This is a genomic window from Micromonospora sp. DT53 (assembly GCF_049841535.1).
Lineage (GTDB): Bacteria > Actinomycetota > Actinomycetes > Mycobacteriales > Micromonosporaceae > Micromonospora.
In genome coordinates this window covers 671,837-872,250 of sequence record NZ_JBNCKM010000002.1, presented here as the reverse complement: position 1 = coordinate 872,250, position 200,414 = coordinate 671,837, and the positions used below count along the sequence as shown (strand labels likewise).

Sequence of the window (200,414 nt, the reverse complement as noted above, 5' to 3'; positions counted from 1 at the left end):
CCGTAATCGAGTGCGTGCCGTGCCTTAGCCGAGGCGGCGGTTTTCGCGGACCAGGCCGCCCTCGCACCAGTCCCGGTAGACGAAAAGATCCGGTCGGGCCAACAGCACTCGGCCGTTGTGCGCCCAGACCTTCATCAGCTCGTCGCCGTCCCGCTCGGCCTGTTCGACGAGTTTGCGGAAGCGACGCTTGGGGTGGGCGCGGAAGTTCGTCCGGATGCCGTCGGCCGCGTAGATGTAGAGGCAGTGCAGCGCGAAACGCCGGGCCGGGCAGGTCGGGTCCATCGCCAACTCGAAGAGCGTCAACACCAGTCGGTCACCGGAGACCAACAGGTCCCAGTCGGGTGGCATCGAGGCCAACGGCACCGAATCAGGCTGGTACGCCCAGGCTCGTAACTCCGCCGGAGTCGGATCGACGGGGTTGGCGAAGCCGTGGAAAGTCGACTCCTGCACGCTCACCGGCCAACCTTCCGCTCTCGCCCGCGTTTGGCAACGCTGCCTGCGGACCGTGGCTGCTGGGGCGAAACGGTAACCCGCCCACGGTTGCTGCGGTAGTCCCCATGAGGAGCAATTCCGCAACCATTGGCATGGGCGGGTCAACTGCATCGACGTCGCGGCCGATGATGCTCCTATGACAATCCATGTTCGACGGTTCCAGCGGGGTGCCGAGGCCCAGTTCGTCATGGGGCTGGAGTGGCTTTTCGCCCCTCCCGGTCGTCGTCCCGTGGATTGGGACCGCGACCGCGCGGTCGAGCGGACCGCGCAATTGCTCGTCCACGAAGACGTCGCACTCTTCGAGGCGCGATCGGATGACGATCAGTTGGTCGGCGTGGCCAGCGTCTACGTGGACATCCTCTCGGTGCGATTCGGCCGTCGGGCTTCGATCGAGGATCTCGCCGTGCACCCCGACTGGCGTTCCCGGGGTGTCGGCTCCAGTCTCCTGGCGGCGGCCAGGGCGTGGGCGGACGAACGGGGTGCCGACTACGTCTTCCTGGAGTCCGGACTGGCCCGAACCGAGGCGCACCGCTTCTACCTTCGCGAGGGTGCGACCCACGCGGCCGCAGCTTTCAGGTGGAGCTCAGTGCAGTGAGTCGGCGACCGGGGTCCGCTCCCGCCGCTGGGCCGCCGCGCGGGTGCGCAGCCACCGCTTGAACCACGGGAAGTCGGGCAGCCGGGCCAGGATCGGCCCGGTCACCACGGTGATCAGGACGTACGTCGCGGCCAGCGCCGCCAGCCGCGGCTCGACGCTCCCGGCGGCCACCGCGAGCCCGGCGATGACGATGGAGAACTCACCTCGGGGTACGAGTGCCAGGCCGGCGCGCCATCGGCCGGGTTCCGCGATGCCGACCCGGCGGGCGGCGAGGTAGCCGGTGAGCGTCTTCGTCGCCATGGTGACCACTGCCAACGCGAGCGCCGGCAGCAGCACCGGCGGAATGTCCTGCGGGTCGGTGGTCAGGCCGAAGAAGACGAAGAACACCGCGGCGAACAGGTCTCGCAGGGGTGAGAGCAACTCGGTCGCGTGGTGCGCCACCGGGCCGGAGAGGGCGATGCCGACCAGGAACGCGCCGACCGCCGCCGACACCTGGAGCGACGCGGCGATGCCCGCGATCAGCAACGTCAGACCGAGTACGCCGAGAAGCAGCGCCTCCGGGTCCTTCGCCGACAGGGCGGACGAGATCAGGTGGCCGTACCGGATGGCGACCACAAGCACGATCAGCACCGTGCCCACCGCGACGGTGAGCGCGATCCCGCCGCCGAGCAGGCCGGTGCCGGCCAGGACGGCGGTGACGAGCGGCAGGTAGAGCGCCATCGCCAGGTCCTCGATGACCAGCACCGAGAGGATCACCGGGGTTTCCCGGTTGCCGAGCCGGCCCAGGTCGGCGAGGACCTTGGCGATCACCCCGGAGGAGGAGACCCAGGTGATGCCGCCGAGCACCAGGGCGGCGACCCAGTCCCAGCCGAGCAGCAGGGCGAACCCCGCGCCGGGCAGCGCGTTGAGGACGCCGTCGATCAGCCCTGCCGGTGCCGCCGAGCGCAGGTTGCCGACGAGTTCGTTGGCCGAGTACTCCAGGCCGAGCATGACCAGCAGCAGGATGACGCCGATCTCGGCGCCGACCGCGAAGAACTCCTCGCTGGCGTCCAGCGGCAGCAGCCCGCCGTGCCCGAACGCGAGCCCGGCGAGCAGGTAGAGGGGAATGGGAGAGAGGCCGAAGCGGCGGCTGAGCCGGCTGAGGAGCCCGAGCAGCAGCAGCAGCGCACCGACTTCGATGAGCAGCGTGGTGAAATCGTGCATCCGCCTCAGCCGTCCGGGTCACTGTCGGCGAGGATGGCGGACACGCCGTCGAGACCTCTACGGGTCCCGACAACGACCACCACGTCGCCGGCCGCGAAGCGGAAGGAGGGGAGTGGCGAAACGATCACTTCGCCTTCGCGCAGCACTGCCACGATGGAGGCGCTGGTGCGGGTACGCGCCTTGGTGTCGCCGAGCTTCCGGTTGACGTACGGGGACCCGGCCGTGATGGCGATCTGCTCGGTGAGCAGACCGGCGGCCTGCTCACGGAGCCCGGAGAGCTGACCGAGCATCAGCGACGCGCCGAGGATGTCGGCCAGGGCCTCGGCCTCGTCATCGGTCAGCGGAATGTCCGCCTGGCAGGCGTCGGGGTCGTCGGGATCGTAGAGAACGAGATCACGGCGGCCATTGCGGTGGGAGACGACGCCCAGGCGGCGTCCGGATTCCGTCACCAGATCGTGACGTACCCCGATCCCGGGTAGGGCGGTCTGCTCGACACGTACTCGCACCCTCCAAGGCTACCGCTTCGTGAACGGAGCGCAGATCTTGGACAGACGGCGCCCCTCCCCTGAGCCCGCCGGAAGAGATCTTGGAAGAAATGCGCCCCTCCCGGGGCAGTTTCTTTCCACGGTGTCCGACACGCCGTACATGACCATGATCGACTCGGTTTTCAGGATGTCGCGGTGTCCTGGCGGTCCGGATGCCCCGACTTCCTGAAAGTCGAGTGGATCAACCGCGCGCCGCGCGCCGGGGCCGGGCGTCGGGGCTGGACGCGCCGGTGCCCGCCCCCGCAGAGCGGGCGCGGGCACCTGGGCACGCCGTGGTCAGCGGAGGCTGGCGAAGAACTCGCGGATGTCGCCGACCAGCACGTCGGTGGCCTGGTGGGCCGCGTAGTGGCCGCCGACGTCGCCACGGCCCTCGACATCCGTCTCGTACGCCGTCCACCGGACGATGTTCGCGTGGTCCCGTTCCGCGAAGCGGCGGATGGACTGGAAGTCGCCGGGGAACATGGCCAGCGCGGTCGGAGCGGTGGTCGGCTCGGTCGGCGGTTCGCCGGCGTGTGCGTCCTCCCAGTAGAACCGGATCGCCGAGGCGGCCGTGCCGGTGAACCAGTAGAGCGCCACGTTGGCCAGGATGAAGTCGGCGTCCAGGCTCTCGTCGAAGAGTTGGGCGTTCCAGGCCAGCAGCCCCACCGGCGAGTCGGCCAGCGCGAACGCCAGGGTCTGCGGTTGCTGACTGTGCACCTGGTTGAAGGAGAACTTGTTCTCGTAGAACCACTGGAGGTGCCCGAGCGCCGCCTGGTCCGCCTCGGAGAGCCCGGCGAACTCGGCCGGGTCGCCCGAGGGGAACGAGAAGAGCTGGGTGACGTGCACGCCGAGCACCCGCTCGGGAACGATCCGGCCCAGCTCCGGCGCGATCATCGAGCCGGCGTCGTTGCCGACCGCGCCGTAGCTGTCGTACCCCAGGCGGTTCATCAGCTCGGCCCAGGCGCGGGCGGTGCGGAACCGGTTCCAGCCGGCGCTGCGGGTCGGGCCGGAGAGGCCGAAGCCGGGCAGCGACGGGATGACCACGTGGAAGGCCGGCGCGTCCGGGTCGGTCGGTTCGGTGAGCGGGGCGATCACGTCGAGGTATTCCAGCACCGAGCCGGGCCAGCCGTGGGTGAGCACCAGCGCGGTGGCGTCCGGCCGGGACGACCGGACGTGCAGGAAGTGGATCCGCTCGCCGTCGATCTCGGTGACGAACTGCGGGTGGGCGTTCAGGCGGGCCTCGACGGCACGCCAGTCGAACTCGCCCCGCCACCTGTCGACGAGGGCGCGCACCCGGTCGGTGCCCATCCCGTACGAGTCGCCCGTGCCGGGCAGGTCGGCGGGCCAGCTGGTGCGGCCGAGCCGGGTGGCCAGGTCGTCGAGGGCGGTCTGCGGGATCTCGACGCGGAACGGGCGGATCGCGGTGTCGCTCATGCCGGAACTCCTTCGGAACGGAATGTTTCGTTCTGCAATCACCATAGCAGAGCGGAACGATCCGTTCCACTGCTAGGCTGGAGGCATGTCACCGACTTCCGGCAAGACGCTTGGCGGTCGCCGCGCCCAGGCCGCCCGCAACGACGAGGTCATCCTCGAAGCCGCCCGCGCCGTCTTCCTCGACGACCCGAAGGCGCCGATCGCCGCTGTCGCCGACCGGGCGGGCGTCGGCATCAGCGCGCTCTATCGGCGGTACGCGGGCAAGGAGGACCTGCTGCGCCAGCTCTGCCACGACGGGCTGCGCCGGTACGTCGCGGAGGCGGAGACCGCCCTCGCCGAGCCGGACGACTGGGCCGCTTTCACCGGCTTCCTGGCCCGGGTGGTCGACGCCGACGTGCACTCGCTCACCGTCCACCTGGCCGGCACCTTCACCCCGACCGAGGAGATGGGTCGGGACGCGATGCGGGCCGGCGAGTTGGCCACCGCCCTGGTCGACCGGGCCCACGCCAGCGGGCGGCTGCGCGCCGACGCGGTCGTACACGATCTGGGGTTGTTGTTGGAGGCGTGTGCCGCGGTCCGCGTACCCGATCCGGAGCGGACCCGCCAACTGCGCCGCCGGCAGCTCGCGGTCCTGCTGGCGGGCCTGTCGTCGGTGCCGGACGCGGACCCGCTGCCCGGCCCGCCCCCGGCGGCCGGCGAGTTCGACTGGCGGTGGCGGCGCCGGGAGTGATGGGCGTCACGCGCTAAGGTTGAGTGGAATACGCTCAACTCTGGTTGCGTCCAACTCAATGGACAACGCCGATCCGGGGGAGCCCATGAACACCGAAAGACTCACCACCAAGAGCCGCGAGACCATCACGGGAGCTGTCGCGCTGGCCAACCAGCGTGGCCACGCCACCGTGGAGCCCTGGCACCTGCTGCTGTCACTCCTGGACACCGACGGCTCGACAGCCACCGGTCTGCTGCGCGCCGTCGGAGCCGACCCGACCGAGCTGCGCAAGGCCGCCCAGCGCGCGGTCGACAACCTGCCTGCCGCCCGCGGCTCCAGCATCGCCGAGCCGACGCTGGCTCGGGAGTTCGTCAACGCCATCGGCGCCGGCGAGCAGATCGCCCGGCCGTTGGGCGACGAGTACACCTCCACCGAGCACCTGCTCGCCGGTCTGGCCCGGGTGGGCGGGGCGGTGTCCGGCGCGCTGAAGACCGCCGGCGCGACCGAGGAGGCCCTGGTCGCCGCCTTCCCGACCGTTCGTGGCGGGGACCGTCGGGTCACCACCGCCGACCCCGAGCAGACCTACCAGGCCCTCACCAAGTACGGCGTCGACCTCACCGCCAGCGCCCGGGACGGCAAGATCGACCCGGTCATCGGCCGGGACTCCGAGATCCGTCGGGTGATCCAGGTGCTCTCCCGGCGTACCAAGAACAACCCGGTGCTGATCGGCGAGCCCGGCGTCGGCAAGACCGCGATCGTCGAAGGGCTGGCCCAGCGGATCGTCGCCGGCGACGTGCCCGAGTCGCTGCGCGACAAGAAGCTCATCTCGCTGGACCTCGGCGCGATGGTCGCTGGCGCGCAGTACCGAGGCCAGTTCGAGGAGCGGCTGAAGTCCGTCCTGGAGGAGATCAAGAACTCCAACGGGCAGGTCATCACGTTCCTCGACGAGCTGCACACAGTCGTCGGGGCCGGCAAGGGCGAGGGCTCGATGGACGCCGGCAACATGCTCAAGCCGATGCTGGCCCGTGGTGAGCTGCGGATGGTGGGCGCCACCACGCTGGACGAGTACCGCGAGCACATCGAGAAGGACCCGGCGCTGGAGCGCCGTTTCCAGCCGGTGCTGGTCGGCGAGCCGACCATCGAGGACACCATCGGCATCCTGCGTGGGCTCAAGGAGCGCTACGAGGTGCACCACGGCGTACGGATCACCGACGCCGCGCTTGTCGCCGCCGCGACCCTGTCCGACCGTTACATCACCGACCGGTTCCTGCCGGACAAGGCGATCGACCTGGTCGACGAGTCCGCGTCCCGACTCCGGATGGAGATCGACTCCCGGCCGGTCGAGGTGGACGAGATCGAGCGGGCGGTCCGCCGGCTGGAGATCGAGGAGATGGCGCTGGCCAAGGAGCCGGACGCCGCCTCGGCCGAGCGGTTGGAGCGACTCCGTAAGGAGCTGGCCGACAAGCGCGAACAGCTCACCGTGCTCTCCGAGCGCTGGCAGACGGAGAAGAGCCACATCACCAAGCTCTCCACCGCCAAGGAGGAGCTGGAGCGCCTCGGCGGCGAGGCCGAGCGGGCCGAGCGGGACGGCGAGCTGGAACGCGCCGCCGAGCTGCGCTACGGCCGGATCCCCGCCCTGAAGGTCGAGCTGAAGCAGGCCGCGGAGGAGCTGGCCCAGCTCCAGGCCGACGGCGCGATGCTCAAGGAGGAGGTCGGCGCGGACGACATCGCCGCGGTGGTCGCCTCCTGGACCGGCATCCCCGCCGGTCGCCTGCTGGAGGGCGAGACGGCCAAGCTGCTGCGGATGGAGGAGTCGCTTGGCGGCCGCGTGGTCGGCCAGGCCGAAGCGGTCGGCGCGGTCTCCGACGCGGTACGCCGTGCCCGGGCCGGTATCGCCGACCCCGATCGCCCGACCGGCAGCTTCCTCTTCCTCGGCCCCACCGGGGTCGGCAAGACGGAATTGGCCAAGGCCCTCGCCGAGTTCCTCTTCGACGACGAGCGGGCCATGGTCCGCATCGACATGAGCGAGTACGGCGAGAAGCACTCCGTCGCTCGCCTGGTGGGTGCGCCGCCCGGCTACGTCGGCTACAACGAGGGTGGTCAGCTCACCGAGGCGGTGCGCCGCCGGCCGTACTCGGTGGTGCTGCTGGACGAGGTGGAGAAGGCCCACCCGGACGTCTTCGACGTGCTGCTCCAGGTGCTCGACGACGGCCGGCTCACCGACGGCCAGGGCCGCACGGTGGACTTCCGCAACGCGATCCTGATCCTCACGTCCAACCTCGGGTCGTCGGTGATCAGCGACCTGACGCTCGCCGACGAGCAGCGCCGGGAGGGTGTGCTGGCCGTGGTCCGGTCGCACTTCAAGCCGGAGTTCCTCAACCGGCTGGACGACATGGTGGTCTTCGCCTCGCTGCGCGGGGACGACCTGCGCTCGATCGTCGACATCCAGTTGGACCGGATGCGAAAGCGTCTTGCGGACCGCCGGTTGGCACTGGACATCACCGAGTCCGCCCGGGAGTGGCTGGCCGAGCACGGCTACGACCCGATCTTCGGCGCGCGCCCGCTCCGTCGCCTGGTCCAGACCGCGATCGGAGACCAACTGGCCAGGGCACTGCTCTCCGGGACGATCCGCGACGGCGACACCGTCACCGTCGACCTGGCCGACGCGAAGGAAGGGCTGGCCGTCGCCGCCGCCTGATCCGTCGCACCCGGGCCGATCCCGCCTCGCCGGCGGGGTCGGCCCGACCCGTTTCTCCGCCCGCGACGGCACCCCGCCGGGACGCTCCGTAGCTGCCGCATCACCAGACAATGATGAGTTTCTCCAGGTGCGCAGGGTTGTTACCGTTCCCGCCGACGCACTTGGGGAGGTGGTCGACATGAACGGTCCCGTGGCGTACCTGGTGACGACGCTGGGGTGTCTGATCGGAGCCGCCGGGGTCGTGGTGGCGGTGGTGGCCGTCCGCAAGGGCCGCAAGGCCGCCCGACCGGCCGCACCCGCAGACCCGTTCCAGGACACCGACAGCGACGCGCTCCGCGGCGACCCGCGCACGCTCAAGCCCGGCGACATCGTCGAGATCCGCCGGGTGTCGTACGCGGTCCGGGGCTCGGTGCATCTGAACGAGGGCAGCTGGAGCTGGGCCGAGCACCTGCTGGACACCGTCGAGGGCGACAAGCGCTGGCTCTCCGTGGAGGAGGACCCGGACCTGGAGCTGGTGCTCTGGACCGCCGAGCCGGCCGCCACGATCACCCCGGGCGCGTCCACCCTCGACTTCGCCGGCCGCCGCTACGCCCTGGAGGAGTCCGGTCAGGCCCGCTTCACTGCCACCGGCAGCACCGGCCTCGACCCCAGTGGCACCCTTCGATACCACGACTACCGGGCCCAGGGCGGCGAACGGCTCTCCTTCGAGGCGTACGGCCAGGCCGGCTGGGAGGTCGCCCGGGGCGAGCAGTTGCACCGCGCCGACGTGATGGTCTACCCGCAGGCCGGGCCGGAGGCCAGCTGACGTGCTGGTGAGCCTCCGCACCCCGTACATCGACACCTGCGCCGCCGACCTGAGCCTGGCACTCGGCGGCCCGGAGCGGCCCGCGCTGCACGTCCGCGACCTCACGCTGCCCGGGGACGTCCGGCTACGGCTGCGCCTGCTGGGCGCGTCCCACCAGGTAGTGCTGGCCGAACCCGGCGGTGCGGCCGAACTCACCGAGACGGTTGCCTGCCTTCCCGGCCGGCCGCCGCACCTGCCCGACGCCCTGCACGACGAGGCAGGCCGATACCGCTTCACCGCCAGCGTGCTGCGCCCCGCCGACGGCGAGTTGCGCACGCGGATCGCCGGCCTCCGCGCCGACCTGGCCGACGACCCGTACGCCCTGGTCGGAGTCTTTCCCGGTGACCCGGACGCGGTCACCGCGCTGGCCGTGCGCACCGACCTGCCGCACCTGTCGGTCGGCTGGCGTACCTGGCACGCGTACCCGCAGACCAACGAGCTGGTCCTGACCGAGACGGTGGTGGCACTGCGATGACGTACCGACGCTGGTTCGTGGTGGGCGCGGCGGCGGCCGTGGTGGGCGTGCTGGTAGCGACCTTCGGGCTCGTCAACGGCACCTTCTCCCCGCGCGGCTACGTGCAGGACAGGTACTCGCGAGCGGCCAGCCGGGACATCGGCCGGGAAGCGACCGCGTACACCTCGTCCAAGTCGCCGACCGCCGTCGCGAAGGAACTGACCGACGCGTGGAAGCCGTCCGACCGGTACGCCGACGGCAGCGGCGTCTACCTGCGCTACGACGACGACTCGGTGGTGATCCTGCCGATCGCCGCCGGCTCGGTGATCCTGCTCGAAGACATGGACACCGCTCACCCCCGCTACCACTCGACCGTCGGGTCGTACTGGGGCTGGGGACGCGGCAGCAGCGTGCGGGGCGGCGGCCCCGGCGCCGGCAAGTAGCCCGACGCCCGACCCCTTCCCCCTGGAGCCCTCCGTGCAGAACCTCGTCACCGATCTGCTGGCCACCCTCGCCTTCGGCGCGGTCGGCGTCGTCCTCATGGGCGTCGGCTACGGGCTGGTCGATCTGACCACTCCCGGCAAGCTGCACGAACTGATCTGGACCGAGCGCAACCGCAACGCGGCGCTGCTGCTCGCGTCCAACCTGCTCGGCGTCGGCACCATAGTGGTCGCGGCGATCGTCGCCAGCGACGACGACCTCGCCCTGGGGCTGGTCGGTGCGGCGGCGTACGGGATCGTCGGCCTGGTCATCATGGCCGCGGCGTTCCTGCTGCTCGACGCGGTGACCCCGGGCCGGCTCGGGGAGCTGCTGGTCGACCCGGAGCCGCACCCCGCCGTGTGGGTGTCGGCGGTGGTGCACCTGGCCACCGGCGCGATCATCGCCGCCGCGATCCTCTGATGACCGGGGGACCGCGACCAGCAGGCGCCGGTCGGCCGTACCCGGGGCGGTCATGAGCACCGGGGCGCCGCCGGTGGCCGACGGCGGCACCGAGACTCGGCCGCACTGGCGGCTGGCCCGCGCGGCGGTGCTGGTAGCGGTCTTCGTCTGCGCCGCCTGCGGGCTGGTCTACGAGCTGGCCCTTGTGGCGCTCGGCAGCTACCTGATCGGCGACACCGTCGGGCAGGCGTCGATCGTGCTCGGTGTGATGGTCTTCGCGATGGGGGTCGGCGCGCTGGTCGCGAAGCCGTTGCAGCCCCGGGCCGCCGCCGCGTTCGCGGTGATCGAACTGACCCTGGCCCTGCTCGGTGGTCTGTCCGTGCTCGGCCTCTACGCCGCCTTCGCCTGGCTCGACCTGTACGGCCCGGCGCTGGTCGGCACCGCCTTCGTGCTGGGTCTGCTGATCGGCGCGGAGATTCCGCTGCTGATGGTGATGCTGCAGCGCATCCGCGAGCAGGCCGCCGGCAGTGCGGTGGCGGACCTGTTCGCCGCCGACTACGTCGGCGCGCTGCTCGGCGGGCTCGCGTTCCCGTTCCTGTTGATCCCCGTCTTCGGCCAGCTCAAGGGTGCCCTGGTGGTCGGTGCGGTGAACGCGGTGGCCGGTCTCGCCCTGGTCTGCACGGTGTTCCGGAGGGAGCTGAGCCGCCGGGCCCGGCTCGTCCTCGGCGCCGGCTCTGTAGTGGTCGCGCTCTGCCTGGGGTACGCCTGGGTGACCGCCGCCGACTTCGAGGTGACCGCCCGGCAGCAGCTCTACCGGGACCCCGTCGTGCACGCCGAACGCTCCCGTTACCAGGAGATCGTGCTGACCCGGTCGGTGCGGGAGGTCGGCCACGCCGACACCGACCTGCGGTTGTACCTCAACGGTGATCTCCAGTTCAGCTCGGTCGACGAGTACCGCTACCACGAGGCGCTGGTGCATCCGGCGATGCGCGGTCCACGCGGCGACGTCCTGGTCCTCGGTGCCGGCGACGGCCTCGCCGTCCGGGAGATCCTGCGGTACCCGGACGTCCGCCGGGTGACGGTGGTCGACCTCGACCCGGCGGTGGTGGCGCTGGCCAGCACCGTGCCGCAGCTGCGGGAACTCAACGGCGGCTCGCTCGACGACCCCCGGGTACGGGTGCTGAACACCGACGCGTTCGGCTGGCTGCGTACCGCCGCCGAGCGCTTCGACGTGGTGGTCGCCGACCTGCCCGACCCGGACGAGACGGCCACCGCCAAGCTCTACACGGTCGAGTTCTACACGCTGATCAGGTCGGTGCTCGGCGAGCGGGGACGGCTGGTGGTGCAGTCCGGCTCGCCGTACTTCGCGCCCCGCTCCTACTGGTCGATCGACGCGTCGGTGCGGGAGGCCGGCTTCGCCACGGTGCCGTACCACGTCGACGTGCCGTCCTTCGGCGACTGGGGGTTCCTGCTCGCCACGGCGGGAACCGTCCCGCCGGTGCTGGAACTGCCGGCCGACGCGCCCCACCTGCGTTTCCTCGACCCGGGCGTGCTGCGGGCGGCGGCGGCCTTTCCCCCCGACCGCGCCCGCCTGAACGTGCCCCCCAGCACCCTCCTGCAACCGAGGGTCCTCGACTACGCCCGCGCCGAGTGGCGCGGCTACTGACCCTCACCATCTGGCGCCTGAACGAGGCGGCTGTGCGGGGAAGTGTCAGCTCATGGCGCAAACCTCGTGATTAACGGGGTGGAGTGGGGGCGGACGGGGAAAGGGTGGAGGCATGTTTGGGATGCGGAAGGCTTGGGAGCGCGAACTGGGCGCGGCCGTCGACGAGTTGGTGGCGGCTGACACGCTCGCCTTCGGTGGGGTGGGGATCGCGGGCACGCTGCTGCCGGTGACCGAGGCGTACCACCGGGTCGAGGCCGCCCTCACCGACCACCCCGAGGAGGTACGCCGCCAGCTCGACCGGGTGCTGGCCGACGGCACACCCGCCGGCCGGGCGTACGCGGCCACGCTGCTGGAGCGGGTCGACCCGGAGGCGGCCCGGACGGCCTGGACGTCGCTGCGGGACGACCCGACCGAGTTCACCACCTTCGTCGGCTGCGTGATGGACCGGGAGACCCTGGGCACCTACGCCAGTCGTCGGCTCGCCGCAGCCTGAGCCGTGCACACCTGGCGACGTCGCCGGTGCCATCGGTAGTTGAGCTGTCGGTCACGGTACGGGTCCTGAGGGTGCCGAAGGTTGTTACCGTCTGCGCCGACGAACCTGGGGAGGTAGTCGGGTGGACGTGCTGGTGACGTGCCTGGTGGCGGCGCTTGCCGTACTCGTGGTGGTCGTGGTCCTGCTCGTCGCGCGGGCCCGCCGCCGGGCGACGGCCCGGCCCGGCGGCCTGCCACCGACCGAACGGTCCGCGCGCGGCGGCGCGGTGGCGTCGCCGCGCGGCGGCCCGCTCCGCCTGACCCCGGGCGACCGCGTGCGGATCCGCGATCGGGAGTACGCGGTGAGCGCCACGATCCGCCTGGTCGAGGGCGACTGGAGCTGGGTGCAGCACCTGCTCGACGACGACTCCGGCACCCGCCACCGGCTCTCCGTCGAGGACGGCCCCGAACTCGAGCTGGTGCTCTGGACCGCCGAACCGGGTGCCACCGTCACTCCGGGCGCACCGACCATCGAGCTGGGCGGCCGGCGCTACACCTGGGCCGAGACCGGGCAGGCGCGTTACACCGCCACCGGAGAGACCGACCTGGCGTCGACCGGCACCATGCGCTACCACGACTACCAGTCCGGTGGCGCCGCACGACTCTCCTTCGAGGCGTACGGCGAAGAGGGCTGGAGAGTGGCCCGCGGTGATCTGCTCGACCCCGCCGACCTGACGATCCGCCCCACGCCTGAGGGCCGCTGAGCCCGGACCGCGAGGGCGCGCCGGGCTCGTCACGGCATGCCGAACCGGCCGGTTGTCGATACGGTGTGGGCGCGATCTTAGGGAAGGAGAATCGTGGTCGATTCCCAGAGCACGCCGGCCCGTCAGCGGCCATCCATTGTGTCGATTTCCAGCTATCTGCTCTTCCTGTTCCTGGCACTCCAGGTGATCAGTCTGATCATCACGCTCAGCACCTTCGGCAAGACGCGGGACGCGCTCCGTGACGCTTACGCGGGCAGCACCACCGATGGCGACCAGGTGGCCGACGTCTTCGTCGCCATCGGCATCGGCGGCAGCGTCCTGCTGCTGCTGCTCGCGGTCGTGCTGGGCGTGCTGGCCCTGTTCAACAACCAGGGCCGCAACGGCGCCCGGATCACCACCTGGATCGTCGGCGGCATCATGGTCTGCTGCGTCGGCGGTAGCCTGCTCAGCAACGCGGCCGGCGGTTTCAACGCCGGGAGCGGGTCTGGCGGCGACGGGCCGAGCCCCGACGAGATCCAGCGCCGCATGGAGGAGGCCCTGCCCTCCTGGGTCGCCCCGGTCAGCACCGTGCTCAACGTGCTCAGCCTGATCGCGCTGCTCACGGCGCTGGTCCTGCTGGCGCTGCCGAAGGCGAACCCGTTCTTCCGCAAGCAGACCGCGGGCTGGGAGCCGCCGACGCCGGGCGCCAGCTACCCGGGCTACCCGCAGGCGCCCGGTCAGCCCGGCTACCCGCAGGCATCCGGTGAGCCGGGCTATCCGTCGAGCGGGGAGCCGAGCTACCCGCCGCCGGCCGGGGACCGCCCGGACGACACGCCGCCCACGGACCGGCCCGGGTCAACCCCGCCGTCGACGAGCTGACGGCTCGATAAGCACGACGCTGACGATCCCTCCGAGTAGGTTGCAACCCGACGCCTACCGGAGGGATTCGTCGTGTCGTACCCCGAATCGGCACCGGCCCGCCGGCCCGCCGCCGTCCTGTCGGCCGCGACCGTGCTGTTGGTGATGGCGGTCGCCGCGCTCGCGTACGCGGTGGTCGACCTGGTGGTGCTTGGCGGAACGGTCGACGCGTTCCGCTCCGCCGCCCGTGACACCTCGGCGAGCCCGGAGCAGATCGACGACGTGGTGACTCTGCTCCGCGCGTCCGCGGTGCTGTCGGCGGTGGTGGCGGCGCTCTCCGCGCCACTGCTCGCCGGCCTGGCCCTCGGGCTGCTGGCCTGTCGCAACGGCGTCCGGGTGGCGACCTGGGTGGTCAGCGGGTTCGGCCTGCTCACCGGCTGTTGCAGCGTGGCGGTCGTCGTCGGCCAACGGGCCGCGCCACTGCAACTGGGCTCCGGCGACCAGGCTCTCGCCGAGTTGCTGGGCCTGATCGGCGACGCGTACCCGTCCTGGTGGATCCCGCTCAACGCCGGGCTTTCCGTCGCACAGGGGCTCGGTTACCTTGTAGTAGCCACGCTGCTGGCGCTGCCGGCGGCGAACAGCTGGTTCGGCCGCCACCGCCCGACGCCAACCGCACCGCAGATATTCACGCCCGCACCGCACCAGCCCCCGTCGGCGCCGCCCGCGCCCCCGTACCCGCACAGGTGAGGACCGCCAAGTGACGCTCGACCCCACGACTGCCGAGCGCCGAGCCCTGATCACCGGGGCCACCGCCGGCATCGGCGCGGCGTTCACCCGGCGGCTGGCCGCCGACGGCTGGGACCTGGTGCTGGTTGCCCGCGACGCGGCGCGGCTGACCGAGCTGGCCACCGAGCTGGGTTCCACGTACGGCCGCGAGGTGGAGACGATCCCGGCGGATCTGTCCACCGACGACGGCTGCGCCACCGTGGAGCAGCGACTCGCCGATGGCAGCCCGGTGCACCTCCTGGTCAACAATGCGGGCATCAGCCTGAACAAACCGTTCCTGCACTCCACGGCAGAGGACGAGGCGCGACTGTTGCGGCTCAACGTGCACGCAGTCATGCGGCTCACCTTGGCGGCCCTACGACCGATGACTGAACGGCGAAATGGGGCAGTGATAAATGTCTCTTCGGTCGCCGGTTTCGGTACGGCGATGCCCGGATCGACGTACTCGGCCAGCAAGGCGTGGGTCACCAACTTCAGTGAGTCGGTCGGCCAGTCGGCGCGGCCGTTCGGTGTTCAGGTGATGGCGCTCTGCCCCGGTTACACCCGCACGGAATTCCACCAGCGAGCCGGCATCAACATGTCCAAGACGCCGGAGTGGCTGTGGCTGCGGGCCGAGGACGTGGTGGACGAAGCCCTGCGTGACCTGCGCAAAGGCAAGATGGTCAGCATCCCGGCGTGGAAGTACAAGGTCGTCGTCGCCGGCATGCGACACGCACCGCGACGGCTGCTCCAGGCGGTCGCCCGGGACACCCGCGGCCGGATCGGTCGCGACGAGCGCTGAGCTTCGACCGGCCTGTCGACCCCGAGCGGGCGGTGGGACGGCGCTGGCGCGCCGCTGTCGGCCCAGTTGCTGAGCGTAGTCGAACATCGCCAGTCATCGGTTCCCCCCGGGGCTGATCAGGGTGGACCCCGCACACGGCGTTCAGACTTGCGCAGTAACCTCTATCGCCATGGGGGACCACGACGACCTGCGTAAATTCATTACCGACCTGGCTGTGGTCCACGGACGGGTCGTGCTCTCGTCGGGGCGCGAGGCAGACTGGTACGTGGATCTGCGGCGCGTCACGCTCCATCACCGGGCCGCTCCTCTGGTCGGCCGGGTGTTGCTCGACCTCACCGCCGACTGGGAGTTCGACGCCGTCGGGGGCCTCACCCTGGGCGCGGACCCTGTCGCGCTCTCGATGCTGCACGCCGCCGCTCCGACCGGCCGGGCCCTGGACGCCTTTGTGGTGCGCAAGGCGGGCAAGGCCCACGGTCTTCAGCGACGGATCGAGGGACCGGAGGTGGCCGGCCGCCGGGTGTTGGCGGTGGAGGACACATCGACGACGGGCGGAAGTGTCTTGACTGCTGTCGAGGCGCTTCGCGAGGCCGGGGCGGAAGTCGTGGGCGTGGTGGTTATTGTTGATCGAGGCGCCGGCGACGCGGTGCGAGCCGCCGGATTGCCGTACCGGGCGGCCTATACGTTGGCTGACCTCGGCCTTGTGGCGTAAAAGTCTGCCGATTCGGATCTGCTGATATGCAGGCGGATCGATGCTGCTGGTGGAAGGATGGAATACGTGGGAACTGCGTTGGCCGAAATGACTATGCCTCAGATCTCGCCGCTAAACGGCGAGCCGATCGAACGTGCCGATGCCGAGCGTCTCGCCGGGGTCCTCAAGGCCCTTGCTGATCCTGCTCGGTTGCGGCTGCTCAGCCTGATCCAGTCGGCCCCCGAGGGCGAGGCGTGCGTCTGTGACCTGACGGCGCCGCTCGGCCTCTCTCAGCCGACGGTCAGTCATCACCTGCGTATCCTCACCGAGGCCGGCTTGTTGCAGCGGGAGAAGCGCGGTGTCTGGGCGTACTACAGCCTGGTCCCGAGTGCGATCGCGACGATCGCCGACCTGCTGACCCCGCCGCGTAAGCGGGCCACCAAGAAGGCCCGCTGACGTAGGCACTACACGCCGTCCCGAGCCGGGGCGGCGTCCGGTGGCGAGCCAGGGGTGGCGCCACCGGTGGTTGACACCTGCTCGTCCCCGGTCGCACCACCGGAGGCCGGGTTCGACATGCCGACGGCCGACCCCCGCACCAGGGGGCCGGCCGTCGTCGTACCCTCAACGGTCCTGACCGTGCTCCGGGCGCCGACGCTCGTCCTGGTGCCGGTCGTGGTCGAACGCCTCGCGGGCCGCCTCCACCGCACCAGCGGCACTGGCCGCCGCGACCACCGCGACCGCCTCGCCGCGCTTACGAGCCCGCCGGTCGCGCAGGAACTCGAAGAAGATCGGCAGCACCGAGATCAGCACGATCAGGGCCACCACCGGCAGGATGTAGCGGTCGATCTTGTCGCCGATGGCCTGGTAGATCTGCTCGGCCAGCAGGTAGCCGATCAGCAGGATGCCGTCCACCCAGAGCACCGCGCCGACGATGTTCCAGAGCAGGAACTGCCTGGCCGGCATGCCGAGCGCGCCCGCTACCGGGTTGAGAAACGTCCGGACGATCGGAATGAAGCGCGCCAGCACGACGGCCTTCGCCGGGCCGAACTTCTGGAAGTAGTACTCGGCCTTCTCCACGTACTCCTTCTTGAAGAGTCGGGAGTTCGGCCGCTCGAACATCGGCCGGCCGTACCGCGAGCCGAGCCAGTGCCCCAGCTGTGCGCCGAGAACCGCGCAGATCGGCCCACCGATCAACAGGCCGGCGAGGGAGAGGCGGGTGCCGTCGCCGAAGATCGCGTCCGCGACCGGTGACGAGGCGACCCCGGCGAGGAACAGCAGCGAGTCCCCCGGGAAGAAGAAGCCCACCAGCAGGCCGGTCTCGGCGAAGAGGATCACCCACACGCCGATCAGCCCGAAGGTCTGCAACAGATCCTTGGGATCGAGCGGGTTCAGGGCGACGCTCTCCACGAGAGCGCGGGTCTTCTCAGCTGTGTCCACGGCCACAAAGGGTACCGAAGCCCGGGGCCCCGGCCGCGCCGGACCGGCCCGTCACCACCCGCCCGCGCCGTGGGGCTCACCGACGGCGCCCCGCCGACCGTGGTGGTCGACGGGGCGCCGGTGGTGCGGGTGGATCAGGCGACGAAGCGCGTGCGGCGGCGCTTGGCCACCAGGTAGCCGCCGACGCCCGCGGCGAGCAGCAGCGCGCCGAGGCCGGCGATCAGGCCGGTGGACTGACCGGTGATCGGCAGCGAGCCACCGTCACCGCCGCCCGTGCCACCGTCGCCACCGTTGGCGGCACCCTTGATCACGAAGGCCGCCGTGTCGTTCTTCGCGTCGAGGTCGGCCACGGTCGAGCCACTGCCGTCCAGGTTGAAGTGCTGCAGGCGAACAGCACCCGGTGCACCGGCCAGGTTGTCGATGCGCAATCCGAACTCGAACACCGCGCGGTCACCCTTGTGCAGCGCGCCGAACCACTCGCAGAAGTAGATGCGAGCGCCGGGCTCGCCGTACCCGCCGATCTCTTCGCCATCCTTGACCGGCAGGCACTCGTCCGGCGCCGTCACGGCGGTGGCACCGGCCGGGATCGTGATCTCCGCTGCGGTGACCAGCTCATCCGGAGCGTACGAGTTGATCATTGCCGGCCCGTTGTTGACGAACCCGACCTTGGCGTTCACCGTCTTGCCGACGGCGCCGCTCACCTCGGCCCCGGTGGCGGCCGCGTCGGCACGCTGGCTGCCGGTCACGTTTGCCAGGATCAACGTGGCGTTGTTGCTGGAGTCCTTGTCGGTCTGCCGGAGCCGCTGGGCCTGTGCTTTCGGTGCCGACACCAGGGTCAGCTCGGAGCCGGTCCCCTTCTCCCACTTGTCGGTCGGGATCGGGAAGTCCGCGAGGAACTCGGCCCAGTCTCCGTCGGCGAACCACTGACCCAAGCCGTACTGCTTGCCCGGCGCCCAGGCGTCCGAGGCGATCTTCAGCGTGGACGACGAGTCCAACTGCAGCACCGCGTTCGGCTCGATCTTCTGGTCGTACGAGCACTGCGCGAAGTTCGTCCCGAACGCCTGCAGGTAGGAGCAGTTCGAGTGCCGAGAGGTCGCCATGCCGGGAGTGGTCGTGATGAGGAGGACGGCACCGTTGGCGGGCTTGTCACCCACGTTCGCGACCCGCAGCGGCGCCTTCAGCGACGACCCCGGCGCGCCCGAGACCTCGAGCTCCTCGTCAGCCTTCAGGTCCACACCCTCGCCGACCTCGATGGTGGACGTGGTGGTGACGTTCGCCCTGCCCTCCGCCGCCAGGGTGAGGGTCAGGTCGCCCTTCTTCCCTACCGACGCGGAGTCCTTGGCCTCGACGGTCAGATCGAGGACGTAGTCGATGGTGTCGGGACCCTTGAGGGAGCAGGTGATGACCGATCCGGCCTCCGAGCAGCCGGGCAGCGAGTCGGTCAGGGTGACCTTGGCGAAGTCCGTCACGGCGGCGCGGTCAACCGTGATGGTGAAGTTCTCGGGCAGCGCCTCGGTGAAGGCCAGCAAGGTGACCGCTTTGGCCTCACCGCCGGATGCGACGAGCACGTTGTTGGCGTACAGGAAGACCTCGTTCGAGGGCTCCTCGGCGGCGGCGACGGCCGGGCTGGCGGAGGCGGCGACGAACGCGCCTGCTACGCCCAGACCGGCGAGCCAACGCCGGGTGGAGTGGGTGAGCATGAGGGGGTTCCTCCAGTTGGGGGATCAGGTGGAGCGTGCGGATCTTAAGGAACCACTAAGGCTGACTGCAGCCCCCAGAACGGGCCCTCCAGGAAGACGAACCGAAAGGTTGATCAGCGTCACCGCAATGTTCGGTCGGTCCGCTCCCGTCATCTGTGGCAGGAGCCCCCGGGAGGTGCAGTGACGTACGAGAAGTTCGCGGACGCGCGGTTGGCCCCGCTGCTGCGGGGCGTTCACGACGGCGCCCCGCCGCCCGGGTACGGGACGGCGGGGCGCCGGCGGGCGAGGTGGGTCAGGCGACGAAGCGGGAGGTTCGGCGTCGGGCGAGCAGGTAACCGCCCACGCCGGTGACGAGGAGCAGGGCACCGATGCCGGCGATCTGGGTGGTGGGGGTGCCGGTGATGGGCAGCGAACCACCGCCACCGCCACCGTCGCCATCACCGTGGCCGCCACCGCCCTGGGTCGCGTTGACCACGATGGTGGCCCTGTCGTTGGCCGGTTTGATGTCGTCCTTGAAGCCCTCGTTGCCGGCGCACTCGCACCGCGCGTTGACCTGCACCGCGCCCCGGGCGTTGGGGATGACCTTGTCGATGCGCAGCCGGAACTTCAGGCTGTAGGTCTGCCCGGCCACCAGGAGCATCTCCGAGGCGCACAGGTACGTGCGGGTGGTGTCCAGCCGCAACCAGCAGCTGTCGGGGATTTCGACAGCTGTGGTGCCCGGCGGTAGCTCGACGTCGGTGTGGGTGGCGGCCTCGAAGTCCCCGTTCGTTCCGTCGAGCGTCGCCGGGCCGTTGTTCCGGAAGCCGACGGTCGCCGTGACGACCGCTCCGGCCGTGCCCTTGAGCGAGGCGCCGATGGCCGCGAGGTCGGTGCCGTTCTTGCCGGTCGCCCTGATGATCCACCCGGTGTAGTCGTAGCCCGGGCCGACATCGGTCTGGTCCGCCTGTCGCGCCCGGGCGGGCGCCTTGGCCAGAGTCAGTTCCGGGCCGCTGCCGGGGGTGGCCGCTCTTTCGCCGGCGGCCGCCCGCACCCGGGTCAGGTCCTCGAAGTCGGCAGTGGTCATGAACTGGGCATAGCCGGAGTGGCTGGCCGGCGCGTAGGTGTCCTTGACGAAGTCGAGGTTCAGCGTGGTGGCGAGCCCGGTGCCCACCGGGATGTCCTCGTCGAACTGGCAGGACATCAGGTGGTCGTCGGAATAGCGGCAGTTGCTGAACCGGTCCTTGGTCCGGATCGAGTAGGGCAGGTCGAAGACCGCGACGAATCCGTTGACGGTCTTGTCGCCGGCGTTGGCCACGACCAGCGGCACCGTGAACTTCCCGCCCGGCTTGGCGGAGAGTTCGGTGAACGGCCCGCCGGCCAGGTCGACCCCCTCGCCGACCCGGACCCGGGAGGTGTAGCTGCCGTGCCGTCCGCCGGCGGCTCGGAAGCTGACCGCGACGTCGCCGGAGTCACCGAGCCGCGCATCTTCGGTGAGGCCGAGGTGCACCCGCTTGGCCCCGTTGCGGTAGATCCCGCCGCCAAGCGGCGGCAGCTCGTACAGGGTGACGTCGAAGGGCTCCGCGCAGACGAGAACGCCCGGCTCCGGTGCGGTGCACTCCTGACCGTCGGCAGGTGCCACGGTGAGCTTGCCGGCCAGGGAGCGGTAGTCGTACCGCACGGACACGTCGGTGAGGACCGTCGGCTCGTCGGCGTAGAGCAACAGGCCGCGGATGGTCGGTTCCGCCCCGATGGCCAGGGTGGAGTCCTGGAAGTAGGGCTCGACCGTGGGCGCGGCGACGGCGGGGGTGGCGGAGGCGGCGATCAACGCGCCGGCGGCGCCGAGCCCGGTCAGCCAGCGGAGCAAGTGCTTGAGCATGGGAGTCCTCCCGTGGGGGTCCAGGTGGCGCTCGTCCAACCTAGGGAGGCCCCGACTCCGCCGGTAACCCCTCCGGATCGATATTCGTCGAATGACCCGAACGGCTGGACACCTCTGTCGCAACGGGCAACCGGCCCCGCGGCGGGCTCAGCGGTAGTCGTCCTCGTCCCCGGTGACCACCCGGGCCTGCTCCATCGCGTCCCAGTCGTCGACCTCCAGGCCGCGGTGCGGCTCACTGTCGACGTCGGCCGGGCCGGCGACCGTGGCCTGCTCGACCGCGTCGGCCGGGTCCGCCTCCGGGTCGCGTTCGTCGGGCGCGAGGTGGTCGCCGGGGGTGAAGTCCTCATCGGGCTGACCCATCGTTCCTCCCGGGGGTCTCGGGGCACGGTTCCACCCACCGTACGGGCTGGCCGGGTGTACCGCCCGGAAGCGGAGTAGGCGGAATCAGCCCTCGGCGACGCGGCCCGGTGCCAGGATGGTGCCGTGGGCTTCCTCATCAGACTGGCGATCACCGCGGTCGCGTTGTGGATAACCACGCTGATCGTGCCCGGGGTGGACGTGCACGGCCGCTCGGGTGGCAACACCGTCCTCACCCTGATCGTGGTGGCGCTGATCTTCGGCGTGATCAACGCGGTGCTCAAACCGGTGATCCGGGTTGTCGGCTGCGTGTTCTACCTACTGACGCTGGGGCTGTTCGCGCTGGTGGTCAACGCTCTGCTGTTCCTGCTCACCGACCGGATCGCCCGCGGGCTCGACCTGCCGTTCCAGGTGGACGGATTCTGGCCGGCGTTCTGGGGAGCCATCGTGATGACCGTGGTGACCTGGTTGATCAGCGTCATCGTGCCGGACAACCTGGACCGCCGGTGAACGACTAGCACCCGGGTCGGTTGTTCCGGCGCACCTCACCTACGGGATACTTCCGGGTGGAGGACAGCGCGGTCCGGCGCACAAATGAAGAACAGCGGCCAGCACGGCCGAGAGTGGTAAGTAAGGAGCACATCACATGCCCATCGCTTCCCCCGAGGCTTACGCGGAGATGCTGGACCGCGCCAAGGCCGGCCGGTACGCGTACCCCGCGATCAACGTGACCTCCTCCCAGACGCTGAACGCGGCGCTCAAGGGCTTCGCCGACGCGGAGAGCGACGGCATCATCCAGGTCTCCACCGGTGGCGCCGAATACCTCTCCGGCCCCTCGATCAAGGACATGGTCACCGGCGCGGTGGCGTTCGCCGCGTACGCGCACGAGGTGGCCAAGAAGTACTCGGTCAACGTCGCCCTGCACACCGACCACTGCCCGAAGGACAAGCTGGACAAGTTCGTCCGTCCGCTGATGGGCATCTCGCAGGAGCGGGTGAAGCGCGGCGAGGAGCCGCTGTACCAGTCGCACATGTGGGACGGCTCGGCCGTGCCGGTCGCGGAGAACCTGCAGATCGCCGCACAGCTGCTCGACGAGGCCGCCAAGGCCAAGATCGTCCTTGAGATCGAGGTCGGCGTCGTCGGTGGCGAGGAGGACGGCGTCGAGAACGCCATCAACGACAAGCTCTACACCACCACCGATGACGGCCTGGCCATGGTCGAGGCGCTCGGCCTCGGCGAGAAGGGCCGCTACATGGCGGCGCTGACCTTCGGCAACGTGCACGGCGTCTACAAGCCGGGCAACGTCAAGCTGCGCCCGGAGATCCTCAAGCAGATCCAGGACGCCGTCGGCGCCAAGTACAGCAAGGACAAGCCGCTCAGCCTGGTCTTCCACGGCGGCTCCGGCTCCCTGCTGAGCGAGATCCGCGAGGCCCTGGACTACGGCGTGGTGAAGATGAACATCGACACCGACACCCAGTACGCCTTCACCCGGCCCGTCGCGGACCACATGCTGCGCAACTACGACGGCGTGCTGAAGATCGACGGCGAGGTCGGCAACAAGAAGCAGTACGACCCGCGCGCGTGGGGCAAGGCCGCCGAGGCCGGCCTGGCCGCCCGGGTCGTCCAGGCGTGCGAGGACCTGCGCTCGACCGGCACCACGATGACCAAGTAACGACGTCCCACCGACGGCCGGCCCCCCGCACGGGGAGCCGGCCGTCGTCGTCAGGTCGTCAGCAGGCGTACGGCCTCGCGAACGTCGTCGGTGAGGTGGATCGTCGAGGACAGGTCACCGAACGGGGACGCGGCCAGCAGCGGGCGCAACAGCGCCTCCACCGGCAGCTCCGTGGTCCAGTAGGCGCGGTCCAGGAAGATGTACGCCCCGCTGGCGCCGTCCGTGCCGTAGTAGGTCTTGGTGGCCGCCTGGAACACCTCCTGCACCGTGCCCGCCCGCCCCGGCGCGAAGACGATGCCACCCCGGGCCAGGCGCAGGATGGTGTCCTCCCGGATCGCGTTCGAGAAGTACTTCGCAATCCGCCCGGCGAACAGGTTCGCCGGCTCGTGCCCGTACAGCCAGGTCGGAATGGCCAGACCACCCGCACGCGCCCAGCCCAGGTCGTCGCCACGTTGCCGGGGCACCCCCGCGTACCGCTGCCGGACCGTCAGCGCCACGGCCGTGTACCGGTGATGGTCGGTGAAGTCGGGGGCGGTGGCCAGCAGGTCGATCGCGGCCGTCACGTCGGTCGCCGGCCGGTCCGCCAGGTAGGCGCCGAGGTTCGCGGCCTCCATCACCCCGGGGCCGCCGCCGGTCACCACCAGCCGGTCGGCCCGCGCCAGCTCCCAACCCAACACGGCCGCCATCCGGTACGCGGGACTGCCGCGTCGCACCGCGTGACCGCCCATGATGCCCACCACCGACTGCGGCCCGTACGCGGCCAGCCAGACCCGGGTGGCGTCGGCCAACGCGTTGTCCACGCCGTGGTCGTGCAGCCGCTGACCCAGCGCCTCCCTGACGTCCGGCAGCGCGCCGCCGTGCGCCCGGTAGTGGTCGTACACCAGGGTGTCGTACATCCCGGTGAACCCGCCCTCGGCGAACCCGGCGGCCAGGTCGTCCGGGCTGTGGAGGTGCGTCGGCTGGGTCGGGTACGGCAACCCGGAGAACGGCGGCACCACGTTCGCGCCACGCCGGACCAGGTCGGCGCCCACGTCCCGGGACGCGAACCGGCAACCGACGAAGAGGGTGCCGGCGACGTCGATGCCGGTCAGGTCGGGCACCGGCGCGAGGTCGAGCCGCAGGCCCTGCACGGTCAGCCCGGTCAGTCGACCGGTGGCCAGCTGCTGGTCGAACTCGGCCCGGGTCTGGATCTCACCGGCGTGCAGGTGCGGCTCGATGACGTCCGCGGGAGGTGGGGTCGGCACCCGGCCATCCTGCCCCTCCGCCGGGGCCGGCCAAACCTCGGGCCGGCTGTGGAACCGACAGGAGCCCGGTGGTCGTGGCCACCGGGCTCCTGCATAACCGGTTCCTGGGGAGGCTCCGGACCATTAGTTGTAGTGGAAAACACCAGGCAGCGGCATAGGCCGCAGGCGTGACCAACTCCTCAGCCGTTCAGCGGAACACGTCGGCCGACCCGCTCGCGTGTCGCCCTGTCCAGCGGGTTGAATGGGGCGATGCAGAACCTTTTGCCAGAGCCACCGGCCACCCGCCTGCCCGTGAACGACGAGGCCGACGCCGCCCTGGCCGCCGCCGACGAGGCCGGCACCGACGAGGCGTACGCCAACGTGGCGGCCGGCTTCCCGACCTACAGCGCTGCCTGGGCGGAGCTCGCGGCGCGGGCCTTCGCGCAGGGCCAGGTGGTGGCGGCGTACGCGTACGCCCGCACCGGTTACCACCGGGGCCTCGACCAGTTGCGCCGCAGTGGGTGGAAGGGGCACGGCCCGGTGCCGTGGTCACACGAGCCCAACCAGGGCTTCCTCCGCTGCCTGTACGTGCTGTCCCGCGCCGCCGACGAGATCGGTGAGGCCGACGAGGCGGCCCGCTGTGCCCAGTTCCTACGCGACTGCGACCCGGAAGCGGCGGACGCGCTGGCGAGCAACTGACCCCGCCCCGGCGGCCGGCCCGACACCGGGCCGGCCGTCGGCGGGTTACAGCCCTTCGGCGACCGCTGCGGCGATCTTCAGCCAGGCGTCCCGGGTGGCCGAGGAGAGCCCGCCGTACCGGATCGGCTCGCCACTGTCGATGAGCCGCTCGTACGGGGCCAGCAGCACCGCCCGGGTGCGGGCCGCGAAGTGCTCCTGGATGGCCGGCAGGTCGATCTCCTTGCGCGACGGCGGCATCGACACCACAGTCACGGCCTGACGGACCAGCCGTTGCCGGCCGCTCTGCTCCAGGTGGTCGAGCATCCGGGCGGCGGTCTCGGCGGAGTCGTTACGGGCCGACATGGTGACCACCAACTGGTCGGTGGCGTCCATCGACGCCTGCCAGTTCTGCGCCCGGACGTTGTTCCCGGTGTCCACGAAGATCAACTTGTAGAACCGGCTGACCACCTCGCGGATCTCGGCGAACGCGGCGGCTGTCAACATCTCGCCACCGGTGGCCGACTCGTCCGAGGCCAGAACGTCGAACATCCCCTCGCCCTGCGAACGGACGTACTGCGACAGGTCACCGACCCGCCCGTGCGCGCCCTGGAACTGCCCGAGGTCACGCAGCATGTCCCGCACCGTGCGGGAGTGGAAGTCCTGTTGGGCGCGCATCCCCAGGGTGCCCTGGGTCTCGTTGTTGTCCCAGGCCAGCACGTAACCGCCGCGCTTCTGACCGAACGTCATCGCGAGCAGCAGGATGGCCACCGTCTTACCGGCACCGCCCTTCGGGTTGACCACGGTCACCTGCCGCAGACCGCCGAAGTTGCGGCGCACCATCTCGATGTCCCGTTTGAGCTCCTGCTCGTGCCGCCCCGGCGAGAGCCGAAGCAGGCCCATCTTGTTGACCACCGCGCGTACACCCATTGTCGCCACCGGGTCGGCGGGTCGAACCTGGCGGCGTCGGGCGAAGTCCTCGGCGGTCGGCGCGGCGGTGTCCTCCGGTGTCCAACTCGCGTCCGGGTACGCGGTCGCATCCGGGTACGCCGGGGCCGGCACCCGGGTCACCCCGTCGGCCTCCTGGTACGGCTGCCCAGGCGTACCGCCGGGCGAGCCCTGCTGCCAGGGCGGTGGGTACCAACCCGGCGAGGGCGGAAACGGCCCGGGCGGTGGGGTCGTCGGCCCGGCCTGCGGCGGCGCCTGCTGCGGCACGGGAGGGCCGGGCGGCGGGTTGCTGAACTGCGTCAGATCGGGCGGCGGCGGAATCTGCGCCGGGCCCGCCTGACCGGGAATGGTCGGAGTGAACGACTGCCCGGGGTGGGCCTGCGCGGGACCGACGTGCGGGACGACGGGCGGCGGCGGAATCGGAGGCGTCGCGTTGACCTCGTCCGGAGCGGGCGGGGCTCCAGCGGGGCGTTGCGGCGGATACGCCCACGGCGACTCGGCAATCGGCCGCGCCGGCCCGTCGGCGGACCCGTCCTCACCGGGCCCGCCGGGGTGGGGTGTGGGCCCGCCGGCCTGCGGCACCGGCCCGCCGGCCTGTGGCGCCGGTCCACCAGCCTGCGGCGCCGGTCCACCTGGGTGGGGTGTGGGCCCGGCAGCCTGTAGTGCCGGTCCACCGACCGGCGGCACGGGTCCGCCGGGCTGTGGTGCTGGGCCGGCCGCCGCAGGGCCTGCGGCCGAGGAGTCTGCCGGCGCGGAGCCGGCGGCCGCCGGGCTGTCGGTGGCGTTCGGGCTGTCGGTGGCGTTCGGGCTGTCGGTGGCGTTCGGGCCGGCGGTGGCGTTCGGGCCGGCGGTGGCGTTCGGGCTGGCGGCGGCGTTCGGGCCGGCGGTGGCGTTCGGGCTGGCGGCGGACGCGGTGGCGGACGCGGTGGCGGCTGGGGTGGGCCGGTCGGTGGCTGCGGGCGTGGTGGGGTGACCGGCAGTTGCCGCTGCGGTGGGGCGATCCAGGGTGAACGGCAGGTCCAGGTCGACGCCGCCCGGGGTGATCGGCGCGGCGGTCGGACCCCGGTCGCCGGGCTGCACCTGCGTCGCTTCGCCAGCCCTGCCGGCCGCGTCGGCTGCGGTACCGGGCGCGTCGCTCGCGGCGGGTCGGCCGTCCCTCGGCGCGGAGGTGATGTTCGGTGTGGCAGCGGCAGTGGGAATGCCGGCCCCACCTGGCCCGCCGTTGCTCCCGGGGCCGGTCGCCGGGAGCATCGGTTGGGCACCCGTCACCGGCGGCGATGACGCAGCGGCCGGGTCGGTAGGCGGTGGCCAACTCGGCTGCGCCGGCGCCCAACCCGACCCGGTGCCGGACGGGCCACCAGGCCCCCACCCGCCGGGAGCCGGGACCGCGCCGCTGAGCGACGGGTAGTCCGACGGCGAGGGCGGCGACAGGGCCGCAGCGCCGGGCTGGCCGGGCACCGGCGGTCGCCCGATCGGAGGCGCGGCCACCGGTGGTGTGACCGGTGGCGCGACCGACGACGGCCCACCCCGCTGCTCGGCGACCGCAGCCCAGGGCGGCACCGCGCCCCGGTCGCCCGGATCTGGCGGCCAGAGTGGTTCGATGTCCCGCTCCGGCACCGGCTGCTGGCCGGGCACCTGCGCCCGGTCGGCGTTCTCGTCCATTACGGCCCTCCCCAGTCCTCCTGCGAGGATAGGCCCATTCGCCCAGCAGGGCGGATCGGCGCAGGCAGGTCGGCCGGTCGCGCGGTCGAGCTCAGATCGACCAGACCGCCCAGGCCCCCGGCTCGATCCACCAGGAACGCTTGCGGGTCAGCTCGCCCTCGACACCATCGTCGAGGTACGGCACCTTGCCCTCCCTGGGCAGCACCGACACCGCCCGCCCACGGGCCCGCCGAACTTCGAGGCGTACCCGCTTGCGCCCCCACGCCGAGCGGACGACCACCGGCACGGCCACCGCGACCTCGACCTGGCCGTCGGCCGGGTCCGGCGCGGTCAGCAACGTCACGTCGTCGAGCGTCGCGTACCCGCCGGCGTTGCCGACCGCGCAGGCCAGCAGCGGTTCCGCACCGTCGGTGAGAATGGTGTCGTCGACCTCCACCCGGGCGCGCCAGTGCAGCGGCCGGCCGGCGTCGTCGGCGGCGCCGAGGAGCGCGCCGTCCAGGGTCACCGAGCCGCCGTCGTTGCGCAGCAGGTCCAGCCGGCGTGGCGTGCCGTCCAGCACCGCGGCGGCCACCGCCGCCGGGTCACGGGGCAGCCCGAGTTGCGCGACCAGGTCCCGGTGGGTGCCGCCACGGGCCGGATCAAGCGGGAGTACGGCCACCGGAGGCAGGTCGGGCAGGGTGCGGTTGCCGGGCAGGTCCGCCGGGCGCTTGCTCGGCGCCGGGGCGTACCGCTTGACCAGCCGGCGCAGCACGGCGCGCAACTGCCCGTCACTGGCCGTGGCGATGACAAGCCTGGTCTTGCTGTCCGGGTCCGGCCAGGTGAGGCCGTCCGGGCGGGCCGGGCCGTCGAGCCGGGCCAACACCGCGTCGATCTCCGCGTCGGAGCGGGCGGTGACCGTCTCCACCCGGGCGCCCCGGGCGTTCAGCGCATCGGCGCAGGCCAGCACCGGCACCCGGGGCCGCTCCGTCGCGCACTGCTCGGTGTCGGTCTGGCCGGTGCTGGCCTGGTCGGCGTTGCTCTGGCCGGTGCTGGTCTGGCCGGTGCTGGTCTGGCCGGTATCGGTCTGGCTCGTCGGGGCGGTGTCGGCCCCGGACGCACCACCGCAGCAGGCCCCGCCGCTGCCACAGCCCCCGGGAGCGTCCCGCTCCGAACCGAGGGTGAGCAGCACCACGTCGTACACCGAAGGAGCCTCCTGCCTCTCGACGCGACCCCTGCCGGCCACGCCGTCACTACTTGTTAACCTGACACCCCGGGCTCGCCGAGCGGTCGCCACCTGGCACCCGAGCCTTCTGGAGGCGGAAAAGATGCCAGCGATCGTGCTCATCGGCGCTCAGTGGGGCGACGAGGGCAAGGGCAAGGTTACCGACCTGCTGGGTGAGCGGGTCGACTACGTCGTGCGCTACTCCGGCGGCAACAACGCCGGGCACACGGTGATCACCCCAGACGGCCAGAAGTATGCGCTGCACCTGATGCCGTCCGGCGCGCTCTCACCGGACGCGATGATCGTCATCGGCAACGGTGTGGTGGTCGACCCGAAGGTGCTGCTCGCCGAGATCGACGGCCTGGCCGAGCGCGGCGTGGACGTGTCCCGGCTGCGGATCTCCGGTGACGCGCACCTGATCATGCCGCACCACAGGGCGCTGGACCGGGTCATCGAGCGCTACCTCGGCTCGTCCCGGATCGGCACCACCGGCCGCGGCATCGGCCCGGCGTACGGCGACAAGGTCGCCCGGATCGGCATCCGCCTCCAGGACCTGCTCGACCCGGGCATCCTGCGTAAGAAGCTGGAACTCGCGCTGCGCGAGAAGAACCAGATCCTCTTCAAGGTCTACAACCGCAAGGCGATCGACCTTGAGGCGACCGTCGAGGAGTACCTGGAGTACGCGGAGCGGCTCAAGCCGTACATCGCGGAGACCCGGGCGATGCTCTGGGACGCCCTGGACCGGGGCGAGACGGTGCTGCTGGAGGGCGCCCAGGCCACCATGCTCGACATGGACCACGGCACCTACCCCTTCGTGACCTCGTCCAACCCGACCGCCGGTGGAGCCTGCGTGGGCGCGGGCATCCCGCCGACCGCGATCAACAAGGTCATCGCGGTGAGCAAGGCGTACACCACCCGGGTCGGCGCCGGACCGTTCCCGACCGAGCTGTTCGACGCCAACGGCGACCACCTACGCAAGATCGGCGCGGAGTACGGCACCACCACCGGGCGGGAGCGTCGGTGCGGGTGGTTCGACGCGGTCGTCGCCCGGTACGCCTGCCGCCTCAACGGCGTCACCGACCTGGTCATCACCAAGCTGGACGTGCTCACCGGCCTGCCCAAGGTGCCGATCTGCGTCGGCTACGAGATCAACGGCGTCCGGGTCGACGACATGCCGATGAGCCAGACGGACTTCCACCACGCCAAGCCCGTCTTCGAGGAACTCGACGGCTGGTGGGAGGACATCACCAAGGCCCGCAGCATCGACGACCTCCCGGAGAACGCCCGCCGCTACATCGCGAGGGTCGAAGAACTCTGCAACACGAGGGTGAGCGTCGTAGGCGTAGGCCCAGGCCGAGAAGAAAACGTCCACCTACACCCCCTCCTCCCCTAACCCCACCCCCACCCCCCCGGCCCCACCCCCACCCCCCCCGGCCCCACCCCACCGCCTCGGTGATCAAGAAGTTTGCGTCAGATTTCCTCGCGTGGTTGACGTAAAGCTCTTGATCACCGAGGCGGTGGGGCGGGGGCGGAGTGTTGGGGGTTATCCACAGGGGGTTGGGGTTATCCACAGGGGCTTCGGTTGGGTGGGGCGGGTGGGCAGGGTGTGGGTGTGGGCGCACACCGACTTCTTCGCCACATCGCGGCCGGGCAGGACGGCATCGTCACCCTGGGTCAGGCATTGCGTGCCGGCCTGACCAGGGATCAGATCCGGCAGTTGCACCGGTCCGGCCGGTGGCAGCGGCTTCTTCGCGGCTGCTTCGTTCCAGAAGCGGAGCTGAGTGATTCGACGCGTCGGCGGGGGCGAATCCGCGCGGCGGTGATGAGCCTTGGCCCAGGAGCCTTCGCTGCCCTGGACTCTGCGTTGGAGTTGCACGGCATCGCGGGTCTTCGCCGGACGTCACGGGTCCACGTCTCGGTCCCAGTCGATCGCCCCCGGCCTCAGCGCTCCCTGGTGCCGTGGTTGACGGTGCATCAGGTGACCGTCGGCCCCGGTGACGTCGTCGAGGTTGCGGGCATTCCGGCGACCTCCCCGCTCCGTACCGTCTCGGACGTCATCCTTCGGGCTGATCGTTATTCGGCGGTGTCGGTCCTCGACTCAGCGCTGAACCAGGGCCGCATGGATCCGGCGGACCTGGCGGCCATTCCCACCCTGATCCGCGGGCGGCGGGGTGCGGTCGTGGCACGCGCCTGTCTGGCCGAGGCGGACGGGCGGGCGCAGTCGCCGTTGGAGACGCGGGCCCGGCTGCGCTGCGTGGACGGCAGGGTGCCGCCGGACACGCTGCAGTTGGAGGTGCGCGACGACGACGGCTATCTGCTCGGCATCGGTGACCTGGGTTGGCGCGGCCCAAGGCTGATCGCCGAAGCGGACGGCCGAGACGCGCACGGCAGCCTGGAGGCCGCCTACGCCGACCGCCGCCGGCAGAATCGCCTGGTCAACGCCGGCTGGACCATCCTCCGCTTCACCTGGCAGGACACCCTCCGCCCCGACTACATCCCCTGGACGGTCCGCCAAGCGATCACGGCCGCCGGTCACCGCTGATCATGAAGTTGTTGCCACGACACGCCGCGGCGGAGGGCAATAACTTCATGATCACCGAGGCGTCGGTGGTGGGGTTGGGGGGGACAGTAGGATCTCGGGCGTGCGGGTTCTTTTGGTGGGTGGCGGTGGGCGGGAGCATGCGCTTGCGCTCGGGCTGGTGGCGGATTCGGGCGTTTCCTCGCTGATTGCCGCGCCGGGCAACCCGGGGATTGCTGGCGTGGCTGAGCTGCGGACGGTGACTCCGACAGATCCGGCCGCGGTGGCGGCGTTGGCCGTGGAGACGGCGGCTGACCTGGTGGTGGTCGGGCCGGAGGCGCCGTTGGTCGCCGGGGTCGCCGATGCCGTACGCGCCAAGGGCATCGCCGTGTTCGGCCCATCCGGCGCGGCCGCTCAGTTGGAGGGCTCCAAGGCGTTCGCCAAGGACGTGATGACCGCCGCCGGCGTGCCTACCGCCCGGGCGTACGTCTGCACGGACGAGCAGAGCACCGCTCGCGCGCTGGACGAGTTCGGCGCGCCGTACGTGGTGAAGGACGACGGGCTGGCCGCCGGCAAGGGCGTGGTGGTGACCGACGACCGGGCCGCCGCGTTGGCGCACGCCGCCGAGTGTGGACGTGTCGTGGTCGAGGAGTTCCTCGACGGCCCGGAGGTCAGCCTCTTCGTGGTCACCGACGGCGAGGCGGCGCTGCCGTTGTTGCCGGCACAGGACTTCAAGCGGCTCGGCGACGGCGACACCGGGCCGAACACCGGTGGCATGGGGGCGTACGCGCCGCTGGCCTGGGCCCCGCCCGGCCTGGTCGACGACGTCATGCGCGATGTGGTCCACCCGACGCTCGCGGAGATGCGTCGTCGGGGCACCCCGTTCGCCGGGCTGCTCTACGTCGGGCTCGCGATCACCTCCGCCGGCCCGCGGGTGATCGAGTTCAACGCGCGCTTCGGTGACCCGGAGACCCAGGTGGTGCTCGCGTTGCTGGAGACCCCGCTGGGTGGGTTGTTGCACGCGGCGGCCACCGGCACGTTGGCCGAGCACCCGCCGCTGCGGTGGCGGGACGGCAGCGCGGTGACCGTGGTGCTCGCCTCGCCGGGTTATCCGGCCGCGCCGCGCACCGGTGACGTGATCACCGGCGCGGACGGTCCGGGCATCATCCACGCGGGCACCGCCCGCCGGGCCGACGACGGCGCGTTGCTCTCCGCCGGCGGCCGGGTCCTCTGCGGTACGGCCACCGGCTCCGACCTGGCCGCCGCGCGGGATGCCGCGTACGCGCTGGTGGACGGGGTGGAGCTGGCCGGCTCGCAGCACCGCACCGACATCGCCGCCGCCGCGATCAACTGTCGGATCACGATTCCCCGCTGAACTCAGGCAACCCCCGGCCGTCCCGCCGCCGTTTGACCGGTGAGACGAGGGGGTGGCCGGAATGCCGGTCGATGTCGAGAGTTATCGCGACTACGTCGGTGCGCGGCTGGAGCCGTTGCGCCGCACGGCGTACCTGCTCTGCGGTGACTGGCACACGGCCGACGATCTGGTGTCGGCGGCGCTTGTCAAGTTGCTCCGGCACTGGTCGCGGGTGTCCGTCATGGACAACCCGGACGCGTACGCCAGGCGGATCCTGCTGCGGGTCTGGCTGGACGAGCGGCGTCGGCCCTGGCGGCGGGAGGCCGCCTGGGCCGAGGTGCCGGATCGCGCGGTCTCGGCCACCGGCACCGACGGCGCGGCTGACCGGCTGACCCTTCTCGCGCTGCTGGCCGAGCTGCCGCCGCGCCGCCGCGCGGTCCTCGTGCTGCGCTACTTCTGTGACCTGTCCGTCGAGGAGACCGCGCGGGAGCTCGGCTGCACTCCAGGCACCGTCAAGAGCCAGTCGGCGCGTGGCATCGAGGCGATGAGGGCTCGCCTCGCCCCGATGTCCTGTCGAGTCGAGGAGGTACGCAACGATGGATGAGTTCTACGACCAACTGCGTGCGGCGGTTGCCCAGGCGCCGCCGACCCGGATCGACGTTAACGAACTGATCATGGCCGACCGGCGCCGCCGCCAGCACCGGGCGTGGGCGTTGACCGGCTCCGGGGTGGCGGTGGCGGTGATCGCACTGACGTCGACCCTGGTCACCGGGCCGTACCGGGACGCGCGGGAGCCGACGGCGAACACCGGCCCGTCGCTCTGCGCCCCGCTGAACGCGTCTCCCAGCGGGTCCGCGTCACCGTTCGAGCGGTACGGCACGGCGCCTCCGTTCCCCACGGAGCAGCCGGCTACAGCGGCGGTCCGGCTGACAGTGGCGCTGCGCAGCGCCCTGAGTGTCAACCTGCCTCGGGAGCTGACTGTCGATTCGGGGGTGCCCGGGTGTCCGCTGCGGCAACTGTCGTACGAGCGCACCATGAGTGGGTACGTCTACAGCACGACGATCCAGCTGTCCCGGGGTGGTGATCACGCCGATCTGCTCATCAGGATTTATCCGACCCTCGGGGCGGTTCTTGGATGTCGGGCCGGCCCGTCGGACAACGACTGCTCGGTCGATCATTTTCCGGACGGCAGCGAGTCGGTGTCGGGTACCGGTGGCGGCCCGGCGGGTACCAGCTCGCGCGCGGCGACGGTGCTGCGTCCCGACCGAACCACGGTGGTGGTCAAGCTGGATCAACCTGGCGCGTCCGTCGACGAGCTGTTGCTGACCGAGGACCAGTTGGTGACCATTGGCCGGTGGCCGGGCTTCAACCTGTACCCGTGAGCGACCGTCAGCCGTAGTAGCGGCGCAGTTCCCGGGTGAGCACCTTGCCGGTGGCGTTGCGGGGCAGGTACTTCACGAGGATCACGTCCCGGGGGACGCTGAACCGGGCCAGGAAGTGCCGGACGTACTCGCGTACCGCCTCGGGGTCGAGCGTCTCGCCGGGGTGCAGGGCGAGGAACGCGGACAGCCGCTGGCCGTACTCCGGGTCGGGCACGCCGATCACGGCCGCCTCGCGGACCTGCGGCAGTTGCGCGAGGAGGTCCTCCACCTCGGACGGGAAGACGTTCTCGCCGCCGGAGACGATCATGTCGTCGGCTCGGCCGTCGACGAAGAGCAGCCCGTCGGCGTTGAGCCGGCCGAGGTCGCCGGTGTCGAGCAGCCCGTCGCGGGTTTCCCGGCTGGCACCGGAGGTGTAGCCCTCGAAGAGCATCTCGTTGCCGACGAAGATCCGCCCGACCCGTCCGTCCGGCACGGGCTGGCCGTCGTCGTCGAGCATCTCCAGGCGGGTGCCGTGTGGTGGACGACCGGCGGTGGTGGGTGCCTGACGTAGGTCCTGCGGGCCGGCGATGGAGGCCCAGGAGACCTCGGTGGATCCGTAGAGGTTGTAGAGGACGTCTCCGTAGATGTCCATGAATTTCGGGGCCAGCCCGCCGGGCAGGGCGGAGCCGCTGACCGCGACGACAGTGAGCGAGGGGCGCGGGTCCGGCGGCGGCACCTCCAGCAGCCGCTGCACCATCACCGGTACGGCGAACAGCGCGTCGCACCGGTGCGCGGTCAGGGCGGCGAGGGTGGCGGCCGGGTCGAAGCGGCGGTGCAACACGATTGTGGCCCGTAGGGCCAGGCAGACCTGGAGGGCGGCGAATCCCCAGGTGTGGAAGATCGGTGCGGCGATCATCACCCGGTCCCGGGCGTGCAGGGGGATGCGGTCGATGATGGACACCAGTGGGCCGAAGCCGCTGGGGGTGGGCCGGCGAGCGCCCTTGGGCGTACCTGTGGTGCCGGAGGTGAGCACGATGATCCGGCCGTCGCGCTCGGGTGGGTGCAGGTCGCCCGGCAGTGCCCCGGCCACCAACTCCTCGCGGGCGCGTTCGTCGAGCCGGGACAGTTCGGCGGGGAGGCCGAGGACCCGATCGGCGAACTCGTCGTCGTGTACGAGGAGTCGCAGCCGCTGCTCCTCGGCGACGGTGCCCAGTTGGGCGGCGCTGAGCCCGGTGTTGACCAGCACCGCGTCGACGCCGAGCAGGGTGGCGGCGACGATCGTCTCGATCAGCCCGTGGTGGTTGCGGCAGAGCACGCCGATCCGGTCGCCGGCCTGTACGCCGAGCCCGGCCCGCATCGAGCGGGCCATCCGTTCGGCCCGGTCGAGCAGGTCGTGGTAGGTCAGCTCGATGCCGTTCTCGTCGATGACGGCTGGGCGGCCGGGGTCCCGGGCGGCTGCCTGGCGTAGCTCGCCTGCCAGGCTCCACCCCCACGTCCGCAGCGCGTTGAGCTGCGAGGCGACCCGCATCGGGCTGCCGGGGGTGAGCAGCCCGCGACGGGTCAGCGTGGCAACGATGAACGGCAGGTCCATGCCGCAGACCTCCTCGGGGTGGTGCGCGGACGGGGCAGCGGTCTGCCCGTCCATCAGGCCTTCTTTCCTTGATCATGCACTGGGCGCGGCTGAAGGCCCAGTTGGCGTCGGCGTGGGGTGACGAAGACGGCACAGATCGTGGAATCCGGGCCGCCGTCGGCCCGACCCGTGGAGGAGGGGCCGGGCCGACGGCGGTCAGCGGATCTGCATCCCGGAGATCGCCCGGGAGATGACAAGTCGTTGGATCTCCGAGGTGCCCTCGAAGATGGTGTAGATCTTGGCGTCCCGGTACCAGCGTTCGACCGGGTGGTCGCGCAGGAAGCCGGCCCCGCCGAGCAGCTGCACCGCCTTCTCGGTGACCGACACGGCCACCTCGCCGGCCTTGAGCTTGGACATCGACCCCTCGCCGGCGGTGAACGGGCGGTTGTTGCGGCCCATCCACGACGCACGCCAGACGAGCAACCGCGCCGCGTCGATCTCCATCCGCATGTCGGCCAGCGCGAACGCGACGGCCTGGTTCTGGATGATCGGGCGTCCGAACTGGACCCGGTCCTTCGCGTAGTCGAGCGCGTACTCGTAGGCGGCCCGGGCCACGCCGAGCGCCTGGGCGCCGACAGTGGGTCGGGTCAGCTCGAAGGTGCGCATCGCGGCCTGTCCGGTGGCCCGCTGACCGGAGCGGGCCCGGTCGAGGCGTTCCAGCAGGGCGTCCCGTCCGCCGAGCAGGCAGCGGCCGGGTACGCGAACCTCGTCGAGGAACACGTCGGCGGTGTGCGACGCACGGAGGCCGAGTTTGCGCAGCTTGCGGGTGGCGGCCAGGCCGGGGGTGCCCGGCGGTACGACGAACGCCGCCTGGCCGCGGGAGCCGAGCGCGGGGTCGACGGAGGCGGTGACGACGTGCACTCCGGCGATTCCGCCGTTCGTGGCGTACGCCTTCTGGCCGGTGAGCACCCATTCGTCGGTGGCCTCGTCGTAGACGGCCCGGGTGCGCATCGCGCCGACGTCGGAGCCGGCTTCCGGCTCGCTGGTGCAGAAGGCGGCGACGGCCGGCGAGTCGACGTGGCCGAAGCACTGCGGCACCCACTCGACCATCTGGTCGGGGGTGCCGGCGCCGTAGATGGCGGCGACGGCGAGCGAGGTGCCGAAGATGCTCATGCCGATGCCGGCGTCACCCCAGAAGAGTTCCTCGCTGGCGATGGGCAGGGAGAGCCCGGTCGGGTCGGCCCAGCAGGTGGCGAGGAACTCGAAGCCGTAGAGGCCGACCTTGGCGGCTTCCTGGATCACCGGCCACGGGGTGTCCTCGCGCTCGTCCCACTCGGCGGCGGCCGGGCGCACGACCTCGGCGGCGAAGCCGTGCACCCAGTCGCGTAGATCCCGCTGTTCCTCGTTCAGGTCGAGCGAGAACTCAGCCATGTCAGGCCTTGGGGATGTCGAACAGGTTGGCGATGTTGGCGGCGAGGCCGAGGTCGCCCTTCGCCTTCAACTTGCCGGTCATGAACATCATCACCGGGTTGGCGCCACCGGAGACGATCTTCAGGAACTCGACAGGGCCCATGGTGAGGCTCAGCTTCGGGTCGTGCTGCGGGGTCTCGTTCACGACGCAGGTGCCGTCGGCGATGACCACCTCGTAGGTGTCGCTGCCGCCGTCGGGGCGACCGGTGATGATCCAGTGGATGACCGCGTTCGTGGAACCGGCCCGGTCCGCGCGGAACAGCGACGGCATCCGGCCGAACACCTCACCCAGGACCTTGCCGCGCAGGTCGCCGGACATCACCTGGGCGATCTTGTCGTCCGGGGTGGACTTGACCAGCTGGGCGAACTCCTTGGGGCCCACGTTGGCGAAGGTGGCCGGGTCGAAGTCAGTCATCAGGTGCGCCTTCCGGAAGATTTGGCTACTCGTGCGTAACCCTACGCACGAGTAGGTATGCTCGCAAGGTGTCCAGCGTCCCCGCCTTCAAGCGCCTGCCGCGCGCCGTCCGCGAGCAGCAGATGCTCGACGCGGCCGTCAAGGTCTTCTCCCGCCGCGGCTTCCACGCCGCCAGCATGGACGAGATCGCCGAGGACGCCGGCATCTCCAAACCCATGGTGTACGCGTACCTCGGCACCAAGGAGGAACTCTTCGTCGCCTGCCTGCATCGGGAGGGCACCCGGATGATGCAGGCCATCGCCGGGGCGGCGGCCCCCGACCTGCCGGCCGACGAGCGGCTCTGGCGTGGGCTGAGGGCGTTCTTCGGCTTCGTGGGCGCCCACCGGGACGGCTGGGCGGTGCTCTACCGGCAGGCCCGGGGCGAGCAGCCGTTCGCCGGCGAGCTGGCCACCATGCGCGCTCGGCTGGTCGAGGTGGTCGCCGGGATGCTCGACCACGCGCTGCGTGCCGAGGGCCGCGAGATCGCCGCCATCGACCTGGAGGTCGTCGCGTACGCCCTGGTCGGCGCGACCGAGTCGCTGGCCGACTGGCTCGCGGACCACCCGGAGGCCGATCCGGAGAAGACGGCCACCCGGATGATGAACGTGGCCTGGCTCGGTGCCGCCCAACTCCTGCACGGCATCACCTGGCGTCCACCTGGCGACTGACGGCCCCGGCGGAGACAGCGTCGCTGCCCGGCTCGGCGGACCGGCGACGGTTGCGGAGCCAACGGACCAGCTCGACGACCACCGTCACGGTCAGGGCGAGGCCCAGACCCAGCAGGAGACCGCGCAGCGGGTCCTGCTCGAAGGCCAGCCCGCCGACGTAGCCGACAAGCGCCGAGTAGAGCCCCCACGAGCTGGCGGCCAGCGCGTCGAAGGCCAGGAACCGTCGCCGGGGATAGCGCACCGCGCCCATGGTGAGGGTGACCGCGGTCCGGCCGCCCGGGATGTAGCGGGCCACGGTGAGGATCAGACCGCCCCGGGTGGCGATGCCCCGGCGAGCCCGGTCGATGGCGGCTCGGCGTCGACCGTCGGGCGGCAGCCGGTCGAGCAGCCGTGTGCCCATACCCCGCCCGATGGCGTACGAGATGTGGTCGCCGACCAGCGCCCCCGCGGCGGCCACCAGGATCACCGCCGGCAGGTACGGCGCTCCGGAGGCCGCGAACACCCCCGCGGTGATCACCGCGGTCTCGCTCGGCACCACCGGGAAGAAGCCGTCGAGTACCGCGATCGTGAAGATCGCCAGGTACACCCAGGGCGAGGACATCGTGTCGTGCAACAGGTCGAGCAGATCCATGAATTCGATGCTGGTCGGGCCGGCGACGCTCGACATCGGCCAGTGGTCAGGTGGCCGCCACTACTTAGGTAGCGGCCGTCCCCGAGGGCGGGTAGGGGTCTTCCCCCACCGAGCCCCGGTCCGGCGGCGCACGGCCGCCCGTTCCGGGTGGGAAGCCCTACGCTCGTTGCGTGGCCTCCAGCGCCGTCGCCCTCCGGCGGGTCGTCCAGCGGTACGGCCCGATGCTGCTCGCCGTCGTCGTGGCCACGGCCGTCTGGGCCAGCGCGACAGGTGACCTCGGGGTCCGCTCGCCGCTGCCCGGCCCGGTCGTGCTGCTGATCGCGCTGGGCTCGGCGTGGGCCGCCGGCACGGTTCGCACCCGTCGCTGGCCGTTGTTCCTGGCCGCGGCGGTCGGCTGGTTGGTGCTCGCCGCGGCGGCCGCCGGGGTGCTGGCCTCGTACCAGGCGGGCCTGCGGCTGCGCGGTCGCCAGCTCGCCGGCTACCTCGGCGGGGCGGCGTTGGTGCTGGGCGGCGGGGTGGTGGTCGGGCTGGCGGTGGGTGGCGTACGCCGGATCACCACCGCCGCCACCGGCAACGTGCTGCTGCTCGCCGCCTGCCTGGTCGGGCTGCCGTTGCTCTTCGGCCTCTGGGTGCGCGCCCGTCAGGACACGCTCGCCGCTCTGCGGGACCGGGCCGAGCGGCTGGAACGCGAACAGGAGGCCCGCGCCGACCAGGTCCGCGCGGAGGAACGGACCCGGATCGCCCGGGAGATGCACGACGTGGTGGCGCACCGGGTCTCGCTGATGGTGGTGCATGCCGGGGCGCTGGAGGTGACCGCCGTGGCCCCGGCGACCGTGGAGGCCGCCGCGCTGATCCGGACGACCGGCCGGCAGGCGCTCACCGACCTGCGTGAGGTGCTGGGTGTACTGCGCCAGGCCGGCCCGGCCGGGACACCGGAGCGAGGGCTCGACATGTTGGACGAGTTGATCGGGGAGTCCCGTGCCGCCGGGCTGCGGGTGTCCCGCCACGACGAGGGTGTGCCGACGGCACTGCCCGCGACGCTGGGGCGTACCGCGTACCGGGTGGTCCGTGAGGCGCTGACAAACGTGCGCAAGCACGCGGCCGACGCCGAGACGACAGTCTGCCTGCGCTACCTGCCGGACGGTCTGGAGGTGCTGGTCCGCAACGGCCCGTCCGAGGGCGGGTCGACGCTGCCCGGTGCCGGGCAGGGGCTGCTCGGGCTGCGTGAGCGGGTGGAGTTGCTCGGCGGCCGGTTGGAGGCGACTCCGGTGGACGGCGGCTTCCTGGTCCGGGCCCTGATCCCGCTGGCGGGTGCGGCGTGATCCGGGTGGTGGTGGTCGACGACGAGCAGCTGGTCCGGGCCGGGTTGCGCCTGATCCTCGAGGCGGCAGAGGACATCACCGTCGTCGGTGAGGCGGCGAACGGCGTCGGCGCGCTGGAGCAGGCCCAGCGGTTACGCCCCGACGTGGTGTTGCTCGACGTGCGGATGCCTGGCGTCGACGGGCTGACCATCGCGCCCGAGGTCGTCGCCGCCGGCCCGAAGGTGATCATGTTGACCACCTTCGACCTCGACGAGTACGTGCACCGGGCGCTGCGGGCCGGCGCGGTCGGCTTCCTGCTCAAGGACACCCCGCCCCGCGAGTTGGCCGCCGCCGTTCGTACGGTGGCCGCCGGAAACGCGATGCTCGCCCCGACGGTGACCCGGCGCCTGATCAGCTCGTTCGCCGAGCGTGGTCCGGCCCGCCGGGACGCGGCCCGTGCGCGGCTCGCGCCGCTGACCGAGCGGGAGCTGGCGATCGTCCGGGAGGTGGCGGGCGGGCACGGCAACGCGGAGATCGCCCGGCGGCTGGCGATGAGCGAGGCCACCGTCAAGGCACACGTCAGCCGGGCGCTGGCGAAACTCCACGCGGGCAACCGGGTGCAGTTGGCCATCCTGGTGTACGACGCCGACCTGCTGTGACGGCTGTCAGGTCGATCCGCCCGGTCGGTCGCGGGCGGCGGCGCGGCGGTGCACCAGGCGGCGCAGCCAGCGGACGCCCTCGATGCCCAGCGTGACGAGCACCGAGAGGCCGAGCCCGGCGAGGACGCCCTTGACGGGGTGGCGCTCGAAGGCCAGCCCACCGAAGTAGCCGAGCAGTCCGCAGTACAGGGCCCAGGTGACTGCCGCGATCGCGTCGTAGAACAGGAACGGCCGGCGGGGATACCGCACCGCGCCCATGGTGAGGGTGACAGCGGTCCGGCCGCCCGGCAGATAGCGGGAGGTGGTCAGGATCAGCCCGCCACGCTCGTCCAGGGCACGGCGGGCCCACTCGGAGCTGGCCCGCCGTCGGCTGCCGTCGGGAAATCCGGCGAGCCGGTTCGCGCCGCCACCGCGCCCGATGGCGTACGAGACGTGGTCGCCGGCGCAGGCGCCCACAGCGGCGGCGACGATCACCGCCGCCAGATTGGGATTTCCGCTGGTGGAGAGCACGGCGGCGGTGATGACGGCCGCCTCGCCGGGTACGGCCGGAAAGAACGCGTCGACCGCCGTGAGCCCGAAGATCAGCAGGTACACCCACGGTGAGGTGACCAGCTGTCGGAGCAGGTCGAGCGCGGAATCCATGCTTCCATGCTCGGCGGCTTGACGACTGTCGGTGGCGCTTCGCCGACATTGCGCCGACCGGTCGGCCAGGCGCCGCCTCTGGTGGTCAGCGCCTGTGAGGTCGCCGTCGTCGTGGTGATCCGGCGGGTGTTTCGGGGAGCATCGCGTTGCTCATCGTTTCTCGCCAATAGCCGCAGGGTAGTTGGCGCCGTTGAAGGTGACTCGGAGCGCGTACACCGAGGTGCCGGCGGTGATGAACAGGTGGTTGCGTTTCGGGCCACCGAACGTGAGGTTGGCGACCGGTTCGGGCAGCAGCAGCTTGCCGATGAGGGTGCCGTCGGGGTCGAAGCAGTGCACACCGTCCCAGGCCGCGGCCCACACTCGCCCGGCGCTGTCGAGGCGGATGCCGTCGAAACGGCCGAAGTCGCACTCAGCGAAGATCCTCCCGTTGTCGAGGGTGCCGTCGGCCAGGACGTCGAAGACGCGGATGTGACTGGGGTTCTGCCGGGTGTCCACGATGTAAAGCTGCTGCTCGTCGGCGGAGAACGCCAGGCCGTTGGGGCGGCAGAAGTCGGTCGCCACGATGCGCAGATCGCCAGTGGCGGGGTCGAGGCGAAACACGTAACAGGCGTCGCCGAACTCGCTGTCACCCTTGTTGCCCTCGTAGTCACCCTGGATGCCGTAGGTCGGGTCGGTGAACCAGATCGTCCCATCGGCGCGGACGACCACGTCGTTGGGACTGTTGAGCCGTTTGCCATCGAAGCGGTCGGCGAGCACGGTGATGGTGCCGTCGTGCTCGGTACGGGTGACCCGCCGGTTGCCCTGCTCGCACGTGACCAGTCGGCCCTGGCGGTCCACCGTGTTGCCATTGGCGTAGCCCGAGCCGTGGCGGTAGACGCCGACGGCGCCGGTGGTCTCGTCCCAGCGCAGCAGCCTGTCGTTGGGGATGTCGCTCCACACCAGGTAGCGGCCAGCCGGGAAATACGCCGGCCCTTCGGTCTTACGTGCGCCGGTGTGCAGTCGTTCGACCACGAAGTCCCCGTCGCAGGTGCGAAACCGTTCGTCCAGCAGGTGGAACTCGGCGGGAACAGTGTCGATCATCGCGTGCCTCCCGATCGGATCAACGTTCGGCAGAGAGAGGGGTTCGCCGAACCTGGTATGGTCAACACGCTAATAGTTAAATCACGTTCAAGGATGCGCGAGTGGTGGACGACATAGACCGGGCGTTGTTGACGCACCTGCAACACGACGCCACCCAGTCCTACGCGACGCTGGGCAAGGCGGTGGGCCTGTCCGCCGGCTCGGCCCATGACCGGGTGCGCAAGCTGCGCGAACGCCGTGTGATCCGCCGGACCACCGTCGAGGTCGATCCGGCCGCCGTGGACCGAGGCGTCTCGGCCTTCGTGATGGTCAACGCCAACTCGTGGATGGGGGACGCCCCTACCCGCGACATGCTCGCGGCCATACCTGAGATCCAGGAAGCGCACGTCATCGCTGGCGCGGCAGCACTGCTGGTGAAGATCCGTACCGCGACCACCGAAGACCTGCAGGCGGCGCTGCGCCGCATCTTCGGCATTGACGGGGTGACCGGCACCCAGGCCATCGTCGTGCTGGAGACGTTCTTCGAACGCCCGGTGAGCGTGCTCGACCAGGGCAGCGAACCGCGTCAGCCGGATGTCGACGCGCCACCACGGTAGGACGCCACGAGTCAGGCCGAGCGCGCCAGAGCCGGTGGGGCGAGCAGCGGACCGCACGGGGTCTTGTCGTCGGCGGTGGGGCCGTGCGAGGTCAGCACCACGGGTGTGCCCAGCTCCGCGCGTACCGCCTCGGCCCAGTCCGTCGGCGGTTCGTCGTCGTACACCGGGCGGGAGCGCAGCAGGCGGGCGGTGAGCGCGGCCTGCCGGTCCAGGTCCCCGGGCGGGCCCGGGGTGAGCCGGTCGGTGGTGTCGTAGCGGCGGCAGATCCGCAGGTCGGGGCCGGCCAGGTCGAGGTGGGTCAGGGCCAGGCCGTCGACGCCGCCGGCCGCGGCGAGGGCGTACCGGTGGGCCACCGCGTCGAAGTGGCCGAAGCGGAACCGGCCCTGCCACGGGTTCGTCGGGTTGTGCGGGTCGGCCAGCGGCAGGCCCGGGTCCTCGGTCACCAACGGGCCGGGTCCGTGCCGGGTGGTGACCAGCCGGAGCACCCCGATCCGGGTGACGTCGCCGGACCGGCCCGCCTCGGCGAGCAGGCCGTCGACGTTGGCGAAGGTGGTGGTGCTCCAGGTGGTGTACGGGTGGAAGCCGTGCCACTCGTCGAGCAGCACCCCCTGCGCGCCCTCGAAGACGCAGGTCCCGGTGCGCAGCGCCCGGGCGAGCCAACTGCCGTCGACGATGGCGACCCGCCCGGCGAACCCGGTGAACGCGGGCAGGCAGTCCTCGATCGGTGGCGCGTCCAGCGGGCCGAGCTCGGCGGTCAGCCGGTCCCGCAGGGTGGTCAGCCTCCGGCGCAGCAACGCCGGCCGGTGGCAGTCGGCGACCCGGGGCGCGTCGTCGGGGTGGGCGAGACCGTACGCGACGGCCTCGCCCACCCCCAGCCCGCAGGAGCCGTGCCGGTCGGCTCCCCGGGCGATCTCGCGGGCCCGGTTCGCGGCCCGGTGGTACGGGGTGGCGAGCAGCGCGTCCCCGTCGACGGTCAGCCGGTCGAGCGCGTCGGGCACCCCGACCGTGGCGAGGTGGTCGGCCTCGGCGGCCAGCGCCAACGGGTCCACCACCACGTGCCGGGACAGGTGCGTACCGACACCGGGATGGAACGTGCCGGCGCCGAACTGCGCGAAGGTGTGGTGCCGCCCGTCGCGCAGCACGACGTTGTGCGCCGCCTGCGCGCCCCCGTTGAAGCGGACCACCGTGTGCACGGGACGGGTGGCGCAGAGCCAGTCCACCACAGTGCCCTTGCCGGCGTCGCCGTAGCCGAGGTCGACCACCGCCACGTGGTTCACAGCCGGGTCACCCCACCGACGGTGTCGGTGAAGGCGGGCAGCGTCGACACCTCGGCCCGCCGTTCCCGGCCGAGGCGGGCCAGCGCCTTCGACACCGTCCCGGTGGCGCCGGAGCCGGCGCGGTCCAGGTCGCGCAGGCCCTCGTCCAGGTCGATGGCCTGTTCGCCGAGGCCGATGGTGAGCGCGATGGTCTCGCAGACCGCGTCGAGGTCGTCGAGCACGACCGTGTTCTGCCCGAGCAGGTCCCGCCAGAAGTCGAGCACCTTCGCGTTGCCGGCGTAGTGGCTGCCGGCGGGGAGCAGGTAGTAGGTGTCCCAGCGGCTGGTCACCTCGTCGACGACCTGCCGCAGCGGCACGTCCTCGGCGAGGCCGTCCCCGATCAGGCCGGCCACCTCCCGGGCCTTCACCCGCTGGTACGCCAGCTCGTCGCCGATGATGAACAGGTAGCCGCGCCGGCCGCGCTTCTCCCAGTTGTCGGTGACTGTGTGCCGGGCCATGAAGTACATGGCCAGCTCGTACGACTCGCTCATCTGCCCGCCGCCACCACCCTCCAGCACGATCCGGCCGAGGTCGTCGTCCATCCGGTTGTCCGACTCGAACTGACCCACCTGCAACGGCACCCGGTCGCAGGTGGCGTCGCCGATGGCGCCGAACATGATCTGCGGGTCGCTGGCGTAGCCCTGCCGTTGCAGCAGCCCGAGCAGTTGCGGCAGCTTGGTCTGCAGGACCCGCGGCACCGTACGCATCGAGCCGGTCACGTCGAAGAGCACCGCGACGGGCGTCGACCGGGGGTGCTCGTCGGAGTCGCGGCTCTCCCGGGTCGCGTCCCTGGGGTCGAGCGCGGGGTGCACGGTGCGCGCACCGCTGTCGCTGTAGGAGAAGGCGCTCCTGCCGGTGGACCGGCGGTAGCGGTCGGCGGCGTCGTACACGTCGGTGGACCAGATTCCACTGCCCATGACAGCTCTCCTTAGGGGGTGAGGGTGAAGGGTCGGAAGGTGCGTGGCCCGTAGAGGCGGTCCAGCACCTGGTCGAGTTCGCGCAGTAGGCGCCAGGCGTCGTCGGGCCGGGCGTCCAGGGGCCGTTGCCGGCAGCCCAGCGCGAAGGCGTGCAGCTCGCGGGGCGCGCGCGGCCCCATCAGCCAGCTCATGCAGTGGCTGGCCATCGCGATGTCGGTGCCCGGCCCGCAGGGCTGCTTGGTCAACACTTCCGGCGGGTACCAGTCCTGATGGCCGGGCACGACCGCCGGGATCGTGCTCCCCACGGCCGCGGAGAAACACCAGTCGATCAGCACCACACCGTGGGCGTCCGGCTCGATCAGCACGTGCCCGGGCAGGACCGCGCCGTGCACCACGCCCGCCCGGTGGGCCAGGCCGAGCACCACAAGCAGCCGCCGCCACATCCAGGCCACATCCCGGGCGTCCAGCCCGTCGGGGTACGCACGCCGTACCTCGTCGAGGTCGTGCAGGCCGGGCGCGGTGGCGAGCACGTTGATCCGCCGTTCCGCGCCGGTCGTGGTGTCGCGGTGCCGGAGTTCGTCGACGAGCCGGGGCACGTACGGCAGGTAACGCGGGTCGCCGCGTTCGGCGATGGTGCGCAGGGCGTGCGCCTCGCGGGCCATCAGGTCGTTGTCGGTGGACCGTCGGGGGAGCTTGAGCAGCCGGTCGTCGCCGACGTCGTAGAGGTCCGCCAGGTCACCCGAGTGGGTCGGCGCGCCGAGCCGGTAGTCGCCGAGGACGGTGCTCTGCCGTGCCTGCCACCGGGTGGTGACGCGGATGAACGCGTCGAGGGCTTCGGCGCGTACCGCCGGGTCGGTCGGCAGGCGGTCGGGGTGCAGGGCCGCGACCAGCTCGCGGTAGCGGCGGGCCGGTTGGTCGGCGCCGAACAGGTCGGCGTCGGTGCGGGCGGCCGCGACCAGGCGGATGGCCTCCGCGGCCCTCACCGCACCGTCTCCTCGCGGGCGGGGCGCAGCAGCGCCGGGTGCAGCAGCCGGGCGTCGCCGGCCCGGTAGAGCCGGGCGCGCGGGCCGCCTCGGGCACCACCGCGCTCGGTGCTGGCGCCCGTGCTCTCCACGAAGCCCGGCACGGAGAGCACCTTGCGGTGGAAGTTGCCGGCGTGCAGCGGATGCCCCCAGACCGTCTCGTAGACGGCGCGCAGCTCGCCGATGGTGAACTCGGCGGCGAGGAAGCGGGTGGCGAGTGGGGTGTACTCCAGCTTGGACCGGGCGCGCTCCAGCGCGTCGTCGATGATCCGGCCGTGGTCGAAGGCGAGCTGTCGGCTGGTCAACGCGGTCACCGGCAGCCAGATCGCCTCGTCGGCGTCGCTGCCGGCGGCCGGATCCGGCAGGTCGGGGGCGAACGCGAGGTGGGCGATCGAGACGACGCGCATGCGCGGGTCACGGTCGGGAGCGCCGTAGCTGGCCAACTGCTCCAGGTGTACGCGCCGCAGCGTCTCGCCGCCGAGCCCGGTCTCCTCGGCCAGCTCCCGTCGGGCGCCTGCGGTCAGGTCCTCGTCGGGGCGGACGAAGCCCCCGGGCAGCGCCCAGTGCCCGGCGAAGGGCGCCTCGCCGCGCCGGATCAGCAGCAGGTGCAGCGCGCCGTCGCGGATGGTCAGCGCCACCACGTCGACGGTCACGGCGACCGACGGGTAGGCCCGGGGGTCGTACGCGGCCAGGAACTCCTGCTCGTTCATCACGTCTCTCTCACTCTGAGAACATCTCGCTCTGAGAACAACTTAGCGCACGAAGCGGCTCCTGCCAAGCTCGGAATCGTCAGCTCAGGTGACCCGCCAGGTGCGGTCGGCCCCGCGAGTCGTGCAGGGCGAACCCGCCATCCGGCAGGAGCGCGAAGTTCACAGTGCTCGGCAGCGGTACGGGCAGCTTGAAGGCGACCTCGACGGTGTACGCGTCCGGCAGCCGGGCGTCCAACGCGGCCAGGCAGCGCGCCTTGCTCCACATGCCGTGCGCGATCGGCCGGCGGAAACCGAACAGTCGCGCCCCGAGTCGGGAGGTGTGGATCGGGTTGTGGTCACCGGACACCCGCGCGTACTCCGAGCCGACGCGCGGTTCCACGGGCCAGCGGGCGGTGGCCGGCGGCACGGCGGGACGGTCGCCCGGGTCGCGCCCGCCCGGCTTGCGCTCCCGACCGAGGTAGGTCGAGACGCCGCGCCACACCTCCTCGCCGTCGACCGAGCCGACCAGCACCACGTCCACCTGCCGCCCCCGGTGGTGCGGGCGCAGGTTCTCCGCGTACGTCATGAAGTCGATTGTCTCGTCGGCGGTGATCGGGCGGTGCGTGGTGATCCGGTTGCCGACGTGCACCAGGCCGAGCAGCGGGATGGGGAAGTCCGCCGCGGTCATCAGGCGCAGGGCCAGTGGGAAGCCCATGACGTGCGGAAACGTCGCGGGCAGCCGATCGTTGAGTCGGAACCCGCAGACCCGGTCGTAGTCGGCCAACTGCGCCCGGTCGACGGTCACCCCGCCCACTGTCAACTCGACCGCCGGCAGGTCCGGCCCGCGCCGCCCACCGCCGAGGCCGGGTAGCGCGCCGAGCAGCGCCCGTCGGTGCAGCGCCCCGGCCACCGGCATCCGGCGCAGTTCGACGCGGGTGCGGCTGCTCGACTCCGGCTGCGCGTCCATCACGCACCCAGCAGGCTCTGGCCGCAGACCCGGACGACGTTTCCGCTGACCGCGCCGCTGGCCGGCCAGGCCAACCAGCCGATCGTCTCGGCCACGTCCACCGGCAACCCGCCCTGGGCCAGGCTGTTCATCCGCCGGCCCGCCTCGCGGACCACAAGCGGGATGCGCGCGGTCAGCCGGGTCTCGATGAAGCCGGGGGCCACCGCGTTGACGCTGATCCCCCGTTCCCGCAGGGCCGGCGCCAGTGAGTCGACCAACCCGATCACGCCGGCCTTGCTGGTGGCGTAGTTGGTCTGACCCCGGTTGCCGGCGATCCCGGCGATCGAGGAGACCGAGATGATCCGCCCCCCGGCCGGAATCAGCTCCCGTTCCAGCAGCACGTCGTTGATCCGCTCCTGGCTGGACAGGTTGACGTCGATGACCTGGTCCCACCGGTCGGCGTCCATCCGGCCGAGCGTCTTGTCCCGGGTGATGCCGGCGTTGTGCACCACCACGTCGACCCGGCCGTGCCGGCTGGCCAGGTGCTCGGCGAGTCGGGTCGGCGCGTCCGGCGCGGTCAGGTCGAGTTGGACGGCGGTGCCGCCGATGTCGTTCGCCACCGCGGCGAGCGCGTCGCCGGCGGCCGGGATGTCCAGGGCCACCACCTTCGCGCCGTCGCGGGCGAGCACCTTGGCAAGTGCCGCGCCGATGCCCCGCGCGGCGCCGGTGACCAGCACGACCTGGCCGTCCAACGGGAGGTCCCAGTCGGCCGGGACGCTCGCCGCGCCGCCGCCGACCCGGATGACCTGCCCCGACACGTACGCGGACCGGCCGGACAGCAGGAACCGGATCGTCGATTCGAGGCTCGTGATGGTGCCGGCCGAGTGGGCCGGGTCGTCCGCCGCGTCACCGCTCACGTAGACGAGTTGCGCGGTGGTGCCCCGACCGAACTCCTTGCCGATGCTGCGGACCAGCCCTTCGAGGGCGCGCTGGGCGGTCGCCTCGCGGGGCGTCGCGCACTCCCGCGGCGGGGTGCCCAGCACGATCACCCGGCCGCTGGGCAGCACGGCCCGGGCCTGCGGGTGGAAGAAGTCGTAGAGCTGGCGCAGCTCGGTCGAGTCGGTGATGCCGGTGGCGTCGTACACCAGGGCGCCGAAGCGGTCCTGTGGTCCGGCCGTGCCGGTGTCCCGCAGCTCGACCCCGGCGGCGGTCAGGATCTTGACGATCGGTTCGGTGAGCCGACCGCCGGTGGCCGCGCCGAGCAGGGCCGGCCCGCGCAGCAGCGGATCGCCGGGCTGGTGCCGGCGCAGCCGGGGCGGGTCGGGCAGCCCGAGGCGCTTGACCAGCGCGCGGCCGGCGGCCGATTGGACGAAGCTCGCGTACCTGTCGGTCATGGGCGTAGCCTACTGGCGAGTAGGGTTCGAGCAACACATGTCGAGGAGGCGGATCGTGCAGAGCATCCGGCGGGTCGCGGTCATCGGGGGCAACCGCATCCCCTTCGCCCGTTCCAACTCCCGCTACGCGGACGCGTCCAACGCGGACCTGCTCGGCGCGGCGCTCGACGGCCTGATCGCCCGCTACGGGCTGGCCGGGCAACGGATCGGCGAGGTGGTGACCGGTGCGGTGCTCAAGCACTCCCGCGACTTCAACCTCACCCGCGAGGTGGTCCTCGGCTCCCGGCTCGACCCACACACCCCGGCGTACGACATCCAACAGGCCTGCGGCACCGGCCTGGAGGCGACGATCCTGGTCGCCAACAAGATCGCCCTCGGGCAGCTCGACGTGGGCATCGCCGGCGGTGTCGACACCACCTCCGACGCCCCGCTCGCCGTCAACGAGGAGATGCGCCGCACGCTGCTCAAGCTCAACTCGGCCCGCACGCTTGGCGAACGGCTCAAGATCGCGGCGAAGCTGCGCCCACTCCAGCCGTTCAAGCCGGAGATCCCACGCAACGCCGAGCCGCGTACCGGCCTGTCCATGGGCGACCACGCCGCCCGCACCGCCAGGCGCTGGCAGATCGACAGGCAATCCCAGGACGAGCTGGCGTTGCGCTCGCACCAGCGACTCGCCGCCGCGTACGACAAGGGTTTCTTCGACGACCTGATGACGCCGTACCTGGGGCTCACCCGGGACCAGAACCTCCGCCCGCACAGCAGCCTGGAGAAGCTCGCCGCGCTGAAGCCGGTCTTCGGCACCCGTGGCCCGGACGCCGAGCAGGCCACCATGACCGCCGGCAACTCGTCGCCCCTCACCGACGGCGCGTCCACCGTGCTGCTGGCCAGCGAGGAGTGGGCGGCGGCGCACCACCTGCCCGTGCTGGCCTGGTTCAGCTGGTCGGAGACCGCGGCGGTGGACTTCGTGCACGGCGACGAGGGTCTGCTGATGGCACCCGCGTACGCGGTGCCCCGGATGCTGGCCCGCGCCGGGCTGACGTTGCAGGACTTCGACTACTACGAGATCCACGAGGCGTTCGCGTCGCAGGTGCTGGCCACCCTCGCCGCCTGGGAGTCGCCGGAGTTCGGCAAGGACCGGCTCGGTCTGGACGCCCCGCTGGGCGCGATCGACACCGACCGGCTCAACGTCAACGGTTCGTCGCTGGCCGCCGGGCATCCGTTCGCCGCCACCGGCGGCCGGATCGTGGCGACCCTGGCCAAGTTGCTGGCCGAGCGGGGCAGCGGGCGCGGGCTGATCTCCATCTGCGCCGCCGGCGGCCAAGGCGTGACCGCCATCCTGGAGCGCTGAACGCGAGATCGTCCCTTACCGGGGTGACCGCCGGCAGGCGTTAACGGACCGTTCAGAAGTTGGTCCGCTGGTGGAGGGTTTACCACGCGACGGTGATCGTTGCCGCGCCCTTGGCGCGAATCGATCACTCCTGCGTGCGGAACGGGGCCGGATCACCATGGAGTCCGTCGTTACCCGGACGACCACCCTCTCGGTGGTCATCCCGATGTTCAATGAGAGCGCGGTCATTCCGGCGCTTGTCGCCCGGCTGCGGCCGGTGCTCGACGCGCTCGGCGTCGACTACGAGGTGGTCGCCGTCGACGACGGCAGCCGCGACGACACCGTTTCGGTGCTCTTCGACCACGGCCGGGACTGGCCGCAGTTGCGGGTGCTCCGGCTGCGGCGCAACAGTGGCCACCAGGCGGCGTTGACCGCCGGCCTGCACCGGGCCGTCGGCCAGTGGGTGGTCAGCCTCGACGCCGATCTCCAGGATCCGCCGGAGACCATCGCCGAGATGCTCCGCGTGGCCCGCGAGGACGGGGTGGATGTCGTCTACGGCGTCCGCGCCGACCGCAGCACCGACACGGTCTTCAAGCGCAACAGCGCCCGTGGTTACTACTGGGCGATGCGTCGGCTCGTCGGCGTCGACCTGCCCGCGCAGGCCGGCGACTTCCGGTTGCTCAGCCGGGACGTGATCGAGGCCCTGCGCCGGTTGCCCGAACGTGCCCCGGTCTACCGGCTGCTGGTGCCGTCGCTCGGCTTCCCCAGCGCCGAGGTGCGCTACGACCGCGAGGCCCGCGCAGCCGGCGAGACGAAGTACCCGCTGCGCCGGATGGTGGCCCTGGCCTGGGAGAGCACGGCGAACTTCTCCGCCGCGCCACTGCGCCTGGCCACCTGGTTGGGGATGTCGAGCTTCCTGCTCTGCCTCGCGCTGATCGTGTTCGGCATGGTCGTGCACGTCTCCGGCACCACCATCCCCGGCTGGACCTCGATGTTCGTCGCGGTGCTGCTGCTCAGTGGGGTGCAGTTGGTCTGCCTCGGCCTGCTGGGTGAGTACGTCGGCCGGATCTACGCCACCGTGCAGAACCGGCCCGCGTTCCACATCGGGTTCGACTCCCTCGACGACTTGCCGGGCGCCGGGACGGCAGCTCGGGGCCGGGTCGAGGGCGACTCGCGTACGTCGGACTTCGGATCGGTGGTAGGCATCCGTGGCTGACATCCTGTTGGCCGAGCGGATCGACACGCCGGCCCCGGCCCCGGCCTCCCGTCGGAACGCGCTCGTGCCGGTGCTCAGCACGCTCCCGTGGCTGCTCGTGATCGCCGCGCTGCTCGTGGTCTGGTCCCGGGGCAGCGTGCCCACCCCGGATCTCGCGCGGTTCTCCGCGTACTGGGTCCTCGCCCTGGTGCTCCCCGGGACCCTGGTGCACCGTGCACTGCGCGGCAGCCGGGGCAACCTTCCCGAGGACCTCGGCTACGGCGCGGCCACCGGTCTGCTGCTGGAGATCGTCGCCTGGGCGTTGGCCGCGGCGACCGGTCAACAGTCACTGCTGCGGTGGTGGCCGCTGCCCGTCCTCGTCGCGTTCGCCGCCGTCCCCGGGCTGCGCCGGCACTGGCGGGTCGGCGAACGTCGTCCGCTGCCGCTCGCCTGGCACTGGGCGATGGGCGCGGCACTGCTGGTTGCGCTGGCCTGGGGTTACATCCAGTGGCGGATGGTCCCGCTGCCTCCCGTGTACGGCGGCTACTACCAGGACGTGCTCTACCACCTCGGTCTGGTGCAGGAGCTGACCCGGGCGATGCCGTTCGAGTTGCCGCACGTCGCCGGGGAGGCGTTGCGCTACCACTACCTGTCCGACGCGCACATCGCCAGCGGCAGCATGATCACCGGGATCTCGCCGGCAGTGGTGCTGCTGCGACTCTGGCTGGTGCCCGTGATCGGTACCGCGGTGCTGCTCGCGGCCGGGCTCGCCCGGGACCTGAGCGGGGCCGTCTGGGCCGGTCCGGTGGCCGCCCTCGCCGCCTTCACCGGGGCCACGGTCACGCTCGGCTCGCCGGTGGGCGCGTCCGGCGAGATGCCGCTGTCGTACGCCAGCCCCTCCCAGACGTACGCGCTGGTGCCGTTGCTGCTGCTCACCGGGCTCATCGTCGACGTGACCCGGGGGCGTTCCCTCGGCCCGGCCTGGTTGCTGATTCCGGTGCTGGGGTTGGTCTGCGCGGGGGCCAAGTCCAGCGCGTTGCCGCCGGTGATCGCCGGCCTGGGTCTCACCGTCGTCGTGTTCTGGTGGCGGAAGCGGCAGGTTCCGCGACCCGCCCTGGTGGCGCTGGCCTGCCTCGTGGCGGCGATGGCGCTCGGGTTCCGGCTGTTCGCCGGTGGCGGGGCCGGCACGCTGCGCGTGCAGGCGTTGGCGATGCTGCACTTCATCGCCCCGTACGCCGAGACCCTCGGAACGGGTGACGGAATCTGGCCGAGCGCCCCGCTGCCGCCGGGCATCAACGACGGTGGCGTTCTCGGGTGGCTGCTGGCGTTCGCCGTGGTCGCCTGGTGGGTGCTGGCACAGGCGCCCCGGTGGGTGGGCATGAGCCTGCTCGTCCACAGTGGGCACCGGACCGACCCGGCCGTCTGGCTGCTCGCCGGCACGGTCCTGGCCGGGGCGGCCACCACCTGGGTGTTCCAGCACCCGTCGATCAGCCAGATCTACTTCTGGATGGGTGTCATCCCGGTCGGCGTCGTGCTGACCACCTGGTCCCTCGCCCAGGCCCGAGCGCCCTGGCCGGTGCTGGTGGTGCCCGCCGTGGCCGGCGCGCTGGCGGGGCTGGCCACGGTCGGCACCTTCGTCGGCTTCGCCGTGCCGAGGATCAGCCGTCCCGGCACCCCCACCACCTCGACGATCGAGGGGTGGCTGCGGGTGCTGGGTCTCTCGGCAGCCCGGTACGTGCTGTTCGTGGCGGTGGCCGCCGCGCTCGCCGTCGGGGTGGCCGCCCTGTGGCGGCGTCGCGTCCCGGTGCCGGCCGCTTCGGTGCCGGCCGCTTCGGTGTCGGCCGCTTCGGTGTCGGCCGCTTCGGTGTCGGCCGCGTCGGTGTCGGCCGCGTCGGTGTCGGCCGCGTCGGCGGCGGGCTCGGCAGGTCGTCGACGGGCGGCGACGATCGCCCTGGCCGGGATCACCGCGGCGATGCTCGGCGCCAGCGCCGCGGTCGTCGTGGGCGGAACCGTCCGCTCGGTGCTGACCGAGCCGGTGCCGGCGACCGGACCGCAGCCGTACGCGCTGACCGTCGACGAGATGCGCGCGGCGCTGTGGCTGGACGACAACGCCGCCGACGACGACGTGGTCGCCACAAACGTGCACTGCCGGCCGGTGCGGACCACCCCGCACTGCGACGCCCGTGCGTACTGGGTCACCGGTCTGGGCGGGCACCGCACGGTGGTGGAGAGCTGGGCCTACACCGACGCGGTCGTGGCCGCGCACGGCGTCGAGAACCTCGGGTACGCCCGGCAGAACTTCCCCGACCAGGCGCTGCTCGCGCTCAACGACAGGGTGTTCAGCACGCCAACCCAGGCCGATCTGGACCGGCTCCGCACGGAGCACGGGGTCCGGTGGTTGTTCGCCGACACCAGGGCCGGCGCGGTGTCGGCGGAGCTGGCCCGGCTGGCCCAGGTTCGCCTGGTCGCCGGCCCGGTCACCGTCTACGAGCTGAACCGCCCCTGACGGACTGAGCGACCCGGCCCGGTCCGGGTGTCGGCCTCGGCCCGGGCCGGGTGTCGGCCTCGGCCCGGGCCGGGTGTCGGCCTCGGCCCGGTCGGACTGAGCGACCCGGCCCGGTCCGGGCGACGTCCCGGCCCGGTCCGGGTGTCGGCCGGCGGGTGCGGGACAATGAGGTACGTGACGACGATCCCCAACGTGCTGGCCAACCGGTACGCCTCGCCCGAACTGGCAGCCCTCTGGTCCCCGGAGGAGAAGGTCCGGATGGAACGGCGACTCTGGCTCGCCGTGCTCCGCGCCCAGCGCGACCTGGGCGTGCCGGTGCCGGATGGCGTGGTCGAGGCGTACGAGCGGGTGCTCGACCACGTCGACCTCGCCTCGATCGCCGAGCGGGAGCGGGTCACCCGGCACGACGTGAAGGCCCGGATCGAGGAGTTCAGCGCGCTCGCCGGCCACGAGCACGTGCACAAGGGGATGACCTCCCGGGACCTCACCGAGAACGTCGAGCAGCTCCAGGTGCGCGCCTCGCTGGAGCTGATCCGCGACCGGGTGGTGGCCACCCTCGCCCGGCTGGCCTGGCTGGCCCACGAGCACTCCGAGCTGGTCATGACCGGCCGTTCGCACAACGTGGCGGCGCAGGCCACCACGCTGGGCAAGCGCTTCGCGTCGGCGGCGGAGGAGCTGCTGATCGCGTACGAGCGACTTGAGGAGCTGATCGCCCGCTACCCGCTGCGGGGGATCAAGGGGCCGGTCGGCACGGCCGCCGACCAGCTCGACCTCTTCGACGGCGACGCCGACAAGGTGGCCGAGCTGGAGCGGCGGGTCGCCGAGCACCTGGGCTTCTCCCGGGTGCTGGACAGCGTCGGGCAGGTCTACCCGCGTTCGCTCGACTTCGACGTGCTGGCCGCGCTGGCCCAGACCGCCGCCGCGCCGTCGTCGCTGGCCACCACGATCCGGTTGATGGTCGGCCAGGAGTTGGCGACCGAGGGCTTCAAGCCGGGCCAGGTCGGTTCCAGCGCGATGCCGCACAAGATGAACACCCGCTCGTCGGAGCGGGTGAACGGCTTCGCCGTGATCATCCGGGGTTACCTGTCGATGGTCGGCGAGCTGGCCGGTGACCAGTGGAACGAGGGGGACGTGTCCTGCTCGGTGGTCCGCCGGGTGGCACTGCCGGACGCGTTCTTCGCCGCCGACGGGCTGTTCCAGACGTTCCTCACCGTGCTCGACGAGTTCGGCTCGTACCCGGCGGTGATCAACCGGGAGTTGGAGCGCTTCCTGCCGTTCCTGGCCACCACGAAGATCCTGGTCGCGGCGGTCCGCCGAGGCGTCGGTCGGGAGGTCGCCCACGAGGTGATCAAGGAGCACGCGGTGGCGGTGGCGCTGGCGATGCGCGAGAAGGGCTCACCGGAGAACGACCTCTTCGACCGCCTGGCGGCGGACGGCCGACTCGGCCTGTCCCGCGCCGACATCGACACCCTGGTCGCCGACCGCAACGCCTTCGTAGGCGCCGCCCAAGCCCAGGTGGCAGCGGTAACCCGCCGAATCACGGCCGTGGTGGAAGCCCACCCGAACGCGGCCACCTACTCCCCACCCCCCATCCTCTAACCCCCACCCACCCCCTTCCCTCCCGGTGATCAAGAGGTTTGCGTCATCTTCGATCTCCCTGATGACCGAAACCTCTTGATCAACAGGGGGGAGGGGTGGGGTGGGTGGGTTGTTATTCGCCGGTTGGGGTTTCGGCGGCGGTTCTGAGGTTGGGGGCGCTGGCCGGTTCGGCTATGCCGCCGGGGGACTCCGTGATGCCCGCGACCTCGGCGGTTCCCGCGGCGACCGCCGGCTGGTCGGCTGGCATGACCTCGGGTGCCTTGAGTACGGCGACCACGGCCGTCCCGTACGCGCAGATCTCCATCCACATCTCGCCGCAGTCCCGGCTGTCGAACCGCATGCCGATCACCGCGTTCGCGCCGAGCCGCAGGGCCTCCTCGCCGAGGCGGGCCACCGAGTCGGTGCGCCATCGGGTCAGGTTGTCCGGGGCCAACGGGTCGTACGCCCCACCACGCAGGTTCTTGACGCCCTCGCGGTACGGGTTGCGCGTTCTGGCCATCGATGAGACCACCTCACCGAGAATCTGGCGGATCTCGTAGCCGGGCAGTTGCTCTGTCGTCACGACCAGCACGGTTCCGATGCTGTCAGGAGTGGCGCGACCCGATCGTGTGCATTGTTCACCTGATCGGATGCTGCAAAACCACGCGGCGCGGACGGCCGGCACGGGGCCGGCCATCCGCGCCGAGCGGGGCGCTAACCGTCAGACACCGGCCACCGAGGTGATCCAGGCCCGGTTGTACGCAACGCTGCCGTAGTTCTGGATGCTCGACCCGTCGGCGGTGGAGGCGACGCCGACCTGCTGGCCGTTGTAGAACTGCGGGCCACCGGAGTCACCGCGCCAGGCGTTGCCGTTGATCCGGGTGGTGCGGATCGCCTGGCCGCCGTACGCGTCGGTGGCGCTGTTGCTGGTCACCCGGACGGTGGCGGTCTTCAGCACGGTCGACGCGGAGCAGCCGCTGTAGCAGGTCATGCCCCAGCCGTAGATCGAGTTCGTCGAGTTGATCGGCGGGTTGCTGCTGGCCAGGCTCACCGCAGAGGTGCTGACGGTGCTGGAGAGCCGCATGAGCGCGAGATCGTTGCGGGTGTAGGTGGCGCTGACCGTGCGGGTGACCCCGCCGGAGGTGCGGTTCACGCTTCCGACGCGCACCGACATGGTGCCGCTGATGCAGTGCCGGGCGGTGAGCACCCACTGTGCGGCGATGACGCTGCCGGAGCAGGTGAACGAGCCGTTGCTGAGCACCGCGGCGGCCCAGGGCGCGGACGAGACGGTGCCGCCACCGATGATGGGTTGCGGGCCGGCCGGGGCGGCGGACGCGGCGGACGTGACGCCGAGGGCGCCGACCAGCGCGGTGCTGAGTACGGCGAGCAGGGGGCGGATGCGCATCGGGTGGACTCCTTGGGCGGTGCGGGCCCGGGGTCGCCGGGCGCGGATGCGGCGGTAGCGAGGATTCCCGCGACCGCTTGAATCGACTTACGTCGATGTACAGTAGGGCCCGTCGTTGTCGTTATCAAGGATTTGATCGAGGTTCGCCAATGTAACGATTCGGCCACCCGCTGCGCCGTATATGTCCTGCTGAGGCCGCCTGTAGCGCCTGACAGGTCACCCTGAGCGCCGGTAATGTCGATCACTGCCTGAACTGCACCCGGCCGGTGCGTCCGCAGCGATATCTGCCAGGTACGCTGGCTGCGCTCGCCCGTTGTGGGTCGGCACCCAACTGCGTACACAGTCAGGAGTGCCCAGTGCCTCGCGTCGTCGTCGACGTCATGCTCAAGCCCGAGATCCTCGATCCGCAGGGCCAGGCCGTCGCAAACGCGCTGCCCCGGCTCGGCGTCGGTGACGTCGCCTCGGTTCGGATCGGCAGGCGGATCGAGATCGAGTTCACAGGTGAACCGGACCTGGACCGCGCTCGGGAGATTGCCGACAAGCTGCTCGCCAACCCGGTCATCGAGGACTTCACCGTCCGCCTGGTCGAGGCCGACGAGACCGCGGACGCCCGCTCGTGACCGCCCGGGTCGGTGTGGTCACCTTCCCCGGCTCGCTCGACGACGGGGATGCGGCCCGAGCCGTCCGGATCGCCGGCGCCGAGCCGGTCCGGCTCTGGCACGGCGACCCGGAGCTGCACGGGGTCGACGCGGTCGTCCTGCCCGGCGGGTTCTCCTACGGTGACTACCTGCGGTGCGGTGCCATCGCCCGGTTCGCCCCGGTGATGGAGACGATCGTGGACGCCGCCCAGGGTGGCCTGCCGGTGCTCGGCATCTGCAACGGCTTCCAGATCCTGTGCGAGGCGCACCTGCTGCCCGGCGCGCTCACCCGCAACCAGCACCTGCACTTCCGCAACCGCGACCAGGTCCTGCGCATCGAGTCGGCCGGGACGGCGTGGACCAACGCGTTCCAGCCCGGCCAGGAGGTGCTCATCCCGGTCAAGAACGGTGAGGGCTGCTACGTCGCGGACACCGCGACGCTGGACCAGCTCGAAGCCGAGGGCCGGGTGGTCGCCCGCTACGTCGGCGGCAACCCCAACGGGTCCCAGCGCGACATCGCCGCGATCACCAACGCCGCCGGCAACGTGGTCGGCATCATGCCGCACCCCGAGCACGCGGTGGAGGCGCTCACCGGCCCTTCGCTGGACGGTCTCGGCTTCTTCACGTCGGTCCTCAAGCACCTGGTCGGGGCACCAGCGTGAGCGCGAGGAGTGAGCCGGGTCTGCGAGCCCCGCAGTCGCGAACAAAGACGGGGGCGGTGACCGGCGGCACGATCATCGGTCAGCTCAACCGCCGGTCTGGCGGGCACGAGCGCAGCGAGGAGAGGTCATGACCACCCATCCGGACCCGGTACGCGACACACCGGAGGCGTACTCCGCCCCGGCGCAGCCGGCCGAGCCGAGCCAGGCGCAGCCGGTCGCGTCGGCGACCGCTCCCGCCCAGCCGAGCACCGCCGTCTGGACCGAGGGCGTGGACACCGTGCCGCGCGCCGGTGGCACCCCGGGCGAGCTTCAGCCGTACACCGAGCTGGGCCTGCGCGACGACGAGTACGACCGGATCCGGCAGATCCTCGGCCGCCGACCCACGCAGTCCGAGCTGGCCATGTATTCGATCATGTGGAGCGAGCACTGCTCCTACAAGTCGAGCAAGGTGCACCTGCGTCAGTTCGGTGAGAAGGCCCCGCACAGCGACCGGATGCTCGCCGGCATCGGTGAGAACGCCGGTGTGGTGCAGGTCTCCGACGAGCTGGCGGTGACCTTCAAGGTCGAGTCGCACAACCACCCGAGCTTCGTCGAGCCGTACCAGGGCGCGGCGACCGGCGTCGGTGGCATCGTCCGGGACATCCTCGCCATGGGCGCCCGCCCGGTCGCGGTGATGGACCCGCTGCGCTTCGGTGCCGCAGACCACCCGGACACCGCCCGGGTGCTCACTGGCGTGGTCGCCGGCGTCGGCGGCTACGGCAACTGCCTGGGCCTGCCCAACATCGGTGGCGAGCTGGTCTTCGACCCCTCCTACCAGGGCAACCCGCTGCTCAACGCGCTCTGCCTGGGCGTGCTGCCGGTCAGCCGGCTGCAGAACAAGGCCGCCGCCGGCCCAGGCAACGTTGTCGTGCTGATGGGCGCCAAGACCGGCCGCGACGGCATCGGCGGCGTCTCGGTGCTGGCCAGCGCCACCTTCGACGAGGGCAGCGAAGCGCGCCGCCCCGCCGTGCAGGTCGGTGACCCGTTCACCGAGAAGCTGCTGATCGAGGCGTGCCTCGAGCTGTACGACGGCCAACTCGTCGTCGGCATCCAGGACCTCGGCGGTGCCGGTCTGACCTGCGCGCTCACCGAGACCGCCGCCGCTGCCGGCACCGGCATGCGGGTCTGGCTGGAGCGGGTGCCGCTGCGCGAGCCCTCGATGGACCCGCACGAGATCCTGGCCAGCGAGTCCCAGGAGCGGATGCTGCTGGTCGTCGAGCCGGACAAGCTCGACGCGGTGCTCAAGACCTGCGAGAAGTGGGGCGTCCTCGCCACCGCGATCGGTGAGGTCACCGCACCGGAGCCGGACGGCCGCCCCGGTCGACTGGCGATCACCTGGCAGGACCACCTGGTTGTCGACGTGCCGCCGGGTTCGCTCGTCGACGACGGCCCGGTCTACGCCCGGCCGATGCGCGAGCCGGCCGACCTGATCCTGCTCCAGGCGGACCGGGCCGAGACGCTGCCCCGCCCGGCCGACCCGGAGGCGCTGCGGGAGACCGTGCTGCGCATGATCGCGTCGCCGAACCTGGCCGACAAGACCTGGGTCACCGAGCAGTACGACCGCTACGTGCTGGGCAACACAGTGCTCGCCCAGCCGGAGGACGGCGGCGTGATCCGGATCGACGAGCGGACCGGTCTCGGCGTGGCGCTGTCGTTGGACGGCAACGGCCGGTACGCCCGACTGGACCCGTACAACGGCACCAAGCTGGCCCTGGCCGAGGCGTACCGGAACGTGGCGGTGACCGGCGCGAAGCCGATCGCCGTCACCAACTGCCTCAACTTCGGCTCGCCGGAGGACCCGGGCGTGATGTGGCAGTTCGCCGAGGCCGTGCGCGGCCTGGCGGACGGCTGCCTGGAGCTGGGCATTCCGGTGACCGGCGGCAACGTCAGCTTCTACAACCAGACCGGCGCGGCGGCCATCCACCCGACCCCGGTGGTCGGCGTGCTGGGCGTGCTGGACAACGTCGCCGACCGGGTGCCGATGGGCTTCGTGCCGCGCGCCGGCGGCGACCACGACCAGCTCTACCTGCTCGGCGAGACGAACGTGGAGCTGTCCGGCTCGGAGTGGGCCTGGGTGACGCACGAGCACCTCGGCGGCATCCCGCCGCAGGTCGACCTGCTCCGCGAGAAGGCGCTCGCCGAGCTGCTGGCCGAGGCGGCCCGAGTCGGTCACCTGGCCTCCGCGCACGACCTCTCCGACGGTGGCCTCGCCCAGAGCCTGATCGAGTCCTGCCTGCGTCGCGGGGTCGGTGCCCGGGTCGCGGTGCCGGAGCAGTTCGCCGAGGGCTCGATGCCGTTCGTCTACCTGTTCAGCGAGTCCGCCACGCGGGCGCTGGTCTCGGTGCCGCGCGGTCACGACAAGGCGTTCGCGGCACTCTGCGCGGAGCGGGGCGTGCCGTTCGAGCTGATCGGTGTCACCGACCCGTCCGGTGGTGCGCTCGAGGTGCACGGCCAGTTCCGGATCGGTCTGGACGAGCTGCGTACCGCGCACACCGAGACGTTGCCGCGCCTCTTCGGCGGCTCGGCGGCCGTCGAGGTGCCCGCACCGGTCGCCGGTGTGGCGGGTGCGGTCGAGGCCGTTCCGCTGCCGGTCGCGCCGGCCGAGCCGGTCGACGCGGCGGCGGTGGTCTCCGAGCCGATCGCCTCTTCGGGCCCTTCGCCGGAGACCGGCGCGGTCGAGCCGATCGGGTCGGAGCAGCCCGACGGGGCGTCCGAGTCTGACCCCGGTGTCACCGAGCCGTCGCCCGACGAGCGCTGAGGCGTTGACGGCCGCTGTCTACGGCCAACCCGGTTCCGGCGCCCGGTTCGACTGGGGGTTGACCGGGGCGGCCGAGCTCGGTCGGGTCTGCGCGGCGCTGGTGGTGGTGGACGTCCTCTCGTTCACCACCGCCGTGGAGGTGGCTGTCGCCCGGGGCATGCGGGTGCACCCGTTCCCCTGGGGTGAGCAGGCCGCCGAGTACGCCGTCCGGGTCGGCGCGATCGCTGCCGTCGGGCGGCGGCAGACGACAGCGGAACATCCGTGGTCGCTCTCGCCCGCCGCGCTGAGCAGCGCACCCGTGGTGGCGGACCTCGTGCTGCCCTCCCCGAACGGCTCCGCCATCAGCGCCGCCGCCAGTGCCACCGGCCTGCCGGTGGTCGCCGGGTGTCTGCGCAACGCACGCGCCGTCGGGCGTTGGCTGCGCCGCCAGGGGTACGGCACGGTGAACGCCCCGATCGGCGTGATCGCCTCGGGGGAGCGGTGGCCGGACGGGTCGCTGCGCCCGTCGGTGGAGGACCAACTCGGCGCCGCCTCGGTGCTGGACGCCCTCTCCGGCGTGCCGGGTGGGCTCTCGGTGGAGGCGGCCATGGCGCTCGCCGCGCTGGCGAGCACCCCTGATGTGCCCGCCGCCGTGCGCGGCAGCGTCTCCGGGCGGGAGTTGACCGAGAGCGGCTTCGCCGCAGACGTGGACGTCGCCGTCCGGATCGGCGTGTCGGACGTCGTGCCGGTGCTCCGTCAGGGCGTCTTCTCCGCCGCCTGACCGCGTCTGCCCGCGCCTGACCGCGTCTGCCCGCGCCTGACCGCGCCGGCCCGCGCCGGTGATCAACTCGGCTTTCCGGAATTCGGGGTGTCCGGGCCTGCGGGATGGCCCGACTTCATTGATCCCGAGTGGGTCTTGCAACGAAACGGCCACCCGGATCTCCGGGTGGCCGTTTCCATGTGCTGTGGTGGGGGTCAGTCGTCCAGCCAGTCGAGGCGGCGACCGCCGCGCTCGGTCGGCGGCGGCGGCGGGGTGTCCGGTCGGTTCCGCCCGGCGGGCTGACCGTAGCCGCCCTGCTCGTAGCCCCGGTCGTCGTAGCCACCGCCGCGCTGCTGCGGAGGCTCCTGGCCGCCGTAGTTGCCGCCCTGGTCGTACCCGCCGGCGGGCTGACCGTAGCCGCCCTGGTCGTAACCCCGGTCGTCGTAGCCACCGCCGCGCTGTGGCGCGGGCTCCTGGCCGCCGTAGTTGCCGCCCTGGTCGTACCCGCCGGCCGGTTGACCGTAGCCGCCCTGGTCGTACCCGCCAGCCTCCGGAGCGCCGTACCCTGCGGTCGGCTCGGCAGCGCGACCGCCGTACGGGGCGGGATCGGGCTGGCCGTACCCCTGCCCCTGCTCCGGCTGGTAGACGCCTGTGGCGTACGGGTCGGCCGGGGCCGGGTACTGGGTGTCGCCGGTGTACCGGCCGGTCGGCTCGTCGAACCGCTCGCCGTACGCCGCTCCGCCAGCGGGAGCCGGCGGGTAGGCGGCGGTGCCGCCCGGGGCGTCGTAGTCACGACTGCCGTAGCCGCCGCCGGAGGCCGGAGCGTTGCCGTAGCCGCCACCGGAGGCTGGCGCGCCGCCGTAGCCGGCACTGGGCGCGGCACCGTAACCGTCGCCGGCCGCACCGGCGCCGTAGCCGCCCTCCGGGCCGGCCGGAGCGCCGTAGCCGCCACCCGAAGCGGGCGCGTTGCCGTAGCCGCCGGCGCCGTACCCAGCGGGCGCCGGCTCTTCGCCGTAACCGGCGCCGCCCCAGCCCTGCTGACCCGCGCCGCCGTATGCCTGCGCAGGCGCGCCGTACGGGTCCGGCGGAACGTCGTCGACCACCGGGCGGTGCATCATCGTCGGTGCTTCGCTCAGCGCCGCGCCACCGACCATTGTCGGGTCCGGTCCAGCGCCGGGACGACCGCCGACCACCCGGGTCTGGTCGTCCGCACCGCGGAACGCGCCCCGCGAGGGCGGCACCACACCGCCGCCACCGGCACCGGCCGGAGCGTCGTCGTCGTCGCCGTTCTCCCTGCGCTTCATCCAGAGCAGCACGATCGTGCCGACACCGGCGGCGACCAGAAGACCACCGAGCAAAATGATCAGGTACGAGCCGATGCCGCCGCCGTCGTCGGTGTTCGCGGCGTTCGCCGGAGCGCCCTGGCTGGCCTCCTCGGTGGGCTCCTCCTCGGTGCCCTCCTCGGTGGTCGCCTCCTCGGTGGGAGTGGCGTCGGGGGTGGCGGACGGGGTGGCGCTGGGCGTCACCTCGGTCTTGATCGCGAGGCTGATCCGTTGCCCGGTGATGGCCTGCCCGGCGTTGGCGTTCACGGACTTGAACGCCTGGATGTTGTCGAACGACGCGCCGAGGTCGATCCGGCCGGGCGCGATCGGCTTCTGGGTGGTGCCGGTGAACCGGAACTCGCCGTTGCCGTTGCTGGTGGCGTCGTAGCGGTGACCGGCGGTGTCCTGGAGGACCACGAAGGCGTTCGGCACGGCCTTGCCGTCCGCCTGCGCGACCACCTTGCCGGCGACCGACCGCACGGTCTGGTTCTGCGGCGGCGGCGGAGCGGCCTTGCCCTTCACGGTCAGCGAGACGTTGGCGGTGTCCGCACCCGATTGGGCCTCGACGGCCACGGTGAGGGTCGCGGTCGCGTCGCCAGCGTTGGCGCTGGCCGCGATCCGGACCAGCACCGTCTTTGCCGGGTTGCCCAGGCCACCGTTGAAGGTGACATCGCCGCAACCGCTGGCGCAGCTGACGCCGGACGGCAGGCCGGAGACACTGATCTTCCCCGTCTCGTCGCCGTTATCCGGAGTAACGCGCACAGTGAGTGTGGCGTCGCTGCCGGCGTTCACTGTGATCGAGCCGGGGGAGACATCCACATCCGCGGCTATGGCTGGTGTGGCGGGGACGGCGAGCAGAGCGCCGGCAACCAGCGCTACGACCACACCGGCCCGCTGCTTCCAGGCACGTCGGTGTGTTGACACGTCCACCGCCTTCCGGGCTGACTTCCCTCTGACCGGCGGGGCGCCGGGCCGGGGATCATCACGGTACGAATACGCCGTCGGCAACTATGCCTTGTCCGACTGCATGAGCGCGACCCAGGGCCAGCGTCGCGTGTCTGGCCTTGGGGTCGTATCGTCCCGTCGTGTCCTCTCCGCACAGTAAGTCCGCTGCCGTTACGGCCGCGTTGTCGGCGCTCGACGAGGGGCGTACACCCGAACGGCCGGTGTTCCGAGAGGCGGTCCGGTCGTTGTTGGCCGTCCTCGCGGAGCGCGCCCCCGGCCGATCGGTGGAGGTGCGCGTCCCACCATACGGGGCGATCCAGTGCGTATCGGGGCCTCGACACACCAGAGGAAACCCACCAAACGTGGTCGAGATGGCTCCGAATACCTGGTTGGAGCTGGCAACCGGCAGGGTTGGCTGGGCGGAGGCGGTCACCGACGGTCGCGTCCAGACGAGTGGCAATCGCGCGGACCTCTCGGCGCATCTGCCCCTCTAGTCGTCCCGATGTCCGACTCACCGTGACAGTGAGCAGGGGAATCGTGACTTTCTGTATTGACGTCGATTCGCGTACACTGTCAGGCGACGACAGTGGTCCCGGCAGAGGAGTGTGGATCCGCCCGTGATCCCCGCCCGGCCGGTCCAGACCAGCATGAGGGAGCGGTAGGTGCCCCGAGGCGACGGCCGGCTGAGCCACGACCTTGACCCCCAACGACCTGGCCCCCAGGATGCCTGTGGCGTCTTCGGCGTCTGGGCCCCCGGCGAAGAGGTTGCCAATCTGACCTACTTCGGCCTCTACGCCCTACAGCACCGCGGCCAGGAGGCGGCGGGCATCGCGGTGAGCGATGGCTCCGGCGTGGTGGTCTACAAGGACCTCGGCCTGGTGGCGCAGGTCTTCGACGAGCCCACCCTGGCGAGCCTGCGCGGTCACCTGGCGATCGGGCACGCCCGATACTCCACCACCGGCGCGTCGAACTGGGAGAACGCCCAGCCGACGATCCGGTCGACCACCTCCGGGACGACCATCGCGCTGGCCCACAACGGCAACCTGGTCAACACCGCCGAGCTGGAGAAGGAGGTCGCCGAGCGCGGCCTCGTCGCGGACGGTTCGACAAACGACACCTCCCTGGTGACGATGCTGCTCGCCAGCCGACCGGATCTGTCGGTCGAGGCGGCCGCACTTGAGGTGCTGCCGCAGTTGCGCGGCGCGTTCAGCTTCGTCTTCATGGACGAGTCGACCCTCTACGCGGCCCGCGATGCGCACGGCGTCCGCCCGTTGGTGCTCGGCCGCCTGGAGCGCGGCTGGGTCATCGCCAGCGAGACGGCCGCACTGGACATCGTCGGCGCCAGCGTGGTGCGCGAGGTCGAGCCGGGCGAGCTGATCGCGATCGACGAGAACGGGCTGCGTTCCACCCGGTTCGCCGCGCCGGAGCCGAAGGGCTGCCTCTTCGAGTACGTCTACATCGCCCGCCCGGACGCCACGATCGCCGGGCGCAACATCCACTCGGCGCGGGTGCAGATCGGTAGGCAGTTGGCCAAGGAGCACCCGGTCGAGGCCGACCTGGTGATCCCGGTGCCCGAGTCGGGCACTCCGGCCGCGATCGGGTACGCGGAGGCGTCCGGCATCACCTACGGCGCCGGCCTCATGAAGAACCCGTACGTGGGTCGTACCTTCATCCAGCCGTCGCAGACCCTGCGTCAGCTCGGCATCCGGCTCAAGCTCAACCCGTTGCGGGAGAACGTCCGCGGCAAGCGGTTGGTGGTCGTGGACGATTCGATCGTGCGCGGCAACACCCAGCGCGCCATCGTGCGGATGCTGCGTGAGGCGGGGGCGCTGGAGGTGCACGTCCGGATCTCCTCCCCGCCGGTCAGTTGGCCGTGCTTCTACGGCATCGACTTCGCCACCCGGGCGGAGTTGCTGGCCAACGGGTTGGACAACGAGGGCATCCGGCGTTCCATCGGCGCCGACACGCTGGGCTTCGTTTCCCTTCCTGGCCTGATCGCCGCGACCGAGCAGCCGAAGACCCGGTTGTGTCGGGCGTGTTTCGATGGGGAGTACCCGATCGAGTTGCCGGCCGGCAACCTGATCGGCAAGCACGTGCTCGAAGGGGTGGGCCGACGCGTCGCCAACTCGGCGCCGGAGGCCTTGCCCACCAACGGCTCGTCCGTCGCCACTCCGGGTGGCGTTACCGCAAACCGCCCGTAGCACCAACCGGCGCGGCCCGGCTACCGCCGGCGGCACCGAGAACCAAAGGGGAGAACCGTGACGCACGTGTCCGAGCGCAGCGGCGCAGGAAGCAGCCCGACCGGCGCCGGTGGCGACCGCCAGCCGTGGACGGGCGGTGCTGGCCGCCAGGCGCGCAAACGCTCGGTCTCGTACGCCGACGCCGGCGTCTCCATCGACGCGGGCGACCGCGCGGTGGAGCTGCTCAAGTCGAAGGTGCGGCAGACCCGCCGCCCCGAGGTGATGGGTGACCTCGGTGGCTTCGCCGGCCTGTTCCGGCTCGACACGAAGAAGTACAAGAGCCCGATCCTGGCGTCCTCCACCGACGGGGTGGGCACCAAGCTGGTGATCGCCCAGCAGATGGACATTCACGACACGGTCGGCATCGACCTGGTCGCGATGGTCGTCGACGACCTGGTGGCCTGCGGCGCCGAGCCGCTGTTCCTGCTCGACTACATCGCCACCGGCGAGGTCGTTCCGGACAAGGTCGCCGAGATCGGCGCCGGCATCGCCGACGGCTGCCGGTACGCCGGTTGCGCGTTGCTGGGCGGGGAGACCGCCGAGCACCCCGGCGTCCTGCGCCCGGACGAGTACGACATCTCCGCGACCGGTGTGGGCGTGGTCGAGGAAGCCGACATCCTCAGCCCTGAGCGGGTCGAGGTGGGCGACGTGGTGATCGCCATGCGCTCCTCCGGCCTGCACTCCAACGGCTACTCGCTGGTCCGGCACGTGCTGCTCGGGGCGGCCCGGATGCGGCTGGACATCGTGATCGACGACTTCGGTCGGCAGCGGACCCTCGGTGAGGAGCTGCTCACCCCGACCAAGATCTACGCCAAGGACTGCCTCAAGCTGATCGCCGAGGCCGAGGTGCGGGCGCTGTCCCACATCACAGGTGGTGGCATCCCCGGCAACCTGGTCCGGGTGCTGCCCGAGCACGTCGACGCGGTGGTCAACCGGTCCACCTGGAAGCCGCAGCCGATCTTCGATCTGATCCAGACGAAGGGTCGGATCGACGACCACGACATGGAGTCGACCTTCAACATGGGAGTCGGCATGTTCGCGATCGTGTCGGCCGAGGACGCCGACCGCGCGCTGGCCACCCTGACCGGCCGTGGGGTCGAGGCGTGGCAGGCCGGCGAGATCATCGAGGGCACCGGCAACGTGCAGATGGTCGGTCAGCACACCCGAGGATGATCACCCTCCGGTGATCGTACGGGCACCTGATCAGGGCTTCACCCGGGTGGCCAATGCCGCCTAGCCTGAAGGGCACCCTCAGGCTAGGCGGAGGAGGGCGATGGCTGCTCGGGGACAGTCGTTCAGCGGGATGCGCGGTCTGGCCGCCGTCCCGTCGTATGTCGTCATGCAGCCCACCACCCTCTGCAATCTCGACTGCGCGTACTGCTACCTGCCGTTCCGGGCCGCCGATCGCCGGATGCCGGTGGCGGTGGCCGAGGCGGTCGCGGCCGCGGTCAACCCCTGGGCGGCGAACGGCCGCTTCTCCGTGGTCTGGCATGGCGGCGAGCCATTGGCTGCCGGTCGTGAGCACCTGGCCGATCTGATCGCGCCATTCGGGCCCGAGGTCGAGCAACACGTGCAGACAAACGCCACCCTCATCGACGACGACTGGTGCGATTTCTTTGTCCGGCACCAGATGCGGGTGAGCGTGAGTGTCGACGGGCCTCGGGCGCGCAACGGCGACCGGGTCAACCGGGGCGGTCAGCCGGCGTACGACCGGATCTTGCACGGCATCTCGGTGCTGCGCCGGCGCGGTCTGCCCTTCTCCGCGCTGGCAGTGGTGTCCCGCCCGGAGCCGGGGCTCGCCACCGAGCTGTACGACTACTTCCTTGAGCTGGGCTGCGACGTGCTGGGCATCAACATCGAGGAAACCGAGGGCGTCAACACCCGTGACAACCGCCACGACCCGTCGGCGGTGTCCGCGTTCTGGGCGGAGTTGGTCGGTGCGTGGCGCCGGGAGCCCCGGATTCACCTCCGCGAGATCGAGTGGTCGTTGCGCTACGCCGCGGCGGTGCTCGACAACTCGGCGGACGGGCTGCTGCCCCGCCAACTGGACCCGATCCCGACGATCGGTCACGACGGCTCGGTGGTCGTGCTCTCCCCCGAGTTGGCCGGTTTCACCGATCCCCACTACGGCGACTTCAGCAGCGGCAACGTGCTGACGACCCCGTTGGCGCAGATCCTCGGCGACGCGGCGGCGACGCCGTGGGTGGGGGAGTTCCTGGCCGGGGTGGAGGCGTGTCGGGCGTCCTGCCCGTACTTCGGCTTCTGCGGCGGTGGCCATGCCGCCAACCGTTACTTCGAGCTGGGGCGTTTTGACGGTACGGAGACCGAGCACTGCCGCAACAGCAAGATCCGCCTATTGGAGGGAGTGTTGGAGCATGCCCGAGACCACAAGTCACCGGCGGCCTGAGCGCGAAGCGGACGACGGCGTCACCGAACGGGTGCGAGACGCGGCTCCCGCGCTCGTCGCGCTGCTCCAGGAGGCCGAGGACGCGCGGCGGCTGCGTTCGGAGGTGTCGGGCGGAGACGGCTCCAGCGCGGTCTGCGCCTGGAACCACTTCGAGAACATCCCGACCTTCTACAACTGGAACAATCGCCCGCGCTGAGGTGAGCCGCGATCAGGGGCCTGTCGAGCGGCCGGATTGGCTCCGGTCGGGGCAGGCCCCTGATCGTCGCTCAGCTGCACCTGCACGAGACGCGCGTGAGCACGCGGGGGTCACCGCGTGCTCAGCTGCGTCGAACGGATCAGCGGGTCGGACGGACCCAGGGATCTGGATCGTCGTCCGCGTGATCCTCATCATCATCGCCGACGGACTCTTTAGAGTCGTCGTCGAAGTGGTGCTCAGACTTACCAGCACCCGCCAGTTCGCGCTGCAAGGCGGTGAGGTCGGTGTTCGGGGAGTGGTACTTCAACTCCCGCGCCACCTTAGTCTGCTTGGCCTTAGCACGGCCGCGCCCCATGGCTCGACCCCCTCGCACAGAATGCGGGGCAGCCCGAAGGCGGGCCCCGATGACGTCAGGCATCTCTCGTGGCTCTTACGGTACATGGGGATGCCACCGTTCGGCACCTCGGGTTACCGTCAGCCGGCTCTGCGCGTCGCGTCGATCCGGCCGTCACCCAGTGTACCGGGTAAGGAGCGGAACGGTTAGCACCCGTGACACCGGACAAACCGCATCAAATTGACCCCGGGCTCAGCTTACCTAGCTGCGCCGCCACCGGGGGCCCGGAGGCGGATCTCGTCGATCCGCCCCCGGGAAGGAACGCTCAGCGCAGGTGGATCGCGCGCAGCCGGCCGACATCCGACATCCGCCGCTCTGCCAGCCGGTCGGCGGCCACGGCCGGCGGCACGCCCTCCGCGTCGGCCAGGTGCAGGATCTCGCGGGTGGTGTCGTAGATCCGGGTCGCCCGCAGCTTCGCCCGGTCGAAGTTGAAGCCCTCGATCTCGTCGGCCACCTGGATGACGCCGCCCGCGTTGACCACGTAGTCCGGGGTGTAGAGGATGCCCCGGTCGGCCAGCAGCTTCTCGATGCCCGGGTGGGCGAGCTGGTTGTTCGCCGCCCCGGTCACCACCTTGGCGCGCAACGCCGGCACGGTGTCGTCGTTCAGGGCGCCGCCCAGCGCGCACGGCGCGTACACGTCGAGGTCCGCGGCGACCAGCGCGCTGGAGTCGTCGACAAGGGTGACCTGCGGGTGGTTGGTGCGCACCCAGGTCAACGCCTTCGGGTTGACGTCGGTGGCGACCACCTCGGCGCCGTCCTCCAGCAGGTGCCCGGTGAGGTACTTGCCGACCTTGCCCAGGCCGGCCACGCCGACCCGCCGGCCCCGCAGGCTCGGGGTGCCCCACACGTGCTCGGCCGCGGCCCGCATCCCCTGGAAGACACCCCAGGCGGTGAGGATCGACGAGTCACCGGCGCCGCCGTGCTCGACGCTGCGCCCGGTCACGTAGCGGGTCTCCCGGGCCACGACGTCCATGTCCGCCACGTACGTGCCGACGTCGCAGGCGGTGTAGTAGCGGCCACCCAGCGACTCGACGAAGCGACCGTACGCGCGCAGCAGCGCCTCGCTCTTGATCTGCTCCGGGTCGCCCCAGATCACGGCCTTGCCACCGCCAAGGTCCAGCCCGGCGAGCGCGTTCTTGTAGGCCATCCCGCGGGACAGGTCCAGTACGTCGGCGAGGGCGTCGTCCTCGCTGGCGTACGGGTAGAAGCGGGTGCCGCCGAGCGCCGGGCCCAGCGCGGTGGAGTAGATCCCGATGATCGCCTTCAGGCCGCTCTGCTTGTCCTGGCAGAACACGACCTGTTCGTGACCGGTCGATACCGGGTCGTCGGTGCTCGCGAATACGCCCATGGTTGGCTCCTACGGTGGTGTGCGTCCTTGTGGGACGCGGACCTGGTAAACCCCGGCGGGGATGCTGCCGGTGTGATCGAGCCTAGTATCGGCCGTCGTGCGGGCGCTCGACACGCCGCCGCCGTCCCACGGTGCGGCGCGCGTGCTCCGGCCGCTGACCGCGTACCGGCGTGGTTCGTGGGAGGATCGCGCGGTGCCGTCGCTCTTCGCTTCTTACCTGCGCGTGTACGAACCGTTGGCCGCCTTCGACCGAGACCGGCAGAGCTACTGGCGCCGCTACGTCTCGGAGGGGCGCGCGGTCGCCCCTGTCGAGGGGCCTGGTCGGCAGCGGTCGGCGGTGATCGAGGCGCTGGGCGCCGGCTGGACCCGGCTGCCGGACCTGCCGGAGGAGGCGTACGTCCTGGAGACGGACGACGGCCTGCTGGTCTGCCCATGGAACCTGCGCATCCGGGTCGCCGAGGCGGCGCTCAGCGCCCGGGACGGGGTGCCCTCGGTGCTCGCCGACGCGTTCGTGCCGCCGGTGCTCGCCGGGCAGGCCAGGGCGGTGGTGGACGACTGGCGCAGTGGCGCCCGGGTGTTGGAGCACGGGGTGCCCCGGGTGCACGAGCAGATCGCCACCTGGGGCGTACCGCTGCGGTGGTTCGTGCTCTTCGACCCGGCGGAGCGGGATCTGGTCACCCAGCCGGGCCGGCGGGCGCTGCGCTACCGCACCGAGATCTCCAAGGCTCGACGTCGCTCGTCGCGGGCGCTGTCGGTGTTGCGCAAGTCGGTGGGCGAGGCGCCGATCACCGAGGCGGTGGAGGAGGCGGCCCGCTGGCTGGAGGAGTTCCATCCGCGGTCCGTGGTCGAGCTGGACTACGGCGGTCTGGTGGACCTGCTCTCCGACGAGACTCTCGCCGCGGACGACTCGCCCGAGCTGGTCGCCGCCGGCCTCGCGGGGCTGTCGCGGGGCGAGGCCGAAGAGGCGTCCGCCGCGTACGACAAGTTGGTGGCGCGGTGGCGCGCGGTGCAGCTGTTGGAGCGGTGCAATTAGGGGCATATCGCCGTAGGAGCGCTCCCAAAGCGAGGCTAGCTCGTAGTTGACGCATCACGAACCGTGATCATGAGTCCGAATAAGGTACTTTCTGCCGTGTAAAAGTCGTAAAAATCGGGCATGGTTCATCCGTCCGTCTAGGGACCTTCATCCGTTCGGCCCATGTCGGACATCGGGGACTAGCCGGACCATGGGAGACGCGTCGGCCGGCGGGACCCCGGCCGATGTCTATACATGTGGAGGAGTGACCGATGGCATCGCGAACGCACGAACCAGAGCCGCTACTCACGCCGGCCGAGGTGGCGTCGATGTTCCGTGTCGACCCGAAGACGGTGACCCGGTGGGCCAAGGCTGGCAAGCTCAGCGCCATCCGCACCCTGGGTGGGCACCGCCGCTACCGCGAGTCGGAGGTCAGGGCGCTCTTGCAGGGCCAGATCCCGCAGCAGCGGCAGGGCGACTGAGCGGCACGATAGTTTCCGGGCAGGGGCGGTGGATCTCGATCTGCCGCCCCTTTCCATGCCCCGGCCACGGGTCAGCGCTGCGCCTCGGCCAACGTCACCCGGATGCCGACCGTGCCCCCCTCGCCTCGCCGCAACCGGCTGCCCAGCAGGCTCAGCCGACCGATCAGGCGGTACTTGTGCTTCAGCAGGTCGCGGACCCGCCCGGTGTCACCGCCGCCGTAGATCGTCGCGTGAGCTGACACCTCCGCCCCGTGGGGCCGACCCCGCACGTCGCATGGCGCCACGGTCACCTCACCGTTGTGGCGGATCCGCTTCACCTTGCCCGAATCGGCCCGGGTCCAGACCGCCAACGCCTCACCGTCGCGTACCGCCCAGACCGGGGTCGGCACCGCCCGACCGTCCTTGCGGAAGGTCGTGAGCAGGAGGTACTTCTCAGCCGACAGCCGGTCCAGCGTGGTCACGCCGCCAGGATACGGCCGGCGCGGCCAGTGAGTGCCCGGATAGCGTGAACGCCGTGACGGTTGAACCTCTAATCGGTGACGTGGTCGGTGAACTGCTGCGGGACACGCTCGCCGTGGCCACCGGGGTCGGCCCCCGCCCCCTGGTCGGTGGTCGACTGCCGCGACCGGTCATCGAGATCATCGAACGGGACGACGGTCTGATCAACGGCGCCCCGGCCGCGCACTACCTGGACGGGCCGGCGGAGTGGCAGCCGTACGACCACCGCGCGGTGGACCGGGCGCACGGCGAGACCCTGGACATCGGCACCGGAGCCGGCCGGATCGCGCTGCTGCTCCAGGAGCGGGGCGTACCGGTCACCGGGCTGGACACCTCCGCGGGCGCGCTGGGGGTGAGCAGGCGTCGCGGTGTCCGGCGGCTGGTGCACGGCACCGTCGACACGCACGTCGCCGACGGTCCGCGGTACGACACGTTCCTGCTGCTCGGCAACAACCTCGGGCTGTTCGAGGGGCGGGAGCGGGCCCCCGAGTTCCTGGCCGCGCTCGCCGCGCTGGCCCGACCGGGCGCGCAGATCATCGCTCAGGGCACCGACCCGTACGGCACCCGCGACCCGGTGCACACCGGCTACCACGAGCGCAACCGTCGGCGCGGCCGGCTCGGTGGCCAGCTGCGGCTGCGGCTGCGTTACCGCGAGCTGAGCACCGAATGGTTCGACTATCTGGTCTGCTCGGCGGACGAGTTCGCCAGCCTGGTGCACGGCACCGGCTGGCGGCTCACCGATGTGGACGACCGCGACGCGCCCTACTACCTGGCCACCCTGCGCCTCGCCGACTGAGCGACGGCCCCCGCGTTCCGCTTGGGCGGAGGCAGGGGCCGCCGTACGTCTCAGACCTGGACGGTCGGGGGGAGCTGCTCGGGCGGAAGGCCGCCGTCGCCGTCGACCACCTCGTCCGGCTGGCCGTCCTCATCGATGTCGACCATGGTGATGTCCACCTTGCCGTCACCGTCGGTGTCGAACTGGAACAGGTCCGCCTTGCCGTCGCCGTCGGTGTCCACCACCCACACGTCGGTCTTGCCGTCGTTGTTGGTGTCGGCGCGCAGCAGTTCGACCCGCTCGTCGCCTCGGGTCTCCACGATCTCCCCGTCGGTGACGCTCTCCGGTGCCTGGCTCATCTCGATGCGGTCCTTCCCTCGGTTGACGGGCCGTCATTACCCGATCCGGCGCTCCCCCACGCATGGGCCGGGTCGTCGCGCTGTCTAGGGTCGCACCATGAGCGAGCGGAGCGGGCGGGACACCCGGGCCGGCGTGGTGGGGACCCCACGCGTCGGCGGGCGGGACAGGGAGGCGTGATGAGCGATCGTTTCGTGGTCGTCGGTGCCGGCACGATGGGGCTCGGCATCGCGTACGTGGCGGCCGGCGCCGGGCACGCCGTCGAGTTGGTAGAGGTGGACCCCGGGCGGCGTGCGGCCGCGCTGAACCGGCTCGCCGAGCTGTGGGAGCGGGCGGTGCAGCGCGGCAAGCTGAGTGCCGACGAGGCCGCCGCGAACCGGCAGCGGGTGACGCTGCGCCCAACCCTCGCCGAGGTCGCGCCCGAACCCCAGGTGATCGTGGAGGCGGTTCCGGAGCGCCTCGACCTGAAGCGGGCGGTGCTCCGGGACGCCGCCGCGCTGCGCCCGACGCTGCTGGGCAGCAACACCTCCAGCATCGCCATCGGTGACTTGGCCACGGAGCTGGACGCGCCCGAGCGCTTCCTCGGCCTGCACTTCTTCAACCCGGTCTGGGCGATGGCGTTGCTGGAGATCGTGGTCGGCCCGACCACCGCCGAGGAGACCACCGCCGCGGCCGTCGCGCTCGCCGGCCGGCTGGGCAAGGACCCCGTCGTCGTACGCGACATGCCCGGCTTCGCCACCTCCCGGCTCGGAGTCACCCTCGGGCTGGAGGCGATCCGGATGGTCGCCGACGGAGTGGCCAGCCCGGCGGACATCGACAAGGCCATGGTGCTCGGCTATCGGCATCCGATCGGGCCGCTGGAGCTGACCGACCTGGTCGGCCTCGATGTGCGGTTGGACATCGCCCGCACCCTCCAGGCCGCGTACGGGGACCGCTTCGCGCCGCCGCCGCTGCTGGAGGAGATGGTGGCCGCGGGGCGGCTGGGTAAGAAGTCCGGGCAGGGCTTCTACCGCTGGGAAGCCGGTGTGAAGCAATGAGTGGGTTGCGGATCGAGGAGCGGCCGGACCGGCTGGTGGTCACCCTGGACCGGCCGGAGAAACGCAACGCCATCGACGCCGACCTGATCGCCGAGCTGCACCAGGTCTGCGCCGAGTTGGAGGCGCGTCCGCGCCTGCTGCTGCTCACCGGTGGCGCGGCGGGCATCTTCGCCGGCGGCGCCGACATCGGCCAGCTCCGCGAACGGGGTCGCACGGACGCTCTCGCCGCGATCAACTCGGCCGCCTTCGCACGCGTCCGGGCGCTGCCGATGCCGACCGTGGCGGCCGTCGACGGCCCGGCGTTGGGCGGTGGCGCGGAGCTGGCGTACGCCTGCGATCTGCGGGTGTGCACGGCGCGGGCGGTCTTCGGCCAGCCGGAGGTGCGGTTGGGCATCCTGGCCGGCGCCGGCGCGACCCACCGGCTGCCCGCGTTGATCGGCGAGGGCCGGGCCAAGGAGCTGCTCTTCACCGGCCGGCGGGTGGACGCCGCCGAGGCGCTGCGGATCGGCTTGGTGAACCGGGTGGTGGACGAGCCCGACGAGCTGCTGACGGTGGCGCACGCGTTGCTGGACGAGATCGCCCTGGGCTCACCGTTGGCGGTCCGGCTGACCAAGCTGGCGGTGGACGCGCCCGCCGCCGCGCACCCGCATCTCGACCTGGTCAGCCAGGCGGTGCTCTTCGAGGACGACGAGAAGCACCGCCGGATGACCGAGTTCCTGGAGCGCCGCCGGCCGCGCTGATTCCGTACCAGAAACGGCCGCACCGGCGGGAAGCCGGTGCGGCCGTCGTGGGTTTCGGGTGTTGCTTACTGCCGGATCTGCACCCCGGCGTCGGCCAGGCCGCGGATCACCTGGGCGGACTCACCGAAGCCGATGATCAGCACAGCGTCCGCGCCGAATGCCTTGATCTCCTTCGCGCCGCCGCTGAAGTCGACAGGCGGGGCCTTCGCGTCGGCCGGCGGCTCGTACGTCAACAGCTTGAGCCGGTCGTCGGCGATGCCGGCCTTCTCCAGCTCGTCGCGGACGGTGCCCTGCAGGCCCTCACCGTAGGAGTCCTTACGGGCCACGATGACGATCTTCTGTGATCCGTCGCGGAGGATCACGTCGGCCAGTGCCCGGCCCTGGAGGCTGTCCGGCGGGGCGGTACGGAAGTAGAGGCCCTCGTCGTCCACGTCGGTCAGGCTGCTGTCGGTGTTGGACGGGGAGAAGAGGATCTTCCCGGCCCGCACCACGTCCGGGAGCACGGCCCGGGAGATGCCCGAACCACCCGCGCCGATGATCACGCTGACGCCGTCCGCCACGTGCTTGGCCACCGTCGCCTTGGCCACCGTCGGGCTGGTGCCGTCGTCGCCGTCCAGCCACGTCACCGGCTTGCCCAGAGCGCCGCCACCCGCGTTGATCTCCTTGATCGCCAGCGCGGCGCCGGCCGCCATCGGCGGGTAGGCGATCGAGAGGTCACCGGTCTTCGGCAACAGGCCGCCCAGGACCAGCGGCTGCTGGTCGGCGTCGCCACCCGCGCGCTGCTTCTTCGGCTTCGGCGGCGTCTTGGTGCTCGCCGCCGACTCGATGCCCGCGCCGACGAACTCGGTCTTACCGTCGTTGATCTGCTGCCCGTCGAACGTGAGCGTGGCGTAGCTCGCGGTGGCCGGCTCACCCTTGTCGGTGAAGCCCGCCCGGGTCAGCGACACGCTGCGGTACTCGATGTCCTGACCGTTGCGGGCCAGCGCGAGACAGCTGGCGGGGTCCTCGCAGCGCTGCCCGTCGTTGGTGACGGCGACGATCTGCTTGGTGATGGCGGCTGGGTCGGTGCTCCCGGCCAACTGGGCGGCGAGCACGGCGATCACCACCGCGTCGTACGTCTCGGCGGAGTACACGAAGTCCGTCAGCGCCGGATTGACGGCCCGTAGCCGGCCCTTGAAGTCGTCCGGCAGCGGAACGAGGGGCGTGGTGCCCTTCATCCCGTCGACGAGACTCGCCCGTTCCTTCAACTCCGCGGGATAGGAGTTGAGCATGGTGCCGTCAGTGCCGTAAAGGCGCACCTGTTGGGTGCTTGCCTCCTCGGGCTTGTCATCCCCGCAAGCGCTTGTGGCGAGCAGGATCGTCGCGCAGGCGGCCAGTGTGGCTACCCGCGAGCGGCGTGATACGAACATGGTCGTCCTTCCTCCGGCGAAGGTCCGCTGCGCACATTAGCGTGCCGAAGCCGGTGGCGGGACCATGGAGGTGGCGTAATGCGCAGGTAGCTCGCGTTGAACACGGACAGTGACGGTTGCTGGGAGGGCTTGACCACCAGTCCTACTGTGCGCTGAGTGACGGACCTACCACAGCAGACGTTCGATGACGCGGCCGCCGTGCTCCGCTCGGCGCTGACCGGCGATGGAGACGCGGTGGTGGGAGCGTTCGACGCGGTCGTCGACCGGGCCGGCCTGAGCGGTGCGTACGGGGTCGCCTGGTGCCTGGCCGCGACCATGCTCGGTGACGCGCCGGCGGCCAGCGGGGCGGCGCTCGATTTTCCAGGGATCGACCAGGCTGGGTACGACACGCGTTGGGTGGCCCGCTTCGTCAGCGCGTACGCGAATCGGGACGAACCGACCGGTGAGGCACTGTTCGGCGCGGCGGCGGCCGACGGGCTGCTCCCCGACTGCCTGCTCACCCTCGCCGGTTCGACGATCGCCACCCTGCGCAGCCGCGCCGAGTGACGTGTCGGCGGGGTCGCGGCTGTGTGGCGGGTCGCGGCGCCCGTCGGGGGGCGGACGCCGCGACCGCGCGGGCCGGTCAGAACGCGTGGTACGCGATCAGCGGCTCGTACTCGTACCGCAGGTTCTCGAAGCGGACCCGGAAGTTGACGCCGTCCCGGACGTTTGTCGCGACCGTGATCCAGCCCGAGTTGGCCGGCAGGTAGGTCCAGTAGTTACAGGCGCTCGTCTTGTCGACGAAGATCACGCACGCCTCGGTGGCGTACACGCTCGCGTTGCGGACGTTGATGTCGCGACAGCGCGACGTGGTGCGGTACTGGCCGGCCGAGCCGCCGTAGCGGCCGGTCTCGAAGTACGACCGGACCGCCCCGCCGTAACAGGTGGCGAGCGGGGCGAACGCGTTCGGCCCGGAGCTGACCGGCGTGGTCGGTGTCGTCGGCTCCGCGAGCGCGGGTGTGCCGGTGAAGAGTAGTGCGGTGGCCGTGGCGACGGCGAGCAGGCGAGCGGTCGGGGATGGCATTCGTTCGATCCTCCGGAACGTAACTGACCGTCCGTATTGGACTGATCATCTGACCGTGACGATGATACGTATCGATCGATCCCGGCGGGACCCCGATGATGTCCGGCACGTGTGGTAGCTCTGTAGGCATGTCCGAGGCCATGCTCAGCAAGGTGCGCAAGCTGCTGGCCCAGGCCGAGGACCCGGCCTGCACACCGGCCGAGTCGGCCGCGTTCACCGCCAAGGCGACCGAGTTGATCGCCCGCTACGGCGTCGACCGGGCGCTGCTCGCCGCCCGGGACCCGACCACCGACCCGGTCGGCGATCGGGTGCTGGACGTCGTCGCCCCCTACGCCCGCGACAAGGTCGGCCTGCTCGCCGCGGTGGCCGAGCCCCTGCGCTGCCGCTGCGTACGCCGTCGGCGGGGCAACGGCTTCGCCCTGCACCTCTTCGGCTTCGCCAGCGACCTGGAACGGGTCGACCTGCTCTTCACCTCACTGCTCGTGCAGGCGGCGCACGGCCTGGCCGCCACCGAGGTGCCGGCGGACGACCATCCCGCCGCCTTCCGACGCTCCTGGCTGGCCGGTTTCGCCGAGGTGGTCGGAGGTCGGCTCTGGGCGGCCGAGTCGGCGGCGGCCACCGAGTCGGGCGCGCCGTCGATGGCGCTGGTGCTGGCCGACCGATCCGACCGGGTGCAGCGCCGGCTCACCGAGGAGTACCCGCGGCTGCGCACCGCGCCGCCACGCCGGTTGGGCGGCACCGGCTTCGGCTCGGGAGCGGAGGCCGGCCAACGCGCGAACCTCGGTGGACGGAACCTCGGCGGCGCCGCCGTCGACCGGCGGCTCGGTCGGTGATCAGGCGGGTCGTCAGGCCGTCGTGGTGGGGCGGTGTCGCGACACCGTGGCGACGTAGCGGGTGAGCAACTCGTGCCAGCCGGCGGTGAGCGCCTTGCGGTAACCCTCGGCAGCCTCGCCGTGCCTGTCGAAGTGCCGGTGCTCCAGCTCGACCCGGGTGCGTTCCGGCCCCTCGGAATGGAACAGCACCTCGACCTCGCTGGCGCGGGCCGGGTCCGGCACCGGCGCCCGGTCGGGGCCGATCTGCCAGACGAAGACCAGCCGGCGAGGCGGATCCCAGGTGAGCACACGGCCCCAGTCGGCGCGGAAACCGTACGGGCCCAACTCGTAGAGCATGCCACCGGTCCGTGGCTCCATGCCCAGCTCGGCCAGCGCGTCCGGACCGGACCAGGTGTATTCGGTGACCCACCAGTCGGTCAGCTCGTCGGTGAAGACCGCGAACGCGTGCTCGGCGGAGCCCGGGACGACAAGGCTGCACCGGAGAGAGAACTGGCCGACGTCCTGCCGGATGTCGGCCGGATCAGTCAATTCCTGTCCCATAGGCCCGGACCATACCGGCTGATGCCCGGGTGTGCAGCTTCACACGGTGCCCGGTTCCAGACAGAGGGTCGTCGAGCCGTCACGGACGGGATGCCCCGCCGGAAAGCGGGTAACCGCGCCGAACGGCCCGGACCACCGGGCCGGTGTGCAGGCGGGGCGGGAGACCATGAGCGAGAGCGGGCAGCAGCGGGAGCCGGACCGGAACGTCGACAGCGGGAACCCGGACGTCCTGCTCGACATTCCGAAGGTCTCCGTCGACTCCATCCACCTGGCGGTCGACGGTCTGGAAGCCGACCTGTCGCTGCGGGCCCGGGTGGCCAACCTGCTCCAGGTCGACGCCGGCGTACGGGTGCACCTCAACAGCGGCGAGTTGAACGTCAACGGGGTGAACGCCGAAGCGCAGCTGCGGGTGCGGTTGGAGCAGCTGACCAGAATCCTGGGACGGGCGCTCGACACGCTCGACAACAACCCACACATCATCGAGGCGCTCGCGCGCACGGCCGGTACCGCCCTCGACGACGTGAACCGCGGCACCCAGCAGTTGGCGGCGGGCGCAGCGGAGGTCAAGGCGTCGAGTCGGCACCCGGACGGCGTACGCGACGAGCCGGGCCGACAGGTCGGCGCGGCCAGCCCGGTGGCCGACCGCGACCGGCTGGGTTCCGATCGACCCGGTCCAGGCCGGCCGAGCCTGGACCGGCCCGGCCTGGACCGACCTGGCCTGGGTCGGCCGGGTTCTGGTCGGCCGGGTTCTGGTCGGCCGGAGGTAAGTCGGTCCGGGGCGGGTCTGGTCGGCTCGGCGCCGGAGGCCGGAGGACCGGGGCCGCGAGCTGGCGGCCCGGGGTCGGTTGACCAGGCGCACCCAGAGGGCCCGCGTCCGCACGGCCCGCAGCCGGAGGGGCGGCGTCCGCACGGCCCGCAGCCGGAGGGCCAGCAGCAGCAGGGCCCGCACCCAGAGGGCCCGCATCCGCACGGCCCGCAGCCGGAGGGGCGGCGTCCGCAGGGCCCGCAGCCGCAGGGGCAGCAGCCGGAAGGACGGCAACGGCAGGGCCCGCAGTCTGAGGGCCAGCATTCGCAGGGCGGTGAGCCGGAGACTGGCGCGCCGGGTGGCCGCCGTCCGGAAGGCCAGCGGCACGAGGGGCCGCGTCACGCCGAGGAAGTACGGCACGAGGGCTCGGGTGGCGGAGAGCGCCCGGCAGGGGCGGGCCGGGACCAGCAGCGCCCTGACGGTTCGGCGGCCGGGCAGACCCGCAACCAGCCAGGGGGGTCGACTGCGTCCGGTCCGCGCCCGTCCGGGGATGGGGATGGCGGTCTACCGGGCGCCGCGCAGGCCGCAGCCCAGAGCGCGGCGCAGTTGGCCGAGCAGGCGGGGGAGGCGCTGCGACAGGCCGGACGCAGCGTGTGGGAGGCGATCCAGGGCAGCGTGACGCCGCACCGCCCGCAGGATCGCCGCGACCACTGACGCCGTCCCGCAGCCGCAGCCGGCCAGCCGGCCCGCCAGCGCTTGATCGACTCGGTTTCCTGAATGTCGCGGTGTCGCGAGCGCTGCAATACCCCGACTTCATGAAAACCGAGTCGATCATGAAGGTGTGGTGCTGCTGATTCGTGGAGGCGGGCGGGGTTCAGACGCCTGGTCCGCGCCAGTGGGCTCCCAGCACCGCTGCCTCGACGCCGAGCAGCAGGCCCGCGATCACCAGCAGCGCTCCGGCCACGAGAAAGTCGCCGCGAGAATTGACGCCAGTCAGGCCCATGACGAGGAGGGCGCCGCCGACAACAGCGCCGAGCGTTCCGATGGTCTCCACGGTCCCGCCGGGCCTTTGCCCACGGGCGGGAGCGTAGGTGCGGACGATGAACGCGGGACGGCGAGGAGCGGTCAACCAGGGGTGTCGGCGGAAGCGCCGGAAAAAGCAAGATCCCCACCTGCGTTTCCGCTGGTGGGGACCTCTGTAGCCCGGCGAAAGGCTATGTGGCCAGGGGCGGGGTCGAACCGCCGACCTTCCGATTTTCAGTCGGACGCTCGTACCAACTGAGCTACCTGGCCGTAACGCTCGGCTCATGCTACCCGGCAACCGGACGAACCGGTGGCAGGGCGACCTGCTCCGATACGCAGAACGCCGCGCGGGGCGCGGCGTCGGCGCTGCGGTCCTGACGGGACTTGAACCCGCGACCTCCGCCTTGACAGGGCGGCGAGCACTCCAACTGCTCCACAGGACCTAGCTTGTGTTGCTCCGGCTTGCGCCGGTCTTGCCTTGCTCCGGCTTGCGCCGGTCGTGCCCCCAACGGGATTCGAACCCGTGCTACCGCCTTGAAAGGGCGGCGTCCTGGGCCGCTAGACGATGAGGGCGGCCCCGCCATCATTGCACATTCGCAACTTCAAGCGGACTTGCTCCCATCCGGCCCCGCCGGAGGCTTGGAAAGCATACGTGATGTCCCGTCGGTCGACAAAATCGGTGTCGGCAAGGGCTTGGGGCGGGACATAACCGCAGGTCAGAGCGGTTTTAGGGGAGCCGGGTGATGCCGAAGCGCCGCTTCAGGTCGGCGATCAACTTCGGGCACGCGGCCAGCGTCGCGGCCCGATCACCGCCTCCGTCGTGCAGGAGGACGATGGCGCCGGGGCGGGTGGCGGCGTGGACTCGCTTGCCGATCGTGGCCGCGCTCGGCTTGTCCCAGTCCTGTGGGTCGACCGACCAGTGCAGTGGACGCATGCCGAGGTCCTTGGCAACACCGAGCACCTCCGACGTCCACCGGCCGCCCGGCTGCCGGTAGAACGACACCTTCGTGCCGGGGGCGGCCTTCTGGATGGCCCTGTTGGTGCGGTCCAGGTCGGCCCGGATCTCGGCGACAGGTCGCCGGGCAAGATCGAGGTCGTGTCGCCAGCTGTGGTTGCAGAGCTGGTGTCCCTCCCGGACGATCCGCCGAACCAACTCCGGGTGGCGCTGCGCCTCGCGACCGACGACGCAGAAGGTCGCGGTCACCTTGGCGGCCTTCAGTTGGTCGAGCACCTTGGGCGTCCAGGCGGGGTTGGGCCCGTCGTCGAACGTCAGGGCCACCGGGCGTACCCCGGTGTTGCGACCCAGGCCGGCGGGGAGCTTGGCCGGCAGGGGCCGCAGTGGCGGCTTGGCCGGCTTGGTGGCGCTGGGGTGCGGTTTCGGGGTGGGCGGCGCGGTGGATTCCACAGGCTTTGGGGGGCCGGCGGAGACGATGGTGCGGTCCGGCTGGGCACAGCCGGACAAGACCAGCGCCAAGGCGAGGACGGACGCCAGGGCGGCGCGGGCTTGCATCTGCTCGCTCCCGGAGGGTCGGGGTAGGCGGACCCGCCCGACGGTAGTTCACGCCGCCACTTGGCGACAGTGCGATCAATCACGCCTCGACTGGTCAAGGGAATCACGGACGGCGGCGGAGAGCGAGACCGCCTCGGCCAGGTCGGCCGGCCGCACCACCCCGGCGGGCAGCGTGTCGGCGCGCCAGCCGGGGCCGGCGGCGAGCACCAGCAACGGGCGCCGGGGTGCGGCGAGCAGCGCGCTGAGTTGGACCGGGTCGGCGGTGGCCCGGGTGTGCGACCAGAGCACCACGGCTGCCGGTCCGGTCCGGTTGACCGCCTCGACGAGGGCGGCGACCGGCACCCGGGCGCCGAGCATCCGGTAGCTGACACCGGCCTCCGCGAGAGCTGCGGCCAACGCCTCCAGCGGCAGGGTGTGCTGCTCCTCGTCGGCGCAGGAGAGCAGGATCCGGGCCGGCCCGGTGGGGACCTTGGCCCGGCTGGCCGCTGCGAGCGCCTCCGAGACGCAGCGCGACACCAGGTGTTCCACCTCGATCAGGCCGGCGGTGGCGGCGTGTCGTTCGCCGAGGCCGGCGAGCACCGGGCGCAGCAGTCCCTCCCAGGTGGTGATGACCCCGCCGGCGGCCAGGGCGTGCGCGATCGTCTCGCTGATCGCCTCCGCGTCCAGACGCATGGCGGCCCGGGCCAGCCCGCGCGCCGCGGGGCCGGCACGGCCGACCGGGATGGTGCCGCCGCCGTCCCGGCTGGGCGGGTGGATCCGGGCGGGGGCGACGGTGCCGTTGGGTGTCGGGTCCGGAGACTGGCGGGCCCAACGGGCCGCTTCGGCGGGGCTCACCCCCTCGGCGGTGAGCCGTCGCATGATCTCGAGACGGGCCAGATCGGTGGGTGTGTACCGGCGGTGGTGACCGGGGATGTGTTCGCTGGGCCCGAGCCCGTAGCGCTGGTGCCAGGTACGGAGGGTCGTGACCGCGACCCCCAGCCGGCGTGCGACCGCGCCCGCGCTCAGCGCCTCATCGACCACCCGACCGCTCCGCCGTGTCATCCGCCGACGATCCGGGCGGGGTCATCGCCGGGCCGGTCGCGCCCGACCGGGACCCCGAGGGGCGTAGCAGCCGGTTCACCACCCCGCCCAGCCAGGGCGCGTACGACCGGGGGTCGATCGTCAACTCGGCCTCCAGCGCGGTGGGATCGGCCCACCGCAGCTCGGCCACCTCGTCCGGGTCCGGCAGGAGCGGAGCGCCGGGCAGGAACTCGCCTCGCAGTACGTGGTCGTACTCGAACTCGACCCGGCCGGTCGCCGGGTCCTCGGCGTAGTAGACGTAGATGCCGACCTCGGTCAGCTCGACCGGGCCCGCGCCCAACTCCTCGCTGAGCCGTCGGTTGGCGGCCTCGGCGAGCGACTCCCCGGGCTGGGGGTGGCCGCAGCAGGAGTTGGCCCAGCGCAGCGGGAACCGGGTCTTGGCGGCGGCTCGGCGCTGGAGCAGCACCTGGCCGTCCGGGTCCACCAGCAACACCGAGAAGGCCCGGTGCAGCTGCCCGGGGGGTTGGTGCGCGGCCGCGACGGTCGTCTCCCCGTGGGCCTTGCCGGTTTCGTCGACGAGTTCGACGAGGTGCTTCTCACGGCTGCTCATCGGCCTTCTCCGGTGATCCGGCCGGCGGCGAGCTTGCCGGAGATGAGCACCATCGGTACGCCCACGCCGGGTTGGGTGCCGGAGCCGACGAACACCACGTTCGACAGGTTGCGGTGCAGGTTGGACGGGCGGAACGGGCCGGTCTGGAAGAGGGTGTGCGCGGCGGCGAACGGGGTGCCGGCGGCCATTCCCTGCTCCTCCCACTCGGCGGGGGTGATCGCGCGGAGCACCTCGACCCCGGCGCCGAAGCCGACGTAGCCGCGCTCCTCCAGGGTGCCGATCAGCTGGTCGGTGTAGCGCTGGGTCAGGTCGCCGCGCCACTCGAACGGCGCCCGGTGCAGGTTGGGCACCGGGGCGAGCACGTAGTAGGTGTGCCGGTCCGGCGGGGCCACCGCGGGATCGGTCCGGCTCGGGTTGGTCACCAGGAGCGACGGATCCGTCATCAGCTCACCCCGTCGGATGACCTCATCGAAGGTGCCCTTCCACGCGCGTCCGAAATGGATGTTGTGATGGGCGATCTTCGCATAGCCCTGGCGGGAGCCGACGTGCAGAACGACGCAGGACGGCGAGTAGGTGAGTCGGCGCTGCGGCGCGGCGGGGAGCAGGTCCCGGTAGGCGACCGGCAGATCGGGGTTGAGCACCACCACGTCCGCCGGCACCAGGTCGCCGTCGGCGGTGAGCACGCCTGTGGCGCGGCCGTTCGCGGTCTCCACCCGGGTCACCGTGGTGTCGTACCGGATCTGCACGCCGTGCTTCTCGGCCGCGCCGGCCATCGCCCGGGAGACGGCGTGGATGCCGCCGCGCGGGAAGTAGACCCCGGCCACCGAGTCGAGGTACGCGATGACCGCGTAGATGGCCAGCGCGTCGTGCGGCGCGAGGCCGGCGTACATCGCCTGGAAGGAGAAGATCCGTTGGGTACGCGGGTCCCGGAAGAACTGGTTGATCTTCGTCTGGAGGCGCCGGAAGGCCCCGCCGCTGAGCAGCTTGAGCAGGTTGCCGGTGAGCAGGTCGGTCGGCGCGTCCAGGTTGCGTTCGATGAAGTCGGTGCGCTCCAGCCGCCACAGCTCCCGCGCGTACTCGACGAAACGCAGGTAGCCGTCGGCCTCCCGGGGCCCGCAGACCCGGGAGATCTCGGCCGCCATCCGGGTGGTGTCGGTCAGCACGTCGAGGGTCGAGCCGTCCGGGTAGTACGCCCGGTAGGCGGGGTCGAGCGGGGTCAGGTCCAGCCAGTCGTGCAGCTCCTCGCCGACCGCGCCGAGCGCCTCGGCGATCAGGTCGGGCATGGTGAGCACCGTCGGGCCGGTGTCGAACTCGTAGCCGTCCACGCCGAGTCGTCCGGCCCGCCCGCCGGGCACCGGCTCGCGCTCCAGCACTGTCACCTGTCGACCGCTGCCGGCCAGGTGCAGCGCGCAGGCGAGGCCACCCAGCCCGGCGCCGACGACCACCACCCGGTCCGTCCGTCCTGTCACCGTCCGCACGTGACCACCTCCTCGCTCAAGTCGCTCATCAGGCCTGCCGGTTGGCAGCGGCGGTGGCCAGCCCGGTCAGTGCGGTCCGCGCCGTCTGGTCCACGGGTGCGGCGTCGAGCGCGGCCAGCGCGTCGCTCACCCGTTCGGCGATCATCTGCTCCACCCGGGTCACCGCGCCGGTCTCGGCGACCAGCCCGGCGAGCGTGTCGACAGGTCCGTCGGCGGCCCGCTCCAGCGCCGTGAGCTGGGCCGGTGTGGCCAGCTCACGGGCCAGCATGAGCAGCGCGGTCGGCTTGCCGGTGCGGAGGTCGTCGCCGGCCGGCTTGCCGGTGGCCGCCGGGTCGCCGTAGACGCCGAGCAGGTCGTCGCGGAGCTGGAACGCTTCGCCGACAGCCAGGCCATAGCGGGTGTACGCGGAGACCAGCGGGTCGTCGGCGGGCACCCCGGCCAGGCAGGCGCCGAAGAGCAGTGGTCGCTGGACGGTGTAGCTGGCGGTCTTGTAGCGGGCCACCCGCAGCGCCCGGTCGACCGACCAACTGGCCGGGTCGTTCTCGCCGAGCACGTCGAGATATTGCCCGGCGACCGTCTCCACCCGCATCTGGTCGTAGCAGCGGCGCACCTCGAGGAGTCGGGTCGAGGGCACCGAGGCGTGGGCCAGCAGCTGGTCGGCCCAGACCATGCAGAGGTCGCCGACGAGCACGGCGACGGCCTCACCGAACCGGCCGGGATCACCTCGGTGGCCGGCGGCGACGTGTTGCTCGGCGAGCGCGACGTGTGCGGTGGGCCGGCCGCGGCGGATGGTGGACGCGTCCATCACGTCGTCGTGCACCAAGGCGAAGGTGTGCAGCAGCTCCAGCGCGGCCAGCGCGGGCAACACGGGCGCCAGCGCCGCGGTGCCGCCGACCGACCCGCGCCAACCCCAGTAGGCGAACGTGGACCGGATTCGTTTGCCGCCGGTCAGGACGGCCTCCCGTGCGGTGGCGGCGAAGCCGCCCATCGATGCGTCGATGTCGTTGAGGGTGTCGACCTCGGCGGTGAGGAAGGTGCTCAGGGTCTCGTCGACCGCCGTGACCAGATCGTGGGTGTAAGCAGCCAGAACGGCGCGGACCGGATCGTCCCCGTCCCCCGGCCCCGTCGGCGCCACGCGGGTCACGTTGCCCGCAACTGCGTCGTTGGCCATGCGACCGAGCGTACCCTAGGCTACGAGTTGCGTCGATTGGTGCGTCGATAAATGGAGGAGGGCCGGTGGAAACAGATCTCACCGCTGCCTATGGCCGGTGCCGTGAGCTGCACAAACGCCATGGCCGCACCTACTATCTCGCCACCCGCCTGCTCCCCGCTTGGAAACGACGACATGTGCACGCCCTCTACGGGTTCACCCGGTACGCGGACGAGATCGTCGACCGCACCGAGGACCTGCCGCCGGCCGAGCGGGCCGCCCTGCTGGACCACTGGGCCGGCCAGTTCGTGGCCGGTCTGCACGGTGCGCCGGTCGACGACCCACTGTTGCCGGCAGTCCTGCACACGATCGCCGTCTTCGATCTCGACCGGGACGACTTTGCGTCGTTTCTGAAGAGCATGGCGATGGACCTGACCGTCACCGCGTACCCGACCTATGACCACCTGCTCGACTACATGGAGGGTTCGGCGGCGGTCATCGGCACCATGATGCTGCCGATCCTGGGCAGCTCCGACCCGGTGACGGCCCGGGAGCCGGCCCGGCAGCTCGGCTTCGCCTTCCAACTCACCAACTTCATCCGCGACGTCGCCGAGGACCTCGACCGGGGCCGCACCTACCTGCCGGACGAGGACATGGCGAAGTTCGGGGTCACCCGTGAGGAGTTGGCCGAGGCCCGCACCCGAGGCCGCGTCACCCCACGGATCCGCGAGCTGATCGAGTACGAGGTGACCCGCGCCCAGGCGCACTACGCCGCCGCCGCACCGGGCATCACCATGCTGGCGCCCGCCTCGCAGGCCTGCATGCGCACCGCGTACGCCCTCTACGGCGGCATCCTCGACGAGGTGGCCGCGCAGGACTACGACGTCTTCGTCCGGCGGGCCCTGGTCCCGCAGCGGCGACGGATGGCGGTGGCCGCACGCGCCCTGCTCAGCTCGACAGGTACGCCTGTCGTCATCCCCGGGCCGACGATCCACCCGGAGAGCCGGTGACCGCGAGCACGGCGATCGTGCTCCTCACCCGCGACCTGCGGGTGCACGACCACCCGGCGCTGGCCACCACCTGTGCGGCCTTCGACCGGGTGGTGCCGCTGTACGTGCTCGACCCGGCGCTGGCCGACCGCTCCGCCAACCGCACCCGCTTCCTGCACCAGGCCCTCGCCGACCTGCGCGACCAACTCCGTGAGCGTGGTGGCGACCTGGTGGTCCGGCATGGCGACCCGGTGGCCGAGACGATCCGGCTGGCCGCCGAGGTCGGTGCCACCGCCGTAGCGCTCTCGGCCGACGTCAGCCACTACGCCAGCCGCCGGGAGCGGCGGTTACGCGCCGAGTGCGAGCGGCACCGGCTGCACCTGCGACTGTTCCCCGGGTTGACAGTTGTCGAGCCGGGCGCGCTGCGGCCCGGCGGTGGCGGTGACCACTACCGGGTGTTCAGCCCGTACCACAGGGCCTGGGCGGCCAACCGGTGGCGCGAGGAGTTGGCCGCGCCGCGCCGGATCGCGCTCCCCGACGGGGTGCGGGTGGGCCGGCTGCCGGCGCTGCCGGCCGGCGACTCGCCCGCCACGGCCGTCGGCGGCGAGCGGGTCGCCCGGCAGCGGCTCACCGACTGGCTGCCCGACCTGACCCGGTACGGCGATCAGCACGACGACATGGCCGGCGACGACACCTCCCGGCTCAGCCCGTACCTGCGCTTCGGCTGTGTGTCGCCGCTGGCGGTGGCGACCCGCGCCGGGGACCGGTCCGGCCCGTTCGTCCGGCAGCTCTGCTGGCGGGACTTCTACTACCAGGTCACCGCCGCCTTCCCGGAGATCTCGACCGCGGCGTACCGGCGGGGTGCCACCGAGCAGTGGCGCTACGACGACGACGCGTTGGCGGCCTGGGCCGAGGGGCGCACCGGGATGCCGATCGTCGACGCCGGCATGCGGCAGCTGCGCACACAGGGCTGGATGCACAACCGGGCCCGGCTGATCACCGCCGGCTACCTGACCAAACACCTCGGGCAGGACTGGCGGGCCGGGGTGGCGGTGTTCTTCCGCTGGCTGCTCGACGGGGACGTGGCGAACAACTCCGGCAACTGGCAGTGGGTCGCCGGCACCGGCAACGACACCAAGCCGTACCGGGGGTTCAATCCGGTCCGGCAGGCCGAGCGGTACGACCCGGCCGGCGACTACGTGCGCCGGTGGGTGCCGGAGCTGGCGACCGTGCAGGGCAAGGCCATCCACCAACCGTGGCGGCTGCCCGAGGCCCTCCGGCAGACGCTGGACTACCCACCGCCCCTGTCGGTACCGGGCACCGACCCCGTCTGGCTGCGCTGATCAGAGCACCGAGTGCAACGCCTCGACCAGCTCGTCCACCCGGTCGTGCTCGGCGAGGTGCGCGGTCGCGTACCCGAGGGTGTAGCCGCGATCGGGGTCGGCCCACGCGCTGCTGCCGCCGATGCCGCCCATGCCCCAACTGCCGTCCGGCTCCCACTGCATGCCCAGCGTCCAGTGGGCCTGGCGGTCCAGCACCAGGTCCGGCCCGTCGTACTGGACCCGAGTCGCCTCCGCGATCAGGTCCGGGCTGAACAGTCGGACGCCATCCAGGACACCACCGGCCAGCAGACCGGCGTAGAGCCGGGCCAGGCTGGACGCGGTGGCGTGCAGATTGACCGCGGGTACCTCGGCCTGCCGCCACAACGGGCTGTTCAGCACGGCCAGGTCCAGCCCGCCGGCCGGGTTGCCCAGTGCCCGTGCCCGCGGCGAGCCCGGCTCACCGAGCGCCCGGGACGGCCACCCCGGGTCGCCGTACCGCAGGTCCGCGCAGCGCAGCTGGTCCGCCTCGGTCAGCCCGAAGCCGAGGTCGAGCTGCCACGGACCGGCGATCTCCTCGGCCAGGAACCGGCCCACCGACCGTCCGTCGACGCGCCGGACCAGCTCACCCACCAGATGCCCGTACGTCCAGGCGTGTTCCCCGGCGACCGAGCCCGGCGACCACTCGGGGTCGGCGGCGGCCAGGTCGCCGGTGAGCAGCGCCCAGTCGGCGATCGCGGTGGCCGGTCGGGCCACCGGAAAGGCCGGCAACCCGGCGGTGTGCGACAACACCTGACGCACGGTGGCGGGAGTGCGGAACTCAGGCCAGTGCCGGTCCACGGGCGCGTCGAGATCGACGATTCCCCGGTCCACCAGCAGCAACAGGCAGAGCGCGGCCACCGGCTTGCCCACCGAGTAGACGTTCACAAGCGTGTCCGGCAGCCACGGCTCGCCGCCCGGCTCGTGGCCGCCGCGGGAGCCGCCGAACAGGTCCACGACCGGCTGCCCGTCGTACCAGACGGTCAGGCCGGCCCCGGTCTCCCGGCCGGAGGCGAGCAGGTCGTGGAAGCAGTCCCGGACCGGAGCGAAGCGTGCGTGCATCGGGCCACGGTAAGCGTCCGGGCCGGTGCGCGTGCCGACTTTTCCGCCGACCCCGGTGGTCGGGCCGGTGTCGCTGGGGGATGCTGTTCGGTGTGGCGGAGCCGGAGCTGGTGGACGTGGTAGTTGTCGGGCTCGGAGTCGGCGGCGAGGAGGTGGCCGAACGGCTCGCCGAGGCCGGCCTGAGCGTCGTCGGCGTCGAACGGGGTCTCGTCGGCGGGGAATGCCCGTACTGGGGCTGCATCCCCAGCAAGATGATGATCAGAGCGGCCAACGCGCTCGCCGAGGCTCGCCGGGTCGACGGGCTCGCCGGGACGGCGCAGGTCCAGCCGGACTGGGCGCCGGTGGCGAAGCGGATCCGCGAGGAAGCCACCGACACCTGGGACGACACGGTCGCGGCGGAGCGGTTCGTCGGCAAGGGGGGCCGGCTCGTGCGGGGCAGCGGCCGGCTCGACGGCCCGCGCCGGGTCCGCGTCGGTGACCAGGTGTTCGAGGCCCGACACGGGGTGGTGCTGGGCACCGGCACCCGTCCGTCGGTGCCGCCGATCGACGGCCTGGCCGACACGCCGTACTGGACCAACCACCAGGCGATCGAGGTCGAGGAGTTGCCGGAGTCGCTGCTCGTGCTCGGCGGCGGCGCGATCGGCCTGGAGTTGGCGCAGGTCTTCGCCCGCTTCGGGGTCCGGGTCACAGTGGTCGAGGCGCTCGACCGGGTGCTGGCCGTCGAGGAACCCGAGGCGTCCGAGGTCGCCGCCGCGGCGCTGCGCGCCGACGGCGTGGAGATCCACACCGGGGTACGCGCCGAACGGGTCGACCACGACGGGACAAGGTTCACCCTGCGCGGTGGCGGCGGCGTGGAGTTCACCGCCGACCGGCTGCTGGTGGTGACCGGGCGTAAGGCCCACCTCGCCGAGCTGGGTCTGGACACGATCGGCCTGGACGCCAGCCAGCGTTACCTCCCGGTCGACGACCGCCTGCACGTCACCGACCACGTCTGGGCGGTCGGCGACATCACCGGCGAGGGTGCCTTCACGCACATCGCCATGTACCAGGCCGGGATCGTGATCGCCGACATCCTGGCCCGCGCCCGGCAGGCGAAGGCCGGGGCGGACGCCAGCGGCACCTCCAGCGTGGTCGGCGGAGCGATGGGCGCGTCCAGCTCGCTGGCCGCCAGCGGATCGAGCGGGTCGGCCGGCACCGTGCCGCGAGCCGACTACCGCGCGCTGCCCCGGGTGACCTTCACCGACCCCGAGATCGGCGCGGTCGGGCTCACCGAGCAGCAGGCCCGCGAACGCGGCATCAACGTGCAGGTGGGTTACACCAAGCTGGGCAGCTCCACCCGAGGCTGGATCCACCGGGTCGGCGACGACGGTTTCATCAAGCTCGTCGCGGACGCCGACCAGGGCGTGCTGATCGGCGCGACCTCGGTCGGTCCGGCCGGCGGCGAGGTGCTGTCCGCGCTGGTGGTGGCGGTGCACGCGGCGGTGCCGCTGAGTCAGCTCCGGCACATGATCTACGCGTACCCCACCTTCCACCGGGCCATCGAAGACGCCCTCCGCAACCTGTCCTGACGCCTGGACGACAAAAGCCGGGCAGTTTGCTGTTCATTTCTTTCATCCAGGTGACGTACGATTGCGACCGTGACCAAGCGGTTGACTGAAGTTGCCAAGAAGGCGGGCGTCAGCGAGGCCACCGTCAGCCGGGTGCTCAACGGCCGCGACGGAGTCTCCGAGGCGACCCGGACAGCCGTGCTGACGGCGCTCGACGTGCTCGGTTACGAGCGGCCGACCAAGCTGCGCGGCGAACGCGCCCGGCTGGTCGGGCTGGTGCTGCCCGAGTTGCAGAACCCGATCTTCCCGGCGCTGGCCGAGGTCGTCACCGGCACTCTGGCCCAGCGCGGCTACACCCCGGCGCTCTGTGCCCGGACCATCGGTGGGGTCTCCGAAATGGACTACGTGGAGATGCTCCTCGATCACCAGGTCTCCGGGGTGATCTTCGCGGGTGGCTCGTACGCGCTCACCGACGCCAAACACGACCACTACCGTCGGTTGACCGACCGGGGGCTTCCGGTCGTGCTGGTCAACGCCGGTGTGGACGAGCTGGGTTTCCCCCGGGTCTCCACCGACGACGCGGTGGCGGTGGAGCAGGCGTACGGGCACCTGCGTTCGCTCGGGCACGAGCGGATCGGGATGGTGCTCGGCCCGGAGGGGCATGTGCCGTCGCGGCGCAAGCTCGACGCGATGATGAAGGCAGCGGGCTGGGACGAGGGCGACGCCGAGTGCGTCGAGCGTTCGAGCTTCTCGATGGAGGGTGCGCGGGTCGCCGCGACGAAGTTGGTCGAGCGGGGCGTCACCGGCATCATCTGCGCCAGCGACGTGCTGGCGCTGGGCACGATCCGCGCGGCCCGGCGGTTGGGGCGTTCGGTGCCGGCCGACGTGTCGGTGGTGGGGTTCGACGACTCCGCGTTCATGACGTGCACCGATCCGCCGTTGACGACTGTGCGGCAGCCGATCGAGACGATGGGGCAGGCCGCCGTCGATCTGCTGGTCACCCAGATCGAGGGTGCCGGCGTACTGCAGGACGAGTTGCTGTTCGAGCCGGAGTTGGTGGTGCGGGGTTCGACCGCGCCCGCCCCCGGCCGCTAGGCACCACCCCGAACGACGCCTTCGGCCGTCGACCGCCTCTCGCGGTCGGCGGCCTTTTCGTCGTTGCTCGTGACGTCGGCATCGACCGGCCCGAATGATCGGCCATAAAGGATCAATAGCTGGCAAACCGACCTGCTTTCAAAGCCTTGCCAACATCTGTCGTCATCACGTCGTGTCCTTTCGGAACAGGGTCGATACCTTGCCGAAATGAGTCGGCCTCGCTACAGTGACTCCACTCACACCTGGCTCCGACGCAGCTACTGGGCGTCAGGTCGTATCACCGCAGATCAGCGAAGGTCATTGGAGACACCCGTTCCCGAAGGGATGGACAGATGTCCGTACCGCAATACCGAAAGGCTGCGGCGGTTGCGCTCGTGGCCGGCCTGGGGCTCAGCCTCACGGCATGCTCCACGAAGAGCGACGACAAGGGTTCGAACGCAGGCGGCAAGGTCACCATCACTGTCGACTGCCAGCCGGTCGGCGCCCAGAAAGAGCTGTTGAAGAACTGGAACGACGACGTCGCCGAGTTCCAGAAGCAGAACCCGGACATCACCATCAAGAGCGTCAGCGTCGGCGAGCAGTGCAACAACCCGCCGGACTTCACCGCCCGCCTCGCCGGTGGCACCGTGACCGACGTCTTCTACGGGTACATGACCGATCTCCAGCAGGTGCTCGACTCCGGTCAGGCGATGGACATCAGTCAGCACGTCAACAAGGACGCGATCTCGACCTGGGACAGCGTCGACCCGGCGCTCAAGGAGGTCTTCACCGACGGCGGCAAGCTCTACGCCGTCCCGGTGAAGAACTACTCGATGGGCCTGGTCTACAACAAGGCCCTGTTCCAGCAGGCCGGCCTGGACGTGAACAACCCGCCCAAGACCTGGGCCGAGGTTCGGGCCGCCGCCAAGAAGATCTCCGCGCTCGGCAACGGCATCGCCGGCTACTCGGAGTACAGCGCCGGCAACACCGGCGGTTGGCACTTCACCTCCCTGCTCTACTCCCAGGGTGGCCGGGTGCTGACCGAGGACGGCAAGAAGGCCGACTTCAACAACGCCATGGGCAAGCAGGTCCTGCAGAACCTCAAGGACATGCGGTACGGCGACAACAGCATGGGCGCCCGTCAGCTGCTGCAGTGGGGCGACCTGCTGACGAACGCCGGCGCGGGCAAGGTCGGCATGTTCATCGGCGCGCCGGACGCCACCCAGGCGATCGTCAGCCAGTTCCAGGGCAAGTTCCAGGACTGGGCGATGGCTCCGCTGCCCGGTCAGGACAGCGCGGCGAAGGGGACGCTCGGTGGTGGCGAGGGCTACTTCTTCAAGAAGGACCTCACGCCCGAGCAGGTCAAGGCCGGTCTGAAGTGGATCGCGTACCAGAAGCTCACCCCGGGCAAGGGCCAGTTCGACTACGTCCGGGCCAAGCCGCAGAACTACCCGGTTGGTCTGCCCCAGCCGCTGCTCTTCGCCAACGGCAGTGACGCGCAGAAGCAGGAACTGGAGCTGCGTAAGGCGAACGCGAACGTCGACACGGCGAACTTCGCGCTCTTCGAGGCGACCCCGGTCCCGATCAAGGGTGAGCCGCGCAACGCCCAGGCCGTCTACGCGGTGCTCGACGCCGCGATGTCAGGTGTGCTGACCAACCCGAACTCGAACATCGACGCACTGCTCAAGACCGCCGAGGAGAAGGTCAACCAGCTCCTCGCCGCCGAGAGCTGACCGATCGTGTGGGGGTCGGGACGCCGACCCGACCCCCACGCCACTCGCACCGCATCTCGACGTCACCGACTCACCCAGGAGTTGCCTTGGCGATCACCACCGTCCCGGAGACCCCCAGGAAACCGGGCCGCCCGCCGTCGCCGTACTCGGCCAGGCCGCAGCGCACCAGCCTCGGCCGCAAGGTACGGGACAACCTCACCGGTCACGCGTTCCTGATCGGGGCGGTGCTCTGCTTCGTCGTCTTCTCCTGGTACCCGATGATCCGCGGGATCGTCATGAGCTTCCAGCGCACCCGGCGTGGCGAGACCACCTGGGTGGGCTGGGACAACTACTCCCGCATCATCGCCGACCCGAGCTTCTGGACGGCCTGGCAGAACACGTTCTACTTCACGGTGCTCGCGCTCGCCCTCGGGTACGTGGTGCCGTTCTTCGTGGCGATCCTGCTCAACGAGTTCCGCCACGGCAAGGGTTACCTGCGCATCCTGGTGTACCTGCCGGTGATGCTGCCGCCGGCCTCCGCGCTGTTCCTCTTCAAGTTCTACGCGTACGACCCCAGCGAGGCGGGGCTCTTCAACGCCATCCTCAAGGCACTGCACCTGCCCACCTCGCAGTGGATGCAGTCACCCGAGATGACGATGCCGGCCATGGTGGTCGCGTCGACCTGGATGAACATGGGCGGCGCGGTGCTCATCTACCTGGCGTCGTTGCAGAACATCCCCGGTGAGCTCTACGAGGCGGCCGAGCTCGACGGCGCCGGGATCTGGCGGCGCATCGTCCACGTGACGATCCCGCAGACCCGGTTGATCCTCGCGCTCCTGGCGATGCTGCAGATCGTCGCCACGATGCAGCTCTTCATCGAGCCTCTGATCCTCGCCAACGGCGCGGGCGCGGAGGACTCCGCGACCTCGGTGGCGTACCTCATCTACCAGCACGGGTTCTTCCAGAACGACCTCAACGGCGCCGCCGCACTGGGCGTGATCATGCTCGTGGTGCTGGCCGGCTTCTCCGCCGTGTACGTGCGGCTGACCGCGAAACAGGACTAGGACGGCGAGGAATGGCACAGGATTCCGGAACCCGGACCCTCATCTCCCACTCCCAGCTCAGCCGGGGGCGGGGCAAGGTCATCTACTGGACGCTGCTGGTCGTCGTCGTGGCGGGGTTCACGCTCGTCTTCCTCGGCCCGCTCTACTGGATGGTCACCGGCGCACTGAAGTCCGGCCAGGAGATCGCACAGACCCCGCCGACGTTGTTCCCGAAGGATCCGCAGCCGCAGAACTACGTCGACGCCTGGAACAACCTGGCCCTCGCCAAGCTGCTGTTCAACACCTTCTACTACGCGATCGGCGCGGTGCTGTTCCAACTGGTCTTCGACAGCGCCGCCGCGTACTCGTTGTCCAAGCTCCGGCCGATGTTCGGCAACACGATCCTCGCCCTGATGCTGGGGACGCTGATGATCCCGGCGATGGTTCTCATCGTTCCGCAGTACGTGACGGTGCTCGACCTGCCGATCCTGCACATCAACCTGCTCGACTCACCGTTCGCGATCTGGCTGCCGATGGTCGCGAACGCGTTCAACATCTTCCTGTTGAAGCGGTTCTTCGACTCGATTCCGGAGGAGCTGATGGCAGCGGCCCTGATGGACGGGGCGACGTCGCTGCGCACGCTCTGGTCGATCATCCTGCCGCTGTCGCGTCCCATCCTCGGCGTCGTCTCGATCTTCGCCGTGACGGCGGTCTGGAAGGACTTCCTCTGGCCGAAGCTGGTCATGCCGTCGCCCGAGACCCGGACGGTGAGCGTCGGCATCTACACCTTCGCGGGCGGCACACCGATGAACGTGGTGATCGCCGCGTCGGTCATCGCCGCGATCCCGACAGTCATCATCTTCCTGATCTTCCAACGCAACATCATGTCCGGTCTGACCACGGGCAGCATCAAGGGATAGCCACCACCGCATACTTCCGCGCGGCGAACAACGACAGTTCGCCCGACACATGACCAGGTCCGGCGGATCCGCCGACGTACTGACGCAGAAAGCAGGTGCTCGTGTCCACAGCTGACAGAAGTCCGTGGTGGCGGGGAGCGGTGATCTACCAGGTGTATCCCCGGAGCTTCGCCGACGGCAACGGCGACGGCATCGGTGACATCGCCGGCATCCGGTCCCGGCTGCATCACCTGTCCGCGCTCGGCGTCGACGCGATCTGGTTCAGTCCCTGGTACCCGTCGCCGATGGCGGACGCCGGTTACGACGTCTCCGACTACCGCGACATCGACCCGGTCTTCGGCACCCTGACCGAGGTGGAGGCGCTGATCGCGGAGGCGCACGCGCTGGGCATCCGGACCATCGTCGACGTGGTGCCCAACCACTGCTCCGACGCGCACCCGTGGTTCCAGGCCGCGCTCGCCGGCGGGCCGGGTGCGCCGGAACGGGACCTGTTCTGGTTCCGACCCGGCCGGGGCCCGAACGGCGACGAGCGACCCACCGACTGGATCGGCGAGTTCGGCGGGGAGACCTGGACGCGTACCACCAACCCGGACGGCACCCCCGGCGACTGGTACCTGCACCTCTTCGCCCCCCAGCAGCCGGACTTCAACTGGGACCACCCCCGGGTGCGGGAGGAGTTCGAGGACATCCTGCGGTTCTGGTTCGACCGGGGCGTGGACGGCATCCGGATCGACTCGGCCGGGCTCCTGGTCAAGGACGGCACGCTGCCCGAGGTCCGCGAGGACCAGCCGCACCCGTTCCACGACCTCGACGGCGTGCACGACATCTATCGGGGCTGGCGGCGGGTCGCCGACGAGTACGCCGACCGGGCCCTGATCGGTGAGGTGTGGCTGCCGGACCGGCAGCGGTTCGCCAACTACCTGCGCCCGGACGAGCTGCACGCCGCGTTCAACTTCGACTTCCTCGGCTGCGCCTGGGACGCCGCCGCGCTGCGGGAGAGCATCGACGGGACGCTGAACGCGCACGCGCCGGTGAACGCGCCGGCCACCTGGGTGCTCTCGAACCACGACGTCACCCGGCACGTCACCCGCTACGGTCGGGCGGACACCCGGTTCAGCTTCGCCGCCAAGCGCGAGGGCACCCCCACCGACCTGGAGTTGGGCACCCGCCGGGCCCGCGCCGCCGCGCTGCTCTCGCTGTCGCTGCCCGGTGCCGCCTACGTCTACCAGGGCGAGGAGCTGGGCCTCTACGAGGTCGAGGACATTCCGTACGCGCTGCGGCAGGACCCGATGTGGGAACGGTCCGGCCGGATCGACCCCGGTCGGGACGGCTGCCGCGTACCGCTGCCGTGGGCCGGGGACGAGCCGCCGTTCGAGTTCAGCCCTCGGGGTGCCGCGGCGCCCTGGTTGCCGCAGCCGGCCGATTGGAAGGACCGGACGGCCAGCGCGCAGACCGGCGACTCGGCCTCGATGCTGGAGCTGTACCGGGCGGCGATCCAGGCTCGAAAGGCCGACCCGGCGCTCGGCGACGGCGAGCTGACCTGGTTGCCCGCCCCGGACGGGGTGCTCGCGTTCAGCCGTGGCGGTGGCTTCACCTGCCTGGTCAACCTGTCCGCCGCGCCGGTGCCGATGCCAGCTCAGGGGGAGTTGCTGCTGGCCAGCGGACCGCTCGACGACGGGTTGCTGCCGTCCGACACCGCGGTCTGGCTGCGTACCGCCGAATCCACCGACGGGCCGCGCGGGGCGGACGGCCCGGCCTGACCTGACTCTGCACGCCGTGGTGCCGGCGGCCCGTCCCGGTCGCCGGCACCACGCCACCAGGAAGGGAGAACCGAGGGGGACGCGCGACACCGCACCGACACGGGGGGATCTGGCCTGCCTGACGAAAGGGAGAGCGCAGCTCATGGCCAACCACACCACCGGCACCCCGCATCACCTTCGACACCCGACCCGGGCAGGGTTGGCCGCCATCGCCGCCACCCTGCTCGCCGCCACGACTGTGACCGCCCTCGCGGTCACCGGCACCGCGACCCCGGCCTCGGCGGCGGGGTTGTCCCCCTTCGACATCCCCAACCGGGGCGCCACCGTGCCGTTCGTCGAGCAGGAGGCGGAGGAGACCGCCCACAACGGCACGAAGATCGGCCCGGACCGCCGCTACGGCACGTTGCCGTCCGAGGCGTCCGGCCGGGAGGCGGTCACCCTGGACGCCGTCGGCGAGTACGTCGAGTTCACCCTCACCGCCCCGGCCAACGCTGTCACGTTCCGCCACAGCCTGCCGGACAGCCCGGCCGGGACCGGCCGGGACGCCGCCATCGACCTGCGGGCCAACGGGGCGCTGCTGAAGTCGGTAGCGGTGACGTCGAGGTACGGCTGGTACTACGGCGGATACCCGTTCAACAACAACCCGGGCGACACCAACCCGCACCACTTCTACGACGAGACCCGGGCGCTGTTCGGCAGCACCCAGCCGGCCGGCACGAAGATCCGGCTCCAGGTCTCCTCGACCGCGCAGTCGCCCACGTTCACCATCGACCTGGCCGACTTCGAGCTGGTCGCCCCGGCGATCACCAAGCCCTCCGGTGTGCTCGACGTGGTCACCGACTTCGGCGCCGACCCGAGCGGCGCGACCGACTCGACGGCGAAGTTCCAGGCGGCGGTGGACGCCGGCAAGGCCCAGGGCCGGGCGGTCTGGATCCCGACCGGCACCTTCACCCTCTGGGATCACGTGGTGGTCGACGGGGTGACCCTGCGCGGGGCGGGCCCCTGGTATTCGGTGCTCGGCGGCCGGCACCCCACCGAGCGGAACAGGTCCGTCGGCATCTACGGCAAGTACGTCCCCGGTGGCGGCTACACCGGCCCGGTCCGCTCGCACGAGGCGAACGGGCCCAGCCGTAACGTCACGCTGCGGGACTTCGCCATCATCGGCGACATCCGCGAGCGGGTGGACGACGACCAGGTCAACGCCCTGGGCGGGGCGATGACCGACTCGGTGGTGGACAACCTCTGGCTGGAGAACACAAAGGTCGGGGCGTGGATGGACGGCCCGATGAACAACTTCACCATCCGCAACAGCCGCATCCTGGACCAGACCGCGGACGGGGTGAACTTCCACACCGGCGTGACCAACTCGACGGTGACGAACACCTTCGTCCGCAACACCGGCGACGACGCGTTGGCGATGTGGGCGCAGAGCGTGCCGAACGTCAACAACTCGTTCACCCACAACACCATCGGCGTGACCCTGTTGGCGAACCACCTGGTCAGCTACGGCGGTCGGGACATCAGGATCACCGACAACGTGACGGCCGACTCGCTGACCAACGGCGGCGGTATCCACGTCGCGAACCGCTACCCCGGCGTGCAGGGCGCCACCGGAGTCCAGGGCACCTGGACGATCGCCCGGAACACGTTGATCCGTAACGGCAACTCGGACTACAACTGGAACTTCGGTGTCGGCGCGATCTGGTTCTCCGCGCTCAACGAGGCGTTCCAGAACCCCACCATCAACATCACCGACACCGACATCCTGGACAGCTCGTACGCGGCGCTGCACTGGATCGAGGGCCAGACCAACGGGATCAACCTCAACAACGTACGGATCGACGGCGCCGGCACGTACGCGCTCCAGGTGCAGGCGAACAGCCAGGTGTCCTTCACAAACGTGCGGGCCACGAACATCGCGCAGAGCAACCCGATGCACAACTGCGTCGGCGCCGGTTTCCAGATCACCCAGGGCTCCGGCAACTCCGGCTGGTACACCCCGACCCCGTACTGCGGCCCGTGGCCGAACCCCCAGTGGGGCGGGGGACCCACCTCGCCGCCGCCGACCACGCCGCCTCCCACCACCCCACCGCCCACCACCCCGCCTCCGACAGGCGGGAACCTGGCGCTGGGCCGGTCGACGACCGCGACCAGTACCAACCAGAGCTACACGGCGGCCAACGTGGTGGACGGCAACGCGGCGACGTACTGGGAGAGCGCCAACAACGCCTTCCCCCAGTCGGTGACCATCGACCTGGGCGCGTCCCGGTCGGTCGACCGGGTGGCGCTCAAGCTGCCCAGCGGCTGGGAGCAACGCACCCAGACGCTGTCGGTGCTCGGCTCCACCGACGGCTCGTCGTACACCACACTCGCGTCGTCCGCCGGTCGGGTCTTCGCCCCCGGCACGGGCAACGCCGTGTCGATCGGGCTGCCCTCCGGTGACCGCCGCTACATCCGGGTCACCGTCACCGGCAACACCGGCTGGCCGGCCGCGCAACTCTCCGAGGTCGAGGTGTACGGCGGCACGCAGACCACGCCACCGCCGACCACCCCACCACCGACGACCCCGCCCCCGACCACGCCGCCGCCCAGCGGCAACCTGGCGGCCGGGCGGTCGATCACCGAGACCAGCCACTCCGACGTGTACGCCGCCACCAACGCGGTGGACGGCAACGCGAACACCTACTGGGAGAGCGCCAACAACGCGTTCCCGCAGTCGCTGACGGTGGACCTGGGGGCCGACCGATCGGTGTCCCGGGTCGTGCTGAAGCTCCCGCCCGCATCGGCCTGGCAGACCCGTACGCAGACGCTGGCGGTGCTCGGCTCCACCAACGGCTCGACGTTCAGCACGCTGAAGGCGTCCGCCGGCTACAGCTTCAACCCGGCCAGCGGCAACACGGTCACCGTGACCTTCACGGCGACCACCCAGCGGTACCTGCGGCTGACCGTCACCGGCAACAGCGGCTGGCCAGCCGGCCAGCTCAGCGAGTTCGAGGTCTATTCCAGCTAGGTCGGGTGCCCCCGCCCCGACCGGGCGGGGGCACCCGGTCCAGGAGGCTCGGCGCAACGCGGCGTCGGGCGTCCCACCCGTCCCCAACCCGCACCGTCCCCCACCTGTCGCGGAACGACGGGCGTACCCCTGCACCCGTCGCCGGGCAACGCACCCACACCCACCCCCGAAAGAGGTGTAGCGACCCATGTCCAGGACCGGCACCAGACGAGGCACGCCGCCAACCGGCGCGCCCACCACCGTCCCCCGCACCGCCCGCACGGGCCACCGGCGGCTGCTCGCCGGCGCGCTCGCCGGAATGCTCCTCGCCACCGCCCCGGTCGTCACCCCCATGGCGAGCGCGGCACCGGCGGCCGACCCGTCCGCGGCGGCCGCCCGCGTGGCCATGCTCGCCGGGCTCTCCGCCACCATGACCGCCAGCAGCTACAACCAGAACTACGTGGCGGGCAACGCCAACGACGGCAACGCGTCGACCTACTGGGAGAGCGCCAACAACGCGTTCCCGCAGTGGATCCAGGCCGACCTGGGCGCCACGGTCAGCGTGGACCGGGTGGTGCTCAAGCTGCCGCCCGCGTCCGACTGGCAGACCCGTACGCAGACGCTGTCGGTGCTGGGCTCGACCAACGGCTCGTCCTTCACCACCCTGAAGGCGTCGGCCGGCTACACCTTCAACCCGAGCAGCGGCAACACCGCGACGGTCAGCTTCACCGCCGCCAGCACCCGCTACGTACGGGTGCAGGTCACCGGCAACACCGGCTGGCCGGCGGCACAACTCTCCGAGGTCGAGGTGTACGGCGCCACCGGCAGCACCGACACCCAGGCGCCCAGCGTTCCGGGCAACCTTGCCTACACCCAGCCGGCCAGTGGGCAGATCCGGCTCACCTGGTCGGCGTCCACCGACAACGTCGGGGTGACCGGCTACGACGTCTACGTCAACGGCGCGCTGCGCGGCAGCGTCAGCGGCTCGACGCTCACCTACACCGACAGCCAGGCGGACAGCGCCACGGTGTCGTACTACGTCCGGGCCAAGGACGCGGCCGGCAACCAGTCGGCGAACAGCAACACCGTGACCCGGACCGGCACCGGCAACCCGCCCACCGGGAGCAACCTGGCGGTCGGTAAGCCGATCACCGCATCCGGGTTCGTGCACACGTTCGTGGCCACCAACGCCAACGACAACAACGTGGCCACCTACTGGGAGGGCAACGGCAACCCGAGCACGCTGACCGTGCAGCTGGGCGCGAACGCCAGCCTCAGCCAGGTCGTCGTGAAGCTCAACCCGGACCCGGCGTGGGGCGCGCGTACCCAGAACATCACGGTGCTCGGCCGGGACCAGGGCTCGTCCAGCTTCACCACCCTGGTCGGCGCGGCGAACTACACCTTCAACCCGGGCAGCGGCAACACGGTGACCATCCCGGTCTCCGGCGCGGCGGCCGACGTACGGCTCTCGATCGCCTCGAACACCGGCGCCCCGGCCGGGCAGGTGGCCGAGTTCCAGGTCTTCGGCACTCCGGCGCCGAACCCGGACCTGACCGTGACCGGCATGTCGTTCAGCCCGTCCGCACCCGTGGAGACCAGCACCATCACGCTCTCCGCGACAGTGCGTAACGCGGGCTCGGCGGCCTCCGGCGCGACAAACGTCAACTTCTACCTGGGCTCCACCCGGGTCGGCACCGCGTCGGTCGGCGGCCTGGCGGCCGGCGCCTCGACCACTGTCAGCGCCAGCATCGGCACCCGGGACTCGGGCAGCTACCCGCTCAGCGCGAAGGTCGACGAGTCGAACACAGTCGTCGAGCAGGACGACACCAACAACAGCTACACCAACCCCAGCCCGTTGGTCGTCGCCGCGGTCGCCAGTTCCGACCTGGTCGCCTCGGCGGTCGCCTGGTCGCCGGGTAACCCGTCGGCGGGCAACACGGTGACCTTCTCCGTGTCCATCCGCAACGCCGGCAACCAGGCTTCCGCGTCGGGGGCGCACGGCATCACCCTCACCGTGCTCAACGAGTCCGGCACCGTGGTCCGTACCCTCACCGGCTCGTACTCCGGTGTGATCAACGCCGGTGCCACGGTCGGTCCGATCAACCTGGGCACCTGGACCGCCGCGAACGGCAAGTACACCGTCCGGGTGGTGCTCGCCGTGGACGGCAACGAGTTGCCGGTCAAGCAGGCCAACAACACGAGTGACCGGCCGCTCTTCGTGGGGCGCGGCGCCAACATGCCGTACGACATGTACGAGGCCGAGGACGGCGTGATCGGCGGCGGGGCCGCCGTCGTCGGACCGAACCGGGAGGTCGGTGACCTGGCCGGCGAGGCGTCGGGTCGGCGGGCGGTGACCCTCAACTCGACAGGCAGCTACGTCGAGTTCACCACCCGGGCCAGCACCAACACGCTTGTCACACGCTTCTCCATCCCGGACGCCTCCGGTGGCGGCGGGATCAACTCCACGCTCAACGTCTACGTCAACGGCACGTTCCACAAGGCCATCGACCTGACGTCCCGGTACGCCTGGCTCTACGGCAACGAGACCAGCCCGGGCAACTCGCCGAGCGCCGGCGGGCCGCGGCACATCTACGACGAAGCCAACGTCATGCTCAACTCGACAGTCCCGGCCGGCAGCAAGATCCGCCTCCAGAAGGATCCGGCCAACACCACCACGTACGCCATCGACTTCATCAACACGGAGCAGGTGGCGCCGATCGCCAACCCGGACCCGGCGCGCTACACCACGCCGGGCGGCTTCACCCACCAGGACGTGCAGAACGCCCTGGACCGGGTGCGGATGGACACCACCGGCAACCTGATCGGGGTGTACCTGCCGGCGGGTAACTACTCCACCTCGTCGAAGTTCCAGGTGTACGGCAAGGCGGTCCAGGTGACCGGTGCCGGCCCCTGGTACACCCGGTTTGTCGCGCCGTCGGGCCAGGAGAACACCGACATCGGTTTCCGGGCCGAGAACTCGGCGGCCAACTCGTCGTTCAAGAACTTCGCGTACTTCGGCAACTACACCTCGCGGATCGACGGCCCGGGCAAGGTGTTCGACTTCTCCAACGTGTCGAACATCGTGATCGACAACATCTGGAACGAGCACATGGTGTGCCTCTACTGGGGCGCGAACACCGACTACATCACGATCAAGAACTCCCGGATCCGGAACATGTTCGCCGACGGCATCAACATGACAAACGGGAGCACCAACAACCTGGTCAGCAACAACGACGCCCGGGCCACCGGCGACGACAGCTTCGCGCTGTTCTCGGCCATCGACGCGGGCGGCGCCGACATGAGGGACAACGTCTACGAGAACCTGACCTCGACCCTGACCTGGCGGGCCGCCGGTGTGGCCGTGTACGGCGGCTACGGCAACACGTTCCGCAACATCTACATCGCGGACACGCTCGTCTACTCCGGCATCACCATCAGCTCGCTCGATTTCGGCTACCCGATGAACGGCTTCGGCGCCAGCCCACCCACCCGGTTCGAGAACATTTCGATCGTGCGGGCCGGTGGGCACTTCTGGGGCTCGCAGACCTTCCCGGCGATCTGGGTCTTCTCCGCCTCGAAGGTGTTCCAGGGCATCCGGGTCAGCGATGTCGACATCATCGATCCGACCTACAGCGGCATCATGTTCCAGACCAACTACGTCGGCGGGCAGCCGCAGAACCCGATCACCGACACGGTCTTCACGAACATCTCCATCAGCGGCGCCCGCAAGAGCGGGGACGCCTACGACGCGAAGTCCGGCTTCGCGATCTGGGCGAACCCGATGCCGGAGGCCGGGCAGGGGCCGGCCGTCGGGTCGGTCACCTTCAACAACCTCCGGTTGAGCAACAACGCGGTGGACATCCAGAACCCCACGACGACCTTCACCATCAACCGCAACTGAGCAGGCCCTAACCGGTAGCCGACGCCGTCGGGGGGTGTACCCCTCCCGGCGGCGTCGTGCCGTGTCGGCCCTCGCCCGCGGTGAACCGGGCCGCGCCGGCCGCCGCGTCAGTGGCCAGCGAGTCCATCCCGTACGCCAACTCGGTCGCCAGCGCCTCCGGCTCGGGCCGTCCCGCGCCGGCCAGCACCGCCGCCCGGTCGTTGCGCAGGCAGGTCTGCGGATGCCTGGCGATCGTCGCCGCCAGTTCCTCGGCCGCGGCCCGCGCCTGGCCGGGTGGCACCAACCGATTGATCAACCCCATCGTGTACGCCTCGTCGGCCGGCACCGGGCGGCCGGTGAGGATCAGGTCCATCGCCCGACTCTCGCCGATCAACCGAGGCAGCCGGACGGTGCCACCGTCGATCAATGGCACTCCCCAGCGGCGGCAGAACACGCCGAGCGTCGCGTCGGACTCGGCGACCCGCAGGTCACACCAGAGCGCCAGTTCGAGCCCGCCCGCCACCGCGTACCCGGAGATCGCCGCGATCACCGGTTTGCTGAGCGTCATCCGGGTCGGGCCCATCGGGCCGTCCCCCTCCGGCTCGACCCGGTTGCCGCTCGGCGTGCCGATCGCCTTGAGGTCGGCGCCGGCGCAGAACGTGCCACCGGCGCCCCAGAGCACCGCCACCGCCGCGTCCGGATCGGCCTCGAAGGCCCGAAACGCGTCCGCCAGCGCCCGCGCGGTAGGACCGTCCACGGCGTTGCGCGCGTCCGCCCGGTCCAGTACCACCGTGGTAACCGCCCCGACCCGCTCCACCCGCACGCCCATCCCGCCAGCATGCCCGCCCGACCCCACCCCCACAATCCCCGTCGATCTTGCACTTTCGGATGCCGTTTCGTGGCTTGTGCCCCGGTTCCTCGGGGCAGAAACTGCAAGATCGGCGGCGTGGGCGGCGCGGCAGGTTTGTCGCCGCCGACCGGTTTGCGACGGCGATCGCCGGGAAGTCGGTACTCGTGCGAGCACTTTTGACGAAAGTTGAGCAGGACTCCCGGCTGGACCGCGCGGGTGACCGGTTGCAGAAGATCGTCCTCGGGACGCTGCGTCCGCGCCGGCTGCGCGACCTGCTGCACGGGGTGACCCTCGGGCATCCGCTGCACCCGGCGATGGTGCAGGTGCCGGTGGGTGCGTGGATCAGCGCCGCGGTGCTGGACCTCATGCCCGGGCAGCGCCGGCCCGCCACCGTGCTTGTCGGTCTGGGCACCGTCAGCGCCCTGCCGGCGGCGGTCGCCGGTCTGAACGACTGGGCGGCCCTCGCGCGGGACCAGCGCCGGGTCGGCCTGGTGCACGCCGCCGCCAACACCGTCGGCATGACGCTCTACGCCGGCTCGTTGGCCGCGCGGCTGTCCGGCCGCCACGGAATGGGCCGCGCCCTCGGCTTCCTCGGGCTCTCCACCGTGAGCCTCGGGGCGTACATCGGGGGTCACCTTGCGTACAAGCAGGGGGCTCAGGTCAACCAGAGCGTCTCCGAGCTGCACCGGATGACCGACGGTTGGCACTCGCTTGCCGACATGGCGACGTTGCCGCAACGCACCCTGATCACCCGAGAGGTGGACGACGACATCTCGGTGATCCTCTACCGGCACGGTGACGAGGTGACCGTGATGCTGGAGCGCTGCCCGCACCAGAGCGGGCCGCTCGGCGAGGGCGACGTGCAGGAGATCGACGGCCACGCCTGCGTGGTCTGCCCGTGGCACGGCAGCGCGTTCCGACTCAACGGCGGTGAGGTCATGCAGGGGCCGTCCGGCAACGACCAACAGATCCTGCCCACCCGGGTCCAGAACGGCGTGCTCCAGACCCGCCTGCCCTGACCCGCCTGCCCGGGCGTCGACCGCTCGGGCCGCACGGAGCCCGGGTCGGGCGCTCAGGGGCGTCGGTGGCGGCCGACCGGCGGACCGTCCGGTACCGAGTCCAGGCCGTGCCCGCCGTTGAACAGCCCGCCCTCGCCACCATCGCCGGCCCAGTCGTCGTCACCACTCCAGCCCCCAGCGTCGGCGGTCGCCATGCCGCCGCCGGGAGGTGCCGTGCCGCCGGAGAGGGCCATCCCGCTTCCCGGAAACGCCGTGCTCCCGGGGAAAGCCATCCCGCTGCCGGCGGGCGCCACCCCACTACCGGGTGTCATTCCGCCGCCGCGAGGCGGGTAGTCGTTCCCGCTCGGTGCCATGCCGTCGTTCGGTGTCGCGGGAGCTTCGATGGCCGCCGCCGCCCGGCTGGCAGCCCAAGCGGCGCCGCTCCCGGCGGCCCCACCACTGCTCCGCCGCGTGCCGCTGTGGCCCGCGGCGCTGTTCCGGCCCGCCCCACCCCGGGGTTTACGGGAGGACGCGGCCAGTCGGGGAGCGCCCCCGGCGGTGGCCGGACGGCGGCGCAACCCCAGGACCGCGCCGATCTGGGCGCCGACGATGCTCGCCACGGCCAGTACGGCGGAAACCGCCAGCGGGCGGTTCACCCGATCGACGGCACCGGCCCGGGCCGCACCGACAGTCATGGCGGGTGGCTGGCCCGCTGACTCCGTACCGCTGGGTGGTGCCGGGGCCACCCGCGGCGGTGCGGCCCGCTCCGGCGCCGGCCGGGGCGCGGGGGGTTTCGGGGTTGCCGGCCGGTCGACGAGCCGGCCGGTGGCGTGCTGCCGCGCCCCCTGGTCGGCGGCCTCGGTGGGCAGTCGGAGCAGTTGGCCGGGGCGGATCCGGTCCGGGTCGTCGAGCTTGTTCAGCTTGGCGAGCTGTCGGTAGTCGCCGAACTCGTCCAGGTACCGCTCGGCGACCTCCCCGAGGTAGTCGCCCCGCGCCACCCGGTACACCGGCGCGGCCTCGTCGTTCGCCGCCGAGCCACCGGGTGCGGCGAGCCCGGTCCCGGCCATGCCGAGCAGCCCGCCCCGGGCCACCGGCGCGGCCGTGTCCGGTGTCGTCGCGGCGCGGGACGGCGCGGCCACCGTGGTGACGGCAGGTGCGCTTGGACTCGCGTACACCGGAGTTCCGTAGATCGCCGCGGCGCTGGCGGCGGCCGGGCTGGCGACCAGGATCAGCGCGACCGAGCCGACCAGCGCGGCGGCGGCCTTCTGCTGGCGGCCCATTCCGGGCAGCTTCGGAGCCGGCCGGCGCAGGGTCTGTGCGCCCAGCTCGACGAGGACTGAGAAGGCGAACGTGGCCCAGCCGAACCAACCGACCACGGCCAGCGCCCGCAGGAAGAGCTGACCGTCGTCTCGGCTGGTCAGTGCGGTCCCCATCTCGCTGATCGGCGGGAGGTGATCGGGCAGGGGGTTACCGGCGAAGGCGAGCAGCGCGATCGGCGCGCCGACCAGCAGCACCAGGAGCACGGCCAGCGCGCCGATGCCGGTGAGGATCCGTCCGGTCCGCCGTACGACGGACCCACCCGATACGGGCATGGCTGCCTTCCTTCCTACGGTGTTGCGGTGATGGCACGCGCGGTCGCCTCGCCGGTGACGGTGACGGTCTTGTCCTGGACGAACGGTCCGAGCATCGAGCGGTGGTAGGTGATGGAGACGGACACCCGGATCAGCGTCTCGCCGTCGACCTCGGGGAAGCTCACGGTGTGGCTGGCGGTGTCCACGGCGGCCAGGTAGTTGGCGACCGCCTCGCGCGCCTCCGACTCGTCGATCCGCTTCGGCCCACCCTCGATGGCGGTGGCCCGGTCGATGGCCTGACCGCCGGCCCGGGCCGCCTCGGCGGCCAGGTTCTGGGCGCGTTGCAGGGTACGGAGCTGCCCGGCGCCGTCGAAGGAGAGGCCGATGATGGCCAGTACGCCGACCATCGTCACCGCGAGGAAGATGCTCACCCGGCCATGCTCACCTGCCCGCGAGGAGCCGACGGCCGACGTGGTGGCCGTCATTGCCGACTCCGGTAACGGTCGAGCGGGGAGGTGAACTGCCCGGTGATCAGCTTTTCACTCACCATCCCGGGCAGGATGTCGAGTGTGATGTCCTGAAAGGACACCACGCAGCTGATCGTCACCGTCACCGTGGCGTCCGTCCCGATCCGGCTGCTGAAGGCGTCATCGAAGCCGGACTCACTGTCGGGCATGTCGGCCACCGAGCCGCTGAACTGTGGTTCCAGGTCGTTGGAGCAGGCCAGGCCGTGCCAGTCCAGTTGCTTCTGGGCGGCCTCCCGCGCCCTTGTCCGGGCGGTGTCGGAATCCCGGGAAATCGAGGCCGCCCGGGCGGCGTCGTGCGCGGCCGCGTCGAGCGCCTCCGCGGCAACCGCGCTGCGCCCGACCACACCGGCCAACACCATAAGCGCGATGAACGCGGGCGCGAGCACCGCGACCTCGATGGAGACCGAGCCCCGCTCGGCGGTACGGGTCATGGCGGGGTCACCCTCTCCACCGTTCCGTGTGCGGTCTGCTGTATCGCGAAGTCCACGCCCGGCACCACCGACAGGGACCGGCCACTCACCGTGCAGGTCACCTCGGTCGTGGTGGTCTCGCAGGTCGGACCGGCCTTGTCCCAGCCCACCAGCCAACCGCCGGCGGCCTTGAGGAAGCGGGAGGCGCTGTCCACCCCGGCGCCGTTCCCCGCCTGGTACGTCCGCTGCGCGTTGACGCCACTCTGTGCGGCGTTCAACGCGGTGGAGCGGGCGAGGAAGACGGCCGCGACCTGGATCGAGGCGAAGAGCAGCACCAGGATCAGCGGCATCATCACGGCGAGTTCCACCGGGTTGGCACCCCGCTCGCGGTCGCCGGCCGCGAGGCGGCGCCGGGCGGCGGTGACCGCTCGGCTCCACCTCACGTACGCGGCTCGGCGCATGCTGGTTACTTGACCGGGTTCGTGTGGTCCGGGATCTTGCTCATCCAGTTGTCGGCCTTGGTCAGGGCCAGCGCGGTGACGGCCATGGCGACGGCGACCAGGCCGGCGATGATCACGGCGGTGGGCACCGGGCTGTCGCCGCGCTCACCGTCACGGCGCAGCTCGGCCAGGCGCGTCGTCACCACGACGTGCAGGTAGCTGAAGACGGACATTGCGTACTCCTTCAGGGGGCGGGGTCAGACACGGGCGACGAACGGATAGAGGACGAACCCGAGCAGCACGAAGACGAGCAGTGCGCCCGGGATGTCGAGCTTGCTGGTCACCCCCTCGGCGCGGGCGAGGTTGTCGGTGCGGATCTGGTCGCGCAGCGAGTCGGCCCGGCTGCGCAGCGTCTCGTGCACCTGCGCGCCCTCGCTGCCGGAGGAGCGCATGATCGCGCCGACGTCGCCCAACTCCGGAATGCCGATCTTGTCGGCGAGGTCGCGCAGTTCGTCCCAGGGCGCGTGCATCTGCATCTGGGCGATCCGCAGCGACTCCTGGAGCCGGTCGAACACCCAGCCGTCGCAGACCGCCGCCGCCCGCTCCAGCGACTGCACCGGCCCGTGCGCCGCCGAGAGCTGCAACGCCACCAGGTCGAGGTAGGTGCAGACCGCCTGGCGGAACTCGTCGCGAGCCGCGTCGGCCTTGGTCAGCACGGCGCGGTGCGCCAGCAGACCGGCCAGCAGGGCCAGACCGAGGCTGCCCAGCACCGGCACGACCACCGGGAACGGGATGCCGAGCGCCCACAGCACCACCCCGAGCAGGGTTGGCGTGGCCAATCCGATCAGCGCGGAGAGCAGCACCGACAGCGCGTACTGCTCGGGCGTCTGGCCGATCAGGGCCAGCTGCCGATGCGGCGGACGCAGCCAACGGGACAACCCGGTCAGCGAGTCCAGCCGCCGGGAGGCGGGCGTGGCCACCCGACCGTCACCCGGGGGCTGGTGCAACCGGCGCAGCGCCGGCCCGAGCGCCGGTGTCGCCGGCACCAACTCCCGGACCACCAGGAACACACCCAGGCCGATCCCGGCACCACCGCAGACCGCGACGGCCAACACCCAGTTGACGATCACGGGAGCCACCTTTCGTTCGCGACTGCGGGGCTCCGCTGCGCTGCACTCCTCGCGCTCACGCGATCACCTCGGCCGGGTCGGGCGCCGGCAGGAACCGGGCCGGCCGCTGCGGCTGGCTCATCGACCGCACCCAGGCCAGCAGGCCGACGAAGGCAGCGCCGAGGGCGGCCATCACCAGCTGGCCCACAGGCGTGCCGTACGGCTTGATGTACTCGGTGTTGATCAGCCCGTACGCGAGGGTGGCAAGCGTCATTCCGGTGAGGAAGCGGACCGCGAACCGGGGCTGGGTGCGCTTGGCCTCGATCTCCCGACGGGTGGCCACCTCCGCGGACGCCGCGCCGGCGATCGAACCGAGCACGTCACCCAGCCGCTCACCCCGGTCCGACAGGTGCAGGATCAGCGCCGCCACCACCTGGTCGCAGACCGGGTCGGCGATCTCGTCGGCGAACGCCAGCAGCGCGGAGCGGGCCATCCAGCCGGCCTGTAGACGGGCGGCGAGCAGCCGTACCTCGTCCTCGATGCCGGGTGGCACGCTGCCGATCGTGCCGATGATCGTCTGTTGGAGGCCCTGCCCGGTGCCGGAGACGTCCTTGAGTCGGCGGGTCCACTCGCCGACCGCCTCGATCCGGGCGATCGCCCGCTGTTCGGCCTTGCCCACCCCGAACAGCCACGGGGTGCCGGGCACCGCCACCATCACCAGCAGACCCACCACGGGCAGCCCGGTCAACAGGAACGCCAACGCGCCGGCGACCAGCGCGGCGACAAGCAGTGCCTGGTAGGCCCGCTGCTCGGCCGGAGTGTTGCCCGGCCCGCGCCACAGTCGGCTCAGCCCTGGCCCGCTGCCCGGGCGGGGCCCGGGGGGTCGACGGGTGCCGACCAGCGCGACCACGGCCAGCAGCAACCCGGCCACACAGGCGGCCCCGGAGACCACCGCGATCAGTTCCAGGCTGCCGAGCATCAGGTCACCCGCCGGGCCAGTCGGGTCTGCCGGGGCCGTCGCCAGGCGCCGGCACCTGCCTCGACCCACCGGGTCAACAGCCGCGCGTCGTAACCCACCCGCAGCAACTGGTCGCGGACCCGCTCCGGGAGGTGCCGGGGGACGGCACGACCGTCCGGGCCGGGCCCGAAGACAGTGGTGGTGGTGATCCGACCGGCTTCGCCGGCCCCGATCACCTCCTCCACATGCGAGACGAACCGTTGTTTCCGCCCACCGATCGCGGTCTCGTCCTCGATGGTGACGTAGACGATCAGGTCGAGCGCGTTGCCGGCCATCCGACGGGCCTGGTCGACGGTCATCTCGCGGCCGTGCGCCAGGGCCAGCTCGACGATCCGTTCACTCACGCCGGCGGCGGTCCGGGCGTGGATGGTGCACATCGACCCCCGGCTGGTGGTCATCGCCTGGAGCATCGGCACGATCTCCCGGGACCGGACCTCGCCCACGATGATCCGCAGGACGCCCATCCGCAACGACAGCGGGATCAGGTCGGCGATGGTCACCTCACCGGCCGGGCGGCCGTCGAAGCCGCGCTCGCCGTGGCCCTCCCGGGCCTCGAAGCTCATCACCGCCCGGTGCCGCTCCCGGCGGCGGGCCGGGAGCAGCTCACGACTCTCCTCCAGCAGCACGTACGGCTCATCCTGCGGGATCTCGTTCATCAGCGCCCGGATGACTGTGGTCTTTCCGGCACCGGCCAACCCGGCGACCATGATGTTCAGACCGGCGCGCATCGCCGCGCGGAGGAAGTCGCGCAGCAGCGGGTCGATCATCTCGTCCAGGTCACCTCGGGCGCCCGCGAGGTCGTCGAGGCTCACGTCAAGGGTGTTGTGCTTGCGGATCACCGCGTACGGGCGGTGGCTGACCAGGAACACCGCGGCCAGTCTGCTGCCGTCGGGCAGTTGCAGGTCGAGGGTGGGCTTCACGGTGGAGAGGGACCGCTCGGTCGCGCCGGCCCGGCGGGCCGCCGCCTGGAGGATCTCCACCAGTTCGGCGTCGCTGTCGGCGATCGGCTCGGCCCAGTCCACCCCACCGCCGTGCCGGGTGATGCGTACCTGGTCGCAGCCGAGGATGTGCACCTCCTCGATGGTGTCGTCGACCAGCAGCGTCTGCAGCCGGCCGAGCCCGACCAGCTCGGCGGTCACCTGGTCGAGCAGCAGGCGTTCGTCGCCGGCGGCCATGGGCGTGCCGGCCCGGCGCACCGAGTCCGCGTACGCGGCAACCACAGTGACGGCGAGCCGGGCCCGCTCGGTGTCCTCCTCGTCGACTGTGAACTCTCGGCCGCGCTGCCAGAGGGTGAGCCGTTCGGTGAGTTCCCGGCGCAGCTCCCGGACCACCTGGAAGTCCATCCGGGCCCGGGGCGGTGATTCCGGCGGCGCGGTGGCCGCGGGCGACGGCTGCGGCTGCGGCCCGGCCTGTTGGTGCCGGCCGTTCGGCACGGCCAGCGGCGGCGCGGTGGAGGTCACGCCCGGTGGCTGTTGGCGCGGATCGGTGGAGACCGGCTCAAACCGCATCGGGCACCCCCTGCTGCACGGGCCACGCCAACCGGGCCCGTCGCCGCTCCAGGAGCGCCCCGATCGGGACCTCCAGCGCGGCCGCCGCGCGCATCAGCGGCCGTCCGGCCCGCACGGTGCCGCCCAGGGCGAGCACCCCGGCGGTACGCGGATCGTGCGGCAGCCGTGCGATGACCGGCAGTTTCAGGGCGCGGCTGATCTCCGCCCGCCCGTGCCCGCCGCCGACCAGCAGCAGCCGCAGGGTGCCCGGGGGGACCCGGTGCTCGGCGAAGTCCCGTTCGATGGTGGTGACCACCGCCCGGGCGCCGGAGAGGTCCGGCAGGTGCGCCCGGGTCACCAACAGCACCACCGAGGCGGCCCGCAGCACCGGCCACGGCGGCCCGGTGACGTGCAGCCGACCGCAGTCGACAAGGACGTCGTAGCCAGGGGTGCCCCGGTCGAGGGCGTCGAAGTAGTCGGCGAAGCGCTGCCAGAGCGGGGTGACGCTGCCGCTCTGGGCGGGGTCGACGAGGCCGGGCAGCAGCAGCCGTTCCCGGCGGGGCGCGTCCAGGTCGACGAGTTGCGACCAGAACGCGGTGTCCAGGTTCCCGTCGCGCAACTCCCCGACGGCCAGCTCGCCGATGCCGCGCGGGCCGTCCAGTTGGCCGCCGAGGTATCCGGCGAGGATGGAGCCGCCGGCCGGGTCACATTCGGCGACCACCAGCCGTCGGTGCCAGGCCAGCGCGCAGGCAAGCGCCGAGGTCGTGACGCCTGGCGAACCCTTCGCGGACACCAGCGCGATGATCGCCATGCTCAGGCCGCCTCGGTCAGCACGACGGCGAGCCGTTCCTGTGCGGCGAGCGCCACCACGGCGGGCACGTCACGGGTGAGTAGCGCCAGGTACAGGACCTTGTCGTCGTTGGCCGGGCTGACCATGTCGATGACGGTGGCCGCGAACCGGGTGCCGGCGGCGGCGGCCGCGTCGGCGTTGTCCTCCGGAGTGCTGACCAGTAGGACCTTGTCGCCAGGGTGCAGTTCGCGGGCCGGCACCTGTGCGGTCTTCAGGCCGAGCGCGATCTGCTGCTGGCCGGGGCCGAGCAGCGGATCGTCGGTGACCTGTCCCAGGGTGAGCAGCGTGCCCGGGAGCAGCGCGACCGCGGCCCGTTTGCCGACCACCTCATCGAGGCGTCCGGCGGGCACCGGCCGCAGCCCCTGGCCGCCGGCGACCTGCACGGTCACCAGGTCGGCCGCGCTGATCTCGCGGCCCACCTCCACCGGTCGGGCCACCGCAAGATAGCTGCCGGTGGCCCGTACCGAGGTGACCGCGAAGGCCGCGCCCAGCCCGCCCAGGGCGATCAGGAGGACGGCGAGGCCGAGCAGGCCGGGACGGACCCGGCGCTGGCGGACCACAGTGGGCGGGTTGACGGGCGCGTCCACCGACCCGGTCCCGTTGCGCGTCGCGAGGCTCATCTGGTGACCACCTGGAGTTCGTTGATCTGGATCGGAACGATGCCGCTTCTCCGGGTCTGCGGGATCACCCGCCTTGTGGCGTCGCTGTTGGTCCACCAGTTCACCGTCCAGTGCGTGGTGGCGGTGACCTCGTAGGTGTCTGCCTTCGGGTAGCCCTCGTCGTAGCCGCAGTCCGGGGAGGTGGCACCCGCCCGCGCGCCGGTGGCCTTGTACTCGGTGCCGGGGCCGTAGCAGGTGACCTTCTTGCCGTTGCCCATGTCCCAGACGATCTGGTCGACCTTTGCTTCGATGTAGACGGTCAAACCCCGGTCGGACTCGTCGGCGTAGATCGGGCCGAAGTAGTTCTTCCCGGCGGTTGCCCACATCCACACGGGCAGGCCGACCAGGCCCGGACCGATGTTCTTGCGGGGGGCGACCTTCAGCCGCGCCGGCAGCAAACTGATCGACGCCAGGGCACGACGGGCCAGCTCCTCCGGGTCCGGCGGCGCGCCGAAGCCGGCCGGCGGATCGTCCAACAGCACCACGGTCTGGTTGCCCACGTCGGCGCCGCCGTTGCACGTCTTTACGTACCACTGCTGACCCTCGGGCGCCTCGGCCTGCGGCTCGGCCAACTTGTAGTAGCAGCCGTCGCTACTGCTGAACCAGCCCAACACCTCGTCGTAGCAGGGCACGGTTCGCCCGTCCCACTGGCAGGTGCCGCTGCCACCACCGCCGTCGCCGCCGCCGTCGTCCCCGCCACCGCCGTCGTTCCCGCCACCGCCCGGGTTGCCGGGTTCGTCGTCCCAGACGCTGCAGTCGGGCTGGTCCGGCGGGCAGCCCGCCCCCGGGTCGGCGCGGTGCGCGGCTGCCGGCATGGTCGCGCCGACCAGCAGCAGGAGCGCGAGGCCGATCCCGGCGAGGGCCCGTCGGGTTGTCGCCCCCCGGGTCAGCACGGCTGGTCCCGGTGGGTCGTTCCGGAGTTGATCAGCCAGCGGCCGTCGGGATAGCGGGTCGCGGTGGCGGTGGAGAGGTGTCGGCCGCCGCCGCTGCCGGGGACCTGGCGCTTGTTCTTGGCGTAGACCAGCCGGTAGCCGGTCGTGTCCAGGCAGTCCTGGATCTCCACGGTGGCCGGCTTGGCGTCCAGGCTGACGGCGGTCACGGTCGGGTCGGACTTCAACGTCCCGGTACGCATAGCGCCGTGCTCCTTTGCGTCGCGAATGGACAATTGGACGCGAGTGAGAAGTGGATCAGCCAGGAACCGGGACAGTTCCGGCGCGCGTGGATCACTGCGTAGACCCGCCGTGCGCGAGGCCGCGAGATACCCGGAGTACGCGTCGAGTGCCGCCTTTTCGGCAACGAGCCGTCCGGCATCGGGATCGATCCGTTGTTCGTCGTCGCGGGCCGCCGTCGGCCGTTCGACCGCCTCCCGTCCGCTGGCGCAGGCGGTGACCGGCGTCGCCGCCACGACCACAAGCAGGCAGATCGCCGTTCGCCTGAGCTGCCGTCCGCGCACCGTCGAGCCTCCTCGTGGTCGCCCGGGGCGGTGACGGTTCACCGCCGTCGGGCATGCGGAAGCGCGCCCGGATCAGCACATCCGGAGCTGTTCATTGCGCTTCTGCATTCACCGTTACGGATCTTTTACAAATGTGGGGTCCTGTGTCGTCCGATGGTGAAGGTGAGGCTTGCATCACACCCAAGGGGCGAGCATAGGCTGACGCTCGCCGATGCAACAGAGGCAATTCAAGCGAACACTCTGCGTGATGACAGGTGGTGGTGACAGGTGTCCAGACTGCGCCCCGGGCAATGGTCGAGCGAACTGTCGTTATTGACGGGGCGTCGCCGCGCCCGATGGGCTCGCCGGAGTCTCGCCACCGGTCGCGGGAGTGGGACATCGCGGCCTCATCCCGGCATTCGAGCGGCGTTGTCGGCCGGTCGGTGGACCGCCTCGCCCAGCGGCACGCCCGACTCGGAAGCTGTCGAAAGCACCCTCACCGGCTCGGGTGGGCCTGTCGCTTTCTGCGCCATCCGCCACACCGTCGCGAGCGTTCAATCACGATCCGTGTTCACCATCGTGAAGCAGCACCTGGCCGCAACGGAGGGGACATGGCGCTGACCGGCCCCCCTGCGGCCGTCCCCGGTCGAGATGACCCGCCCGATCGGAGCCCGACACCCCCGCCGTCCGGCGGTACGACGGAACCCACCCGCCCGGCGACGCCCTCTCCACGGCGCGAACGGCCAGCGGGACCCGTCTCGGCGGTGGCGCGTACCCGGGTGTCGACAGTGTTCGCGGTCCTCACGATCAGCCCGCTGATGCGGTTGGCGGCGCTGCGTTACGCCGTACCCCCGGGTCTGCCCAGCCGGACCGGCTGCGACGCCTGCGGCGCGCCGGTCGGCCTGACCCGCCCCTGGCCGGCGCTGGGCCCGACAGCCCGGTGCGGTCGCTGCGGCGCCCGGGTCGGCCCACCGCCGGGCACTGTCGAGTTGGTCGTGCTCGCGGCGGCGGTGCTGCTGGCGTTCGCCGGTCCGTCGGGCGGGGCGCTGCCGGCGCTGATCTGGTGGCTGGGCTGGACGATCCCGGCCGTCCTCGTCGACCTGGCAGTGCGCCGGTTGCCGGATCGGCTCACCCTGCCCGCGGCGGCCGGGACCTGGCTGCTGCTCGGCGTGGCCGCGCTCGACGCCGACCCGGGGCACTGGCTGCGGGCGGTCATCGGCGGCGCGGGCCTGGCGCTCTTCTTCGCCAGCACCGCGGTGCTGCTCGGCCGGCGCGGCTTCGGGCTGGGCGACGCCAAGCTGGCGCTCAGCGTCGGGGCGTTGCTCGGCTGGTACGGCTGGCCGGTGCTGGCGTTCGGGCTGGTGCTCACCTTCGGGCTGTCCGCCCTGGTGAGTCTGGGACTGCTGGCCACGCGCCGCGCCAACTGGAGCACCCACCTGCCGTTCGGTCCGTTCCTGCTGCTCGGCACCACGGCCGCCCTCCTGCTGGCGACCTGACCCGCCGCCCGCCCCAAGATCGCGCTCGAACCAGGATCTAGTGGTGTCGATCCCAATGGAGGCCACTACAACCAGGATGTAGCGCGATCTTGGGGTGGGGCGAGCAGCAAGCGGCGAGCGGCCGGCGGCGACGGGCGCGTCTCTGGTCAGGGGCGGGAACGGCTGGCCAATTTGGGCACCGGGCTGTCGGTGCGGTTGGCCCGGCGGCGGAGCACCTCGCTGGTCGGGCGGGCCAACAACGGGATGACCACCACGGCGACCAGGGCACCCAACAGCACACCCGCGATCACGTCGTGCGGGTAGTGCACGCCCACGAAGACCCGGGAGAAGGCGCCGAGCGCGGCCAGGGGCAGCGCGATCACGCCGAGCCGGCGGGAGAGCAGCAACGTGGTGACCGCCAGGGCACCGGCGATGGTGGCGTGGTTGCTGGGGAACGACCAGTCGCCCGGGGGTGGGCAGGCGCCCGCGATGATCTCCCGGGCGATCGTCCGGCAGGGGCGCTCCTCGTCCACCACGGTCTTGAAGAACTCACTGCCCACGTACGCCAGGAGGGCCGGCACCGGCGCGATCAGGGCGAGTGCCCGGTCGTGCGGGCCGCCGGAGCGGCGGCTCAGCGCGGCCATCAGCAGCAGCGCGCCGAGCAGCAGGATCACCCCCTCGGTGGCGTGTCCGACGAACCACTGCACCGGCTCTGGGCTGCCGGCGGCGGCGTCGACGACGTCGCGGTACCACTCGGCGCTGATCTCTGGAACGTCCATGCTGCCGTTGTCGAGCATGCATCACCTCACTTCACGTTCATACCCTGTTCACCTGGGGGACACCCTAGGAACGCGGCACAGGGCACCGCCGCTGTCGAAGGTCGGGCGGTCCACACGACCTTCGTCCAGGCGGATCCGGCGTACAGAGGCCGACTCGGCCGACTAAGCCGCCTCGGCTCAGGTCGGCGCGGCCTTGGCTCAGGTCGGCGCGAGACCGCCGGCCATCCGTTCGCGGACGGCCTCCAGCGCCTCAAAGGCGTACGCCCAGTTGTGGCACTTGAAGCTGCGCAGACCGTCGATCGCGGTGTGACAGTCGGAGCAGCGCACCCCGGCGATGGCGTCCGGGATCTCGGTGTTGACGTACTTGCGTTCGCCCAGGATGACCGTGGCGATCATGGCCTTGTCGTGCAGGCCGGAGAGCGCCGACGAGACGATGTCGTACCAGGTGATCCGCCGGCGGCACTTCGGGCAGTCGGGCTCGTCGCCGCTGACCCAGAGCGGGGCGCCGATGCTGCGCGCCGGCATGCCGAGCAGCTTCTCCAGCCGCCGGACGTCCGACTCGGGGGTGGTCCAGCGGTGTCGGCCGGGCAGTGATGCGGGCGAGTCGTACACGGCGCGGAACAGATCGTGGTCGACCTGCACGGTCTCGCGCTGAGCGGTCATCGGCGTCCCTCCTCGTTGAGTCGGTGCCCCCACCGTGGTCAGCGGTGACCACGGGTGCAGCCGGATCAACGACACGAGGGGCCGGCAGGTCGTCGCCCCGACGCTGACCTCGCTTTCGCCTCCGGTGATCGGCCTCGGGTGGTACGACGGACGCAGGGCGTGCGCCAGCGGGAGGAGCGCCGATGGCGAGCAGACCCGAACGGCTGCTGCGGGGTGACGACTCGCCGCTGAGCGCCTCGTTCCTGGAGCTCTTCTTCGATCTGGCGTTCGTGCTCGCGCTCAGTCAGTTGGCCGCCCATCTGCTGCACGACCTCAGCCTTGCCGGCGCGCTGCACACCGCCGTGCTGTTGGCCGGGGTCTGGTGGATCTGGGTGACCACCACCTGGTTCGCCGACTGGTACGACCCGGAGAGCCCGGTGGTGCGGTGGCTGCTGGTCGGTGCCGCGCTGGGCAGTCTGCTGGCGGGGGTGGCGATCCCGCAGGCGTTGGACGGGCGCGGTCTGCTCTTCGCCGGCGCGTACGTCTCGGTGCATGTCGCCCGGGGCGTGTTCAGCGCTCTCGCGCTGCGGGGGCACCCGCGGCAGAGCCGGGCGCTGCGCATCCTCTGCTGGTTCAGCGTCTCCGCCGTACCGTGGTTGGTCGGTGGGTTTCTGCCGGAGTGGCGGGTGCCGCTCTGGCTGCTCGCCCTCGCCATCGACTTCACCGGCCCGCGGCTCGGCTGGCCCACTCCACTGATGGGCCGGACCGGGCGGCAGGAGTTGCACCTGGCCGGTGAGCACTTCGCCGAGCGGTACCAACAAATCATGATCATCGCGCTCGGTGAGCTGGTCCTGGTCGCCGGTCTCTCGTACGCCGACACCGACCTCGCCCTGTCGCAGACCGCCGCGTTCCTGCTGGTCTTCAGCACAGCGGTGCTCGTCGGTCTGCTCTACGTCACGCCCGCCGGCCAGCGCCTCGGCCCGGCCATCGAGCGCGCCGACCCGACCCGGCTCGGGGTCGTCACCGGATACCTGCACCTGGTGATGATCGCCGGACTGGTGGTCACCGCCGTCGGTGCCGAGCTCAGCATCGCCCACCCGCTGCGGACCGGTGACACGACAGCCGTCCTGGTCATCCTGGGCGGCCCGTTGCTGTTCCTGAGCGGGCGGATCCTCTTCTCGGCGGCGATCCACCGGCGACTCTCCTGGCCCCGGGTGGCCGCCCTGCTCGTGCTGGCCGGTGCGGCGGTCGTCCTGCGGCTGCCGCTGGTGGCGGTCAGCGCGGTCGCCACCGCTGTGGCACTCGTCGTGGTCGTGCTGGACCACGCCGGCTTCCGGTCCTACCGGCATCGATCGGGCGCGTAGTCGACAAGCCTGACTAAAGTCAGGTATATGGACTCGACCCTCATCGCCGCAGTGCGGCGGTTCAACCGGACGGTCACCCAACGGGTGGGTGCGCTCGACGACGAGTACATGGCCCAGGGGCGTCCCCTGGGGCAGGCTCGGCTGCTCTGGGAGATCGGCCTCGCCGGTGCCGAGGTCGCCGCGCTCCGGGCCCGGCTCGGCCTGGACTCCGGACACCTCAGCCGACTCCTGCGCACCCTGGAGAACGACGGCCTCGTCATCGTCGGACCGGCCGACCAGACCGGCGGCGACGGCCGCGTCCGCGTGGCCATGCTCACCGACGCCGGCCGGACCCAGTGGGCCGACCTCGACCAGCGGTCGGACGAACTCGCCGCCTCGATCCTCGAACCGCTCACCGAACACCACCGCGAACGACTCGTCGCCGCCATGGCCGAGGTCGAACGGCTCCTCATCGGCTCGATGGTCGTCATCGAGCCATGCCCGCCGGGCGATCCGCGAGCCCGCGCGTGTCTGCGGGCCTACGCCCGGGACATCGCACGACGCTTCGACGACGGGTTCGACCCCGCACTGAGCAAACCGGTCCACGACGAAGCGCTCGTCCCGCCCAACGGGGTGCTTCTGCTTGCCACCCTCAACAGCGAACCGATCGGCTGCGGCGCGGTCAAACTCCACCCCGACGCGCCCGCCGAGGTCAAACGCGTGTGGGTGGCCGACACGGTACGCGGGCTCGGCGTCGGGCGGCGATTGCTGAGTGAGCTGGAACGGTACGCCGCCGAGCGCGGCGCGACCGCAGTGCGGCTGGACACCAACCGCAACCTCACCGAGGCGGTCGCCCTGTACCGGGCGACCGGTTACCGGGAGATCGAGGCGTACAACACCGAGCACTACGCCCACCACTGGTTCGAGAAGCAGTTGAGGCAGTGACGGCCTTGGCTGCCACGCCCTACGCTGCCAGCCATGCCGCCGCCCAGCGCCCGCCGCACCGGACGTCGGGGCAGGATCTCCGTCGTCGTTGCCGTCGTCCTGCTCCTGCTGTTCGCTGCGTACCTCACGGTGACCCTGCGATACGAGTTGGGCGCGGGGAACTCCTGGGCGCACCCGCAGTCGTTTTCGGATTCATCCGCCGGGGGCATCAGGGAATACCGCTACCTCGCCCAGCCCGGCCGAACCATCGAATATGGCTTCAGCATCGCCAACCGAGGGCCGGTGACCGTCAAACTGGACGAAGTTGTCGATCATGGCGGGTTCCAGTACTCCGTTGATCGGGTTCGGATAGAGCCAGATGTCACCCGCCAGGGTGTCACCGGCTTTTCTGCGGTTCCGTTCCAGCCGATCGACCTACGCCCGGACGACCAGGTGTTCATCTGGGTGACACTGCGCTTTCCCGAGGGGGCGCAGGTGAGCGGCCCCTGTGCGGCGTTCTGGTTCGACACGCAGTCAGTTCGTTTCACTGCTCTCGGCATGCCGCGCGAGCAACGGGTACCGATCGGCCACGTCATCAGAGTCACGACACCCGAGGCCGACGGCCAGCCGTGCGCCGCGTACCGGTAGGTCCGGGCGGCTATTCGACGGAACACAGACCCTGCGCGATGCCGGCGAAGGCTCGAATGAGTTCCGTCTCGCTGCCGGTGCGCCAGATCAGCCCCCACCGGCCGGGTCCGGCTCCTTGACGGGCCGCCACACGATCTGCACGTCGATGTCGCTGAGTTCCATCATCACCGTCCCCGATCCACTCATTAGCGAAGGGTTATGGCACGTTGCCAGATGTGATCTTGTAGCCCGGGGCCTCGCCGGGCAGGCTGAGGGACGTCGGAGCGGAACAGCATCAGGCACCTTAACGAGGAGATCGTCGTGCGCAAGCTCGTGTATTACATCGCCGCCACCCTGGACGGTTTCATCGCCGGCCCCGACGGCGCCGACCCGACCGGCCCCGGCGGTTTCTGGCCCATCCCGGACGACTACCTGCGCCACCTCGTCAGCGAGTACCCGGAGACCCTCCCCGGTCCGGCCCGGCAGGCGTTCGGCATCACCGACCAGGGCAGCCGGTTCGACACCGTGCTGGAAGGGCGCCACTCCTACGAGGTGGGCCTGAAGGCCGGCGTGACCGACGCGTACCCGCATCTGCGCCACCTGGTGTTCTCGCGCACGCTGGGCGCCAGCCCGGACCCGGCCGTCGAGGTCATCGACCAAGACCCGATTGCCACGGTACGAGAGCTGAAGCGCCACGACGGCAAGGACGTCTGGGTGATCGGCGGCGGCGCCCTGGCCGGTGCCCTCTACCCCGAGATCGACCAGCTGATCGTCAAGCTTGCGCCGTTGACCATCGGCGCCGGCATCCCGCTCTTCGGCCGCGCCGCCGTCTTCGCGCCAACCACCTGGCGCCTGACCGATCACACGGTTCTGGACAGTGGGGCTCTCTTCCTCACCTACACGCGCGCACAGACCGGGAACGAGCCCGCATGAGCACATCCCCCAGCAGCGTCACGATCCGTCCCATCACCGGGTCGGACGAGATCGCCCTGTTCAACCGCCTGCCGTACACCATCAACCACGAGCTCGACGACGACCTTGGGCCTCCTCGCCGAGGCACCCGAATCCTCGGCGAGGAGAACGTTCCCCGCATCCGCGCCGGCTACGTCACCTTCGAGCGCGCCATCAACATGGCCTGGTAGCGCCGAGCGGCCGGCCGCCTTCGGTCAGCCCTTCACCGCCCCCGCCGTGAGCCCTTCGGTCAGGAAGCGCTGCCCGAGGGCGTACATGATCACCACGGGGATGCTGACGAGCAGCGACGCCGCGGCGAGTTGTCCTTGTGGCACGACGTCGCCGGCGATCATCGACTGCATGCCCACCGGGAGCGTCTTGTACTCGTCCTTCGTGATGAACACGAATGCGAAGAGGAACTCGTTCCAGGCGTTGGTCAGGGTGAAGAGCGCGACCGCCAGCAGCCCTGGCTTGGCCAGCGGCAGCACCACCTTGCCGAACGCCTGGATGCGGCTGCAACCGTCGACCAGCGCGGCCTCCTCCAGTTCGATGGGGATCGACGAGAAGTACCCCACCAGCAGCCAGGTGGCGAACGGCAGCGTGAAGGTCGGGTACGTCACCACCAGAGACCACAACGAGTCGGTGAGCCGGGCGCCGATGAGCATCTGGTACAGCGGGATGAACAGCAGCGCGCCCGGCATCACGTAGGTGAGCAGCACCGTGACGGTGAAGCCCTGCGCCCCGCGGAACCGCAGCCGGGCCAGCGCGTAGCCCGCCAGGGCGGCGCAGACCAGGGCCACCGCCGTGGACGCCGCGGACACCAGCAGGGTGTTGAGGTACCAACGGCCGAACGGCTGGTTGTCGAACAGGGCGCCGAACTGTTCAAGGGTCCACGGCGTCGGCCACAGGTCGTCGGTGCGCATGACGACCTGACCCTCGGACTTGAAGGCCGTGACGGCGATCCAGTACAGCGGGCCCAGCACGAAGAGGAGCAGCCCGGCCAGCGCGACCCAGGACCCCAGGCCCGACACCAGGGACCCCGACCGTCGACCGCCTCGCGACTGGAGGGTCGAGACCACCCGGCCGACCGCCGCCGCGACCAGCAGAATCACCCCGAGGACCACCGCCGCCTTCCAGAAGATGTGCGGCGACGCCCAGGCCAGCAGACCGGTGACCAGCGCGGTGATGACCCAGGGCAGCGCCTTCCGCGCCGTCGGTGCCCACCGCTGCGTGCCGATCCACCGCGCTGCCCGACGTCGGCGGGGCAATTTGATGTTGGTGTCCTGGCGCAACAGACGGACCAGCACGAACACCAGCCCGCCGATGATCGGCAGCATGACGAGCGTGACCGCGGCGCCCGCGCCGTACTGCAACTGCAGGATCGCCTTCGAGTACGCGATGAGCACGTACGGCGCGGTCACGTCGCCCGGGCCGCCCTGCGTCAGCAACCAGACGAGGTCGAAGTTGTTGAACGTCCAGATCGACGACAGGGTCACCGTCACGGTGATCACGTGGCGCAGTCCGGGCAACGTCACGCTTCTGAACCGCTGCCACGCCGAGGCGCCGTCGATTGTCGCCGCCTCGTAGAGGTCCGCCGGGATGGCCTTCAGCCCGGCGAGGAAACACACGGTGAAGAAGGGCACCCCCTTCCAGACGTTGACCAGGATCACCGACGGCATGGCCAGCGACGGGTCGGACAGCCAGCCCGCCGGCCAGCTGTCGACCAGGTGGGCACTGGCCAGCAGCGGCCCGATCCCGGTAGCGGTGAGCAGCGTGTTGACACTGCCGAAGATCGGGTCGAGCAGCGCGCGCCAGCTGAACGCCGTCACCACCGTCGGCACCACCCACGGCACCAGGAGCAACCCGGCCAGCACGGCCCGCCCACGGCGTCGGTGGTGCAGCAGCAGGGCCGCGGCCAACCCGAGCACGACCTTGAAAACCTCGGCGTACGCGGTGAAGACGAACGAGTTCACCACGCCGGTGTGGAACTGGTCGTCGCCGACGAGCGCGAGGTAGTTGTCCAGGCCGACGAACACGGTGTCCTGTCCGTGCCGTTCGGTGGTGCTGGTGATGATCGACCGGGCGATCGGCACGAGGACGAGCCCGCCGACCAGCACTGCCATCGGCGCCAGGAACAGTGCCGCCAGCCGCCAGTCACGACCCAGCCGCCGCTGGACCGCCGTGAGAGAGCCGGGTCCCGACGGCGGGGACTTCCTCGCCGCCGGGACCCGCGCGGGACGGACAGACCTCACTGCGGCAGCCCCTGCTGGTTGAAGATCTGCACCATCTTGGCGTGGGCGGCTGTCACGGCCTGCGCCGGCGCCGTGCCCTGGACGACCTGCTGCATCATGTCGGTGAGGACGTAGGCCGAACCCACCGCCTGCTGGCCGGCGCTGGCCTTCTGCGGGAAGGCCAGGCCGTTCTTCGTGTTCAGCGGCAGCTTCAATTCAGTGATCTTGCGCAGCATGGGGAAGGCAGCGTCGCCACTGGTGAAGAACGGGTCCGCGTCCCAGACCTTCTCCCAGGCGGGCATCACCAGGCCGGGTGCCTCCTTCGCCACCCCGAGCAGCGCCGGCGCGCTGACCAGGTACTGCGCCAGCAGCTTGGCGAGCGCCGGGTTCTTGGCGCCCTTGAAGATGACGAAGCCCTGCGACTGGCCGAGCAGCAGCGGATTGTCGGTCGCCGGCCCGATGCAGTCGGAGAAGACGTGGGTGTTCGCGTGCACCGGGTTCTTCTTGGTCCTGGAATCCGCGTAGACGCTGAACTGGTTACGGGTGTAGCCGAGGATCCCGGCGAGCCAGTTCTCGTTGTTGCTGGTGTCGGTCCAGCTCGCGACCCCCGGTGGCAACATCGGCTTGTACTTCTGATTGGTGTAGATGTCGCCCAGGAAGGACACCGCCTGCACCGTCTCGGGGGTGTTGAACGTGACCTTCCGGCCGTCGTTGGAGGCGATCGACCCTCCGTAGGCGTTGATCAGCGCCTCGATCATGCCGTTGCCGTCACCGGACCGGTTCACCGTCATGCCCCAGCCGAAGCGGCGCTTGGCCGGATCGGAGATCTCCAGGCACAGGTCCCGCAGCTCCTCCCAGCTGTAGATGTCCTTGGGGGTGATGCCCTTGTCCTGCATCCAGTCCTTGCGCAGGAACGACCCGATCCCGATGAAGTGGTACGGGATCGCGAACCACTTGCCGTCGAAGACGCAGAAGTTCTTGGCCTCGGCGCAGGGCTCGCCGTACTTGGCGGTCAGCGCCTTGACGACGTCCGTCACGTCCTCCAGGTCGCCGAGCGCCTGGAACTGTGCGACGAACCGCGAGTCGGTCATGAACGCCAGGTCACGGGCCACCCCGCCCTTGACCTCGGCGTCGATCTTGGCCACCACGTCACCGGCGTCGGCCTGGACCAGACTGTTCTCGATCTTCGTTCCGGTGGTGTCGGCGAACTTCTTGATCGAGCTGTCGAGCGCTTCGTTCGCCGCCGTCGAATACAGCTTCTGCGACAGCATCCCCATCGAGGAGCCCTTCATCGCCGCCGCGGCGTCGATCAGCTCCTGCGGAACTTCCGGCTGCACCTTGCTGGGCGACTCGGAGCTGTCACCGCACGCGGCCAGACCGGCCGCGCCGAGCACCCCCACCCCCATCCCCAGAAAGCCGCGCCGGGACCACATCGGGTTGTCCTTCATGGACATTCGCCTCCTCTGTTTCCGCACACCAGCGCACGCCAAGGGCGTGCTTGTGCTCCAGGTGTCCCTATGACGGCGACCACTGACGCGTCGCCCGCATCGATCAGTGCGCTCGCGTACCCGATGTTGCGATTGGTGGGGTTGCCGCGGCAGCGACGGGCCTGCGCTTGCCGCCGTTCACCGTCGGAGGTCCGCTGACGCACGCGTCGTCGTAGCATCCGAACGGTCCGCGCGAGAGATTCCGCGTGCCGCTCGCCGGGTAGCGCGACGAGGTTGGGGCGATCGGCGACCGGGCCGACAAAGCAGCACTGACGTTGCAGTTCGGTCGGGCCACGAGACCACCACCGTTCGAGATTTCGAACTGAGTTCGAGATACCGTATCGAGTGGTCGCGACGCTAGAGCAGCGTCGAGAGAGATGTCAATGTTTCGATGCGGTTTCGAGCCGAAAACGGGAGGCAGGCTATCGAGGCTGGGCCCGGTAGCCCATGCGAGCCGACAGCGCCGCCGCGCCCTCGCGAACCAGCCCGGTCCACTCCACGTGCGCCTCGGGCGTCCAGCGGATGATCGGCGCGGACAGGCTCATCGCGGCGATGGTGGTGCCGGAATGATCCCGGATCGCTGCGGCGACGCAGCGCATGGCACTGTCAGACTCGCCGATGTCGACCGCGACGCTCTCCGCCCGGACGCGCTCGAGATGTTCGCGGAGACGGTCCGGGTCGGTGATGCTGTCCGGCGTCATGCCCGGCAGGGCACCGTTCGTCAGGACGGCGTCCAAGCCCGCCTGATCGAGGTCCGACAGCAGCACCTTGCCGACCGCCGTGCAGTGCGCCGGCAACCGCCGCCCGACCGCGGAGACCATCCGAACGGGATGCGTGCTGTCGAACTTCACGAGGTAGATGACATCGGCGCCGTCGAGCACGGCCACATGGACGGCCTCGTCGCACGCGGCAGCCACGTCCCGCGCCACGCACTGCGCCTCGCGTACCAGGTCGAGCCGACCGGCGAACGCCGCGCCCAGCTGGAACAACGGCATGCCGAGCCGATACTGCACCGGCTGACCCGGCACGGAGATCAGGTACGAGCGAGTCTCAAGCGTGACGAGCAGCTCGTGGACCGTGGTGCGGGGTAGGTCGAGCCGCTCCATCACCTGGCGGGCCGACAGTTGGGGGCAGTCCAGGAACAGTTCGAGGACGTCGAGCGCGCGGATGACCGCCGGTACCACACGGGGCATGTCGATAGTCCCTTCGCAGGCCGGACCCATGTCAATGATCTCCACACGGGCCAGCACCTGAAGAGGATATCTACGTCAGCCCTCGGCGCCAGGTGCCGGACAGCGCCGCACCCCGGCTGCCGTCCGAGGTCGTTCAGGATCCGGTCGTCTGGTACGTGTGCAGAGCGGCCTCGGCAACCTGAGTGAGGTATCTGCCGCCGCCGGGCTTGTTGCCCTCCGCCTGAACGACAACCAGAGTGGTTCCGATCCGGACGAGCATGCTGTCCCACTCCAGCGTGCCAAGGTCCGACGTCGTGGTGTGGCTGACGTGAACACTGTCGTCGCCCAACCGCGGCCCTGGCGCTACCGCGAAGCGATAACTGCCGCCGACATCCTCGCCGGACGGCGCAAGGGTCGGGCAACTGTCGATGAACGCTCGCAGGTCGGCCATCGCTCGCCGGGCACCGTCATCGGTGTAGGTCCTGAGGACTTCGGTCCCCACCCACAAGTCATCGGGACCCGCGTCATAGCTGAGGGTGGCCGCCGCCATCGCTGACGGAGTCCCGGTCAGCCGGCGGGCCGACAGCAGCGGGATCATGCTGCGCGAACAGGACGCGGCGACGTCTGCACGCCGATCTCCAGCATCCTTGGCCATGCTGGTCGCGATCTCCACGGTGAAGCCGGACGGTAGTGACTCAGTGGTCACCAAGCGTGCCGACAGCGTCGCGGAGTACCCGGACCCGCCGGTCGCCGGAACTGCTGGCTTCGTGGCTGTGGCCGAGCCCGTCGCCTGCTTCGCTCCGCCCGCGTCCGCTGTTGAGGTCGTCGGAGAACCGCAGGCTGTCACCGCGCAGACGGCCGCCACCGCAACCAACCTGTGCAGCACCATCCTGAGCACTGGGCAGACTCCACTCTCGCCGAGAGGCGCAGGCTACCAGTGGGCGACCTCACCCGTCGGGCAGCAAGAGTGGCCCCCCGCCGGGCCGCCGCCCCCGTCATGGCGGGACGAATGCCTGACCTCCGCCGCGACCATGAGTCAACACGTCATGCCAGTTCGTCAGTGGGCGTGACCTCTTTCCAGTGGCGGCTCAGGTAATTGGTCACAAGTCGAGCCGGACGGCTGTGCTCCCCTGCCCGTGTAGACACGGTTTCCCTCGTGCCACTCACGGGGCCCGAATTCGTCGGCCAGTGCCGATACGATCTTGGCCGCAGGTAATGCCGCGACGACACTCGACTGGTGACGGGTGTGCGCCGGCCTCCACTTTCAACACCGGGAGACCACTTGAAGAAGAGGCTTGTCGGCTTCGCTTCCACCCTTGCCATTGCCCTTGGTGGGTCGTTGGCAATCGCCGCCCCGGCCCAGGCTGCCACCCCGGCCATCATGATTACCAAGGCCTACTACAATTCGCCGGGCAGCGACACCGGCTCGAACACCAGCCTGAACGCCGAATACGTGCGGCTGACCAACAAGCGCAGCTCGACGATCAACCTCAAGTCCTGGACCCTGCGTGACAAGTCCAACCACGTCTACAAATTCAGCAGCAATTTCAACCTGAAAGCCGGCGCCAGCGTGGTCATCCACACCGGCAAGGGCACCAACACCGGCAGCAACCGCTACTGGGGCCTTGCCTCGTATGTGTGGAACAACACCGGCGACACCGCGTACCTGCGTAATTCGTCCGGCACGGCGATCGACAGCTGCTCGTGGGGCAGCAGCGGTAGCTACACCGCCTGCTGACGGCACCCCGCAACAACTTCAGCGCCGGCCCACCTCGCAAGGCGGGCCGGCGCTGCCGCGTCCGCAGGCGCAAACCCACGTCCGAAAGAGCTAGCCACCTGCCTTGTGCGAGCACTACGCGGTGAGCAACACGGTGATCCGCGCCTCCGTTGTTGGCCGGCGCAGTTCATCGCCCGACGGGCCTGGTTGCTCGCTGTATGGCTGCTGAGCAGGGCAAGGGCAGCGCCTAGATCTACTCCGTGCCATGCTCTTGATGTGGTCGCCCAGTCCCGCCAGATTGCTCGCATCACCGTTGCCGTGCTTCTCGCGATGCTTTGTGGCGCCTGCGAAACAGGCCAGCGAGACGCCGTAGCCGAATCTCCGCGAGAGGCGACAGCCAAGCCCGCGCAAGACGCGACAGCTAAACCGGCACAAGACGTGACGACTACACCTGAGCAAAATCTCAATGACGCACGCATTATCGTCCCGGACCACTACGTCGGTGCGGGAGTGCGGTCCCGCAATGTCGACGCGGACGCTGTTCGCATCGAGAGCACGTCAGGTCAGGCGGGGTTCTGTCTCGACCGGCCCGGCCGAGTGACCATCAACGAGATCCAGCCCGAGATGTCCACGGGCAGCATGCGGGTTGAGGCGTTCGCGCTCGAACCGTGGGACGAACCCAACGACGGCAGCAAGATCCGGTTGTCCCGAAAACCAGCCGTCTTCGACAGGGCAGCGAATTGCAACCCTCATGATCCATCCGGCAGGAACCGAGGCGCGGCCATGGCCGGGTTACGACTGAAAGTGCGCAAGATCGGCCACGAGACAGCTGTCGCAGACCAACTGGTCATGCACTACACGTCCGGAGGCCACCCCTACGAGTTCTCGTTCCGCTACAGCATTGCGCTGTGCTCGCCGGTCGACGTCACAACCAGGGAGTGCAGGCCCCCTGAATAACCGGCGTACCGCTGTCCCTTCACCAGCGTCAACGGCGGGCGGCACCTGCTCACCCGGCGACTCGGGCCGCCACCGTTGACGACGTTTGACGGTGTCATGCGCAGGCCGATCGAGCCGCGCAACCGCAACCGCTTCTCGGACCGGCGTTGCGACGCGGTCGAGGTTCGGTGGATCACCGTCCGGGACGCCCGTCGGACCTGCGCGGCGCTCCTGGCGGACCTGGATGTGCATCCCCGGGTGGCAATGCAGATCCCTCGGCACGCCCAGTTCGCCATCACCATGGAGATCTACACGGTGGTGTCCCCGTGGATCACGATGGTCGTACCCTGCCGACGCCTTTGTCCGAAGCTCACGAGGCCGGCTTCGACTACAGGGACGGGGCCGGCGTTGACTTCGAGCCGTACTCCCACTTCCTCAACTCGGGCGAGATTGCCGAGTGGTGAAGGGCGTGGACGGAAAATGCGCAGCTTGACGGCCCCGACTTCCGGGCCTTCGGGCAGGACAGCACGGGTGGCCTCGCCGCCTGGGCACCATCGCATCGCAGGTCGGCGGATGAGGTCATTACCGCAGCGCGGGAAGAGTTCCCCGGCTTCGAAGAGCTGATCGGCTCACTCTGCCGGTAGTTGGCGTGCGAGATGGGCAGCGGCTCGGCAAGAGTCGGACCGGCGAGAGTCGACTGCTGTACCGGCCGAATGACACCAACAGCGGCCCCGCAAAGGGCCGCTGAGCTGCGGAGGAGTGGGCCGGAGGTACCACCATGCGAACCACATCGCCACGATCGCCGGTGACCCACTACCGCTGAATTTGCCCAGCTCACGGGCATCGGGCGGTGCCCGATGAACCCGACCCACCCGTCCAAACCGCCGGTGCGGTTCGCCAATGCGGAAAAGATCGACCCGTTCCAACTCCTTCTCGATCTTCATGACCATGCCGTCGCTCGGACGCCGGAATCCGGACTCGCTGACGTCCTGGCGGAGTTGCCGTTGTCCGCTGCGATGGTGTCCTGGTGCACTCGCTGGCAAACCTCGACGATCCACACGGCGCTGCAAGCCGGCGCAGACCTGACGGACATCGCCGAGGCGACCGGTCTCGACGCGAGCGACGTCGTCCGGCGGTGGCGGCGATGGGCAGATGTCCAGACGCGGCTGGACATCGGCGGACGTCCGTCCGTGGATCCCGTTAAGGTCCGGGCCATCGAGCGACGGCCCGGGCTGGGGGTCGTTCGATGACGCCGACCCGGCTCGCTCGAGACGTGAGCACGGTGGCGGTGGCGGGGATTGCTGCCTGGTCATCGTGGAGTCACATGGTCGCCGTGGCGTTGAGGTTCGGGGAGCGTCCCGAGGTCGCCTATGTTCTGCCGCTGTCGGTCGACGGGATGCTGGTTGTCGCGTCGGCGGCCATGGTCGAGGACAAGGGCGCCGGTCGGCGGGTGCGCTGGTCGGCTCGGACGGCGTTCGCGGTCGGGGTGGCGGCCAGCGTGGCGGCGAACATTGCCGCCGCCGAGCCAAGCCTCGGAGCGCGGATCGTGGCGGCGTGGCCAGCGGTAGCGTTGTTGCTGGTCGTGGAGATGCTGACCAGATCCACCCCAGTCCTAGAGTTGGGATCTCAGCGGGATGATCTGGCCGCCGAGGACGGCCCCGCCCGTCGGCAACCAGCGCTTACTAATGTCGAGCAAACAACAGCGCAAGCGCCGGAGATTGGCAAGCCGACAGAGGGAGTCCAGCCGGTTCCGGTCGTCGAAGGTTCGGCGGCAGGTGGTAAACCAGCAGCGCCGCTGCGGCGTTCCGCCCGGACCATGCGCGATCGGCGTAGGGAATCCGGTGAGCGAACAGCAGACATTGTCGCCCGGCTACGCGCCGAACGCCCTGACGCAAGCCTGATCGAGGTTGCCTCCGCTGCGGGCGTATCACTACGTCACGTACGGCGCCTCACCGCCAACGAACTCGTAAGCACCCGAACCAACGGCGCATCCCACCCAATCAAGGCGCAGCAGTAGAAGGGGCGGGCTGCTCAGTCGGCTGGGTATCGCGACGGTCGATGGGCCCGTGGTGATAGACGGTACTCATCAGCTCGGGGATGCGGTCGGTGTCACTGCGGTCGATCGCCTTCTCGGCAACATCCAACTCGCGCAGACGCTCGCGGTACCTCAGATACCGATGGACGATGGGGAGGACCAGGAGGAGGACGATGACCACCTGCCAGGGCGCGCCGGCCAGCGCGACGGCGCCCATGCCAGACGGTACGGCGAAGAGTTGCCAGGAGTCGATCTGGGTCATAGCGGGCCCTCCGTCGTCATGGAGGTAGAGTAACAGCGCGCCGCTAACACCGTCAGACCTAATTTTCGGAGCCGGGATGATCGACACACCCCTCCTGCTGTCAACATTCAACCGACTTGTCCGACCCTTGACCGAATCCGTCTCGAGCCATCTCAACGGCGCGGAGCCGCTCCACGCGGAGCTGCGCGCGAGCTACGACCAGGCAGTCTCGGCGGGACTTACGGCGGCACCTTGGGAGGAGTGGCGCGACGAGCAGGTGGAACAAATCGCTATCGGATGGCTGCTCGGCACGATCTTTGCCCGCTACGCGGAGGACAACGGACTAATCGCGAGGACAGCTCCAACTGCCGACGCCAGACAGTGGTGGCTGTCGCGCCTCTCTTCGCTGGCGGACGCGCTGGCGACGGCACCGGCCCAACTCTGGCCCGCGCATTCCCACATGATGTCCGAGGATGGAGCCCAGCTGCTGATCGACTTCTGGCAGCAGCACGAGGAAGGCGGGGGCCAACCGGCCATCGATCTTCGTGTCCCGGATCTGGATACAAGGTTCCTTGGCGAGGTCTACCAGGATCTCTCAGAAAGCGCTCGACGTCAGTACGCGCTTCTCCAGACACCGGTCTTCGTAGAGGAGTTCGTCCTAGACCAGACGCTCGAGCCCGCTGTCGAGCGCTTCGGCCTGGAAGATCTCAAGGTCATCGATCCCGTCTGCGGCTCAGGGAATTTTCTGTTGGGTGCCTTCGCGCGCCTCCTGCGGCATTGGGCTGTCGCCGCACCGAACATGGCAGAGGTTGAACGAGTCCGTCGTGCACTCGGAGCGGTGCACGGCGTAGACCTGAACCCGTTCGCGGCGCAGATCACCCGGTTCAGACTCCTTGTTGCCGCCAGGCAGGCTTACGGCAGCTCAACAAGCTTGAAGAGTCCGACCGCCGACTGGACAATAAATGTCGCCGCCGGCGACTCGCTCCTAGCGGAGGGTGACGGCTTCGATGCGCATCCCAGCCTGCTGTCTCCCGGCCAGTATCACGTGGTGGTCGGAAATCCGCCGTACCACACGGTCAGGGACCAGGCCCTCAACGCACGGTATCGCGAGCGTTACGACACCTGCGTCGGAAAGTACGCCCTGACGGTGCCATTTATTCAGCGCTTCTTCGAACTGGCCCGCAACGGAGGCAAGGAGGAAGCAGGGTATGTAGGCTCGTTGGTGGCCAACTCATTCACAAAGCGTGAGTTCGGCCGCAGGCTGGTGGAAAAGTATTTCGCAGAACAAGTTACTCTAAACATGGTGGTGGACAGCTCAGGCGCCTTCATACCTGGACACGGCACGCCCACACTGATCTTGTTCGGCCGTCGCGTTCCCAACCTGGAATCAGACTCCGTGCTCATCGTCGCAGGCCTCCGCGGCGAGCCAAGCAGACCAGCCGATCCGGGAAGTGGATTAGTCTGGCAGTCAATTTTACGCCACGCGCATCAAGGCGGCGGGGCTGACCGGTGGACCGAATCGCGTATCGTTGGCCACGCCGCACTGCAGTCATTTCCTTGGCAGCTGAGCGGAAGCCAACCATCTGCCGTGATGCAGCGCCTACCCAGCAGCCGAACCTTGAGCGAGACCGTCACACGAATCTCGTACTTGGCCAACACTGGCGCCGACGAAATCTTTACCGCACCCCGCCGCGACTGGACGAGGCAGCACACCGAGCAGGCATATGTAGTTGATGTCGTGTCTGGATCCGATGTGCGTGATTGGACAGCAATTCCCGGCCGCTCGGCATTTTTCCCGCGCACGGGTGAGATGCAAACAGTCGACCTCGGCAAGTTACCGGGCCATCACCAAAGGCTCTGGCCGTACCGTACCCTGTTAGGAAATCGTCCGGACTACTCGGGACGATCGTATTTCGAAAGCAACCGGGCTTGGTATGACTGGCATTCCATCGCCGGGAGCCCTGCAGGCCATCCTTTAAGGATTGCCTTTGCGTGGGTCTCAACTCACCCCCACTTTGCCGCTTTAGATGACATCATCGCACTGCCCTCCGCGCCGGTCATTGAACTCGGCCCACAAAGCTCGTCAACCCAACGGGCTGATTTGATAGCGCTGCTGAACAGCTCGACGGCTTGCTTCTGGCTCAAGCAGGTCAGCAATAGTAAGGGTGTGTCGAGCAGCCATAAGAGCACCGGCGGCGGTGGCGAGCCATGGGAGGCCGTCTACGAATTCACCCCCGGCAGGTTGAAGGAGCTGCCTCTGCCGCTGGACTTATCCACAAGCTTTGGTGAGGAATTGGCCTGGCTGGCCATGCAGTTAGAAGAGGGTACGCCAGCCAAGACTATTACTGCCGGCACCCCTTCGTCGCATCGTCTAGCCGAGGCGCGCGGGCGCTGGAATAGACTTCGAGCTCGCATGGTCACCCTTGCCGAAGAGCAGGACTGGGAAATTTACGCTCGCTACGGATTGCTGCCCGAGCAGGCTTTGGCTCCCGGACTCGCAGAAATCCCCCTTCTAATGCCGGGCGAACGGGCATTCGAGATCGCGCTTGCTCGTGCAGTTGGAGAGGGAAGGGAAACGACGCAGTGGTTCACGCGGCACGGCTTTGCGCCTGTTGTCGATATTCCAGACCATTGGCCCAGCCAGTATCGTGAACTCGTAGAAGCTCGGATTCAGGCGATCGCAACACACGGTCACCTCAACGTGCTCGAACGCCCCGAAAACAAACGGAGGTGGGCGACGCCCAGCTGGGAAGCGATGCAACAACAAGCCCTACGCGACTGGCTACTCGACCAATGCGAATGCCCCGCACTTTGGTACGACAGAGAAGATGGCCGTCAAGCTTCTCAGGTCCAGACCGTCTCGTCGCTTTGGGAAAAGCTTCAACTCAACGATCCAGTAGTTGAAGCTGCATCACTGTACGCGCCAGGCAAAAATTTCGTGGAGGTTCTGCGCGAGCTACTTGCAGACGAGGCCGTACCTTGCCTTGCCGCATTGCGCTACAAGGACAGCGGAATATCCAAGCGCGCCGACTGGGTTAGGGCATGGCAACAACAGCAGATCGAGGATCAGGCCCGAGCGTCCGGAGACGATCACGCTGCGCGTGATATTCGCAGAAGGACAGCGGTGCCACCGAAATTCACGGCGGGGGACTTCCGGAAACCCAGCTATTGGCGACTACGCGGGAAGATCGACATGCCGTCTGAGCGTTTCTTCTCGTATCCAGCAGTTACTGACAGGGAAGGGGGTCCAGTTCTGGGCTGGTCGGGATGGAACTATGAGGAACGAGCCCACGCTCTGACGACTGTGATTGAAGAGGCGCTCGCAGGCGGGAAGAAGGATTTTGATGCACTGATCGCACTAACAGCCGCCGCACAAGAACTACTAGAAGTCCACAATCTTACCGATATCAAGGCGGCTCCTATCGAAGGTTTCAACCGCATGCCCTTGGACGACTGGATCAATCGAAGCGGCGCCACACATGAGAGTATTAGAAGGTGGCGCCCAAAGCCGGCGAAGCGAGGGCGACCGCCGAAGAGTTCTGCCGGATAATCTTCGGTCAGGCCACACGGCGAACGCGCCGTCGTCCTCGACGCCCCCACCGGCAAGGGCCGGGTAACCGCTCCCGGCCTCACACCGTGGCTCGTCAACGAACACGCCGCGTCTCCAGCCCACCCGATGCCAGCGGCGGGGTGCGGATCTACCGCGCCACCAGCCGACCGTGCGCACGAAGCCAGCCGTGGATGCTCACAGCCGAGCGTGTCGCGTCGCAGTAGCAATCCTTCAGGCCCCGTCAGTTCGTCTGTCCGGTCGGTAAGTGCCGGCCGATGTAGCCGACATAGATCCGGCCGCTCTGCGCTGTGTTGTCGTAATAGTGCATCCGAGGGCTGATCATGGCGAACTGAGCGATCTTGAAGTGCGCTCCCATGAAGGTCTGTCCAGCCGGAACGACGGAGGTTGGCACAGGCAGAACACGCCTCCTCCGGAACGTCGGGTTCGTCCGCACCTCCTCGCTCTCATCGCGGGCGTGCCGTCGCGTTGGCCATTCGTGGCAGCCATCAGGGGTGTGTTCAAGAAAGCCGTGTACGTCCCGATCCCAGCGCCCGTCCGCCTTCGCCGCTGCATAGTCCTGGAGCACCAACAACGCGTCCCAGGTCTTCGACGCCCAGGCGCCCAGGGGGTCGTTGCTGTCGAGTTCCTCAGCGTGGTCAGGATCGCCCGTGAACACGACGTGCTGGAGCCTTGGCAGCCAACGGAGCAACTCGCCGAAGCTGTCCGGCCGGGAGACGTCCGCTTCCGATGGCTGTGCCGTCCAGGCCACCTCTGCTTGCCCCATAGAGGCGAGCCGGTGGCGTAGCGTCCGTTCAGTCTCCGCAGACCGGGTCAGGCGGTCGACCGCGTCCCGGTTCTCGATCTGCTCATCATCCAGCTGCCATTTGACGTCGTGATACGCCTTCTGCGTCTCATCGAGTTCGGCTTGGAGTTGCGCGAGTCGGGATGCGATGTCGTTCTGCGCCTCCTGCGATGACCGACCGACCTCGATCAGACGCACGATCTCGTCGATCCGGTCGACAGTCAGGTCATCGATCCCTACCTTGATCGTCAGGTAGTCCAGCAACATGCCCTGCTGCGCGCTGACGTCGTCTTGCCGGCGATCACTCTCTCGCGTCTCGACGGCCGCCGCCCGGGGCTGCGACGGAACGAGCGATGGCCGCTTCGAACCGACGTCGCCAAGCCGGTGCACCAACATGTCGTCGGCGATGCGTTCCAGCATCCGGTGTACCCGCGCCACAGATGCGGGTAGCGGCTGTTCGAGAGCCTGAAGTTGGGCGTTGGAGGCGAGGACCCGCGCGAGGCGGGGCTGTTCGCTGTCGTCGGTGATCCGTTCGGCGCTCAGGACCCGGTGCCGCAGCCCATCGACGACGGAGTCCGGTTGAACCTGAGAGCGAAAGGTCCGAAGCCGGCCGGGCACTACGGCGTGGGCCTGGCCGAGCCGGTCGTTGAGCAACTGTGTGGCCTCCCCGTCCAGCACGTAGCACGAGGCCATACCGATGGTGAACCGGGTCAGGTTGGCGATCCGGTTCGTCCATGGGACTGACGGCAGCGAGTCGTCGTTGCCGGCGACGAAGACGACACCTCGTCGCTCGGTGTCCATGAGCGCTCGGTGGACCTCGTCGACTTCGTCGCCACGGATGACGATTGGTCTGGTCGTGAGGCGTGCGGCACCGTCCCAGGCATCGACGATTTCGAGCATGGGTGCGAGAAAGCGGGGTGTGCCTGCGAGGCGGGGGCGGCCGCGTGGGTCCTCACTGTCGGGGTCGGGTGATTCGATGTCGATCCAGGCCCACGCCGCCCGCTCTCTCGCGTTGGGCGAGTGTACGGTCAGTTGGATGATCCACTGCCCGTCCGGCTTCGTTTCGACGATCCGTACGCGCGTTGACGTCGATCCATCCTGCCCCTCGTGCTGCAGTAGGAGGGCCCTGACGTTGTCGCCGATGGTCGCCCACCGATTCTCCTGAAGCGCAGACGGATCCCAGCACTTGGGGCCCGCGATCCAACGGTCGAGTTGTTCCCGTACCAGTGGCTGCAGATGGTTCCGTTCGCGGTGGGTCGTGAACACAGACCTGAAACCGAGCATTGCGCCGTCCCGAGGGGTTACAGGCGAGAGGGCTGCGCCGAACGCGTCGCCGCACTCGCTCGATGCGGCCCCGCTGACCTCCGTCTGCTACTCCAGCACCTGGTCTTGGTTCGGAAGCTGGAGTAGCAGCGGCGGTGTCGAGGTCGGCATCTGGACAAGGAGAGGTCAAGCCGCTTGCTTGCTGGTCACCGAGATGAGCTGTTGATCATGGTGCGGATTCCAGATCGTTGAGAAGCGCGTGTACAGGTGCCCAGCACATCCGCACCGTGTCCAGGTCGGGCACGAGCCCGTAGTCGATCTGGTGGCGGGGGTGGACGAAGTTGCGGTAGTCCCGGACCTTCTCCATGAAGTCCTTGGCGTCGGTCTGAACCCACTTCTGTTGGTGCGCGTACTCGAGGAGCAGGTGAAGGCCCGCTCGTTCGGCCGGAACCCGTCGGCCGTTCCGGCCGACCAGGCCGTTCCTTCGCACGGTTTCGTTGCGGTCAGTCACCACGACGTGCAGCAGTCCTTCGACGAAGCTGCCGATGCCGATGATCGCCAGCGCGTAGGCCCCGTTGTTCTGGCAGATGGATGCTTCGTCGGCGCGCGCCATGAGGATGTCGACTGCCTTGCCGTTCCCGGTTAGTCGTCGTACCCGCTCGTGGAGGTCCGGCGGCGGCCCGTAGAGAGGAACGTCGCTGGTCTGGCTGAGCTGGCCGAGTACGGGGCGCCCGCCGATGTAGGTGATGGTGAGCTGTTCGGGGGCCAGGATGCGGTTCAGCTCCTGCGCGATCGGCTCGGCGGCCTCGACGCCGCCGTCGTACTCCAGCGGATCGCCGATGCGACAGAGCAGCCGGTCGAGGGCGGCGGCGTCATCGGCATGGGAATTGAGTACTTCTGTCAGCCAGGGGATCCGCGGAGAGCCGTCGTACTGCGGATCGCCAGGCCACCGGACTCGGTGAAGGAACCGCTCGATCTGCGTACCGGTCCGCTCGTAGGGACCATCGACGTCGCAGATCAGGCGAGCGACGCGTTCCAGAGTGAGCGGGTCGAGGGCAATCATCGGGATACCTCCCGGTCGGCGCGCTGCTGCGCGATGTCGAGTGCTTCGGTCAGGCGCTGGAGGATGATTGAGCCCCGCTTGCGGAAGCCAAGTTCGCTCATGGCCTCCTGGAGGCGCTCATCCCGATCACGCTGAAGCTGGTCGCTCACCAGCCAGGTGCAGATCCGTACCAGCTGTTCCCGCGTGTAGTCGGTGATCCGCAGACCGATCGGCACGTCGGGGCGTGGGCCACGGCGGGTCGCCGGCGGCGACGGTGGCTGAGCGGGCCGGCGTGCCGGCGGTACGGGGTGGCTCCTCGCGGCGTGGTTGGCGCGGTCGACCGCCTGCTTCCAGCGGGCGATGAGTCGGGCTGTCTGGCCTGCCGGATCCACGTACCAGTCGGTCGACCAGATGCGATGGAACTCCCACCCGAGGCGCTCGAGGTGTTGCTGGCGCAGCCGGTCCCGGTCCCGGGCGCTGTGTGCCTGGTGGTACGAGTGACCGTCGGTCTCCACAGCGAGGACCATGCGGCCGGGCTGGTCTGGGTGGGCGAGGGCCAGGTCGATGCGGTAGCCGGAGACACCCCACTGCGGCACGGCGTTGATGCCCTGCTGCTGGAGAGCCTTGAGGACGCTGCGTTCGAGGCCGTTGAGCTCGACCCCGGTGTGCTGTCGCGCGCCGAGGTCGCCGCCTAGGTCAACGAACTCCAGGTAACGGCGGAGCAGTTCGGGTCCGCGGTTCCGTGTTGCCGCGGTCTGGTTCGGGTCCATGTCGTGGTGGGAGAAGGCGCTCACCACGGTCATCCGACTACGCGCTCGGGTGACCGCGACGTTGAGGCGCCGTTCACCGCCCTCCTGGTTGAGCGGTCCGAAGCGCAGCGGAAGTCGGCCATCTCTGGTCTTGGCGTAGCCGATACTCAGGATGATGGCGTCCCGCTCGTCGCCCTGGACGTTTTCCAGGCTCTTGATGAAGAACCGCTGGCTCGCGGCCTGGTCCTGCGAGAAGAAGTCGTCGAGGTGCTCATGCTCGCGGCGTCGGCTGCGCAGGGTCGCTTCAATCCGCAGGGCGTGCTTCTGCCCCATGGTGATGACGCCGAGGCTCTCGTCTGGTCGCTGCTCGGCGTGCTCGAGAATCAGCTCGACCGCTCTGTTGACCTCCTCGGTTGATGAACCGCCCTGCCCGGGGGCGACACGGCCGTCCACTGTCTCCAAGCGCAGCGGGCTGTCGACCTGCACGCCGGGGAACGTGACGAGGGACCGGTTGTAGATCTCGACGTTCGAGAATGCGATCAGGCGCTCGTCTCGGCTGCGGTAGTGCCAGGTCAAGCGGTACCGGTCCGAGATGAGGCCACCGAGGACGTCAAGAACGGACTCGTAGTCCTCGAGGCTCTCGTCGCCGAGATCATCGTCTTCGCCAGCCGGGCTCTGCTGAACGAGGCGCCGGAAGAACGGCGTGGGTGGGAGTTGCTTCGGGTCGCCGGCCACGACGAGCTGGGTGCCACGCATGATCGAGGCGACCGCGTCGTGCGGCTCGATCTGGCTCGCCTCGTCGAAGATCACCATGTCGAACGACCGCTCGGGCGGCAGGATGCGACTGACCACCAGTGGTGACATGGCCCAGCACGGGAAGGCGGCGAGGAGCACCTCCGGTGCGCTGCTGAGCAGCTTCCGAAGAGATAGGTGCCGGCTCTTCTTGGCCGCCTCCCGCCGGACGAGGCCGTTCTGGTCGGGATAGGCGTCTCGAGCCTTCCGGAGGTTCACTGCCACGTTGCGGCGCACGTGCCGGGCGGCCATCTCGATGTGCCGGCTGTCCGCAGCGCGGAAGTCCTGGACCACCGTGGCATGCTGCTGCCCGACGAACTGACCGAGGTACGGGACCCGCATGCGCATCTCGTCGAGGACCACCTGCAACCAGGAGCGCAACAGGGTGTCGGCTGCCTCGTCGCTCGAGACCTGCCGGGTGGCCAGGTCGTCGAGCATGTGGCTCAGCCCTAGCGAGCGGAACAGCTGCTGCTGCTTGTTCAGGTCGGGCATCAGGAACAACGTCTCGCGGTCGGCGTTCAACTCGGCGAGCGTGTTGGCCGCGGTCGTGGTGGTTCCACGCTCAAGGCCATCGATCCGGGCACATGCCGCCACCGCAGCGAGGTGGTTACGCACCTGCGTGAAGGACGACATGCACAGGTCGGCGCCCGCCAGAGCAGTGGGTGCGCTGTCTTGACGGCTGAGCTTCCGCCACCGCTCACGCTGGTCCACTGCGGCGACCAGGCCCCGGTACATCTCGGATCGATTCCGGGGAGCGGCCGGACAAGTCCGCCGCAGCTCGCGGCGCAGTTGGAACCGGCGGAAGATCCCGAGCGGCTCCGAACGGCGCGGCCGGGATCGCCCAGGTGCTGTCGCATAGACGAAGTCGTCCAGATCCGGGCCGAAGACCTGCTCGCCGTAGCTGGCGATGGTGCGGTCGACCTCGCTGAGCAGGTCAAACAGATCCTTCCACGCAGCGAGGTCGTCCGGCACGTCCAGCCCCGCTCGGTCGACCAAGTCCCGGATCTGGCGCTGTGCGCCCTGCAGGGCACCGGCCGCGAGTTCTTCGAGATGCACCAGCACCTTGCCGACATCGTCTGGGGTGCGGATGACGGCCTTCGCCCACGGCGACTCCCCGCGCCAGATCCTCAGGCCGCCACGATCCACGAACGTCCGAAGGTCCTCCCGCGCGGACTCAAGCCTCGACCGGTCGAGGTTCCGCAGCTCGGATGCGCGCAGGTTGTAGCCGCTGACGTCGCACGTCGGAAGCGCGAGGAGCTGCTCGATGATCTGAAAGGCGCTCACACCCCAGGGCTGCCGTACCTCGTGCAGCTCGGCCGGATGCCGTTTTGCTGCGGCCCGGCGGCTCTGTAGGCGGCGGTGCAGTTCGTCGGTGTCGACGGGTGGTTCGGCGCCGGCTTGAGTGAGGACATTGGCGATGCGTTGGGCGACCTGCCGCTTGCTGATCTTGCGGTCGTGCAGGTCGAACACCAGGTTGTCGAGCCCGACGTCGCCAAGGCGGTTCATCACCGCTTCGATGGCAGCCCGCTTCTCGGAGACGAACAGCACGCTGCGACCCATCGCGGCCATGTACGCGATGATGTTCGCGATCGTCTGACTCTTGCCCGTGCCGGGTGGGCCCTCGATGACCACATGCCGGCCGGACAGCACCGCGTCGATCGCCGACTGCTGAGACGAGTCCGCGTCGTGGACCAGGAACTCGTTGGCCGGATCGATCCGATCGGCACTGGAGCTGGACCCCTGAGCTTGCTCAGTGCGCAGCTCTTGCCGAGCGTCGCGGTCGCCCGCCATCGCGCCGATCACCGGATGTGATGCGAGCAGCTCGGCCGAGTTACGAAGGTCCTCGACCATGGGGAGCTTGTCGAAGCTAAAGACGCCGGCAACCACCGCGGGCTCGAGCCGGAGAGACAGGCCGCTGGGAGCAACTGCCTCGGCGATCAGCTCGTAGGCGGCACTGAGCTGCTGGTCCGGGTCAGCGATCTCGGACAGCATCGCGCTCAGCTTCTCGCCGAGTGCGCTGATATCCGCCTCCACGCCGTACTGCCGCTCCAGCGCGTACAGAAGGACGGGATTGATCTCGGGTGACTCCGACAGCTCCAGCGTGAAGTCGTTCTCCGTCGCCGTCCTGCTGTCCAGCGCAAGCTGCTGCAGAATCAGCGGCGCCCGCAGCGGTTGCATCGGCACGGACCCCCGGGTGTACTGGCCGACCATGCAGAGCAGGCCGCGGCTCACCCAACCTGCCTGGATGCCCTGCTCCTCCTCCAGCTCGACCAGCTTCCGGCGGAGGCTGCGGGCAGTGTTGCAGGCGGTGTTGTGCCGGTCCTGGTCCGGGAACAGCGTCCGTAGGCGAACCTTCTGTCCTCGGAGCAGGTCGGCGACCGCGCCGGGAGCCGCGTCAGCGAGATCGAGGGTGGTGGTCTGTCGCTCCTTGAAGTAGAGCAGCGTGTTGCGCGGGCCGAAGTCGATCAGTTGGTCTGCCCACCGGCCAGCGGCCTGTTGAACGAGGTGGAGTACATCCGGTTGGGTCAACAGCATCTCGTCTCCAAGTCAGTCGACGTACGCCAATGCTGATCCGCCGGGCCGTCGGCCCGAGGCAAAGCCCTCCAGGATAGGGCGCATAACACGTTCATCTATGCATCCGATTTCCGACACCCGACGTCATCGGAACGACCTCTCTCAGCAACCTTCACCTCCGCGCCCGGAGCACCGCTGTGCCTTGTCGGCTCATCGAGCAGGCCGAAATGTTGCAGCGCCGCGCGGCTTGACGCAGCTGAAGCCCAACTCGAACAGGTGTTGCGTGGCGCGGAAGAGGCCGTAACGCGCGATTCTCGCCGGGGACTTGATCTTCGACGCATCGATGGGGGAAGTCAGGGTCAGCGGGAGACGGCGGCCGGCGGCGTCGGCGGCTCGTGAAAAAAGTTGGTGGCATCGACGGTGGCACTGACCAGGGCGCACGTCGTCGCGGTGAGGGCGAGCCAGAATGTCACGGTGCTCTTCCAGTCCTCGGCGATCTTCACGGTCACCACTTCGGTGACCTCGGTAGCCTCGGTAGACCGGCTTTGACGATTGCTCGGGTCTGGCTGACGACGCCAACCGAAGCGGGCAAAGAATTTGGCCCAGGTGTGGTTCGACCGGCCGCAGCCGAAGATCACCCCGTTGACCTTTCGTCCGCACCGGCCGCCGTTCTGGGTGGTCACGCCGCACGTCGTCGGCGCCTTCACGGCAAGCAGCCAGGCCGGGATGGCGATCGCGATCGACGCCGACCAGGCAAGGCTGATGAGATCGAGCGTGACGAGGTAGTAGACGACACCGACGATGGCCAGCGTCTCAACGCCGAGGATCAGCATGGCCTGATCTCGCTTCAGCATGTCGGGGCCTCCGAGTGGTCAAGGAGCGCGACGAGGTCGAGGAGTTCGGCGCGGAGCCGGGTCAGCTCGGCTGCGGTGACGCCGAGTTCGTAGTGGTGGTGGTGACCGGCGCGGGACAGCGCCCACCACAGGTAGCTGGCCCGGCGCCCGAGGTCGGGGCCGGCGTAGTGGGCGAGCAGCAGCAGTTTCGGTCGCTGCACCCGGGTCTGTCCGATCTCGGGGCAGACTCGGGCCCAGTACCGGTCCATCGCTGCTTCCAGTTCGTGGCGAAGCAGCCAGGCGCACGCCCGGGGCCAGGCTCCGCGGGTGCCTCGGATGACGCTGCTGAGCATCCGGTCGGCGGTGGCGAGGTACAGGGACGTCGTCATCGCAACCGCCCCACGAGCGCAGCGGTCTTGGTGACCATCGCTCGGGCGGGCATGCTCCGGTGGCCGTGGACCGCGTCCGCCACCGCTTTGACCGTCCGGGTGGCCTGGGTGCCGTAGTCACGGTCGAGACGAGCGAAGAGCTCCGGGCGGGGTACGAGGCGGCCGAAGAGCCCGAGGCTGAGCCGGTCCTTGACCGTGTGCGCTCGGCTGAGTCCTTCCAGGATCTCCTGGTAGGGCGTGCCACGCCGGTGCTCGGCGGCCCGGTAGCGATCCATGCTCACCGACTCGATCGCGGACCGGCAGAACCCGGCGACCATCAGGTACTTCGCCTCGTCGGGGATGTCTGCGGCGACCAGGGCGCGGGCATCGTCGAGGTAGCGGTCCGCTGGGTCGCAGACCTTCCGGACCTCGACGATCGAGCCCTCGCGGCGAGTGACCTCCCGGACGTCGGCCTCAATGTCGAGGCGGCGGATCGCTTCCGGCAGCCGGTCGTCGTGCGTGAACACGATGACCTGCCGGGTCAGGGCGACCTCTCGCAACACCTCGGCCAAGCCGTCGATCTTGGTGGGGTCCATGCTCTGCACCGGGTCGTCGATGATCACGAACCGGTACGGGCTGGTCTCGGCGCAGGCGCGGGGCAGGAAGACCGCGAGGCCGAGGGCGTGCAGCTCACCCTGGCTCATCACCGCGAGCGCGTTGGTCTCGACGCCGTCGGCGGCCACGGGGAACAGGACCCGGCGGGTGTTGTTCACTCCTTCCATCTGCAGCCGGTGCAGCTCGACGTTGCTTTCCTGCCGCAGCTTCTGCCACACCCGGTCCGACTGGGCGACGAAGTTGCTCAGCCGGTCGGCCCGGATCGCCTTCTCGGCGGTGTCGAGAGCCGCACGAGCCTTGGTGAGCAGAGCCAGGGCCGGCGCCTCGGCGCGGACCACGGCCGCAGCGTCGACCCACCGGCGGATCGCGGCGCCGGGCTCGCGCCAGGCGTCGTGACGCTGGGCGAGCCAGCCGGCCGCCGCCTTCACGAGGGTGGTGTACGCCGCGACGACACTGTCCCAAGCGGCCCGATCGGGGCCGAGCCCGACGAGAGCGTCGCGCATCGCCGCGCTCTCCCCAGGGATGTGGGGAGCCAGCGCGGCGGCGGCCGGCTCCAGCAGCCGGTGGATGTCACCGAGCAGCTCGTCGACCGCACGGCGGGCGTGCGCGTGAGACTGCTGGGCCGCGCGTGCCACCGCGGCGAATGCGGCCGTCGTGGCGAGTTCCTCCTCGGCCTGCGTACGCCAGTCCTGGTCCAGGGTCCCGACGCGACACACCGGGCAAGGGCCGTTCCCGCGGTCGTGGTGCACGTCGAGCGCGGCCCGCAGCAGCCGAGCGCTCCGATCCGCGGCGCCGCTGTCGGTTGCGGTCGCCTCACGCATCGCCGCCGCAGACTCGGCGAGGGCAACCAGCGCTGCACCCAGGTCGGGCAAGTCCTGCTCGGCGAGCCGCCGGGCGGCTGCCGCTGCAGGCTCCTCCGACCTGGCGGTGTCGCCGCAGGCGAGTTCGGCCAGCCGGGCAAGGTTCGCGCGGAGCGGACGGGCCCCGAGCGCGCTCAAGGCGTCGCGAGCGCGGTCATCGTCGATCTGGCCGAGCTGTTCGCGTAGATCGGTGAAGGCCACCTTGAGCGCCTTGGCCCGGTCGTCGTAGACCTTGCGCCGCCGCTGCAGCCGGGCATCGGTGTCGCGTAGCGGGCCCAGACCGAGGATCGGCGCGATCGCGTCGTACAGTTCGGCCGGCTTGGCGGTGATGACCCGTTCGAGGTCGCGGGCAGACAGGAACGGCCGGTACCTAGCGGCCTGACCGATCCACAGCGGTACCTGACCGGGCGGCATCGCGGCGCCGCCCGTGGTCGTGGTGACCGTCGCGGAGGTCAGATCGGTGGCCCCGGCCGGCCAGGTGCGGTGGGTCGCCACCTGCTGGCCCGAGTCGAGCCGAAGGCTGAGGCGGATCTCCGATGCGCCGTCGTGATGCAGGTTCCGCCAGCCCTCGCGGAAGGCCGGCGGGCGCTGCGCCCAGCGCAGGGAGTCCTCGGTCAGCGCGTACTCGACGGCCTCGGCGATGCTGGACTTCCCGGAGCCGTTGCGGCCCACGAACACGGTCAGCCCGGTCTTGGGCAGCCGCCCGACCGTGACCTGCTGACCGATCCCGCGGAAGCCGGCAACCCGGACCTCTTCCAGGAATGCCTGCGGCGTTGCACCGCCCGCCTCACTCGGCTCGGGCGACGGCGGAAGGGCCTCACCTCGCAGTACGTCATCGAGAACCTGCTCGCCGTGGAAGGCGGCAAGAACCAGGTCGCTGACCGGGCCGGGCACCTGGGACCGCTGAAGGCGGTCGGTGAGCTCCTGGTAGAGCGTGAGCGTGTCGTTCATCAGACCCCCTGATGTCGTTGGCGCATCGAGGGAACCGCAGATTGACCCCTTACACTGCCCTACACAGTGTTATCCGGGGATAACAGATCTACGGTCGTCTTCGAAACTCCAGGACTCGTACCGTGACCGCCAGAGCGAGGAGGTGAGCCATGGAGGCGGAGTTGATGTCGCAGCGCGAGATCGCGCTGCTCGCGCGCGTCAAAAAGCCTGCGGTCACCACGTGGCGCCGGCGGCACCTCGACTTCCCTGCACCCGTGCCGGGCAACCACGGCCAGCCTCTATTTCCCGCAGACGCCGTCGTGGCTTGGCTACTACGTAGCGGGCTTGGCCACGCCGACCCGGACGCCCTGCGCGCCGAGCGGTCCATGCACACGCTGGCGGCGTACGCCCGGCGGCACGGCGGCCGACGCACGATCGTCGTCCTCGGCGCCGCGCTCTGCCTCCGCCACCTCGTCGGCCGGGCGCTGCCAGCCGATCCTCTGCCGCTGGCTCGGCGCCTCGATCCCGAAGACGAGTTTCTGCTGCACGAGCTGACCGACGCCCCTGAACCCACAGGGCTCGCCCAACTGGTCGAGCAACTGATCGAGGGTGCCTTCGATCCCTGGCACAGCTGTCAATTCCTGCTCAGCTCCGCAAACCGCCTCGGCTGGCCCGAGTTGTCAGCAGATGCACTCACCCCGGAGACGCTGGCTCTGATCCGTCGGGTCGCCGACGTGCCGACCCAGCTGCGGACCCACCATGCCCTCACCATCACCGACGGCAACGCGGGCGCAGGCGACCTACTGACAGCGCTCGTAACCGACCAGGACAACGACAATCTGCGAATCAACGCTTTCGTCGCCGACGAGGAACTCGCCCGCCTGGTGCGTCGGCAGCTACTCCTCGCCGAGTTGCCCGAGTTCCAGTTCGACGTGCGCGCCGACGAGCTGAACGAGGAGTTCGCCGAACCGGACCTCATAGTCACCCGGCTCCCCTACCAGCCGGCGGAGAGCCGAGACGCCCTCGCCGACCTCAACCGAGTCGAAGCGATCGCCGATCTACTCGGTCCCGGCCGCACGGCCATCATCGTCGGTCCCGCCAGCAGCCTCGTCGACCAATTACGGGACGGGCCAGCGGCGTTACGGCGGTCTGCGCTGCTGAGCAGCGGCATCGTCGAGGCAATTGTGCAACTGCCGGGCGGCGTCTACCCGGCCAGGCCAGGGCATCGCGCCGCTCTGTGGCTGCTGACCCGAGACCCGATCCCCGCCACCAAGGGCCGAGTGCTACTCGCCGACCTCAGCGGTCACGCACTTGACCACACCACAGTCGAGTCCGCTGCCGAGGACATCCTCCTCTGGCGCGCGGAAGGGCACCGCAGAGACGGCCATGATCCGCGCACCGGCCGAATCGTCCTACTGGAGAGCCTCGACCTTCGCCGGGCTGCCGCGCTCCGGCCGCCCGGTCCAGCGTCAGTCACCCTGCGTGCCCGCCTGGCCGCCGACCGCCCCGCGCTCGTCGGCGAGGTCGAGGGGCGTCTCACCGAGGCTGAGCAAGAGGCCGTCCGGTACGGGAAGGAGCACGGCTTCCTGAACACCGCAGCGGTGCAGCGTGATGGAATCAGGCCGAAGGAGCTTTCTTGCGAGGCGCTACGAACGGCTCGCCGGGTCCGCCCCCTCACCGGGCACCGCCTGAACCCCGAGCATGTCGAGCCACGGGGTCACCATCGGGTCATCGGCGCGGCAGAGGTACTCGGGCAGTCGTCCAAGCGCTGGATGGACCGGTTCACCCTCGCCGCGCAGTACCCGCAGGTCGCCCTCACCGAACCTGGTGACGTCGTGGTCACCAGCATTCCTCGGTTCGGGATCCTCCTCGACCACGACGGCTTCTCAGTGATCGAGTTCCCCGCCAACGGACTGCGCATCGCTTCTGAAGACCCGCTCACCCCCCGAGTGCTGGCGGCACTCCTGGCCACCGCCCGCAACATGACACGTAGCCCTGGTGCAGTGCGGGGGCCACGGCTGCGGGACGCCACAATCCCCGACCTGGCCCCTGACGAGGCGGTCCGCCTAGACGACGTGCTGCGCCGTCTGGAAGAACGCGAGCATCTACTGCAGCGGCAGGCCGACCTCTTGGCGACGTTGCGCGAACTCATCGTGACCGGCTTCGCCGACGGCACCCTCACGACTCTGTACGGTACGAACCCCTGAACGAGAGAACGGAACACCTAGTGCCCCCACGTAAACGCGCCAACGGACAGGCCGAGCTGTTCGGCGTGTCCAGCACCAAGCAGATCCAGGACATCCTGTGGAAGGCCGCCGATAAGCTGCGCGGCTCCATGGACGCCGCGCAGTACAAGGAGTTCGTCCTCGGCCTGGTCTTCCTCAAGTACGTCTCGGACGCGTTCGCCGAACGCCGCGACCAGATCGCCGACAGCCTCTCCGACATCCCGGAGAACCGCCGCGCCCAGTTCCTCGACGATCGCGACGAGTACGCCAGCGCCAACGTCTTCTGGGTTCCGGAGAACGCGCGCTGGGACTACCTCGTGGAGAACGCTCCCGGTGGCGTCGGCGAGCTGCTCGACAACGCCATGGACGCGATCATGCGCGAGAACCCGGCGCTGACCGGCGTCCTCCCGAAGATCTTCAACCGGGACAACGTCGACCAGAAACGGCTCAAGGAGCTCGTCGACCTGATCAGCGACGCCCGCTTCACCGGCCACGGCGACCGGAAGGCGCAGGACGTTCTCGGCGAGACGTACGAGTACTTCCTGGAGCGCTTCGCCCGCGCCGAGGGCAAGCGGGCCGGCGAGTTCTACACCCCGTCCAGCGTGGTGCGGGTTCTCGTCGAGCTGCTGGAGCCCTACGAGGGCCGCGTCTACGACCCGTGCTGCGGATCCGGCGGCATGTTCGTGCAGTCCAAGAAGTTCGTCGAGGCCCGCGCCGGCCGCGACCACACTCACGACATCGCCGTCTACGGGCAGGAAGCCAACGAACGCACGTGGCGACTGGCGAAAATGAACCTCGCCATCCACGGCATGGACCCCGTCGGCATCGGCGACCGCTGGGCCGACACATTCGCCGACGACAAGCACCTGGACCGGCGGGCCGACTTCATCATGGCCAACCCGCCGTTCAACATGAGCGACTGGGCGCGCAGGGTGGGCGACCCGCGCTGGCGCTACGGTACGCCGCCGCAGAGCAACGCCAACTACGCCTGGCTCCAGCACATCCTCTACAAGCTCGGCGACCGCGGCAGTGCCGGCGTCGTCCTCGCCAACGGCTCGATGTCCTCCAAGCAGTCCGGCGAAGGTGACATTCGCCGGGCGATGGTGGAGGCGGACGTGGTGGCCTGCATGGTCGCCCTCCCGCCGAACCTGTTCCGCACCACCGCGATCCCCGCCTGCCTGTGGTTCCTGACCAAGGACAAGACACCGCAGGGCGCGAAGGCGCTGACCGACCGGCGCGGCGAGGTGCTCTTCATCGACGCTCGCGCCCTCGGCACCATGGTCGACCGCACCGAGCGCATCCTCACCGACGACGATATCGCCAGGATTGCGGACACCTACCACGCCTGGCGCGGCACCAAGTCCGCCAAGGCCAAGGGCCAGACGTACGAGGACGTGCCCGGTTTCTGCTACTCCGCGAAACTCGACGAGGTGGCCGCCCACGATCACGTACTCACCCCGGGCCGCTACGTCGGCGCTGCTGAAGCCGAAGAGGACCCGGACGCCGAACCGCTCGCCGACCGTATCGAACGCCTAACCAAGGAGCTGTACGCCCACTTCGACGAGTCTTCCCGCCTCGAATCAGTCGTTCGTGACCAGCTTGGGAGGCTTGATGTCTGACTGGCGCGAGTTCCGCTTGGAGGAGCTTGCCTCTCCTCAGCGGAACGCCATGGCAACAGGCCCCTTCGGGTCTGCAATCAGTTCTCGGCACTTCGTGGCTTCCGGCGTTCCGGTGATTCGTGGCAGCAATCTCAGCCTAAATGTTGGCACGCGGCTAATTGATGAAGACCTAGCCTTCCTTGAAGAGGCGAAAGCAGCGGAGTTCGAGCGCAGCGTCGCCAAGCTGGGTGACCTCATATTTACCTGCTGGGGAACCATTGGCCAACTCGGCCTTGTCGACCGGAATGCAAGATACGAGCGTTACATTGTTTCGAACAAACAAATGAAGATGACACCAGACCCATCGAGAGTTGATCCGCTTTTCCTCTATTACTCGCTCTGCACGCCGGAGGCCGTTGCAAGAGTTCGGAACTCTTCCATCGGTAGTTCCGTTCCAGGGTTCAACCTCACCCAGCTTCGAGCCATGACGGTCAAGTGTCCAAGTCTCAGCGAACAGCTGGCAATAGCCTCCATACTCGGTGCGTTGGACGACAAGATTGCGGTCAACGACCGCATCGCCGGGAAGATGGACGATCTTTCCACCGCCCTGTTCGAGGAAGCGACTACTAACTGTTCAAAAGCATCGCTGGCCAGTATCGCAACACCAGTGCTGGGCGCGACTCCCGACCGCGCCATCGGCCACTACTGGGGCGGCACCGTGCCATGGGCCTCTGCCAAAGATGTAGCCCACAGCTCCTTTGGCGTGGTAGCAACGACGGAGGAGCGGATAACTGTTGCCGCGGCGCAAAAGACACGGGCTAAGCCCGTGCCTCCCGGCTCGGTTGTACTAACGGCTCGCGGAACCGTAGGCGCGGTGGCTAGAGTAATCGAGTCATCCTCATTCAACCAGTCATGCTACGCCTTCATTCCTGGCCAGATACCGCCGGGCGTGCTTTTTCATATGATTCGAATGGCGTCCGAGCATATGCTCAGCATTGCTCATGGCACCGTCTTCTCGACCGTAAATATGAAGACCTTTAGCCACGTCGTCGTTCCATTCTTGACAGATTCGCAATTGCCAGCACTTGAAGTAAAGCTGACACCACTCCATCGCGGTATTGAGCAGCGCTTACTAGAGTCGATGGCGCTCAGACGCATGCGAGACACGCTGTTGCCGGAACTGATGTCGGGGCGGTTGCGGGTCAGGGAAGCCGAGAAGGTCGTCGAAGAAGCGGTTTAGTTAGGCGAACGGTTCAAGGGGAGGGGCTGGGGATGGGCGCGGGCGGGTGGATGAACGAGGCGGACTGGGAGGCGCTCGCGCTGGATCACCTCGGTGAGCTCGGGTGGGAGCCGGGTACCGGGAAGGATTTCGCGCCGGGGTCGGGGCAGCGGCAGTCCTGGGCCGATCTCGTGCTCGTCGAGGACCTGCGGGCCGCGGTCGAGCGGCTCAACCCCGACCTGCCGCCTGCGGCGGTCGCCGACGCGATGCGGGCCGCCACCGACGTGGCCTCCCGGGAGGCGTTCGCCGAAAATCGGGCGGCGCACGAGCGACTGGTCCACGGCATCCGCTCGATCACGTACACCGACGCGTTCGTTGCCGAGCACAACCCCACGGTGCGCCTGGCCGACCTGGACGACCCCGGCCGCAACGTCTACCGGGCGATCAACCAGGTCACGATCGTCGACGGCGACTTCCGCCGCCGGTTCGACATCGTGCTGTACCTCAATGGTCTGCCGGTCGCGATCGTCGAGCTGAAGAACGCCGCCGACGAGAACGCCACCCTGACGGGCGCGCACGCCCAGCTCCAGGCGTACCTCGCGGAGTTCCCGCTCGCTTTCCGGCACGCCGTGCTGTGCTTGATCTCCGACGGGGTCACCGCGAAGTACGGGACCCCGTTCACCCCCTACGAGCACTTCGCGCCGTGGAACATCGACGACGAGGGGGAACGCCTCGACACCACCGCGCCAGACTACGACGGCCCGGAAGCGCTCATCGTCGCCCTCTACGGACTGTTCAACCAGCGGCGCTTCCTGGAGCTCACCGGCGGCTTCGTTAACTTCACGTCGAAGGCGAAGCGGATCGCGAAGGCGCACCAACACTTCGCGGTCATCCGGGCCGTCGAGTGCATCGTGCGGGCATCGCAGAGCGACGGGAAGGCGGGCGTCGTCTGGCACACCCAGGGCTCCGGCAAGTCCGAGGAGATGGTGTGCACGGCGGCGCTGACCGCGCGCCACCCCGCCCTGAAGAACCCGACCATCGTGGTGCTCACCGACCGTAACGACCTCGACGACCAGCTCTTCGACACGTTCCTCGACAGCCAGACTCTGCTGGGCCAGGAGCCGGAGCAGGCCGACACCCGCGCCGAACTGCGGGACACGCTCTCGAACCGGAACGCTGGCGGCATCATCTTCACCACGTTGCAGAAGTTCGGGCGCACGAAAGAAGAGCGCGACGCCGGGAGGTCGCATCCGCTCCTTTCCGACCGGCGCAACATCCTGGTGATCGTGGACGAGGCGCACCGCAGCCACTACGACAGCCTGGACGGCTACGCCCGGCATCTCCGCGACGCGCTGCCGCACGCCACGTTCATCGCCTTCACCGGCACCCCGATCGCCACCGCCGAGGTGAACACTCAGGCCGTCTTCGGCAACCACATCGACGTGTACGACCTCAAACGTGCCGTCGACGACGAGGCGACCGTGCGGGTCTACCACGAGCCGCGGATCATTCCGGTGTCGCTGCCGCCGGACATCGACCCGGAGAGCATCGACGAGCAGGTGGAGAAGCTCACCGCCAGCCTTGACGACGCGGAGCGGCGTAAGGCCGAGGCGTACGCAGCCACCATGAACACCGTCTACGGTGCCCCCGACCGGGTCGAGACCCTCGCAAAGGACCTCGTCGAACACTGGGAGAAGCGGCGCGAGCTGATGCGGCCGCACCTCGGCGGACCGGGCAAGGCCATGCTCGTCTGCGCGACCCGGGAGATCTGCGTCCGCGTCTTCGACGCCCTCAAGGAGCTGCGGCCCGACTGGACGGACCCCGCCGTCGACAAGGGCAAGATGAAGATCGTCTTCCATGGGGTGCCCAGCGACAAGGAGGTACTGCGCCCGCACCACCTGCGCCCGTCGCAGCAGAAAGCCGTCCAGGCCCGCGCCAAGGACCCAGACGACGAGCTGGAGCTGCTGATCGTGCATTCGATGCTGCTCACCGGCTACGACGCCCCGCCGATCCACACCATCTACATGGACCGGCCGATGAAGGGCGCCAACCTGATGCAGGCGCTCGCCCGGGTCAACCGCCGGTTCCGGGAGAAGCAGGACGGCCTGCTGGTCGGCTACGCTCCGCTGACCGAGAACCTGCGCAAGGCGCTCACCGAGTACACCCCTAGCGACCAGGAGGACCAGACCCTCGGCCGCGAGATCGAGCGGGCGATCAGTGAGGTGCACAACGAGATCGCCGTCCTCGAGGCCATGCTGGCCCCAGTCAAATGGCGGGAGATCCTGGACGACGAGAACGACCCGACCCGCTGGCGCCGGGCAGTGAAGAAGGCCGCCAATTTCCTGCGCAATCCGCGAACCCCCGGCAACGACGTCGAACCCGGTACGAAGCCGCTGCACCGGCGGTTCCGTGACTCGGCGGGCCGGCTAGAACGGTTCTACACGCTCTGTGCGACCAGCCGCGACTTCGTCGACCGTGCCGGCGACATCCAGCGGATGCGCCGCGACATCCACTACTTCCGCGACGTACGGGTCTGGATCGTCAAGGAAGAGGCCGCCGACCGGGAGGCCAGGGGCCTGCCCAACACGGCCGAGGTCGAACGCTACCTGTCCCAGCTCGCCGCCGAGGTGGTCGACGCCGCCGACATCACCGACATCTATGAGGAGGCGGGCCTCGGCAAGCTCGACATCACCGAACTTAACGGGGTGGCGTTGCAGCGCCTGGAGAACTCGGAGACCCCGCACCTGGCCGCCGCGGCGCTGCGCCGGCTGATCGAGCGAAAGATACGCGAGGTCACCAAGCACAACGTGGTCCGCCAGGAACGCTTCTCCGCCCAGCTCGAAGACCTGATGAACCGCTACATGCGTCAGCAGTTGACCAGCGCGCAGCTGATCGTCGAGCTGGTCGAGCTGGCTAAGCAGGTGTCCGCCGACGCTCGGCGCGGCCACCAGTTCGACCCTCCGCTAAACCACGCCGAACTGGCCTTCTACGACGCCGTCGCGCAAAACGGCGCGGCCACCGAGCTCATGGGAGTCGGCACCCTGGCAGAGATCGCCCGGCAGCTGGTCAGGTCGATCCAGTCGTCGATCACGGTGGACTGGTTCTCCCGTGAACCGGTACGCGCCAAGCTCCGCAGCCATATCCGCCGCCTGCTGGCTCGCTACGACTATCCGCCCGATCACGAGCGTGCGGCCGTCGAACTGGTCATTCGCCAGATGGAGACGTTCGCGAACGAGTGGGCTCCGGGAGGTGCGGCCTCGCAACGGTGACAGGAACGGGCGCTCAACCTCCCAGTCGAATGGTTGGGGCTACGCATCTCGGTGAAGCCGAGTGAATGGCGCTCCGATCGGCATCTGGCGACGGTGCGTATGGTGACTCGATGGTGTCGGCCATAGGATGATTTGTCCCGCTTCAAGCGTCAACCTTTTGGATGAATCTTGCAAGATCACAAAGTTGAGGCGTTCGTAGAATCTGACAGAAGCCGTTTTGGTTAGTGCAGAGACCTTCAGGTCGTTCGTAGCAGCGGCGGTGGTGAGGGCGGCAGTCAACCCAGCCGAAGACGGATGGTGGCAGCGGCGGCGGCCAGGAGTTCGTCGTCCGGGTGGTGGTGGGCGGCGATGTCGAGGACGGCGTTGGCTTCGGTGGGGCTGTCGGCGAGTGCCTCGGCGAGGTTGACGGCCGCGGTCAGGAACTCCCGGGATGCGGCTTGCCGATGCCGGACGAGCCATAGGTATCCGGTGTTGGCGGCGAGGGGCCCGCGGTAGACGGAGAATGCTCGGCGTAGGGCGGCAGTGCTAGCTGCCGGGCTGCTGGCGTGTTGGGCTGCGGTGATGGCGTCGCGCATGGTCCAGAGGTCGACGTCGAAGGCGTCGATATTGAGGGTGTAGTGGTGTCGGCGTAGCCGCAGGTAGACGTTGTCCCCGCTGATGGAGCGGAAGATCTGGCGCAGGTTGTAGGTGTACGTGTGCAGCCGCTGCGTGGCCAGGCGGTGCGGTGGCTCGGGGATGAGGTCGCCGAGGATGTCGTGCTGGTAGGCCGATCCTCCGCGCACGATTAGGTAGACGAGGAACTCCATCGCCTGTGGGCGGATGTGCTGCCCGTCGGGGACGCCGAGGATGGTAGGTGTGCCGAGCACCTGGACCCGGATCCGGTCCGCTCCGGCATCGGTCTGCCGGCCCGAGGGGTGGGCGGGGACGTGGACGCTCGGCGGTTCAGCGTTGTGACCGCCCTCGGAGGTGATGGCGGGAGGGTTCCCCGGTCGTGAGTCGTTCATGGCTGGGCTCCAGTGACCGCCCTCGAATCCGCTGGTGAGGACTCGGTGCTCATTGTCGCAACGGTACAGATCCCGTCGGCCTGTCGGTCCGGTCGAACGCGTACCGCCTGCTCGACGGCTGGACACGTGACCGTCTGCGGTGTCGAAAGGTCTCAGTCCTCCGCGTGACTGTGTTGCCGCTGGTTTTTCGCGGCATCGAACTCGATGTCGGGGTGGTTGTGTCCGCGGTCTGCGCAGTGCCGCCGCAGTTCGTGCAGGTGTTGAAGCATGCGGGCGGTGGCGGGGTGGTGGGGGTGGGCGCGGCGGTGCGTGGTGATGGTATCGGCGAGGAGGTGTCGGGCGGCGCCGCAGTGGCCGAGGTCGCGCAGGACGAGGGCGAGGGTGGCCTGCGTGGCGAGGGTGGGGTGGGCGTCCGGCCCGACGGTGACGGTGAGTTGGTCGGCGAGGTGCCGGTAGGCGTGGTACGCGCGTTGGTGATGTCCCGCCTGTCGGTGGGCGGTGGCGAGGGTGTGCAGGGCGGTGAGGACGGGCCGGGCGGAGGTCCGTGCAGGTGCGCGTGACTGTGGTGGGCGTAGCTGGCCCAGCGGATCGCGGCGGCGAAGTTGCCCAGGCGAATGAGTAGCTCAGCTTGCAGGTGCGCGGCGTCAGCGAGGGCGGGGTTCGGAACGGCGGTGGCTGGGTCGACGCCGGCGAGGGCGTCGCGCAGGACCTTTCGGGCGCGCACGGGGTCGGTGGTGGCGAGGGTTCGGGCTGAGCGGAGCCGTTCGGCGAGGGCCGGCGTGGCGTGGCCTGCCGGGGCGAGGGCGACGCGCCAGGTGAAGCGTAGGTCGGTGGCGGTGTGCCCGGCGGTGATGCGGGCGAGGACCCGGCTGGCGTGCGCGGCGGCGAGGTTGGCGCTCTTGGGGTGGCCGGTGGCGGTGATGATGGCGGGTGTGTGGCGCAGGATCGCCCGACCGACGGTGTCGGCGACAGCGGCGGCGTGTCGAGTCCGCGTGGCAGGCAGTTTCCCGGGCATTGGTAGACGAGCCGGTCGCCGTCAGGAGTGCTCGTCATGGGTTGTTCGCAGGTGCGGCAGAGCAGAAGTTCGGCTGGCAGAACAACCCGTGACGGGTCTTCGACCGGCTGGGCCTCGGGCGGAGGGGTGGGCGGGGCGGCGCTGGTGGTTCGGGTCCTGCTGACCCAGTCCTGCACGAGGCGCCGGTCGAGGTTCAGCTCGCGGGCGACCGCGGATATCGGACCACGGTGCCCGTTGTCGCGTGCGGCGGCCACCCGTTGGACCGTGGCGTCGATGAAGTCGTGAGAGTACTTGCGGGGGTAGGCCATCGGCTCGACGTTCCTCGGACAGCTCGTTGATGCTCGGACGTGGGTGGCGTTGACCGCTTGGCCAGCGTGGCGGGAGGGCCCGGCCACGACGACAGGCGTCGACAGCCGCGGTCAGCTCGGGCGAAATGCGGGCGTCATGCGCCGCGGCATCTCCTGCCGCTGAAATCTCAACGTCGTGCCGCTGAGGGGGCGGCGCTTGTCTGGTCGGCTGCGGCGGGGTGGGCACGGTTGGTGGGCCAGGTGTCGGAACTGCGGTCGGGATCGCGGCGCATCGGGCACAGCATCGGCCCGTCGGGCAGCCTGATCGGTGGTCGTGGGGTGTAGCCGTGGCGGGTGTAGAGGATGTGGGCGTCTGTGGTGGTGTCGGTCCAGGAAGGCAGGTCGATGCGGTCGAGTCGGCTGCGGTGGTGGGTGAGCATCGCCGTCGCCCGCCCGGCACCTCGGACGTCGGGGTGTACGGCGAGGAACACCAGGTGGTAGTGCGGCTCGGTGGGTCGAGGCTCGGACAGCAGGGTGTCGAGCTGGTCGAAGCGGTGGGCGTGGGGGCCGGCGGCGTCGGTGAGCCTGCTGCGGTAGTTGGCCGGTGGTGGGATGGGCCGGTAGCGGTGGAACCCGACGGTGGCGGCGGTCAGGTCGTTGGTGACGTGGCTGTCGCCGTAGAACATGGCGTGCTCCACCCAGATCGCCAGGACATCGGTCAGAACCCGGCGCCGCACGGCCGGGTCGGGTACGAGCCACGCGGCGAGCGGGGTGGGATGCAGGGCAGTGGCGATCAGCGCGCCGACGGGATCTTTGTCTGCCCAGCGGGCGGCACGGATGCGCACGTCAGCGTCCATGGGTCGGCCTCCTTGTCCTTGAGTAGTTAGCGGTAGGCGGCGGTGGCGAGGTCACCGACGGCGGCGTCGACCGCGGCGGTGATGTCGCGTACCTGCCGGTGGTGCTGCTCGGCGATAGCCCGCAGCTGGCCGGTGAGAGCGGCGGTGTTCTCATCGAGGTAGAGGTGCTCGGTCAGGCCAAGGACGGCGACGAGGCCGGCGAGGGCGGCGGTGTGGTTGTCGGGTTGGTCCCGACCGGCGGCGAGGTAACGCAGCCGAGCCCGGGCGACGACCGCCCACTTGGTGTCAGTGGCGAGGTAGCGGTCGCGGCGGGCCAAGCCGCCAAGGCGGCGATGCGTGGTGTGGCGAAGGATGCCGCCGGCGTGCAGGCCGGCGCGGGTGCGTTCGTACAGGTCCTCGGCGAACCAGGTCAGCCATCCCCGCAGCGTCGGGGCGGGGTTGGCGTACCGGACAGAGGCGATGGCGGTGTCGGCGATCAAGTCGCCGACGGGCCGGTCCAGGTGCAACCACAGCCACTGGTGCCCGCCCGGGCGACCGTCGTCGAGGGCGATCCGCCCGGCGAGGAACAGGTCAGTCAGGACCGCGCCGGCCATGCCGAGAGCGAGGGCCTGGCGGTGGACGTGGGGTTGGCCGGTGTCATCGTTGTGGCTGAGCAGGAACAGCTCATCGCGCAGCGGCAGTCGGGGAATCGACGCGGTCATCGCCAGCTCCCTATCGCAGCCCGGCGGCGTGCTGCCTTAGCCGGGCGTGTACCCCGCCGTAGGCGGCGGTTGGGGCCGGGAGCAGCGTCTTGTCGACGGCGGCGAGGACCGTGTAATTCGGGTCGCACACGTTGCCGATCGGCGCCCTGCCGGCCTGCGACACGAGCTGGTAGGCGTCGAGTTCATCCAGACCCGTCAGCGCGCTCGTCCAGCCGACCAGATCGCGCTGGGCGATCCGGTAGGCGTCCTCTAGGGGGCGGGCGCAGCCGACCGACATGATCTCCCGGTCGGTCTCCAGCCGGGGCCACACAGAGCCCGCGCCTTTGATGACCTCGATGATCAGGGTGGTGGTCGTGGCGATCTCCACCCCGACCCCGCAGGCCTCACCCTCGCCCTGGCGGGCGTGGCCGTCGCCGAGGGCGAGCATCGCCCCGTGCACGTTCACCCCCAGGTACAGGGTGGCCCCGGCGCGCAGCTCCGGGCTGTCCAGGTTCCCGCCATGGGAGTCAGGGACGATCGTGGAGCGGGCCTCGAACCCGCCGGGCGCGACCCCGATCGTGCCGATCATCGGGTCCAGGGGCAGGTCGACGCTGTGGTCGCTGCCCGTGGCGCGGAAGCGGATCGTCCCGGCCTGCCGGTCGATGTCGTACACCCACACCCGCTCCTCCAGCGGCGGCTGCAGCGTAGCGGTGTGCGAGGTCGAAGTGAGTGCTCCGAAGTGCGGGAACGTCGACGAGACTCCCCAGTCCCGGGCGGGCTCGATGGCAACGAGGTGGATCGCGAGGGTGTCGCCGGGCTCAGCGTCCTCGATGAAGAACGGCCCCGACACCGGGTTCAGGTACGGCATCCGGCACACCCGCGACGGCAAATCCGCCGGCCCTCGCACGAGACCGCCGAAGCAGTCCTCCGTGAACACCCGCAGCACGTCGCCGGAGCGGACATGGGCCACCGGCATACGACCGCCAAAGGTATAGGCCAACTCATCGCGAGCCGGACGGTAAGTGATCGTTTCCATGCCGGTCACACCCGCTCCACGTCACGCGCCGGTGCCTGCGCGGGTGCCAGACCCGACAACGCGGGCCGGCGGCCGGACAGGTACAGGCCGGCGAGAACGACCATGCCGAGGGCGAGCCAGGCCAGGCCGAGGCGCTGCGCGGCGATATTGGCGTTGACCACCACGTAGACGAGGATCGCGAACCCGATACCGGGCATCACCAGGTGCGCCCACCAATTGCCGCTGCGTCGGCGGATGAGGTGGTGCACGACCACGGAGACGTGCAGGACCAGGAACGCGACCATCGCCCCGAAGTTGATCAGCGACGACAACAGGGTGATCCCGTCCGCCCGGGTCGCCAGGTACAGGCCCAGGGCGAGGGACACGAACCCGGTTAGCAGGGTCGCGTTGATCGGCACGTTGCGGCGGATCGACACCTTCGCCAGGAACGCGGGCAGTTGCCGGTCGCGGGCCATCGCGTACAGCAGCCGCGAGGTGGCGACCTGCGCGACCATCGAGTTCGGCAACCCCCACGCGATCGCCGTCGCGACGGCGCACAAGGTGGCCAGCCATCCTCCGCCGGCTACCGCGGCGGCGTCGTAGAAGGCGGTGCCGTTCGGATCCCCGTCGCTGAGCAGCGAGGCCGGCTCCGGGACGAGCATCGCGGCCAGCCACGTCTGGGCGATGAACAGCACGCCGGCCAGGATGAGGACGGCGGCCATCGCGCGGCCGATTTGCCTGGAGCCGCCCTTGGTCTCCTCGGCCAGCATGCTGATGCCGTCGAAGCCGAGGAAGGACAGCACCGCGATCGACACCGCCCCCGCGACGAGGGACCACGTGAAGGTGTCGGCGTTGTAGAACGCCTCCCAGCTGAACCGGCCCTTCCCGGTCGCGAGGGCCCAGCCGGCGACGGCCAGGAAGATCGCTAAGACGATCAGTTCACCGATCAGCATCACCCGGGTCACCACAGCGGTCATCCGGATGCCGACCGAGTTGACGATCGTGTTGACCGCGACGAACCCCAGCAGCCAAAGCCACACAGGCGCCGCGGGCACCGTGGCGTGCATCGCTACCGATGCCACCAGGTAGAGCAGTCCCGGAACCAGCACGTAGTCGAGGAGGATCACCCAGCCAGCGAGGAAGCCGACCGGCGCGCTGATGCCCCGGCCCGCGTAGTTGTAGACACTGCCCGACATCGGGAACGCCTTGACCATCTGCGCGTAGGAGAACGCGGTAAAGACCAACGCCACCACGCCGATGGCGTACGCGAGAGCCACCATCCCACCGGAGCCGGCATAGACGCTGCCGAAGATCGCCATCGGCGCGATCGGCACCATGTACACCAGCCCGTACGCGACCAGGTCCCGGAACCGAAGCCTCCGGGCTAACTCCTGGCGGTAGCCGTAGCGCGTCAATTCATCTTGTAGCTGCATTGCACCCTTCCGAAGAGTTCGTGTCGGCCGCAGCGAAACATCCAATGTTGGGCCGCGTGTGAATTGCTTCACGCTCCGAATGGTCGCTCGATTCGAATGGCGCGGTCGATACCGGAAATGCGGACAAAGGATGTTGTCCGCATCGAATTTGTTGCTCCCGAACTTGAGCGGCCCGGCGACAGTTCGAGCCGTACCGTCTAGCGGCAGAGGTGAAGTGCTTGCGCGTAGAGTCGGCCGTGTCTGGGGAGCACTCGCGCAGGCTCGGCGGCACGGCAACTTCTGCCGTGCCGTTGCCGGTGCCCCCGGCGGCCGGTCGACGAGGGTTCGCTGTCGTCCGGTCGCGCACGGAGGTCGTTCGAGGAGGAGCCGTGAGGCTGGCGGACAGGATCGCTGAGGTCTCGACGGAGGACGCGGTTCGCGCCTCCGTGAGCTACGACCAGCTGCGTTCCGGGGATGGCGCGCTGTACTGGTTGGAGACCCGCCCCGAAGTCGGCGGGGTCGCGACGGTGACATGTTGGCGGCCCGGCGAGGGTGCGCGAGACGTCAGTCCGGAGGGCTTCGACGTCACCAGCGGCGTTCACGCGTACGGAGGCGGGGCGTTCGCTGTCATTGACGGGACGTTGTGGTGCGTCGGCGGAGACGGCCTTTACCGGAGCCGTCTTCACGACGATCAACTCGAGTTGGTCAGTCTGGGATCCTTCGGCGACCTGACGATTGGCGACGGCGAGTTACTGGCTGTGCGGGAGTCAGAGCATGGTGACGACCTCATCGCGGTGTCGCTCACAGGCGTCCCGGACATACGGGCTCTCGCAACATGCCGGGGATTTCTCGGCGCACCGCGGCCGGGTTCAGGCATGTTGGCCTGGACCACTTGGAGCGAGCCCGACATGCCTTGGGATAGGTGTGAGATATGGGTCGCCTCCTACTCGCCGCGTGGCCAGGTCGGGAACCCGGTAATGCTCGCCGGCGGTTCGGAAGAGTCGGCGGTGGAGCCTAGGTGGGGTCCCGACGGGGCGTTGTACTTCGTGTCAGACCGCAGTGGCTGGTGGAACCTTTACCGGTGGGACGGCCACCAGGTGAAGCGGGTGGCACCGATCGCGGGTGAGTGCGCCGCAGAGCCGTGGGAGCTGGGCTACGCGTCGTACGACTTCCTTGACGACGGCCGGATCGTCGTGGCGGTGCAGGACGGGCCGCGGCACCGCCTCGTCGTCATCGACCCTGACGGCACTGTTCGCCCGGTCGACCTTCCATATACGTCCATCAAGCCCTATCTGGCCGTTCAAGGAACGACGGTGGCATTGATCGGGGCGTCGCCGACTGCGGCCCCACAGGTCGCGCTCGTGCACCTCGCGGCCGCCGATCCTCAGGTGGAGGTGCTTGCCCGGTCGGAGCACGCCAAACTCGACGGGGCGCAAGTATCGACGCCGACGGAACTGCGGGTTCATGTCGCGGGTGATCGAGAGGTAATTGCCTTGGTGTATCCGCCAACGGCCTCGGCGGCGGACTGGCGGGCACCGGTGATCGTGAGGGCGCATCCTGGGCCGACCGCCTCGTGCCTCCTGCGCTTGGACTGGCAGGCGCAGTTCTTCACCAGTCGGGGGTTCGCCGTCGTGGACGTCGACTATCTCGGCAGCACCGGGTACGGCCGGGTCTTCCGGGAAGCGCTGTACGGCCGGTGGGGCCTCGACGACGTTGATGACTGCGCGGCGGTGGCGGACCACCTGCTCGCAACAGGACGAGCCGTACCGGGTCAAGTCTTCATTCGCGGAGCCAGCGCCGGCGGATACACAGCCCTGCACGCCGTGGCGCAGAGCGGTCCGTTCGCTGCCGCCACGGCCGTGTCAGCGATCGTGGATCCCGACCGTTGGGCGGAAACCGTGCCCCGCTTCCAGCGCGCGCACGCCAGACGGCTGCGAGGCGGTGCCGGGCGGGTCAACGCCGCAACCGTTCAGCGGCCGGTGCTGCTCGTCCACGGCACCGCCGATGACGTGGCGGTGGTCGAGGATGTGCGGGAACTCGCCGATCAGCTGACAGCTCACAGCGTGCCCCACGACATGCTGCTTCTTCCCGACGTCGGCCACTACGTCGCGACCTCCACCCAGGCGGGCACGGCGCTGGAAGCGGAACTCGCGCACTACCGTTTCGTGATGACGGCTGCGGCTGCCGATTAAGGGAACTACACCGCAGCCAGCGGTAGTTGAGAACGCACGTACTCGCCGAACTCACGGACCTCCGGCTCACACCGGTAGGGCTCAAGATCGGCTTGCACTTGAACGATGCGCTCTAAACAGCGGTGCGAGGTGGTCCGCGCGGCATGATCCACCGCCATTCGGCCGGCGGCGCAGGCTTCGTCGATGCGGCCAGCGGCAGCCAACGATGAGGCCAGGAGCGCGGTGTCGATGGCCAGTCGGCGGACATGTGTGGGACTCAGCGCGGCAAGGGCATCGCCCAGGTGCCGTTGGGTCTGCTGCGGCCGGCCCAGATCATGGAAACAGTGGGCAAGCTCGTCGGCGAGATAGGCCGGATCGAAGTACTGGATCCACAGCGGCTCGTCCTCGGTCCTGCTGCTGCGATTCAGTCGCCTCTCTGCGATGTCGAGGTGGACCATGCAGTCGCTTTCGCGTCCGAGGCGGGCGTACGTCCGCGCCACCACGGCGTGTAGCGCGGCTTCCACGGCGGGCGTCGCCTGATTCTCACTACCCCTCACCGCCGTGAGCGCCATCCGCAGCGCCGGCTCGGGATGGCCGCAGTGCAGCGCCAGGTGGCCGATGTTCACGGCGAGCAGGTAGCTGCCGTAGAGGCAGTCGTCGGCGGCCTGCGTCAGCCGCAGAGCGCGCAAGTAGCGGCGCTGAGCGAGACCGTGGGCTCCGGTGTCGACTGCCTGATACCCGCACAGTTCGAAGAAGCCCGCCGCCAGCCTGTACAGGCGCCTACCGATCGCTTCAGAGGCGGGGCTATTCGCCAGCAGGCGGTTCAGTTCCCCTTCGACATACCGCTGCACCTGGGCATGGACTCGTCCGGCACCGTGGGTGTGGTCCAGCTGCCGGAACATCGCCAGAGCGGTCTCAGCGGAGCTGAGGTCCTCCTCGCGAACCTGATCAGGTGAGCCGGGCCGGCCGGCCGCAGACAGTCGGGGGCCGGCGGCAGCGTTCAGCCAGTCCAGAGCGGCGCGATCGAGGACACCTGGCTGGAACGGAACCCGGACGACCATGTCGGCCAACCCCGAGTTCTCCGCCGGCTGAGTGGAGAGCAGGGTGATGGTGCCCGTCGGCGCCGTCGCTAGCTTGGCCGCGTTGACCCGATTCTTCTCGAGCAGCGGTAGCAGGCGCATCAAGGCACCACCGGTCGTCAACGCCTTGTCGCATGCCTCGACGAACTCCCGCGAGGGGAACCGGTCCGCCGTCTCGACTCGACGCACCAGGTCGGCACTGAATCGGATCATGGCACCCAGCCGCGCCTGCGAGAAACCGGCGTGCTCCCGTAACCGACGCAGCTCGGCACCGAAGAAGTGGCGCTCAGACATGGACGGTTGAAGCGCCCGCGGAGTCTGGCCCATGACACCGCCTTTCAGGCCGCCCACTTCCGGATGGCATTGAGCAGCGTGGACATCGCGCACCTAGGGTCACTCAGCGTTCAGCGCGGCGCAACCAGGAACGACGAAATGGTGTCGATCCGAACCCGCTCATGGGGCGAGCGCCATGCGGACAACCACTCCGTCCGCATGCTCGGTGTTCACGACTGCCGCTCGAAGGGTGAGGGTGTGGAGGACGGGGTGCCGACCACTCGTCAATCCGCTTCGGATCTTGAGGAACCCTCGGAGGTGGTAATGGAGCACGAGACGAGACCATCCTCCGTGGTCTTGACGGGTGCTGGGATCGGGACAGAGCCCGCAGCTCGGGCATCAGGCGATGAGCCCAGTGCAACGCCCCTCCTCATGGGTCACTTGGCTCTTCATGACGTTCGGTAACCAAACCTAGACTCAAGGTCGTTTGCCTAGCGGGTCGGCGGGCGCTGCTCAGCAGCGCATGCAGTTCCGTTAATACCTGTGGGCCTACGAGCTTCTGAAGTCAACGAATGAAGAGGGGTTCTCCCATGCCGGAGCGGGTCACCAAGGAAAAGGTTCTCTGCTACGTCGTACGTGACGGTCAACTGCTGGTCTTCCGGCACACCGATTACAGCTACGAGGAAGTCGGCATCCAGGTTCCGGCCGGCAGCATCCGCGCCGGCGAGACGCCGGAGGCGGCGGCGCTGCGCGAGGCCGGCGAGGAAACCGGCCTGAAGGACTTCAAAGTCGTGCGGAAGCTCGGCGAGACCGAGTACGACATCAGCCCGTACCGGTTCGAGCTCCAGCACCGCCACGTCTTCCACCTGGAACTGACCGAGCCGACGTCCGAGCGGTGGATGAGCCAGGAGGACCACGACGGGGAGCAAGAACCAACGCACTTCGAATGCTTCTGGATTCCGCTGGAGGCCGCCCACATCCTCCAGTCCGGCCAGGGCGCCCTGCTGGGACGCCTGTACGACTGATCCCCGCCCGGTCACGGCCACGGCCACCCCTGGGAGGCAGCCGATGTACGGCACCACCGATCAGCACGACCCGATGGCCCATCTGTACCGCGGCCTCGACGTCGAAGACGCCGACAGTGCCGTATCGGTGATCTTGAAGCTACGAGGTGAAACCTGCGACATCGACTGCCTGTACTGCTACGAGAAACGCAAGGAGGCCCCGGGGGGAGCCCGGATCGACGTAGGTCAAGTGCGTCGTCTCACCGAGCTCTTCTCGGGGCGTCCGCTCGCCGTGGAACTGCATGGCGGCGAGCCGCTGACGGCCGGACGCGACCATGTCGCCGAGGTCCTGCGCGAACTGGCATCCCAGCCCAGCGTCGTGCGGGTATCGATGCAAACCAACGGCATGTTGCTCGATGAGCAGTGGCTGGATCTGTTTGACGCCCTGTACCCGCGCCTCCAGATCGGCATCTCCCTCGACGGGGACGCGGCGGGCAACGCCTGGCGGGTTGGATACGACGGCCAGCCAGTCTACCCGCGCGTGGCCAACGCCCTGCGGCTACTGGCCGAGCGCGGCCGGAAGGTGGGCGTGATCGCCGCGGTCACGCCGACCGTGCTCGGCCGTGCCGAGGCCGTCCTGGACCACCTCGCCGGCTTCGAGGCGGTCAACGCCGTCAGCTTCGTACCCTGCTTCGATGCATCCGTCAAAGACACCACCGCTGCCCAAGGGGAGCGCCTTCCCGCGAGCCGGATCCTTCAGCGCGCGGCTCTGCGCGGCTCACAAGGGCCCGGGTGGGCGACCACCCCGGACCAGTACGCCGAATTTGTACTCGCCGCCACCGTTCGCTGGATCGGCGCTGGCCACTTCGCCCGGCTGAAGCTAGAACCGTCCGTATCCACCATCCGACGGTTGCGCGGGCTGGATACCGGCTTCTGTCACTTCTCCAACCTGAAGTGCGACCACGTCTTCACGCTCTATCCGGACGGACGGCTCGGCAGTTGTGACGAACTGCCCTGGCCACAGGCCCAGCTCACCCTGTTGGACCAACCCTCCGGGCAGAAGGCGGTCGTCGCGGCTCAGCGGCGGCTGCCGCTGCTGAACCAGGGCAAGGCACTCATGGAGCGGTGCACCACCTGCGCATACCGGTCCACCTGCGGCGGCGGCTGTATGGCCACCCGTTGGCGTCAGGACCAGGCCGGTGACCAGGACGCCTACTGCGACTACCGGATGCGGATGATCGACGGCATCGCCGCACTCCTCGCCCAGCCCGCCCACCCGGCAGGGGCCTGGTGCCGCAAGGTGCGCTCGCACCCGCGTATGCCGAACAGCATGCGTGACGTCGCCTCATTCCTCGCCCACTGGGACCACCCCGAGGCGAACCGCCCACCTGTACGGCTGCGCACCAGCTCGCACGGCAACATCAACACCGTCGGCCTGCCCGGCGTGCACGAGGCCGATGACCTCGACCCGGCCCACCCCCAGTGGCGAGAGGCGATCGAGCCCGGCGTCCGCTCCCTGGTCGACGCCGTCACCCAGGACTGGCGCCTGATCACGTATGACAGCTGCCAGGGACATCTCTATCCAGGCCTTGATCTGCCGCCCGCCGAGCGCCGGGTCGGCATCCTGCCGCGTGACCGAACCGAGTACGCGCGAGCTGCTGCGGCCCTGTGCCGCGCGATCACCGCAGTGACCACCGACCTACCCGACGCAGTGCAGGTGGCCGTCGGGCGTGCGGAGCTGAGGTGCGAGACCACCGGACGTGCGAGCCCCGTACTCGACTTGGTGCTGCGCCGGGGCACCAGGCACGGCTGGCCGGCGTACTTCGATGCCGTTGACGCGGCCACCCGCGCCGTCACCGACGCGCTACGCGGCGAGCGGCCCACCGAGGACGGCTGCTATTGCCCAGCGCCTCAGAGCACTGCTTCGACCAGCGAGGAGGCGGCATGGGTAGCGTCACGGCCTCGCTGACGATCCATCAGTTGCTGGGGCGCATCGTGTACTTCCACGCCCTGTTCATCGAGCCCGCACTCCTTCCCAGCGCCGCGCGCCGGCCTGGCCCGGTGTGCTGCAACCATGGCCCGGACTCGGGCCGCAGCACCGTCAGTGAGTTATTGACGGACTCCGCCTGGGCGGCCCTCGTTGAGGTCGCAGCCACCCTCCCCGCCCATGATCATCCGTGCCCGATGGCCAACGGCGCGTGCTGTGCTACCTGCCGCGTTGTGGTCGCAGCCGCAGCGGTCGGAGCTGGATGGGCGCAGACCGAGCACCGCAGCTACCAGCGGGCTGAGCCTGCCGAAACGCTCCTGCGCTCCTGCCGGCTCATGGCGGCGGCACGGCTGGGGCGGGCCTTCGCCACACAGCACGTCGCTTGGTGCCCGGCGTTGGACCAGTTGGCGGTGTGGGAGCCGCTGCCCGGCGCGGAGGAGCTGCCGTTGACCGGCGAGCTGCTGGCCCTGTGGGCCAATCCGGCCGCTAACCCTCACCACCCTGTGGCCAGTTGGCTCAATCACTGCACCGGCCTGGACGACGTCCGCCGCGTGCTCGAGACGAGGAGGACCTACTCGTGATTCACATCGCCGAGACCGTCGCGGTCGGCAGCGTCGAGGGATTCGTCGACACCGAGGAGCGGGACCAGCTCGCAGCCGTGATGAACGACTTCCTCAGCGATGAGGCCCGGCTCCGCTTCGGCGCGAGGCGGGCCAACTCCATCCATGAGATCCCCGGTCGCTCCAAGGAGCAGGCCATGGCCGTCTACGAGCCGGCCGGACGGATCGAGGTCCCAAGGATCCCGGACAGAGCCGAGGCACTGCTTCAGCATGCCTTCGACCGCGCCCGCCCCGCTCTGTCCCGCGTCATGCCGTCGATCACCGCTTGTCGGCCGTGGACCTACGTCGAGTACGGCCCCGGCCAGCACATCACCGGCCACCTCGACGGCATCGCCCCCGACCCGTTTGCTTGGCCGCGACAGATCGCCGGCATCAGCGTCGTGATCCGTGAGGCCGAGGCCGGCGGCGCGTTCTACGTCGAAAGCACGTCCAGCGACCGCCTGTGGAACACCCGGCTGGAGCACGACGCCCGGGAACAGGGATACGCGGGCGGTATGTGGCTGGCCCACGACGGCGCCGACCACTCCGCTGACTGGTATGCGGCCATGCCCCGAACCCGATGGAGCGTGAGCCCCGCCCCCGGCACCGCCCTGCTCTACGGCTCCCAGCTCACCCACGGCACCAAACCGGTCTCTCTCGGCCGCGTCGCGAAGTTCATCAGCTGGCTGATCGCCGAGAAGAACTAGGAGCGAGGCATGCTGCTGGTCTTGGAAGGAATCGCTGGAGCCGGGAAGAGCACGCTACGCGACCGGATCCTGGCCAACGCCGCCTGCGAGAGCATCCGCCTCGGGCACATCGGCCAATTCTCCTGGCTGTCGCTGGAAGCGACCCGCTCCATCGTCAGCCTGCGGGCCGGCCGTCCAGCAGCAGACGGCGTGCGGGCGGTGGCCGCGGTCCGCCGCGACCTGGAACTCCATGCTCGCCATAACCTCGCTCCCGCGCTGTCCCTCGGCCCGGTCATCGCCGACCGGCTCACCTTGTCGACCGCCTGCCTGATCGCCCTGCTGCACGACCGTCCTGTCGCCCACTACGTTCAGCAGCTCGCCGAGGTCACGGCCGCGCGGGCGGACCTGATCGTCCTGCTCACCACCGAGCCCGAGCTGTGCCATGCCCGGCTGTCCGAGCGGCCCACAACGCGTCGCTTCGGGGAGGACCGCCCGACCGCCGCTCGGTATGCCGACCTGTACGAGCAGGCAGTCAACGCGTGGACCGAGGCAACCGGCCTGCCCGTGCTGCGCCGCCCGTGCACCACCAAGCCCGACCTCGACCGGCTGGCCGCCGCCTGCCTGGAGCGGCTACGCCAAACCGCACCGGATGCGGCGCGAACATGAGAAGGCAGCCCATGCACCTGCACCCGATGCACCCAGCCGCCTGGGTCCTTGACCAGCTTCGCTACGCCGGCTGGCACGTCCACGACCTCCTCTGCTTCACTCGCGCCAGCACGCTCGTGCTCGCCAGCCGCAACGGGACGCCTCCGGTGGTTCTCAAGGCCGGCTTCGGCAGCAACCACGTTCTGGCCGACCTCGACGAGGCCACCCGCAAGGCCGCCTACGGCTTCTACTGGTACGCGGAGATGACCGAGGCCGAAAGGGCCTTGACCCGTGAGGACTTCCGCCACGAGATCGCCGTAACCCACGCCGCCCAAGGCGCCGAGCACGTCGTGCCCCTGCTGGAGCAGGGCAGCACCGACCGGTTCGACTGGTACACCATGCCCCACTTCGTCGGCGGCAACTTCGGGCGGTACCTCACCACCGCCCTCAACCGAGACCAGGTGACGGCTGGGCTCAGTATCTTGGCCGACGTCGCCGAGGGTCTGCGCACCCTGCACGAACGCGGGATCGTGCACCGCGACGTCTACCAGGAGAACATCCTCATCCACGACGGCCACGGGCTGATCACCGACCTTGGCGCCGCGCGCCGGACAGAAACCTCGCGCGGCCCCGCCGCTCGGGGCCCGGAGGTGCATTGGCCGCCGGAGTACGCCACCTCCTACGACCGCGCCACCCCAGCGGCGGACACCTTCAGCCTCGGAGTCCTGACCTACCGCTACCTGTGCGCCGACATCCCCCGCTACGGCCCTTCCCTGCTGCACACCGCGCCCGCCGGACTCCGCCCGATCATCACCGCGGCGCTCGCCCAAGCACCCGAGGACCGGCCCGCCATGAGAGAGCTGCGCGACGCCCTGCGCCAGGCGGCCACTCCCGCCGCCACGCCGGCCCAGCGCAGCAGTTGACCCACCACCCATCGGAAGGAGACGCGGTGCCCACCGCCCGCTCGCCGCCACAGGAATCGGCTCCAGAAGGTGCACGACCTAAACCCCTTTTCGGAAAGGACGAGCGCACTCATGGACAACGACCGGATCAGCGACTTCCTCGCCGCCGTGGACGACCTTCGCGGCGACGACGAGACCGTCCGCAGCACCCGTCACACCTCCAGCGTCTCCGCCGAGGGCTGGCCGACCGCTGAGGCCCCGGCGAGCACCGCGGCACCCGAGGGCACCGACGTCTGAACGCCCCGCATCACACCGACGGCGCGCCGTCGGTGAGTACCTCCTGGGGCCGGACCCTCACGGGGCCGGCCCCAGCCCCAGCCCGTCGGAAGGACCCACCCCGTGGAAGCGCCCGCCATTTCCTTCTCGTTCGCCCCCATTCAGGCCTACCACCGCGACCGCACTCGCCGGATACGCGCCGCCCTCAAGCCCGCCGCCCGGCCGACCGTCAACATCCCCGACTCTTCGGGGTCGGACGCCGCCGACTACTGCTTGGCCCACCACGTCCTCGAAGGTGCCGAGGCCGCCGCCCGCTCCCGCGAGACCGCCACCTTCAACTGGTACGGCGCCCACCCGGACGCGAACGCCTCAGCGCTATCGACCCCCACCTCCGTCGGTCCGCGCATCGTCCTCGCCCCCGAACTGGACCGCCTGCCCCGCTCGACGATCTCCGATACCCCCTACTACGTACTGAACTCGGACACCACCGCCGCCCCGCCGGACCTACGGGAACTGGCCGCCGCCGCATACGCCAACGGCGCGAAGACCGGTTTCGCCGACCTTCTCGCCGGCCACGCAGTCGTCGTCTGCCTGCTGCGCCACAAGAAGCTCGGCGACACCCTCGACAGCTGGACCCTCAGCCGGCTGCCCGGCACCATCTTCTGCGACCACATCAACGAGCCCGTCGTCCTGGCTCGCGACTTGATTCACGAGGCGGGCCACAACTGGCTCAACGACGCCCTTGGCGCCACCGCCTGCGAGATCAGCGACGAAGTCAGGTTCTACTCCCCCTGGAAGGAGACGAGCAGGCCCGCCTTCGGCTTCCTGCACGCCTGCTTCGCCTTCCCCCTCACCATGATCTACGCCGCTCGTGTCCTGCCCGAAACAAGCGGCGACCTGTACCGATTCCTGACCGCTTACTTGGGCCAGCAGCGCGGACTGCTTGCCACCACCGCCGCCGACCACGACCGAGCACTTGCCCTGATCACCAACCCCACATTGCGGGAACGCCTGCGCTCTGTCCACCGCGAAGCCCTCAGCCTGTGAACTCCACCGACACCTCGGTCCCCGCTGCCGAGACCGCCCTCGCGGTCCGGCTGGGCGAGCCCGGCGTCATCCTGCGCGTCAGCCAGGCCGGCCATCCGACGGCGCAGGCGCACACCGGATTGGCCAGTCTCGAACTCGCCGCGCCCATCGGGGAGAACACCGCCTTCAACATCGGCTCCGTCGCCAAACAGATCACCGCGTACCTGTGCATCCGCGCCGCCCGCGACCGCCTCCTCACCCTTGACCGGCCCGTCGGCGACATCCTGCCCCGCTTCCGCATCCCCGGTGTCACCGTCGGCGACCTCATGCAGCACCGCGGCGGCATCCGGGACGCCGAGTCCCTGCTGTCCCTGGCCGGCTTCCGCGAACTCGACCACTACACCGCCGACGACCTGCTGCAACTCGCCTACCGTCAGCAGCACCGCGCCGTCGAGCCGAGCCGCTTCCTCTACAGCAACACCGGTTACCTCCTCCTCGCTGAAGCGCTCACGCACGCATACGGCGCCGGACTTCACGAGATCGCCAGCCAGCAGGTCTTCATCCCGCTCGGCATGGCCTCGGCCCGCTTCAAGGCCGATCCACGAGAGGTGATCCCCGGTGCCGCCGCCAGCTACCAGGCCGTCGCCGGCGGATGGCAGCACCAGCAGCGCCCGGTCACCCTGCCCGGCCCCGGCTCCCTGTGGTGCGCCGCCGCGGACCTGGACCGCTGGCTCGCCCACCTCAGGCACGAATGGCACCCCTCGGTCGACGACGCGCTCCCGTTCGAACAGCACCTCAGCTACCAGCCCAGCGATCACGCGCCGTTCAAATACGGCGCTGGGCTGTACGCCGATCCGCGCCCCGGCCGCACCGCCGTCTTCCACTACGGCCACGAACAGGGGTTCTCCGCCGCCGCCCACCTCACCAACTCAGGGCTCCGCGCTATCTGCCTGTCAAACCACGCCGGAATCGCCGCCGACCAGGTACTCGCCGCGGCCCTCGCCGACCCCACCCTTGAATCCGGCGCTGATCCGGGCGAACTGCTGTCTCGCGCGTTGGCAAGCCTTCCTGCGCCCAAGACCACCACCTCCACGGGCAGCGCCGACACCGAACCGGCTCACACGTCGCTCGGAACCTTTGTCTGCGACGAGGTTCCTGGCGCCGTACGCCTGACCCGCAGTGCGGGCTCGCTGTACTTGTGGCGTCGGGGAACCCTCGACCGACTCACCTGCACCGGGTCCACGTACGTTGCGGACGGCTACACACTCACACTCGACACCTCTTCGACGGCGAATGAGGTTATGTCGACGCCGAACGGCTTCGTTCTTGATCTCGACCGCGCACCGGGCCTGCACTATCAACGACGGTCCGACTGACCCACGGCCACCCACCACAACGCCAGCTGGGGATGGGTCGAACTGCGGTTACAGGTTGTGACTATTTTCGCCACCAGGTGGCTCGTCCACGCATGCCGTGATGCCAGGTGTCCGCCTGGAGTCGGGCGTTGTCGATGGCCTGCTGGTCGCGCTCGGAGCGGTATTCGCGGTGGGGCTCGTGTGGGCTCCAGTCGCCGATAAAAGGCCGTAGGTCGCCGGGCTTGGGTTCGATGTCGAAGCCGATCCCGGCAAGAGCTCGATCTCCTTGAGTGGGGTCGAGACGGTCGGCGGCGTCTCGCGCCCACTCAATCCAACGGTTGCGGTTCTCCGACTCGGCCGGTTCTTCGGGCGCGGCCTGTCCGAGGGCGTCACAGAAGGCGCGGATCTCGTTGGCGGAGATCCAGGAATCGTAGGCCCGCCGGAACGCCTTCTTACGCAGGAGCTCTGCGGCCTGAGGGCGGGCCTCATCGATGGCGGCCTGCCAGCGGCGACGCTCTTCCGCCCGCTTCCTTTCTTGCTCGGCGACGTATTCGTCATGGGCTCGCTGGGCGGCCAGTTTCGCTTCCTCGTCGGCGGCGATGCCGGCTTCGACGTCCCGGATGATGCGGGGAAGGCGTTTCTCCAGGGTGGTGCGCTTGTCGTCGGTCCAGGTGTCCTTCTTATCCCAGCCGGTGCGGGCGATCTCCATTCGCAGCCGGCCGGAGGCGACCCGGTCGGTCTTGGGAAGCACCATCCACCGGTTACGCCGCAACTGTCGGGCCTCATCCTCGGTGGGGACGTGGGGGATGTCGTCGTACTCCTCGATCAGCCTGACCTTGCGACGGGTCTTGTCGACTTGAAGGTAGACCGACGGGGTCTTGGTTTTGGTGTTCACCCCGACCCGATGGCCTCGTCGTCGGGCTTCGGCTGCGAGGCCGCGGATCAGGTCCAGCGCCCGGGGGACGGATGCTTTCGTGACTTCCAGCCCGGCGGGATTCGTTGCCAAGGCGGCAAACACGAGGTCAGGGTCGGTGGTAACGCGGCGGGTGTTGAGTCGGATCCGGTTCCAGTCCGTCTCGTCCGGGTCGTCGTCGTTGGACAGGCGGATGATGAGGTCTCCGGCGGCGCGGCCGGTGTGCTTGAGGTGGAACCCAGCGGGTACGAGGCCGTGCTGCTTGGCGGCGTGGATGACCCGCCGATACCGGGCGCGTTCCTCAATGTCGGGGCTGTCGACTCGCAAAGTCCCGTCCTCGGCTTGAAGGCGTTCGACGAGTTGCCTGGCCTGTTCGATCGTCGCGGCGGTTGTGGACCGCGTCGAGCCGGCCGCCGTGGTCGTCTCGCCGGCTCGCGGCTGGGTCGGGGCTGGTTTACCTTGCGTGGCGGTGACGGTGGTCCGGGCGCGCTGGCGGGGTGCCGCCCTCCCGGCCGAGAGGCGGTCCGGGTGGTCGGGGTGGATGCCGTTGTCGAGGTAGAAGCGGCCGGCGTCGGTGATCTGGGCCCGCCACACGCCGCCTCGGCGGCTGACGTCAACGAGCCGACGGGCCTGCAACGCCCGGGCCGAGAGACGCTGGTCAACCCCGTCGGGGCCACTCAGGTCGTCCCCGTCACCGATCCGCCGCAGCAACAGTAGTTGGTGTTCCTTCAGCGGATCCCATTTCTGCACGCTCTCGACCTTCGACGGCCACGAGCTGATCCGCAAGCAGCGACACTCGTCTTCGCCTGACGCAGGTGGAGTCAGACGCGCATGGCGACATCGGGCCGGCGGGTGAACCCCGGCGCAGACAAATCCACCCACCCTCGCGGCGCCGCTACACCGGTTCCATCTGACCTCCACAAATGCCCCTTCCTCACCTTGGAGTACACCCTGTTCACGCATCGATGTTCACCGCCGCCGCTGGCGGCTACCGCACCATCAACGTCTCCCGCTGACAGAGTCGGGCTTGACCTCCCGTTGCGGGTCCGGCCGACTCTCCCACTTGGCGTCCCGCTTCAACAGGACCCCCGAACGGACCCTTCGGTTCGGCTCACAGCCCAGGTCAGGGCCACTGTCAGCAAAGTCTGTCGTGATGCGACAGACCCTCCGACTGGGTCTCTCCCCCCTGGGATGGTGATGACGCATGCCTGATCAGCTGCTTCGTGTGCAGTCCCAGCTCACCGGCCGCGACCTCGTCCTGCTCGGTTGGCTGGCCGATCACGGTGTTCTCACCTCCTTCCAGATCGCCAATGCCCTTTTCCCCTCGGTCGATTACGCCCAGGAACGCCTGCGGGCCCTGATGCAGAAGTTGGGGGTAGTGGACCGGTTCCGGCCGCAGAAGCCCGACGGCGGCTCCTACCCCTACCACTACGTGCTGGCGCAACTCGGCGTCGAGGTCGTCGCCGCGCAGCGCGGCGACGACCTGCCGCGCAGGGACCAGGCCCGGCGGAAGCGTTGGCACCTGACGAGGCGGGCGAACCTGCCGCATCTGCTCGGGGTCAACGGCTTCTTCACCGCCCTGGCCGGTCACGCCCGCACCCATCCCGGCAGCGAGTTAACGCGCTGGTGGCCGGCTGGACGTTGCCAGCAGACGGGGGCCTTCGCCGAGCCCGACGACGATGTCGCGGCCCGCGCTTATACGCCGAGGTCGCGGCCGGATGGGCACGGCATCTGGGTCGAAGGCGACCGCAGGGTGCCGTTCTTCCTGGAGTACGACCTCGGCACCGAACGGCCGCTTTCCCGACTGGTCGACAAGATCGACGGCTACCGGGAACTCGCGCACGCCACCGGCCGGATCTGGCCGGTGTTGTTCTGGCTGCACTCCCCGGAGCGGGAGCGGCACCTGCATCAGGAACTCGCCGCCGCCGGGACCATTTACCCGGTGGCTACCGCCGTGCACGCCGAGGTCACTGGCGTCACCCCGGCCGAGGCGATGTGGTGGCTGCATCGCTACCACGGGGCGTCGATGCGTTTGGCCAACCTCCCTGTCGGAGGCAGCCGCAGCGAACAGGCCGGCTGACCCACAGCGCGGACCCATCCCCGGTGACCGGACACGCGCCCACACAGGCGGCGACAAGGGCCATCCCGCCGTTGACCAGGCGGCTCCGCGGCGCGCGTGCGAGCGGTAACTGTCCGCGCCTTTCTCCCGTCGAGGAAGGGCGGACGGTACCTCTGCTCTCGCCACGACAGCAAGCCTTCGAAACTGTCAGCCGCTCTCCGACCCCTGCGTGAGTTGTCGTGAGTCGCTGACAGTCCGAATCGTCTGCCGGTGACAGCGCTGCGAGCTATCGTCCGCGCCCCTCACGCCAGGCAGCCGTGACCGCCGCAGCGGGCTCTTCCGCATCAATCGGATCATCGCGCGCATTCGCGCAGGAAAGGAAACCGCATGAACGAAGGACTCCGACCCCAGCAGCGACACACGCTTTTCGGAGGACCGTGGCCACCGCGCCCCATGACGACGAAAATGCCGTCCGGAGCTATCCTGACGACCCGCATTCCCGTACCGCCACCAATAACGGCGGTGCGAAAACCACCTCGACCGGCGGAAAGGAAACGACGATTCCGATGCGTATCGCACGCGTCGACACCATTCCCATGACTGCCGAAGACCTCGACAACGCCGCCGAAGCCCTCGCCGTCCTACTCAACCAGTTCTGGCGCGAACACCCCGACCTCGCCGCCTGAAACCCTCGCCCGACACCGGGCGGCCCACCCGCGCGTGGGCCGCCCGTCGGCCGAGCCACCCCAACCCCGCACGGAGGAACCACCCTCATGTCAGGCAAGCCCACCCCCACCAGCGCACCGAAGCGACGCGGCCGACGCGCCCCCACGAGCACCCAGCCCGACACGTCGACCGGCCCGTGCCGGGTGTGCATCTACATCCGGCGCTCCACCGACGACGAGCACCAGCCCTTCAGCCTGCTCGCCCAACGCACCGCCCTGCGTAAGTACGTCGAGAGCCACCCCGACTGGGTCATCGTCTGCGAATTCGAAGATGACGCCTCCGGCGCCACCACCGACCGCCCCGGCTTGAAAAAGGCACTCGACGCCGCGAAAGCCGGCATGTTCGACGTCCTACTCGTTTACCGAGTAGACCGATTCAGTCGAAGCCTCGCTCACTTCATCGATCTCGCCGCCACCCTCGACGCCGCCAACGTGCGATTCGCCTCCGCCACCGAACCCGTCGACACCGGCGGTGCGATCGGTCGCATGATGCTGCAATTCCTCGCCGTGTTCGCCGAATTCGAACGCAACATGATCATCGACCGGGTGAAGAGTGGTATGACCGCGAAAGCCAGCAAAGGCCAATGGGCCGGCGGCAACCGCCCCTACGGCTACCTCGTCGAGCGCGACACCCAACGCCTGGTGCCCCACCCCGACGAGGCACCCATCCTGCGCGACATCTTTTACCTCTACACGCGCGACCGTCTCGGCACCCGCGCCATCGCCACAGAGTTGAACTCCCGCGGCGTCCCCAACCGCACCGGCAAAAAGTGGTCCGGACACACCATCAACCGGATCCTGGACAACCCCGCCTACGTCGGGGACATCGCCTACCGCGACATCCTCGTCCCCGACGCCCACGACGCACTTATCGACCGAGACACCTTCCGACGAGCCCAGGACATCGCCAACGCCCGAGGCGACGTCCAAACCCAGCGGGCCATGTCCGACTCGGACTACTACCTCACCGGCCTGTTGACATGTCCGCAGTGCGGACAGCGCTACATCGGCACATCCGCCAAAGGCCGGACCCGCCGCTACCGCTACTACACCTGCTTCACCCGCACCCGCTACGGCAAACACGCCACCTGCACCGCACCCCGGCTCCCCGCCGACGACCTCGACCACATGATCCTGCGGGCCCTACTCGACTTCTACACCACCGCCGAACCCGTCCTCGCCGCCATGATCGGACGCGCCCACACCCAACACGACACCACCAACGACGACCGGCGGGCCGAACTCACCGCCATCGCCCACCAGATCACCAGCACCGAGAACGCGATCGACCGGTATCACGCGGCGTTCGAGAACGGCACCATGGACGACGCCACCGCCGGACCACGCATCCGCGAACTCCGCCAGCGACTGGCCCAACTCCAGGCCCGGCACACCGAACTCGACGCCGGCCTGACCGCCCAGCCCGAGCCCCCGCCGCCCGGCACCGTCGCCCGCATCCGCGACCACCTCAGCGCCATCATGACCAGCGGCACCGCCACCGAACGCAAAGCCGCCATCGAAACGCTCATCGCCGAAGTCCAACTCACCGACCAGGGAGTCGTCCCCGTGTTCAAGATCCCCACCGACACGACAATGCCCCCGCCCGGAACGGACGAGGGCACTTCAGGAGTACCACCGGTTCGCACAATGGTGCGGTCGGTGGGCCGCCAGGGACTCGAACCCTGAACCTATGGATTAAAAGTCCACAGCTCTGCCATTGAGCTAGCGGCCCGCGCGCTCAGGTTACCCGACCGTCTGCGCCCCGGCTGATGTCCGCCCCCGGTCTACAGGAGCGATGCTGATCTACACCCGCGGCGGATGCTGCTGCCCGGGCTCGATACCGTCAGTACGTCAGCGGTTGGCTGGTCACAGGAACTCGCTGCGGTAGGTCGAGGCCAGTTCGGCACCGCGGCGGCGGCGTTCGGCGAGTTCGTCAGGTGTGAGCTGCGGCGGCGGTGCGTCCTTGCCCGCGACGACGTCGCCGATGCGGGTGAAGTACTCGTCCTGCCCGGCCGGGGTGCACATACAGAGCATGTGGGCCGGCGCGCCTGAGGTGTTGCGGAAGTTGTGCGGTGCGTTGGCTGGGATGTTGATCGTGGAGCCGGCCCGCACGACGCGCTTCTCACCACGGAAGGTGAACTCGATCTCGCCCTCCAGGATCGTGAACATCTCCTCGAAGTCGTGCCGGTGCGGTGGCGGCCCGCCACCGTCGGGCACGCGCATGTCGATCAGGCAGTACGCGCCGTTGGTCTGCTCACCCGTGATCAACATTCCGTAGGTGTTGCCCACCAGGGAGATGTAGGTCGTGGCGGGATCGTCGGGGTTCGCCACGGTCAGCGAGCGAGTGGGATCGTCGTCGGGAATCATCGAAATCGTCTCCTGGAGTGTGTGGTCGGTTGGTTCGATTGGCCGGGCGACGCTGCGTCGCCCGAAGGCAACTCCACGGGGCCGCTCATTCGATCCTCGTGGAGAGCGCCGCCACCTCGCGTGCTTTCCGGTGGCTGGCCGAAACTGCTACAGCTGCGGCTCCTGCGCCTCGGCCACCTGCACGCACCGGCGCAGGGCAGCCGCCATGTAACGGCGCCACATGGGGGCGAAGGGACCGGCGAGGATAGGGCGCCGGCCGGGAAGCGGCTTGAATTCGTAGGTCCAGCGGATGAGGGTGCCGTTCCCGTCGGGGTTGAAGTTGAACTCGCCCCGCACCCCGGCCGCAAGGCGGGAGAGGACGTTCGTGAACCCGGTCAGCTGGTACGCGAAGATCGAACCCTCCGTGTACTCGGTCAACTGCTCGTTGGCCTGTGACCCGTCCTCGAACTGCGGGTTACGGGTGGGTCCGACGTGATCCCAGGCCTCCGTCTGGTTGGTTACGCCCGTGACGCCCGGGAACGGCCCGACCCTGTGGAAAACGCTCGGCAGGTCGATGGGCGCGATCACCCGGAACGCGGTGGCGGGCGCCACCCAGGTGCGTCGCTGGACCGTGACCGACACCGTGCGGTCGGTCGGGCTGATCAGCAGCGGTTTGGCCGGAGTGCCTGACGGGCTCGTGCGGCTGTCGGTCATCGGGTCCGTCCTCGGGTGAATGGTTGGGCAGGCGAGTCAGGCCGTGGGCGCGAGGATGACGGTCTTGCCCGGCAGTTCGCCCGCGCCGGCCCGGGCGTGGAGTGCGGGCAGGTCGGCCAGCGCCACCCGCTCGGCAACCTCGACGCGCAACTCGCCGGTGCTGATCCGAGCGGCCAGGTCGGCGAGTTGGTCGGCGTCGCTGCGGACGAACAGGTCGACGCCACGCACATTGCGCGCCTCGTCGGAGGGGGCGGGCATCCAGACGGTGGTGTTGACCAGGGTGCCGCCGTCCCGGATCAGCGTGACCAGCGCGGCCAGCTGTTCGGGGGAGATGGGCGCGAGGTTGAGTACGAGGTCGACCGGCTCGGTCACCGCCGCTGTCACGTCGGTGGTGGTGTGGTCGATCACCTCGTCGGCGCCGGCAGCCTTGACCCGCTCGGCGCTGCGTGGGCTGGCCGTGGCGATCACGTGGGCCCCGACCTCCTTGGCCAGCTGCACCGCGTATCCGCCGACCGCGCCGCCGGCGCCGTTGATCAGCACCCGCTGACCGGCGGTCAGCTTGCCGTGGTCGAACAGCGCCTGCCACGCGGTCAGGCCCACCAGCGGGAACGCCGCCGCGTCGGCCAACGGGATGTTCCTGGGTGCCCCCGTCAAGATCTCTGCCGGCGCGAGCACATATTCCGCAGCCGCCCCGGTCCCCGTCATCGGCAGGAAGCCGACGACCTGGTCGCCGACGGCGACGTCGTCCACGCCGTCACCGAGCGCGTCGACCGTGCCGGCGACGTCGAGGCCTGGAGTGTGCGGCAGCTCCACCGGGATCGGGCCCTGCATGAAGCCCGCACGGATGTTGCCGTCGACGCCGTTGAACGACGTCGCGGCGACGCGGATCCGGACCTGCCCGGCTCCGGGGGTGGGCTGCTCGACGTCCTCGTAGCGGAGGACCTCAGGACCGCCGAACTCGTGGAAACGCACTGCCTTCATTGCTGAACCTGCCTCGGTGAGTGCCGTCGATGTGCTTCGAACGTCACTTACCTTCACAGGATCCGGCGCGGTTAGCCTGGGCCGGACTGGCCCACCTTGATGATGGTCGGTTCCCCCGCGACGCCGACGATCTCCGTGAGACGCGCCGCATCGGCCGAGCCGGGTGCCGCGGTGAGTATCAGCGCCGCCAGATCGTCGCCCGGGATGGCGAGCAGGCTGCCGACGAGCGTGACGGCGCCGGCGTCCGGATGAATGAACGCGGCGCTGCTCTCGTAGGCCGCCACCGGTCGTGGCGCGCGCCACAGGGTGTCGAACAGGCGGCTTCGGCTCCGCATCTCGTCCACCAGCGCGGCGAGCGACGCGTCGGCCGGGTAGCGCAACAGCGCGCTCTTCAGGCGGGCGGCCAGGATCGATTCGTGATCGGTCGCGTCATCCCGGGACTGCTTGAAGCCATTGAACGGATCGCAGAACGTACGCCACGCGATGTTCCACTCCCAGGGTTGCCCGGTGAGTTCCCAGTGCCCCAGGGCCAGGAACGCGCTGTTCACGGCAACGAGATTCATCGCCGCGTCGGAGACGAACATCGGAGTGTCGGTGAACCGCTCCAGCAGCCGCATCGCGCCCGGACCGACCTCGTTCGGCACCTGCCCGTCCGCCGCGGCGTACCCGGCCAGCGCGCAGAGCCGCTCGTACTCCGCCCGCCCGATCCGTAACGCACGGGCGATGGCGTTCACCACCCCGGCGGACGGGTGGCTGCGCCCCTGCTCCAACCGTCGTACGTAGTCCGCAGACATTCCCGCCAGCTCGCCGAGCTCCTCCCGTCGCAACCCCTGCACCCGGCGACGACCGATCGGCAGCCCGACAGCCGCAGGCGCCGTGCTCTCCCGCAACTGGCGCACCGCGGCACCGAACTCGTGGCGTTCCACAGCCCAATTGTGCCCGAGCAGCCCGGACAGCCCTCGGTCTTGATCGACTCGGGATTCCGGAAGTCGGGCGGTCCGGGGCGCTCGGATACCGCGACTTTCAGGAAGTCGAGTGGATCAAGCGGGTGCGCTGGTGGGTGGTTGAGCTGCTGCTGGGCGGGTACGGGGTCGGGCATGCGGATCGTGGTGGTGGGGGCGAGCGGCAACGTCGGTACGGCCTTGCTGCGGCGGCTGCGCCGGGAGCGGGGCGTGGAGTTGGCCGGGGTCGTTCGACGGTTGCCCGGCCCGGATGCCGGCGAGCCGTACGACCAGGTGGAGTGGCACTCCTGCGACATCGGCGCGCCGGACGCGGTCGGGCAGCTCGCCGAGGTGTTCGCGGGTGCGGACGCGGTGGTGCACCTGGCCTGGCAGATCCAGCCCAGCCACGACCAGCGGATACTGCGCCGGACGAACGTCGACGGCAGTCGGGCGGTGATCAACGCGGTGGTCCGGGCCGGTGTGCCGGCCCTGGTGTACGCCTCGTCGGTCGGCACCTACGCGCCCGGCCCGAAGGACCACCCGATCAGCGAGCAGTGGCCGGCCACAGGTGTGCCCGGATCGTCGTACAGCGAACACAAGGCGGAGGTGGAGGCCCTGCTGGACGGGGTCGAACAGGATCACCCGACGCTGCGGGTGGTACGGATGCGACCCGGGTTGATCTTCCAGCGGGCCGCCGGTGCGGAGATCACGCGTTACTTCCTCGGCCCGCTGGCGCCGGTGCGGCTGCTGCGCTTCGGCCGGATCCCGCTGGTGCCGACGAACCGCCGCTTGCGGATGCAGGCGGTGCACGCCGATGACGTGGCTGACGCGTACACCCGGGCGGTGTTGGGTGATGCGCGCGGCGCCTTCAACGTCGCCGCGGACCCGGTGCTCACTCCGGAGCTGGTGGCCCGGCACTTCCATGGTTGGACGGTGCCGGTCGCCGCGCCGGTGCTGCGGGCGGCGGCGGCGCTGACCTGGCGGGCGCGGCTGCAACCTGTCGACGCGGGCTGGGTGGAGCTGGGTCTGAACGCCCCGCTGATGTCCAGCGAGCGCGCGGAGACCGAGCTGGGCTGGCACCCCAAGATCAGCGCGCTGACGGCGCTCAGGGAACTCTTCGCCGGAATGGCCGACGGCGACCACACGACAAGCCCACCGATGTCCGGCGCACGGGACCTGCCCGGTCGCCCCGCCGCCCTCCTCCACGCCCGCCCCCCAGGCGAGGGAAACCCCTACTGACCCCAACCCCAACCCCAACCCCAACCCCACCGCGTTGATCAAGAGGTTTCGGTCAGAAAACACCGTCCCGATGACCGAAACCTCTTGATCACCCGAGGAGGGGGCGGGGCGGGGGCGGGGCGGGGCGGGGGCGGGGTTAGGAGAGCTTGGAGTTGGTCAGCGTGGGGTTGCGGGCACCCAGGAAGAAGATGCCGGGGAAGCCACGGGTCTCGAACTTGCCGCTGGGGTTGCGGCGCAGTGTCGAGTTTTCGATCCTCATCGTGCCGGTGCGGTTGTTGCTCACGAAGAAGACCGCGCCGCCGCCCTCGTTGGCCTTGTTGTTCTCGATGATCGTGCCGGCGATCCGTACGGTGAACTCGTTGCCGTCGCAGTAGATCGCGCCGCCGCTGCCGCCGCCGGGCGTGCCGGACTTGGCCGGGTTGGCGCCGCTGCCGATCGCCTCGTTGTGGCTGAGGATGCTGTTCAGCACCACCCAGGAGACGCCGATGCTGCTCAGCGCGCCTCCGTTGGAGCAGGAACCACCGTCGAAGGTGCTGCCCACCACGTACACCGGCTTGTTCTCGTACTGGCTCAGCACCCGGACGGCCGCGCCACCCAGGTCGGGCCCGGTGCGGTCGCAGCGGTTGCGGACGAAGCGCGAGTTGACCACCTTCAGCCGCCCACCGCGTACGAAGATCGCCCCACCGCCGCCGCCCTCGGCCTTCTCGCCCGTGGAGTTGCCGTCGGCGAAGGTGAGGTTCTGCACGGTGAGTTGCGGGTGATCCTGGTTCTGGCAGTGCGAGGTGGTGAAGCCCTGGGCCTCGTCGCAGGTGTTCATGTAGAGGATGCGGCGCCGCCCCTGGCCACTCAACGTGACAGTGCCGCCGCCGTCCAGCACGACCTTCGGCCCGTTGGCGTTGCGGACCTTCGCGGTGGCGGCCATCTTGATGGTCACCGGAGCCGGTCCGCAGTTGAACGTGATGACACCGCCGGCCGCGACGGCCTTCACGACCGCCGCGGAGGTGCAGCTCGCCGCGGTGCCGGCACCGATGGTCCGGGTCGGCTTCGAGGTGTCCACCGCCCGCGCCTCGGCCGGCACGGCGGCCTTGCCGTTCGGGTTGCCGGCCGCGAGCACCTTGGTGGCGGGCTTCGGGCTCGCGTTGGCCCCTGGGCCGCCGAGGCCGTCGCGGGCCCCCGGCGCTTCGCCCTGACCGCTCGCCGTCGGCAGGGCCGTCGGCGAGGCGGACGAGCCGGCCTCGAAGGTGGGGGCCGGGTCGTCGGGCGCGCAGGCGGGCAGGGTCGCGGTGGCGACACCGAGGACGAGGAGAGCGGCAAGCGACGTCATGCGCACCCCGTGATGCTAGGAGCCACGACGGCGTCGCGACGAATCCGCCGAGCCGGTTTAATGCGCCGCTAAGCCACGCCGGGCGCGGGCCGCGTCGGTCCGGCGTCCGCCCCGGCGATCAGGCGGGGTCAGGTGTGGGAGAGGGCGAAGGCGGTGAGGAAGCCGGCGACCGTGATCAGACCGACCAGTAGGTGCGCGTTCTCGAACGCCTCCGGGACCATGGTGTCGGTGATCATGGCGAGGATCGCCCCGGCGGCCAACGCCGTGATGCCAGCCAGCACCTCCGGCGGCGCGCCACCGAGCAGCGTGTTGCCGACCAACGCGGCGGCCCCACTGATCAGCGCGATCCCGGTCCAGAGCAGGAACACGTACCGTCGGGGGCGGCCGGCCTGGCGCATGCCGGCCGCGCTGGAAAGCCCCTCCGGAACGTTGCTGAGGAACACCGCCGCCACCGTGACCAGGCTGACCGCGCCGCCGCTGAGCAGGCTGGCGCCGATCACGACCGATTCCGGTACGCCGTCGAGGAGCGCGCCGACGGCCAGCGCCGACCCGGAGCCGGGCTGCTCGCTCTCGGAGGGCTGTTGGTCGCCGGACCGCTTCCGGTGCCGGGCGCCGTGCCGGGCCAGCGCCACGTTGGCGAGGGTGTAGACCACCGCGCCGACGGCAGCGCCGAGAACTGTGGGCAGCAGCCCGCCCTGTGCGTGCGCCTCGGCGATCAACTCGAATGACACGGCGGAGAGCAGCACCCCCGCGCCGAACGCCATGATCGACGCGATGACGCGCTGCGGCACCCGGGCGAACCAGCCGATCGCTGCCCCGACCAGCAGAGCCGACCCGGCCAGCAGCCCCCACCCACCCGCCTGTAACCACTCCGGCATTCGCGGGACGGTACCCATGGTCGCCGGAGCGACAAACCCGATTGTGAGGCGGGCTCAGAAGTCGGCGAAGAGGTACGGCACCCGCCGGGGGAAGAGGCCGCGCAGCTCCGTGGCGGCGTCCTCCGGCACCTCACCCAGACCGCGTAGCGGCAGCTCGGCCGGGTCCAGCACCCCGTACGCGAGGGCGGAGAGCCCGGCGGCGGTGAGCGTGGCGGTCGGGGCGTGGCCGGTGGTGTCGTCGACCAACTCCAGCACGCCGGTCGTGCCGTCGAGCAGGTGTTTGCCGGCCAACCAGCGGTCCCCGGTCAGCTCGATCCGCACCCGGCCCGGGCCGGCGGGCAGTCCGCGCAACGCGTCCAGCGACAGCAGGCGGGCCATCGGCGCGGACGATCCCGGCACGGCCGTGCGGGCCTCGACGTGTACGTCCAGGTCGGTCAGCCACAGCTCGGGCAACTCGTCGGGTGGAACCTGGACGGTGATCCGCTCGATCTGGTCGACGTGCCGGGCGAAGAACTGCAACAGCAGCGTCCGCGCGAGCGGGTCGGTGACCAGCAGTTCGTTGCCGTGCAGCGTGCCGCCGTGCTCGTCGATCCGGTACGTCACCGCGCCGGTGACCTGCCCGGCCACCCGGGCGGTGAGCAGCCAGTACTCGTCCCGGTCGCGCATGCCGACCGCCCGATGGTCGGGGAAGATCGCGAAGCCGTGTCGTTCCTGGAGGTTGCGCTCGGTGAACGCCCGCCATGCCGGATAGCCGGCGGCGATGCGTTCCCAGCTCACCTCGCCGGGCAGGTCCACCCGGAGCAGCGAGCCCAGGTTGGCAGGTGTGAAGGTGACCCGGCGGGGCTTGGGCAGCCCGACGTAGCCGAAGCGGGCGTAGAAGCTGGGCCGGAACGGGTAGAGCGCGCTGACCGGGTGCCCCTCGTCGCGCATCTCGTCGAGAAGTTGGTGCAGCAACGTCCGGACGTGCCCCTGCCGGCGGGCCAACGGATGGGTCGCGACCCCGGCGACACCTGCCATCGGCAGCACCACCCCGCGCAGGTTCTGTCGCATCGGAATGGCCGAGACGGCGGCCAACGTGGTGCCGTCCTCCTCGGCGATCAGCGTCCGATTGCCCTGGTTGTAGGGCAGGTAGTCGCGGAACTCGGCGGTCCGGGCGGCACTGAGCGGCGAGGACTCGAAGGCGTACGCGGCCAACGGGAAGCTGGTGGTGAGACGGTCGTCGTCGGTCACCCGGCGGATGGTCATTCGCCCATCTCAACCCGCCGCGCGGGTGGCAGCAACCGGATTGGCCCGATCCGCGACGCCGGCCGGCGGTCAGCCGACCGGCAGGTGCCGCAGGTGCCGGCGGCGGCGCAGTCGGACGCTGGCCACCGCGGCCACGCCCAGGGCCAGCAGGGCGGTGACGACGAGACCGTGCAGCAGGCCACGGGAGAGGTAGCCCTGGTCGGTGTTGTCGACCGTCCAGGTGGCGATCTCCCGGCTCGACCAGAACGGCGTCAGCCTCGCCCCGGACCCGGCCGGGTCGATCAGCATCTGCACCGTCACCACGGTGAGCAGCAGCAGCGTGCCCTCCAACTCGCGGGGCAGCAGCGCACCGATCAGCATCCCGAACGGCGCCGCCACCGCGACGGAACAGAGCAGCGCCGCCGCCAGGCCGCCGTACCGCAGATCCGCGCCGTCGGCCATCGGGAGCAGGAAGAACGGTACGGAGATGACCAGGCCCACCGTCCACAGGCCGAGCATCCGACCGAGGTAGAGGTGGTGTGGGCGGTAGCCGGCCAGCCGCAGCCTCGGCTCCAACTCCCGCGCCGCGGTCGTGGCGAACAGTGCGGCGGTGCTCACCGCCCAGCCGACGCCGAGCAGCAGCGAGCGAACCGACTGCCCGAGGTAGGCGTCCCGCCGGATCAGGTAGAAGGTCAACGGCATCAACAACAACAGCAGGAGTACGCCCCGACGCCGCAGCAGCTCACGCAGGGTCATCTCGGCGACGGTGACGAGCCGGTTCACGGGCGACCTCCCTGGATGCCGGGCGCGTGCCACCCGGTCTCGCGTGCCGGAGTCAGGTCGAGCACGATGTCCACCCGGTCGAGTTGGTTGAGCAGGTGGGTCACCACGACGATGGCTGTGCCGGCGTCGCGCAACCTGCTGAGCTGGTCCCAGAAGTTGACGTACGTGCCCTGGTCGAAGCCCTGGTACGGCTCGTCGAGCAGCAGCACGTCGGGTGCGCTGAGCGTGGACATGGTCAGGTTGAGCTTCTGTCGGGTGCCGCCGGACAGGTGGCGGGCCTGCACGTCCCCGCCCGATTCCCAACCGAGCTGACGGGCGGCCGCCCGACCGGCGCGGCGGGCCGGGCCCCGGGCCACGCCCTGACCGGCGCCGACCAGCACGAAGTGCTCGTCGGCGAGCAGGAAGTCGGCGGTGCCGCCGGACTGTGGGCAGTAGCCGAGCCGCCCGGACACGGTCACCTCACCGGCGTCCGGTGACATCAGCCCGGCGCAGATCCGTAGGAAGGTGCTCTTGCCGCAGCCGTTCGCGCCGACGACGGCGGCGATCTGTCCGGCCCGGACGGTCAGCGTGGCGTCGCGCAGCACGGTTCGCCGCCCGTACCTCTTGGTGATGCCTGCCGCGTGCAGCCGGACCGCCCCGGGTCGCGGTCCGGGCGCGGTGCCGATGCTCTCCACGACCGCGCCCGCGTACTGCTGGGGTGGGCCGAAGACGACCCACGGGTCACCGCCCCCCTCGCGCAGGTGCGTGGCGGCCTCGGCGACCACGTGCCGCGCGGCGTCCGCCGCGACCCGGCGCTGGTGCAACTCGGCCGTGAGCGTACGCAGCCAATCGTCGGCGTTCACCGGGTGACCCCCTTCGTGACGATGTCGTTCACCGGCCGGACGAAGGTGAGCCAGGCGCTGCCGCCGGCGCGGAGCGCCGCGTGCCCGTCGTCGGTGAGCCGGTAGTACTTGCGGGCCGGCCCGGCGCTGCCCTCTCGCCACTGCGCGGTGACCAGGCCGGTCTTCTGCAGGCGTAGCAGCACGGGGTAGAGCGTGCCGCCCTGGATCGGCCCGACGCCGCCGGCGTCGAGGGCCTGGGCCAACTGGTAGCCGTAGGACTCGCCTTCGGACAGCAGGGCCAGGACGCAGATGTCGAGCACCCCCCGCAGCCACTGCCCGCGCCTGTCGGAATCCACGCGTCGGACAGTAGCGGCGCAAGCTAGATGGCACAACCACCTACTAGGGCAGCGGAACCCGAACTGGTCGGTTCGGGGGAGCCGCCGAGTGAGCCGTACGGGTCAGCGGGCGACGACGTCGGAGACCACGACTGTGACGTTGTCCGGCGCGCCGGCGTGGTGGGCCAGCTTCACCAACTGCTCACCGCACTGCTGACGGTCGGCGTACATGCCCAGGGCCGCCGCGATGGCCTCGTCCTCGACGTAGTCGGAGAGGCCATCGCTGCACAGCAACAACCGGTCGCCGGGGACCACGGTCAGCACACCGACCGCGGGCGGGGTGTCGGCGCCCTGTACGGCCCGGGTCACCAGGGACCGCTGCGGGTGGTAGCGGGCCTGCTCGGGAGAGAGGGTGCCCTGATCGACAAGCGCCTGTACGAACGTGTCGTCCCGGGTGAGCTGGGTCAGCTCCCCGTCGCGCAGCAGGTAGCAGCGGGAGTCGCCCACCTGGGCCAGCACCAGCGTCTCCCCGGCCAGCAGGGCCGCGGTGAGCGTCGTACCCATGCCGTCCCGGCTCGGGTCGACTGTGATCGCGGCGTGGATGCGCTGGTTGGCGGTGCTGACCACGGCACGCAGAGCGTCGGCGGCGCCGTCGGGGTCGGTGGGCGGAGCCAGCTCGTCCAGGATCCGGATCACGATCTCGCTCGCCACCTCGCCCGCAGGCAGCCCACCCATGCCGTCGGCGACGGCGATCAGGCGGTCACCGGCGAGGGCGGAGTCCTCGTTGTTGGTGCGCACCAAGCCGATGTCGTTGAGGATGACCGAGCGGAGGATCAGCGTCATGGGGTCAAGCTTGCCAAGAACAACCCGCATTCGTCTCTACGCCTCCTACCTAGGTCGAGAAATGATTGCGATTTTCGTCGACGGACCTGACGGTCCGTGCCCGATCGGCGGGGTCTCAGCGGCGCGGATAGCGCAGTAGCAGGCTTGCGGCGACCTCCTCGTCACCCACCGCCGCGTAGCTGTGTGGCACGTCCGACACCCAGCGGAGGTGACCACCGGCCGGGGCGGTCAGCGGTGTGTCGACCGGCCCGGCGCGCAGCACCCCGGCGAAGACGGTGACGTGCTCGGTGACCCCCGGCGCGTGGGCGGGGGAGAGCTGCCCGGGGCCGGGCGCGACCCGCATCCGATACAGCTCGTAGGTCGCGTCGGTGTCGGTGAACACCTCCAGCAGGGTGGCGGTGACGGCGGCGCCGTGCACGGTCGGCCCGGCGGCCGGCTCCGCCAGCACGGCCGTCAGCGGTACGCCGAGCTGCGCGGTGACCGCCCAGAGCGTCTCCAGGGTCGGGTTGCGGGTGCCGTGCTCCAGGCCGGAGAGAGTGGCCTTTCCGACGCCGGCGAGCCGGGCGAGTGTGGACAGCGAGATCCCCCGCTCCTCGCGCAGGGCGCGGACCCGGCGGCCGACGACGGCGGGATCCACGTCGAGGCCCGGACGTGGCTCTGGTGGTGGGTGCGGCACCCGGCTATCGTGCTACACGCTGCCGTTCCGTAAACGGAACATTCGGGAGGGTGGAGTGGCCGGACGCGTACAACCGGTGCTGGCGGGCGTGGTGACCGCGCTGGTGGGCTTCGCCAGCTCGTTCACAGTCGTGCTGGCCGGGCTCCGAGCGGCGGGCGCCTCGGACGCCCAGGCCGCCTCCGGCCTGCTCGCGCTCTGCGTGGCGAGCGGGCTCGCCGCCGCCTGGCTGGGCTTGCGGTACCGGATACCGATGAGCGCGGCCTGGTCCACGCCGGGCGCGGCGCTGCTGGTGGCCACCGGGTCGCCGCCGGGCGGATGGCGGGTAGCGGTCGGCGCCTTCCTCGTCTCCGGTGTGCTGATCGTCGCGGCCGGACTGTTCCCACCACTGGGTCGTGCGGTGGCCGCCATCCCCAAGCCGGTGGCCGGCGCGATGCTCGCCGGGGTGCTGCTGCCGCTGTGCACAGCCCCGGTCCGCGCGCTTGTCGAACTGCCGGTGGTGGCCGGATCGGTGGTGGTCGGCTGGCTCCTGCTGCACCGGTTCGCCCGCCGCTGGGCGGTGCCCGGTGCGCTGGTGGTGGCGGTGGCGGCGATCGCGCTGACCGCACCGCCGGCCGGCCTGACCGGCGCCGCGTTGATCCCGTCGGTAACGCTGACCGCGCCGGCCTGGAACGCGTCCGCACTTGTCGGGTTGGCCCTGCCGCTGTTCCTGGTCACCATGGCCGCGCAGAACGTACCCGGCATGGCGGTGCTTGTCGGCTACGGCTACCGGCCGCCGTTCGGCGCCGCGCTGCGGACCACCGGCCTGGTCAGCCTGCTCGCCGCCCCGGCCGGCGGGCACGCGGTGAACCTCGCGGCGATCACCGCCGCGCTGGCCGCCGGCCCCGACGCGCACCCCGACCCGGAGCGCCGATGGATCGCCTCGGTCACCGCCGGCGCCGGACTGGCCGTGCTCGGCCTGGGCGCCGGCGTGGCCACCACGCTTGTCGCGGTCGCCCCACCGATCCTCATCGAGGCGGTCGCCGGGCTGGCGCTGCTGGGCGCCCTCGCCACGGCGCTCGCCTCGGCGGTGACCGACCCGGCCACCCGCGAGGCCGCCGTGGTCACCTTCGTGGTGACCGCGTCCGGGGTGACGCTTGTCGGCGTGGGCGGGGCGTTCTGGGGCCTGGTCGCGGGCTGCCTGATGCTGCTGCTCTTCCACCGCCGCCAACCCGCCGCGCCGGACCAGCCAGCGCCCGCCCCCGCCGCGCCGGACCAGCCCGCTCCGGCTGCGCCGGACAGATCCACTCGGGTTTCATGAAGTCGGGCTGTCCCACGGCTCTGGACGCCCCGGTTTCCTTGAACCCGAGTCGATCAGGGTGGTGGGGTCACTCCTCCGGCGGCAGGTCGGCCACACCGACGGCCAGGAGGACCCGGCCGTCGGCCACCGACCCGATCCGGTCGGCCGGTACGTAGACCGCGCCGGTGCGGGTCAGCTCGGTCGAGACCTTCAGGTAGCCGCTGTGCAGCAGCCGCGCCGCCAGGTCGGCCGGGACGTCCGGCTCCTCGACCGCTGTCGCTTCGATCAGCTCGTCCAGGCTGCTGCCCGGGTCGGCGGTCGTTGTCTGGACGGTCACCGCGTTCGGGTCACCCCGCTGGACGAGGTCGACGGTCCCGACCTCGGTGCCGGCTGAATCGATCACCGGCATCCCGGTGGTGATCCGCGAGATGGTCGCCTGCTGCTCGTCCTGCTGGTCCATCCCACCGCGGTTCCCAGGCCGGCGCGCCGCTAAACGCCGTCGCTCGCAGGCACCGCCGCTTCGCTGGCGCGCGTCGCTTGGCCCGCTCGCCGATGGGGTAGCGGCAGTGGCTCGAGGCGATGGCCGGAGAGCGTGATGACTGTGTGGCATCAATATGCCTCAGAGTCATCACCGTAAAGAGCAGTACCGCCACCGGGAGGCGGAGCCACGGTGGCGGACGAAGGGCCCCCACACTGTCTGCCGCACCCGCCCACTCAGCCGTTCGGGAGGGTCCAGCCGCCGGGCGGGCGAGGGGACAGCTCCCGCCAGGTGTCCGGGCCGTCGAGCAGCGCCCGGACGGTGTCCTCGGCCTCGTCCGCACTGCCGTACTCGTAGAAACGGGAGACGCCCTCGGCGCCGCCGGCCCGCTGCTCGACGTGCCACCGGTCGGCGTCCACCCGCAGGAAGACATCCCGCCGGGCCAGCCGCCCCCACTTCCCGTTCCACAAGTGCTTCCGCTGCTCCATGGCGGGACTCTATCGAACACACGTACGAGAAGGTGCGGCCCCTGCGGGATTCCCGCAGGGGCCGATGTGCATCCGTTCCGGTCAGCGCTGCGTCGGCGGCTCGGGACGCCGGCCCAGCACGTCGTCAAGCGCCCCGCGCTGCTGGCCCGGGGTGGTGTGACCGGCGGAGACCAAAGCGTCCCGGATCTCGGTGAGCAGCTTGACCTCCTCGCTCGGCGCCGCCGGCGGCGGCTCCTCGCCCCGCTTGCGCCGCTCGGCCAGCCGGTTCATCGGGTAGACGACCAGGAAGTAGAGCGCCATCGCGGTCAGCAGGAAGGTGATGGCCGCGTTGACGAACGCCACCCAGTCGAACGGGATGCCGCGAAAGTCGGGGGTCGAGCCGCTGAGGCCGTTCTTGTTTCCGGTGATCAACACGATCATCACCCGGACCAGCGGTTCGAGGAACGACTTGGTGAGCTGGGTGACCACGCCCGTGAACGCGGCGCCGATGACGACACCGACCGCCAGGTCGACGACGTTGCCGCGCATGATGAAGTCTTTGAAGCCCTTGAGCATTCGTACTCCCGAGGTGTCCGCTTTTCTGTCGGGCACAACCTATGCCCGTTCGGCGGGTTCCAGAAAAGCGCCGGCTTCGAGCGCCGCCCGGCCGGGATCGCCGGCCCGGATCGCCTCGACCAGCCGGGTGTGGTCGACGTAACGCTCGGGGGTGAGCGCCCCACCCATGGCCTGGGCGACAGTGCTGCGCAGGGCGGTGCCCACCGAGGCGTACAGCTCGGCGAGCATGGCGTTGTGCGCGGCGGCGACCACCGCCGTGTGCAGCGCCGCGTCGGCCTCGACGAACGCGTCGACCCGGCCGCCGTGCCAGGCGGCCTCGCGCTGGGCGAGCGCGCCGTCGAGCGCCGCCAGGTCCTCGGGTGTACGCCTCAGCGCGGCGAGCCGGGCGGCCTCCACCTCGAAGGCGCGGCGCACCTCGATGACCTCGGTCATCCGGTCGTCGCCGAGCCGGCGTGCCACCACGGGTGCCAGCTCGTCGGTGGACACCACGTAGGTGCCGGAGCCCTGCCGGCACTCCAGCACCCCGGCGTGCACCAGGGCGCGGACGGCCTCGCGGATCGTGTTGCGCCCAACGCCCAGCGCGGCGACCAGTTGTGGCTCGGTGGGGATGCGCCCGCCGACGGGCCATTCGCCGCCGAGGATCCGGGCGCGGAGTTGCTCGGTGGTCTGCCGGACCCGGTGGCCGCGGGGCGGCACGGCGGACTGGCCGCGGGGCGGCACGGCGGACTGGCCGCGGGGCGGCGCGGGCGGGAATTCAACCGACGGTGGCACTGGTTACATCACCGGTCCCAAATTCATCCCATGATTGTAGGTTAGCGGTCATGACCCCGCCACCAACCGCCGCTCCGCCGCTGCCCGCCCCCGCCGCCGCCGACCCTCGCCAGACGCGGGACCCCGGTGCCGGCCGGCGGACGCACCCGGCTACCGGTGGCGCGCTGGTGCTGGTCGGGATGCTGCTGGTCGCGCTCAACCTGCGTGCCGTGGTGACCAGCCTCGGCGCGCTGCTCGACGAGGTCCGCGACGGGCTGGGCCTCTCCGGCGTCACCGCCGGTCTGGTCACCACCCTGCCGACCATCGCGTTCGCCGGCCTCGGCGCGCTCACCCCGTGGCTGGTCCGCCGGGTGGCGCCGGCCCGGGTGCTGGTGGTCGCCATGCTCGCCCTCGCCGTCGGCCAGGTGCTCCGGGTGGCCACCGACTCGGCCTTGATCTTCGTGCTCACCAGCGCGCTGGCGCTGTCCGGCATCGCGGTCGCCAACATCCTGCTGCCGATGCTCGTCAAGCAGCACTTCCCGCACCGCACCGGCCTGGTCACCGGGGCGTACACGATGGCGTTGACAGTGGGCACGACGGTGGCCGCCGCCTCCGCGGTGCCGATCGCGCACGCCTTCGGGTCGTGGCGGGCCGGGCTCGGCGTCTGGGCCGCGATGGCCGCGGTGGCCGTACTCCCGTGGGTGCCGCTGGCGCTGCGAGCCCGCGCCGCCGCGCGGCGGGCGACCCCGACGGCGGTCGTCGCCACACCGGCGCGGGTCCGGCCGGCGCGGACCCGGCTCGGCTGGGCGATGGCCGTCTACTTCGGGGCGCAGTCGCTCAGCGGGTACGCGATCATGGGCTGGCTGGCCCAGCTGTTCCGCGACGCCGGTTACCACCCGGAGTCGGCCGGGCTGCTGCTCGCCGGGGTGACCGCGCTCGGCGTGCCGATCGCGCTGCTGATGCCCACCCTGGCCGGCCGGCTCGGCAGCCTGCGTCCGCTGGTGCTCGGGCTGACCACCGCGTCGGCGCTGGCCTACCTGGGCCTGGCGCTCGCGCCGCACGGTGCCGCGCTGCTCTGGGTCGCCCTTCTGGCGATCGGTCAGGGCGCGTTCCCGATGATCCTGACCGCCATCGGTCTACGCGCCCGCACCGCCGAGGGGACCGTCGCGCTCTCCGCGTTCGCGCAGAGCACCGGGTACGTGATCGCCGCCCTCGGCCCGCTGATGGTCGGCATCCTCTACGAGGCCACCGGCGGCTGGACCGCGCCCATCGGGTTCCTGCTGGGCGCCCTCGCCGTGCAGACGACGGCGGGCATGGCGATCGCTCGTCCCCGTTACGTCGAGGACGAGTGACGAACGCGGACGGTCAGGAGGAAGCCGGCGTCGACTCGCCGGCGACTGCCTCATCCACCGTCGGGTAGGTGTGCAGCACCTCGACCAGCCCGCTCACCTCGAGGATGCGCAGCACACCGCGCTGCGGGGCGGCCAGCCGGACCACGCCGCCAGCCTCGTCGCAGCTGTTCTTGGCGCGGACGAAGACCGACAGACCTGTCGAGTCGCAGAACGAGACGTCCGCCAGGTCGAACACCAGCCGGTTGCGGCCCTTGTCGAGCAGGTCGGTGATCTGGTCCTGCAGCTGCGGTGCAGTGGCCATGTCCAGCTCGCCAGCGACCGCCACGACGACCACGTCGCCGCGTTGTTCCGTGTGCACCGTCAACGACATTCGCCAGACCTCCTGTTATCGGGGGAACGGTATCCCACGACGATGGTCGGTGGCAGAACGGGAGCCGTGATCCGGTGGCCATCGTCATTCCGTTGCTACGGGGCAAGTAGTTGGTCAGCCCCCGGTGATAGAGTCCGCCCGGTCCAGGTCAAGGGGGTTCGAAATGGCGTTGAGCACCGAAGAAAGTGGTCGGCTCGCCGCGCTGCTGAGCGGGCAGGACGAACGGGTCACGACTCGGTGGACCGAGATCGTCACCAGTTCGTTGCGCGGCCGGTTGAGCCAGGCGGAGCTGCGCCGACAGGTCCAGGACCTGCACCACGCCATCGTCGCCACCGGCGACAAGGGCACCATCGACCTGTCCGCCGACAGCGCCGCCGAACTGCGCGCCGCGCTCACCGAGCTGTCCCGTGGCCGGGCCCGGCAGGGCTTCTCCGCCACCGAGACCACGATCAGCATCTTCGCGCTGAAGGACGTGCTGGCCGAGCTGGTGCAGGAGACCGGCGGCCCGAACGCGCTGCAGGACTACGTCGCCTTCTCGAAGCTGGTCGACGAGATGGGCCTGTTCACCTTCGAGAGCTTCGTCCGCACCCGGGAGAGCCTGATCGCCGATCAGGCCGAGCAGCTGCTCGAACTCTCCACGCCGGTGGTCAAGCTCTGGGAGGGTGTCGTCGCCGTCCCGCTGGTCGGCACCCTGGACTCGGCCCGCGCCCAGGTCGTCATGGAGCGGCTGCTGCAGACCCTGGTCGACACCGGCTCGCCGTACGCGATCATCGACATCACCGGCGTGCCGGCGGTGGACACCCAGGTCGCCCAGCACATCCTGAAGACAGTGGTCGCCGCCCGGCTGATGGGCGCCGACTGCATCATCTCCGGCATCCGCCCGCAGATCGCGCAGACCATCGTGGCGCTCGGCATCGAGTTCGGCGACATCGCCACCAAGGCGAGCCTCGCCGACGCGCTGCGTCACGTGCTGCGACTCAGTGGGGTGGAAACCGCCCGTCGCCAGCCGCGTCGGGCCGTCTGATGGAACGCGTACCGATCCTCAAGATCGGGGACATCCTGCTCGTCTCGATCCAGCTGGACATGTCCGATCAGACGGCAGTCCAGCTCCAGGAGGATCTCGCCGAGCGGATCGTCGCCACCGGCTGCCACGGCGTCATCATCGACATCACCGCGCTGGACATCGTCGACTCCTTCGTCGGGCGGATGCTCTCCACCATCGCGTCGATCTCCAAGGTGCTCGACGCGGAGACGGTGGTGGTCGGGATGCGTCCGGCCGTCGCCATCACCCTCGTCGAACTCGGGCTGTCGCTCAACGGCATCCGCACCGCGCTGAACGTCGAGCGCGGCATGGAACTGATCGCGGCGGCCCACGCCGACGAGCTCGACCACCAGCTCGACGACGATCCGGACGCCGAGACGGCCACGCCGTGACCGCGGGCATCGACCTGGGCCAGCCACAGGCGCAGTCGGTCCGCAGCGATGAGGACGTGGTGCGCGTCCGGCAGTTGGTCCGTTCCGTAGCGGTGGCCGTCAAGTTGTCCCTCGTCGACCAGACCAAGGTGGTCACCGCGGCGAGCGAGTTGGCCCGCAACACCCTGGTCTACGGCGGTGGCGGCCTGGTCGAGGTGACGACTGTGGACAACGGCCGACGCAAGGGCGTCCGGATCGTCTTCGCCGACTCCGGGCCGGGCATCGCCGACCTGAACCTGGCCATGACCGACGGCTACACCAGCGGCGGCGGGCTCGGCCTCGGGCTGAGCGGGTCCCGTCGCCTGGTCGACGAGTTCGAGATCGAGACGTCGGCGGAGACCGGCACGCGGATCACGGTCACCAAGTGGTCCAGGTGAACGCCGACGCGGTCACCGACAGTGGCATCTGGTTCCGGGTGGAGGCCAGCAGCGCGGCGAGCGCCGTCCGGCGGGCCGCCGAGCGCCTCGGTGCGCAGGTCGAAATGGGTGCGGTGCGCATCGCCGACCTGGCCATCGTCGCGGCCGAGCTGACCAGCAACCTGGTCAAGCACGCCGACGACGGTGTGCTGTTGCTCCGGCCGGTGCGCCGTGCCGGGCAGGCCGGCGTGGAACTGATCGCCATCGACTCCGGGCCCGGCATGGCCGACCTGACCGTCTCGTCCCAGGACGGGCACTCCACCACCGGCACGCTCGGCATCGGTCTGGGCGCCATCGTGCGGCAGGCCAGCTGGTTCGACGGATACTCGCTGCCGGGCAAGGGCACCGTCCTCGCCGTGCAGATCTGGCCGGTGGAGCCGGCACGGCCGTCCTGGGCCGGTGCTCTCACCCGACCGCTGACCGGCGAAACGGTAAGCGGCGACGGCTACGGCGTGCGGGTCGCCGAAGGGCGGCACCAGGTGCTGGTCAGCGACGGGTTGGGGCACGGCCCGCTGGCCGGCGCCGCCACCGACGCGGCCCTGGCCGCGTTCCGGGACGCCCCGGCCGGTCCACCGGCGGCGGTGGTCGGTCACCTGCACCGGAGCATGTCGCACACCCGAGGCGCGGCGCTCGCGGTCGCCGAGCTGGCACCGGAGGCCGGGGTGCTGCGCTACGCCGGCCTGGGCAACATCTCCGGCGTGGTCGTCGAGGGCGGCGGCCAGCGCCGAGGGCTGGTGTCGCTGCCCGGTATCGCCGGCCACCAACGGCCGACGATCCGGGAGTACGACTACCCGTTCGGTCCCGGTGCCCGGCTGGTGATGCACAGCGACGGGGTGGTCGACAGGTGGCGGATGGCCGACTACCCGGGCCTGGCGGAACGATCCCCGCTGGTCATGGCGGCGACCCTGCTGCGTGACGCCGCCGTGCGACGCGACGACGCCTGCGTACTGGTCGCGAGGTCATGGGCGTGAGCGGGGAGCCGGCCGCGCTGCCGCTGCTCCAGATGGCGCTGCGGGTCGAGCAGGACATCTTCGTGATCCGCCAGCGGGGCCGCGAGGTGGCCACGGTGGTCGGCCTGGAACACCAGGACCAGGTCCGGATCGCCACCGCGCTCAGCGAGGTCGCCCGGGATCTGCTGCGCACGACCGGAGGAGCGGACGTCTCGTTCTACGTCGACGCGGGTGCCGACGGCCGGTTCCACCTGCGCGCCGACCTGGCCCCGGTGTCCCCGCTCCCGGACGGTCGCTACCAACCGCAGTCCGGCGCGGTGTCCCGACTGGTTGACACACTGAGCGTGTCGACCGTCGAGGGGGTTACGGTCGTAAGGATGTCCCGACGAGTCCCGGCCAACGCGCCGACGCCGACCCCGGAGCGGCTCGCCGAGTTCCGAACCGAACTCGGCCGTACCGCGCCGGGCAGTGCGCTGGACGAGCTCACCGTGCAGAACGGCCAGCTCATCGCCGCACTCGACGAGGTGCGCAGCCAGCGCGACGAGCTGGCCGTGCTCAACGAGGAGCTGGCCGAGACCAACAGTGGTGTGCTGGCGCTCTACAACCAGCTCACCGAGGAGCTGGAAGAGACCAACCGCGGCGTCGTCGCCCTCTACGCCGAGCTGGACGAGAAGTCGGCCCAGCTTCGTGCGGCGAGTGAGTCGAAGAGCCGGTTCCTGGCCAACGTGAGCCACGAGCTGCGTGCCCCGGTCACCGCCATCATCGGCCTCGGGCGGCTGCTCACCGACTCCGCCTCCGACCCGCTCACCGACGAGCAGGGCCGCCAGGTCGATCTGATCCGCTCGTCGGCGGCCGATCTGCTCAACCTGGTCAACGAACTCCTCGACCTGGCCAAAGCGGAATCCGGCCGGATCGAGCCCGACCTGGCCGAGGTCGACCTGCGCCCGATCTTCGGCCAACTGCGCGGCACCCTCCGCGCCCTGGCGACCCGCCCCGAGGTGGAGTTGGTCGTCGAGGAGCCGGCCGCGCCGGCCACGCTGCGCACCGACGAGGTGCTGCTCGGCCAGGTGCTGCGCAATCTGCTGCACAACGGGTTGAAGTTCACCGAGCGCGGCGAGGTGCGACTGCGGGCCAGCCAACACGGCGACCGTTGGCATCTCGAGGTCAGCGACACCGGGCCGGGCATCGCTCCCGAGCTGCACGACCGGATCTTCGAGGAGTTCTACCAGG

General features: G+C 70.2%; 185 protein-coding genes, 4 tRNA genes and 3 pseudogenes (1 of these 192 cut by a window edge). 98 read left to right on the top strand and 94 right to left on the bottom strand.

Features of this window, described 5'->3' with window-relative positions; genetic code table 11:
- Window positions 1–24: 24 nt before the first annotated feature.
- Window positions 25–456 carry a hypothetical protein gene (locus ACLQ3B_RS09895; protein WP_357178995.1) on the bottom strand — a complete coding sequence of 144 codons (432 nt, stop codon included), beginning with the start codon at window positions 454–456 and terminating at the stop codon, window positions 25–27.
- 172 nt (window positions 457–628) lie between these two features.
- On the opposite strand from ACLQ3B_RS09895, the gene ACLQ3B_RS09890 reads away from it, so the two are divergent.
- Window positions 629–1,087, top strand: coding sequence for a GNAT family N-acetyltransferase (locus tag ACLQ3B_RS09890; protein ID WP_425779331.1), 459 nt, complete (start codon window positions 629–631; stop codon window positions 1,085–1,087).
- Here ACLQ3B_RS09890 and ACLQ3B_RS09885 read toward each other — a convergent pair.
- The 3 genes from ACLQ3B_RS09885 to ACLQ3B_RS09875 all read right to left on the bottom strand — a co-directional run bounded on the left by ACLQ3B_RS09885 (window position 1,076) and on the right by ACLQ3B_RS09875 (window position 4,248).
- Window positions 1,076–2,290, bottom strand: a complete 1,215-nt coding sequence (locus ACLQ3B_RS09885) for a cation:proton antiporter (RefSeq protein ID WP_425779330.1) — start codon at window positions 2,288–2,290, stop codon at window positions 1,076–1,078. The genes ACLQ3B_RS09890 and ACLQ3B_RS09885 overlap by 12 nt on opposite strands.
- A gap of 5 nt (window positions 2,291–2,295) precedes the next feature.
- Window positions 2,296–2,796 carry a cation:proton antiporter regulatory subunit gene (locus ACLQ3B_RS09880; RefSeq protein ID WP_124815967.1) on the bottom strand — a complete coding sequence of 167 codons (501 nt, stop codon included), beginning with the start codon at window positions 2,794–2,796 and terminating at the stop codon, window positions 2,296–2,298.
- Window positions 2,797–3,111: 315 nt separating this feature from the next.
- On the bottom strand, window positions 3,112–4,248 hold the full coding sequence (locus ACLQ3B_RS09875) for an epoxide hydrolase family protein (RefSeq protein WP_425779329.1): 1,137 nt from the start codon (window positions 4,246–4,248) through the stop codon (window positions 3,112–3,114).
- An 85-nt stretch (window positions 4,249–4,333) separates the two neighbouring features.
- On the opposite strand from ACLQ3B_RS09875, the gene ACLQ3B_RS09870 reads away from it, so the two are divergent.
- The 14 genes from ACLQ3B_RS09870 to ACLQ3B_RS09805 all read left to right on the top strand — a co-directional run bounded on the left by ACLQ3B_RS09870 (window position 4,334) and on the right by ACLQ3B_RS09805 (window position 16,281).
- Window positions 4,334–4,978 carry a TetR/AcrR family transcriptional regulator gene (locus tag ACLQ3B_RS09870; protein ID WP_425779328.1) on the top strand — a complete coding sequence of 215 codons (645 nt, stop codon included), beginning with the start codon at window positions 4,334–4,336 and terminating at the stop codon, window positions 4,976–4,978.
- 85 nt (window positions 4,979–5,063) lie between these two features.
- Window positions 5,064–7,655, top strand: coding sequence for an ATP-dependent chaperone ClpB (gene clpB, locus ACLQ3B_RS09865; protein ID WP_425779327.1), 2,592 nt, complete (start codon window positions 5,064–5,066; stop codon window positions 7,653–7,655).
- A gap of 178 nt (window positions 7,656–7,833) precedes the next feature.
- The gene (locus ACLQ3B_RS09860; protein ID WP_425779326.1) at window positions 7,834–8,460 is read left to right on the top strand and encodes a DUF4178 domain-containing protein; all 627 of its coding nucleotides are present in this window, start codon (window positions 7,834–7,836) and stop codon (window positions 8,458–8,460) included.
- A gap of 1 nt (window position 8,461) precedes the next feature.
- Window positions 8,462–8,974: a DUF2617 family protein gene (locus ACLQ3B_RS09855; protein WP_425779325.1), complete on the top strand. Its 513-nt coding sequence runs from the start codon at window positions 8,462–8,464 to the stop codon at window positions 8,972–8,974.
- Window positions 8,971–9,396 (top strand): DUF4247 domain-containing protein, encoded by a 426-nt coding sequence (locus ACLQ3B_RS09850; RefSeq protein WP_425779323.1) that lies wholly within the window; start codon window positions 8,971–8,973, stop codon window positions 9,394–9,396. Before ACLQ3B_RS09855 ends, ACLQ3B_RS09850 begins: the two co-directional genes overlap by 4 nt.
- A gap of 34 nt (window positions 9,397–9,430) precedes the next feature.
- On the top strand, window positions 9,431–9,853 hold the full coding sequence (locus tag ACLQ3B_RS09845) for a DUF350 domain-containing protein (protein WP_124815985.1): 423 nt from the start codon (window positions 9,431–9,433) through the stop codon (window positions 9,851–9,853).
- 52 nt (window positions 9,854–9,905) lie between these two features.
- Window positions 9,906–11,498 (top strand): polyamine aminopropyltransferase, encoded by a 1,593-nt coding sequence (locus ACLQ3B_RS09840; RefSeq protein ID WP_425779322.1) that lies wholly within the window; start codon window positions 9,906–9,908, stop codon window positions 11,496–11,498.
- A 121-nt stretch (window positions 11,499–11,619) separates the two neighbouring features.
- Window positions 11,620–11,991: a hypothetical protein gene (locus ACLQ3B_RS09835; RefSeq protein ID WP_425779321.1), complete on the top strand. Its 372-nt coding sequence runs from the start codon at window positions 11,620–11,622 to the stop codon at window positions 11,989–11,991.
- A gap of 121 nt (window positions 11,992–12,112) precedes the next feature.
- Window positions 12,113–12,733, top strand: coding sequence for a DUF4178 domain-containing protein (locus tag ACLQ3B_RS09830; protein ID WP_425779320.1), 621 nt, complete (start codon window positions 12,113–12,115; stop codon window positions 12,731–12,733).
- Between the two features lie 93 nt (window positions 12,734–12,826).
- Complete coding sequence (locus ACLQ3B_RS09825) at window positions 12,827–13,591, top strand: hypothetical protein (RefSeq protein ID WP_425779319.1); 765 nt, start codon at window positions 12,827–12,829, stop codon at window positions 13,589–13,591.
- A gap of 72 nt (window positions 13,592–13,663) precedes the next feature.
- Window positions 13,664–14,317 (top strand): hypothetical protein, encoded by a 654-nt coding sequence (locus tag ACLQ3B_RS09820; protein ID WP_425779318.1) that lies wholly within the window; start codon window positions 13,664–13,666, stop codon window positions 14,315–14,317.
- Between the two features lie 10 nt (window positions 14,318–14,327).
- Window positions 14,328–15,137, top strand: a complete 810-nt coding sequence (locus ACLQ3B_RS09815; RefSeq protein ID WP_425779317.1) for an SDR family NAD(P)-dependent oxidoreductase — start codon at window positions 14,328–14,330, stop codon at window positions 15,135–15,137.
- Window positions 15,138–15,306: 169 nt separating this feature from the next.
- Window positions 15,307–15,846: an orotate phosphoribosyltransferase gene (gene pyrE / locus ACLQ3B_RS09810; protein ID WP_112586136.1), complete on the top strand. Its 540-nt coding sequence runs from the start codon at window positions 15,307–15,309 to the stop codon at window positions 15,844–15,846.
- Window positions 15,847–15,903: 57 nt separating this feature from the next.
- Window positions 15,904–16,281, top strand: coding sequence for an ArsR/SmtB family transcription factor (locus tag ACLQ3B_RS09805; RefSeq protein ID WP_030332125.1), 378 nt, complete (start codon window positions 15,904–15,906; stop codon window positions 16,279–16,281).
- 165 nt (window positions 16,282–16,446) lie between these two features.
- On the opposite strand, the gene ACLQ3B_RS09800 is transcribed toward ACLQ3B_RS09805, so the two are convergent.
- The 4 genes from ACLQ3B_RS09800 to ACLQ3B_RS09785 form a co-directional block, all read right to left on the bottom strand.
- Window positions 16,447–17,268, bottom strand: coding sequence for a DedA family protein (locus tag ACLQ3B_RS09800; protein WP_425779316.1), 822 nt, complete (start codon window positions 17,266–17,268; stop codon window positions 16,447–16,449).
- A 128-nt stretch (window positions 17,269–17,396) separates the two neighbouring features.
- Window positions 17,397–18,962, bottom strand: a complete 1,566-nt coding sequence (locus ACLQ3B_RS09795) for an LPXTG cell wall anchor domain-containing protein (protein WP_425779314.1) — start codon at window positions 18,960–18,962, stop codon at window positions 17,397–17,399.
- 292 nt (window positions 18,963–19,254) lie between these two features.
- A complete protein-coding gene (locus ACLQ3B_RS09790; protein ID WP_425779312.1) occupies window positions 19,255–20,817 on the bottom strand; it encodes an LPXTG cell wall anchor domain-containing protein in 1,563 nt (520 codons plus the stop codon).
- Between the two features lie 147 nt (window positions 20,818–20,964).
- Window positions 20,965–21,177: a hypothetical protein gene (locus ACLQ3B_RS09785; protein ID WP_091397476.1), complete on the bottom strand. Its 213-nt coding sequence runs from the start codon at window positions 21,175–21,177 to the stop codon at window positions 20,965–20,967.
- 123 nt (window positions 21,178–21,300) lie between these two features.
- Here ACLQ3B_RS09785 and ACLQ3B_RS09780 point away from each other — a divergent pair, with 123 nt between their 5' ends.
- A complete protein-coding gene (locus ACLQ3B_RS09780) occupies window positions 21,301–21,684 on the top strand; it encodes a phage holin family protein (protein ID WP_030491363.1) in 384 nt (127 codons plus the stop codon).
- Between the two features lie 136 nt (window positions 21,685–21,820).
- Window positions 21,821–22,846 (top strand): class II fructose-bisphosphate aldolase, encoded by a 1,026-nt coding sequence (gene fbaA, locus ACLQ3B_RS09775; RefSeq protein WP_425779309.1) that lies wholly within the window; start codon window positions 21,821–21,823, stop codon window positions 22,844–22,846.
- Between the two features lie 50 nt (window positions 22,847–22,896).
- Here fbaA and ACLQ3B_RS09770 read toward each other — a convergent pair whose 3' ends face one another.
- Window positions 22,897–24,090, bottom strand: a complete 1,194-nt coding sequence (locus ACLQ3B_RS09770) for an LOG family protein (protein WP_425779307.1) — start codon at window positions 24,088–24,090, stop codon at window positions 22,897–22,899.
- A 249-nt stretch (window positions 24,091–24,339) separates the two neighbouring features.
- Here ACLQ3B_RS09770 and ACLQ3B_RS09765 point away from each other — a divergent pair, with 249 nt between their 5' ends.
- Entirely contained in the window at window positions 24,340–24,768 is a 429-nt protein-coding gene (locus ACLQ3B_RS09765; protein WP_196928846.1) for a DUF3151 domain-containing protein, read from the top strand.
- Window positions 24,769–24,813: 45 nt separating this feature from the next.
- Here the strand turns inward: ACLQ3B_RS09765 and ACLQ3B_RS09760 are convergent, their stop codons facing one another.
- Complete coding sequence (locus tag ACLQ3B_RS09760; protein WP_425779305.1) at window positions 24,814–27,354, bottom strand: chromosome partitioning protein; 2,541 nt, start codon at window positions 27,352–27,354, stop codon at window positions 24,814–24,816.
- Between the two features lie 91 nt (window positions 27,355–27,445).
- The gene (locus ACLQ3B_RS09755) at window positions 27,446–28,534 is read right to left on the bottom strand and encodes a hypothetical protein (RefSeq protein WP_425779303.1); all 1,089 of its coding nucleotides are present in this window, start codon (window positions 28,532–28,534) and stop codon (window positions 27,446–27,448) included.
- A 124-nt stretch (window positions 28,535–28,658) separates the two neighbouring features.
- Between ACLQ3B_RS09755 and ACLQ3B_RS09750 the strand changes: the two genes are divergently transcribed.
- From ACLQ3B_RS09750 to ACLQ3B_RS09725, 6 genes and pseudogenes are all read left to right on the top strand, one after another.
- Window positions 28,659–29,948, top strand: coding sequence for an adenylosuccinate synthase (locus tag ACLQ3B_RS09750; protein ID WP_425779301.1), 1,290 nt, complete (start codon window positions 28,659–28,661; stop codon window positions 29,946–29,948).
- 213 nt (window positions 29,949–30,161) lie between these two features.
- Window positions 30,162–30,308: pseudogene (locus tag ACLQ3B_RS09745) on the top strand (type IV toxin-antitoxin system AbiEi family antitoxin domain-containing protein); the annotation flags it as partial.
- 225 nt (window positions 30,309–30,533) lie between these two features.
- On the top strand, window positions 30,534–31,097 hold the full coding sequence (locus ACLQ3B_RS09740; protein WP_425779875.1) for a hypothetical protein: 564 nt from the start codon (window positions 30,534–30,536) through the stop codon (window positions 31,095–31,097).
- Window positions 31,098–31,197: 100 nt separating this feature from the next.
- Window positions 31,198–32,448, top strand: a complete 1,251-nt coding sequence (purD, locus tag ACLQ3B_RS09735; protein ID WP_425779299.1) for a phosphoribosylamine--glycine ligase — start codon at window positions 31,198–31,200, stop codon at window positions 32,446–32,448.
- Window positions 32,449–32,509: 61 nt separating this feature from the next.
- The gene (locus tag ACLQ3B_RS09730) at window positions 32,510–33,031 is read left to right on the top strand and encodes a SigE family RNA polymerase sigma factor (RefSeq protein WP_425779297.1); all 522 of its coding nucleotides are present in this window, start codon (window positions 32,510–32,512) and stop codon (window positions 33,029–33,031) included.
- Window positions 33,024–33,809 (top strand): hypothetical protein, encoded by a 786-nt coding sequence (locus ACLQ3B_RS09725; RefSeq protein ID WP_425779295.1) that lies wholly within the window; start codon window positions 33,024–33,026, stop codon window positions 33,807–33,809. The genes ACLQ3B_RS09730 and ACLQ3B_RS09725 overlap by 8 nt, the downstream gene beginning before the upstream one ends.
- 7 nt (window positions 33,810–33,816) lie before the next feature.
- Here the strand turns inward: ACLQ3B_RS09725 and ACLQ3B_RS09720 are convergent, their stop codons facing one another.
- From ACLQ3B_RS09720 to ACLQ3B_RS09710, 3 genes are all read right to left on the bottom strand, one after another.
- Window positions 33,817–35,379, bottom strand: a complete 1,563-nt coding sequence (locus tag ACLQ3B_RS09720; RefSeq protein WP_425779873.1) for an AMP-binding protein — start codon at window positions 35,377–35,379, stop codon at window positions 33,817–33,819.
- A gap of 195 nt (window positions 35,380–35,574) precedes the next feature.
- Window positions 35,575–36,789, bottom strand: coding sequence for an acyl-CoA dehydrogenase family protein (locus tag ACLQ3B_RS09715; RefSeq protein ID WP_425779293.1), 1,215 nt, complete (start codon window positions 36,787–36,789; stop codon window positions 35,575–35,577).
- A gap of 1 nt (window position 36,790) precedes the next feature.
- Window positions 36,791–37,243: an SCP2 sterol-binding domain-containing protein gene (locus ACLQ3B_RS09710; RefSeq protein ID WP_124815440.1), complete on the bottom strand. Its 453-nt coding sequence runs from the start codon at window positions 37,241–37,243 to the stop codon at window positions 36,791–36,793.
- A 68-nt stretch (window positions 37,244–37,311) separates the two neighbouring features.
- On the opposite strand from ACLQ3B_RS09710, the gene ACLQ3B_RS09705 reads away from it, so the two are divergent.
- Window positions 37,312–37,950 carry a TetR/AcrR family transcriptional regulator gene (locus ACLQ3B_RS09705; RefSeq protein ID WP_425779291.1) on the top strand — a complete coding sequence of 213 codons (639 nt, stop codon included), beginning with the start codon at window positions 37,312–37,314 and terminating at the stop codon, window positions 37,948–37,950.
- Here ACLQ3B_RS09705 and ACLQ3B_RS09700 read toward each other — a convergent pair.
- A complete protein-coding gene (locus ACLQ3B_RS09700) occupies window positions 37,925–38,617 on the bottom strand; it encodes a DedA family protein (RefSeq protein WP_425779289.1) in 693 nt (230 codons plus the stop codon). The two genes, ACLQ3B_RS09705 and ACLQ3B_RS09700, sit on opposite strands and share 26 nt — an antisense overlap.
- A gap of 134 nt (window positions 38,618–38,751) precedes the next feature.
- Between ACLQ3B_RS09700 and ACLQ3B_RS09695 the strand changes: the two genes are divergently transcribed.
- The gene (locus tag ACLQ3B_RS09695) at window positions 38,752–39,903 is read left to right on the top strand and encodes a sensor histidine kinase (protein WP_425779287.1); all 1,152 of its coding nucleotides are present in this window, start codon (window positions 38,752–38,754) and stop codon (window positions 39,901–39,903) included.
- Window positions 39,900–40,541 carry a response regulator gene (locus tag ACLQ3B_RS09690; protein WP_425779285.1) on the top strand — a complete coding sequence of 214 codons (642 nt, stop codon included), beginning with the start codon at window positions 39,900–39,902 and terminating at the stop codon, window positions 40,539–40,541. The genes ACLQ3B_RS09695 and ACLQ3B_RS09690 overlap by 4 nt, the downstream gene beginning before the upstream one ends.
- 6 nt (window positions 40,542–40,547) lie before the next feature.
- Here the strand turns inward: ACLQ3B_RS09690 and ACLQ3B_RS09685 are convergent, their stop codons facing one another.
- Window positions 40,548–41,183, bottom strand: a complete 636-nt coding sequence (locus tag ACLQ3B_RS09685; RefSeq protein ID WP_425779283.1) for a DedA family protein — start codon at window positions 41,181–41,183, stop codon at window positions 40,548–40,550.
- A gap of 150 nt (window positions 41,184–41,333) precedes the next feature.
- The gene (locus tag ACLQ3B_RS09680) at window positions 41,334–42,263 is read right to left on the bottom strand and encodes an SMP-30/gluconolactonase/LRE family protein (protein ID WP_425779281.1); all 930 of its coding nucleotides are present in this window, start codon (window positions 42,261–42,263) and stop codon (window positions 41,334–41,336) included.
- Window positions 42,264–42,364: 101 nt separating this feature from the next.
- On the opposite strand from ACLQ3B_RS09680, the gene ACLQ3B_RS09675 reads away from it, so the two are divergent.
- Window positions 42,365–42,859: an Lrp/AsnC family transcriptional regulator gene (locus ACLQ3B_RS09675; protein WP_425779279.1), complete on the top strand. Its 495-nt coding sequence runs from the start codon at window positions 42,365–42,367 to the stop codon at window positions 42,857–42,859.
- Between the two features lie 11 nt (window positions 42,860–42,870).
- Here the strand turns inward: ACLQ3B_RS09675 and ACLQ3B_RS09670 are convergent, their stop codons facing one another.
- From ACLQ3B_RS09670 to ACLQ3B_RS09645, 6 genes are all read right to left on the bottom strand, one after another.
- Window positions 42,871–44,136, bottom strand: a complete 1,266-nt coding sequence (locus ACLQ3B_RS09670) for an adenylosuccinate synthetase (protein ID WP_425779277.1) — start codon at window positions 44,134–44,136, stop codon at window positions 42,871–42,873.
- A complete protein-coding gene (locus ACLQ3B_RS09665) occupies window positions 44,133–45,092 on the bottom strand; it encodes a hypothetical protein (protein ID WP_425779275.1) in 960 nt (319 codons plus the stop codon). Before ACLQ3B_RS09665 ends, ACLQ3B_RS09670 begins: the two co-directional genes overlap by 4 nt.
- Window positions 45,093–45,103: 11 nt before the next feature.
- A complete protein-coding gene (locus ACLQ3B_RS09660; RefSeq protein WP_425779273.1) occupies window positions 45,104–46,075 on the bottom strand; it encodes a serine/threonine protein kinase in 972 nt (323 codons plus the stop codon).
- Window positions 46,072–46,824, bottom strand: a complete 753-nt coding sequence (locus tag ACLQ3B_RS09655; protein WP_425779271.1) for an NUDIX hydrolase — start codon at window positions 46,822–46,824, stop codon at window positions 46,072–46,074. The genes ACLQ3B_RS09660 and ACLQ3B_RS09655 overlap by 4 nt, the downstream gene beginning before the upstream one ends.
- A gap of 79 nt (window positions 46,825–46,903) precedes the next feature.
- Window positions 46,904–47,770: a MaoC/PaaZ C-terminal domain-containing protein gene (locus ACLQ3B_RS09650; RefSeq protein WP_425779269.1), complete on the bottom strand. Its 867-nt coding sequence runs from the start codon at window positions 47,768–47,770 to the stop codon at window positions 46,904–46,906.
- Complete coding sequence (locus ACLQ3B_RS09645) at window positions 47,770–49,143, bottom strand: 3-oxoacyl-ACP reductase (protein ID WP_425779267.1); 1,374 nt, start codon at window positions 49,141–49,143, stop codon at window positions 47,770–47,772. Before ACLQ3B_RS09645 ends, ACLQ3B_RS09650 begins: the two co-directional genes overlap by 1 nt.
- 55 nt (window positions 49,144–49,198) lie before the next feature.
- Between ACLQ3B_RS09645 and ACLQ3B_RS09640 the strand changes: the two genes are divergently transcribed.
- From ACLQ3B_RS09640 to purB, 4 genes are all read left to right on the top strand, one after another.
- Window positions 49,199–50,491: an acetyl-CoA C-acetyltransferase gene (locus ACLQ3B_RS09640; protein ID WP_425779265.1), complete on the top strand. Its 1,293-nt coding sequence runs from the start codon at window positions 49,199–49,201 to the stop codon at window positions 50,489–50,491.
- A gap of 157 nt (window positions 50,492–50,648) precedes the next feature.
- The gene (locus ACLQ3B_RS09635) at window positions 50,649–51,686 is read left to right on the top strand and encodes a glycosyltransferase family 2 protein (protein WP_425779263.1); all 1,038 of its coding nucleotides are present in this window, start codon (window positions 50,649–50,651) and stop codon (window positions 51,684–51,686) included.
- Window positions 51,679–54,171 (top strand): hypothetical protein, encoded by a 2,493-nt coding sequence (locus ACLQ3B_RS09630; protein ID WP_425779261.1) that lies wholly within the window; start codon window positions 51,679–51,681, stop codon window positions 54,169–54,171. Before ACLQ3B_RS09635 ends, ACLQ3B_RS09630 begins: the two co-directional genes overlap by 8 nt.
- A gap of 174 nt (window positions 54,172–54,345) precedes the next feature.
- Window positions 54,346–55,770 carry an adenylosuccinate lyase gene (gene purB, locus ACLQ3B_RS09625; RefSeq protein ID WP_425779259.1) on the top strand — a complete coding sequence of 475 codons (1,425 nt, stop codon included), beginning with the start codon at window positions 54,346–54,348 and terminating at the stop codon, window positions 55,768–55,770.
- Between the two features lie 112 nt (window positions 55,771–55,882).
- Here purB and ACLQ3B_RS09620 read toward each other — a convergent pair whose 3' ends face one another.
- Window positions 55,883–56,446: a YbjQ family protein gene (locus ACLQ3B_RS09620; protein WP_425779257.1), complete on the bottom strand. Its 564-nt coding sequence runs from the start codon at window positions 56,444–56,446 to the stop codon at window positions 55,883–55,885.
- 24 nt (window positions 56,447–56,470) lie between these two features.
- Complete coding sequence (locus ACLQ3B_RS09615; RefSeq protein ID WP_328651492.1) at window positions 56,471–57,154, bottom strand: S1 family peptidase; 684 nt, start codon at window positions 57,152–57,154, stop codon at window positions 56,471–56,473.
- A 356-nt stretch (window positions 57,155–57,510) separates the two neighbouring features.
- On the opposite strand from ACLQ3B_RS09615, the gene purS reads away from it, so the two are divergent.
- The 4 genes from purS (at window position 57,511) to ACLQ3B_RS09595 (ending at window position 62,011) form a co-directional block, all read left to right on the top strand.
- A complete protein-coding gene (gene purS, locus ACLQ3B_RS09610) occupies window positions 57,511–57,774 on the top strand; it encodes a phosphoribosylformylglycinamidine synthase subunit PurS (protein ID WP_030491392.1) in 264 nt (87 codons plus the stop codon).
- Entirely contained in the window at window positions 57,771–58,454 is a 684-nt protein-coding gene (gene purQ / locus ACLQ3B_RS09605) for a phosphoribosylformylglycinamidine synthase subunit PurQ (RefSeq protein WP_210784151.1), read from the top strand. Before purS ends, purQ begins: the two co-directional genes overlap by 4 nt.
- Window positions 58,455–58,581: 127 nt before the next feature.
- Entirely contained in the window at window positions 58,582–61,251 is a 2,670-nt protein-coding gene (gene purL / locus ACLQ3B_RS09600) for a phosphoribosylformylglycinamidine synthase subunit PurL (RefSeq protein ID WP_425779255.1), read from the top strand.
- 4 nt (window positions 61,252–61,255) lie between these two features.
- Window positions 61,256–62,011, top strand: coding sequence for a 2-phosphosulfolactate phosphatase (locus ACLQ3B_RS09595; RefSeq protein ID WP_425779872.1), 756 nt, complete (start codon window positions 61,256–61,258; stop codon window positions 62,009–62,011).
- 194 nt (window positions 62,012–62,205) lie between these two features.
- Here the strand turns inward: ACLQ3B_RS09595 and ACLQ3B_RS09590 are convergent, their stop codons facing one another.
- Entirely contained in the window at window positions 62,206–64,236 is a 2,031-nt protein-coding gene (locus ACLQ3B_RS09590) for a hypothetical protein (protein ID WP_425779253.1), read from the bottom strand.
- Between the two features lie 161 nt (window positions 64,237–64,397).
- On the opposite strand from ACLQ3B_RS09590, the gene ACLQ3B_RS09585 reads away from it, so the two are divergent.
- The 5 genes from ACLQ3B_RS09585 to amcA all read left to right on the top strand — a co-directional run bounded on the left by ACLQ3B_RS09585 (window position 64,398) and on the right by amcA (window position 69,100).
- Window positions 64,398–64,751, top strand: coding sequence for a sterol carrier family protein (locus tag ACLQ3B_RS09585; RefSeq protein ID WP_425779252.1), 354 nt, complete (start codon window positions 64,398–64,400; stop codon window positions 64,749–64,751).
- Between the two features lie 168 nt (window positions 64,752–64,919).
- Entirely contained in the window at window positions 64,920–66,458 is a 1,539-nt protein-coding gene (purF, locus tag ACLQ3B_RS09580; protein WP_425779250.1) for an amidophosphoribosyltransferase, read from the top strand.
- A 57-nt stretch (window positions 66,459–66,515) separates the two neighbouring features.
- On the top strand, window positions 66,516–67,670 hold the full coding sequence (gene purM, locus ACLQ3B_RS09575; RefSeq protein ID WP_425779248.1) for a phosphoribosylformylglycinamidine cyclo-ligase: 1,155 nt from the start codon (window positions 66,516–66,518) through the stop codon (window positions 67,668–67,670).
- A 130-nt stretch (window positions 67,671–67,800) separates the two neighbouring features.
- Window positions 67,801–68,904: a cyclophane-forming radical SAM peptide maturase AmcB gene (amcB, locus tag ACLQ3B_RS09570; RefSeq protein ID WP_425779870.1), complete on the top strand. Its 1,104-nt coding sequence runs from the start codon at window positions 67,801–67,803 to the stop codon at window positions 68,902–68,904.
- Entirely contained in the window at window positions 68,873–69,100 is a 228-nt protein-coding gene (gene amcA / locus ACLQ3B_RS09565) for a multiple cyclophane-containing RiPP AmcA (RefSeq protein WP_124821604.1), read from the top strand. The genes amcB and amcA overlap by 32 nt, the downstream gene beginning before the upstream one ends.
- Before the next feature lie 139 nt (window positions 69,101–69,239).
- Here the strand turns inward: amcA and ACLQ3B_RS09560 are convergent, their stop codons facing one another.
- Entirely contained in the window at window positions 69,240–69,455 is a 216-nt protein-coding gene (locus tag ACLQ3B_RS09560) for a DUF3073 domain-containing protein (protein WP_124821603.1), read from the bottom strand.
- A 304-nt stretch (window positions 69,456–69,759) separates the two neighbouring features.
- Window positions 69,760–70,842, bottom strand: coding sequence for a Leu/Phe/Val dehydrogenase (locus ACLQ3B_RS09555; RefSeq protein WP_425779246.1), 1,083 nt, complete (start codon window positions 70,840–70,842; stop codon window positions 69,760–69,762).
- A gap of 193 nt (window positions 70,843–71,035) precedes the next feature.
- Here ACLQ3B_RS09555 and ACLQ3B_RS09550 point away from each other — a divergent pair, with 193 nt between their 5' ends.
- Window positions 71,036–71,875 carry a hypothetical protein gene (locus tag ACLQ3B_RS09550; RefSeq protein ID WP_425779868.1) on the top strand — a complete coding sequence of 280 codons (840 nt, stop codon included), beginning with the start codon at window positions 71,036–71,038 and terminating at the stop codon, window positions 71,873–71,875.
- Window positions 71,876–72,126: 251 nt separating this feature from the next.
- On the top strand, window positions 72,127–72,336 hold the full coding sequence (locus ACLQ3B_RS09545) for a BldC family transcriptional regulator (RefSeq protein WP_007073996.1): 210 nt from the start codon (window positions 72,127–72,129) through the stop codon (window positions 72,334–72,336).
- Window positions 72,337–72,407: 71 nt separating this feature from the next.
- Here the strand turns inward: ACLQ3B_RS09545 and ACLQ3B_RS09540 are convergent, their stop codons facing one another.
- Complete coding sequence (locus ACLQ3B_RS09540) at window positions 72,408–72,797, bottom strand: PPOX class F420-dependent oxidoreductase (protein WP_425779244.1); 390 nt, start codon at window positions 72,795–72,797, stop codon at window positions 72,408–72,410.
- Between the two features lie 53 nt (window positions 72,798–72,850).
- On the opposite strand from ACLQ3B_RS09540, the gene ACLQ3B_RS09535 reads away from it, so the two are divergent.
- A complete protein-coding gene (locus ACLQ3B_RS09535; RefSeq protein ID WP_425779242.1) occupies window positions 72,851–73,630 on the top strand; it encodes a methyltransferase domain-containing protein in 780 nt (259 codons plus the stop codon).
- Between the two features lie 50 nt (window positions 73,631–73,680).
- On the opposite strand, the gene ACLQ3B_RS09530 is transcribed toward ACLQ3B_RS09535, so the two are convergent.
- On the bottom strand, window positions 73,681–73,968 hold the full coding sequence (locus tag ACLQ3B_RS09530) for a hypothetical protein (RefSeq protein ID WP_091396025.1): 288 nt from the start codon (window positions 73,966–73,968) through the stop codon (window positions 73,681–73,683).
- A gap of 177 nt (window positions 73,969–74,145) precedes the next feature.
- On the opposite strand from ACLQ3B_RS09530, the gene ACLQ3B_RS09525 reads away from it, so the two are divergent.
- Window positions 74,146–75,003, top strand: coding sequence for a 3-hydroxyacyl-CoA dehydrogenase family protein (locus ACLQ3B_RS09525; RefSeq protein WP_425779240.1), 858 nt, complete (start codon window positions 74,146–74,148; stop codon window positions 75,001–75,003).
- Window positions 75,000–75,743 (top strand): enoyl-CoA hydratase/isomerase family protein, encoded by a 744-nt coding sequence (locus ACLQ3B_RS09520; RefSeq protein ID WP_425779238.1) that lies wholly within the window; start codon window positions 75,000–75,002, stop codon window positions 75,741–75,743. The genes ACLQ3B_RS09525 and ACLQ3B_RS09520 overlap by 4 nt, the downstream gene beginning before the upstream one ends.
- Window positions 75,744–75,808: 65 nt before the next feature.
- On the opposite strand, the gene ACLQ3B_RS09515 is transcribed toward ACLQ3B_RS09520, so the two are convergent.
- On the bottom strand, window positions 75,809–77,152 hold the full coding sequence (locus ACLQ3B_RS09515) for an ABC transporter substrate-binding protein (protein ID WP_425779236.1): 1,344 nt from the start codon (window positions 77,150–77,152) through the stop codon (window positions 75,809–75,811).
- A gap of 156 nt (window positions 77,153–77,308) precedes the next feature.
- Between ACLQ3B_RS09515 and ACLQ3B_RS09510 the strand changes: the two genes are divergently transcribed.
- Entirely contained in the window at window positions 77,309–77,698 is a 390-nt protein-coding gene (locus ACLQ3B_RS09510) for a hypothetical protein (protein WP_425779234.1), read from the top strand.
- 76 nt (window positions 77,699–77,774) lie between these two features.
- Here the strand turns inward: ACLQ3B_RS09510 and ACLQ3B_RS09505 are convergent, their stop codons facing one another.
- The gene (locus ACLQ3B_RS09505; protein WP_425779232.1) at window positions 77,775–78,215 is read right to left on the bottom strand and encodes a hypothetical protein; all 441 of its coding nucleotides are present in this window, start codon (window positions 78,213–78,215) and stop codon (window positions 77,775–77,777) included.
- A 128-nt stretch (window positions 78,216–78,343) separates the two neighbouring features.
- On the opposite strand from ACLQ3B_RS09505, the gene ACLQ3B_RS09500 reads away from it, so the two are divergent.
- Window positions 78,344–79,048 (top strand): DUF2786 domain-containing protein, encoded by a 705-nt coding sequence (locus tag ACLQ3B_RS09500; protein ID WP_425779230.1) that lies wholly within the window; start codon window positions 78,344–78,346, stop codon window positions 79,046–79,048.
- A 12-nt stretch (window positions 79,049–79,060) separates the two neighbouring features.
- Here the strand turns inward: ACLQ3B_RS09500 and ACLQ3B_RS09495 are convergent, their stop codons facing one another.
- A complete protein-coding gene (locus ACLQ3B_RS09495) occupies window positions 79,061–79,588 on the bottom strand; it encodes an SRPBCC family protein (protein ID WP_425779228.1) in 528 nt (175 codons plus the stop codon).
- 166 nt (window positions 79,589–79,754) lie between these two features.
- Here ACLQ3B_RS09495 and ACLQ3B_RS09490 point away from each other — a divergent pair, with 166 nt between their 5' ends.
- Window positions 79,755–81,047, top strand: coding sequence for a hypothetical protein (locus ACLQ3B_RS09490; protein WP_425779226.1), 1,293 nt, complete (start codon window positions 79,755–79,757; stop codon window positions 81,045–81,047).
- 160 nt (window positions 81,048–81,207) lie between these two features.
- Here the strand turns inward: ACLQ3B_RS09490 and ACLQ3B_RS09485 are convergent, their stop codons facing one another.
- The 9 genes from ACLQ3B_RS09485 to ACLQ3B_RS09445 all read right to left on the bottom strand — a co-directional run bounded on the left by ACLQ3B_RS09485 (window position 81,208) and on the right by ACLQ3B_RS09445 (window position 87,145).
- On the bottom strand, window positions 81,208–81,387 hold the full coding sequence (locus ACLQ3B_RS09485; RefSeq protein WP_425779224.1) for a hypothetical protein: 180 nt from the start codon (window positions 81,385–81,387) through the stop codon (window positions 81,208–81,210).
- Window positions 81,388–81,552: 165 nt separating this feature from the next.
- Window positions 81,553–81,626 (bottom strand) — tRNA-Phe (locus ACLQ3B_RS09480).
- 99 nt (window positions 81,627–81,725) lie between these two features.
- Window positions 81,726–81,799: transfer RNA gene (locus tag ACLQ3B_RS09475), tRNA-Asp, on the bottom strand.
- A 57-nt stretch (window positions 81,800–81,856) separates the two neighbouring features.
- A tRNA-Glu gene (locus ACLQ3B_RS09470) sits at window positions 81,857–81,929 on the bottom strand.
- Window positions 81,930–82,083: 154 nt separating this feature from the next.
- The gene (locus ACLQ3B_RS09465; protein ID WP_425779222.1) at window positions 82,084–82,866 is read right to left on the bottom strand and encodes a polysaccharide deacetylase family protein; all 783 of its coding nucleotides are present in this window, start codon (window positions 82,864–82,866) and stop codon (window positions 82,084–82,086) included.
- Window positions 82,867–82,941: 75 nt separating this feature from the next.
- Window positions 82,942–83,886, bottom strand: coding sequence for a MerR family transcriptional regulator (locus ACLQ3B_RS09460; RefSeq protein WP_425779867.1), 945 nt, complete (start codon window positions 83,884–83,886; stop codon window positions 82,942–82,944).
- The gene (idi, locus tag ACLQ3B_RS09455; protein ID WP_425779220.1) at window positions 83,876–84,496 is read right to left on the bottom strand and encodes an isopentenyl-diphosphate Delta-isomerase; all 621 of its coding nucleotides are present in this window, start codon (window positions 84,494–84,496) and stop codon (window positions 83,876–83,878) included. The genes ACLQ3B_RS09460 and idi overlap by 11 nt, the downstream gene beginning before the upstream one ends.
- A complete protein-coding gene (gene crtI, locus ACLQ3B_RS09450) occupies window positions 84,493–85,974 on the bottom strand; it encodes a phytoene desaturase family protein (RefSeq protein WP_425779218.1) in 1,482 nt (493 codons plus the stop codon). The genes idi and crtI overlap by 4 nt, the downstream gene beginning before the upstream one ends.
- 28 nt (window positions 85,975–86,002) lie before the next feature.
- Complete coding sequence (locus ACLQ3B_RS09445; protein WP_425779217.1) at window positions 86,003–87,145, bottom strand: polyprenyl synthetase family protein; 1,143 nt, start codon at window positions 87,143–87,145, stop codon at window positions 86,003–86,005.
- 65 nt (window positions 87,146–87,210) lie between these two features.
- On the opposite strand from ACLQ3B_RS09445, the gene ACLQ3B_RS09440 reads away from it, so the two are divergent.
- Window positions 87,211–88,134 carry a phytoene/squalene synthase family protein gene (locus ACLQ3B_RS09440; RefSeq protein WP_425779215.1) on the top strand — a complete coding sequence of 308 codons (924 nt, stop codon included), beginning with the start codon at window positions 87,211–87,213 and terminating at the stop codon, window positions 88,132–88,134.
- Window positions 88,131–89,456, top strand: coding sequence for a cryptochrome/photolyase family protein (locus tag ACLQ3B_RS09435; RefSeq protein ID WP_425779214.1), 1,326 nt, complete (start codon window positions 88,131–88,133; stop codon window positions 89,454–89,456). Before ACLQ3B_RS09440 ends, ACLQ3B_RS09435 begins: the two co-directional genes overlap by 4 nt.
- Here the strand turns inward: ACLQ3B_RS09435 and ACLQ3B_RS09430 are convergent, their stop codons facing one another.
- Window positions 89,457–90,533, bottom strand: a complete 1,077-nt coding sequence (locus ACLQ3B_RS09430) for a serine hydrolase domain-containing protein (protein WP_425779212.1) — start codon at window positions 90,531–90,533, stop codon at window positions 89,457–89,459.
- Between the two features lie 92 nt (window positions 90,534–90,625).
- Between ACLQ3B_RS09430 and ACLQ3B_RS09425 the strand changes: the two genes are divergently transcribed.
- From ACLQ3B_RS09425 to ACLQ3B_RS09390, 8 genes are all read left to right on the top strand, one after another.
- Window positions 90,626–92,101, top strand: a complete 1,476-nt coding sequence (locus ACLQ3B_RS09425; protein WP_425779210.1) for a dihydrolipoyl dehydrogenase family protein — start codon at window positions 90,626–90,628, stop codon at window positions 92,099–92,101.
- Between the two features lie 69 nt (window positions 92,102–92,170).
- A complete protein-coding gene (locus ACLQ3B_RS09420) occupies window positions 92,171–93,175 on the top strand; it encodes a LacI family DNA-binding transcriptional regulator (protein WP_425779209.1) in 1,005 nt (334 codons plus the stop codon).
- A 332-nt stretch (window positions 93,176–93,507) separates the two neighbouring features.
- Entirely contained in the window at window positions 93,508–94,887 is a 1,380-nt protein-coding gene (locus ACLQ3B_RS09415) for an ABC transporter substrate-binding protein (RefSeq protein ID WP_425779208.1), read from the top strand.
- An 86-nt stretch (window positions 94,888–94,973) separates the two neighbouring features.
- Window positions 94,974–95,930 (top strand): carbohydrate ABC transporter permease, encoded by a 957-nt coding sequence (locus ACLQ3B_RS09410; RefSeq protein WP_425779206.1) that lies wholly within the window; start codon window positions 94,974–94,976, stop codon window positions 95,928–95,930.
- An 11-nt stretch (window positions 95,931–95,941) separates the two neighbouring features.
- Window positions 95,942–96,829, top strand: coding sequence for a carbohydrate ABC transporter permease (locus ACLQ3B_RS09405; RefSeq protein WP_425779204.1), 888 nt, complete (start codon window positions 95,942–95,944; stop codon window positions 96,827–96,829).
- Window positions 96,830–96,930: 101 nt separating this feature from the next.
- On the top strand, window positions 96,931–98,589 hold the full coding sequence (locus tag ACLQ3B_RS09400; RefSeq protein ID WP_425779202.1) for a glycoside hydrolase family 13 protein: 1,659 nt from the start codon (window positions 96,931–96,933) through the stop codon (window positions 98,587–98,589).
- A 142-nt stretch (window positions 98,590–98,731) separates the two neighbouring features.
- Entirely contained in the window at window positions 98,732–101,599 is a 2,868-nt protein-coding gene (locus ACLQ3B_RS09395; protein WP_425779200.1) for a discoidin domain-containing protein, read from the top strand.
- A gap of 187 nt (window positions 101,600–101,786) precedes the next feature.
- Window positions 101,787–105,482 (top strand): discoidin domain-containing protein, encoded by a 3,696-nt coding sequence (locus ACLQ3B_RS09390; protein WP_425779198.1) that lies wholly within the window; start codon window positions 101,787–101,789, stop codon window positions 105,480–105,482.
- Window positions 105,483–105,489: 7 nt separating this feature from the next.
- Here ACLQ3B_RS09390 and ACLQ3B_RS09385 read toward each other — a convergent pair whose 3' ends face one another.
- The gene (locus ACLQ3B_RS09385; RefSeq protein WP_425779196.1) at window positions 105,490–106,290 is read right to left on the bottom strand and encodes a crotonase/enoyl-CoA hydratase family protein; all 801 of its coding nucleotides are present in this window, start codon (window positions 106,288–106,290) and stop codon (window positions 105,490–105,492) included.
- A gap of 185 nt (window positions 106,291–106,475) precedes the next feature.
- On the opposite strand from ACLQ3B_RS09385, the gene ACLQ3B_RS09380 reads away from it, so the two are divergent.
- Complete coding sequence (locus ACLQ3B_RS09380) at window positions 106,476–107,330, top strand: DUF2231 domain-containing protein (protein WP_425779194.1); 855 nt, start codon at window positions 106,476–106,478, stop codon at window positions 107,328–107,330.
- A gap of 503 nt (window positions 107,331–107,833) precedes the next feature.
- On the opposite strand, the pseudogene ACLQ3B_RS09375 reads toward ACLQ3B_RS09380, so the two are convergent.
- The 12 genes and pseudogenes from ACLQ3B_RS09375 to ACLQ3B_RS09320 all read right to left on the bottom strand — a co-directional run.
- Window positions 107,834–108,901 (bottom strand): annotated as a pseudogene (locus ACLQ3B_RS09375) (LysM peptidoglycan-binding domain-containing protein); the annotation flags it as partial.
- A gap of 14 nt (window positions 108,902–108,915) precedes the next feature.
- A complete protein-coding gene (locus tag ACLQ3B_RS09370; protein WP_425779192.1) occupies window positions 108,916–109,365 on the bottom strand; it encodes a pilus assembly protein TadG-related protein in 450 nt (149 codons plus the stop codon).
- Entirely contained in the window at window positions 109,362–109,838 is a 477-nt protein-coding gene (locus ACLQ3B_RS09365) for a TadE/TadG family type IV pilus assembly protein (RefSeq protein WP_425779190.1), read from the bottom strand. Before ACLQ3B_RS09365 ends, ACLQ3B_RS09370 begins: the two co-directional genes overlap by 4 nt.
- The gene (locus ACLQ3B_RS09360; protein WP_425779188.1) at window positions 109,835–110,278 is read right to left on the bottom strand and encodes a TadE family protein; all 444 of its coding nucleotides are present in this window, start codon (window positions 110,276–110,278) and stop codon (window positions 109,835–109,837) included. The genes ACLQ3B_RS09365 and ACLQ3B_RS09360 overlap by 4 nt, the downstream gene beginning before the upstream one ends.
- A gap of 5 nt (window positions 110,279–110,283) precedes the next feature.
- Complete coding sequence (locus ACLQ3B_RS09355) at window positions 110,284–110,490, bottom strand: hypothetical protein (RefSeq protein ID WP_425779186.1); 207 nt, start codon at window positions 110,488–110,490, stop codon at window positions 110,284–110,286.
- Window positions 110,491–110,514: 24 nt separating this feature from the next.
- Entirely contained in the window at window positions 110,515–111,384 is an 870-nt protein-coding gene (locus ACLQ3B_RS09350; protein WP_425779865.1) for a type II secretion system F family protein, read from the bottom strand.
- Between the two features lie 58 nt (window positions 111,385–111,442).
- Window positions 111,443–112,390 (bottom strand): type II secretion system F family protein, encoded by a 948-nt coding sequence (locus ACLQ3B_RS09345; RefSeq protein WP_425779863.1) that lies wholly within the window; start codon window positions 112,388–112,390, stop codon window positions 111,443–111,445.
- On the bottom strand, window positions 112,345–113,892 hold the full coding sequence (locus ACLQ3B_RS09340; RefSeq protein ID WP_425779184.1) for an ATPase, T2SS/T4P/T4SS family: 1,548 nt from the start codon (window positions 113,890–113,892) through the stop codon (window positions 112,345–112,347). The genes ACLQ3B_RS09345 and ACLQ3B_RS09340 overlap by 46 nt, the downstream gene beginning before the upstream one ends.
- On the bottom strand, window positions 113,882–114,682 hold the full coding sequence (locus ACLQ3B_RS09335; protein ID WP_425779182.1) for a ParA family protein: 801 nt from the start codon (window positions 114,680–114,682) through the stop codon (window positions 113,882–113,884). Before ACLQ3B_RS09335 ends, ACLQ3B_RS09340 begins: the two co-directional genes overlap by 11 nt.
- A 2-nt stretch (window positions 114,683–114,684) precedes the next feature.
- Window positions 114,685–115,341 carry an SAF domain-containing protein gene (locus ACLQ3B_RS09330; RefSeq protein WP_425779180.1) on the bottom strand — a complete coding sequence of 219 codons (657 nt, stop codon included), beginning with the start codon at window positions 115,339–115,341 and terminating at the stop codon, window positions 114,685–114,687.
- Entirely contained in the window at window positions 115,338–116,273 is a 936-nt protein-coding gene (locus ACLQ3B_RS09325; protein ID WP_425779178.1) for a hypothetical protein, read from the bottom strand. The genes ACLQ3B_RS09330 and ACLQ3B_RS09325 overlap by 4 nt, the downstream gene beginning before the upstream one ends.
- Window positions 116,267–116,833 carry a hypothetical protein gene (locus ACLQ3B_RS09320; RefSeq protein ID WP_425779176.1) on the bottom strand — a complete coding sequence of 189 codons (567 nt, stop codon included), beginning with the start codon at window positions 116,831–116,833 and terminating at the stop codon, window positions 116,267–116,269. The genes ACLQ3B_RS09325 and ACLQ3B_RS09320 overlap by 7 nt, the downstream gene beginning before the upstream one ends.
- 797 nt (window positions 116,834–117,630) lie before the next feature.
- Between ACLQ3B_RS09320 and ACLQ3B_RS09315 the strand changes: the two genes are divergently transcribed.
- Window positions 117,631–118,308, top strand: coding sequence for a prepilin peptidase (locus ACLQ3B_RS09315; protein ID WP_425779861.1), 678 nt, complete (start codon window positions 117,631–117,633; stop codon window positions 118,306–118,308).
- Between the two features lie 146 nt (window positions 118,309–118,454).
- Here the strand turns inward: ACLQ3B_RS09315 and ACLQ3B_RS09310 are convergent, their stop codons facing one another.
- Both ACLQ3B_RS09310 and ACLQ3B_RS09305 read right to left on the bottom strand, forming a co-directional pair.
- Entirely contained in the window at window positions 118,455–119,084 is a 630-nt protein-coding gene (locus ACLQ3B_RS09310) for a phosphatase PAP2 family protein (protein ID WP_425779174.1), read from the bottom strand.
- A 180-nt stretch (window positions 119,085–119,264) separates the two neighbouring features.
- A complete protein-coding gene (locus ACLQ3B_RS09305; RefSeq protein ID WP_425779172.1) occupies window positions 119,265–119,729 on the bottom strand; it encodes a hypothetical protein in 465 nt (154 codons plus the stop codon).
- Between the two features lie 182 nt (window positions 119,730–119,911).
- Here ACLQ3B_RS09305 and ACLQ3B_RS09300 point away from each other — a divergent pair, with 182 nt between their 5' ends.
- The 5 genes from ACLQ3B_RS09300 (at window position 119,912) to ACLQ3B_RS09280 (ending at window position 123,744) form a co-directional block, all read left to right on the top strand.
- Window positions 119,912–121,072: a low temperature requirement protein A gene (locus tag ACLQ3B_RS09300; protein ID WP_425779170.1), complete on the top strand. Its 1,161-nt coding sequence runs from the start codon at window positions 119,912–119,914 to the stop codon at window positions 121,070–121,072.
- Between the two features lie 27 nt (window positions 121,073–121,099).
- On the top strand, window positions 121,100–121,996 hold the full coding sequence (locus ACLQ3B_RS09295; RefSeq protein ID WP_425779168.1) for a GNAT family N-acetyltransferase: 897 nt from the start codon (window positions 121,100–121,102) through the stop codon (window positions 121,994–121,996).
- 33 nt (window positions 121,997–122,029) lie between these two features.
- Window positions 122,030–122,623 (top strand): hypothetical protein, encoded by a 594-nt coding sequence (locus tag ACLQ3B_RS09290; RefSeq protein WP_425779166.1) that lies wholly within the window; start codon window positions 122,030–122,032, stop codon window positions 122,621–122,623.
- A 300-nt stretch (window positions 122,624–122,923) separates the two neighbouring features.
- Window positions 122,924–123,535: a dihydrofolate reductase family protein gene (locus ACLQ3B_RS09285; protein WP_425779164.1), complete on the top strand. Its 612-nt coding sequence runs from the start codon at window positions 122,924–122,926 to the stop codon at window positions 123,533–123,535.
- Window positions 123,532–123,744, top strand: coding sequence for a hypothetical protein (locus ACLQ3B_RS09280; protein ID WP_425779162.1), 213 nt, complete (start codon window positions 123,532–123,534; stop codon window positions 123,742–123,744). The genes ACLQ3B_RS09285 and ACLQ3B_RS09280 overlap by 4 nt, the downstream gene beginning before the upstream one ends.
- A gap of 24 nt (window positions 123,745–123,768) precedes the next feature.
- On the opposite strand, the gene ACLQ3B_RS09275 is transcribed toward ACLQ3B_RS09280, so the two are convergent.
- From ACLQ3B_RS09275 to ACLQ3B_RS09260, 4 genes are all read right to left on the bottom strand, one after another.
- A complete protein-coding gene (locus ACLQ3B_RS09275; RefSeq protein WP_425779160.1) occupies window positions 123,769–125,805 on the bottom strand; it encodes an ABC transporter permease subunit in 2,037 nt (678 codons plus the stop codon).
- Window positions 125,802–127,238 (bottom strand): extracellular solute-binding protein, encoded by a 1,437-nt coding sequence (locus ACLQ3B_RS09270; RefSeq protein ID WP_425779158.1) that lies wholly within the window; start codon window positions 127,236–127,238, stop codon window positions 125,802–125,804. The genes ACLQ3B_RS09275 and ACLQ3B_RS09270 overlap by 4 nt, the downstream gene beginning before the upstream one ends.
- A 455-nt stretch (window positions 127,239–127,693) precedes the next feature.
- Window positions 127,694–128,464: an IclR family transcriptional regulator gene (locus tag ACLQ3B_RS09265; RefSeq protein WP_425779157.1), complete on the bottom strand. Its 771-nt coding sequence runs from the start codon at window positions 128,462–128,464 to the stop codon at window positions 127,694–127,696.
- Between the two features lie 133 nt (window positions 128,465–128,597).
- Window positions 128,598–129,116, bottom strand: coding sequence for a hypothetical protein (locus ACLQ3B_RS09260; protein ID WP_425779156.1), 519 nt, complete (start codon window positions 129,114–129,116; stop codon window positions 128,598–128,600).
- 564 nt (window positions 129,117–129,680) lie between these two features.
- On the opposite strand from ACLQ3B_RS09260, the gene ACLQ3B_RS09255 reads away from it, so the two are divergent.
- The 5 genes and pseudogenes from ACLQ3B_RS09255 to ACLQ3B_RS09235 all read left to right on the top strand — a co-directional run bounded on the left by ACLQ3B_RS09255 (window position 129,681) and on the right by ACLQ3B_RS09235 (window position 133,113).
- Window positions 129,681–130,181 (top strand): lamin tail domain-containing protein, encoded by a 501-nt coding sequence (locus ACLQ3B_RS09255; RefSeq protein WP_425779154.1) that lies wholly within the window; start codon window positions 129,681–129,683, stop codon window positions 130,179–130,181.
- 255 nt (window positions 130,182–130,436) lie between these two features.
- Window positions 130,437–131,117 (top strand): hypothetical protein, encoded by a 681-nt coding sequence (locus ACLQ3B_RS09250; RefSeq protein WP_425779152.1) that lies wholly within the window; start codon window positions 130,437–130,439, stop codon window positions 131,115–131,117.
- 105 nt (window positions 131,118–131,222) lie between these two features.
- Window positions 131,223–131,420, top strand: a pseudogene (locus ACLQ3B_RS09245) (site-specific integrase); the annotation flags it as partial.
- Between the two features lie 533 nt (window positions 131,421–131,953).
- Complete coding sequence (locus ACLQ3B_RS09240; RefSeq protein ID WP_425779150.1) at window positions 131,954–132,346, top strand: hypothetical protein; 393 nt, start codon at window positions 131,954–131,956, stop codon at window positions 132,344–132,346.
- A gap of 23 nt (window positions 132,347–132,369) precedes the next feature.
- Complete coding sequence (locus ACLQ3B_RS09235; protein ID WP_425779148.1) at window positions 132,370–133,113, top strand: DUF2637 domain-containing protein; 744 nt, start codon at window positions 132,370–132,372, stop codon at window positions 133,111–133,113.
- Here the strand turns inward: ACLQ3B_RS09235 and ACLQ3B_RS09230 are convergent.
- Window positions 133,097–133,393, bottom strand: coding sequence for a hypothetical protein (locus ACLQ3B_RS09230; RefSeq protein WP_425735685.1), 297 nt, complete (start codon window positions 133,391–133,393; stop codon window positions 133,097–133,099). The genes ACLQ3B_RS09235 and ACLQ3B_RS09230 overlap by 17 nt on opposite strands.
- A 76-nt stretch (window positions 133,394–133,469) precedes the next feature.
- On the opposite strand from ACLQ3B_RS09230, the gene pglX reads away from it, so the two are divergent.
- The gene (pglX, locus tag ACLQ3B_RS09225) at window positions 133,470–136,922 is read left to right on the top strand and encodes a BREX-2 system adenine-specific DNA-methyltransferase PglX (protein ID WP_425779146.1); all 3,453 of its coding nucleotides are present in this window, start codon (window positions 133,470–133,472) and stop codon (window positions 136,920–136,922) included.
- A gap of 241 nt (window positions 136,923–137,163) precedes the next feature.
- On the opposite strand, the gene ACLQ3B_RS09220 is transcribed toward pglX, so the two are convergent.
- From ACLQ3B_RS09220 to ACLQ3B_RS09195, 6 genes are all read right to left on the bottom strand, one after another.
- Entirely contained in the window at window positions 137,164–138,990 is a 1,827-nt protein-coding gene (locus tag ACLQ3B_RS09220; protein ID WP_425779144.1) for a hypothetical protein, read from the bottom strand.
- A gap of 223 nt (window positions 138,991–139,213) precedes the next feature.
- Window positions 139,214–140,050: a hypothetical protein gene (locus tag ACLQ3B_RS09215; protein WP_425735688.1), complete on the bottom strand. Its 837-nt coding sequence runs from the start codon at window positions 140,048–140,050 to the stop codon at window positions 139,214–139,216.
- Window positions 140,047–144,105, bottom strand: coding sequence for an AAA domain-containing protein (locus tag ACLQ3B_RS09210; RefSeq protein WP_425779142.1), 4,059 nt, complete (start codon window positions 144,103–144,105; stop codon window positions 140,047–140,049). The genes ACLQ3B_RS09215 and ACLQ3B_RS09210 overlap by 4 nt, the downstream gene beginning before the upstream one ends.
- A gap of 338 nt (window positions 144,106–144,443) precedes the next feature.
- On the bottom strand, window positions 144,444–144,938 hold the full coding sequence (locus ACLQ3B_RS09205) for a hypothetical protein (protein ID WP_425779140.1): 495 nt from the start codon (window positions 144,936–144,938) through the stop codon (window positions 144,444–144,446).
- The gene (locus ACLQ3B_RS09200; RefSeq protein WP_406080415.1) at window positions 144,932–145,306 is read right to left on the bottom strand and encodes a hypothetical protein; all 375 of its coding nucleotides are present in this window, start codon (window positions 145,304–145,306) and stop codon (window positions 144,932–144,934) included. The genes ACLQ3B_RS09205 and ACLQ3B_RS09200 overlap by 7 nt, the downstream gene beginning before the upstream one ends.
- The gene (locus tag ACLQ3B_RS09195) at window positions 145,303–147,711 is read right to left on the bottom strand and encodes an AAA family ATPase (RefSeq protein ID WP_425779138.1); all 2,409 of its coding nucleotides are present in this window, start codon (window positions 147,709–147,711) and stop codon (window positions 145,303–145,305) included. The genes ACLQ3B_RS09200 and ACLQ3B_RS09195 overlap by 4 nt, the downstream gene beginning before the upstream one ends.
- A 149-nt stretch (window positions 147,712–147,860) precedes the next feature.
- On the opposite strand from ACLQ3B_RS09195, the gene ACLQ3B_RS09190 reads away from it, so the two are divergent.
- Genes ACLQ3B_RS09190 through ACLQ3B_RS09175 form a run of 4 tightly spaced genes read left to right on the top strand, consistent with a single transcriptional unit; the run spans window position 147,861 to window position 156,001 of the window.
- Window positions 147,861–149,897: an SAM-dependent DNA methyltransferase gene (locus ACLQ3B_RS09190; protein ID WP_425779136.1), complete on the top strand. Its 2,037-nt coding sequence runs from the start codon at window positions 147,861–147,863 to the stop codon at window positions 149,895–149,897.
- 20 nt (window positions 149,898–149,917) lie between these two features.
- Window positions 149,918–151,534 carry a type I restriction-modification system subunit M gene (locus tag ACLQ3B_RS09185; RefSeq protein ID WP_425779134.1) on the top strand — a complete coding sequence of 539 codons (1,617 nt, stop codon included), beginning with the start codon at window positions 149,918–149,920 and terminating at the stop codon, window positions 151,532–151,534.
- A complete protein-coding gene (locus ACLQ3B_RS09180) occupies window positions 151,527–152,753 on the top strand; it encodes a restriction endonuclease subunit S (RefSeq protein WP_425779133.1) in 1,227 nt (408 codons plus the stop codon). The genes ACLQ3B_RS09185 and ACLQ3B_RS09180 overlap by 8 nt, the downstream gene beginning before the upstream one ends.
- A 32-nt stretch (window positions 152,754–152,785) precedes the next feature.
- Window positions 152,786–156,001: a type I restriction endonuclease subunit R gene (locus ACLQ3B_RS09175; RefSeq protein WP_425779131.1), complete on the top strand. Its 3,216-nt coding sequence runs from the start codon at window positions 152,786–152,788 to the stop codon at window positions 155,999–156,001.
- Between the two features lie 275 nt (window positions 156,002–156,276).
- Here ACLQ3B_RS09175 and ACLQ3B_RS09170 read toward each other — a convergent pair whose 3' ends face one another.
- The gene (locus ACLQ3B_RS09170) at window positions 156,277–157,005 is read right to left on the bottom strand and encodes an AfsR/SARP family transcriptional regulator (RefSeq protein WP_425779129.1); all 729 of its coding nucleotides are present in this window, start codon (window positions 157,003–157,005) and stop codon (window positions 156,277–156,279) included.
- A gap of 164 nt (window positions 157,006–157,169) precedes the next feature.
- Between ACLQ3B_RS09170 and ACLQ3B_RS09165 the strand changes: the two genes are divergently transcribed.
- Window positions 157,170–157,565, top strand: a complete 396-nt coding sequence (locus ACLQ3B_RS09165) for a hypothetical protein (protein WP_425779127.1) — start codon at window positions 157,170–157,172, stop codon at window positions 157,563–157,565.
- Window positions 157,566–158,495: 930 nt separating this feature from the next.
- Here the strand turns inward: ACLQ3B_RS09165 and ACLQ3B_RS09160 are convergent.
- Genes ACLQ3B_RS09160 through ACLQ3B_RS09145 form a run of 4 tightly spaced genes read right to left on the bottom strand, consistent with a single transcriptional unit; the run spans window position 158,496 to window position 162,292 of the window.
- Window positions 158,496–159,164: a GNAT family N-acetyltransferase gene (locus ACLQ3B_RS09160; protein WP_425779125.1), complete on the bottom strand. Its 669-nt coding sequence runs from the start codon at window positions 159,162–159,164 to the stop codon at window positions 158,496–158,498.
- 26 nt (window positions 159,165–159,190) lie between these two features.
- Window positions 159,191–159,865 carry a GOLPH3/VPS74 family protein gene (locus ACLQ3B_RS09155; RefSeq protein ID WP_425779123.1) on the bottom strand — a complete coding sequence of 225 codons (675 nt, stop codon included), beginning with the start codon at window positions 159,863–159,865 and terminating at the stop codon, window positions 159,191–159,193.
- 10 nt (window positions 159,866–159,875) lie between these two features.
- On the bottom strand, window positions 159,876–160,889 hold the full coding sequence (locus ACLQ3B_RS09150) for an acetamidase/formamidase family protein (protein WP_425779121.1): 1,014 nt from the start codon (window positions 160,887–160,889) through the stop codon (window positions 159,876–159,878).
- Entirely contained in the window at window positions 160,886–162,292 is a 1,407-nt protein-coding gene (locus ACLQ3B_RS09145; RefSeq protein ID WP_425779119.1) for an APC family permease, read from the bottom strand. The genes ACLQ3B_RS09150 and ACLQ3B_RS09145 overlap by 4 nt, the downstream gene beginning before the upstream one ends.
- Before the next feature lie 368 nt (window positions 162,293–162,660).
- On the opposite strand from ACLQ3B_RS09145, the gene ACLQ3B_RS09140 reads away from it, so the two are divergent.
- Complete coding sequence (locus ACLQ3B_RS09140; protein WP_425779117.1) at window positions 162,661–164,463, top strand: S9 family peptidase; 1,803 nt, start codon at window positions 162,661–162,663, stop codon at window positions 164,461–164,463.
- Window positions 164,464–164,468: 5 nt separating this feature from the next.
- Here the strand turns inward: ACLQ3B_RS09140 and ACLQ3B_RS09135 are convergent, their stop codons facing one another.
- Window positions 164,469–165,848: a helix-turn-helix domain-containing protein gene (locus tag ACLQ3B_RS09135; RefSeq protein WP_425779859.1), complete on the bottom strand. Its 1,380-nt coding sequence runs from the start codon at window positions 165,846–165,848 to the stop codon at window positions 164,469–164,471.
- Window positions 165,849–166,384: 536 nt separating this feature from the next.
- Here ACLQ3B_RS09135 and ACLQ3B_RS09130 point away from each other — a divergent pair.
- The 9 genes from ACLQ3B_RS09130 (at window position 166,385) to ACLQ3B_RS09090 (ending at window position 174,295) form a co-directional block, all read left to right on the top strand.
- Entirely contained in the window at window positions 166,385–166,819 is a 435-nt protein-coding gene (locus ACLQ3B_RS09130) for an NUDIX hydrolase (RefSeq protein ID WP_425779115.1), read from the top strand.
- A gap of 43 nt (window positions 166,820–166,862) precedes the next feature.
- Window positions 166,863–168,767, top strand: a complete 1,905-nt coding sequence (locus ACLQ3B_RS09125; protein WP_425779113.1) for a radical SAM protein — start codon at window positions 166,863–166,865, stop codon at window positions 168,765–168,767.
- Window positions 168,743–169,366 carry a hypothetical protein gene (locus ACLQ3B_RS09120; protein ID WP_425779111.1) on the top strand — a complete coding sequence of 208 codons (624 nt, stop codon included), beginning with the start codon at window positions 168,743–168,745 and terminating at the stop codon, window positions 169,364–169,366. Before ACLQ3B_RS09125 ends, ACLQ3B_RS09120 begins: the two co-directional genes overlap by 25 nt.
- Window positions 169,363–170,091 (top strand): hypothetical protein, encoded by a 729-nt coding sequence (locus ACLQ3B_RS09115; protein WP_425779109.1) that lies wholly within the window; start codon window positions 169,363–169,365, stop codon window positions 170,089–170,091. Before ACLQ3B_RS09120 ends, ACLQ3B_RS09115 begins: the two co-directional genes overlap by 4 nt.
- Window positions 170,092–170,100: 9 nt before the next feature.
- Window positions 170,101–170,736: a hypothetical protein gene (locus ACLQ3B_RS09110; protein WP_425779107.1), complete on the top strand. Its 636-nt coding sequence runs from the start codon at window positions 170,101–170,103 to the stop codon at window positions 170,734–170,736.
- Between the two features lie 11 nt (window positions 170,737–170,747).
- Complete coding sequence (locus ACLQ3B_RS09105) at window positions 170,748–171,638, top strand: protein kinase domain-containing protein (protein WP_425779105.1); 891 nt, start codon at window positions 170,748–170,750, stop codon at window positions 171,636–171,638.
- A 111-nt stretch (window positions 171,639–171,749) separates the two neighbouring features.
- On the top strand, window positions 171,750–171,914 hold the full coding sequence (locus ACLQ3B_RS09100) for a hypothetical protein (protein WP_357186169.1): 165 nt from the start codon (window positions 171,750–171,752) through the stop codon (window positions 171,912–171,914).
- Between the two features lie 102 nt (window positions 171,915–172,016).
- Complete coding sequence (locus ACLQ3B_RS09095; protein ID WP_425779103.1) at window positions 172,017–172,940, top strand: aKG-HExxH-type peptide beta-hydroxylase; 924 nt, start codon at window positions 172,017–172,019, stop codon at window positions 172,938–172,940.
- Entirely contained in the window at window positions 172,937–174,295 is a 1,359-nt protein-coding gene (locus ACLQ3B_RS09090) for a serine hydrolase domain-containing protein (protein WP_425779101.1), read from the top strand. Before ACLQ3B_RS09095 ends, ACLQ3B_RS09090 begins: the two co-directional genes overlap by 4 nt.
- Window positions 174,296–174,356: 61 nt before the next feature.
- Here ACLQ3B_RS09090 and ACLQ3B_RS09085 read toward each other — a convergent pair whose 3' ends face one another.
- Window positions 174,357–175,973 carry a hypothetical protein gene (locus ACLQ3B_RS09085; protein ID WP_425779099.1) on the bottom strand — a complete coding sequence of 539 codons (1,617 nt, stop codon included), beginning with the start codon at window positions 175,971–175,973 and terminating at the stop codon, window positions 174,357–174,359.
- Between the two features lie 418 nt (window positions 175,974–176,391).
- On the opposite strand from ACLQ3B_RS09085, the gene ACLQ3B_RS09080 reads away from it, so the two are divergent.
- The 3 genes from ACLQ3B_RS09080 (at window position 176,392) to ACLQ3B_RS09070 (ending at window position 179,657) form a co-directional block, all read left to right on the top strand.
- Window positions 176,392–177,267 (top strand): replication-relaxation family protein, encoded by an 876-nt coding sequence (locus tag ACLQ3B_RS09080; protein ID WP_425779097.1) that lies wholly within the window; start codon window positions 176,392–176,394, stop codon window positions 177,265–177,267.
- 416 nt (window positions 177,268–177,683) lie between these two features.
- Window positions 177,684–177,932 (top strand): hypothetical protein, encoded by a 249-nt coding sequence (locus ACLQ3B_RS09075; protein WP_425779095.1) that lies wholly within the window; start codon window positions 177,684–177,686, stop codon window positions 177,930–177,932.
- Window positions 177,933–178,019: 87 nt separating this feature from the next.
- Window positions 178,020–179,657 (top strand): recombinase family protein, encoded by a 1,638-nt coding sequence (locus ACLQ3B_RS09070; RefSeq protein WP_425779093.1) that lies wholly within the window; start codon window positions 178,020–178,022, stop codon window positions 179,655–179,657.
- Here ACLQ3B_RS09070 and ACLQ3B_RS09065 read toward each other — a convergent pair.
- From ACLQ3B_RS09065 to ACLQ3B_RS09045, 5 genes are all read right to left on the bottom strand, one after another.
- Window positions 179,632–179,703 (bottom strand) — tRNA-Lys (locus ACLQ3B_RS09065). The two genes, ACLQ3B_RS09070 and ACLQ3B_RS09065, sit on opposite strands and share 26 nt — an antisense overlap.
- 134 nt (window positions 179,704–179,837) lie before the next feature.
- Window positions 179,838–180,338 (bottom strand): cupin domain-containing protein, encoded by a 501-nt coding sequence (locus ACLQ3B_RS09060; RefSeq protein ID WP_425779091.1) that lies wholly within the window; start codon window positions 180,336–180,338, stop codon window positions 179,838–179,840.
- Between the two features lie 147 nt (window positions 180,339–180,485).
- Window positions 180,486–181,031: an SRPBCC family protein gene (locus tag ACLQ3B_RS09055; protein ID WP_425779089.1), complete on the bottom strand. Its 546-nt coding sequence runs from the start codon at window positions 181,029–181,031 to the stop codon at window positions 180,486–180,488.
- 36 nt (window positions 181,032–181,067) lie between these two features.
- Window positions 181,068–182,012 carry an NADP-dependent oxidoreductase gene (locus ACLQ3B_RS09050; protein WP_425779087.1) on the bottom strand — a complete coding sequence of 315 codons (945 nt, stop codon included), beginning with the start codon at window positions 182,010–182,012 and terminating at the stop codon, window positions 181,068–181,070.
- 71 nt (window positions 182,013–182,083) lie between these two features.
- Entirely contained in the window at window positions 182,084–182,938 is an 855-nt protein-coding gene (locus tag ACLQ3B_RS09045) for a helix-turn-helix domain-containing protein (protein WP_425779085.1), read from the bottom strand.
- 171 nt (window positions 182,939–183,109) lie between these two features.
- Here ACLQ3B_RS09045 and ACLQ3B_RS09040 point away from each other — a divergent pair, with 171 nt between their 5' ends.
- Complete coding sequence (locus ACLQ3B_RS09040) at window positions 183,110–184,192, top strand: NAD-dependent epimerase/dehydratase family protein (RefSeq protein ID WP_425779083.1); 1,083 nt, start codon at window positions 183,110–183,112, stop codon at window positions 184,190–184,192.
- 136 nt (window positions 184,193–184,328) lie between these two features.
- Here the strand turns inward: ACLQ3B_RS09040 and ACLQ3B_RS09035 are convergent, their stop codons facing one another.
- From ACLQ3B_RS09035 to ACLQ3B_RS09000, 8 genes are all read right to left on the bottom strand, one after another.
- Window positions 184,329–185,516, bottom strand: a complete 1,188-nt coding sequence (locus ACLQ3B_RS09035) for a hypothetical protein (protein ID WP_425779857.1) — start codon at window positions 185,514–185,516, stop codon at window positions 184,329–184,331.
- A 128-nt stretch (window positions 185,517–185,644) separates the two neighbouring features.
- A complete protein-coding gene (locus ACLQ3B_RS09030) occupies window positions 185,645–186,394 on the bottom strand; it encodes a ZIP family metal transporter (protein ID WP_425779081.1) in 750 nt (249 codons plus the stop codon).
- A 54-nt stretch (window positions 186,395–186,448) separates the two neighbouring features.
- A complete protein-coding gene (locus tag ACLQ3B_RS09025; protein WP_425779079.1) occupies window positions 186,449–187,624 on the bottom strand; it encodes a GNAT family N-acetyltransferase in 1,176 nt (391 codons plus the stop codon).
- An 84-nt stretch (window positions 187,625–187,708) separates the two neighbouring features.
- Window positions 187,709–188,401: a hypothetical protein gene (locus ACLQ3B_RS09020; protein ID WP_425779077.1), complete on the bottom strand. Its 693-nt coding sequence runs from the start codon at window positions 188,399–188,401 to the stop codon at window positions 187,709–187,711.
- Window positions 188,398–189,243, bottom strand: a complete 846-nt coding sequence (locus ACLQ3B_RS09015) for an ATP-binding cassette domain-containing protein (RefSeq protein ID WP_425779075.1) — start codon at window positions 189,241–189,243, stop codon at window positions 188,398–188,400. Before ACLQ3B_RS09015 ends, ACLQ3B_RS09020 begins: the two co-directional genes overlap by 4 nt.
- Complete coding sequence (locus ACLQ3B_RS09010) at window positions 189,240–189,578, bottom strand: PadR family transcriptional regulator (protein ID WP_425779074.1); 339 nt, start codon at window positions 189,576–189,578, stop codon at window positions 189,240–189,242. Before ACLQ3B_RS09010 ends, ACLQ3B_RS09015 begins: the two co-directional genes overlap by 4 nt.
- Window positions 189,579–189,680: 102 nt before the next feature.
- A complete protein-coding gene (locus ACLQ3B_RS09005; protein ID WP_425779072.1) occupies window positions 189,681–190,400 on the bottom strand; it encodes a PP2C family protein-serine/threonine phosphatase in 720 nt (239 codons plus the stop codon).
- Window positions 190,401–190,515: 115 nt separating this feature from the next.
- Window positions 190,516–191,076 carry a helix-turn-helix domain-containing protein gene (locus tag ACLQ3B_RS09000; protein ID WP_425779070.1) on the bottom strand — a complete coding sequence of 187 codons (561 nt, stop codon included), beginning with the start codon at window positions 191,074–191,076 and terminating at the stop codon, window positions 190,516–190,518.
- A 55-nt stretch (window positions 191,077–191,131) separates the two neighbouring features.
- Between ACLQ3B_RS09000 and ACLQ3B_RS08995 the strand changes: the two genes are divergently transcribed.
- Complete coding sequence (locus ACLQ3B_RS08995) at window positions 191,132–192,373, top strand: benzoate/H(+) symporter BenE family transporter (RefSeq protein WP_425779068.1); 1,242 nt, start codon at window positions 191,132–191,134, stop codon at window positions 192,371–192,373.
- Window positions 192,374–192,440: 67 nt separating this feature from the next.
- Here the strand turns inward: ACLQ3B_RS08995 and ACLQ3B_RS08990 are convergent, their stop codons facing one another.
- From ACLQ3B_RS08990 to ACLQ3B_RS08975, 4 genes are all read right to left on the bottom strand, one after another.
- Complete coding sequence (locus ACLQ3B_RS08990; RefSeq protein ID WP_425779067.1) at window positions 192,441–192,812, bottom strand: hypothetical protein; 372 nt, start codon at window positions 192,810–192,812, stop codon at window positions 192,441–192,443.
- A gap of 254 nt (window positions 192,813–193,066) precedes the next feature.
- Window positions 193,067–193,318, bottom strand: a complete 252-nt coding sequence (locus ACLQ3B_RS08985; RefSeq protein WP_425779065.1) for a hypothetical protein — start codon at window positions 193,316–193,318, stop codon at window positions 193,067–193,069.
- Between the two features lie 81 nt (window positions 193,319–193,399).
- Entirely contained in the window at window positions 193,400–193,873 is a 474-nt protein-coding gene (mscL, locus tag ACLQ3B_RS08980) for a large conductance mechanosensitive channel protein MscL (RefSeq protein ID WP_425779855.1), read from the bottom strand.
- A gap of 39 nt (window positions 193,874–193,912) precedes the next feature.
- On the bottom strand, window positions 193,913–194,593 hold the full coding sequence (locus tag ACLQ3B_RS08975; RefSeq protein ID WP_425779853.1) for a FadR/GntR family transcriptional regulator: 681 nt from the start codon (window positions 194,591–194,593) through the stop codon (window positions 193,913–193,915).
- A gap of 101 nt (window positions 194,594–194,694) precedes the next feature.
- Between ACLQ3B_RS08975 and ACLQ3B_RS08970 the strand changes: the two genes are divergently transcribed.
- Complete coding sequence (locus ACLQ3B_RS08970; RefSeq protein ID WP_425779063.1) at window positions 194,695–195,975, top strand: MFS transporter; 1,281 nt, start codon at window positions 194,695–194,697, stop codon at window positions 195,973–195,975.
- 13 nt (window positions 195,976–195,988) lie between these two features.
- Here ACLQ3B_RS08970 and ACLQ3B_RS08965 read toward each other — a convergent pair whose 3' ends face one another.
- Complete coding sequence (locus ACLQ3B_RS08965) at window positions 195,989–196,345, bottom strand: STAS domain-containing protein (RefSeq protein ID WP_091395791.1); 357 nt, start codon at window positions 196,343–196,345, stop codon at window positions 195,989–195,991.
- Between the two features lie 163 nt (window positions 196,346–196,508).
- Here ACLQ3B_RS08965 and ACLQ3B_RS08960 point away from each other — a divergent pair, with 163 nt between their 5' ends.
- The 5 genes in view from ACLQ3B_RS08960 to ACLQ3B_RS08940 are tightly spaced (at most 32 nt apart) and all read left to right on the top strand, a layout consistent with a single transcriptional unit that may run on beyond the window.
- Entirely contained in the window at window positions 196,509–197,369 is an 861-nt protein-coding gene (locus ACLQ3B_RS08960) for an STAS domain-containing protein (RefSeq protein ID WP_425779061.1), read from the top strand.
- Window positions 197,369–197,779, top strand: coding sequence for an STAS domain-containing protein (locus tag ACLQ3B_RS08955; protein ID WP_425779059.1), 411 nt, complete (start codon window positions 197,369–197,371; stop codon window positions 197,777–197,779). The genes ACLQ3B_RS08960 and ACLQ3B_RS08955 overlap by 1 nt, the downstream gene beginning before the upstream one ends.
- Entirely contained in the window at window positions 197,776–198,195 is a 420-nt protein-coding gene (locus tag ACLQ3B_RS08950; protein WP_425779057.1) for an anti-sigma regulatory factor, read from the top strand. Before ACLQ3B_RS08955 ends, ACLQ3B_RS08950 begins: the two co-directional genes overlap by 4 nt.
- Window positions 198,192–199,205, top strand: a complete 1,014-nt coding sequence (locus tag ACLQ3B_RS08945; RefSeq protein ID WP_425779851.1) for a SpoIIE family protein phosphatase — start codon at window positions 198,192–198,194, stop codon at window positions 199,203–199,205. Before ACLQ3B_RS08950 ends, ACLQ3B_RS08945 begins: the two co-directional genes overlap by 4 nt.
- A 32-nt stretch (window positions 199,206–199,237) precedes the next feature.
- Window positions 199,238–200,414, top strand: partial view of a sensor histidine kinase gene (locus tag ACLQ3B_RS08940; RefSeq protein ID WP_425779849.1) — the 5' portion only. The gene runs 149 nt beyond the window's last position; 1,177 of the gene's 1,326 nt are visible here — the first part of the coding sequence; the start codon lies at window positions 199,238–199,240; the stop codon falls past the right edge of the window.

Coding starts and splice junctions, on each gene's coding strand:
- ACLQ3B_RS09890 (WP_425779331.1), top strand. CDS start 629: ATGACAATCCATGTTCGACGGTTCCAGCGGGGTGCCGAGGCCCAGTTC.
- ACLQ3B_RS09885 (WP_425779330.1), bottom strand. CDS start 2,290: ATGCACGATTTCACCACGCTGCTCATCGAAGTCGGTGCGCTGCTGCTG.
- ACLQ3B_RS09875 (WP_425779329.1), bottom strand. CDS start 4,248: ATGAGCGACACCGCGATCCGCCCGTTCCGCGTCGAGATCCCGCAGACC.
- ACLQ3B_RS09870 (WP_425779328.1), top strand. CDS start 4,334: ATGTCACCGACTTCCGGCAAGACGCTTGGCGGTCGCCGCGCCCAGGCC.
- clpB (WP_425779327.1), top strand. CDS start 5,064: ATGAACACCGAAAGACTCACCACCAAGAGCCGCGAGACCATCACGGGA.
- ACLQ3B_RS09860 (WP_425779326.1), top strand. CDS start 7,834: ATGAACGGTCCCGTGGCGTACCTGGTGACGACGCTGGGGTGTCTGATC.
- ACLQ3B_RS09850 (WP_425779323.1), top strand. CDS start 8,971: ATGACGTACCGACGCTGGTTCGTGGTGGGCGCGGCGGCGGCCGTGGTG.
- ACLQ3B_RS09840 (WP_425779322.1), top strand. CDS start 9,906: ATGAGCACCGGGGCGCCGCCGGTGGCCGACGGCGGCACCGAGACTCGG.
- ACLQ3B_RS09835 (WP_425779321.1), top strand. CDS start 11,620: ATGCGGAAGGCTTGGGAGCGCGAACTGGGCGCGGCCGTCGACGAGTTG.
- pyrE (WP_112586136.1), top strand. CDS start 15,307: ATGGGGGACCACGACGACCTGCGTAAATTCATTACCGACCTGGCTGTG.
- ACLQ3B_RS09805 (WP_030332125.1), top strand. CDS start 15,904: ATGGAATACGTGGGAACTGCGTTGGCCGAAATGACTATGCCTCAGATC.
- ACLQ3B_RS09795 (WP_425779314.1), bottom strand. CDS start 18,962: ATGCTCACCCACTCCACCCGGCGTTGGCTCGCCGGTCTGGGCGTAGCA.
- ACLQ3B_RS09790 (WP_425779312.1), bottom strand. CDS start 20,817: ATGCTCAAGCACTTGCTCCGCTGGCTGACCGGGCTCGGCGCCGCCGGC.
- ACLQ3B_RS09785 (WP_091397476.1), bottom strand. CDS start 21,177: ATGGGTCAGCCCGATGAGGACTTCACCCCCGGCGACCACCTCGCGCCC.
- fbaA (WP_425779309.1), top strand. CDS start 21,821: ATGCCCATCGCTTCCCCCGAGGCTTACGCGGAGATGCTGGACCGCGCC.
- ACLQ3B_RS09765 (WP_196928846.1), top strand. CDS start 24,340: ATGCAGAACCTTTTGCCAGAGCCACCGGCCACCCGCCTGCCCGTGAAC.
- ACLQ3B_RS09760 (WP_425779305.1), bottom strand. CDS start 27,354: ATGGACGAGAACGCCGACCGGGCGCAGGTGCCCGGCCAGCAGCCGGTG.
- ACLQ3B_RS09750 (WP_425779301.1), top strand. CDS start 28,659: ATGCCAGCGATCGTGCTCATCGGCGCTCAGTGGGGCGACGAGGGCAAG.
- ACLQ3B_RS09730 (WP_425779297.1), top strand. CDS start 32,510: ATGCCGGTCGATGTCGAGAGTTATCGCGACTACGTCGGTGCGCGGCTG.
- ACLQ3B_RS09725 (WP_425779295.1), top strand. CDS start 33,024: ATGGATGAGTTCTACGACCAACTGCGTGCGGCGGTTGCCCAGGCGCCG.
- ACLQ3B_RS09720 (WP_425779873.1), bottom strand. CDS start 35,379: ATGGACCTGCCGTTCATCGTTGCCACGCTGACCCGTCGCGGGCTGCTC.
- ACLQ3B_RS09715 (WP_425779293.1), bottom strand. CDS start 36,789: ATGGCTGAGTTCTCGCTCGACCTGAACGAGGAACAGCGGGATCTACGC.
- ACLQ3B_RS09710 (WP_124815440.1), bottom strand. CDS start 37,243: ATGACTGACTTCGACCCGGCCACCTTCGCCAACGTGGGCCCCAAGGAG.
- ACLQ3B_RS09700 (WP_425779289.1), bottom strand. CDS start 38,617: ATGTCGAGCGTCGCCGGCCCGACCAGCATCGAATTCATGGATCTGCTC.
- ACLQ3B_RS09685 (WP_425779283.1), bottom strand. CDS start 41,183: ATGGATTCCGCGCTCGACCTGCTCCGACAGCTGGTCACCTCACCGTGG.
- ACLQ3B_RS09680 (WP_425779281.1), bottom strand. CDS start 42,263: ATGATCGACACTGTTCCCGCCGAGTTCCACCTGCTGGACGAACGGTTT.
- ACLQ3B_RS09665 (WP_425779275.1), bottom strand. CDS start 45,092: ATGGGCAGTGGAATCTGGTCCACCGACGTGTACGACGCCGCCGACCGC.
- ACLQ3B_RS09655 (WP_425779271.1), bottom strand. CDS start 46,824: ATGAACGAGCAGGAGTTCCTGGCCGCGTACGACCCCCGGGCCTACCCG.
- ACLQ3B_RS09650 (WP_425779269.1), bottom strand. CDS start 47,770: ATGGACGCGCAGCCGGAGTCGAGCAGCCGCACCCGCGTCGAACTGCGC.
- ACLQ3B_RS09645 (WP_425779267.1), bottom strand. CDS start 49,143: ATGACCGACAGGTACGCGAGCTTCGTCCAATCGGCCGCCGGCCGCGCG.
- ACLQ3B_RS09635 (WP_425779263.1), top strand. CDS start 50,649: ATGGAGTCCGTCGTTACCCGGACGACCACCCTCTCGGTGGTCATCCCG.
- ACLQ3B_RS09620 (WP_425779257.1), bottom strand. CDS start 56,446: ATGGCCGGCCCCGTGCCGGCCGTCCGCGCCGCGTGGTTTTGCAGCATC.
- ACLQ3B_RS09615 (WP_328651492.1), bottom strand. CDS start 57,154: ATGCGCATCCGCCCCCTGCTCGCCGTACTCAGCACCGCGCTGGTCGGC.
- purL (WP_425779255.1), top strand. CDS start 58,582: ATGACCACCCATCCGGACCCGGTACGCGACACACCGGAGGCGTACTCC.
- amcB (WP_425779870.1), top strand. CDS start 67,801: ATGCGCGGTCTGGCCGCCGTCCCGTCGTATGTCGTCATGCAGCCCACC.
- amcA (WP_124821604.1), top strand. CDS start 68,873: ATGCCCGAGACCACAAGTCACCGGCGGCCTGAGCGCGAAGCGGACGAC.
- ACLQ3B_RS09560 (WP_124821603.1), bottom strand. CDS start 69,455: ATGGGGCGCGGCCGTGCTAAGGCCAAGCAGACTAAGGTGGCGCGGGAG.
- ACLQ3B_RS09555 (WP_425779246.1), bottom strand. CDS start 70,842: ATGGGCGTATTCGCGAGCACCGACGACCCGGTATCGACCGGTCACGAA.
- ACLQ3B_RS09545 (WP_007073996.1), top strand. CDS start 72,127: ATGGCATCGCGAACGCACGAACCAGAGCCGCTACTCACGCCGGCCGAG.
- ACLQ3B_RS09530 (WP_091396025.1), bottom strand. CDS start 73,968: ATGAGCCAGGCACCGGAGAGCGTCACCGACGGGGAGATCGTGGAGACC.
- ACLQ3B_RS09525 (WP_425779240.1), top strand. CDS start 74,146: ATGAGCGATCGTTTCGTGGTCGTCGGTGCCGGCACGATGGGGCTCGGC.
- ACLQ3B_RS09520 (WP_425779238.1), top strand. CDS start 75,000: ATGAGTGGGTTGCGGATCGAGGAGCGGCCGGACCGGCTGGTGGTCACC.
- ACLQ3B_RS09515 (WP_425779236.1), bottom strand. CDS start 77,152: ATGTTCGTATCACGCCGCTCGCGGGTAGCCACACTGGCCGCCTGCGCG.
- ACLQ3B_RS09505 (WP_425779232.1), bottom strand. CDS start 78,215: ATGCCATCCCCGACCGCTCGCCTGCTCGCCGTCGCCACGGCCACCGCA.
- ACLQ3B_RS09500 (WP_425779230.1), top strand. CDS start 78,344: ATGTCCGAGGCCATGCTCAGCAAGGTGCGCAAGCTGCTGGCCCAGGCC.
- ACLQ3B_RS09495 (WP_425779228.1), bottom strand. CDS start 79,588: ATGGGACAGGAATTGACTGATCCGGCCGACATCCGGCAGGACGTCGGC.
- ACLQ3B_RS09490 (WP_425779226.1), top strand. CDS start 79,755: ATGAGCGAGAGCGGGCAGCAGCGGGAGCCGGACCGGAACGTCGACAGC.
- ACLQ3B_RS09465 (WP_425779222.1), bottom strand. CDS start 82,866: ATGCAAGCCCGCGCCGCCCTGGCGTCCGTCCTCGCCTTGGCGCTGGTC.
- idi (WP_425779220.1), bottom strand. CDS start 84,496: ATGAGCAGCCGTGAGAAGCACCTCGTCGAACTCGTCGACGAAACCGGC.
- ACLQ3B_RS09445 (WP_425779217.1), bottom strand. CDS start 87,145: ATGGCCAACGACGCAGTTGCGGGCAACGTGACCCGCGTGGCGCCGACG.
- ACLQ3B_RS09430 (WP_425779212.1), bottom strand. CDS start 90,533: ATGCACGCACGCTTCGCTCCGGTCCGGGACTGCTTCCACGACCTGCTC.
- ACLQ3B_RS09415 (WP_425779208.1), top strand. CDS start 93,508: ATGTCCGTACCGCAATACCGAAAGGCTGCGGCGGTTGCGCTCGTGGCC.
- ACLQ3B_RS09405 (WP_425779204.1), top strand. CDS start 95,942: ATGGCACAGGATTCCGGAACCCGGACCCTCATCTCCCACTCCCAGCTC.
- ACLQ3B_RS09395 (WP_425779200.1), top strand. CDS start 98,732: ATGGCCAACCACACCACCGGCACCCCGCATCACCTTCGACACCCGACC.
- ACLQ3B_RS09390 (WP_425779198.1), top strand. CDS start 101,787: ATGTCCAGGACCGGCACCAGACGAGGCACGCCGCCAACCGGCGCGCCC.
- ACLQ3B_RS09385 (WP_425779196.1), bottom strand. CDS start 106,290: ATGGGCGTGCGGGTGGAGCGGGTCGGGGCGGTTACCACGGTGGTACTG.
- ACLQ3B_RS09370 (WP_425779192.1), bottom strand. CDS start 109,365: ATGACGGCCACCACGTCGGCCGTCGGCTCCTCGCGGGCAGGTGAGCAT.
- ACLQ3B_RS09365 (WP_425779190.1), bottom strand. CDS start 109,838: ATGACCCGTACCGCCGAGCGGGGCTCGGTCTCCATCGAGGTCGCGGTG.
- ACLQ3B_RS09360 (WP_425779188.1), bottom strand. CDS start 110,278: ATGCGCCGAGCCGCGTACGTGAGGTGGAGCCGAGCGGTCACCGCCGCC.
- ACLQ3B_RS09355 (WP_425779186.1), bottom strand. CDS start 110,490: ATGTCCGTCTTCAGCTACCTGCACGTCGTGGTGACGACGCGCCTGGCC.
- ACLQ3B_RS09340 (WP_425779184.1), bottom strand. CDS start 113,892: ATGCGGTTTGAGCCGGTCTCCACCGATCCGCGCCAACAGCCACCGGGC.
- ACLQ3B_RS09335 (WP_425779182.1), bottom strand. CDS start 114,682: ATGGCGATCATCGCGCTGGTGTCCGCGAAGGGTTCGCCAGGCGTCACG.
- ACLQ3B_RS09330 (WP_425779180.1), bottom strand. CDS start 115,341: ATGAGCCTCGCGACGCGCAACGGGACCGGGTCGGTGGACGCGCCCGTC.
- ACLQ3B_RS09315 (WP_425779861.1), top strand. CDS start 117,631: ATGCGGTTGGCGGCGCTGCGTTACGCCGTACCCCCGGGTCTGCCCAGC.
- ACLQ3B_RS09310 (WP_425779174.1), bottom strand. CDS start 119,084: ATGCTCGACAACGGCAGCATGGACGTTCCAGAGATCAGCGCCGAGTGG.
- ACLQ3B_RS09305 (WP_425779172.1), bottom strand. CDS start 119,729: ATGACCGCTCAGCGCGAGACCGTGCAGGTCGACCACGATCTGTTCCGC.
- ACLQ3B_RS09300 (WP_425779170.1), top strand. CDS start 119,912: ATGGCGAGCAGACCCGAACGGCTGCTGCGGGGTGACGACTCGCCGCTG.
- ACLQ3B_RS09295 (WP_425779168.1), top strand. CDS start 121,100: ATGGACTCGACCCTCATCGCCGCAGTGCGGCGGTTCAACCGGACGGTC.
- ACLQ3B_RS09290 (WP_425779166.1), top strand. CDS start 122,030: ATGCCGCCGCCCAGCGCCCGCCGCACCGGACGTCGGGGCAGGATCTCC.
- ACLQ3B_RS09280 (WP_425779162.1), top strand. CDS start 123,532: ATGAGCACATCCCCCAGCAGCGTCACGATCCGTCCCATCACCGGGTCG.
- ACLQ3B_RS09270 (WP_425779158.1), bottom strand. CDS start 127,238: ATGTCCATGAAGGACAACCCGATGTGGTCCCGGCGCGGCTTTCTGGGG.
- ACLQ3B_RS09265 (WP_425779157.1), bottom strand. CDS start 128,464: ATGCCCCGTGTGGTACCGGCGGTCATCCGCGCGCTCGACGTCCTCGAA.
- ACLQ3B_RS09240 (WP_425779150.1), top strand. CDS start 131,954: ATGAACCCGACCCACCCGTCCAAACCGCCGGTGCGGTTCGCCAATGCG.
- ACLQ3B_RS09230 (WP_425735685.1), bottom strand. CDS start 133,393: ATGACCCAGATCGACTCCTGGCAACTCTTCGCCGTACCGTCTGGCATG.
- pglX (WP_425779146.1), top strand. CDS start 133,470: ATGATCGACACACCCCTCCTGCTGTCAACATTCAACCGACTTGTCCGA.
- ACLQ3B_RS09215 (WP_425735688.1), bottom strand. CDS start 140,050: ATGATTGCCCTCGACCCGCTCACTCTGGAACGCGTCGCTCGCCTGATC.
- ACLQ3B_RS09210 (WP_425779142.1), bottom strand. CDS start 144,105: ATGCTGTTGACCCAACCGGATGTACTCCACCTCGTTCAACAGGCCGCT.
- ACLQ3B_RS09205 (WP_425779140.1), bottom strand. CDS start 144,938: ATGCTGAAGCGAGATCAGGCCATGCTGATCCTCGGCGTTGAGACGCTG.
- ACLQ3B_RS09200 (WP_406080415.1), bottom strand. CDS start 145,306: ATGACGACGTCCCTGTACCTCGCCACCGCCGACCGGATGCTCAGCAGC.
- ACLQ3B_RS09195 (WP_425779138.1), bottom strand. CDS start 147,711: ATGAACGACACGCTCACGCTCTACCAGGAGCTCACCGACCGCCTTCAG.
- ACLQ3B_RS09190 (WP_425779136.1), top strand. CDS start 147,861: ATGGAGGCGGAGTTGATGTCGCAGCGCGAGATCGCGCTGCTCGCGCGC.
- ACLQ3B_RS09180 (WP_425779133.1), top strand. CDS start 151,527: ATGTCTGACTGGCGCGAGTTCCGCTTGGAGGAGCTTGCCTCTCCTCAG.
- ACLQ3B_RS09175 (WP_425779131.1), top strand. CDS start 152,786: ATGGGCGCGGGCGGGTGGATGAACGAGGCGGACTGGGAGGCGCTCGCG.
- ACLQ3B_RS09170 (WP_425779129.1), bottom strand. CDS start 157,005: ATGAACGACTCACGACCGGGGAACCCTCCCGCCATCACCTCCGAGGGC.
- ACLQ3B_RS09160 (WP_425779125.1), bottom strand. CDS start 159,164: ATGGACGCTGACGTGCGCATCCGTGCCGCCCGCTGGGCAGACAAAGAT.
- ACLQ3B_RS09155 (WP_425779123.1), bottom strand. CDS start 159,865: ATGACCGCGTCGATTCCCCGACTGCCGCTGCGCGATGAGCTGTTCCTG.
- ACLQ3B_RS09145 (WP_425779119.1), bottom strand. CDS start 162,292: ATGCAGCTACAAGATGAATTGACGCGCTACGGCTACCGCCAGGAGTTA.
- ACLQ3B_RS09135 (WP_425779859.1), bottom strand. CDS start 165,848: ATGGGCCAGACTCCGCGGGCGCTTCAACCGTCCATGTCTGAGCGCCAC.
- ACLQ3B_RS09130 (WP_425779115.1), top strand. CDS start 166,385: ATGCCGGAGCGGGTCACCAAGGAAAAGGTTCTCTGCTACGTCGTACGT.
- ACLQ3B_RS09125 (WP_425779113.1), top strand. CDS start 166,863: ATGTACGGCACCACCGATCAGCACGACCCGATGGCCCATCTGTACCGC.
- ACLQ3B_RS09120 (WP_425779111.1), top strand. CDS start 168,743: ATGGGTAGCGTCACGGCCTCGCTGACGATCCATCAGTTGCTGGGGCGC.
- ACLQ3B_RS09110 (WP_425779107.1), top strand. CDS start 170,101: ATGCTGCTGGTCTTGGAAGGAATCGCTGGAGCCGGGAAGAGCACGCTA.
- ACLQ3B_RS09105 (WP_425779105.1), top strand. CDS start 170,748: ATGCACCTGCACCCGATGCACCCAGCCGCCTGGGTCCTTGACCAGCTT.
- ACLQ3B_RS09100 (WP_357186169.1), top strand. CDS start 171,750: ATGGACAACGACCGGATCAGCGACTTCCTCGCCGCCGTGGACGACCTT.
- ACLQ3B_RS09080 (WP_425779097.1), top strand. CDS start 176,392: ATGCCTGATCAGCTGCTTCGTGTGCAGTCCCAGCTCACCGGCCGCGAC.
- ACLQ3B_RS09070 (WP_425779093.1), top strand. CDS start 178,020: ATGTCAGGCAAGCCCACCCCCACCAGCGCACCGAAGCGACGCGGCCGA.
- ACLQ3B_RS09060 (WP_425779091.1), bottom strand. CDS start 180,338: ATGATTCCCGACGACGATCCCACTCGCTCGCTGACCGTGGCGAACCCC.
- ACLQ3B_RS09055 (WP_425779089.1), bottom strand. CDS start 181,031: ATGACCGACAGCCGCACGAGCCCGTCAGGCACTCCGGCCAAACCGCTG.
- ACLQ3B_RS09050 (WP_425779087.1), bottom strand. CDS start 182,012: ATGAAGGCAGTGCGTTTCCACGAGTTCGGCGGTCCTGAGGTCCTCCGC.
- ACLQ3B_RS09040 (WP_425779083.1), top strand. CDS start 183,110: ATGCGGATCGTGGTGGTGGGGGCGAGCGGCAACGTCGGTACGGCCTTG.
- ACLQ3B_RS09035 (WP_425779857.1), bottom strand. CDS start 185,516: ATGACGTCGCTTGCCGCTCTCCTCGTCCTCGGTGTCGCCACCGCGACC.
- ACLQ3B_RS09030 (WP_425779081.1), bottom strand. CDS start 186,394: ATGCCGGAGTGGTTACAGGCGGGTGGGTGGGGGCTGCTGGCCGGGTCG.
- ACLQ3B_RS09005 (WP_425779072.1), bottom strand. CDS start 190,400: ATGACGCTGATCCTCCGCTCGGTCATCCTCAACGACATCGGCTTGGTG.
- ACLQ3B_RS08990 (WP_425779067.1), bottom strand. CDS start 192,812: ATGGACCAGCAGGACGAGCAGCAGGCGACCATCTCGCGGATCACCACC.
- ACLQ3B_RS08985 (WP_425779065.1), bottom strand. CDS start 193,318: ATGGAGCAGCGGAAGCACTTGTGGAACGGGAAGTGGGGGCGGCTGGCC.
- mscL (WP_425779855.1), bottom strand. CDS start 193,873: ATGCTCAAGGGCTTCAAAGACTTCATCATGCGCGGCAACGTCGTCGAC.
- ACLQ3B_RS08970 (WP_425779063.1), top strand. CDS start 194,695: ATGACCCCGCCACCAACCGCCGCTCCGCCGCTGCCCGCCCCCGCCGCC.
- ACLQ3B_RS08965 (WP_091395791.1), bottom strand. CDS start 196,345: ATGTCGTTGACGGTGCACACGGAACAACGCGGCGACGTGGTCGTCGTG.
- ACLQ3B_RS08960 (WP_425779061.1), top strand. CDS start 196,509: ATGGCGTTGAGCACCGAAGAAAGTGGTCGGCTCGCCGCGCTGCTGAGC.
- ACLQ3B_RS08955 (WP_425779059.1), top strand. CDS start 197,369: ATGGAACGCGTACCGATCCTCAAGATCGGGGACATCCTGCTCGTCTCG.